This is a genomic window from Acidobacteriaceae bacterium (genome assembly GCA_028283655.1).
Classification (GTDB): domain Bacteria; phylum Acidobacteriota; class Terriglobia; order Terriglobales; family Acidobacteriaceae; genus Granulicella.
Window position 1 is genome coordinate 1,727,306 of record JAPWKE010000003.1, and the last position, 230,686, is coordinate 1,957,991.

Genomic DNA, 230,686 nt, shown 5'->3' on the forward strand with positions numbered 1-230,686 from the left:
GCAAGACTCCCATTCGGCATCACGGGATAGCCTGTGCGGACGATCAAACGCAGGTCACTGCCCCAGCCATTGACAAGTTGCCCCACAAGAGAATGGCCTTGAAGGCCAGGAAGGTCCCAGCTCACGCCAGCCTGCAGGTTATGCCGGATATCGAAATCAGCGTTCCCCCGCTGCAAAGGCAAATTGTAGGACTGCGATCCGAAGTCCAGTGCGTGCGACCAGCTATACGAGGCCAGAGCTTGAAAGCCTCGTGCAACTGAACGCTGAAACTGAAGCTGCAACGCCTGATAGTTCGAGGTGATTCCACTCGCGGGATACTCGACAAGATTGAAGTTTGGGTTCAGTTTCGACAACGAAAACTCTTGCAGATTCAAGAGACGGCGTCCGTTACTGCCGACGTATGAAGCCGTAAAAGACTGCCTAGAGCCAAACGCCTGCTGAAGGCTAACATTCCATTCGAGCGTGTACGGCAGTTGCAGGTGTGTCGGGAAGGCAATGATGGCCGCAGAGTTGTAAGGCGCCTTGACCGTCAGCGGAACGTTCAGCTCGCTCTGGTTATAGGGGATGGTAACTCCGTACCCGTAGGTATCAGCAAAGAATCCTAGACTGCTGTAGCCAAGCGCGGCAATATCATTCGCTGTGTCGTAGAAGACCCCACCACCCGCTCGTAGAACGGTCTCGCTTCCAGGACTTTGGCGCACAGTCCAAGCAGCTCCCAGCCGTGGCGCAAAGTTGAACCAGCCCGTCTTCCACAAGGGAGTTCCCTGAGGCGCCAGTTGAAGAGAGCTCGGATTCGTAACACTCCCGAGCACAGTATAGGCATCGTCACCATGCTGTTCGGTAGGTGCCGGGTCGTCATCCCATCGCATCCCGAACGACAGACTCAACTTCGGGTGAGGCCGCCATTCATCCTGAATGAAGAGCGCAGTCTCCACGAAGATCGGAGTAGCTGCTTTGCGAGCGACAAAGATAGTGACCTCCGGCGCACCGGCCAGCATGGACGTCGTACTCTCAAACCCCGCATACGGCTCGGAGGTAGGAGGCATGAGCTTCGTCTTAATGCGCCGATAGTCGACTCCCATCTTAAGGTGGTGATGTCCCACAGTCAGGCTAAGCGTATCGACCAGGTTCCACTGCCGACCGGCCGATCCGCCATAAGGCTGTCCAAAAAGCGTATTGCCAAGACCCGATATGTCGAGGAGGATAAACGGCTCAGTAGCAGCAGCGGAACCCCCAACCGCTGCGACAAGATCGATTGGCGTCGCCCCACCAAAGTTATCGATCTTACTGAGCATCGTTTCGTCAGCACGAGAGTAGCCGAGTCGGAACTCATCAGTAAGATTCGGCGATATCTGATCCGTCGCTCCGACGGTGTAGGTGGACGCATCGCTGCTCGTTGTTGTTCGCGCAAGATTCGGCCGCGCGACAGCAGAACTCGGGGTCTCACTGAAACGGAAGAAAAGAGCAAGCTTCGGACTGACCGTATGATCCAGTCGAACGCTCGTGGAATCGATCGAGCTCGGCAGCGAGAATGGGGCGATGAATTGAGCAAGGCTGGGGCTTGCGGCTGTTCCATAGTCAATTCCCGTAGGGAGTGGAAACGCATTAAAGATCGGACGAACGGCGGCAATCGCCTGCTGTCGCATAAAAAGGTCGGGAACGTATTGGATCGTCGAAGCAGTTGGCTGCGTCAGACGGAGCCCTTCATAAGAGACGAAAAAGAAGCTCCGGCTCTCACCGTTATAGAGATGCGGAATCCTGATTGGACCGCCAACCGTTCCTCCAAAGTCGTTCTGCCGCAGGGCTGGGATGGCCGTGCCATAGTGATCGTTGAACCAATCGTTTGCATCGAAGTAGTTATTCCGCAGGTAGTCAAAAATGCCGCCGTGAAGCGCATTAGTTCCAGACCTTGTCCCGAGGGAAAATTGTCCACCGGGCGACCGCCCATATTCTGACGAATAGGTTGAACTCTGCACGCGAAACTCCTGCAGAGCATCAACGGAGACAAGCGTCTGAGTCGTACCTAGTGCCGTACCTCCGCTAACCGTACCTCCGGTTGCTGACTGACCGATGCCGCTTGCATATCCCGCTCCAATATTGGCTGAGACACCGTCGACGATGTAGTTATTCGATTGGGTTCTCTGGCCGTTTACGCTAAAGTCTCCGCTCGCTCCAAGGAGCTGTGTTCCGGTTGCCTGCGGGCTTTGGTTAACGATTCCAGGCGTCATTGAAATCAGATCCTGAAAGCTTCTGCCATTGAGTGGCATATTCTCGACGAACTTCCTGTCGACAACCGTGCCTACGGCAGCATCTGTCGTGTTCATCTGCATCCCACCAGCATCCACATCCACATGCTGAGATGCCTCACCAACCTGCATTCTGAAGTCCAACCGAACCTGATCGGCAACGTGAAAAACGACGTTCTCTTTCGTCAGGGTCTTGAAGCCCGGAGACTGAACCGTCGCGTCATACTTACCCGGATCGAGAGCATCGATTCGATAGATCCCATCGCCGTTCGAAACACTCTGCCGGCGAACCCCAGTATCCTGGTTACGAAACTCTATATGAGCCTTCGGAATAACAGCTCCGCTCGGGTCTTGCACCGCGCCTCCGACTGAAGCGGTCTGGGCGTAGGCGGCGAAAGGACACAGTAAGAGAAGAGCAAAGAAGAAGTGTTTCATAGTTTCCTTCGAACGACTGGATTGGATTGAATGTGCTCATCCATAAGTCGCTCAGACATCCAGCTTTTCCGGAAGAAATTTATAAAACGTCACATTTTCCGAAGGCCGTGCACCTCCACGACTAGATGCGATAGCAACTGTTGAATCTGTGGGAGTGCATCCCTCGGAGATACGGGAATTTCACTCGTCGTAAAGACGCTGCGGAACAAGCGATCAGTACTCCTAGCTGTACTCAAAGCATCTACAGATTCATCCTGCCAGCTTGTGGCTGAGTCATCCGATTCAGGCCGCGTCGCTGCCACATGAAACAACGTGTTCAACGGAGATATCTGATCCTGCAGCGCACGCAAAGCGGATGCCGCCGCGGCCCCGTGATCCGCTACGATGGAAGCGAGTTGCGCTCGATCCGCAGAAGAAAGCGCGCGCTCTCGCTCAGGAGGAAACTGCGCCTGAAGATTCCGCAAAGCATAAAGATGGGCTAATACCATCGAGCTTTGATCGAGCAGCTTATTTGTGAATGCTTGTTCTTTCTCCGCACTTCCAAAAAACTTAGCAAGCGTTTCATCTTCGACATCTGGGGCGACCATGATCTTTGCAGAAGCTTCCGACAATGGCCTGCTGATCGCAGGCGTCATCTCTCCCTTACGACGAACAGGGGCGGTAGTTTGAACAGTCACTCCCGGTTCGTTCTGCAAAGCCATTCGAATCTCATTCTGTCGCTCAGGCGGAAGCTGCCACACACTTACGTCAACTCGTTGGCTCGTGTGCGTGACCGTGACGGGTTCTCCGAGATCCGCATGCAATTGATGGAGAGTCATCAGAACGTTCAACTGCACTGCATCGAGATTAATCTCTGGTGAAAGCACAGTCTCAGCAACGGACCTCCCAACAGAGGGCTGTGCACGGCCATTTACAGACCCAGAGCCCGGTTCAAGCTCAGCCAAAAGGGAATATGGAAGAGCACTCACCGCAACGAGCGATAAATTATCTTCCGTAATTTCGAAGGTTGCATCCTGAAATTGAAGAGTCATCTTTGCAATGCGCCAGGTCTCAGGTTGAATGCGTAAGCTCACCGAGGATAGTCCATCTGCAGAAAGCTCTGACGTCTTAGTGAAGCTAAGATCCAACTCCTTCCCTTCCGACTTGATAGCTGGCTCTCCGCCTGCAAGTTTTCTCCATGCATCTACGGTTGATGAAGACAACGGAAGATCGATCGCAACACCATTCGCCGCATACTCCTCTCGAAGTGCGATCACTGCAGATTCCTCACCTTCAGCCTCTGAGCTTTTCCATACTGTGGCTCTCCGCGACTTCCACACATCCATTGCTTCAGACTGGCTTTGGTTCTGCCCCTTGAGCAACCTCCGGATGTGCACATGCTGCTTAATGACCTGAGCCGTAGGGATTTCATTGTGCTTGTCGTTCGCAACACAGACCTGACGCAAAACTTCTTTCGCGGACACCGTATGCGTATCGAGCTTGAAGACAACGAGCACCGCTATCACCGCGATCAATGCAGCAAAAGCAATCCCTCTCGCAGGCATAAAGAATGACTGTAGAGCTTCGCGGAATCGCACCCATGACTTCTTCGGCTGTGGCTCAGTCTTTGCCATAAGCGCGTCGAATGACGGCCATGCAGAAGGCGGTTGAGGCATCGATGGAGCAAAGCTCTCATGGTGAGCGTCCAAAATCACGGCAATGTCACGCTCAAGCCGTTCTATCTCGGTTCGGCAAGTCCAGCATGAGTGCAGATGCTGCGCTGTGTTGGCGATCTCGGCCTTTGGCAGTTCCCCATCGAGATACGAAAGCAATTGTTGCGGTGTGAGATGGCTATTCATTGGCGACACCTCTCAGGCGTTCCACTGCAATGGATAACCACTCCGCCGTTGTCGATATACTCACGCCAAGTATCTCTGCGATAGCGCGATAACGCATTCCCTGCATCCTCAAATGAATTCCTAATCTCTGTTCCTTGGGAAGACTCGCCATAGCCTTTGCGACTCGCCGCAATCGCTCACTGCGGGCCGCATTTGCTTCCGGCGTCAATTCTGGAGACCGCAGGCTTTCTAAGATGGCCGGCGCTGCATCGAGTTCGACCCACATAGATCGCCCCTCTCTGCGCCAGTAATCGACGGCTGACTTGGATGCCACGCTATATAGCCAGGCCTGCTCGGACTGGATCATCATTCCCCGATCCACAGCAGTGAAGAGCTTGACAAAGACATCCTGAGTGACGTCTTGCGCGGTCCTGGGATCAAGTCCCTGGCCAACCAGAAAACGGTAAATTGCAAGCCGATGAGCCTCATAGAGAACAGAAACCCGCTCCGATGTAGTCGGAGTTGTGCTCATCGCGGCATCCTGGTTTCTCGGCATTGCTCGATACAAATTGGCCCCGCCTATTGGTCGTTACGTATTAGTCGGTTGGGATACACCATTTTCCGAAATTTATTTTTCCCGTTCTCCCTTGATTCTGCGCTCCATTCGGTTTCACCTCTGCAGAACTTTCGTCAGATCGATCACAACCAAGGGAGCGGTGGTGCTTTACGGCATACCACCACGTAGCCCTGGGCACCTTCGATCACACTCACAGCTCTGTGGTTGGCATCAGCGCTTTAACCATCATGTCGTTATCGCTGCGAACACTGAGGCCAAACGCGTTAAACTGTTGCACTCGTCCCATTTTCCCGAGGATCATAAAGCTAACTGCGCAAGTTGGTCCGTCAGATTTGCCTGATGCACCGACTCCAAACCTTAGGCGAAGCGCCCTTTGTAATTCACAGGTTTTATTACTGAACCCTTCGCTGCAGGAAATGTAAATGCACGCCTCAATGAGATCCGCGTGCTGTTGAACCGCGAAGGCTGAGATGTGGGTAGTATCAGGTGTATAGGTTATGCAAAGAAGAGGGCTTAATGCTGAAGCGGATGAAGCCCGCCAGCAGGCGCAAGGCTGTTCGTCTACGCGAAGAGAAGCTCAAGCCGACAGCGCCGAGTCAGGCATAGAGACACCTATCCCAAAGATCTTCTGCTACGTCCTATGAACAACACTGGGACTGTAGACATCAGTTGGCACAGGAACAGTATCTTCATCAGCGAGGTTTTTCGTTTCGAGGAACTCGGAGTTGGACTGATCGCAGCAAGATTCTATAGAGCGTATTTCCGAGACACGGAGATCGGAGAACTCAATGCGGAGGAACTACGTCTTAGATCTGCACGGCGACTAGGTTAAAGTGTTCTTTCTCATGATGCCGAGCCAGAAGCCATCAGTGTGCATAGAGAGAATTGCTGCTCCTGCCCCTAAGAGATTGTGCGTAGGGAGCATAGCAGCAGACCTCACCTGCGCCAACCTCTGGGGTGACCTTCCAATGCCCTATGGAAGCTTTAGAAGCAGCGTCAGTCGCGTTTCGGTATTGCCCATGGCACGCGCGAGATTGAGCTTCGCGATGTTGTTTGCAAAGACACTGTCGATGCGGTCCAGTTCCGCGTTCGCGACAGCTTCCTGGGCTTGAACAACTTCTACATTGTCCGTGACGCCAGCTTCATATCTCTGCCTGGTTAGCTCTAGAGTTTGCTGATTGACTTTCAGGTTCTCTTCCGCCACGGCCACTTGCTTCATGGTCGTTTGGAGATCGAGAAACGCGCTACGGATATCGCTCTCGATTTTGTCATGCAGGTTATCCAGTTCCGAGCGTCGTTGAACGAAGGTTGCGTCAGCCTGCTGTATGTCGCCTTCTGTGCGGCCGCCTCGCCAGACTGGAATACTCAACGTCGCTGTTCCCGAGAACGTTCGGTGGGATTGGTCCGGGTTGATCCCGTTGACTCCGTAATCTCCGCTCACGGCCAAAGATGGAAGGCGCTCCGCGCGCGCGGCAGACTTCGCCAGTTCTGATGCACGTAGTTGCGATGCCGAGACCTTCAGGTCCTGACGGCTGAGGTATGCCTGGGCAAGCGCGTCCTGCAGGTTGATATCTGGCCCAGCAGCGAACGGAATGTCGTCCGAGATTTCAAATTCGTCATTGGGCGGCAGCCCTGTCATGCGCGCCAGATTGATCTTTTGTTTTGCCAGATCGTTCCGCAGGGATTCAAGGCGCTGCTGATCAGTGAGCACTTCGATGTGGCTCTTGTTCAGGTCTGTGAGTGACAGGACCCCTGCTGTACGTTGATCGGTCGCCTGTCTGTAAAGAGCAGTCGCGGTGGTCAACTGAGCCTGAGCAGACGTGAGGCGCGCTTTTGCCGCGACGACCTGCAAATACGATCCCCCGACAGCAAGCACCACCATATCGCGCGCATCCTTGAGAGCGTACTGCTGGGAGCGGGCGAGTTCCTGTGCAGAGCGATAGTTTTTCCATGCAGTCATGTCGCCGATGGTCTGAGTCAAGTGAGCACGCAGATCGAAGTAGTTGTAAGGGCCCACGATGCTTGGTATCGACAATCCTGCGATGTTGGTGTTCAGCCGGATTCCTGCAACCTTGAGGTTGGTTTGTTGGATTGTCTCGCTGGCGTCCGCGGTGATATTGGGCAGCAGCGCGCTTCGAGCGACTTTCGCTTGCCCCTGCGCCTGACGCATAGCCTGCGCCATGCCCTCCGCTCCAAGGTTAAAGTCCAATCCGCGCTGAACTGCGTCGAGAAAGGAAAGCGTTCCGGTGAAGGGTGTCTTCGCCGTGCTTCGGATACTTCCAGCATAGGGTCCAGAAGCCTGAACAGATGTGTTCAAAGTATTTACGCTTGTGGTTGTTCCAGCAATGGGAGCCTGGGTCGCAGTCACCGAACCACCCTGCGCATCTGTTCCACGCAACGGCAGTTGATTCGCGAGGCTGCCCTGTGTGGCAGAGCCTGACGAGCTGAGTTGTGCCAAGGCGGCCGGAGCTGTAAGCGCCAGTGACATGACTAGACCGAAGGCCGAGGTTGAGCGCTTGGTGAGTGGATTCATGAGGGTCGTTTTCTCCTTAGCCAAGTTGTTTCCGGAAGCGCCAGATGCTCAGGGAAACCAGCACAACGGTGAATGCGAGTAATGCCAGAAAGTGAGGCCACAGCGTGCCGATTCCGCTGCCTTTGAGCATGCTGGCCCTCGCGATGACGCCAAAGTGATAGATCGGATTGAACTGTGTCAGCGGCTGCATCCAGTGCGGCATGGCTTCCATTGGAGTCAGGGCACCGGAGAGGCTTGAAAGTGGCGGGTTCACAAAGAAGCTGGTGAGCTGTGCCTGTTCTGCGGATTTCGTGAACGTCGCAATAAAGGTGCCGATGCCTATCCCCGAAAGGAGACACAGAGCCGCCCCGCTGAAGACCAGTGCAAAGCTGCCGTGGAATGGCACATGGAACACGGCGCGCATGATGCCGACAGCACCCAGCGCCATGAGGCATAACAGAAGGAAGATGGGAGTGATCTTCGCGATGATGATCTCAGAGGTGGATGCGGGTGACATCAGAAGTTGCTCGATAGTCCCGGCCTCTCGCTCCTTCACCATCGTTGCGGAGGAAACCAACGATCCGTTCAGGATGCAAAGGAGGCCGAAGACGCCCGTGACGGTGAACCAGGACGACACCATTCCCGGGTTGTAAAGAAACGAGGGCTGTAGGCTGACGCGTCCCTTGCTTGCCACAACTGGAACAGCTATCTGAGCGAACTTCGCCTGCAGCCCAGATGATGGCAAAGTGGCCGTGTAGCTGGCGATCACGCCCTGAGCGTATGTTCTAGCAATCGTTGCGGTGTTGGCATCCATTGCGTTGAGTAGGAACTGCACGGTGGCCGGCCTACCCCGTTGTAAATTGCGCGCATAGTCATACGGCACAACAAGACCTGCCTGAACCTTGCCCTGCGTGATCGCATCGGTTAGTTGGACCGGTGAAAAGTACGTGCCCGTCAGCCTAAAGCTTTCGCTCTCGCTCAGGGCGGCGATCAGTTCGCGACTTTCCGGAGTATGGCTTTCGTCGATGACTCCAAGGCGAAGATTCTGCACCTTCGAGTTCAGCACGAAGCCAAAGAGCAAAAGCTGCAGGACCGGTGGCACGATGAGGGACATGGCAACACGGCGGTCTCTTCGAATTTGTTCGAACTCCTTCCGGATGAGAGCAAGGAGACGCGGGCTGAAGAATCTCTTGAAATTCATAACGCTCCTTATGCCTGAACCTGCATGCGCCGCATGGTTCTCCAGGCGAGCACGTAGAACACCAGTCCCGTGAAAGCAATGATCAGAATCTCAAACCAAGTCGAAGGCCACCCCCCGCCTTGCAGGAACGCATCACGGACCACATAGATGTAGTGCTTGCCCCATACAAAGTCTGATATCCATCGAATTTGCGGCGGGATGTTATCAATCGGAAAGATCAGGCCGGAGAGAAGAAACACAATCAAAAAGCCGCCCAGCGCAACGGCCTGCATCGCAGCGACTCGGCTGGGAATGGCAGCTCCGACCATCGTCCCAAAGGAAGCGACACAGAACGCGTAGAGAACGGTTGCAACGAGGAACGAACTGGGGTCTCCAACAAAGCTCAAACCGAAATAGAAGTGCAGGAGGAAGAGAAGAGGGATGCCTTCCGCGATTCCGACTAGGGTGAACGCGAGGATCTTACCGAGCAGAAATTCATGGGCGGAGATGCTTGATACATATACCTGGAGGATGGTCTTGTTCTCTCCTTCTTTAGCCATAGCCAGTGATGCCAGTAGCGGCGCGAACATGGACATTGCCAGCACAAAGACGCCGGGGCCGGAATACTTCTTGCTGTCGAGACCTGGGTTGTACCAAAGTCTTATCTCGGCCTGCACCGGCTGCGGACTCGCTGCTCCACTATGCGAAGCGTTGTACGCATTCACAATGGCAGTGGCATACCCTGCAACCAGGCTCGCTGTGTTCGAGTCGGAGCCGTCGACCAGGAACTGTACCGGGGTGCTCTGCCCGCGCACCATATCGCGGCCAAAATGCTCAGGGATAATCAACACCGCTCTTGCCTTGTTGCTGACAAAGGCGTCCTGCGGCTGTCGATCACTGGGCCACGAGACCACATATAGCGAGGTAGAGGCACGGAAGGAATCGACAAGCTCACGTGAGTTGGTGGAGCCGTCGAAGTCCTGCACGATGATGGGCAGGTGGCTCACCGTGAGCGCAATCGAGGACCCCATAAGCAGTAGGATGAAGACGGGCAACACCAGCACAAGCGCCAGGGCGAGCCGATCACGGACGATCTGAATCAGTTCTTTACGAATTTGTGCAAGGATTCGCTTCATAGGGTTATCTGCCTAGTCTTCTGAGGCGACTTTTCCTTCCTGACGCGCTTTCTCAACAGTTCCGATAAACACGTCTTCCAACGAGAAGCGATCTTCGCGAGCGTTCAACACATGAACGCCGTGCTTGAGCAGTTCGTCGGTGGTGTGTCGAATGCCGATTTCGGGCGACTCGTTCGTGATGACATGCAGCCGGTCGCCAAACAACGAAACCTTCCAGCGATCCATGGTTTGCTTGAGTACATCGGCGGCCTTCTGTGGCTGATCGGTGATGAATTCGAGCAGATGGCCTTCCTGTCGGCTCTTGATCTCGGAAGGTGTTCCTTCAGCTACGAGTTCTCCGGCCACCATGAAGCCGAGGCGATTGCATTGCTCTGCTTCTTCCAGGTAATGCGTGGTCACGAGGATGGCTGCACCGAGATCAGCAAGCCGATTGATGATCGTCCAGAAAGCTCTTCGCGCAAGCGGATCAACGCCGGATGTGGGCTCATCCAGGAAAAGAACGCTTGGCTCGTGCATGATTGCGGCACCTAACGCAACGCGTTGCTTCCAACCTCCGGGTAAGCTTCCAGTGAGCAGTTTCTCTTTACCTTCGAGCCCTGAAAACGAAAGCGCCCAGCGTCGCTTCTCCACTCGCTCCGATTCTGGAACGCCGTACACGCCAGCAAAAAACTCCAGGTTTTGCTCTATGGTCAGGTCGTCATAAAGCGAGAACTTCTGCGACATATAGCCAATGCGTTCGCGCACTGCCTGCGAGCGCAGACTTCCGGTCTCGCCTGCCAACTGCATTTTGCCTGACGATGGCGCGAGCAAACCGCACAGCATCTTGATGGTTGTTGTCTTGCCGGCGCCGTTCGCTCCAAGCAAGCCATAGATTTCACCATAGCGAATCTGAACGTTCACATGCTTGACCGCCATAAACGATCCAAACTGCTTCGTCAGGTCCGTTGCGCCAATCGCAATCTTCCCTCGAAGGTCCGCATGATCGTGGTGGCCTGGGAATGGAGCAGAACTGATCTCTTGTCCGAGACCGCGGAGCGTTGCAACAAAGGCATTCTCAAGCGTTGGTTCGTCGGTTCGTATCTCTGAGATCTGGAGTTGCGCGGCACTGAGGGTGCTTTCCACCAACGCCGTAGCAGCTTTGGGATTGGGAACAAGGAGATCCAGTCGATCGCCGAAGCGCTGCACATCCAGAATCTCCTGCCCAGTGCCTGCATTCTGCGAGAGAAGCATCTCCGCCTTGGCCAGGTCAGGCGTGCGCAATTCCAAACGCTTGGCATGAAGGCTGTCTCGCAACTGCGATGGCGTACCCGTCTGATGGATCACGCCCTCATGCATCAGAGCGACTCGATGGCACCGCTCGGCCTCATCGAGATACGGCGTGGCCACCATGATCGTCAGACCCTCTGCGGCCAAGTGAGCCAACGCATCCCAGAACTCACGACGGGACACGGGATCGACGCCAGTGGTGGGTTCATCCAGAAGCAGAACCCGCGGCTGCGGTACCAGAGCGCATACCAGTGCCAGCTTCTGCTTCATGCCGCCGCTCAACCGTCCTGCCAGCCGATCCTGAAAGCGATCCATGTCAAACAGCTTCAGATACTGCAGCGCGCGCGTTGCTATCTCGTCCGACGGCACACGGCGGAGATCGCCGATGTAGCGGATGTTCTCCGCGACTGTGAGGTCGGGATAAAGACTGAACGTTTGCGTTAGATACCCAGTCTTGGATCGCGCATCTCTTGCAGGCTGTCCGAAGATTTCGACCGCGCCGGAGGTGGGCTCCATCACGCCCGCGAGAATCTGGAAGGTCGAGGTCTTACCCGCACCATCGGGGCCAATGAGGCCAAAGATCTCCCCCGGCGCGACATCGATGTCGATGCCGCGCACCGCCTCGACAGCTCCGTAATGCTTCACAATCTGCGAAGCGTGTATCGCGCTGTTGCTCGCCTGCGGAGCAACAACGGACGCCGACTGGATGGAATCGAGCGCGGCCATTAGCGCTTCCGCTGCGAGGGCCACGCATCGCCCTGCACGAGAATCTCGCCGTCGGAAGGCATACCGGGTTTGGCGTAACCGATGCCGCTCTTCAGTTGCAACTTGACGCCGACGACCTGCTTCACACGATCGTCACGGAAGTAAGTGTTCTCCGGCGTGAAGGTGGCCTGGGGATCAATGCGGATCACACTAGCGTCCAGCGGTGCCTTCGGGTTCGAGTCAAGATAGACATGAGCCTGCTGACCGATCTTGACCTTCCCAATCTCGCCTTCCGGGATAAATCCACGAAGGTACACCTTGCTGAGATCGAGAAGAGTCACGATGGCCGTCCCGGCCGTGACAACCTCTCCCGGCTCAGCCGCGCGTGTGATCACCGTGCCCGCAAACGGAGCGCGGATGACAAGATCCTGCCGATTTGCCTGCGCTTCAACGAGCTCGTACTTCGCCTGCTGCGATGCAGCAGCAGCACTTGCAACCTCGGCGTTCTGCTGCAACATTTGTCGCCGAACGCCAGCAACCTGCGCCTCGCGAATACTAGGATTCGTAAGGTTTGCCCGTGCCGTCGTGAGCGAGCCGCGAGCCGCTTCAACGCGCCGCTTTGCCGCCACCACCGCCGCTTCCTGCTGATCGGCAGTAGACACGGATTGTTTGCCTTGGCGTTCTGAAACAGCTCCAGTTTGAGCGAGACGCGTGTACGCATCCTTATCGAACTGCGCCAGCTTGAGCGAAGCCTCCTGCTGAGCCAGATCGGCTTCGGCAGCAGACAAATCGGCATCGGCCTGGCGAACGCGTCCCGCAGCGTCTTCCTTAGACTGACCCGCGGATAACTGATTCTGGTTGAGCTGCTCCTGTAGAACTGCAACCTGGGCCTGGGCCGATTGCGTCTTGGCATCGGCTACGGTGAGAGCCGCCTGTGCCTGCTCCTCACGGGCGCGTACCTGTGCATCATCGAGCACAGCGATCACGTCGCCGGCCTGGACCTGATCTCCTTCTCGGACACGAACTTCGAGGACGCGGCCAGTCGTCTTGGAGGCGACCGCGGAGTCATCTCCTTCGATCCTGCCGCTCAAGTCGACAACATTGGGAGACACCGACGGCGAAGCAAAGAATACCCGCCACACAACAAGCGCGACAGCGATAAGGACAACCAGAATGAGAACTCTGCGAAGGGCTACGGCTTTCGTCTTGGTCGCATCAGGCGCGGCTGACGAAACCTGTGGGTTTGCAGCATCGTTCGTTGTAGTGGTCATAGTGAGTTCCGCTTCCTTTGCGATTTCTTTGTCGTCTTTGGCTTCACAAGCTTCTTGGGTGGATGGATATACGCCAACGAAAAGTCTGCGATGTGATCCGCGATGCGCTCGATCTGTTCAGGAGAAAAGCGCATCTCCGGCCAGAGCCGGACGAGGATCGGGCGTGCATGGACGTAGTGCGTTACTTGTCCGAGAATGCTATGCGTGCAAAGCCGCGTCGTTTCGTGGTCCGGCGGCAACTTGAGGATGGCCCCGACCGAGGTGCGAATGTGGTCGTAGAGCGGACGAATGGTCGTCTCGATCTCGTCCGTCAGAACGGTCGTTGGATTCGCAAGCTCTTTCAGCATCAACCGGAAATGCAGCCCCGACTGCTCGTGATTCGCGACGATGCGCTCAAGCAACCCTCGGATGAGTTGACGCAGGCTTTCCTTCGGATTTGCAGTGCCGAGGGCCGCCTGTCTGGCCAGTTCCGTCCTCGCGTCCGAGTTTGTTACGAACCGAATGACGGCGCGATATAGGGCCAGCTTATCGCCGAAATGGTAACTCACAAGAGCAATATTTACGTCGGCACGGCGACAAATTTCACGCACCGTGGCTCCGTCGTACCCGCTCTCGGAAAAAACTTCAATCGCGGCTTGAAGCAGCTTGTCGCGTGTTTCTAACGCTGGGGTCTGAGCGGCTTGGACTTTTCTTTGGGGCATCGTTTGCGTTAAACACCTGTTTAGGTTTTATAGTTAAACCCGTGTTTAAGGCAAGCCCCACCCACGCTACTACGCGTCCGGGGCAAGCCTCGAACGGCAAGACTCGTTGAATTACCCCAGAGGAGGTTTCGCATCTATGAAGTTCTATCGTTTGCACTGGTATCACGTCGGCGGTCTGTTATTCGTCGCGATTGCCTATGGGATGGGCTTTTGGGGAGACAACTTCAACCGGATACAAGTCATCCTTGTGTACAGCTTCATGGCGATGCTGCTGCATCAGTTTGAGGAATACGCGATGCCGGGCGGATTTCCGGGAATCGCCAACATCCTCCTGATGGGCGAGAAGCAGGCGCCGGACCGCTATCCACTCAACGCCAACCAGGTGCTGATCAGTAACGTCTTTTTGACATACCCGTTCTACGTCATCCCGATCTTCTTCCCGCAATTCATCTGGCTGGGCATCATGCAGATAGGCCAGGGGCTGATTCAGGTTCCCCTTCATGGTGTCGTGATGAACGTGAAGATGAAGACTCCCTACAACCCCGGCATGCTCTCCTGCGTGCTCGTACAACTCCCTATAGGGGTTTACTACCTCTGGTATGTGACAGCGCACCATCTTGCGAGCACAACCGATTACGTTCTCGGTTCGATCGCTGCTTTGCTTTCGATCGTGGTCTTGTGGCTGGGGCCCATTGCGCTGCTTCGCAGCCGGGCATCGAAGTATCCCTTTGCTCCGCAGCAAATGTATGGCTACGCAGCAGACAAGGTCAAAGCCACGCTCCGCTCATAAGCGGCAACGACCGACAACCTCATTAGCTTGCGCGGTGACGGACCACCTTCGCGCAAAGGATAACTATGCAGCTTACTGGCAACACGATTTGGTGACGGGGGGACGGCAGCGGAATAGGCATGGGTCTTGCCTTCGCTTTCCACGCTCTCCGCAATCACGTCATCATCGCAGGAAACGCGAGGCTGCACTGCAGCGCGTCACGGAGGCATACTCCGGTATGGAGTATGTCGGCGCCGATCAAAGCGTGGCGTCCGGTGTTGAAGAGCTAGCCTCAGCGGTATCCAAAGCTGAATGTCCTGATTAACAATGCCAGAATGCAGCGCGTGGAAGACCTCACCCACGGGCATACTGCGGATACCGAAGCGACGATTCACACAAACCTGCTCAGTCCCATTCGACTGACTGCGGCGCTCATCCAGCCTCTTCTCGCGCAGCCAAAAGCACCATCATCAATGTCTCGTCCGCACTTGGCATGATGCCTCGCCTAACGCGTCGAAGGCGTGTTGAGCGGCCTTTCTGCGATTAAACGGCGAGGTATGTGCCTACCCCAAGGCGATACGATCAGTAGCAATAAACGCCGCTCTAATCACTGATGGATCGCTGACGACAAGCCAGCTTCTCGGAACTTATCACAGGACTTCCGACAGTTGAGTTCTTTAGTAGTGCTTCACGTCGGGATCGTAAATGGTGGCCTGACGCGCAATCATCATCCAGCTGCCTTCGGTGTACTGCCAGACATTGGTGGAACGGCGATGTAGCAGTTTGCCTTTCTCGGGACCGAATGCTGGCGTATAGGTGTCTTCTCCCATGGTGACAGCGACATTGCCGAAAAATTCGATCTTCTCAATCGTGGTCTTGTAACCGGTCTCATAGTCGAGCTGACCGTTCTTCATCCCTTCGAAAATCTCAGCGCGCGTGAGCACTGTATTGTTGGGGCCATTGACGATCATCTGTGGCGACCACAGCTTTTCAAGGGCGACCTGGTCATGGGTGGCGAGGGCCTTACCGAGTGCTTGGCCGGCCATTCCCAGTTTCCGTTTCGCATCTACATCCTGGGCATGCGCGGCGGAAAGGGGTGCGAGGAGCGAAAGCAGCAAGAGAGCACGAAGAAGCATTGCAAAGACCTCCTGAAACGGGATGGTTCAAGTGTCCATTTACAAGCGTCGAATGTAAAGGTAGTGGATCGAACGTCCGTCCGGGGCGAGACTCAGTCAATTAAGTGACAAGTCCTGATAAACGCCGTTACCGGAGGCTGTTTACCGCCGAACTCACTTACTCCAACCCCACAAACGCAGCCCACGTCGCATCCTCCACCGCCACACCCTCTGCCATCGCTTCCTTGCGCAACCGCAGCGTGCTCTCTCCAGGATACCTCGGCCGCTCACCCTCGCGCAAAGGCCGCGCGCCGCCTCAATCGCCGCCGGGTCTGCCGTCAACTCACCCTCCGCATCCCAGCCGCCGGGGAAAGGCAGTGGCTCGCCGCGCTGCCGATACTTCGCCAGCGTCCCATACGAAAACTGGCTCATCGCAAAATCCAGCACCAGGTGCTCGCCGTTCGAGCGCGGCGCCGCCATCACCAGCGGATTGGGGCCGAGATGGTTATATGGATTCTAGGGGTGCAGGGGTTTCTTGCCCACTGACCATCGCTGGTTAGGGTTAAGACAACAGACAGCGATACTCAATACCTATCTCAACGAACACTTTTCGACATCCACTAGTGCTTCAAATTATTGATTCTAATGGCTATACCCAGATGAGATTCGAACCCACGTACCGCCTCGAAAGAAGCCACGCAAACATTAACTGTAAGAAAAAAATGGCGCGAGAAGCCCCGGAACGGATCTTTGGCATACCAGCAAACGTCTCTCGGGCCCCCATGAGGTTCAGAGAGACCAGAGCCGCTGGACACAATCGCTTCAGCAAGTTTCCGAAGCAAACCACTGGCGGAGACGAATGTGACGCTTCATCGACGTAAACAGCCCCATGTACTCAGTCTCTATCACTCACTCAAACGGCTACAAGAATCGTCGGCAGCCCAAGCGTAAAGCACATCGCAAGCATCCTTCAACACTCTCTGCGCACTCCAACTCCTTGCATGCGTTCTTGCATTTTGAGGTGATACCACGATGGCGCGTCCGTACTGGTCCGGTCAGATTCAAATCTCGCTCGTCAGCTTTGGGGTAAAGCTCTTCGTCGCCACTGAAGCCAGAAGCCAAATTAACTTCCACCAGATCGACCGCAACTCAGGCGAACGGGTGAAGCACCAGAAGGTGTTGGCATCGGCAGTTGAAAGCGATCCAGAGGATGCCGCAGCACCAGTCGAGCACTCGCAGATTCTCAAGGGATACGAGTATTCCAAGGGACAATACGTCACCTTCGAAGCCGAAGAGATTGCGGGGTTGCGCGTGCCCTCCAAGCACACCATGGAGGTCACGCAGTTCGTCAGCGCGAGCGAAATCGATCCCGAGTATTTTGAGAAGCCTTACTTCGTAGTGCCCGAAAATGCTGCACAGAGCGAGGCCTTTGCCACCGTGCGCAAGGCTCTCATCGAAACCAAGAAGCTCGCTCTCAGTAAAGTTGCCTTCGGCGGCCGCGAGCACATCGTCGCGATTGCCCCAGCGGGGTCGGATGCGCACGGCGGCATGATGGCTTATACCCTGCGCTACGCCGCCGAACTGCGTGACTCCACCCAATACTTCCGCGATATTCGGCAACACAAGGTGGAAGCCGATTCGCTGGCTCTGGCCAAGGAACTCATTAGCCGCAAGAGCGGACACTTCCAACCAGATAGCTTTGAGGACGGTTACGAGATTGCGCTCAAGGAAATGGTCGACGCCAAGCTGGCGCATCTGCCGCTCCCCAAGGAAGACGCGCCAGCACCGCAACGCGGCAAGGTCATCAACCTCATGGATGCGCTCAAGCGTTCCGTCGCGAGGCGCAGCACGGAAGAGGACGAGCAGCCTATCCCGGCGAAAACAAAAAAGCCAGCTTTGAAGCTAGTCAAAAACGGTAGCGCCAAGAAGCCCACCACCAAACACGCAGCGAGCAAGCCTACACGGCGGAAATCGGCCTAAGCGATGACCACGAAAAAGGCCACGGCGAAAAAGCATGTCGCGAAGCCAGCGACCGCAAAGAAGTCGACAGCGAAGAAAGCGTCCTCAAAGCCTGCATCGACACCTTCCAGCAAAGTGGACGAGCAGTTAGCGAGCTATCGCTCGATGCGCGATTTCAAGATCACAGACGAACCCAGCGGAAAGACGACCAAATCTTCCGATGCGAAACAACATCCCTTCGTCGTTCAAAAGCACGCGGCCTCACATCTGCATTACGACTTCCGACTTGGATGGAATGGTGTGCTCAGGAGCTGGGCTGTGGCGAAGGGCCCAAGCTACAACGTCAAGGACCGTCGGCTGGCTGTACAGGTAGAAGACCATCCCATGGAGTACGGCGGCTTCGAGGGCATTATCCCCAAAGGCCAATACGGTGGTGGCACGGTGATGCTATGGGATCAGGGCACATGGGAGCCACAGCCCGGCCAGGATGTGGACGAAGGTCTACGCAACGGCTCGCTGAAGTTCATCCTTCGCGGAAAGAAGCTTCTGGGCAAATGGACCCTGGTGCGCATGCACACCGCACCCGGCGATAAGAGTTCGCGTTGGGGATCGAGTTCAAAACCGAACTGGCTGCTGATCAAGGAGCATGACGACTTCGAACGTGGCCCCGAGTCCCCTGCGATCACCGACGAGAAGCCAGACTCCGTCGTCACTGGCCGAACCATGGAGGCAATCGCCGCGCAGGAAGATCACGTGTGGAACTCCAAGGATACGGCTGGCGACGGACAAGCCTGGTATCGGCAAGCAACGCAAGAAAAGTCCGTTCCCCCAAAGACCAAAGCGACTCGGCAGCCCAGCCCAACCAAGAGTCCTGCAAGAACGGCTCGTCCTTCTATGCTCCAAGATCTGCCCCGCGAAGAGCAGCCCAAGTTTCTTTCGCCGCAACTTGCGCAGGAAGCCATCGCACCACCTGAAGGTGCTGAGTGGCTGCACGAGCTCAAACTCGACGGCTACCGTATTCAGGCGCGCAAGTCTGGTGCCTCCGTGACATTACTTACACGCAAGGGACTGGATTGGACTCATCGCATGCGCCCAATCGTGGACGCCCTCGCGCAGTTGCCCGCCGAGCAGGCGACACTTGATGGTGAGGTCTGCGTCGTCGGTGCAGACGGCACCACCAGCTTTGCGGACCTGCAGGCATGGTTCCAAAGCGCCACACCGGCGCCCCTGACCTACTTTGCATTTGACCTGCTCCATCTCGATGGCGGCAACACGCGCCATCTGCCTCTGCTCGAACGCAGATCTTTGCTTACTGATCTGCTATCCAACGTCGTCTCCGAAACCTTGCTGCTCTCCGACCACATCACCGGCAGCGGTGAGCGGTTCTACCAGAGCGCCTGCGAACACCACGCCGAAGGCATCGTATCGAAGCTCGCGAGTTCTCCCTACACCGGCACCCGCAGCACCACGTGGCTGAAGTCCAAATGCCTGCATGAGCAAGAGTTTGTAATAGGTGGCTACACCGACTCCAGCGAAGGCCCCGAGCGCATCGGCTCGCTTCTTCTCGGCGTCTACGAGAACAAGCAACTGCTCTACGCCGGGCGCACGGGAACAGGATTCACTAAAAAGCTCAAACGCAGCCTCTATCAGCAGCTTCACTCCACAGAGCAAAAGCAATTCCCTTTTGCCAAGCGCCCCAGCGACGCCCGTAGCGACGTTCATTGGGTCACCCCGAAGTTCGTCGCGCAAGTTCGCTTCGCCACCTGGACGGCCGACAATCTGGTGCGCCAGGCTGCGTTCCTCGGTCTGCGCGAGGACAAATCACCTGAAGAAGTGCACCGCGAGCAGCCCACCGTCTCCCCTATCCCTAAGCGCGCACGCAAATCAGCGCAGCAGACTGAGACCACCGCTACTCCTGCACGCGGCCGCACCAAAGCGTCGCTTGCGACGGTGCAACCACGGGCGGCAAAGCTCAACCAGGCGAAGCCTCAAGCGCCCCCGCCGAATCCGCTTCCTATTCGGCTTACTCATCCGGAAAAAATAATCGATCCGCAAAGCCAGCTCACCAAGAGCCAGTTGGCCGATTTTTATTGGGCCATCGCGGACCGCATGTTGCCATACGTGGCCGACCGCCCACTCTCGCTAGTACGCTGTCCCGACGGCGCTGGCAAACCGTGCTTCTTCCAGAAACACACAAACCACATGCTGCCGCCGGGCATCGGCTCTGTGATGGTGAAAGACAAAAAGACCGGAAAGCTTGATCCGTACATCACCCTCAATACGCGCGAGGCGCTTGCAGGCCTCGCGCAAATGGGTGTGCTTGAAGTGCATCCGTGGAGCTCGAGCAACAGCGACCTTGAACATCCGAATCGATTGATCCTCGACCTCGACCCGGATGAATCTTTGCCATGGTCAGCCTTGACCGCTGCAGCTACTGACGTCCGTGCGCGGCTAAAGAAACTCGGACTCATTAGCTTCCTGAAGAGCACCGGTGGCAAAGGGTTACATATTGTTGCGCCGATTCAACCAACCATAACCTTTGCCGAAGTCAAAGAAGCCGCTCACCGCATCGTGCTTGCCATGGAACACGATAGCCCGAAACTTTACCTGACACGGATGACCAAAGCCGCCCGCGTCGGCAAAATCTACCTCGACTATCTGCGCAACGAACGTGGCGCCACGGCGGTCGCACCCTTCAGTCCACGTGCACGACTTGGCGTACCAGTTTCCCTGCCTCTGCCTTGGAGCGCGCTCCAGCTTTCGGAACGCCCCATCTTCTCAGTTTCCGATTTTGAGCAATGGAGGCCCAAGCTAAGCTCAGATCCCTGGAAACTAATGGCTTCTACCAGGCAGTCGCTTGATCTGAGTCAACTCAAGTCTCTTTCGAATTCAGGGTGAGGTGGGTCTGCCTGCATTGGCCTACTATGTTGTGGATTCGAGGTTCTACAGGAGCAACGGGCTAATGCTTCATCAAACCAAAGTCTCGGAAGCTCAACATAAGCTGACCAGCCTTCAATTATTTATAAGCATACGGACTCGCCAAGCGAAATTTTGCAAGTACGACCTTCTTGGCTCCTGCAAATCGCATCTGAGTTCTTAGACATTTTAGGGAGACAACAAATGATTATCCTACTTATCGTGCTTATCCTTGTATTTGGCTTTGGCGGCTATCGCATGGGACCTGGTCTCGGTTACTACGGAGGCGGAGGCCTGAGTTTAATCCTTACTATCGTGCTTATTTTGCTTCTCTTAAGAATTTTTTAAACCTCGAACTCATCGCAAGAATCGGTTTCCTTTCACTCGAGCGGGAGTGGATGTCATGCATGACACCCACTCCCGCTCGACATGAAGTATATCTATTCGGCAGACTGCAAACCTTCACGAGACTCAAACGAATCGTCCAGATACTGTGCCAGGCGTGGTAACGCTCAAACACAAGTAGGTGTCCTAGGAAAGATAGGCAGCTTCTCTAGAAGCTATAGCCTGCAGGGAGATTTCATGAACGCCTCGGACATTCTCGTAGAACGCCTTCTCGCTTGGGGCGTAGACACTATTTTTGGCCTACCCGGCGACGGTATTAACGGCGTCATGGAAGCTCTTCGCAAGGCACAAAACAAGATTCGCTTCATCCATGTTCGACATGAAGAGTCTGCAGCATTTATGGCCTGCGCATATGCCAAGTTTACTGGCCGACTAGGTGTTTGCCTCTCGACCTCTGGTCCAGGTGGCATCCACCTACTGAACGGACTTTACGACGCAAAAATGGATCAGCAACCCGTGCTAGCGATTACGGGAATGCAGTTTAACGATGTCACTGGAACCTTTCAGCAGCAGGATGTCGAACTCGACAAAGTCTTCATGGATGTGGCCTGCTACAACAACCGCGTGATGAGCGGCGCACACATGGAATCCGCTGAAAAAGCTTTTGGGGATGGACTCGGAGAAGAAGGTTCGTTATGCAATCGTGGGCGTAGGCGACATCGCACAAGAGGACATGATGCCCGGCGTCGAACACATACGGGAAACTCCACCATCACAGCACTCATCAACTCGGATCCCAAGAAGGCCTCTGAGCTTGGCGAGAAATACGATGTGGCCGCCACATACAGCTATGAAGAGTTTGCACAGGCGCTGCAGTCAGGTACCTTTGATGCAATCTACCTGGCGACTCCAAACTGGCGCCACGCGGAGTTCATCGTGCCGGCTCTGGAAGCAGGCATTCATGTACTCACAGAGAAGCCACTTGAAATATCGACGGCCAAGTGCAAGGAGATTCTCGCAGCGGAGAAGGCTTCGACCGCAAAGCTCATGGTGGCGTATCGCCTACACTTCGAGCCAGCCACGCTGGACACCATCGAGAAGGTTCGTTCCGGTAAACTCGGGCGTGTTCATCTCTTCTCCTCGAACTTTGCGCAGCTCGTCGACCCCAAAAACCACCGTGCTCACTCTGGCAATCTAGCGGGGCCCGTGCTCGACATGGGACCGTATCCGGTGAACGCTGCTCGCTACATCTTTGGCGACGAACCGACGGAGGTTGTGTCCGCCGCAGGCACGAAGCACCCAGAATCCGGAATCGATCAGGACTTCGCAGACACCGTCGCCGTTACGCTGCGATTCCCCGGCGAGCGACTTGCTCAGTTCAATGTCTCGTACTTCGGTAACCCCATCAATACCCTTCTAGCCGTGGGCGAGAAAGGCAGCGTACAACTGGATCCGGCTTACGTGTTCGGCAAGGGTTTGGAGCAGACGGTCACCATCGGCGAAGAGAAGACATCTCAGACCTTCAAGAACACCGATCATTTCGGCGGAGAAATGAAGTACTTCTCCGATTGCATTCTGAACGACGTCTCTCCCGAGCCCGATGGCGAAGAGGGATTCGCAGATGTGCGTGTACTCGAGGGGATTCTCGAAGTGCTCAAGACCGGCCAGTCTCTGAAGCTCGAACCGTTCTCCCGTTCAAAGCGCATCGACATCGCAGCGCAGAAAGTGATGCTCGCAGCCATTTCTACTCCGGAATTGGTCGACGCAAAGAATCCCGGCAAAGGCGTCGAGAAGCAGCCGAAAAACTAGGGCAATCCCGCTAATCTGATGCCGTTCGGGCCACGGCCTTGAGCGGCATTTCTTTTCGCCCGCTGCTTTATTGCGAGATGAAACCAAAGGATCTTCCTGTCCGATTTCCGCTCGCAGATGTGTGCATCGGCTCGCCCCAATTCGGCTAAATCATTGATAGGCTAGAATCATAGCCTCGATAACCGAAGGCAAGGCGGATACATGAGCGCGTTTCAGGAAGTAATCGAAAGCAACTCCTCCACAATTCTCACGGGCTGGCTGAGTGAGATGGCGAACAGCACGCGTCGCAGTGATTTAATGAGCGACGTCGAACTCAAGCAGCAAGCAGCTGAACTCCTGCGACTCGTCATCGATGCCTCGCAGATCAATGCAGACGTGCAATCGTCGGACTTCCTCACGACCCGCGAGTTTCTTGACGACGTGGCGAAGAGCCGCATGGAGCAGGGCTTCACTCCGGCCGAGACCGCGATGTTCGTCCTCTCGATGAAGCAGCCCATCTTCAACGCTCTCAGCGAGAAGCTGAAGGGCAAGCCAGAGCAGTTGATCCAAGAGATTTGGACCGCCGGCAACCTCATCGACAAGCTCTCCATGCTGACCGTCTCCACCGCCGTCGCATTCCGCGAAGCCACCATCCAGCGCCAGCAGGAAGAGATGCTCGAGCTCTCCACCCCGGTCGTGAAGCTCTGGGACGGCGTACTCGCACTGCCGCTCATCGGCACACTCGATAGCGCACGCACCCAGGTTGTGATGGAGTCGCTACTCACCGCGATCGTCGAGACAAACAGCCAGGTCGCGATCATTGACATCACCGGCGTGCCGACCGTCGACACCCTCGTCGCGCAGCACCTGATCAAGACAATCACCGCAGCTCGACTGATGGGCGCCGATTGCTACCTGAGCGGCATTCGCCCGGCGATTGCTCAGACGATCGTCCATCTCGGCATTGAACTGAGCGACATTCAGACCAAAGCGAAGCTTGCAGACGCATTTGCAATCGCACTCGCTCGCCTGGGCAAGACCGTCGTGAACGTCAAGACCCCGACGTCGAACACAACCACAAAGCAGAAGGAATTCTAAGCATGGATCGCATTCCTATCCTCAAGGTAGGCGACTGCCTTTTGGTCACGATTCAGGTGGACATGCATGACGAGCTAGCTATGTCCCTGCAGCAGGACCTCACCGCTCAGATCGCACGCTACGCGTCGCGCGGCGTCCTGATCGATATCTCCTCGCTGGAGATCGTCGATTCGTTCATCGGCCGCATGCTGGCCAACATCGCTGCGATGTCCCGTGTACTGGATGCGCAGACGGTGCTGACGGGCATGCAGCCCGCAGTCGCCATCACCCTCGTCGAGCTGGGTATGTCTCTTCCCGGAATCAAGACCGCTTTGAACGTTGAGCGCGGCATGGAACTTCTCCGCGAGTACATGAACCAGGACCAGCCTGAAGCGGAAGATACGGATGCCACTGAAGAGTGACAAGTTCCCCATTGCATCCTCTGACGATGTTGTCCGCGTTCGTCAGGTGGCTCGCCAATGGACAGCAGAGCTGAAGTTCAGCCTGGTGGACCAGACGAAGTTCGTCACGGCCACCAGCGAACTTGCGCGCAACACGCTCGAGCACGGCAAAGGCGGTTACATGCTCGCCGAAATGCTCGAAAATGGCATTCGTAAAGGGATCAAGCTTACCTTCGTGGATGAAGGCCCCGGCATTGCCAACATGGAGCTCGCTCTCCGTGACGGCTACACCACCGGCGGCGGCATGGGGCTGGGATTGAGCGGCAGCAAAAGGCTTGTGAACGAGTTTGATATTAAAAGCGAGCCGGGACGGGGTACTACCGTGACGATTATTCGCTGGAAGTAGTGACCTTTGCATTTGATTCATAAGTCCGTTGCGATCACCGATCGTAGTTCTATCGGCGAAGCTCGCCGTGCTGCGCTTTCCGCGGCACTGAGCCTTGGCTTCAGCGAAGAGCGTCGCAGCGATATCGGCATCGTAGCTACAGAAGCCGCGACCAATATCCTCATGCATGCGAGCTCTGGCGAGATCGTTCTCTGCCCTTTTTCTCTAGGTGAGACGACCTGGCTGGATATGTTCGCCCTTGATTCAGGCCCCGGCATCACCGATATTGGCATGGCGATGGAGGATGGTTTTTCCTCCATTGGCACAGCAGGACAAGGGCTCGGCGCGATCGCGCGGATCGCCAACGAGAGTTCCCTGCACTCCATGCCGGGCAAAGGTACCGCCTACTGGAGCCGCTTCAGCAAAGGCCGCGCCGTGCCGGAGATGGCACTCGGAATCCTGAATATTCCCGTACAAGGCGAAGTGGTCTGCGGAGACAGCTTCTATCTAAATCTCGGCGAGACGTCCTCCACCTACATGGTTGTCGACGGTCTGGGCCACGGCGCAGGCGCGACCGAGGCCGCGAGCGAAGCGGTCACCACCGTGACACGTTATGCGGAAGAGCCGCTCGCTCCAATCGTGGAACGGACACATGATGCCCTCAAGAAGACCCGTGGTGCCGCAATGTCCATTGCACGCGTGGATCACGATCGCCTCACGCTCGCCTACGCAGGCGTCGGCAACATCAGCGGCATCCTCGTGAGCGGAACGCAATCGCGCTCCACCGTTTCGCAGAACGGTACACTGGGCGCAGTACTTCCGCGCAGTGTTCAGGAATACAACTACCCTGTAGATCGCAATACCCTGCTCATCATGTACTCTGACGGCCTCAACACGAAGCTCAGTCTTAGCAGCTATCCCGGCCTGCAGAACCGGCACCCCGCACTCATCGCGGCCGTTCTGTATCGCGACTTCAGCCGCAAGCGCGACGACGCCACCGTCCTTGTCGCACCGCTGGGAGCGTCCGTCGCATGACGAATCTTATCCAAACGATTCCTTTGGTAAACGAGCGCGACGTCGTCAGCGCACGTCAGCGCGGGCGCTCGATCGCAGAGCTGCTCGGCTTCGATCATCATGATCAGATACGCATCGCGACCGCCGTCTCGGAGATAGCGCGCAACGCATTCCGCTACGCTCGCGGCGGAGCCGTAGCCTTTAGCGTAGATCCCTTCCAGCGCATCTTCCGCGTGACCGTCACGGATACCGGCGGCGGCATTCCGCATCTCGATTCCGTTCTCGGCGGCTCCTATCGCTCGTCGACCGGCATGGGTATGGGCATCCTAGGCACCAAGCGTCTGATGGATGAGTTCACCATCTCACCCACGCCCAGTGGAACCACGGTGGTTTTCGGCAAGGCGCTTCCCCTCACCTTACCCATCCTCGACGAGGCTCGACTCAAACGTCTCTCCACCGATCTTGCCCGCCAGCATCCCGTCACTCCGCTGGACGAGTTGCAGACGCAGAACCGAGAGCTCCTCAAGACGCTGAATGAACTGCGCGAGCGCAAGGAAGAGCTCGTGCTCATCAACAGCGAGCTCGAAGACACCAACCGCGGCGTCGTCGCTCTTTATGCAGAACTCGACGAACGCGCGGATTATTTGCGTCGCGCCTCGGAGTTGAAAAGCAGTTTCCTCTCAAACATGTCGCATGAGTTCCGCACGCCGTTGAACTCCATGCTCGCGCTGACGCGCATGCTGCTTGACTGCATGGATGGCGAACTCAATTCGGAGCAAGAGCAGCAGGTCCGCTTCATCCAGAAGTCCGCCAAAGAACTCTCCGAGATGGTCGACGACCTGCTGGATATCGCCAAGGTTGAAGCAGGAAGGCTGGAAGTGAAAGCACGCAGCTTTGACGTACCGGACCTCTTCGGCGCGCTGCGCGGCATGCTCAAACCGCTACTCGCGGATAGCTCGCTGAATCTGGTCTTCGAAGTAAGCGAAGACCTTCCCGAGATGTTTACCGATGAGCAGAAGGTCTCGCAGGTCCTGCGCAACTTCATCTCGAACGCTATCAAATTCACTCCACGCGGCGAGGTTCGCGTCACCGCTCGCTCTCTCGGTTCTTTCGTTGAATTTGCGGTCAGCGACACCGGCATCGGCATCTCCGAATCGGATCAGCGCGTGATCTTCGAAGAGTTCGCGCAGATTGAAAGTTCCATGCAGCGACGCGTGAAAGGCACGGGCCTCGGCCTGCCGCTTTCGCGCAAGCTGGCCGAACTCCTCGGCGGTGCAGTGGAAGTCCGCAGCACCGTTGGCGAAGGCTCTACCTTCGCCTTGAGCATCCCTGCGAAGTACGAGAGTTCAGCTCCGCTCGCGGAGTCCTCCTGGCCGGAGTTCGATCCTGCGCAAAAAGTTATTCTCATCCTTGAGGACAACAGCGAAACGGCCTTCATCTACCGCCGCTATCTCGAGGCGGCAGGATTCCAGACCCATCTCGTGGCCGCCATCTCCGAAGCTCGCAAGTTCCTCACGCGAGTGCGCCCGGATGCGATCATCCTCGACCTCCTCCTGCGCGGCGAAACGTCCTGGGACTTCCTTCGCGAGCTGAAATCTGTTGAAAACCCCATCCCCGTACTCGTCATGAGCGTGACCGATGACGAACGCAAGATCTTCGGTCTTGGCGCGGACGATTACCTCACCAAGCCTTTCCAGCCCGAGGCGATGGTCGATTCGATCGTCAAACTCACCTCTCAGATCGAGCGCGTGCGCGTGCTGATGATCGACGATAACGAAGTCTCACGCTATCTACTCCGCGGCCACATCCCCGAAGCGGGGTACGAAGTGTTCGAAGCTCGTGAGGGCCGCGAAGGAATCAAAATGGCACACGAACTGAAGCCTGCGATCATCTTCCTCGATTACTACATGCCCGACCTCAACGGGCTCGAGGTGCTGAAAGATCTTCGTAGCACGCCGGAACTCCGCGAGATTCCGGTCGTTCTCCACTCCACCAAGGCGCTCGATGCAGAGGAGCTGGCCTTCTTCCGGGAGAATACGATTGCAATTTTCCCGAAGCAGTCCCTAACTTTGCCTGATTCTGCGCTGCGCGTACGTGAACTTCTGCTCACACTTGCATCTCATGTAAGCAGGAACACTATTGCCCATGCCTGAAACCTCCGCCGCGCGCATTCTCATAATCGACGACCAGGAAGCCACTCGCTACATATTGCGTCGTATCCTTGCGCGCGCGGGCTACGAGGTCATCGAAGCATGCACGGGCGCTGAAGGTCTCGAAGCAGCGATGGCCTTCCCCGACGTTATCCTTGCCGACGTCAAACTTCCCGATATGCTCGGCTACGAAGTCAGCCGCCGACTGCGCGCCAACCCCGCAACCGTCAGCATCCCGATCGTGCAGATCTCAGCTTCGTTCACAACGGACGAGAGCCGCGTTCAGGCGCTTGAAGGCGGTGCCGACACCTATCTCACGCAGCCTGTGGAACCCGCAGTTTTGCTCGCGCAGGTCAGTGCCCTGCTTCGCCTGCGCCGTGCGGAATCGCTCTCAAGCCTTGCGGCTCGCGAATGGCAAGCCACCTTTGACGCGATGAGTGAAGGCCTCGCACTGGTCGATTCAACCGGCATCCTTATGCGCGCCAATCGCGCGTTCCTCGAACTCCTGCATTTCGTTCCCTCCGAAATTGAAGGCAGAGCGATTGCAGAGGTCTTCGAATCTCGCTTCAGCATCTCGTTCGCCGAATTCCTTACTCGCAGCGCCTCGAGTTCTGTAGAGCTTTCGAGCGGCACCTGCTGGCTTCGCCTCAGCTACGACCGCCTGCAAGGGGACCCACGGAATGAGACGGGCTCTGTCCTGCTGCTCGCCGACATTACGGATTACAAGAAGCTTCAGGAGACCGTACGGCACAGCGAACGCCTCGCTGCGACCGGCCGACTGGCGCACATCATCGCGCACGAGATCAACAATCCTCTCGAAGCGCTTTCCAACCTGCTGTACCTGGTGCAGAACAACACACCGACCACCAACCCATCTTACGAATTCGTGGAACAGGCCTCGGCAGAGTTGAAACGAATCAGCGAGATCACCAAGCAGATACTCGCCTATCATCGTGAGTCCAAACGCCCTATCCCCACCCCAGCGAACGAACTGCTTGAGGGGACAGTGGCCATGTTCCGCGCGCAGATGCTCAGCAACCGAATCAAACTGCTCTCCGAAATCCGTTGCACGGCCATGGTCTCTGTACATCCGGGTGAAATTCGCCAAGTCTTCGGAAACCTCATCTCCAATTCTCTGGATGCGATGGGCACGCACGATGGCCATTTGCGCATTCGCTGCGCGAACGCGTCTGACACGCAGTCGGGCGCTCGTGGAGTACGCTTCACCTTCAGTGACAACGGCGCAGGAATCCCGCCGAATGTTCTCCCTCGAATCTTTGAGGCCTTTTACACGACGAAGGATTTGGAAGGCTCAGGAATCGGGCTTTGGCTCAGCTCCGAAATCCTCGAAAAGCACCACGGCCACATGAAGATCCGCACCCGCACGGAGGGCCCGTATCGCGGCACCCTCTTCTCTATTTTTATCCCGATGTCTGGATCCCTGCCCTAGAGACAACTCTTGGTTTCGATTGCGCTGTTAACGACAAATCATTGAGTCACAACAGATCCGCAGCGAATAGAAATTGTGCGAAAGAGAGAGGGGTTATAGCGACATGGTTTTGCGGCGAACGGTAGAAAGAGGGCAATCAGCCTGCCGTGATCGTGAGCGCGATTGCTGCTTCGCAGGAGAAGCCGCCCATCGTGGCGCGCCACGATGTCTGAGGATATCCAAAGCCCAAGCCCCGAACCACCGATTCCCTTCGTCGTGTAGAACGCTTAAAAGACCTGCTCTTTGACTTAGCACTCATTCCTACCCGTATCCGCGACGGTGAGTATTCGACCTTTGCGCTCCGTACGCCAAGACAAAACGAACGAAACGTGGAAAACTAGTATGCCCCTCAGATCACGATATGCGGGCAGACCCCGATTCGTTGGTTATGCTCGCACGGCGAGAGCTAGATGCCATTCTTGAACGGGTCCGCGATTATCCATGCCCAGTCATAAAAGCCGACGGCCGCCGCAATGAGCAGTGCCAAGAACCACCATAGCCATCAGTTTGGCGTCGCATCCACCAATCATAGCGCTGGTGCTACGCATGGCTAACCGCGCGTTATCCGGGTATCTCCATGTGTCCTAGAATGCTCGCGTACCGAAGGCCGGGGGCGCGCTGGTTTGTGGGAATCCTCGGGGTACGGGTGTTTAATGGCGGAGCCTGTTTCAACCCCAGCGCGCCATCGGCAGCGCGGGCCGTACCGGTGCCGTACAGAGTGGCTGTGCCATATCGCTACCGTTTAAAGTTGTTGATTTTGTTGTCATCCCAGACGGGATTTGAACCCGCGTTACCGCCGTGAAAGAATGATACGCAGCGCCAAAGGGGACATGCAACCAAGACCCAATAAAACGATATGGCGCAGTCAATACAAGCATTTGGAGCCATCTCAATGGTTTTTCACTTCCACTCGTTTTCGCTTGCATTCGCACCCCTATATTCGGTATCTATTCGGTACGGAGATTTCCCCAATGCCCCGAGTATCCGAACACTCTGCAACCGAACTAGGTAGCCGCACTGCCCGCCAGCGTCTTCCGATCCGTCGCAATCCGTACTTTGCTCATCTCGACAATGGCTTGTCGCTCGGCTATCGCCGCGCTTCGACCGGAGGAACATGGGTCGCCCGGCGCGTCTCTCAGTCGAAAGTCGAAGCTGGCGCTATCGGCAGCGCTCGCTACGAGGAACACGCGCTCGGAGCCGCGAACGATGCAATAGAGAGCGTCGGCATGAGCTTCCAGCAGGCCAAGAAGGAAGCAGAAGACTGGTTGGCCGGGGAAACCCTCAATGAAGCTCACGGAGTCGTCAGAGGCTCTTATTCGGTCGCTGAGGCGATGGAGGACTACCTAAAGGAACGCGAGCGCCAGAAGCGTAAGACGCTCTACTCCACGCGCGTCACGGTGAAGGCGCATATCCTGCCCACTCTGGGCAAGATTGAACTCTCGAAGCTCACGCATGGCCGGGTGAAGGCATGGCGCGATGCGCTGGCCGATGCCGCGCCGCGTGTCCGTAGTGGCTACAAGAAAGAGCGCGTCATGGTTTCGCGCAACGTCAAAGGCACGATCAAACGCCAATACCGCGAGCGCATCGTGCGTGATGAACACGGCAAGCCCATCCCGCTTGCTCCGTCATTCAAGGAATACGATCCGAGCGATATGGACGCTCTACGCAAAGGGCAAGCTACAGCCAACCGCATTCTTGCCATCCTCAAGGCCGGATTGAACCACGCTCACACGGAAACCAAGCGCGTGGCGACCAAGGCAGCATGGGAGACGGTCAAACCGTTCCGCAAGGTGGACGTGGCGAAGATTCGTTTCCTCACACAAGCGGAGATTAGAAGCCTGTTGGAGCATTGCGAACCGGCGGATTTCAAGCGTTTGGTGCAAGGTGCATTGTTGACAGGTTGCCGCTATGGTGAGCTTGCACGAATGCGTGTCTCTGACTTCGACGCGGTGAATCATACCGTGTTCGTAGCCATCAGCAAGAACGGTGAATCACGCCACGTTGAACTGAATGATGAAGGCATCGCGTTCTTCATCGCCCTAACGGATGGACGCGAACCGCGCGAACATCTCTTCATCAAGGACAACGGCAAAGCATGGGGTAAGTCGGAACAAAAGCCGCTGATGGATGCGGCTTGCGAAGCGGCTGGGCTGGAAGGCGTGACGTTTCATATCGTCCGTCATTCCTATGCGTCACACTTGGCGATGAACCTAACGCCCATGAGCGTGATTGCTCAACAGTTAGGACACAAGGACACGCGAGTCACAGAGAAGCACTACGCGCACTTGGGACGGGCATTTGTCCGTGACACCATCAGGACGAACTTGCCTAGCTTTGGCCTAAGCGCTTCATAGCCAGCGGTACGGGTATGTCCGCATATAGCAACTTCATATAGTGATGACAAAGCCATGCTTTCGAGCATGGCTTTTCTGCGTCTATACGCATTTGCAGAATCGCTGAAACGACAACAAAACGATTCCTGCCCATTGGGTCGTCATGCTTTTTACAGCGCGACCAATGCGGAAACGCGGCCCTCCCCCGGTTCCCACGATCCGAAGATGACACACGTTCTCTATTACCCTGTACCTTCAGCATCTTCGGTATCTTCGAACATACCCAAGCCTCGAAGATGCCCAAAAGAAGATACTCATAAAACCCCTTGTTATTTACGAAGATACTCAAGATAACTTGTAATACGGAAGCGTCTCAAAACGACCCCTCAGAGCAGCCTCGAAGATGCCCAAGCACGACCGCCCGGCCTGCGAAGATGCCCAACCTCACTGAATGTACGGAATCGCCGGAACAACCGGTATCTGCAATTTCAGCAGGTCATTAGGCAGTTGCCAATGCCAGCCACCGGCCATGCCATTCTTGCGTGGCTCAATGCCTAGCTTGTCCTTCGCACGTCGCAGCGTGTTTGCAGAGATGCTGTGAAGTTCTCGCGCATGTTCCATTAGCTCCCTCTGCGGGACAGGACCATGCGCCAGCGATTCGAGCAGGAAGCGTTCGGCCTTGCCCAGCTGCGTGTTGTCCTTCGATAGCCCTTCCTCGACCTCTGCCAGAATGGAGCGGGACGAACCTTCCAGCGCATCGCCCCAGACTATGCGCGATGCAGTGATCCCGTTAGCCAATGCCACCTGTTCGATGATGTAACTGAAGCCCCCTGTGTCTGGACTATTGTTCGACTTGGCGCGAGTGAATACACGCCTGTCAGAATCCTCTTCCTTTGCCGCTGCCCAAACCATGCGAGCGAACGCGGCGAACGCCTGCGAGCCAATCACACGATCCGCCGAGTTGCGGCCTGCCGTTCCCTTGGCGAAGTGCGTGATGCCGAGGACGGCGCAATTCATTTCGGCGGCGAAGTCCACAATCGTTTGCAATCCGCGTCGTACATCATTGGCTTTGTGCATGTCGCCTTGTACCGCCGTCACAATCGGGTCAATGATGAGAAGCGACACGCCGCCTATACTGGCAACTGCCGAGCGCAAGGCGTCAATGTCGCAGGATGGATCGAACGCTTGGCGCTGGCCATTCTCATCTACGGCACCAGAAATAATGCTGCAACGTGCGCTGTCTGCTCCCATCGCCATGAGGCGCGGCTTGATCGTGTCTGCCGGGTCATCCTCACTACTCCAGATGATTACGTTCCCGTGGCGATTGCACAGCGTTCCATCTGGCCACTGTCCAGCCGTCGCGATGGTCGCGGCGAGGCTAAACGCGATGGTCGATTTCCCTGTACCGCCGTCACCAGCCAAGAGTGTGAGCTTGCCTTTCGGCAGGTAACCATCCCATAGCCATTCGATTGGTTTGGCTTCGATCTCCGCCATGCTGGTGAGTTCTACGCCCCGTTTCGTCCTGGCCTTGTCCTTGCCCTGCTTCAATGGGACGGAATCAATGCCGCTCAGGTCGATCCCTGATCCTCCCTGCGACGGCAGAGCGCGAGGCTTGCCGATACCGGCATTGATCCCGCTTTTGATGGTGGCGCGTGTCTGCGCTTCGCCATGCTTCGATACATGGCCATTCGCAATGCTGGCTTCGAACAGCGCATTGGCTACGGCGGCAAGATCAAGCGAGCCATTACCGATGATCGTCCCCATGCTATGAGCGGCTGTGTTGAGTGCCGCGTTGCGACCATTGCCGGGTTTAAGCATAGACAATCTCGTTACTTCTGCCTGCAATGCGGCGCTGGCATACTCTCGGTCGCTATCGCTAATTTCGATCATGCCCGCTTTCTGTTCCTCAGACGCCGCAAGAGGCGTCGGGGGTATCGCGGCAACCTCTGCCCCCAGCAACGCAGCAGCGGACGCAACAAAGGCCGCTACAGCTTCAGGGGTGACGACCGGAGCCTTGGAAAGTGGGAACGTAGAAGGATCGTGTCCACCTTCCCATTCGTAAGGCACTCCGCTTGTATGGTTGCCGAAGGCCACGAACTGCTGACCGTAGCCAAGGATTTCGACCTTACCCATATCGCTATTGATCGTCTGCTTACGCGGCTCGCCCTCAGCCGCTCGGTATAGCAGCAAGCAACGCGCACTGTTAGCACGGGTGCGCCGTGGAGCTAGGCCGAGATGCTGACGCGCAAGCGTTAGGATGCTGGCGGCAATGGTTGGATCGTCTGCATCTATGTCCACGACGACCAAACCATCACACAAGATGCCGGTAGAGAGCGCCTGTGCATTTGGCCATTGATTAGCAGCTTCAGGAACGGGCTGACGCGCTCTCGCAACCCAACCCATTCCCATAGGCCGCTTGTCATCGGTAATGACAGCGATTGGACGAAAGCCGTTCGCCCAAAGCCGCTTTCGTAGTGTGTCTACAACAAAGGGACTGCTTGCCATGATTAGTGAACCATGTCCTTATCTGAAGTGCCTTGCTTCTGCCCAAGCTCGAACATCATCCACTCGCCAACGTCGATACCTTCGCGGCGAGATTGCTCTGTAAGCACCTGCCCGATTTCTTCATCGCTTGATAGCTTCTCGCTCCAAAAGCGTCTGCCACGGTAAACAGGGATTGCCAAATGGGTAGCAGCCAACACCTGAATGACTAGGACATGGAGAACGGGAACGCCCAACCATTCGCCAATGCTCAGTTGCAAGTCGAACTCATCGGGGATCGCTTCGCGCAGATGCAGACGGCGGCGCGGGTTGGCTTTGAAGAACTCGGCATCACGCCGTTGTGCTTCGCGGTTTTGCTTGCTGGGCGAATCAACGCGCAGTGCGTTCAGGCTGAAGAGCGGGGGGCAGAGTTTATAAACGTCGTCAATCATGGCGTGTCCTTATGAGTGGTCTGGTGTAGTTACTGCTTGGCTGTGAGTTGTCCGGTTGGTTGGCTGGTTATGAAGTTCCGCAAACTGGCGTAGTCCACTAACCGGCGTTTGCCGAGTTTGTAAGAAGCCACGCTTCCATCTGCCAGCAATTCATAGAAGAATGTCTGGCCGATGCCCGTTAGCTTCAATGCCTCTTCAACCGTGATGGTTATTGGCGTTTTGATATGGCTTGCTAGGTGATTCATGCTGTAACTCCGTAGGGTTTCGAGTCCGTCCGTAGAGGACTTGGGCGACGGTAACGGCACCCTCAAAATATGTCAACATTTTTCTTGCAGAAAATTTGCACTTGGGTTATTTTGCAGTCGGGAGATACCGATGAAAGAGAACAGCACCAAGCCAACACGCTCAGAAAACCTCAACATCCGCTTTGAACCAAGGCTTCGCTACTTAGCAGGGATCGCAGCACGGCAAGAGCGCCGAACGCTCTCAAACCTGATTGAAGCCGCCGTTGCCACCCATCTCGATTCAGTTCGCATTGCCGGAGGCGGCAAGCAAGTCGCACTCATGGATATAGCTAAGGAACTGTGGTCGATCCATGAGGCCGAACGCTTCATCGCGCTTGCAGAGAGGCTTCCGTTCCTTCTGACCTTCGAAGAAGAAGAGCTATTCGAGTTGATTCAGCAGAGCAAGGAATATCAAAGCGGCGATTACGCGGGTGTACAAAACCGCTTCGCAACGTTGCAGGAACAGGCAGCGAAGAACGCCGCGAACAAACCCACAGTGTCCGTCGGCGGTTTTCCGTACCGTGGCGGTCGCATAGACGGCAGCATCCCCGAAGCAATCACCCAACCTAAGCGAAAGAAGGCGACGAAATGAGCCAACAGACAGAACCAACCATCGAGAGCTTGCAAGCTGAATTGACCAAGCTCCGCGAAACCAACGCGGACTTGCTCCGTGCCAAGCATGAGCGTGGCGAGAAGATAAAGGCGCTAGTCGCTGAACTCGACACAAGCAAGGCCAGCCTTACGACCGCACAGGCGACCATCCACGAGATGACGGTCGGCCTTCCATTGAAAGAGTTGGCTTCTGAGTCCAGTGCAACTCCCGGCCTTTGGCTTTCAGCGTTCAACGCTGCGTTCAAGGCCGAAATGAAGGATGGGCGTCTGGTATTGCTCAATCAAGCTGGTGAGCCAGTACAGGCCAAGGATGGGAAGGAAGTCACGCCGGAATGGTCGAGTCTGAGCAAGCATCTTGCTACTTCTGACGATGCTTCTCTGAAGGAACTAGCGTCAATCACTCGCATCAGCAAAGCCTCTGGCGGGGGCGCGGGGAGCACAGGACACTCGACGAGCCACCAGAGCGCAGCGGACGCGCCACAAGCCCCTGCGAAGCCCGCGATGAGCTTCGGGCTTCGCTCTACCAACCGCTGAAACTCACCGCCACTTCACGCGCTATGGTCTGCCCCAAGATTCCGTAGCGCGTGGCGTCGGCGGCATGATCCGGCGCAGACGAATCCAAATCTTCAACTCGCTTTATGTCATACGGCAGGCTAGGAACAGTTTGCCACCAATACCTGCAAGCTCGACTGATATACAAGCCGGGTTTATCGAGCTTGCCAGCATCGGCCAACAGCCGTTTCATCTTCAGCCAGCCTTGTATGCGGTCGCCTTTCTGGGCAGGTGTTAGGTATATGCCGGAAGCTCGGAACTCATCTGCGATGCTGCCTTTGGATGAACCTGTTTTAGCGAACATGGCATCGTCACCAAAGCCGTAGGGCGCACACTTCCATCTGTCACATATCTCGATCTTGATTGCCTCGGCAAGCTGGGTCGCGTTCCAGCCTAGACCTTGGCTCAGATTGCCGGGCTTGTTTGTTGCGAACTCATCTACCAAGATCAATGAACCGCGCGAGTACCACTTGCCCTCGTACATGTCGCCGGGGGAACGCGCGACTAGGTATGTAACGCTGGGTGCAGCGCTTCCAAAGTCATGCGCGATGTAACTTTCCCAGCCGTCGGGAAGCTCTTTCCAAGGATCTACGGCGTTTCGCTCTTCAGACAGGCAGCTTGCAAAATACGCGCCTCTGTTGATTGCCCAATCACCATCCACCCACGCTCTCAAAAGTTCTGGATCGTCCGGGCATGAACTTTCCAGTTGGTCGCGGTACTGCTTGCGGTCAATCATGTTGTTTGCTGAGAAGGTAGATGGACAGTAGACCCATTGCCGCTTGCTCTTGCTCTCTAGGAACGGTTCCCAAGGTGCTGCTTGGAAGACGTACCTTGCCGCTAGCCATGAATGGCCAGCGCCGCCGGGGTTTGCAGCAATCACCATGCGAATGGGTATTTTCTTATAGCCGCGCAGGTTTGAGCGCATCATGTCCAATAGCGAAGGGTCGCTATACTGGCCGGCTTCATCGACCATAAGCAAGGTGAAGCTGCGGCCTTGGTACTTGGTATAGTCTGCTGGCGTTTCAAGTTGGCCAAGCTCCATGTAACCGCCGTTCGGGAACCTCCAGACGTGTTCGGCAGCGTTGTACTTGGCAGCCGTTCCATAGACCATCCCAAATAGCTCGCGCGTCACCAACTCGAAATCGGCCAAGCCCTTGTAGCTCTTGCGAAGATAGAGAATTCTCGCGCGGTCGCCGTACTGCTCGACATGCCGAAGGGCTAGGTATGCGAGCGCCCAGCTTTTGCCACCGCCACGCCCACCGCCAAGGAACACGTCGAAGTCTTCCGGCACGGCCATCAGCCTAGCTTGGAAGTCGTTTAGCTGTAGCTCTTGCGTCTCCATCTTCGATGCTCCCTTCCATCGTGCCAACCACGACCCCGCTTGCCCTGTAATCCGTGGACTTCATCGCACCCGGCAGGTTGAACACGATGGCGACCTTGTTTGATTGGTCGCTTTGATCGCCTTCCCTGTAGCCATGCCGCGACTTGAGCAGGAAGATGGACGCCACGGTATCGCCCTTTTCAATCGCTCGCTTGTACAGAGCGTTATGCAGAGCCTGGCGCTCATCCTCACGCCCAGCGTTGAAAGACTCTTGCATTTCCCCGTCTTCTTCCATCCACCGATTCAGCGTAGGAAGCGACACGCCGAAGTGCTGCGCTACGCCTTGCTTTGTGAAGCCGCAAGCGGCGAGCGTTCGAACTTCTGCGCCTATGTTTCGCGGGGCTGGTTTGATGGCACCCATAACGATTGCTCCAAAATGAGGAAGAGCGCGGCCCCGCGCTCTCCCCCTAGTCCCGAGGACGGTCGGGAAACTTGCTTACTTGCTGATGAGGAAGGCCAGAGGAACGCTCTTGCGCTGGGCGACTACGCGCGTCCAGTGCGCTCCGTTGGCAAGCTCCGCGATGCTCGGGGAATCGCCAACAATCGCGTTGGCCGTTCCCGTTGCATCGCTCCATGCGAAGCCAAGCGGATGCAAACCGACATTGAACCGGCTATGCAGTACCGACTGGCCACCGCCGTTACCTGCTGCGGGAGCGCGCCAAAGCTCAGTGCCGAAGCCCGTTCGCGGTTCGCTGGCAGCAAAGCCAACCGCACCATAGCCAAGCAGGATCGTTGTGTAGACGCCATTGGCCGGGGTAAGCTCATCGTCTACGATGACGCCCATTCCCTTATAGGTGGCAATCTCCAACCCGTTCTCGCTCGGTTTGAAGAACTCGATATCATTGTTCTTCAGTGCTTGCGAATAGACATAGCTGTGCATGGCAATCGCTTTGAAGTCGCTCAGGCGGTCGCCCATAGTGATGGCCGTGTCAATGACAGCATCACCATTGAACTGCGCTGCTGCGCCTGCATTGCCGGAAATGTCCACGACCATATCGCCAGCGTTGTTCGCGACATTGTTGGCGAGTACGCCTTGCAAGCTCGCGATAAGGCGCTTGCTGAACTGACGATCCCAATAGGCCGAAACACGGTCTTGAATTCGTGCCAGCGCATCGCTGCCCGAAAGCTCGCTGGCAAGGCTCATTTCTGACCATGACTGGTGAAGGAAGGACTTGCGGACGTTCTGCTTGTTCGCCGTGACCTTCTGCGGGGTGCTGAGGATGGTTGGATCGTCGTTCGTGATGTCCGCTTCCGTGTCGGCAAGGTCTGCCCAGAAAGGCACGGTGAAGCTCTCGGCACCAGCTTGTAGCTGGGCTTCGATGGCTCCGTTGCGCGAGAGAACGCCGGACTGAAAAAGGGCTGTGTTCACCATGCTGTTCTCGACCTGATAGGCCGTGAACTCTGCGGGAACAACTACGTCAGCAATTTGTACTTGGGGCATAGCAAAACCTCGAATCAAAGTGATGGTTCTTGATCCGGGTATTGCCGACTGGCTCTAACCCGCTTCGCGACTGCGAAGGGTGACACATGGGAAGAATCGCGCGACCGCGCTCTGAGGAAGCTAACGCAGGTCGATTCGCCGTGCAAGCAAAATCAACCCGCGAAAGTATGCGGAAGCTATGACCACGGCATAACCGACCTTGAGACGCATTTGCAGCCATCTTCTACTCTTGGGCGCGTCCACTTGCCGTTCAAATACATGCCTTTGCTGATTTCGTACTTCTTGCCGTTCGCCGCACGATGGGCAGCGTCACGCTGCACGTCCGACTCAGAAGGGTTATGAGGATCGTTCATGCACGGAGCCGCGTACATCCAGATGGCGTGAGTGATGCCAAGAGAACCCCGCCGCTCTTGTTCAATCATGGCCGTAGCCTTGTCATTCAGAGACAAAGCAACCTGCCCGGCTTGCCCGCGTGTCATTCCAGCGATTTCCATTAGCGCTTTAGAAAGTAGGTGCAAATCTCTTCCCACAGAGACAGAGCGCAAAGCCGCCTGATAAATCGCTTCGACATGCTTCTTTGGCAAGCCGAGCGATTGAACGTTCTTTCGCAGGTCGCTTTTGACTGTCTCCGTCACCAATGCCGGGTCAAACGCAACCGTCGGGATGGCTTTGAGTTCCTTCCCAGAGTGCTGTTCTTCCGTCTTATTGCTGTCAGAAAATAGGCGTCGAAGCCAAGACACAGTTCATTCTCCCTTGAGAGTTCATCTCAAGATTCCCGCGTGTACCAAAAGCTCAGTGCGAGGACAGACGGAGAGCCGACCTCCAGCCTTCGCCAATTTACGAAAGCAGCGCACTCGATCAGCGCCTTATTGCGCCGGGCATCGAACAGCAAAGCTTGCCACGTTCGCCAACTCAAGCGTGAGAACCTTGCCGGGTTCACAATGAACGTTCGACATGCCATCTTCCGGGGCGTCGAGCGAAGTCATACAGTCGATCCAAGCGTCCATGTTCCTGCCATAGAACGCAGGGAAACCGAAGACTTGAGCAAACTCGCTATGAAACGACTCCCAATCTCGTATGTTCTTGCAGTCTAAGGAAACCTTTGCAATAGTCACTGCTCAAGCATAGCGTTTGCACGATATACGGGTATACCCCGATTGACTTGCTACGCTCGCACTGCGGGGTGGGGGTTACGCCGCTTTTGAGCCTGCTTTGGGGTGTACCGGGGGTTTCGATGGTGGAGTCTGTACGACCCCGCGTGAGCCATCCGAAACTCGATATTCGGTATGTGATTCGGTATGGACTAAATTCGATACGATTCGCACTCACAAGTTGTTGATTTTATTGGCGTCCCCGACGGGATTCGAACCCGTGTTACCGCCGTGAAAGGGACCCCGGACGCCGTAACCCATTGTAATCATTGGGCACGGTTGGCGTCCAACGGCAGTTTCGGAGCCCTGAGTAAGCTTTATCGAACCCTTATCGAACCCACGTTCGTGCCCTTCAGGACGGGGGTTCGTTGCTTTTTGAGGCGCTCGGTCGGAGATGACTCAGCCGCATAGAACCGAAGCTTCATATACTGGTTTTGACGGTATGGTTGTGCCGAAGATTCGATATGCGCCTTGAAGAACAAGTCAATCCGGCGATCCTTGTATGGGCACGTGAGTCTGCGGGCCTAGACGTGCAGGATGCTGCGAAGAAGCTCGCACTCGGCGATTCCAAGGAGGCGAGCGGGACGGACAAGCTCCTCGAGCTGGAACGTGGCGCCCGGCGTCCTACGCGAACGCAGCTCAACAAAATAGCGAAAATCTATCGCCGCCCGCTCCTTGCGTTCTATATGGCTGAACCTCCGAAGAAAGCGCCTCGGGGTGAGGACTTCCGCTCGACCGGCAATGAAGTGAGCGCAAGGGACAATGCTCTTCTCGATGCGCTTCTCCGTGACCTCAAGGCTCGCCAGGAGATTGTCCGAGACCTCCTCGAAGACCTCGATGAAGCTGCGCCCAAAGCCTTCGTTGGTTCTTCTCGTCTCACGGAGAGCGCTCAGACGGTGGCAGATCGTGTGTCTGCTCTGCTTCACATCCCCCAAGTTCGTTCGAACTGGGGAACAACCCCGGACGAGTATTTCAAAAGGCTCCGTTCGGCGGTGGAGAGCGTGGGGGTCTTTGTACTGCTGACGGGCGATCTCGGCTCGCACCACTCGACCCTGACCGAAGACGTGTTCCGTGGTTTTGCCGTGGCCGATCCGGTTGCTCCGTTCATTGTCATCAACGATCACGACGCACGCACCGCCCGCTCCTTTACGCTTGTTCACGAACTCGTACATATCCTGCTGGGCCAGACCGGAGTAAGCGGTACTCCTGAGTCCGTGCGAGACAACTCCGACATCGGTCGTATCGAGCAATTTTGTAATGATGTTGCAGGACTCGTCCTGCTTCCGACGACATTTGCCGATCGGCGGCCCAGTGAACTGAACAACGGTACGACTCTTGCTGCGTCTCGCTACATCGAGACGGTCGCAAAGAACTGGCTTGTGAGTGAGCCGCTTGTCGCTTTTCGCCTGAAGCGTCTTGGCTGGATTTCAACCGGGACATATCGCGAACTCGCAACCATCTACGCTAAGCGGTGGGCTTCCGTTAAAGAAAGCACGCGGGCAGCGAATCAGCTCAAAGAAGGTGGTCCTAGCTATTACGTCGTGAAGCAGAGTCGACTCGGCGAAGCGCTTGTAGACGTCGTACGTCGGACGCTCCGAGAGAACCGCCTGACACATACACGGGCAGCGCGAGTTCTGGGAGTGAAGCCTTCATCTGTTGAACCGCTGATTCGACGCTATGAGAAGTCATCCCCAGGACTCGTCGCAATGGGGGCTCGCTAAACCTTGCTCTACCTGCTCGACGCAAACGTCCTAATCCGTGCCCACGAAGACTACTATCCAATCGATCGGATTCCCCAGTTCTGGACCTGGCTACAAGCTCAGGGAGACAGTGGCACAGTCAAAGTCCCATATGAGATTTATAACGAAATTGCGGTTTCTGTTGGTCTGCTCCATGATTGGCTCACGGATTCGAATGTCTCTGCGAGTATGCTGCTTCAGCAACAAACCAATCCCGTACATCTCAATTCTGTGATTGCCAACGGGTATGCGCCTGACCTCAATGACTCTGAAATCGAGGAGATTGGGCAAGATCCCTTCTTAATCGCATATGCATATGCCGATCCAAGTGGGATCACCGTTGTATCGCGCGAAGTATCGGCACCAAGCAAGCAGCGTGCGAACCGTCGCGTTCCAGATGTTTGCAAAGCCTTCGGAGTTCGTTGTCTCAGCGACTTCGAGTTCCTGCGGGAACTCAACTTCAAGATCGTCTGATTCCGGTGTCCGCCAAGCTCAAGTCAGCGGCTCGGCAGGTCCCTATCACTACCTAGGTGTCGGCAATTCAAAGCTCGCGAGCTTTTCGACTTCACGAATGAAGACTGACGGCTTGATCGAGAGCGAGCTGCAGATGTCGAAGATGCTTCTCAAAGATGGGTTGGTCTTCCCCAATTCAATAAGACTGATGAAGGCCCTTTCGTAGCCGGATTTAGCTGCAAGGGCTTCCTGGCTCATCTTCAGCCGTAACCGATGCTTCCGCAGCAATTGACCGAACGCCGCAGAAGGATCGAGCCCCGGATTGTTCTTTGAAGATGACGCCACACCTCACTGTGGCATCGCAAGTATATTACGCGCTGCTTATAATACTTGCGGAGCATGTGTCGTCCGTATGGGGCTGATGACATCAGCTCAGGCAATTGGGTATCCTGAGCCCGCTGAACATTCGGCCAGGCTGCCCAAAATCTATGCACGGACGGCCCGAAATCCCCTGGAGGGCTCGGGCGGAGAGCGAATCTGATGCAGGTGAAGCTAGTGATATTCCCAGCTGAGAATGGCCTGCACGTGGTCATTTGGGGAAAGTGGACGAAAGGGACGATGCGTGTTCGTCAGTTCGAGAACCGAACCGAGATGATTGCAACCCTGAACGCACTCGGGCTCGTTGGGCTGTCTGAAGGTGAAGCGCTGGAATCTTTCGTCTTCAATGACTCATGCCCGCTGTTCTCCGGCGAAGTTGACGAGGAGTCTCTTGCGGCCCACGGATTCGAGTCGGCCTAACCTCGTCGCCCTATTGCACAATCCGGTGATGCGACACCGCAGCTTCGCGAAAAGCTCTGATGAGAATCTGGCCCTCTTCTGTTAGCTCTATTCCTCTCTCCCTGGATGTGAAGATATGCAGGCAGAGCTGTGCCTCGAGCGCAGAGATTTGTTCCCGCAACTCGGCACACGAGATGTTCAACTTTTCAGCAGCTCGTGGATAGTCCAATTCGTCTGCAAGCACGACCGCAGCCCGCTTCAGTGTGATGGTGATGTATTCAGCCATGTTTGGCGCCCTCGACTTGAGTGATCTGCCGGGAGTTATCGGCGTCGCCTCCTGAAGTCCCCTGTTCTGAATGACAGTTCGAACCACCGGTCCCTTGTACCGGCTCGGCAATGAAGCTCATCCCGCTTGATGAAAACGTTGACATATGACTGTGGCTGCAAGCCGCGCGCTTCACCGCGAGCTTGCAGCCTTTCACCTTAAGCCAGCGGCTAGGCCCGAATATCTTCTGCGGAGAGCATGGCGTTTGCTACCGCTTCAGGATCATCGATCTGTGGCCAGTGTCCAGCAGGTAGCGTTACGAGTGAAGAGTGAGGCAGCTTGGACAGCAAATCCTGTGCCACTTCAATATTGAGGTAAGGATCAAACTGCCCCCAGATGAGGCGGAAGGGCACAGCCAATCCCTGTACGGACGCCAGGCGCTCGTCGTTGCGCTTCACCTCAGCAAAGACCGCTGCTGTCATCGTTGCAAAAGCGGGACCTGCGCTTTCCTTTTGCATGAAGTTCTCAGCGACGATCGGCATCAGTGATTTATCGAAGTGAGCTGCCTGAGCGGTTGGCAGGTGCGCCTTGAATTGTTTGCCTTGAAAGTCAAGAAGCCATCCCATCTGTGCTGGGTCCGACAGGATAGCGCGAGAGAGGCCAGACAGGCTTCCGGTCGCAAACAACTCGATCAGTTCCGGGAGCCTGAGAGTAGGTGCGCTGCCATAGAAGCAGTTCAACAGATAAACCTCGGCGACCCGTTCCGGGTAGTTTAGGGCAAAGTTGATCGCCACGGAGCCGCCTGCATCGTGGCCTACGGGAATGATCTTGTCCAAGCCAAGAGCATCCGCTAATGCCTTGACATCTGCCATTTGCTGATCGAAACTGTACTCCATCTTTGGGGACTTGTCTGAGCCGCCAAAACCGAAGAAGTCGAATGTGACGACTCTCTTTCCGGCTTCTGCCATGAGTGGAGCCCACTCGTCGAAGATGTGAAGGTTGTCGGGGAATCCGTGAAGGCCAACGTAGGCTTCACCTTCGCCTCCATAGTCTCTGACGTTTAGCATTCCCTTTTCCTGCTGGATACGGTGTTCACGGTATTTCATGTGCTCTCCTCTTCCGTTGCCTTATTCAGGCGGCTTACTTCGTAGTTAGGAGTGGCCTAGCTTGTCGATGCCATACCACTGCGGAACTTTTGTTTGAGAGATCGGGACGTTTCAGAACGAAACGCTCCAACTCGACTCGCACACTTCTACGGTTACCGCTTCAGAGAAGCAATGTTTTGTCGAAGAAACTCTGGAAGGCTGATGGGGGCTTTCCCTGTGATGCGCTCCACGACGTTATCCGTACCGGCAAAGATGCCGTTCTGGTGGTCAACAGCGATCTCCTGAAAGTGCTGCCAGAGAGTGTCATCGGCACGCTTTTCTAGCGTGCCTTCGTGTTCTCCAGCCGCGGCTCCGGTTGCCAACGCCTTAAGGTGGAATGCATCAATCTGCCGATACTCCAGCGGCTGGCCAAGCACCTTACCGATCTCTGCGGTGATTTCGGCAAACGTGTACTCCTTCTCTCCGTAGAGCGGATAGACTTTGCCCAGATGCTCAGCCGGCTTGAGCAGTATTTCCGTAATCACTCGCGCCTGATCTTCGGCTGCAATGGGCGCGTGTCGACCTGTGCCAAATGGCAACGCAAGAACTCCCGTTTTGATCTGCTTCGCCCAGTACAGTGCCCATTCCGCAAAAAGCGTGGGGCGCAAATGAGTCACAGGAATCGCAGACCAGTTGAACACTTGTTCTGCGATCCAATGATCCTGAGCCGCGTGACTTTTAGCCTCTCTACGCGCAGACAGCTGAGACATGTTCACAACAACCTTGAGATTGACTTCCTTTGCTGCTTGAGCAAAATAGGAAGTCACTTGCAGGATGCCAGGCAGGATAGGATAGACGAAGTAGGCACCGTCTACTCCGTCAAGCGCCGAGCGCACCGATGCAAAATCGAGAAGGTTGCCGACGACGACCTCGGCCCCGAGGCTATGCAGCGCTTCCGAGCGCTCGTCCTCACGATGAACGAACGCCCTGACGGAGGCGCCGCGCTCCAAGAGATTGCGAACGGTTGCGCGTCCAGTGGATCCAGTCGAACCAGTGACAAGAAAGGTTTGCTTCATTGCGATACCTCGATTTCTTTCTACAAACAATCAGTAGTGTTGGCGTATGCATATACGCTAAAATCTGTCTGGGACAGTCCGTCTGCAGCTTGCCAGGACATGCTTCCCATGGAGGAGCATCATGCGACGAGTGTTCTTAGGTTTGGCTCTGGCCCTTCTACCAATGAGTTCCGTAAATGCCTCTGGTCAAAGTCCAGCGAATTTGCCTTCTGTACCGACGACCAAAGTTCTTGCCCTCGGTAAGTTGAGCGCGCCTCTGACCGAAGATCAGCGGAAAGGCATCATGACGCGTGAAGTGCCTGACACCGTCCGACTCTATCTGGCTGGCAAGATCGATCAATGGTATGTTCGAACCGATGGTCGTGGCGTTGTCTTCCTCCTTAATGTTTCCTCTGTGGATGAAGCTCGAACCCTGTTGGAGCGGCTTCCTTTGGGACAGGCGAAGCTGATGTCTTTCGACCTCATTCCATTGGGACCTCTTAGCCCTCTCGCGCTTCTGTTGAAAGAACGGCAGTAGCCCCGCTGTTCATATGGAGGAAGCTTCTCTTTTACGATCTGCTCCGATACCATCCATCCGTTAGCCGTCAACCGTGATATCGGCGTGACCGGAGTCCAGACCTTCTGAACTCCGATGCGGTTTGTCAGTAAGCTGCGGACTCCGACTTCGACGCCAGAAAGAGATTTGCCTGGCGTGCGAAGGCTTCGTGCCACTGAAAGATGGCACCGTGACCGGAATCCGGGTAGACGAGCAATGTAGCGTCAGGCAGGTTCTCCACGAGCGCATACGAGTTCTTAATTGCGATGAGCTGATCGTCCACGCCGTTCACAACCAATGTCGGCTGTTGAATTGCTTTGAGTTCTGCAAAGCGTTCGCCATGGGGTTGATCCCACTCGCGGAAAGCCGCCATCTGAGCCTGCGCGATCTCTGGACCAGAGACGGGATCGCGATCTGCTCCGCGAAGCATCAGACGATCGATGAAGGCCTGGCCTGCGGCTTGGCTCTTCGCTGAAGGGGTGAAAAAGATCTTCTGGAGGATTTGGTAACCCTTCAGATTCGGATCTTGGAAGTACTTACCGACAGATGGTTTGTCGAGCCGCATTACGTCTTCGCCGCCGCGCGGCGAGGTACCTGCAAGAATGATCTTGCGAAAGACTGTCGGACGATCAAGCACCATCTGCTGCGCGACTGCTCCGCCCAGAGAGAAGCCAAGCACGTCGCAACTAGGGATCTGCAGTGCATCGAGAAAAGCAAGAGCGTGCTGTGCCATAGCCGCGACTGTCGTCGGCACACTTCCGCTCGACTTTCCGATCCCAGCGTTGTCGAAGAGAATCACGTCATGCTCAGTAGCCAATGCAGAGGTGAGTGCTGGGTCCCAGTTATCAAGCGTGCCGATGAAGTGTTGCAGCAACAGGAGCGGAATACCGCCCTTCTTTCCAAATCGACGGTAGGCGTACTTCTCCTTGGATGTCTGAGCGAAGAGGGTAGGCGATGTGACAGCTTGCCCCTTGGGGTCCAAATCCTGCCTTTGCTGGCCGACGGCCATAGCTTCCGCGACCGCAGGCTGTAGTCCTATTGTTGCCGTGGCCGAGAGTATCGCGGCGGCGCCGGTAGTTGTGAGAAAAGTTCTCCGAGTCTGCATTGTGTTTCTCCTCTAATTCTGAACAACGCTGCGGTCTTCAGCCGCAGGAACCAATTGCTTGAGGGTGATGGCCATATGGTCTGCCGCCTTTTCGAGATACCGCCCAGCGGCGTCTATACGTTCCAATGCCATTGCCCCTTCAAGCAGTGACATCAGTACGGCAGTGACACCGTCCGGGTCGAACTCCGCTTTGAGCTCCCCGCGCTTCTGTCCCTCGCGAAGTTCCCGTTGCAGATACGCTCTCCATCCGACAAGCGCCTGATTAGCTTTTCCAAGCAATGCCTGATTCCCGTCGTCAGCGTCGATGATCGTGTTCATCAAGGGACAGCCTCCGGGCAATGGTGTATGCGTCGTAAAGTTCCGGACATGCAGGAGTAGCCTGTCGATCACTCCAGGCAATGCCTCTACACCCTCTAACCGATCACGCACTGTTTCTCCCCACGCGTGGTCGAAGGCCGCTAACGAAAGCTCTTCTTTGGAATGAAAGTGTCCGTACAGGGTCCCTTTCTCAAGGCCGGTTGCTGCACCAATGTCCTGCATGGAACAGCCGTCGAAGCCCTTTTGGTTGAACAAAGTGGCTGCTTTGGCGATGATGCGCTCTCGGGTTTGTGTTCCTTTGCTCATGACGACGCCCCGTGAATAGACTTGACCCCTTGGCACGGCGACCAACATTTTGTTCGCAGTCGCCGTGCCCATCGCATCGTGTTGTCTTAAGCCGCTTCTACCAAGGCAGTTCGGAACCAGCGTGGATGAACTTGCCTGTCGGACCGTCAGGTCCAAGCAATGCGAGATCGACACTCGTCTTTGCGCCCTCCGACACCTCAAGCTGCGCGTGCTGCGTACCGAGGTCCGTCTTCACCCAACCTGGGTGCGCTGAGTTCACCTTGATGTTCGAATCTTTCAGCTCCGCTGCGAGGTGAATCGTGAACGCATTTACAGCGGTCTTCGATGCGTTATAGGCAAACGCCTTCATCGGAGCGATGGGACTGTTTGGTGCTGCCTGGAGCGTCAGCGAACCGAGAATGCTCGACACATTGACGATGCGGCCTGCTTCGCTCTTCTTCAACAGTGGCAACAGTTCGCGCGTGACGGCGACGACCGACAGGACATTGGTGCGGAACACGTTCTGGAATTCCTGATCGGTCGTACTGCTGGTGTGCGGATTGAGAATGCCACCTTCTCCACCCACGCCGGCGTTATTAATCAGGATGTCGAGTGCGCCAAACTTCTCTGCAATAAAGCTCGCCGCCGCTTTGCGGTCTGCTTCACTGTTCACATCGAAAGCCAAGGGCAAAGCTTCGATTCCTTCGGCGGTAAGCGTTGCGGCAGCGGCCTGTGCGGCCTTCAGCTCCCTGGCTCCCACCAGTACAAGTACGCCTTTTTGTCCAAGCTGCCGGGCCGTCTCGAACCCAATTCCACGATTAGCACCTGAGATCAGTGCAACTTTCTTTTGCGTCGGCATGTTTTGTGCCCTCCTGGATACTTAGAGCACGGTCATACGCTAAACGGTTCATATTTTTCGACCGATCGGAATTTTTTTGCAAGTTCCCCGAGCGAGCGCTGTCCAACAAGGCATTGATTCTGATCTGCGCGTCGGACTCACTTCTCCTGTGAATCACTGAACTTCGCATGAGACTAGCGCAGTGCTAGTGTCCTGCTGAGGGAGCTCCACTCGCCGTGAACTTCCGGATAAGGATCGCCACGGGAATCATGCCGACCGTCACCCAGGCAAACACGCGGAAGCAATCCATGAAGGCCAGGAATTGACTCTGCTGTAGAAGCTCACGGTAAACCACACCGAGGGATGCAGGACCCGCATCCGCACTGGTGAGGCCAAAGTGCATCAGCCGATCAATCACCGTCGTAGAGCCGTCATGGATAGCGTGGGAACTATCACCCAGCCTCGATCCAAGATTGAGTTGATGCAGGTTGGCCCGACGCTCTGCTGCCGTCGTCACGAACGCGATGCCAAAGCTGCCTCCCCAATTTCTGAAGAGATTCGTAAGGCTCGAAGCCTTATTGTTCTGATCCGGTTTGAGCTGCGAATACGCGATCATGTTGACGGGCACGAGGAAAAGACCATAGCCAAGTCCCTGCAACGCACGAATCCATCCATAGTGTGCCCCATTTGTATCGAGATTCATGTCGCTGTAGATGAACATTGCGGCGGCGATGAAGACCAAGCTCGCTAGCAACAGGGTCTTCGCCGTGATGAGATGCCGTTGTAAGAGCTGCGCCGAGATGGGTGCGAGCAAGGTAATTACCAGTGCACCGGGACCAAGTACGAGTCCGGCGTCCACTGCTCGATAGCCGTAGAGGGACTGGAGCAACTGTGGGATAAGAGTGGTCGAGCCGAAAAGTCCGACCCCAAAGACAAAGAACAAACCGCTGGCGATGGCGAAGTTCGGACTCTTGAGAACCCGAAAGTCGATGATGGGTTCGTCAATGTAAAGCTCCCATAAGACTGTCCCAATCCAACCAGTCACCGCGATAAGGATCATCGTGGTGATGAAACGGCTGCCGAACCAATCGTCGATCTGCCCACGGTCCAGAGAAACTTCAAGAGCACCGGAGGCCAAAGTGATGAGCACGATGCCAATCGTGTCGATCGACATCTTTCCTGCAGCCTTGGCCTCTAGGCGTTCCGCCGTGTAGGCCCCCGGATCATGAATCAGCTTATTGGAGAGGTAAAGCGACAGCAGACCCACAGGAACGTTGATGAAGAAGATCCATCGCCATGTGTAGTTGTCTGTGATCCAACCACCGAGTACGGGACCAACGGCTGGGGCTGTCACGATTACCACTGTGAAGACAGCAAACGCCGCGGCGCGTTTTGCTGGTGGAAAGGTGTCTACGAGGATCGACTGTGCAACTGGAGCAAGTCCGCCTCCGCCGATGCCTTGGATGATTCTCCAGAAGAGCATGAAACCAAGAGAAGGGGCCAGCCCACAGAAGAGCGAAGAGACGCTGAACATAATGACGCAAAGCAGGTAATACCGTTTACGTCCCATCAAGCGGCTCAGCCATGCGGTCATCGGCAGGACGACCGCGTTCGCCACGAGGTACGTAGTAAGAATCCACGTCACCTCGTCGTAGCTACGCCCGAGTCCGCCTCCGATGTACGGCAACGCGACGTTGGCAATAGAAGTATCGAGTAATTCCATGAACGCGGCGATCGTCACGGTGACCGCTATGAACCAAGGATTGATTACAGGGGCCGATGGCTGAGTGTCTTTCTCTGCCAGAGTTGCATTTGCGGACTCCATCAAAGTATCTCCTTCAGGCACGGACTGGCGTCCTAGCGCACACGGACGGTTGCTTCCACGGACATACCGGGACGGAGATTGTGTCCAGGGTCCTGACCTGGCTCGATGTGAATACGAATCGGAAAGCGTTGAACGATCTTTACGTAGTTACCGCTGGCGTTCTCAGGAGGAAACAAGCTGAAGAGCGGTCCAGAAGCCCCGGCCATGTCTTCGACCGTGCCGCTATAGTCATTACCGAACGTGTCGACGTGGATGGTCACATGCTGCCCTGGCTTCATCTCGCGAAGCTGCGTCTCTTTGAAATTCGCGGTGATCCAAATGTCGTCCACCGGCACTACGGTCAGCAGAGTTTGGCCGGGCTGGATGCGATGACCAAGCTCTACTGTCTTGTGCCCGACTACGCCGCTCACAGGCGCATAAATCTTGGTATAGCTCAGGTTCAGCTCAGCGGTCTGCTCGTCGGCTTTCGCCAGATCGAGCTCGCCCTGTGCGGCAGCGAGGCGCGCGCGGGCGTCAGAGGTCTGCTGCGGGGCAGTACGCGCGCTTGCGATCTGTGCGTCTCGCTGCGTGACAAGGCTCTGCTGCTGTGCAACCTTCTGCTCTGCGGCTGCGACTGCGGCCTGGTCGGCTGCCAGCGTCTGTGCACTGGCAGCGGCTTCGGTCGCACGCGCGTCGTAGAACGAACGAGAAATCTCACGCTTCTCTACCAGAGCTTCGTAGCGAACCCGGTCACGTTCCGCCCGGTCAGCAACAACTTTGTCCATGACGACCCGGTGCTGTGCTGCCGTGAGCTCGGCCTGGGCAGAAGAAACACTTGCGAGAGCTTCTTGCTTCGAGGCCTGGGCGAGATGGAGTTGGCTGAAGGCTGCCGCGTCTGTGATTGGAACTTGGAGGTTTGCAGCATCCACCTGAGCCTGCTTCGCTTCGACCACGGCCTTTGCGTGGGCCAACGCAGCTGCATAGTCACGCGGATCAAGTTCGATGAGCAGCGTACCAGCTGTCACCGTTCTGTCGTTCTCGATAGCCGGATTGACGTAGGTGACGGTGCCGGTTATGCGCGTGCTGAGTTGCGCGAAGTGTCCGTCTACCTGAGCATCGTCGGTGTCCTCAAATTGCCGTGCCCAGAGCCAATAGCCGAATGCGACCACGGCGATGATGACGAGAACCGCAATTCCCAATACTTTCTTGAAGGACTTCTTAGAGTTGCCTCCCTCATGGTCTATCGCTGCGGCCTGCGAGGAAGGAGTTGTCGTTGCTGTAACCATATCTGCCTCCAATAATGTCTAGGTAGAAGTTCAGTTCGATCCGAAGAGTTCACCGAGATGGGACTCTGCGGAGCCAAGAGCGCGTGCCAGGGCCATCTTCGCCACATTCAGCGAGAACATGCTGGCAACGTAGTTATCGTTTGCGGCTTCTTGCGCTTGTTGGGCTTGGAGAACTTCGAGATAGTTGGTAACGCCATTCTTGAAGCGATCTTCCGACTGTTCGAGCGCTTTGTTGGCGAGCTTGCGGTTGTCTAACGCGACCTTGACCGCTGAAGTTGACGCATGCACATCGAGTCGAGCTGTCCGAATGTCATAGTCCACACGCCCCTGAAGGTCGAGGTATTCGGCACGCCGTTGTATGAGGTTGGCTTCCGCTTCATGGACATCTGACCGGATGCGTCCGCTGGTGAAGATCGACACACTGATGCTGCCTTGCACGGAGTAGACCTGGTTGTAGTTCGCCGGATTTTGACCCCCGCCGCCGTAGGTGCCAGCGAAGGAGATCTCGGGAAGGCGCTCGGCATGAGCCGACCGGACGCCAAACTCTGCGGCCGAAACCTCTTGCTTCAGGCTCGCAAGATCGGAACGCGATTGCGTGGTGGTCGAAGACGCCGGCTCTGGAGTCGTAGATACGGTCGCATCATAAAGTCCGCTTGGCTTCCACTGCTGCTCCAAGGGAATGCCAGCCACACGATCTAGTGTGAGCTTGTCTTTTTCCAAGTCATTGGTCGCGTTTACGACGCGCTGCTTTGCTGTACTGAGTTCGACCCGTGCCTTCAACGCATCAATCTCCGGCGACACCTCGGACTTGAACTGATCCTCAACCTGCCGGTTGAGTTCTGCGGCAGCGGTCTCCGCAGTTTGTGCTGCGACCAAACGGGCCTGACTGGCGACGACTTGGAAATAAGCGGCGCCAACAGCGAAGGCGACCACGTCGCGCGCATCCGTCGTGCTCAGGAGTGAAGCTTGCTCAAGCTTCTTTTGCTGTTTGTATTTATCGAGCAGGCGGAAGTTGACGACGGGAGACTCTGCTTGAATCCGCGCCTCGGAGTATCCGAAGGCACCGCTGGTTGGCGGGAGGACAATGCCTGCGCTCTTCGGCAGCTTGATACCGATCTGCTGGAAGCTCAACTGCTCAAAGTCTTGCTCTGCGCGGGCGGAGATTTGAGGGAGCAATGCGGCCAGTGCGTGCTCACGCTGTGCGCGTGTGCGTGCATCGGTCTGTTGATCGTCGATGAGCCCCAGATTGTATTTCTCTCCCCGCGCAATCGCATCGGCCAAGCTCAGTGTGAGCACTCCATTCACGACCTTGCCGTCGCTGGCGCTCCCTAGATAAGGGTTCAGCGATTGCGTTGCGCGCGCACTCGGATTCGTCGAGTCCGTGGCGGGATTGATCGGACGAGGCGTGTTGATGGAGCCAAAAGATGGTGAAGCTCCCTGCTGGTTCGCCACCTGGGCAGAAGCCACAGGCGGCCCCGCGATGATTACCTGCATGGCGAGGACGGCAAGCCCTGCTACGTGTCTTTTCATTCTTTCCACACCTTTCCGGTGGTCAGACGGTTACTTCGACCACTCGGCAGTGAGGGAAGCCAGTTGCTTTGCTCCCGGCTCCCTCGCTGCCACGACCTGCATCGATCCGAACTCAGAGGTCAATGCGCTACACTGCCTCCTCACTGGTCCAAAACATCAGGCAAGCCAATTGCTCTACACGCGACTCAACGATGCAATGATTGGCCATCTGCGGCAATTTGCAGTGTTCATGCTGATCTGTGTCTGACAGTGTCCTCTCGAAGACCCGAGCTAAAGGACTTAATAAAACATGGGTTTACCAAGCTTGGACATATGGCGTGTGCTACAGGTGCGTCTTCAGTTGCGCACTTGTAGCCTCTCGCTTAAGGCCCGAACCTACTTTGGGGAGAGCATGGCATTGGCCACCGCTCCCGGGTCGTCAATCTGTGGCCAGTGTCCCGTGGGTAGTGTCACGAGAGACGCATGCGGCAGCTTGGACTGGAGATCCTGTGCCACTCCAATATTGAGGTAAGGGTCCAACTCCCCCCAGATAAGGTGGAAAGGAATGTCCAATTTCTGCACGGCTGCCAAGCGTTCGTCGTTTCGTTTCACCTCTGGGAAAGCAGACGCTGTCATGGTCGCAAAGGCAGGACCCGCGCTTTGCTCTTGCATAAAGTTCTCCGCGACGATTGGCATCAGGAACTCGTCAAAATGCTTTGCCAGAGCGATAGGCATATGCGCTTTGAACTGTTTACCTTGAAAGTCGAGTAGCCATCCCATTTGGCCTGGATCGGCCAAAATTGCGCTAGAGAGTCCAGATAGGCTTCCGGTCGCGAACAGTTCTATGAGTTCGGGTAGCTTTAGGGTGGGTGTACTTCCATAGAAGCAGTTGAGCAGGTAGACCTCAGCGGTCCTGCCAGGGTTTTTCAGGGCAAAGTTGATTGCGACGGAACCTCCGGCATCGTGACCTACGGGAATGATTTTGTCCAAGCCGAGACCATCTGCTACCGCTTTCACATCCGTCAACTGCTGGTCAAAGCTGTACTCCATCGTCTGGGTTTTGTCTGAGCCACCAAATCCCAAGAAGTCGAAGGTTATAACCCTCTTGCCGGCTTCGGCCATGAGCGGAGCCCACTCATCAAATATCTGGAGGTTGTCCGGGAATCCATGAAGGCCAACATACGCGTCGCCTTGGCCGCCGTAGTCTCTGACCCGGAGCATTCCATGCCCCTGGGGGATGCGTTGTTCTTGGTATTTCATGAGCTTTCCTCTTTCCTAAAGTTTTGCGCCTTACGCTGTTGTGGTTGGAGGTGACTCGGGCACCGATGCCCATATCACCGAGACCGTTTGGGTGAGAAACTGGCCGCTACGGGAGACTGCATGCGAGCAACTCATTTCGGATGTGTCTCCGGTCACCGCTTCAGAGAAGCAATGTTCTGTCTGAGAAAATCTGGAAGACTGATGGGGTGTTTCCAGGTAATGCGCTCCACGACGTTCTCCGTACCGGCAAAGATGCCATTTTGGTGGTCAACCGCAATTTCGTGGAAGTGCTGCCAGAGTGTCATCGGCTCGCTTTTCTAACGTGCCTTCGTGCTCTCCAGCCGACGTTCCGGTTGCCAACTCCTCAAGGTGGAAAGCATGAATCTGTCGATACTCCAGCGGCTGGCCAAGCACCTTACCAATCTCTGCCGTGATCTCGGCAAATGTATATTCCTTCTCTCCATAAAGCGGATCAGACTCTAAACGACTCGTTTATTTTGTCCGGTCGGACAATTTTGCAAGGTGGATCCACCGGAATGCCGCAGGGTTACAGGTGAGTGCCGCAGAACCACAGAAATGTCATTTGCACTCTCATGCGATATTGAGCCGTATGTGTCGAGAAGTCTGCTGCGGGCGTGTACTTTGGTGCCCATCCTCATCATTCCCGATGATCACGATCTGAATCGGCGTCCATGTATGGCCACCCCTATGCGCTTGACTCGTCCTGTGACCGACGGTGCTTTTCTGTTGTCCGAGAATTGCCATCAATCTTTGTCGAGCTCGATAGGCGCGAGATTTCGTGGCAGCCAGGGAGAGTCCCCGTCTTTCGGCGATTTGCAATATCGGCAGTTGCTCATAAACGTAATCGCAAGCAATATTCTGCAAACTCGGAGGGAGACGCGATATTGCACGAGAGAGTTGCGCCCTTTGCTCGCCATCCAGACAGAGTTGTTCCGGATCCCACGCACTGTCCGCGAGAGGGAGGAATGAGGATTCATCATCCGTCAGATCTTCAAATGAGGTAACTGGTTTGCGTCGTGTCTGACGCAACCGTTGCAAGCTCGCATTGATGGCTATCCGGGTCAGCCATGTCGAGAACGTCGACGCACCCTGGAATGTATGGAGCTTTCGGAACACGCAGAGCGAGACCTCTTGATATATGTCTTCGACATCTTCATTGTTGTGAACGAATGAATAAGCGGTGCGACAGACAAGTGCCGCATGTCGCTTGAGCAGTTCTCCGTATGCATCGGATTCTCCAGAGCGAGCCCTGTTAATCAACGCGTCGATGCTGCTGTGCGTACCAGCTGAAAGCTCCTCACAAGCCTGCATGAAGTGTTCTCCGAGTGTCTTGTATCGCTTACCCCTGAATCGTAGAGAGAAAACGTTCGGCCTTCTTTGCTGAATGTAGCGGCCTTTGGAAAATGCAGGATCATCTCAATGGAGGTCTGGTTCTGGAACGATCAGATGTATATGAGGGAGCCAATTCAGGATCATCATTAGGGCAGGCGATGAGGTTATGGCGTCCCCCATCTCCGAGCGCCCGGAAGGGAACCCACGGCTGATCGATTTATCGCTGCTCTGGTGACGACGAGCGCCTCTGTAGCTAACAAGAGTTAGCGATCCTCATCTAGGACATCCTTGATGTCAGATCACACCATCCTGATAAGACTCCTGTATATACATGGCCGCCATCTATATACAGGCGGTCGTCGAAGCAACAGTGCAACGCGCTCGCCCGTATTGATAACCGCACTTGCTGCCGTCCTAGCGTTCATTCCGCTCACATCTTCGGTTTGTGCCGATCGATGGCACAGACACTCATTGGTGCGACTCTAACCGCACGCTTCTCTTTCTTCCTGCGCTCTATGTAGTTGGTAACGTGTGCAATCGCCCAAGACTACTGAGGTGCAGGACACCGAACTGACCAACAGCGCTCTAAGAGATGGCCAACTCACTCTGTGACTCGGCCATCTCTTCTCTGTTGCTTCTAGATTCTGCGTATGCCGTGTACGACACAGCTCTTGAACCAACTGAAAGCTCCGTCGCGAGAGAAGCATTTCCGCATAGGCACCCCTGGAGATCGTTCCTATGGACACCCCATGCCACCCAACACTCAATGAACCAAGGATCGAATCGCGACGAATGTATTGGAATTTACTGAAATGAATGTCCGCAAGACAAGAACGCTAGATGCCAAACTGCCGAAGATGATAGTCAATGTGGATCTGAAGCAGTTTGCCCCATTCCCATAACGACATCTTGCCAAAGGTGCAGTGCGGACCCCACTGATCGGCTGCCCTCCTACTCCACGCTGATTCGATGATCTCCACGAGTCGGTCTCGCTCCACAAAGAAGTCGAAATGCTCTTCGTGCGCAATCCGAAACCCTGCAGGCAGTCGGAGTCCTTGTGGCTGCTCTGGAAACCAATCAACCAAGATCCATCGGAACACTGTGCGAGAGGCGAGGTAGCTCTCGTCTGGAAGCGTGTAGAAACCGTTCGGATGACCACACGCGAGATTGAGATGATGCAAGCCCTGGTCTACAGTCATGGTCCCCCAGACTGTTAGGGTGGCGGGACTCAGCATCGCGATACGAGATTTGTATTCGTTGAGTTTGGCGTCGGTGAAAAACGCCATCCCGTTGACTTGCGGCTTGCGGAGTGCGCGGGGAACATAACGAACCATCGCTCCGCCGGTTCTCCAAAAGTCCACGGTTAGTAAGGCTGAAAGTAGGTTGGCCATGCTCACCTCTCTCGACGATCGAATAATGTACCGATTCCGCCGATTTCATAGAACAAATGTGATGGCCTCAGTAACGCGCGGTGGAACCCCGGGGGCCGACAAATGTCATGCCTGAGGCTACTGAGAACGATTTCCGTGTGTTTCATTGTCTTTCCCGCGATCCGCTATGCACTCTGCGAAGATTGCCCGCTTCTTATTTGGAGTACGTTAGGGCGCTTAATGCTGCATGCAAATTGCCTCGTTCGCATCCTACGAATTTCAGTAATCGAATCGTCAGAGACCAGGCGAGCCATGCGGTCCAACTGATCCATCCGCCATGCATAGGCTCTTGTCTTGCCGGACCGGAAGTAGCGCCGCTGAGGATCATCCCGTTTTCAGAGTCCCGAGAGAAACAGGACTCAGTCTTGCCAAATTCGGGCGGATTGTGGATCTTTGTACCGGATTGGGGAACCCCTGTACGCTAGACATGTAAGTCGATGCTTCAGGTGTGGAGCAGAAAGGACCCATGAGGCGATCAAAGGCAGACAAGGCCGTTACGCACTCGAAGATTGTCGCCGTCGCGGCGAAGCGATTCCGTGAGAGGGGACTCAACGGAATTGGCGTGGCGGACGTGATGAAGGAAGCTGGAACGAGTGTCGGGGGGTTCTATAAGCATTTCGGATCACGTGACGAACTGGTGATTGAGGCTCTTGCCGAGGCATTCAAAGACCTCGACACGCTAGAGCGTTCCGCTGAGGAGCTGTCTGCTTACCTGTTGAAGTTCATATCTGAGGAGCACCGCGACACCCCCATGACAGGCTGCGCGATCACAGCCTTCGCGGGTGAAATCGGACACGCAAGTACGGGTATCCGTACGGTCTACACGCAAAGGGTCAAGCAGACACTCAGCTACTACAGAGACCACCTCAAGGGCGACGAAGAAGCGAGGCGTTCAAGAGCTATTCTGTTGCTGAGTGCGGGTGTCGGTGGGCTTTCGCTTTCCCGAGCCGTCAACGATAAAGCTCTATCGAAGGAAATACTCGCGGTACTGAGGCAAGAGCTTACGGCTCTCGCGGACCGACCTGTACGTAAGAGGACCGAAAGCAAAGCAGAATAGCCGCCCTCACTTTAGCTTCCTCATTCTTCTTGCGGAACAATTTCAACGAGCACAGCCACGAGGATTCAACTGAAACGATGCAAGTTTATCGCCTGCTCGATCTGTGCGTCCCCAAGGCATAGGGCCTAATATCGTCTTCCCGTCAAAGCCCGGAGAAGAAAGCTGACCGGGAAAGCGGTGTCCATTCACCCGCCACAGGCCGCTCCTCGCTGATAAAGACTTTGATGTCATAGTGGTGCGAAGCGTCAACTATCGCTCTGCACAGGCTAATCCGGCAACAGTGATGTTGATCTCGTTTGGCATACGATGCGAGGTGCAGCACACCCAAAAACGAGCGCTTCTGAAAGGAAATGGCGAGGCGAAAGCGATAGGATTGTTTGGGATAAGGCATCATCTTCGACTCTGGTAGGGGTTCACCAGGAGTGCAGGGATCGCAGCAACACTATTTGCGGAGCTGCATGTATCCGATGCGGACCACATATCTGTAAGAACTGCACGTGGGAGTGCAAGCAATGCGAGAATCAATGAATCTACCGCAATCCGTATATATTCCTGACAGTAAGCTTGCGGAAAACATTACCTCGTTCATCCGTGATAACGAGACAGAACTTTTGTTCAACCATTCGAGCAGGGTGTATCATTTCGCCGCCCTGGCAGGCCTGAAGCGAAACCTGAATTTTGACCGGGAGCTTCTATACGCGGGTGCAATGTTCCATGATCTTGGCCTAATGCCGAAGTTCAGCAGTGAATTCGAACGGTTCGAAGTCGATGGAGCCAACGCCGCTCGAAGTTTTCTTGAACAATACGGTATTGATTCGATCGATATCGAGCATGTGTGGACAGGTATTGCACTTCACACGACTCCCGGTATCCCGCAGCATATGCACCCTGTCATCGCTCTGGTCACTGCAGGAGTCGAGATGGATGTACTCGGTCTTACCCACGCGCAATATAGCGATGAAGAGCGTGAGGCAGTGGTCAAGATGTTCCCGAGATCCGCCGATTTCAAAGAAGATATCATCCAAGCGTTCTATGACGACATCAAGACCAAGCCCGAGACCACATTTGGGAATGTGAAGGCGGACGTGCTTGCGGACAAAAGCGTCAGCTACAAGCGTGGAAATTTCTGCGCGGTGATTCGGAACTCCGCTTGGCGCAGCTAGGACGCACGATGCCATCCAGATCAATCGTTACAGGAGACCGTTTAGGGCTCCGCAGTTACAGCCACCAGGCCGCGGTAGGCCTCAGCTCTGTGTCGGTGGCCGTCATCTTCGAGATCAGATGCTTTTTCGTCCCAAATGGCTACGATTGACGGTTTTCGATATCCGTCACCTCGCAGAATCGGACAGCAGGGGTGAGATGCTGCCAACCCCTGCCGCGCAAACTACAAGTGTTCGGTAGTCGGAGATTTGGTTCCCTTAAGTAGCTCAATCGCATGCCGCACACCGGCACCGTATTCGGGGTGGGCTTTCTCGCAGTTGCCAATGTGACGTTGTTGCACTTCTGGCCGGGCTCCGAAGAGCGCGCGGGCTGTGTTTGCGAATAATCTTTCACGTTCTTCACTACTAAACATGAGGAATAACGCTCTTGGCTGAGAGTAGTAATCGTCGTCATCATCACGAAAGTTCCAATGATCCGCCGCGCCCAAGCCTTGAAGCGAGGGCTCTCGGAAATCGAGCTGTTCAAGCCATTCACCCTTGCTATTCGGCTCGTAACTGGTCGCAGCGCCCACATTTCCATCGACTCGTGTCTTGCCATCACGGTGATAGCTGTGAAACGGACATTTTGGCGCGTTCACGGGAATTTGGCTGTAGTTGACCCCTAGCCGGTATCGCTGGGTGTCGCCATATGAGAACAGCCTGCCCTGCAGCATCTTGTCCGGCGAAAAGCCGATGCCCGGTACAACGTTGGCTGGTGAGAATGCGGCCTGTTCCACGTCAGCGAAGAAGTTCTCAGGATTTCGGTTCAACTCCATCACCCCGACCTCAATCAATGGATAGTCTCCGTGCGGCCAGACCTTAGTCAGGTCGAAAGGATGAATCCGGTACGTCTCGGCGTCTTTTTCCGGCATGACCTGAACGTATAACGTCCATTTCGGAAAATCACCGTCTTCGATGCTCTTGAAGAGATCACGCTGGTGGCTTTCACGATCGTTGCCAATGAGTGCAGTCGCTACTGCATCCGTGATGTTCTGAATCCCTTGCTGCGTCTTCAACGTGAACTTCACCCAATGCCGTTCGTTCTGCTCGTTGATAAAGCTGAATGTATGACTGCCAAAACCATGCATATGCCGAAACGATTTTGGGATACCGCGATCGCTCATAACGATGGTGACCTGATGTAGTGCTTCAGGGAGGAGGCTCCAGAAGTCCCAATTATTGTCTGCGCTACGCATCCCGGTTTTCGGGTCGCGCTTGATTGCGTGGTTCAAGTCTGGAAACTTCAGCGGATCGCGCAGAAAAAAAACCGGTGTATTATTACCAACCAGATCCCAGTTGCCCTCGTCTGTGTAGAACTTCATCGCAAAACCACGGATATCGCGCTCGGCATCAGCAGCGCCTCGCTCTCCTGCCACAGTAGAGAAACGAACAAACATTGGCGTTTGTTTGCCAATTTCAGAAAAAATCTTTGCGCGTGTGTATTGGGTAATGTCGTGTGTCACGGTAAAAGTGCCGAACGCTCCCGCACCCTTCGCGTGCATCCGTCTTTCAGGAATAACCTCCCTGTCAAAATGAGCGAGCATTTCCAAAAACCAGATGTCCTGGAGTAACGCTGGACCGCGGGGTCCTGCCGTTTGGATGTTTTGGTTATCCACTACTGGCGCGCCGAATGCTGTAGTCAGTTTGTTCACGTGAGAGATTTCCTTGGCTGGTTTTGGTTGACAGTACAAAATGCAGCGCCCATAGCTCTTGCCGAAACATTGCAATCTTGCGTCAAACCGTCATCGCAAACTTGGGGTGCTTCCGCAGGGATCGCACGAAGCACGCGATGCCACAGGTCAGTAGTGGTAACAGCTACTGACTTGTGGCCACATGGCATCGATTGCCAGAGGAGTGCGAAAGGCCGAGACTCAACCCCATTCCGATTCGAATGGGCTGGCCGCTCGGCCCTCAGGCAGTCTAACTAGCTCTTGAGAAAATTGAGAATGTCTGCATTGATCGCTTGTGAATGCGTTTCAGCCATCCCATGCGGATATCCCGGATAGATCTTGAGAGTGGTATTTGGAAGGATCTTCGCCGCTCTTACACTTGCATCTTCATAAGGAACAATTTGATCATCTTCTCCTTGCAGGAGCAGGGTGGGAATGGACATCTTCTTGAGGTCCTCGGTAAAGTCCGTCTCTGAGAACTGTTGAATGCAGTCGTAGTGGCCCTTGATTCCTCCGAGCATCCCCTGCAGCCAGAAGTGATTGCGGATCCCCTGTGAGACATGAGCGCCTTCGCGATTGTAGCCATAGAACGGCATCGTGAGATCCATGTAGTACTGGGAGCGATAGTCCAGGACACCTTTGCGGATGGCATCGAAGACGTCCTTCGGAAGGCCTCCAGGATTCGCCTCTGTTTTGAGCATGATTGGCGGAACAGCTCCGATCAGCACTGCCTTACGTACACGCTTGGTTCCATGCCGACCGACGTAACGAGCAACTTCTCCACCACCTGTGGAATGGCCAATCAGCACCGCCCCTGCGAGATCCAGGTGATCGATGAGGGTCGCGAGGTCATCGGCGTACGTGTCCATATCATTGCCGTCCCACGTCTGATCGGAACGGCCGTGGCTTCTGCGGTCGTGTGCAATGACGCGATATCCCAGCTGCCCGAAATAGATCATCTGGGCGTCCCACGCGTCCGAACTGAGCGGCCAGCCGTGACTGAACACGATCGGCTGTCCCTTGCCCCAGTCCTTGTAGAAAATTCTTGTACCGTCTTTCGCCTGAACAAAGCTCATTTTGTGTTCCCCCGTCTGTGTATGTGTCCGTGTGTCCTGATGCAGAGGTTCTGCATAGACCTCTCGGCAAGAGCCCGCAAGAACGCCGAACGAAACTGCAGTTTTCGTTGCAACAGAGATGAAGTCTCGACGTGTCATCTCATCACCAGTAGAGATTGCGCTCATGATGCCTCCTGACCTGACGAGCATCGTTGCACTGAGCTGCACTCAATATCTTTGCCAGAAGAGACATTTTGTGTCTTGGAACCCCACGCCTGAGGGATTCTTTAGCGGTCTTCCTCAAAGCGGTGCGAAAACAGTTGTCATTCCACATATGGCGCGTTTCAGCCAAGAGTCCCTGCTTGGCAGAAGCTTAGGATGCCGAGAACTGCTGCCAGGCCTATCTTCGGGCCGGCCCGGAAGAAGTAGGCATCTCTCTCTGGTCTGCTCTCGGCTTCGAACTCTGCTTATGGAACTGATCGGTATCGAAAGGGATCGAAATGGGACAGCTTCTAGAACTGGCCATGGAAGCACATGGAGGGATGCAGCGCTGGCTGACCTTTTCCGATCTAGTGACAAATGTTGGTGTTCATGGAGAACTATGTGAAAGGAATGGATGGACCGGACCGGTGCCCACGTCGCGAATGCTCCTCTCTCTTCGGGAGCACCGAACAGTAGTGACGATTCCTCCTGTCGGCGACAACGTAATCGTTGAGCCAGGGATCGTCACGTTGATGAAGGAACGAAAAGAAGACCGTCGCGTATTACGTCACCCCCGTCGGGTGTTGCTTCAAGAAAAAGAGAACACGGTATGGGATGTCCTGCGTACGTCCTATTTTTTCGCCCATGTCATCCGCTTTTCTGTCACTGTCCCCTTCGTCTATGCGTCAAAGGGTTTCACTATCGAAGAAGTCGAGCCACGGATCGAAAACGGCGAGCCGTGGCGCGGACTCAAAGTAACGCTTCCACCAGCGCTGGAAGCCCCAATCACCTTCCAAGTCGCGCATTACGGCGCAGACGGGTTACTCCGTCGTCTTTACAGTAAAGTTGACGTTCTGGGAGTGTCTGATCTCGTTGAGTATGTGGCTGACTACAAACAGGTCAGTGGTATCTGGATTCCTACGCTGAAACACGTGTTCGCTTGTGGCAGCGACGGCGAGACACTCGGTCGTGACTGTATAGGGAACATCAGACTCCTCGATGTCTTACTCATCGACTAGGGTGTCAGCGAGGTCCTGTGCCCCCCCTCAAAAGAGGGTAAGGAGAGCGGACTCTAGTGGGGCTTTCCGAGGCGGTAGCCTATTGAAACAATAAGGGGCATCGATGCTTACTTCGCTGTCGAGGCCCGCGCATGACGAACATCCAACCCGGATATCTGGAGTCACATCGTTCGAGTTTCCAGCCATCCCCTGAGGTGCTTGTTTGCCAAACGGAGCAAGCTGGGCGCCTGATCTACATCGGGAACGGACACAAGGATTTAAAGAGCGCCACAGAGCCAACTCTTCACGTTGGACTTTCAGCAGCCAGCGTCGCAAGCTACGTGGCAATGTTTGAAGACGTCGATGGGAGCGATCCAGACAATATCGATCTGCACGTCGAGATTCGAATGCTGACACGGTTTCTCCCCGTGCACCGACATCCACCGTCACTTCATGCGATAAAGACGGAAGACCTCGTGGTTATCGGCCTCGCGCGAGAACTGCTCTCTGTGGGGGCTTTCAGCAAGCGTGAGCCTGAGCTTCTCAAACGAGCAGCATCTTTGCTTTGCGCTCGTTTAGCGGATCTCGTGTTCGAACGCGAGACGTCATCAGGCCCTCGAGGTTTTGAGATGTGGCAGCTCGAAATAATTCATGCGCAACTTGCCGAAGACGCAGAAGAAGTCAGCCGAATTGCCATGATCGCGGATCGATGTGGACTGTCAGTATGTCACTTCTCACGGCTCTTTAAGGCTTCGTTCGGCTCATCATTCCATCAATTCCGATTAAAAGCGCGTATCAATCATGCCCGTGAGAAACTCGCTGCGTCCGATCAATCCATCTCCCAGATTGCACTGGAGTGTGGCTTTGCTGATCAGTCATGCTTAACGAGGCGCTTCACAGGTGAGATGGGAATTTCGCCAGGATTGTGGAGGCGACAGAATAAGTTGATAGCGACACCAGCCTCAGGCGGTGTGCCATCACCGCGCTTATGGGCGGCCACATGAAGCCTCTACAACAAAAGACTCTCTCTCGAAGGATTGGCAGCGTTCCCCTGACGTTTGCCATGGATATGCGTGGGGATAGGTTCAACTCCACTGGCTCTCGAATCTCCCTGCGCGTATCTCTGCCGCTTCCTGGTGCGGAAATCCGTATTGCTGCGGGAATAATTGCGGTACTCGTACAGATTGAACCAGAAGCTAGACTGGCGTCCCAAGGTGCGGCTAAGTCGTATCTGGCGGGGAAGGCCGGCGATACTTGTTCCTTTTCATCAGGTACTCATGTAATTACCGAAGTATTCAGTGTCGGAACGGTCATGCGATTTGACGTGGCCAGAGCCGATTTCAAGACATTTGCGCAGGTTGAATGTCGCGCGGATGTTTGTACGTTTGAGATACCGGCAGGCCGACAGGATCCCACGTTACTATTCTTCGCAAAGGCAATACGGCCGTTGCTTTTAGCGAGGGCTATGTCCAGGGAGTTCTCGCGCCACTTCACTTCCACTTTCTACAGCCATCTTCTTGTGGCTTATGCGGTGGCGGGTGTCGATGTCGCCCGATTTTCTGGTGGCTTTTCTCCAAGAAATCACGCGAAGATCATTGCGCTCCTCGCAGAAGACACCCGGGCCAAGCTCTCTCTAAAGGGTTGTGCAAGTGCATGTGCTCTGTCTGAGAGGCATTTCGCAAGAGTGTTCCATGAGAGCTACGGAATTCCGTTCCACAAATTCCAGTTGAACAAACGGATTAACCGAGCGAAGCACTTGCTCATGGAAACTGATCTTCCATTGAAAGTGATCGCAACTCACGCCGGATACGCCGACCAATCGACATTTACGGAAAGCTTTACAAGAGAGAGCGGATTGGCCCCGGGTCGCTATCGCCGACTTCATCAATCGGTTGCAGACACCAGCATGACGCATCCCCGTTAGCAGGCCCTTGCACGACAGTAGCCTATAAACATTTTCACTAGAGTCACGTGTGCGGCTCTAGAATGCCTCGTTTCATGGCGATGACTACTGCGTGAGTTCTATCGCTTGCACCAAGTTTTGCGAAAATGCTTTTCATGTATCCCTTGACGGTCTGCTCTGTCAGATTGAGGCGATCCGCGATCATTTTATTTGAGCAGCCTGCAGCGGCACCGCGAAGCACTTCTAGTTCTCGTTGGGATAGTTCTTGTGAGTGCAAGTGTTGGGCAAGTTCCATCGCGATGGTGGGTGGAATCTTTTTCTGGCCTGCGTGCACGCAACGAATCGTATCCATTAACTGCGTGCGCAATGCATCCTTCAACAAGTACCCTGCGGCGCCACGTCTTAAGGCCTTCTCCGCCTGCGAGTCACCTGAGAAGGTCGTCAACACGATCACCTTGGATCGTCCCAGATGTGCTTCGAGAGCCGAAAGGACCTCCAGTCCGTTCATGCGCGGCATTTGTAGATCCAAGAGCATGATGTCGGGCTGCCACCTCTTGAAGGACTCGACCGCCTCGACGCCATCCTGTGCCTCCGCAACAAGTAACATGTCCCTCTCTTGGGAGAGCGCGAACGCTATGCCGTCGCGTATAAGAGGGTGATCATCCGCACACACCACTCGAATTAGCGATTGTTTACCCATGTGCCGGTCCGAAACAACAGATTGCTTGGTGTTGATTGTACGATATAGCGTACGCTTGACCGCCTAAATAGGGCAAAGAGGTCGTGTCCGGAAGCGCACGCGGCTTGAGATTGATTTGGCTTACGTGCGAGCCGTTCACGTCCAGTCCACAAATTGCCGAAATCGGCAAAGCACCCACGCGTGCAGTACGAATATAGTCCACAGTACAGACCGCGACTGGCTTGCAGTAGAGCTCAGGTCAGGTCAGATTCGCGGGATCGATTGCGCCATAGCCTTCATCCAATTCGTGATAGAGCACGGACATACGCGATGTCGCAAACAGCGGTTCACATGGAGGAATCGAGAATGCAAGCACAGACGCCACCACCCCCTAATCCCCGCATGGGACAAGCGACGGTTACGGTCGTTTCTCATGACACTACCGATGACGCTGGAGATCCAATAACATACATCTCCACTCCAAATCCAGAGGTCACCTCCGCTATTGTTGCCCTTCCCCCAGGAGGAAAGACGGATTGGATGACGCATCCCTGCCCCGGATATCTTTATGTGCTGGAGGGCGAATTGACCGTCGAGTTTGAAGACGGACATCATCTCATCTTCAAAACCGGCCAAGCGTTCATGCAAGCCCGTACGAAATGGCATCGTGGCATCAATTCCGGTAAGGGCCAGATGCGTTTCCTCGCCGTGTTCTATGGTGCAAAAGGGATGCCGCAAGTATTGAATCCACCTCACGGCCCCGCCGCATCTCGGCCTTAGTTCCACTTCGGTTCGTCGTCAATTGGAGTCTGTTTAGCGACAACCGCTCTATATACGCAAAGCCGGGCGGCTGGCACCGCTGGCATGAGAGGAGATAAAACGGAATGATCTTACGACGCTTTGAGGTTCCGGGGCTAGCGCACTATTCATACCTGATTGCATCTGACGGACACGCTGTCGTCGTCGATCCACAACGTGATGTCGCTCTTTATATGGATTTCGCCAGAGCAAAAGGTTTGAGGATCGATCATGTAGTGGAGACCCACATTCACGCGGATTACGCGTCCGGGGCACCGGCTCTGGCCGGGGCAACAAGCGCGACTCTTTGGCTGAGCGGTCACGATATAGACGAGCAATTCGAATATGCAATGCCGCATTCGGAAGTCAGAGACGGCAACGAAGTGCTTTTCGGAAAGTTAAAACTGGTTGCAGTTCACACTCCTGGACACACGCCAGAGCATCTGAGTTTCCTTTTGTATGAGCGACAGGGATGCGGCCAGCCACTCGGCATTTTGAGTGGTGACTTTCTTTTGATCGGCTCATTGGGGCGGCCAGATTTGCTCGGCGAATCGGAGAAGCAAGCTCTTGCCGCGCAATTGTTCCATAGTGCGCAGACCAGGATCGCGGACGTGCCCGATGGGACCATCGTCTATCCAGGTCACGGAGCAGGTTCGTTGTGCGGCGTAGGAATCGCCGAGCGCCCAGAGTCAACGGTTGGATATGAACGGCAATGCAACCCGTTCATGATTCCCAGCACACAGGACTCCTTTGTTTCGAAGATTCTTGGGTCGGTGCCACAGTTTCCTCCCTACTACAAACGAATGAAAGAGCTGAACTCGAAGGGATTCCCAACTCTGGACCAGCTCCCCGGTGGCGTTTCCCTGACGGCTGCCGAGACGCTTAAAGAACTGGAGCTAGGAGCGTTGATGCTGGACGTGAGAAGTGCAGACGCTTTTGGAGGAGTTCATATACCCGGATCATTCAATATCGGAGCTGGCCCCAACCTTTCCCTTTGGGCGGGGTGGGTCCTTCCCTATGAAGGTAAAATCCTGCTCGTGGGCGACGATTCTTCCGGCGATCTCCTTGATGTTCGGAAGTCGCTGATCCGTGTGGGCCATGACGAGACCTTTGGCTATCTCCGGGGTGGAATCAATGCTTGGATAGCCGCGGGCCTTGAGCAAGCGCATCTTCCCCAAATCTCTGTAGGTGAGTTGCAGAAAGCTGCCCTCAGTGGGGAGTTCGTACTCGATGTGAGGAGCCCAGCCGAATGGAAATCTGCGCATATAGCATCGGCTGTTCACATTCCTCTTGGAGACTTGTCGGAACGAATCGATGAGATACCGCGCGATGCCACGATCCACGTTATCTGTGGGAGTGGCTATCGATCAAGCATCGCCTGCAGCATCCTTCAGAGGGCATCACTTCCGGAAATTCGCAACACAATGGGCGGCATGGCTGCGTGGTTCGCTCAAAAATTGCCAACGATTCCGGGCTGATTGGCGGCCGATGGCACCCGAGAGAAAGGACGTAAAGCATATGCTTGTCATCAACACGATCGGCGCGATATTCCTGGGTGTCGCGGTAGGAACTATTTCTGGACTTGTAGGGATCGGCGGCGGAGCATTTCTGATCCCGGCGTTGGTTGCGTTTTATGGGATGTCGCAGTTACGTGCTCAGGGCACATCGATCGCGATCCTGCTTCTACCAATTGGCGTGTTGGCGTTTTGGAAGTATCAGAAGGCAGGTCACGTTGACTTTCGCATCGCACTCCTCGTGGCCGTCGGATTCATGCTCGGCGGCTGGATTGGGGGCTCCGTGGCTCAACAACTGCCCCCTTTGGTGATGCGGAGAACGTTTGCCGTTCTCATGATGCTGCTGGCACTTCGGATGGGCTTCTCTCGATAGCGTTCGTGCGTACGCTAAAATACATGTGTGCTGACGAGAGGCTTTCCCACCGAAGTGAAGCAAGGGTTTATCACCTTCTGACGTTCAGCATGCGTCGATTCACAATCGGGTTATTGTCTTCAAGCGAACTGGCTTCGAGCGCAGGCCCTCGCCTTGCAGTCGCCATGTACATTCTCCTCCTCTCTCCGCCGTCATGGTCTGGCAGGGACGGGAGCAAGATCTTTGCTCAAGCACCCATCGCTCAGATGGCGCACAAGGCATGGTTCGTTAGAGATGGAGCGCCGAGCAACGTTAGAGATACTGCGATTGGACCGGATGGGCTATTGTGGCTCGCTACCGACACAGGATTATTCCGCTTCGATGGCGATACGTTTCATCATTACGTCCCGACTGCTGGATACTCCCTCCTTTCTCAGCGACTTATCTGTGTTACCCCGGGCCCAGACGGCAGTATGTGGGTCTCATATGCATTTGGTGGCGTCAGCAAGATACAGGGGGGCGTCGTCACGAACTTCTCGACTGATGAAGGACTTGGAACCGGACAGATCAGGTCGATTGAAGTGGATCAGAAAGGCACAATCTGGCTAGGCGGCACAGATGGCTTGTTTTTACTCGTCAACAACCGGATACAGCGTGTGGGTACATCCCTTGGCTTTCCACAGCAGCCGGTGTTTAGGCTTGCAGTCGACCCTGCCAACAATTTATGGGTTTCCACCCTCGGGAAGGTCATGGTCCGGATCGCCGGGGAGCGGCGATTCCAAATCGCTACGACGATTCGTGGAAGCGGAATCATTCATTGCTGGCCTGTCTCACCGAAAGGGGCGCGCTGTTTCGATCCTTTTGGCGAACAGTTCCACCTCCAGATCGCGAACGGAAGGGTTATTCGTTTCCAAGACAGCAAAGTACCCGGCTTCCATTCGTTTCTTTCAGCACAGGACGGCTCTTTATGGCTATCGACGGACAACCAGGGCATTCTCCGCCTTCCGTCGCCGACCAGTTCGGTTGGAGTGAAGGTCAACCAGTATGAGCAATACGCTGCACAACAAGGGCTCAGTTCTAACCACGCCATCGTTCCAGTACAGGACAAGGAAGGAAGTATATGGGTCAGCACGGACCAGGGACTTGATCAGTTTCGCAGCTACTCCGTGCGCTCAATGAAACTGGAGTCAGATTGGAGTGCGCTGAATAAACGTCCAGGGAGCGGGACAGTCGTAATTGCTGCGAACCGACTTTTCGACGTTTCGGCAACTCAAGTCCATGCCATGACTACTTCAATTTCTCCACAGATACGGAGTCTCTACGGTGCCGTGGACGGAAGTATCTGGGTTGGTACTGAGTATTCTCTCTGCCACATAGTAGGCGATCGGATACTGCAGCAGCCACTGCCGCACGACTTGGGTAGTCCACTACGAAGTATTCAAACCATCACAGAGGACTCGAGGCACAATCTTTGGATCTCGATCGTACGCAATGGCGTGTACCGCCTGAGCGGCCAGCTGTGGCTCCGCAATGGCGGATACAGTGAACTCCCAAGCGAACCGGCCGTCAGTTCAGGGAAGGATTCTACGGGCAGTGTGTGGTTCGGCTATCTTGACGGCACGGCCGTCAGCATTTCTCCGAGTGGTAAAGTGACGCGCTATGGGGGATCGCAAGGGCCGAATGTCGGCACGATCAAGGTGTTTGGGCGGGATGGCTCGGATGTTTTGGTCGGCGGTGACAAAGGCATCGCCATCCTGCATGCTGGAAAGTTTCATCAGTTAATCACTGCTGACGGCTCCAGCTTCGAGGGGGTAACGGGTATTGTCCTTTCCTCTGCGAAGGAACTATGGATGAATAGCAGCCGGGGAATCATTCGAGTTCCCGCTGCTAGTTACGCGCAAGCGAGGACCAATCCAAAAGCTCATCTGGAATTCCAGATCTTCGATTACCGCGACGGAGTTCAGGGGGCCCCGACTCCGATCGGCGGCTTGGGATCCGCAGTTGAAGGCAATGATGGCACGCTATATTTCCTTGACGGAGATCACCTCAACTGGATTGCCCCCTCTACCGTCCTTCACAATCCGATTTCTCCGCCCGTCATGATCGTCAAGTTGGATTCGAACGCGGCCAGTTGGCGGTGGCCGCGTGCAGTCGAATTGCAGCCGAATCCTGAGAATGTCCGGGTCACCTTCCAGGCGGGAAGTCTGCGCATTCCTAGCAGGGTCAGGTTTCGATATTTTCTGGAGAACTATGACAATACCTGGATTGACGGTGGGAATCGTCATGAAGCGGTGTACTCGAAGCTTCCTCCCGGCCACTATGTGTTCCACGTGACGGCGTGCAACGACGATGGTCTATGGAATGAGGTCGGCGCTACGCTGACGATTACAGTTCTTCCTACATTGACGCAGCGCACAATGTTCCGAATATTTCTGGGCATCTTGCTTTTGGCTGCGACGTTTTTAGTAGTGCATCTCCGTCTGACGCGGGCTCGGCGGATGGTGGCGGCCCAGATGTACGAGATCTTCGACGAGCGTCAAAGGATTGCGAGGGATCTCCACGATACCTTGCTACAAAGCGTGCAGGCTCTGATTTTCAAATTCTCTGTGATAACGCAGAAAATGCCGATGAGCGACCCAAACAGAGCACTTCTCGATCTAACCCTTGATCAGGCTGATTTGGTGTTGTTAGACGGACGACGAATGGTGGCCAACCTCCATACTTCGGAGCTTGAGACCGTTGCGTTGGTTGAAAGCCTACGCAGTGTAGGCGAGGAGCTTGAAGAGCTTCACCGTATCGACTTTCATCTTGATGCTCAAGGCGTGGAGCGAAGTATGGATAGTGTCGTCGTCCGTGAAATCTTAGCGTTTGGACGAGAAGCGTTGACGAACGCATTCCGCCATTCTGAAGGTCGAAATGTCTGGCTCTCCCTCCTGGCCACGTCGAAGGGCGTATTGCTCCGGGTGAAAGACGATGGCCTTGGGATCCACCCGACAATCTTGCAAAAGGGCAAACGCGAAGGCCATTTCGGGTTGCAGAATATGCGCGATCGCGCGAAACGGCTGGGAGGCCGGTGTACGGTCATCAGCAGCGCCGGCGAGGGTAGCACGATCGAGCTGAATATTCCGGCGTACCTTGCCTATACCGATGCTGCCAACGGGATATGGAGTCGCATCCGCCGAGCTTGGAAGTCGTAAAGGAATGTGGCTGCACAGAATTAGGATGTGGCCCCTCCTGGCCATGCGCACTGAATGTTCACGGCTGACATCGCAACAACGATATAGGAAAGGAACAAGCCTGATGCATGAGCCGATCATCAAACCTTTTGAAAGAGTCGAACTCGTGGATTCCGTGCATGGAATCCATGAGCAAGTCGCGGCTTTCGTCAGATCGTTTACATCGGCTGCCTGGCGTCATCGTCAGGCTGATGGTGCATGGTCTCCATCAGAGATCGTTGAACATCTGCTTTTGGTAGAAGAGGAACTTCTCTCTGCCGTTCAAGAGCGATGCGGAGACGATCCTTGTTTGGACTGGGCGAAGGTCACCCATGGGAAAGAATTATTACTACGTAGGTTTTTGCCAAACGCCGGAAGGGCCCAAGCAAGTGACAGTACCTCACGCTTTTTGGGAATCAGTCAAGGGGAGGCTCTTTCGCAATTGGCACGAAGTGAGCGACGGTTGGAGGAGCAACTGGCTGTTTGGGCAAACCTTCCACTGAAGGCCATTGTTTGGAACCATACGGGCTTCGGCCCTCTGAGTGGGTATCACTGGCTGCTTTATATTCCCCTTCATTCGGAGCGGCACCTGAATCAACTGAGGCAGCGTTACCCCATCGCTGGCCAAGCGTCAGGGCTGCTTGAAAATGATCGTGGTATGTGATCGCACATCCGCGATAAGCCATTGCACATCCGCAGCTCAGTAAATGAGAGTGGTTTGGTCAGCTGGTGGCTCTTCATCCCAAAAGCGCCGAGTTCTGCCAAGAGAACCTCTGTCACTCAGTCTAGTTTCTAGCTACATGGGGCAGATTCCGATGGGTCGTTCTGTGCAAGCCGCTCGATTTGGTTTCCTGGGCACATGGCAACTCTCACGTGAAATTCGATGAGGCTTCGACTCGGGGCAATCTTATCGTGAGCAATGAGCGGGCCGATGCAGCGGCCACAGCAAGAGAAGAGAGATGAATATGAGTGATTTACGTGATCGTGAGTACACGCAGCGATGGCTTCCTGGCGTACCAGTGGAATATGTGGCCCTCGGAGTCGGCGGTCCGAAGGTTCGCTATATTCGGGTTGGGCAAGGGCCCGCTCTCGTTCTGATGCACACCGTTCGTACGCAGTTAGACATCTTCCAGCGTGTAATCCCAAAACTCGCACAACATTTCACGGTGTATGCGTTCGACTATCCGGGCTTTGGTTGGTCTGAAATTGTTCCCGGAGGAGACTATCGGGAGCCTGCATTCCGTCAGCATGTTGTTAACTTTGTCGAACGTCTCAACCTCCGCGATGTCACCTTAGCTGGCGAATCGATGGGCGCCACGCTGGCCCTGACCGCTGCATCTGCGTTGGGAAACAGAGTCACGCGTGTCGTCGCATTCAACACCTACGATTACTTTCCCGGTCTCGAACGAGCTAATTTCCTCGCGTGGTTCATCATCAAGTGGGTGCGCGCACCGTTCGTGGGACCGGTGTTCGCCGCGCTTGAGAACAGGATGATTCTGAAAGGCATTATGAGCGGTGGGGTCTATGACCCGTCCACGTTGCCACCGGACTTCATCGATGAATTGGATCGCGTCGGCAAGCGTAAAGGCTACTCGAAGGTAGCCCGGGCTGTGTACAAGAGTCTTTCGAGCTATGTTGCAGCCAAGGCTCTTTACGGAAAGCTGAAAGTGCCCGTGGTGATGGTGTATGGAGATCATGATTGGTCGCGTCCCTCCGACCGCTCAGCCTCGATCGCCAAGATTCCTGGAGCCGCACAGGTTGAGCTGCTGAACACAGGTCATTTCGCTTCAATGGAGGATCCTGATCAGTTTGCCCAGATTCTGATCGATTCGAAATCCGTATCCGGCGACTGAGCAAGCGCGCTCAAGCGGCAGTAAAGCGCACTATGGAGCAACAGTTTGAGCGGAACACTCAGGAGATCGCTATGCCGATGATCGATGTTTATGCTGCGAAGGACCTATTTCCCAAAGGAAGCGAGCGCGATCTGGGCCAAGCGTTAACGTTTGCACTACTTCGCGCTGAGGGTGTGAGAGATCCTGGGCCTACTCACCTAAACAACACTGGGGTATATCTCCACCGAATGGAGCCCAATACCGTGCAGACTGCCGCCTCGCCTTCGGCGCGAACAGTCCGCGTCCAAGTCGTTACGCCTCCCGCCGCTTTGACCCGAGAGGGCCAAAAGCAATTGGTCAAGGAAGCAACCGAGATCGTGACGAAGTTCTCTGGCGATCCGACGCAGGCCGGTCGCACGTGGGTCTTGCTGACGGAAGCCGCTGAGGGCGGCTGGGGGATTGCGGGGATCGCATTTGGCCGCGAAGAGTTCGCCGCTTTAGCAGCAAACTCATCCACTGAACACAAGGCTTGAAGGAGCGAAGTTTGTTCATGCAGAAGCACATCTGGTTTGCGGGACGATTCTCCCCGATTAGGATCAGGTCGACGACGCGACGGACCGTTGATATCAGGGGATTGGTCTTTTCCACTTTATTCTTGTCTGCCTCGTGCATCGCCCAGCCCGGGAACGTGGCGGCGATGGCTCAGTCGCCCGATGACAATGCCGACGCAATCCTGCGAAGGGCCATGGCAGATCGAGGGATTCCTGGGATGCAAGCCGCCGTGGTTAAGGATGGCAAAGTCGTATTTCTCCGATCCTACGGCGAAGCAAATCTTCAGACACCCGTACCTGTCTCCAACGCGACCGTCTTCTCGATCAACTCCATAACTAAAGCTTTCACGGGAGTGGCGATTATGCAGGAGGTTGAAAAGGGAAAGCTCGACTTGTCGGCTCCGATTTCGACTTATCTGCCAAACATTCCGCCCAGTTGGGGCGCTGTGACTGTCCGGCAGCTCGCCGGACAGATCTCGGGGCTCCCAGATATCTTTTCGTATGGCGGAGATGACACTGACAAGATGGGGCTTATCCATGAGGATAAGGCGTGGCAGTGGGCTCTCGCTCAGCCACCATCTCCCCGTGGAGAAAAGGAGTATTACAACCAGACGAATCTGGCTCTGGCGCAGCGAATTGTAGATCGATTGGAGGGCCTCCCGCCGGACACTCCTATCATTGGCAACGAGCTATCCATCGCAGGCATGACAGCTACAAGCTTTGGAGCGTCGCCCGAAGTTACCAAAAATAAAAGCGGCGAGTATGTCTACGAGTACGATGGGCTTGCACACGATGGAGTTCTTCATAACGAAGTATTCTTCTTTGGGCCCATGATGCGGGCCAGCTCAGGCCTAAATAGCTCAGTGGGCGACATGACGCGATGGATGCTTTCCATCCTCAACGGAAAGCAGTTAAGTAAGGCTTCATTGCGAACCCTTTGGACACCTGCCCTGCTGAACAATGGAACGCCAAGTTCATTCGCGGTTGGTTGGGGTGTCGATAAGAAAGACGGCTACTTCAAGGTCGGCATGATTGGCGGAGAGCGCGCGGCGGTCTACCTGTATCCGGAACTGAACGCTGGAGTTGTCATTCTGACGAATTTGCGAGGTGCAAATCCCGAAGAGTTTGCGGATGAGATCGCCGCTCTCTTCGTGCCGGGGATCAAGCTGAGTGCGGTGCAGGAACTGCGGGCCGAGGCGGAGCGCTCTAACTTCGTAGATTTGGAGGCGGTGTTCGCCCGGATCAAGGCAGAACACAACCGACCCAACTATGACGAGCAGGAGCTAAGACGATGGGCCCAGAGCCTGCAATGGAGTGGAGGCCACTCCGCAAGAGCAGTAGTTGTCTCGCAGTTTCTGGTCGCTCTGTTCCCTGAAAGCAAGGATGCGCTTGCGGTGCTTGCGAGGGCCTACACCGCGAACGCTCAGCCAGAAGAAGCTAACCGTACCTACCGACTCCTACTCATCAAAGACCCCGGAAATCAAGAAGCCCGAGCTTACTTGAAGTTGCCGTAGTTCACGCCTTGTGAGGAATCCTACGAATTGGACTTTGTCACTCTCGTGGGGAAAGGTGCAGGAAGGGCGAACGATCCTGTTGCGAAACTCACGGAACGTTATTTTGCGGGACCGATTCCTGACGATAAGCCGACTTATGAGGACTATTGATCTCCCCTGAGATTCGAGTACGGCTACTTCGGTAGGATTGGATCATGGAGCGCGATTGGAATTTGCACTATGCAAGATGGGTCATCGACGACGGTGAGCCAGAGTTACATGTCGGCGAAGAGTTTGATTGGTTCGCGGTCAGCTTCTGGTCTGACGCACCGCTCATGCATTCTACAGAAAACACGAGGAGCGCAGTTCCGATCGCCGATGGCCGTTATCGCGTGAATGCAGAGGTCATCTACATCTCGCAAGACGCGAATCTACCAGCACTCATTATCGATTTCGGTATCAGAGCGGTGTGCGACGGAGCAAGTCTGCTTCCCGATGGATGCGTGGAGGCCGATTACATAAGCGGTGAGATAAGCCTAGACTTGCCTCTCTGCACTGCGCCTCACCCCTACGACCTTTCTCATCGATGGCGTGCCAATGAGATTCTTGCCGACCTGACGCCCTTCGTTCTGAGTTCACACGGTCGCGTGTACGTACGGGATAGCTCACATATCCGTTACGAGACCGTTGCTGGTACGGATTCTGTGAAAGCTAGCTCGTATCTTCTGAAATGTAGCCTGCTTACGACTTGAGTCGAGACGTCTTCACTTTACTCGTGCAAGTGTCACTACCGATAAATGGGATGAGCAGGCCCTCCGAAGGAGGAGCAGACTGTTCCCATGAAGAAGCGGACGCAACACCTCATCGCGGAAGTACCCCGGAAGCGTGGCCAGGTAGAGCTGACGATCGGCATCGACCTGGGCGACGTTTGGAGCCATTACTGCACGCTCAACCAGCAAGGCGAAGTGATCGATCGAGGCCGCTTCAGGACGACGCCGAAGGCCATCGACAAGTGGTTTACCGATGTGCCTTATGCCCGCGTGGCGATGGAAGCGGGCGTGCATTCGATCTGGATCAGTGAACAACTTGAGCATCTAGGCCACGAGGTGATCGTCGCCAACGTGCGCGAACTGCGGGCGATCTCACGCAGCGACCGCAAGAGCGACGATGTCGATGCAGAGAAGCTGGCACGGTACGCTCGGCTCGATCCCGAGATCCTCCGGCCGATCTCCCATCGCACGGTCGAACAGCAGGAAGCCCTGACTCTGATCCGCGCCCGAGAACTTCTCGTTCGGCTGCGGACGGCCGCCATCAACGCAGTTCGTGGCTTGACCAAGGCGTGCGGCCACCGCATGCCCGCTTCGTCCACGAAGTGCTTCGCCCAGCGGGGTCAAGCTGCGATGCCGCCAGGGCTGAAGCTGGCACTCGATCCGATCCTTGCCCAGATCGCAGACATGACTCAGAAGATTAAACAGTACGACCGGGAGATCCAGCGCCTGACCCAGACCGAGTACGTCGAGACCCAGGCCATGATGACGATTCATGGAGTCGGTCACATCACCGCTCTTACCTTCGTGCTTACGCTCGGCGACAAGACGCGATTCGGTCGAAGTCGCGATGCGGGCTGCTACTTCGGGCTACGACCAAAACGCAGCCAGTCGGGCGAACGTGATCCGCAACTCGGCATCACCAAGGCTGGCAACGCCTATCTTCGAAGTCTACTGATCGAGTGCGCGAACCACATCCTGCGGCCGCATGGCCGAGACTCGGCGCTGCGGCAGTGGGGCCTGCACCTCGCAGCACGTGGCGGTAAGCAAGCGAAGAACAAGTCCGTCGTGGCAGTGGCTCGCAAGCTGGCCGTTCTGCTCCATCACCTCTGGACAACACAGCAGTCGTACGTGCCGTTCTACCAGCAGGCCGCATAGAGTTCACCCGTTGCATCGACACCGCGTTCCGATGACTGCGTCCGCGTTTTGGTCCTCTGAGACCGTCCGATAAATGGCAGCATCGACTCTCTTCTCGAACCCCAACCGGCACCGAGTCCAGAACACATACGGCTCATCAGAGTGCGAATACAAACCCGGTGGAGAGCAACATCAAACGCAACAGCAACAGCAACAGCAAAGACCCTGATAAGGAAAAGAATTGACAACTAGGACCTGCTCATACAAAACGCCGTTCTCGGAAGTGAGCGCCGCAGGCAATAAAGGGACAGAATGCAAAGAGGAGGAACTTGACTCTTTGCCGCGCAGCCGGCGAGCGAGGGCCGGAAGTAAAGCGGGAAGATGGTCGCAGGAAGAAACCGAAGGGGTGTCTTCCTGCGCAATTTAGGCGGCAAAAAAATGAGAGGCGGCAGGTTCGCCGCCCCTCGTCGAATGAGACGCTAGGCCGCTCTCTTGACCTTGGGTGCGGGTTTGGTGACAGGCTTAGGTTCCTTCTTTACCCTGGCCTTGGCTGCGAACTCCTGCTTTACCTTCTGGCCGATGGCCTCCGTGTCCACCTTGTACAGCGCGGCGGCATCCTTGAGGACATTGGTTCCGTTGTGGCGAGATGCGGCGAGCAGAATAGTCGCCTCGACGGTAAGCCGGGACAGCGCGCCTTCATCGGCACGGCGCATGAAGGCCAGTAACGTTTTTGCAATGCCTCCCTCATCGCGCTTTTGCCGGATGCCGTGCTGCCGTGCCAGTGTTTCGATGCGTGGCTCATCCAAGACGCCAATCAACTTCTCCAGCACGAAGAAGAGATCACGCTTGAGTAGCCGTACCGGAACGGCGGCGCCGATGGCAGACAGTACCCGGAGCCCGGTCGCATTGGCGATGGCTTGATCGCGCCGTTGCTTCTTGGCCTGACCGATCTTTTGTACCAGTTGGATTGTTAGTGTAGCGCAACGATTTCTGAGTTCAGATCGATGCACGATAAGGCGGTAAGAGGAGCTGGGAGCGAAGCGACCGGCTCCTCTTGCCGCCGAACAGTGGATGCTAGCCAGGCCTCTGGCGCCGGCGGTCTGTAGCCTAGTGATGAGTGCGGTCTGGCGGTGTTGTAATGCCTGCGCCAGCGTTCGGCCAGCACACGCAGTTCCTTCAGCGAGTAGAAGATCTCACCGTTCAGGAACTCATCTCTCATCTTCGAGTTGAAGCTTTCGCAGTAACCGTTCTCCCACGGTGAACCGGGTTCGATGTACATCGTCTTTGCTCCTGTCTTGGCCAGCCATGTACGTAGATCATGCGCCACGAACTCCGGTCCGTTGTCCGAGCGAAGATGCTCGGGCACGCCCTTGCTCACCATCACATCAGCCAGTGCTTCGATCACCTTCGCACTCGACCAGCGCCGCTCTACCTTTACGATGAGCGCCTCACGTGTGTGCTCGTCGATCAGGTTCAACGTACGCGCCGTCCTGCCGTCATGCGTTCGCACGCTGACGAAGTCGTAGCTCCACACATGGTTGCGATGCATCGGCCGCAGCCGCACACACGATCCATCGTTGAGCCACAGCCTACCGCGTGGCTTCTGCTTCTTCGGTACCTTCAGCCCCTCGCGACGCCAGATGCGCTCCACGCGATCCTTGCCCACCTTCCAGCCCGCATGCACCAGCAGCGCCGTGATGCGCCGGTAACCGTAGCGGCCATACTGGCCGGCCAGAACAACGATGGCTTGTGTGAGTTGATCTTCATCTTCGCGCTGTGTCGGTCGATAACGCTGCGTGCCGCGCGGTTGCTTCACCACACGACACGCCCAGCGCTCACTCATGCCCTTCTGCTGAGCATGATCCACCGCACAACGCCGTCGCTCAGGGCTTAGAAGTTTCCCTCCGCGATGTCCTTCAACACCAGCTTCTCCAGGCTCAGGTTCGCAACCAGGCGCTTCAGCTTCGAGTTCTCCTGCTCCAACTCCTTCAGCCGTTTCGCCTGGTCCACCTGCAGACCGCCGTACTCTTTGCGCCAGCGGTAGTACGTCTGCTCTGTGATCAACGCTTCCTTGCACGCAAGAACAGTCGTCTTGCCGTTCGCGATCCCTACTTCCACTTGCCGAAGCAGGTTCACCACCTGCTCAGCTGTATGCCGTTTCCTTGCCATAACCAGCTCCTTGTATCCAGTTCCAATGATTACAACTGGTACAAATCAAGCCGGGCAGACCAGTGAGCCGCCCCAAGGCGTCTGTGTCTCGCGCATACATATCCCCTCGTTCATCAGTGATTGTTGTCCTATTTTGCGAATATGAATAGGTGCGGATGGACTCTAGTTCATCATCGTCCTCGATGACTCGGCCTAATGCATCGAAAGCTCGATAGTGACCACGCATTCCGATCGTACTGGGGTTGCCTTCTGTCTCTAGCCAAGGTGTTCCAGTGTCGTCATAGCTAATGCTTGTGTAACGAGTAGCCGGGTCGTTATCCGCACCTAACTGAGAAGAGATCTCCCGAGTAAGACCATCAAAATTCTTTTTAAAGAATAAAGATGATGTTGGCGATGTGGTCGTAGTGACCGACATCCAAGTAGGAGAGGGATCGTGGTATGTCGTGGTAGCCGTGCCCCCATCGGGATTCGTCTTCTTGATGATCCTACCCAGGGCGTCATAGCTCAATAAGGTGGTAGCACCATTGGGATCAAGCACAGACGCCACCTGTCCCGTGCAAGAATAAAATGTGAAGAAAGTTGTCTGATTCTTCGAGTTGATTAGGCTGTTTGGAGATGAGAAGCGAGACTGGCCAGATGGCACAGGGCATTTTGCCGGGCTTTCAAACGTTCCTGAGTCCGAATAAACAGCACGCTGCCAATTACCTAGAGGATCAGTGATCTTCGTGACATTACCTGTATCATCGTACTCAAGCGTCGTTGTATAAGGGGTATTCCCGTTCCATCTGGAAATCGAAGTTATGTTCCCCACATTGCGACCTGTATCATGCTGCATGGCACCAGTCGCCGCTGGGCTAGCACCATCGTATCCATAAGTCGTTTTGAAACTACCATGCGAATCGGAAATGGTTTGAGCTGTGAGCAATTCCGGCCAAGTTGCCCCGCCTGGATAAGTTGATTCAATAACCTTTAGCACTGCTCCATCAAAATCTTGGATCGTTTCTTTCTTCACCAGAGGCGAGCCGTGCGTGACATTCGCATATTCGAACGTCTGGGTGCTTGTTGGGAATTGGTGGTGAGAGACAATAAGCCCGTCCGTGAGGACGGTACGCTTAGTGGTAGGCGCGTAGGCACTCGGATCATAGATAACTTCCGAAATCTGCAGGCCACGATTATCATCTCTGGTTACGATATCTGCGTCATAAGCCCCTACTGTCGCTAGCGCGAAGGTGTGATAATCATGCTTCCCAGATTCGTACAAGACTTCGTTTGAGCTGTTCTCGTAGATTTCACCCGCTAATGTTCCAAGAATCGGATGATATGAAGTCGTCTCGCTATTTCCATTACCGTCATAGGTGGTCTTTTCGTTGACCTGTCTCACGTCTACCGAACTGCAGGCCAATGTCGGATCGTATGTGGAGGTGGTGGTATATGCGTATTCTGTCCACCCTCCGGATGGATAACCAACTCTGAGAACCTCTTGCTCTACATCGTAGTCAATGCTATAAACTCGGTCATTTGCTCGATTTGTATCAGTAGGGATTGTCAACGTCTGACGATAAACATTGAATAGATCGGTAGAGATAAGCCGGTCCAAGGCAAATACATAGCCCGTATCTCCTATGTTGCAGTTATGCATGCCGAAGGTGGCTTGAGGACCTTTTTGCGCAAGCAACATTCCGCCACCTGTAATCTGCTGCGCGTTCCCATCTTCGTCGGTCCATGAAATCGTGTCATTCGCCCAAGAGATCAATATCTTTCGGCCGACTGTATCGGTAATTTCCGTGTGGTCCGGAAGCATCGAGTCCTGAGAACGAGTGTTCGCAAAGGATATTACGTTACCATTACGATCAACTATCTTAGTGGGCAACAGGGAAAAAAGCGTATCGGCGGGACTTGTGGTGAAGTAATATCTCGTTCCATCTTCAAGCGTGACGATAGGGTGGTAAACATCTGTCAGATCCATGTAGGCATCTAGCCCAGGACCCTGTATTCCATTTACAGCCGCTGGTCTAGAGTACGCCGTTCCGCCTTGACCATAGACGCTTGCTACGCCGTATGAATCCACGCAGCCAGCAATCATGCCACTAAATCCTGCTACTCGACCATCCGGGGCCGTAAAGCGTGGTGACTCCTGACACGTAACTCCGTTTAGGGAGCCGTTTGGGGGGGGAACCCACAGGAAAACTAAGCTAGGGAGAGTGAGGCGTCCGGATGCGAAACCAGGTACTTCCGAGTCCCAATCCCACTCAGGTCCAGACCAACCCCCATCGCCTTCATCGGGATCGGAATACTGATAGAGTTTGGTGTCCTTTTGATACTGAAGGTCCAAGTCCATACCACCCCTTCCCTTCAAGTGAAGGAGAGGGATCGTGATATTCAGATTACCGTTACCGAGGTTGATGTTCTCTCGGGTTCCATCCATGGGTGCAAAGGGTGGAACTCCGCGCTCGACCATAGGGTCGAGCGACGTTGCATAGCTTTGAGCTTGTATCGTGGTGGCAGCAATACAGATAAACAACAGGCCGAGTGAAAGGATTGAAATGAAAGTTTTCATGCTAGTTATTACCGGCGGGATCCCACAGTTCTGCAGGTAGATTTTGATAGAGCTTCACGTCCGTGATCGTGAGGACGCGCTCCATAGATTCGGAGATGGTTTCAACGATCCTTTGTGGGTACATAAAACCGTTCTGACTTTTATATGAAGCAAACGTTCGTTTGATTATTCGGAACTGGTTGGAATTAGTTCGGCCGATGCCGCAGGTTCGAATCTCCAATGGCTGTTTGCTCCTAGGATCGAGGAAGAATTCGGTCTCAGATGTGCGGCCACTGAGGCGATGGGGGACGAACAGCTCAGTGAAGCTGCGCCCATCGGCTGCTAATACGGGCGGGCGAGTCACATGAAAGCTTCTCAAATATTCGGTGCTCTCTTCGTCCTTGTTTTCTAATTCAGGAGAAGTGAGAAGAACTTCAGATGTAGGAGCAGTGATATCGGAAACGAAAGGCAGGAACGAATACTGATTCCAGATAACCTCGGCGGGGACGCGCTGAATACCGACTGCGGATACAACATATCCTGTGGCATCTTTCACTAGGAAGCTGCGTGGATCGGGCCCACCACTTATATCAATGCGGAAGCGACGTTGGCCCTCGAAGTACAGCCTAACGCTCCTTTGAACTCCATTTAGGCTCGTAAGCTTACCATCAACTTCTATTCCTAAGGCGAGGGCGGATTGGGTCCATCCCAATTCCGTCCGTATCATGTCTATCCTCTTGGACGTGTCGGAGGCGCTCAGCAGCTTTGCTTTTGGAATTCGGTAGCCCTCCGACGCCCGCAATTCTGGCTCGCAACGCTCTAAGCCTTGAGCCCAGATCGCGGCTGGGGTTGAAAAAGCTAAAAAAAGCGCAAGATCACGAAAATTCATGGCAAACCCCGGCGGATAAGGTTCTTGGCCGTGCGCGAATGCACCAGCCCTCACCTAGGAGAATAGAGTGTGACTTTGGTCACTATCTCCATCGGTACCAAGTTTGTCAAATGAAAACTTTGGTATAGGTTCTCAGATCAGCTTCGTTTATGCATAAAGCCTCATCTCTCGAGAGCAAGCAAAGCTGCGATGTTGGCGTGGTGTCGGGTTCCCAGTACCTGTACCGAAGTTCCCGCACCTGGCTGCGCCTTCGATAGACAGCCTTGGTAGACCTTGAGCATGGAGCTAACCACCAAGTGTCCCTCCGAGTGGTTTGCCCGGCATGATTTTGATCGACCTCGTTATATTTAAACCAATTTAGATGTTAGTCTTCGGCCAAAACTGACCTTGAATAAGGGGAGCGTTTGGATGAGGAAGAAGCGTTTTAGTGTGGAGCAGATCGTTGGTGTGTTGAAGCAGTCTGAGCTTGGTGTTCCAGTGGCTGAGGTGATCCGTAAGGCTGGGATCAGCGAGCAGACTAGCTGCGCAGACCACCAGACCTACTGCCGTTGGTGAGCGCGGCAATCGACTCGAATAAACAGTTTCCGTCTAAATGGATATTTGAAGGATAGAGCGCCGCAGGCCATAAAGGGGAAAATCCAGAAGGGGGAACGTCTTCTGGCGCGCGACCGGAGAGCGCGGGCCGGTGACTGCCGGAAACGGGTGCAGGGAGAAACCGAGCGGGTTTCTTCCTCCCGCGTGGAAAGCGCGAACGACGAAGAGGCCGCAGGTTCGCTGGCCTCTCCGATGTCTATTTTACGCGGCTTTCCTGAGCTTTGAAACCGCTTGGCTTGATGGCTTTGCTTCCTTCTTCGCTTTGGCTTTCGCTGCGAACTCGGCCTTGGCCTTCTGCGCGATGGCATCGATGTCCACCTTGTAAAGAGCGGCTGCTTCCTTGCGCACACTCGGCGTATTGGAGCGAGACGCGGCCAACACGATGGTCAACTCGACCACAGTGCGAGAGAGTGTGCTTTCGTCGGCACGGCGGAGATAGGCGAGAAACAGCTTGTCGATGTTCTCGGTATCCCTCGACCGTCTGATGCCATGCTGTTTGGCAAGGGCTTCAAGGCGCGGTCAATTGCGACGCGACGAACAGCAGATCACGCTTCATCAGGCGCACCGGAACGGCGGCGCTGATGGCAGCAAGAACGCGTAACCCGGTCGCATTGGCGATGGCTTGCTCTCTGCGCTGCTTCTCCTGCTCGGCCTTCCAACCTTGCCTCGTCGCGGTCGTCGCGCTGCGGCTTCGGGTGGTGAACCGGGCAAGCGGAATTTGTGCAGACCCTGCGCAACGTGCCGACTTCGCTTCCATCAGTCACGATGGCTTCGGTGGTGAAGTTGCACGACTTGAACTCAGGCCGCTTCGCCTCGTCCTTGTCGGCTGGCTTCTCCGCGCGAATCTCTGTGTACTTGTTGCGCGGCAACGTCACGCTACCTTCCCGACTGCTGCCCATAGGCTGTGCTGATTTGCGCGAGCTTGGGACGTTCCGCGATGGTCTTGGCGACGTGCGCCGCAGCCTTCGACTGGTAGCAGGTTGGGTCTGTGCAGGAATCGAGCTTGCCCCTGATGTCCGAAAACAGGAGCTTGTTGTGTCCGGTGCTCTTGGGGCAATCAACACAGCTTCCCGCTACTGGCACAAGCTGCGCGTTACGCTTGTCGAACGGCGCATCCTTGAGTGCGAGGACGATGTTGTATCAATCCAGAATTGCAGGTTACGGACGGGCAACAGGACGCGGGTGGGCTTGCTGCCTCCGTTGTAAACCTCCTTGAAGCAAACGGACAATGCCTGTTCCTGCTCGACTGGTTGCAGCTTCGCCAGCAAGAGAGCATGCCCCACGCCGATTTCTCGGCATAGAACGCCTCGACCACAACCCGCGGACGGTCTACGAGCTTAAGACGCTGGGCCACAAACGCCGGTGTCTTGCCCACTCGCACTGCTATCTGCTCAATGCAGTATTTCGGCTCCTCCAAGTCAACAACGCACGGAAGCTGTAATTGTGAAAGCGGCTCATGGCCGTGAGGTAATTGGTGAGGGCTTCTGAGTGTCCGGCCTCCAACTGTTCAATCAGTAGCTTGATGTTGGCGGCGATGAGTTCCTGTTTGGTGGAGGGCTTCTTGCCGTCGATGGCGGTGACATTGGTGGTGGCCTTGCTGCTCATTGTGTTTGCTCCTTTGGTCGGCTTTGGCTTTTGCACTTACCGCGTTGAAACGCGGCATGTACATGCCGAACGCCACCTGGCGAAGGCGGGGGTAGCAAACGGAAAGGTCTTCGAGCGAAGCTTTTTGGGGGACCGCGCGCAGCGTGGGGGAGCCAAAACCCGAAGGGCGAATGGCCTTGGAGAGCGCGGGGGCAGCGCCCCCGAGGGAAAGTCTGGTTACCGCATTCCGTGCGCGTCAGCGCACAGAGATGACAGGGTGGGCGTTGCGGGAGGGAAAGTCCCGCAGAGGAGGGTGGCGGAAGACGCGCAGCGTCTGGAGACAGGGAGGAGCATCATCCTCCCTCCACAGGAGACATTTCTCTTTTGCTGGTGTCCAATCGTAGTGATCACGGACACGATTCGGAGACACCTTCTATGGGGCGAGTGCGGCTACTTGGTGAAGATAGGAAAGCGATGGGTAGGCTGCTGGCACTGCGAGGGATTGCTGCCCTTTTGCCTTGATGGCATTGCTGACTGCTGGAGCGCAGCCTATCCGCCAGACGAAATTGGTCACGATCTACACACTTCCCCAACACCGACCAGCGGCCTCCGACGCCACAAGTCCGCCGTCTCATTAACCAACTCGGGAGCCCCGATCCAGTCATTGCTGAAGGCGCGGAATATGCACTCCTCAAACCTTTGTCCAGAGATCGAGCCACAGCTCCGATATGCCTTTGGCGAAGAGTTCAGGAAGCTACCACCGCCGCTTCCGAAATCGTTCTTGATGGAACATGGCTGCGTTGGCGGCGGAGGGTTTGGTGGTGCCCAGCCTGCCGAACGTCAGCCGCATCCGATCTATGCGTCCCTCGCCGCATTGCTGGAGCGGCGTAGTGAGCTTCGCTACAGCAGCCCACCGTTCACTCCCGCAACATTCCTTATTTCAAATCCAACGGAACGAAAGTGATCGCAGGATTCGAGGGCAATTTCGGGAACTTCGACTTCAGACCGGTGAAGGGATGCCAAGGGAAGGATTATGGAAGAGTCTTCAAGAGTTCGGCAGGCTTCACCAAGGGCCAAAGCCAGCTTGCAAATAATATGGCTGCCCCAGTGAGATGACCCATCATACCGATGGCTACGATCTCCGATTACAGGGTTCGAAAGCTATCCTGTGGGATGAAGTCTTGAATCGATGCTACAGTGCGAATATGCCTTGATGCTGGTCCACACTTTGTACCCGACCGCTTTGAAAACGGTGAGTCCTTTGAGTTCGAAAGGGCCTTGACTCAAGACATAATGACGACTCGCTCGTCTATGCCTGCAGTGCCAACGTGTATGTCTAGGTTGTTAGGGAGCTGCAAGCGTGATGAGGTCTTGCTGTCTGGCAGGATAGCGAATGCGATGAAGTGCATGCCTATAAGTATTTGCGATAGCCGCTCGTAGTCTCTTGCAAGTCTTTGGAAGGGAGCTGCCGGGCCGCAGGAGCATTCGACAACCATCGTCCAGACGGTAAGACGATGCCTCGTGTGGCCATGGGGCCGACTGAGTCGGATCTGGTGCTGTTGGGCGGTTTCGACGGCGTTCGACGTGATAGGCGCTCATCGACTTGGGCACGTCTTCCCTAGTCGACTGGTGTAATCGTCAGTGCAAGCAGATGGCCCAGGGTGTCGACCGTGATATGCACTTCGATCCCTTGCGCCGCTTGTCCCAATCGTAGTCTGCACGTGCTCCACACCCGAGCGTGGGCGGCACAGTTGGTTCGCTAAAATCCAACCGTCGCATCTGCGTACTTCATACCTTCCGAAGGAACTCTAGGAGACCTTGGAAAATTTCCAGGTTCGCCGCTCGCAGGCTTCGCATCGCCATGGAAACAAATGAACCACGCTCAGAATGTATCGTTCGATAATTCCGATTCTGTGACTTCTACGGAGAGTTTTAGTGCCACAATGACGACAAGACCTCATGGGTACCTCCGAAGTTCGCGGTCACGTCAATCACAACCCGTGCGCTCTTACTTTCGCATCGGACTGCCCTTCGCTTCATCAACGATAGTATCTTATTCGTTGATGTCACGCAAGTAGACGACTACTTGCTCGGGTTGCGTGGGTGTATTCGGCGGCGAGGAGAACTCTTTCTGTCACGCCATCCTACTTCGGCGTGTCCAGTTTAAAGTTTGCAGCTGCGACACCCATACAAATAACGCTATCATAGGTCATGAATCACTGGTACCGCCCACTGGGATTCGATGTTGAACTCTTTGCTCTTCGAAACTAACGCATAGTGGCGACCACCCCTTGAATGATTGGGTGGTGAGTTGTAACGCGGACGCAGATCCGAGCCCCTCAGCGTGGTGTTCCGTTCCCTGAAGATCAGACTTCCCCGCACCAATCCGATCTTCAAGCAATCCGTTATGTGTTGCCTTTCGGTATCTGTTTCGACAGATTTGATCCAGCAAGAGAGGCGGTGCTACTGACAAGACGAGCAATGCGCCGGCCAACAAGACCAGAGTTGAGAACATACCTACCTCCACGATCAAAATCTTGACCACGGTCAGCATGGGCGCGCCGTATCAACAGACAATGAACTGATCGTTGTTTTTCGATAGAACTTCGAATTAGGGGTGAGGGGTTTCTGACCTCCGGACCACTGTATGACCCAAGGCGGCATGGTGTGCCGTAGGATTCGGCATAAATTACGCGTCAAAGATGTATGACTCTCGCCCCGAAATAGACGCGCGAAATAAAGATCCTGGGTTCTCACCGAGCCACATCCGACGAATTCTTTAGATCGTTCGCACATCTTCTAAAGCCCAGCCTCGGTGGAGGAATAATTTCCTCTCCGGCTATTGCACGTAGGCCGCCCAAAGCTCCGGATGGCGAGCACTCATGAGCCGCCTACCTGGGTTGGAGAGTTTCGTGAGTATTGCAAGCGGCAAGCATATTCGGGAAAAATCTCAAATTGATACGTGGTTTAGCGATGGATACTGAGGGATGAGGCTTCCTTCGCTTATGGCGCGTTACCTTTCGGAACAAATTTCACCCAGCACCAAATTTGCGAAAATGGTTATCCATAGTAATAATCAATAGATCGAGGCTAGGTAACGACGGGACCTCGGAGGTTCTGAGGCTAAGTGTCTTCCCTCCCGAAAGCGATGTCCCCGCGTTGCAAACTTCCAAGCCGGTTCGAATACGGCAAGCGGAACCGTCATCGGAGGGATTGCGAATAAGGGGATGTTTCAGTTGGTGCCGTTGGTGTCACGCACCTGATCTTGGCGCCGTCCTGCTGGGCCCATTAGTGGCTGTGGTGCCAAAGGGTGGGAACTCCCGCACGGAGGCTTCACTAACCTTGAGGCGCCGACCGTCTTCTGCACACAGGCACGAGTATCATTCCTCCTAGCATCCCCTGCCGACACCGGAGCCGGGGGTGGGGGCACCATAGAGCAGATCCTGATCCCTGTGCCTCCAATCCTGAATGCCAACAAAGGGCAACGATATGCCATGAAGACAATGGTATTCCTCACTTCTGTTAGCATAAAGTGCAATTAAGGAATTTCAAACTCGATGCCAAGCTCAGAAATGCAAAGGCCTAGGTACGAGGGGTTGCAAACTCTTCGTGCGATTGCGGTTCTTCTGGTTTTGACCTACCATGCGGCGGCCCGAACTGCCCAGATTCTCTCGCGAAATATCGCTGACTGGGGCCGTGGACGCGCAGGGGTCGATATCTTTTTCGTGCTGAGCGGATTCGTAATGGTGTACTCATCCCTGCGTCTCTTCGACGATCCATACGGATGGAAAATTTTCCTAGAGAGGCGGCTCGCGCGGGTTGTTCCAATGTATTGGATTGCGACAACGATTAAGATCGCGATCATGCTGATGGCAGCATCGCTAGTCTTACACTCATCACTTACTCCTTCGACTATATTCCTTTCATTTCTTTTCCTCCCTTCCGCTCTAAAGGAAGGCTCCGGCTTATTGATTCAAGCGGCATGGACTCTCAGTTTCGAGATGCTGTTCTATTGCCTTTTCACTTTTATTCTTTATTTTCGCTTGAGTCTCTTTCCAGTCATGGGAATAGTGCTTTCGTGTTTTACGCTTATCTCATTTTTGCACCCCCAGTCATCCTCCTCGCCCCTCTTTTTCTTCTTCAATTCGGTGATATTTGAGTTTTATTTAGGCATGTTGATTGCGAGATACTGTACAGGGCGCTTCCGAGTCACGCGGGTTCAGGGAATGGCGATCTTTAGTCTAGGAATATCGCTTCTCCTGCTCTTGCCGGAATATCCGACTATTCCTCGACTCTTTACGATGGGCTTACCGTCTGCCATGATGGTAATGGCTATAGTTTTGCTAGAGGAATATCTAGCCCGTCCAGCCAAAGCGATTCTATGGATTGCGGAGGCTTCGTATGCAATCTATCTATTTCAGATGCTTACAATTCAGATAGTTCCTACACTACTAAAACGTATTCACTATCCAAGTGTCACATTGTCGTTTATCGGATGCATCTTTGTCGGTGTGGCGAGCGGCGCAGTCATGCACCATGGCGTTGAAAGACCAATCACAACTTGGCTTAGGGATCATCTGAGAGTGCGGCATCGGAAGTTCATTCATCAGCCATAATTGCGTCCCGATCGGATGTGGAAGATGTGCACTATCCTATCAAACTAGGGACTTCCTATGGTGAACCTTCGCAATTGCACCAGCGCCGGACGTGGCGTTGTCGTGTCCGATGTGCCGCTCGAAGTCGTCATTTCGGCCCACTATGCCCTATCGGGGCATAGTGTTACAATCAGGTGAATCGCCTGCTCAAAATGAACGATTGGTCAGGCGTCCGACTAGAGGTGTTCCGAAGGAAACATGTTTGGGCATACTAGCTCGTACCCTTCTTTATAAGGGTTCTACATAAAATCTTCTGCCCGGAATGATCATTAACTCATGGAAGTTCAAATTCTCGGTACGAGAGGTGTGCCGGCTGCTCACGGCGGTTTCGAAACCTTCGCGGAGGTGCTCGCTCTTCATCTGACGAAACTAGGACATAGGGTCACCGTGTATTGCCAGTCCGACGTTACGAGTTCCGCCAAGGAAGATTTTTGGCAAGGCATCCGAAGAATTCACCTCCACGGCGGCGAGGGTCCCCTTGGTACGATGAGATTCGACCTTGCGGCAGTTCGCGAATCCCTCAGATCGCAGGGTGTGCCTTTGATCTTGGGATACAACACAGCGATCTTCAGCGTTCTCTACCTGCTCAAGCGTCGCAAGACAATTATGAATATGGACGGCATTGAGTGGAAGCGCGAGAAATGGAGCCGAGTCGAGAGGCTTTGGCTCATGTTCAATGAATTCCTAGGAGCGCGGCTTTCCACCCATCTCATTGCCGATCACCCCGAGATCGCCCGACATCTCGAGCGGCATACATCCAAAGCCAAAATTTCGGTCATCGCTTATGGAGCTGACGAACTACCACCAATCGATGTTCCGACCGAGGAAGAGCGAATTATTCTAGCGACATTTGGAGTCGAGGTGGGGCGATACATGATTGTTATTGCGCGACCTGAACCCGAAAACTCCATTTTGGAAATCGTCGAGGCTTTCTGCAGAAGATCTCGTCCCGGCAAGCTCATCGTGCTAGGGCGGCTTTCTCCCCAATCGAACGCCTATCACTCACGTATCATGGACATGGCAAATTCCGACGTAATCATGCCTGGAGCAATCTTCGACAAAACAGTTGTGAAGACTCTACGTAGGTTCTCTATGGCTTATATCCACGGGCACAAGGTCGGCGGTACGAACCCCTCGCTCGTCGAGGCACTCGCCGCAGGAAATCCAGTCATCGCTCGATCAACCCCCTTCAACGCCTGGGTGGCTGGTCCGGGAGCAGAATACTTCCAGTCCACAACGCACCTTGACGACATTATTTCAAAGCTCTTCGCGGACCCTGAATGTCTTGCGAATATGCGTGCAGCAAGCCGCGCTCGATTCCAGGTTGACTTCAAGCAGGAGAAGATCCTTGGGGCTTATACCCAGCTTCTGGAGGCCTATGCAACTGACTAAAGAGAACACGATGCAGAGCTTTGTGCCAGGGCGTGTTTCCGTTATCACGGCAACATTCAATGCCGAAACACTGCTGGCGAGATGTATCAACAGCGTCTCTACGCAAGACTACCCCGATGTCGAACACGTGATCATCGACGGTGGATCTAGTGACCGCACCCTCGACGTTATTGAGCAATATAAGGACTACATCGGCTACTTTACAAGCGAGAAAGACAAGGGCATTTATGATGCTTGGAATAAAGGAGTGAAGGCTGCGACAGGAGAATGGATTGCTTTTCTCGGCTCTGACGATGAGTATTATCCAGGAGCAATCTCTTCCTACATGCGCCTCGCAGCCGGTCACCCCGGTACGGAGTACATGAGTTCTCAGGTCCGTTGGGTTCCGGCCCCACCTGAGAAAGTGAAAATCATCGGAGCCCCTTGGGATTGGCCAGGTTTCCAGCGTGAAATGCGTGTGGCCCATGTAGGAAGCATGCATCACCGCTCTCTGTTCCATCGGCTAGGACTATACGACTTGACGTACCGCATCACAGGAGATTACGAACTCTTGTTGCGCGCGGGGGATACTTTACGAACGGCCTTCCTTCCTCAAGTCACCGCTGAAATGCAAGCAGGTGGAACCAGCGATTCGTTCGAAGCGTTGGTCGAAGCGAAGAAAGCAAAGGTTCTTTCTGGAGGGCGATCGAGAGCGTGGGCTTCGTTCGAATATATGATCAAGCATTCGAAGCTCCAATACCGTCGAGGACTCGTAGCAGCTCATCGTTACTGGGCCACACGGTAATTGGCTTTACATTTGTGTGGCATGTCGGGCTCGACATTCGCAGTACTTGCGCAGCTCGGTATGACACAGAGTAATTTTGCTTGATCTTCGAGGTGTGATGTGCCCCTCTCTATTTTGTTCGTCCACCAAGGCTACGAATTGTACGGGTCCGATCGGACGATGTTACAGTCCGTTCGTGCCGCTCAGTTGCGCTGGCCAAACGCACGGCTTACAGTTCTACTCCCTCGCGAAGGATCACTTTCGAAGGCGATGCGCGACATCGTGGATGATGTCCGTATATCGGATCTAGCCATTTTGCGCAAAAGCAACTTGAAGAATCTTCGTCTTGGAAGTGTCATCCGTCTAATAAAAAGGGTCTATAGAGCATCGATCCTCATGCGTGACTACGACCTTGTCTACATAAATACGATTCCCGTTCTTGACTATATTCTTGCCACTAGATTTAGCCATCAACCTGCTATCGTGCATGTTCACGAACTACCGACCGGCACTACAAGCACGATTCTCTCAGCTCTGCTTCGGTTTAGCGGGGCCGCCGTGCTCTTCAACTCTCACGCCACCGCGCAATCATTCTCGCTTTCGCAAGATCAATCCAGAGAGGTACTTTGGAACGGATTGCCAGATTATACGGTTCCTCGTTCAACTAAGCCAAAGGCTGAACTCAATATTTTAATGATCGGACGATTCAATGCTTGGAAAGGGCAGGCTACCCTAATTAGGGCTCTAGCCTCGCTTTCGATAGATCAGCGAGCCAAGATTCGAGTGCGCATCGTCGGAAGCTATTTTGAAAACCAGCGTCACTACTATGACAATATCGTTCAGCTTGTGCAAGAGAATGACCTGAGCGAGATCGCTGAAATACTTCCCTTTCGTGAAGATCCATCCGACCTCTACGCTTGGGCTGATATCGTTACGGTCCCATCCGAGGCACCAGAGCCCTTCGGTCTCGTTGCAGTCGAAGCGATGGCGGCCAGCTGCTGTGTGATTGCGGCCAACCATGGAGGTCTGCGCGAAATCGTAGTCGACGGTTCTACCGGCACTCTGGTCGTACCTGGAAACGCGGATCATCTCGCAACCGCTATCGCTACCTATCTCGAGAATCCTATTCTCGCACAGCAACACGGCTCTGCTGGTCGTGATCGCTTCCTCAGTGAGTTCCACGAATCTCGCTACATGGAAAGGATCGGGAACTTCATAGGATCGCGCATTTCTCGGAGCTAGGTGGTATTCGGTAGGTGGATGACTTTTTTGCCAGCGATTTTTATTCGATCACGGAAGAATCGTGTGATGGGCTCTTCGACACACGAATGGATAAGACTACCTACACCTAGCGACACGAGCACACTACAGATGATTGAGAGCCATGGCTTCGTCAGATGCAGTTTCGCGAAAACTGCCGGTACGCCCGGCGCGATTAGCGAATGGAAGAGGTAAATGGCATACGAAGCATCGGCAAGATACAGAACGAAATTCGGAATGCGCGTGAGGCGATCTTCTAGTGATGCCATTGAGTAAATGATGAGAGCGGCAGCTAGCCCATGTGATATGGCATGCGCCCTAAGCATAGGCTGCCATGGGGTCACAAGAGCCCAAAACGCAAGAAGTAAAACAGCCACTGCTGCATTTACGGGCAGATGACGTCCCTTCATGCAAGCTCTTGCAATCAACATCCCATAGAGGAACTCCAGCACAGAGACCTTCAGATAGAATGAAATCGCGGGCCATTCGGAGTGCCGGATAAATGCGCCACAGGAAAGCAGTATAAGCACAGATCCAACAAAACGATAGACGTTCAGCCGAAGCCAAAGGGCCAGAGTGAACAGAAAATAGAAAAACATTTCGAAGTTAAGCGTCCATCCTACACCCAATAGTGGACCAATCTCTCCAGTGGAGTTGCGGGACGGGAGGAATAGATAGGACGCAATTACCTCAAACATCCCTAGCTTCGCGTGCAACACCACTCCCGATGCAACAAGCAGCAGAATCACCTTAGCCGTAGTCGCCAACCAATAAAGCGGAACAATGCGAACAATACGGCGTTCAGCGAAGATCTTCCATCCTTTCGGGTCGCCAAACAGCTTTGTCGAAGAGTAGATCATGACGAATCCGCTCAAGACGAAGAAGATGTCTACACCTGCCGCGCCGTTCTTCCAATAGCCAAAGCCTCCGGCCAAACGCTCCGAAGCGTAGTAACCAGAATGCGTGACGAGTACCATGAATGCTGCAACGAAGCGCAATATTTGAAGTCCCAGGTATTTCCGGCGCATCGCTGTAGGCTCTTTCATGCTTTTATATCCCATATCTTGCACAATGCTCGTTTCAGAAAGTTCACGATGGTCGACGGCTTGAATCCGTATCTCGCTGAATGTCCATCGGAAGACGTAAGGGTCGTAGGATCACTTGTTGCTGTCGCTCATCGCTTATAAGGCAGGCCCCCCCTCCGAGGATTAGTGCATACGCGATGTGTTGTAGGTAAAACAATTGCTGCAATGGGATGTTATATGCAGAGGATTCGATCCCATTGATCAGGCAGTAGAGTTCTATTGCGGTGCCACAGCACAGGGCGTGGTAGGCTGCGGAGGCTGCTTTCCGAACAGAGGCTTTCCTGATAAAACGATGCACGAGAAGTGCCAATTGCAGTGTAAGCAATAGAAAGCACAACAGCCCCAACCATCCTGCATCTAGAAGGTACTGAAGAAATGTATTGTGCGCAGTACCGAGTTTACTAATGTCACCATTGAAGTAAATGTCGAAACGATTTGCCATAGCGTGACGGAAGCCGGCAACGTAGCCGAGACCTTGCGGACTCTCAGAAACCAAGGAAAACGCGAGCTGCCAAAGGTAACTCCTGCCTGAACCCTGTGCTATTTCCGCCGTAGATTGGCCGCGATGAAAGGCCGTTACAATCTTTTCACTACCTACGACAAGGGTCGCTAGGGCAGAGGTCGCCAGCAAAACTAGGATGGACGTAGTCAGCTTGAGTCGACGAGTCGCACTGTCAGTGGCCCAGAGGAAGGAAATCATCGCCATTACTACGAGCATTGCAAAGATGGCACCACGAGATGCACTTGCAAGAGTACCGAATACACCAAAAATTACGAGAGCCAAATTCTTGGGTGACTTGTCGAGCTTGTGTAATAGAAAATACAGCGAAATGAACGCGATGACTGGACCAAGAATGACTGTGCTGCCAACGGCTCCGCCGGTCAGTCTAAATGCCTGACCATTTTCCGTGGTGAAAACCATGCTAGGGCTAATAATGAAGACAGCAATGATCAAGAGGTAAGAAGATACGCAAACCCTCCGAAGTGCCCTAAGAGCCTCGATCCAGTCCTGAGTATTCGTATAGGTGTCTGAGACAAATTGAACGACGACCACCCATGTCATGAAATAGAGAAGGGCGAACTCGGCCGAAACCGTTCTCCCTGGCGAATACAAAATGGATACTGCAAAGAGAACCCCCAACAAAAGGGCGGTCCGGATAATCCCTTGGACTTGAGGCGGAATGAACATACTGGAGCGGATGCGGTAGATGGCATTCGCCGCCACAGCACCGATCCAAGTAACTTGTAGAACCGACCAGAGGTCGGCGTGCGCCTGGGATGTATCCGTACCAACACCAGCAGTTCTCAAAACCGGAGGTCCCAACGCTAGCAAGAATATAGGATACCGCAGAAGAAATCTCAAAGTTGAGCGATTCCGTCCGGTCCGGCTCGCATCTAAGCGAGCACCACCGCTCCATCTTCTTATAATTGAATGTTTACCACGACCTAAATTTAGCAAGATTAGCTCCGCCGTGCGAGAGCGGCGAAAGTGTAGACACCGCAGATTTCCTCTATTTTACACGCCTTCTGTTCCGTATTTGGTTCTGTTGACGTGACGCTAAAAGTGATAAACTTGCCACTCTGGCAACCATGAACGTACGACATCACCATGTGGCGGAGTTGCAGTCTCTTCGTGGACTTGCGGCAATATTAGTGCTTCTTCATCATTCGGCTGCAGTTTTCACGCTCCCCCCCCCTCCGAACTCTGGATAGAACGGCTTTTGAATGCCCATGCCGCAGTGATGTTATTCTTCGTCATGAGCGGATATGTACTCTCACGCTCCCTCGACAGAGTCAGTTTAAGTTTAAGCAGCCTTTTCAAGTTCTACCTTGCACGACTATTCCGCATCTATCCTGCTCTACTTGCAGCATGCCTTTTGGCAGCCGTTTACATGATGGTGGTACGTCCCCATTTGCCGGTCTCCGGCGCCTCCAAGTGGTACATCGTGAACGCAGCCAAGCCCCGATTAGGCTTGATGCTCTCGACGTTCACTGGGCGTCCCACCTCGCTTCTTCCACCCATGTGGTCAATAAAAGTGGAGATGATAGCATCACTTGTAATACCCTTCATTGCCGTATTTGTTCGACGCGGCTTTGGTGGACCTCTGCTGGCCATTGCCCTCTACGTTGGTTTCCACACTCAGGGAGGATCGTTGCTCATCTTCCTCCCTTCGTTTGTGCTAGGTTCACTTGCACGTCACATTCAGATTAGGTACGGCTGGCTCTTTCGCAGCAGGTTTGTCTTATGGTTCTCACTTTTTGCCATGCTATTCTTTCGCACGCTGAATCCCAAATGGCGCTTCGAGGTGGATTACAACGCTTTTATCCCGCTTGTAGTTGAATCGCTATGTGCATCTATCTTCATTCTTGGTCTGGTTGAGCGGAGATGCATCCCCCTGCAGGGTCGCCATGTCACAAGACTGGGAGACATCTCATACAGCATATACCTCTTGCATTTCACAGTGATGTCCGTCTGCGCTGGCATTATTAGCCTAACTCCTGTCAGTGCCACGTGGAGATGCATCATCCTGATGCTAGTGACTCTAACTATGAGTTGGCCAATTTCATCAATCTTTTATGACAAGATCGAGCTACCTGGCATAGCTTTAGGCAAAATTCTCTACGCCAAGCTTACACTGAGACCTGCTACCCTTAAGCAATAGACACTTCACATTGACATTTGGTCGATGATCGGCGCGTAGGCCTTCAACATGGGATCAACCTTCTGGATCCCTCGGTCGGCCCAAACAAATAGAAGGCAAAGGCTCAAATAATACGCGAGCGTCTGGGCGGAGGAGTTCTGGCAATACTCATCGCTCAAAGCGTCCTTGCACTGTCGAATCACCTCAGCGGCCTTTCTTGCGATCATTTCCGGGGGGGCCACGCGAAGAGCGAGGGGTTTGAGTGCAAAATGAAGCGGATCCAAAAGAGGAAGTGATTCCGGTTCCCCGTACTCCCAGTCAAAAACGTAGGCACGCCCAGCCGCCAGGCGCACGTTCCAAGGAGTAAAGTCATTGTGACCAATTACATATGGCATATTGGAATCGCCGAACAGGCGCTCAACGGCATACGACGCTTTACGCAGTCGTATGGCCCATTCGGTGGGTAGCAGACTTTCCACATCATCCAAGCGCGACGCGATTGTTCTCGCAAACTGGCTTTCGGAATATCGTCTACTTTGATGTGAGGTTGCTTGAAGTACATTCAGATAAGCGAAATGAGGCTGCCCCAACTCGAAGCTCATTTCTCCTTCCAAAACCTCCTGTGCCAGGAATGATATCCCAGATGGGTTTTGGTCATATCCCAACAAGCGAGGCACATGCATCATAAGATTCCGGTTCTGTCCGAGCCGCTTTAGCCATCCCGCTTCGTTCTCCAGCAGTTTCGCGATCGCTGGCCCTTTTCCTGCTTTCACCACATACTTCGGTTCCATCTCCTTCGAGAGCAGAAGAATCGTATCCTTTGACCAGGGCCCGGCCGCCCCTCTCCTTGAGCATGAAAGGAGAGCATCTGAAGGCAGAAGGCTACGGATCCACGCAAGGTTCTCTGACTCGACGGATGGCACAGCGCCAGTGATCACTGGGAACGCCGTCTGTAATCGTAGAAATGGTTCGACGCGCCCTGGCTTAAACAAACTCAAGCAAGCCCTTTGGGCGTTACGATCCATCGGAAGAATATAACGTACTGTTCCCTTCCAAGAGACTGCGAGATGTGTAGAAGAGGTTCGTGCCGGCTTATAGAAATTTCCCAGATCATCCATTGGAGATCGGCCCCAGCGCGATTGCCGCGGTCACCGCATCTGTTACGTCAGCGATCACCCTTTCCAGCGGTTGGGATGCGTCCACAATCACGTGCCGTCTTTGTGTTTGAACAAAGTGCAAATATGCGGCGCATTGTCTCGCTGTTTCCTCAGGAGTAACTTCTTGCTTGCGCGCTTGTAGCACTTCAGGCGGCGCGTTCAATAAGATCCAGAGCCGTGGCTGTGGCATGAACTTCCCAAACAACCTAGCGAGCCAAATTGGCGCTCCGAATCGGTATCGCACTGGATCCACGAGTAAATCGTGATAGTAGCGATCACAAACGAGCACGTCGTTCTTCTCTGTAAACCAGCGCGCATACCATTCCTCTCCTAGCCAGATCCCAATCTTAACCATCGAGGCGAATGCTCCCCGCGGCGGCTTGCCATGCGGATCGGTGACGATTGTTACTTGCTGACCGCGCAAAGTTGCCACCATCCTTGGCTTTAGGTGGCGCATACCTGCATCTATGCCCGCCGAACTCAGGCTGGCCATGAGCCCAGCGATGACGGAACTCTTGCCTGCACCGTCGGGTCCAAGGAATACAAATCTCATTCCGTCACTCCGTAATATTGTGCGCTAAGGGTTGTGCTCAGGCGTCGTCGCGGATGCGCCAACACAGAGATAGTTGTATGAAAGAGCTACCTTCTTCAGAGTTCGGATTCGCGGCTCGCAATTCCTTTGGCAAGCAAAGCTCTCTTTAAGATTGAAACTAGTTTCACCTCGGTACGCTGAGCGAGTGCATCAACCACAGCTACGCGCATGTTAGCGACTACATCCGAAGCAGGATCCGAGGCATCCACTTCTATGCAGTTTTTCTTAGACCGCATCCACTCCCCGCAGATTGCTAGGGAATCAGTCTGAGTGTGAGGCTTGAGTAGTATCCATAGGTCCGTACGAGGAAGAAACCGCACAGCAAGTGATGCAGCCCACCGATGCATAGCGGGTTTGAGACCTTTTGCATTCCCACACTGGTAAAGGAGCTCTGAAGATGAAACTCGAAGAGTCAGATTCTTCCTGCCGCCAAATTGTCGGCGCCACTCGGCGCTCAGCCAACACGCGATGCGGGCAATGGAAAATGAGGACGAAATATCCAGCCCCGCACCATATTCGACTTCTGGTGCAATATATCGGAGTGCAGCCACAAGATTATCTGCGGCCTGTTTGCCGAGCCGAGCATTAGGACAAAATATCCTAATAGTCTGCAAGGTTTGAGGAGAATGCCGCACTCTTAGAACGATGGCATGATGCCGGATCACGGCTAATAGGCTTTCCAAAGGCTTACGTAAAAAGCGGCGAATCAAAAGCGCCCGGCGCAACGGACCGATACACAAGAGAATTTTGCTCTTATCACCATCTATCGTCGCTTCAACGAGGCGGGCGGCAACACGTTGCCCAAACGCCGGTCGAAGAATCGCCTTTGCTTCGGCCGGGTGGCTGGCCAACTCCCTTCGCACATCGGCAAAGTATCGCTCCTTGACAAATCCCGAAATTACGAGACTCGTTAGAAGAGAGATGAGTGCTTCACATACCGGGGAGGGCACGAAAAACTTGAACCCATCTTGATTGCGCTGCACCGCAGACGCGATAACGTCCTCAGGCACCAGATACGGCAAACCCTTCCAGGTGAAGGAGCGGATGAAATCCACTTGAAAAGCATTTCTTCCTGGAACCGCGGAGACTCCATCCAAGAAGGTCATAGCCACATGATATTGTTCGTTATATCCGGTTATACGAATCCCGGGAATGGACTCCACCGCCTGGATAGCGAAAGGCAATTGGTCCGGACGAATCATGAAATCCACGTCATTTCCAATGTTTGTTTCGGGGAATCCTTCATAATTCCGCAGCACGCATGGAATAATCTGATGCGTTTGCAGTTGAGCGACAAGTTGGCGGAGAAACCCACCGAAAGAGAGCACTGGTGCCTGCTCAAGGGCTCTACCCTGAGGAGCTTCGCTGTTGAGGATTCGCACCATAGATCCATTCACCGTTTCTATATGTTCAAGCTTTTGCTCATGGCCTTCGAAGCCGAAGCTCGTCGTTGAGCAAGGAGTTTTGTTGTAATCTGGGGCAAGATCATGCCGGGACGGAGCATCACCCCCAGAAACGCATTCGCGACCGCGCCAAAATAGTGGCGTCGGGCATACTCAAATGTTGCGTTCTTATAAAATATTTTGGCATAATCTTTGCGATCTTGATTAACACGAATTCTCCAAGGTAACGTCTTACGGAAAGCGACAAATTCGCCCCAACTCAGTTCTGGCTTGCCCTTTCGTCTGCGCAGCATGCAATCTTTGCACCATCGCAACTGCTGCCAGCAAAGCTTGTTCTTCCCTACCGTCGCGGACGTTCCATGAATACGATAACGCAAGAGATATTCTGGCTGAACCAAAATCTTATGTCCCTGCTCGAGTAGTCGATTCCAAAGATCGACGTCCTCGTTGGTACGAAATTGGTCTCGATATCCTCCAGCGGCCAAAACAATGTCTTTTCGCAAGATTGCGGCGGGATGACTTATCGCTATTACCTCGTCGGCGGCTACGAGTTTCTGAACGGCTGCGTGCGTGGTGAGTTTAGAGTGATCTCGTGCGAACTCTCGACCATTCGCGTCAATGTGGATTACTCGACTACTAGCAACGGCTAGTTCGGGATGTTCGGTGATGAAGGCCAATTGGGACTCAATCCGGTTTGGAAGCATCTCATCGTCCGCGTGCATCAGAACCACCCATTCACTTGTCGCCAAGGCAAGTCCGCGATTTAACGTAGCAGCAGGGCCGATATTCTCATGGAATGAGACGTGAACGCGCGAATCCAATGACTCAAATCGCCTGGCAATGGTGAGCGTGTCATCGTCCGAACCATCGTCCAATATCATCAGCTCAAAGTCTTCATACGTCTGCGCCAATACGCTTTCAATGGCTTTAGCGATGTAGCGCTCGGCATTATAGGCAGGCATCAATATAGTAATCGGCATACTAAAACTCCCAACCTAGGATTCAACTCATCCATAAATCTATACTGATCGAACATTATCATTCCAAAGTCCGGCGCGGGCGTTCCGCTGCCTGCTCTAGTTCGACTGCAGAGCAGGCTCGGAGTGCCTGCGGATATGCCTAGCCTTCCAGACCAGCGATATGCCTACGATACCCTGGAAGATTATCTGTGCACTTAGAAGACCCAATAAGGACCCGCTCATTCCTAGCCACTTCGCCATTGGCATGGCAAACACAAACGCAAACCCGGTCATCACGAGATAAGAGAAGAAGACAGGCATAGTGAATTCTAGAGCCTGTAAGCCAGCCCGGAGAGGCCCACCTATAAATGAGATGAGGTAGAGCGCGGCGTAGAGACGCAAAACATAACCATAGGAGCCCATTTGTGGTCCGTAGATCAATTTAAGCAACAATCCGGGCATAATAGATATCAATGCGGCATATAGGAACGTCAGGCCGCCCCATTTCCAAATCACCGAGCGAATGTAACGTAGCATCGCCGCAAGCCCCCCGACGTGGAGTTGCCGTGCACTCTCGGCTGGAACGATGTTTTCCAGACCTAGAAACCAGATGTTTGCGACACCCATCACGTTCTGCGATGCCTTAAGGACTCCGGCCGCAGCGACACCGTAGTAAACGGGGGCGGACAAAATAAAAAGATTGCTCGACGTCCACACAAGCAGAGCGGATCCTGTGAGCCAACGAGATATCTTCCAGTGTCGCCACCAGATCATCCGTATCCACTCGGCTTGAAACCGGATCCTTTCCAGCCAGAAAGAACCTATAATCAAGCCCAGAATGGAAGTAGCGGCCATGGCCCAAAGTGCCGATGCGCTGTTGAGCAATTTTGCTCGGTGCAGCAGACCGATGAGCAAGAGTTGAGGAAGATAGCTTAGGGCATCATCCCAAAGCGCGCGCTGGCTCTGACGAGTGGCGAAAAAATATCTTCGCACGAAATCCTGACCTTGATAGGCAAAAGCTGCAACAGCAAGCGGTAATGCTAGATGTGAGATTTCAGGATGGTGAAAGACGCCACTACACGTTCTGACGCCAAAGAAAATAAACGAGAAGCAGAGTAGCAGAAGACATATTTCTTGGGCGACTACTGCACCAAAATATAAGGGCCTGTCTTTCTCTTCCTGCTTGGGCCCGATGCTCATCATCGGTGCGACAATTAGTGCAGTCTGTAGGCTGTTCACAAACAAGATCGCCATCCAAGTGAGTGCAAATTGGCCGAATTCGTGAAGCCCCATAAAGCGAGCAAGCATTACATTTGTGAGAAAACTCACCGCACTAACGAGTCCCTGATCCACCAGAGCCCAAACCTCTCGACCAAGAAAAAGACCTAGTGGGCTCTTCTTAATGAGTTCTTTCCATGGCGCGATGGGCATCTGGTTTTCAGTTCTATTTGTTGCAACCGGGGGTGGGATCAAATTTGCCATTCCAGAAGCGGCTCTTAGCGTGCTGCAACAATGGTGGCCGAAGCCGCAGACGACAGGATAGATGAGGCCGCAACGAAACTTGCCTTGAGCTTACTCATGGGCACGTAGACAACATCTTCGGCCTTTAGGGCGATTGGCTCCTGCTTTCCATCTGCAATTTGGTCATAGGAAAGCCGAATGTCGGCGATCGTCCCGTCTGCATTGCGACGCACAACCCGAAGGCCTCCCGTCTTAGCCTGCAACGCGGTCCCGCCTGCGAGTGATAATGCCTGGGCAACGTTCAGTGAGCCGTCCTCCTGCATAACGTAGCCACCAGGATGGTTTACAGCGCCCAATACGTAGATAATACCTGCGCGCGGAATCACAATGATATCCCCGGGCGAAATTTCCGTCTGTCCAGTTGCCTCGTTGCTTGTGCGCCGAGAATAGAAGACGACAGTTTCAGAACCAAGTGGCTGTCCGTCGTGGCGAATTCTTACATCCGCGCCAGCCAGAGGCGTGACGCCGCCTGCTTGGGCCAATATATCGGTTAAGTGTGCCGGTCCGATCACCGGAAAGCGTCCTGGGTTTGAAACTTCGCCGAGGACAGTTACGAATCGACTCGCGTATTGAGAAATATCTACATTAACTTGGGGATTCACTAGTATTTGCTCGCTACGCAAGGTCTGTTCGAGCATTGTGGCAATCTCCGCTTGCGTCATTCCTGCAACGTGTCGCTTCCCGATCAGCGGAACCGCAATATCGCCATTCGGATCGACGCGGTACTGACCTGTGAACTCGGGAGTTTCATAAATATCGACGCTCAACAAATCACCGGCACCAACCCTGAGTTTAGAAAAATCTTCAGGGAGCTTGACCGGGCCAAATTCTCCTCCGCTGGTCTGACTCTTTGCTGCAGATTTTGTCTGGAGGGTCGATGTTGCTACGCTATCAGTCGACGCAGATTGTGCGTGGATTCCGATGGACATGAGACCGAGGACTGCAATGCTTAGCGAGGTCAGGCTACTTTTTCCCATAGTATGCCTCGATATTGTAACCGTAGGTATAACGGTATTCCCCCGCAGACATCTCGACCGCCTCCATCACAACACCAACCATATGGATTCTGTTTCTCTGCAAGATTTGCACAAAGCGGCGGAGCGCCTTGCGACTTGTTTTTCCTGCGCGGATTACACCAATTGTCGCGTCACAATAGCTCGCGATCTGCACAGGGTCTGCTACCGGTAAAGCCGGCGCGTTATCGACAAGAATGAGATCAAATGTTTCCTTAGCTTCTTTGAGGACTTTACCCATATCGCCTGAGCTAATAAGTTCTGATGCGAGTGCCGTGATTGGTCCTGACGGAAGAATCCAGAGGTTAGGCTGGTCGGTGTGCTGCTTTACGAGGTCAGTGACTTTGCCTTGCCCCGAAAGGAGGGTTGAAAGGCCCTCAGCACCAGACACGCGGAACAATACGTGTTGGCGTGGACGGCGAAGGTCGGCATCGATAATCAGCACCCTTGTACCCGCCGCAGCAAAGGCGTGACCGAGATTATAGACCGTGAAGGTTTTCCCCTCCCCGCTCAAGGAGCTCATAAAGGCAATTGTACGAATCCTCCGTCCTGCGCCAGCGAAGCCCAGGCCGGACCGGAGGCTCCTGAAAGCCTCGGCAGTCGGACTCTCAGGCTCGACAATGAACGGGCTGCTCTCCACAGCTCCCGCCCCGCCATATCGGCGGTTCGCTGTGCGATCAAACAAGGGTATGATCCCAAGGACTGGAACTCGCGTCAGGGACTCCACTTGGAGAACATCTGCTAGTGTGTCATCGAGACTTTCTAGGACGAAGGCAAAAACAAGGCCCAAGAACAAGCCTGCGGCAAGACCAACAACGGGAGAAAGCAGTCTACGTGGCGAGTAGGGGGTACCTGGAACACGAGCAGGATCTGCAAGGGTTACATTCGTTGCGGTACCACCCGCTTGAATATTTGCTTGCTGCAATTTACCGTAAAGAAGATCGTACAGCTCACGACTGGATCGGGCTTGCTCCATAAGAATCCCAAGCTGCACCACGTCTTCATTCAAGTTGCCCGCCACCTTCTTCTGCGCTTCATATTCGCCGCGTATGGCAGTTTCGTTCGCGCGCGCGAGTTGTAACTCGCTCTCAGCACGGTGTTCGACCTTTCCTATCTCGAGTTGGATTTGCTGCTCGGTCGCGGAAAGACGAGTCTGCAGTGCTTTCATGTGGTCGTCTCTGGGACCGTACTTTGTTCCGGCCTCGGCAATAAGAATTCTAATTTGCGCTTCTTGAGCACGAAGGGACGTGAGATTGCTGATTGACTGCTCTCCAAGTAATGAACTGTTATCTGGGCTCGTCTGGATTCCTAATCCTCCAGGAGAGGCCGAAGCTATTAGATCTGGATTACCAGTCTTGACAAGTCGATAGACCGCCTCGGCCTGCATTCGTCGTGCCGCAGCCCCGGTAAGTTCACTATTCAATGCCGTCAGGCGATCTAACTCCTGGATATGAACGCCCCCCCCCCCGCTCGTGCCTTGCTTACCGCCTCCCGAAGATGAACCCAATGAGCTTAGTCCAAACATCTCTGCCGAAAGGTTATGGCTACGCTCATATTGCTCCACGTCGTGCTGGGAACGTTGAACCTCGTCTGCCAAACCAGACAGTTGATTTGTGAGCCAAGATGAAACGTCTTTGGAAGAGGTGAAGCTGGAACTAAGTAGGTACGATTTGTACTCCGTAACGATCTCATTGGCGACCTTGGCAGCCGTTTTCGGATCGGTGCTGGTGAAACTGACCGTGATTAGGCGCGAATTCTCCACAGAAGCGACTTTGAGGTGCGACTTGAATGTACGTATTAAACTTTCACGCTGGGCTGGCGGGACGTGTTCTGGATCTGCAAGCCGCGGGTCTGAGCCTGTGGCAACATCGCGTTGACCACCAGGAAGCATGCCAGTGTTCTTCATCACGGCTAAGGCGATCGAATCATTCGTAATCACGGCAACTGCCGTTTGCATCTGAACCTTCATCTCGTCAACGCCGCCTGTAGCCATAGAGGCTAGATCAGAAAGCAAGTTGCTATTGTTTCCCTCCTTCATCTCGATTGTTGCAGTGGCAACATATTTAGAGGGGGAGATAATTACGTAGATAATGGAAAGAAGAAGCCCCACAGCAGCGAAGCCGATAACAACGTTCCGCCATTTCCACGGCACGAGAAGGATCTGCTGAAGAGAAACTTCGTCTGCTATATCAGTGATGGGAGCCCGATCGATAACATCAGCCGGCTCCTGATCTACAACATGCTCTGTGTTATCGCTCAATTGGGACCGATTTCCTTCAAAATGATGGGAGCAAAAGCATAGATCCGTACCGCCGTCACATGCCTACTTCGGTGAAACTCAAATCTATCATCCTCGACTTCATGAGTGGCGGGCAACAACCAGCCGAGCCAAACACCTTAAGAGGCAAGCAGAGTGCCGCCAAGGCCCAATGGAGGGTTCGACCTGACTTTCTTGCAGATAGCGGTTCGTCTAAGTAGCTACTCCACCAGTATCAAGCAGCATGAAACCATCTGTCAAACAAAGACCCTCGGTTTCCGGAGATCCGCCCAGCGACATCAGTTTACAGGCATTAGATGATTTTACGCAAATGCAAGGTGGTGCACCGAACCATCCTCTGGCTCTGTCCATTATATAGTGAACACATGCGAGTCCTAATATCAGCGTATGCCTGCGAACCCGGCAAGGGATCGGAACAAGAGATAGGCTGGCAACGTACACTTGAGATGGTAAAGACGGTTGAAGAGGTTTGGGTCCTCACCCGCAGTAACAACAAGGATCCTATAGAGCGTGACCCTCGCTCTCGTAATCCAAACCTTCACTTTATCTATTTTGATCTGCCTCAACCGCTGAGAGCTCTGAAGAAGAAAATCCCAGGTTTTCTTTACCTCTACGTTTACCTCTGGCAAAGGGGTGCCTTTCGCGTAGCTCAGGCACAACAGCAAAAGACTCCTTTCGATGCGGTGTTCTACGTGACGTTCTCCGGCATGATGACGGGATGCCCCTTGGGAAAGTTGGGGTTACCATTTATCGTTGGGCCCGTAGCCGGCGGCGAAGTAGCACCATCGGGTATAATGCATTCGCTCCCTCTTCGGTTTCGCCTTTTCGAGGCGGTCCGTCGGCTAGGTATCTCAGTTCAGAGAATTAGCCCCATCACTCAGCAAGCCTATGATAGGGCTTCCCATATTTTCGTTACTAGCAGAGAAAGTCTACAACTCATATCGCCCCAGAAGCGACATAAGGCCAGTATCCTATTGAGCGTTGGCCTTTCCCCAAGTGACTTGGCTCTTCCAATGAGCGAGCGTCCGAATACACCCAAGTTTGTGTGCATTGCGAGACTGCTGCACTGGAAAGGTATCCATCTGGCAATCAAAGCCTTCGCACAAGTCGTATCCGTTTTGCCAGATGCAAGCTTGGATATCCTCGGCACCGGGCCCCACAAGGACTGGCTGCATTCAGTCGCGGTCAAATGCGGTGTTGAGAACAAAGTTCACTTCATGGGACACATGGATCGCCAAGCCTCCATGGATTACCTGAAGCTTTGTACGGCTCTCGTTTTTCCGAGTATGCATGACTCCGGCGGGATGGCCGTGCTGGAGTCTCTAGCCAGAGGGACTCCGGTCATCTGTCTTGATCTGGGAGGCCCCGGAACAATGATAGATAACAGTTGCGGCTATAAACTGGAAACTGCAAACCGCCACGAGGGTGCGATCGTACAGGAGATCGCACAGGCGATGCAGATGTTCAATCATATGTCAGACGCCGAATACAACGCTTACGCGATGGGCGCTCGGGATCGAGCGGCACAACTCACATGGACTAGATTGCACAACAGTATCTTTGAACAATCTGGCTTGGTTACAACATTAAAGATTCCTGATTCAGAATAGACGGCAGAATGATATACCTCTTCGCCAGACGAAACAGAAGAGTCATAGTAATGACGCAAGCTCGTCCAGCCTTGCATCGTTCAAGGTAGAATTCGCTTATGCATATCATCAAAACGTCTCTTCCTGACGTCCTACGTGTGGTACCTAAAAAGCATGGCGATGATCGCGGCTGGTTTGCAGAAGCATTCAGCAAGCAAACATTCGAGGATCTGAAGCTTCCGACAGATTATGCCCAAGAGAATCAGTCCTTCTCTCGCTATGGTGTTCTCCGTGGACTCCACTATCAACTTGGCAAACCCCAAGGCAAGCTCGTTCGCGTGCTGACTGGTCATATCTGGGATGTTGCGGTCGACATCCGCCCAGCGTCGCCATACTTTGGCAGATGGGTAGGCGTCGACCTCCGCGAAGAGAGTTTAGAGTATTTGTGGATTCCCGAGGGCTTTGCGCATGGCTTCGTAGTATTATCTGAGACCGCAAATGTCTTGTATAAGACTACTCAACCGTATTACCCCGATGGCGAACGTGCAATCCGTTGGAACGATCCACAATTGGCGATTAGCTGGCCCTTGGACCATATTCTACCGGCAGTCTCACACAAAGACGCTCATGCTCCCAGCCTCACTGAAGCAGAGCTACCCCAATAGTGATCTAGACGCTAGTTGGTAGGCAGAGCAGATCTCGAATAGCTATCCCGATCCAGAACGGGAATAGTACCTAAGCATTTCCCTATCTAGATACCTTGGCTTTTAGCCGAGCTTACCTGGAGGTTGGGCTTCTCCCAATTCCCTGGTATTTTCATACGGTATCCTGTTTCTCAGGAAGTTGCACGACTGCCTGACCGATCTTTCGTACCAATGAGTTTGTTAGTGTAGTGCATCAATCCTCTTGTATCGATCGATGCAGGATGTGGCCTGCCATTCCTCCGGGGCCGGCGGGCGGTATCCCAGCGAGGAGTGCGGCCGGACGGTGTTGTAGTTTCTGCGCCAGCGTCCCGCCAACACCCGCAGCTCCTTCAACGAGTAAAAGATCTAGCCGTTGAAACTCATCCTCATCTTCGAGTTGAAGCTCCCGCAGCGGCCGTTCTCCCACAGCGGGCCGGATTCAATCTACATCGTCTTCGCTCCCCTATCGGCAAGCCACTTGCGCAGGTCGTGCGCAATGAACTCGGGCCGTTGTCGGAGCGAAGATGCTCAGGAATGCCCTTCGTGACCATCGCATCGGCCAGAGCACCGATGACCTTTCGCGCTCGACCAGCGGCATTCGAACCGCACCATAAGCGCCTCCCTCGTGTGCTCATCGATCTGGTTCAGCGTCCTGGCCATGAGGGGGCTTCGTGCGTGCGCACATTCACCAAGGCGTAACTCCAGAAGTGGCTCGCGTGCGTGGGCCCAAGCCGCACGTCCGCCATAGCGGCCATACTGGCCAGTCACGATCACTTGTGTGAGCTTGTCCTCGTCTGCCCGTTGCGTCGGACGTACCCAGTCTCTATCACTCAGACTGGTACAAAAACGCCGGGCAGACTACCGCCGGATCACTCCCTCGACTTGAACGAGATTCTGTCTGCCGATTGCACATAGTAGCTGAATAGGATCCTGCGGGCGACGACGCGCGCGAGATAGCTAGCCTTATACCAACCATGTATCACATCTGACGAATCCGCTCGAAAGCAGGACTGTTCCCCTACCCCCCCCCCGCAATCTATTTTTGCGAGACGGCTGTGAAAGATCGAAAATCAGAAGATTTTTAGCGTTAGCGGGTATAGCCAGTATGCTTACTTGCTTCGCTGTTAACTCCTGCCCTACTCATCTTTATTTCATCCTCACATCCTCAAAACAGATCAGGTAGTTGCCCACAACTAGAAGACGCTCTCCTCCAACACCCGCCTGAGATATGTAGCGTAGCTACTTTTGCCCAGCCGATCAGCTAAGACCCTCACCCTCTCAGCATTAATCCATCCATTGCGCCATGCGATCTCTTCCGGGCACGCTATCTTTAACCCTTGGCGTCGCTCTACGACATGAATAAAATTGGCTGCTTCCAATAGTGAGTCATGCAAACCTGTGTCGAGCCATGCAAACCCACGTCCCATTATCTCTACATTCAGCCGATCCCGCTTGAGATACCACATATTCACATCTGTGATCTCTAGTTCGCCACGACAAGAAGGACGTAGGCTCTCAGCCACAGTTGTTATCTCGGCATCATAAAAGTAAAGTCCGGTTACAGCATATTTTGATTTAGGGCTTATCGGCTTTTCTTCAAGTGAAATCGCGCGCTGGTTACCATTAAATTCTACGACACCATAACGTTCTGGATCACTCACAGGATATGCGAACACAGTCGCCCCTGAGGTGCGCTTCGCTGCCTTCTCCAATATCTTAGCCATATCGTGGCCAAAGAAAATGTTATCGCCAAGTACGAGACAACAGCCTTCACCTGCAAGAAACGCCCTACCGATCAAGAACGCTTGAGCAATGCCATCCGGGGATGATTGGATTGCATACTGCAGATTGAGGCCCCATTGACTTCCGTCGCCAAGTAACATCTCGAAACGAGGCGTATCAATTGGCGTAGAAATAATAAGGATTTCGCGGATTCCTGCTAACATAAGCACAGACAACGGATAATAAATCATTGGCTTATCGTAGACTGGTAAAAGTTGTTTCGAGACAGCCTGCGTTACAGGGTAAAGTCGCGTACCGGATCCACCGGCTAAAATGATCCCTTTCACTGGTGCATACCTGCTTTCGCCGCGCGGCGCGCGTAATTGCTCTCGATCCAGTTTTTGTAAGCGCCGCTCTTAACGCTGTCTACCCACTGGCGATTACTGAGATACCATTCAACGGTCTTCCTAAGGCCTGTCTCGAAAGTCTCTGCAGGCCTCCATCCGAGCTCACGTTCGATCTTTGTCGGGTCGATTGCATAGCGTTGATCATGTCCCGGACGGTCATCTACATAGGTGATAAGTCGATCATAGGGTTCCGCAGCGGGGCGCAATTCATCTAGTAGCGAGCAGATTGCCTTGACAACGTAGAGATTTGTCTGCTGATTGCAGCCGCCGACATTATAACTTTCACCTATTTTTCCTGCGTCGAGCACTCTGCGAATCGCAGACGTATGATCCTTCACATACAGCCAGTCACGCACCTGCTGGCCGTCGCCGTAAATTGGCAGAGGCTGCCCTGCCAAGCCATTCTCTATAACAAGAGGAATGAGCTTCTCTGGAAAATGATACGGACCGTAATTGTTGGAGCAATTAGTTTCCAGTGTCGGCAGATTATACGTATGGTGCCACGCACGTACCAAATGATCGCTGGCGGCTTTAGAAGCCGCATAAGGACTATTGGGCGCATATTGCGTTTCTTCATTAAAGGCGGAGTCATTAGGACCTAGTGTTCCGTAAACCTCATCCGTCGAAACGTGATGAAAACGAAAGGCATCACGCTCACACGTTTTCAGACTCTCAAAATATGTACGTGCGGCGCTCAGCATCTGAAATGTACCGGTTATATTTGTTCGAAGGAATGCCTCGGGCGCCGCGATGGAGCGATCGACATGACTCTCTGCAGCAAAATTAACCACAGCACCGGGACGATACTCTGAAAACACGCGTGCTAATAGCGTGGCGTCCGATATGTCGCCGTGCACAAAAGCGTAATCAGGATGGTTCTCAACGGATGCGAGCGTCATAAGATTGCCGGCATAAGTCAGCTTATCCAGATTAACAACAGGCCCGAGTCCTAGATTCAACCAATCAAGAATAAAATTTCCGCCAATAAATCCAGCTCCACCGGTGACAAGAATCGGCCTTCGCATCTGGTTTCTCATTTCATGTTAAGATCGGCAGCATTCCAAGAGCTTGCTGAACCCCAATGGCCATCGGAACAAACGCACTCAACACTGATAAACAGTTTCGACATTACCTCTCTCGCGAGAGTACGGTTGCACCCACGTACTGGCAAGCTTAATCACACGCCTGAGGCTATTCTAACAACGTTTTGGAGCGACAAAGTTATCTCGCTGATTCTTTAGAAAGATAGGTGGCAGGAGACATGATGCAAAAACAGGATGTCATTCAGGCTGCGGAATAACACAACCGCCAGGATGGCGCGCGATTCATTGTCGATGACAAGCTATCACCGGCTCAGTTCCTTTCTTTTTCCACGCCTCTGCATCAAGAGAGCCAGAGCTACACCGAGGATCGCTCCTAGCATGTCGACAAGAACATCTGCTCTTTCGACGGGCGCATTATCGAACAAATGCTCATACCACTCGGTTCCGGTACCAAGAAGCCCAACGACGAGCAGAACCTGAATGGGGCGTCTCGGCCAGCCGAGCACAAGGAAAATCGCTAGCGTTCCAAAAGGCGCGGCATGAGCTAGATCGTGAGTTATACCATATGTTTTGAAGTGAAATCCAGAACTGCTGACACGAGCAATGGTCGCACAGACGATGCAGAGGCCGAGCATTATTCCTGCTCGACGCGATTTTCGTTCGCTCAGTTCTCTAGATGACGGTCGCACTTGTGTGATTTTACGCCGGGGAAGACCTGCGCAGAGTCTGCACGGAACGCATCTTAGTATTATGGAGGCCGACATGGCATCCGTCACCGACAAAGCGGAACTCAAGCCGGGCTTGGTCCTCACCGCGGCGATGTGGAGCATCGCACGTCGTACTGCCCGCATGAAGATTCCCAAGGCCGACCGCTACAAAACCGTTTCCCTCAAAGCAACAGACATCGACGTGACGCGGGGAGGCGACGGGGCAGGCCTAGAAGGAAACGCTGATCACGGAGCAGACGTGCGACCATTGGCGCAAGGAGTACAGGGGTTGCAGGTGGACCAGGCGAAGCGGCTGAAGGGAGCTTGGGCAAGAGAACTAGAAGCTGAACCGACTGGTGGAACCTGATCTTGGAGAAGCTTGTGCTGAGGGACACCGGGGAGGGAAACTTCTAAGCCCTGAGCGACGGCGCAGTGCGGCGGATCATGTGCAGCAACAAGGCATGAGCGAGCGCTGGGCGTGCCGTGTGGTGAAGCAGCCACGCGGCACTCAGCGCTTCGGCCGACACAGCGCGAAGACCAAGACGACTCGCACAAGCCAATTCGATGTTCCTCCGTAGCCCAATTACTCAGGTCGTACGACAGTTGGAGCACCTTACCAGTGGTGGAAGTAGAGGAGTCCAATGAGGAGATCGTACCTTCGTCTTTTGCTTATCCCGACTGCTGAGATACTTGCATCCGTGGTTGTGTGTGGCATGGCACTCCGACTGACTGGGCAGGTGAGCCGCCACACTTTTGGTTGTTCGAGGGCTTGCGTCTGGAATACTGGTGCGGCTTCGGCTTGCTGTTCACGAGCATCTGGTTGGGGGCACGAATGGGCTAGCGTGGGCAAATGTCCACGCTAGCTCTTGCCATGGTGGGCGCGCTGTTCGCTTGCAACCGAAGTGCTGACCTCGATCTACTTCTGGAAAAAGCTGCCTTCTAATCAGGTCGGCTACTTGGGATGGTCGAGTCATCAACGGTACCTCGTCGAACACCTGACCACATCTGTCATCGTCATGCTGCCTAGTCTTCTTGTCATGTACATCAGGGACAGGCGTCGGAAGTCGCAGTCCCCAATCGCTGCAACGGTTGCAGGGCGTTAGTCCGTAGGCGGGTGGTGGTCTGAGTCCTGTAGAGGCTCCGGTGGGATGTCCCTCCGGCCTTCGTACCGCCGAAGCAAAGCGCGCTGCCTACGGCATCGGGTTGGCGCTACGACACGTCACCCCCGAATGGGAGCTGCGGAGGAACTGAAAGTTCCTCCGCGCGAACCAATGGAATGAGCGGCCTACAGCGGATAATCGCGAAAGTGCTGGCGTTTACGAGTTGCTGTGGGTGAACCTACTGAAAACACAGGGCCGGAGCATCTGCGGCTTAAATCCCCTCCGCTCCGTCGTCCGTCAAGGCTCTGCGCTGCGCTCCGACCGATGGCGCGGCACTGCGTGGCCCTGACCGACGCCTCCGCTGCGGGTGTTGGCTGGTCATGAGGAGCATGTCTGCTCGTCCGTCCTCAAGAGAACCGGAGTGCGACTGCGGAGCCGTTCGGGGCAGCATCAGTGGGCCAGCGGAGGACGGTCAAGTAGACACCATCCCTAAGCCTGTCGGCTTAGAGCGTGGCTGCTGGGGCGGCACACTCGACCAGAAACCGTACAACGCCGGACGTGTCCGGCCCTGTACGAGCATCGTTCGAGGTCACTTGCGGAGCTTCTTCTTGGCTGCATTCTGCCGCTTCTTCACATCGCGGATCACGTCATCGGCGGCCCGGTTCCGGCGGATGGACGACGAATCCCGTCCAGAACTTCTACCTCGTAACTATTACTGCATGTTCTACACCCAGTCCGTATCCGGGCGCTCTGACCAGTGTTCTGTCCATCGAGATGACGGCTCCGGGCTGAAAGCCTGAACCGCTCTTGCCGGAGGATGCGGTCAAGATTTACGACCTGAGAGAACGGTTCGAATTGAGTCTGAAGGCCCATTGCGGAGGGCTAGTGCGGTATTAGCATTCCGCCGGACAGCAAGGTTCGCGCAGTTGAGCTGAAGACATATCTGCGGGACACGATCTACAGCGACGATAGCGCCTGGCTGATCCTCCTTCCCCTCTCCGCCTGACAGATTCCGTGCTTTCCGTCTATCTACTGTGGTTCTCCTTGGGGCATAAACTGCAACTGCACACCAGCCGGAAGCACGAGCAACGCCACGGACGCCGTACCAAAGGCCCGTGATTGCTTAACTGATTGCACGGCTCCCGTGACGGCGGCAACCGTTCCAGATTGGAGCGTGAAGGTGTCTTTGGGAGATTTCTTCCAGCCGCCGGCTTTGAAGCTCCGTGCCGTTTGGAGGCCAGCCACTTTCTACTAATTGGTAACAGAGACTCCGGCAAGAGGACAACATACTGCCGTGTTCCTAGTTCCCCATCACAACGGGCCGTTGAACTGCGTACCAGTTTCGAGAGAACATGAGAAGGTACCAATCGGCATGATACCTGTCTAAATTAGGGAAAAATTGTTATATGCCATCGGCGATGTCCCTCAGGACCCCAGAATCCGTGCGCATTGTATTGAGCTGCCAGCGCCCGCCCCCGGCCGGATTCGACGGAAGTCACAGCGAAGCCGGCAAGTTGCTTTCCTGTAATCGGTTCACCACAGCGGGAACACAAACTGCTACACTTATTGACTAGACCCTATTCTTTGTCATTAGCAATCAGCACAGCACCCATGATCGATGAGCGCTGCGCATCAGGAGGCTTTATGTTGAACTTACGTCACTCCGCCTTGGTTCTTGCTTTTGTTGTTGCGGGCGGTATGCTTTCCGGGCACGCGCAAGCGATACCAACAGCCACCCACGGCGGTATACTCCAAGTCGGCGCTGGCTTTTCCACGAGTAAAACCGACCTCATGGACGTAGGAAATAAGAATATACAGGGACTGACGATCTATAGCTCTTTCGACCTCGTGAACCTGGGATTAGAGGCAGATCTCCACTTCACCAATATAGTGACACCCAAGGATTTCGGAGAAAACTCTTTTCTTCTCGGACCGAGATACGTTTTTCGGCTCGGGCGATTCGAGCCTTACGTCAAAGTCCAGGCAGGCCTCGGCCAAGTTAGAAATGATGAACCCTGGATCCACATTCAGGGAGCTCCCGACTCCTACTTTGCTTATGCTTTTGGGGGGGGACTAGACTTCAAGCTGCGTCACCATATTAATGTTAGGGCGGATATCGATTCTCAGAGCTGGCCAGGGTTTCTGAAACACGGGCTGACACCCTACGTCGCCACCGTCGGGGCCGCTTATAGATTTCGCTAACGACGGTAGCAGCGCAAAACCTTCGACTGGCAACCCCTTTTATATCGGTATGGCCTCGCCGTCTTGCTCTAGCCAGTGGCTTTCTCCATCATGCTGTCCTAATCTCGGCGCATCATGTCCCGAGATTGGATGACATCAACGTTGCGTGGAGGTTAGAAACGTATATATAGATCTGGTGGGAATCGTTCGGCGCTGTCGCATCTCATGAGAGCGCGTTTTCCGAAGATGTAGTGTGTTTCATAAGGCCTACGATAGATACCATGCCTTGTCTTCGGCGGCGGCAATAGAAGAGACAAAGGTAATCTCCGGTGTTTCATGCTCTTTCTCTCATTGCAGTAGCCGTATTGAACTTGTAAACCTATACAGCTACACTCCCGACATGCCCTATCTCACCCTCAAGAGGAACGCACTTCGACCCATCCTCCCATTTGCGTGTTTTTTTCTTTTTCTCCCGATAGCCGGTGCCCAGTTCCCTTCGTTGCTTTTGGCCTCTCCAAATGCCGACGAAAACTACCACCCCCAGCACAGTGGATTCACCCCCCCCCCCAGAGGCCGGGAACAATCACTTACCTTTATACCAGTGTCCTGGGATCAACAGTTACCGCAAGTACATGGCCCCGTCTGCCCAGTGGATGAGCCCTCAGCTGCACTCATCCCCATTAAAGAACATATACCTGCGGATGAATTAGGCTCTACATACATTCCGGTCGATAGCGCCATCTACTCTATGGCATTGCGACTCTATTCGCTTGGATATATCAACACTGCCTTCATCAGCATGCGCCCTTGGACGCGCCGCAGCTTACTGCACATTTTAAAACAGTCGCAGTCTTCCATCGTACAGGATGGTAACACGCAAGCAGTTGCTATCCTCGCTCGCCTGAATACATTACTCATTGAAGAGACACCGGGTAACAATTTTGTCCGCGGTGGCGTCTACGGAATCGAGTCTGTTTACATGCGGATTGCCACTATCCGTGGACAGACCCTAAGAGACAGCTACCACCTTGGCGAAACCATTAACAATGACTATGGTCGACCCTACGAAGCTGGATTTAACAACATCACTGGTTTCTCCAGCCTCAATGAGTGGAAGCGCTTTTCACTCAACATTCGCGGTGAATATCAGCATTCCCCCTCTTCTTTGGGTTACTCCCTGGGCGTATCACAAGCCTTGGCCTCGCTCGACGCTTATAAATTCACTCCGCTCAGCAAGCCTTTGGACAGCACTATTCCTTACGGCTATCTTGCGGAGCAAAACACATTTCGCTTGGTTGAGGCCTCCCTCTCATTTCATCTCGTCGGACATGAAATTTCAGGCGGTAAAACCGACTCATGGATGGGGCCTGCGGAGGGCGGGGCTTTCGCATGGACCAACAATGCTGAAAACATCTACGCGTTTCGAATCAACCGCGTAGAACCGTTGCATCTTCCCGTACTCTCTAAGTTACTCGGTCCGATCCGGTATGACTTCCAAGTCGGCTCATTGAAGGGCCATAACTCGCCGCGTGCTCCTTGGGTCCATTCCGAGATGTTCGCATTTCGTCCCACCTCTAACGTGGAATTCGGCTTCCAGCGCACCGTCATTTGGGGCGGAGAGGGCCACGAACCAGTCACGTTGCATACCTTTTTTCGAAGCTTCTTTTCATTCGAAGATACCGAGTCTGATCCTAGTGCCAAGATCGGTTCTTCAGACCCGGGGGCGCGTTTCACGGCTTTCAACTTTTCCTGGCGTCTGCCGCTTCTTACACATCGTGTGACACTTTATGCAGATTCCGAAGCACATGACGACGTAACACCTCCAAGTGCACCACGCCGCGCTGCCTATCGTCCGGGACTCTACATCTCCCAATTCCCCACTATTCCCAAGTTGGATCTGCGCGTGGAAGCCGTCAGTACTGATACCTCCACACTGCGTAGCATTAAGGGGTCTTTCAATTACTTCGAGGGTCAGCAACGACAGGGTTACACCAATAAAGGACAAATCTTCGGTGATTGGATTGGACGCGAAGCTAAAGGGGGTCAGACGTGGTTGACATATCATTTATCCGCCAGTGAGTGGGTGCAACTTCAATATCTCTACAAGAAGACGCCTAAAGACTTTATCCCGAACGGCACAACTCAGCACCAACTGAAATTAGACATCGTGAAAGATTTTTTCCGCAATAAAATGCAGCTTCACGCGTGGCTCCAACTCGAGCAATGGAAAGCGCCAATATATATTCCGGGGCGCACCACAAATACCATTGCGGCGGCGCAAATCCGCTGGTTTCCAAAGCTGCGCACCACGCCTATCTCGGTCAACGGAAAGTAATACATCTAGTCATCTGGCAGTTAGATTAGAGCCTGGGTAGAATGCGTGTAAGGAAAGGCATTTTGCAGGATCAACCGCAAGGTTCTTCTGCTCACAATTAGCAGTGAATCTGCGGATCGAGACATCGCATGCTTTCTTGTCGCGTCATGGAGAATTCGGACGAAACAACCCGAGGCGACAGTCGGATTCGCAATTCATATTGGGAGCTAGCCGCCGTTGACAAGGGTGCAAGCTGAGTTCCCGACTAATGCGAGGATCGCAACCTATCTGCCGCCTCATCTGCGGAGACCTTAGCCGCGACTAGATCAATTTGCCTTATCACATATTCCTGCATCGCGGTGCTTGCTGCGCGGGCGTCAGCATTTTGCTCAATGTTGAGACAATAACCCGAACTGAGGAGTCTCCATCCCACAAAGTGTCCCGCTTGTCTTGAGGTTTTCACAATTTGATGGCACGCGCTCGCGTTTTTTTGGTCGAGCTCCGAAACGGTGTCGAGATTATGCCGTAGTGTCGCTAAATAGAACTCCCGGGCGAGATCCATTTCCATAGCTATTCGAAGCAGTCGATCACCATTTGCGTAGATGCTGTCATGCCGATCCTCCTCCTCCAACAGCCGCGTGACAGAAGCTTCTATCTTCTGATGATCGGCCTGCTGTTGCGCGGTGAAGTCTCCTGATGAGATCACAGACTTCAACCCTATAGGATCCGTAAGCTTCGCCTGAAACTCTTGGACTATGTCCCTCATAGCTGGAGAGATCAACGGCCTTGAATCAGGCGGAGCGGGGGTGGCTGCCAACAAAAGTGTAAGCGTGACGACGGTCAGATGCATAGCAACTAGGATTGAGCAAGTCCAGTGACCGCGTCAATCTAAATCTGCTTCCGATCATGCCATACCATAGAGAGGCCATATTGACAGGACCCAGGTTACACGTGAAACTTGGAGACTAAGCAGAACGAATCCATCTTCAGTTGTGCCCCACGACCGGGCCCGGCAGTCAATCCCATATCGCATTAGGAGTTTTACATGAATTTGAAGGGCAAGAAAGCTGTCATTTGCGGGGCCGGCGGCTTCGTCGGTGGGCACCTAGTCAAGTACCTAATGGCCCAAGGGATAGATGTCGTCCGTGCGGTGGACATCAAGCCTCTGGACAGGTGGTACCAGACTACTGACGGAGTCGAATGTGTCTCGCTCGATCTAAAGGGGAAGATCAACTGCGAAGCTGCGGTTAGGAATGCCGACATCGTCTATCAACTCGCCGCGGACATGGGCGGTATGGGCTTCATAGAGAAGAATAAGGCGCTCTGCATGCTCAGTGTACTTACGAACACGCACATGCTGTTAGCCGCCAAGGAAGCCGGCGTAAGTCGTTTTTTCTACTCTTCCTCGGCATGCGTATATAACGGGGAGAGACAGACAGAGGCGAACGTCGTACCACTCAAAGAGTCGGACGCCTATCCTGCGTTGCCGGAAGATGGCTACGGTTGGGAGAAGCTCTTTTCCGAGCGCATGTGTAAACATTTTGAAGAGGATTATGGCATGACCTGTCGTGTAGCCCGTTACCACAATGTCTACGGGCCGGAAGGCACATGGACCGGCGGTCGCGAAAAGGCTCCTGCAGCGATCTGCCGGAAGGTTATCGAGGCTAAAAATTCCGGCAAACATGAGATCGACATCTGGGGCGATGGAAATCAAACGCGGAGCTTCATGTATGTCGACGATTGTGTAAAGGGCACTCAGATGATCATGGAAAGCGACATTGACGAGCCGATTAATCTCGGGTCGCATGAGATGGTGAGCATCAATCAGCTTGTCGACATCGCAGAGCAGATTGCAGGTGTCACGCTGAAGCGGACGTACAATCTAAATGCGCCCAAGGGAGTCAACGGACGCAACTCTGACAACACAATGATCTTGGAGAAGCTCGGCTGGGAACCTTCGATCAAACTACTCGATGGTCTGACGAAAACCTACAAATGGATTGAAAATGAGATCGCCGCAGGTTCGAGGATAAAGTACAACCAGTAATCAGCAGACCTTTCGACTATTGATTGCTCAGCATTTCCTTGGAATGCCATTGTCGTCTGACGAACTTCTAACGATGGTGCGCGCCGCGCAGAACTCTTTCGCGACTTCCCCTATGCGCTAGGATACAAGAAACGTCGTTCTGCTGTGGATATCGATCAGAGGCCGGCAAGGGCTCTCATTACGTCGCGGACAGGAGCCGGAAGGCGCTTATTGCCACGCGCCCTCCCAACGTTAGGTTGGATATGTGGCGTCCGACTGGACCTATTCTCTTTGCATTTCGGCGATAGCTCTTTCACACTTCTTGGACATTGCGATATTTCCCGCAAAGGCATATTGATTCCGCAACTTGCCCAAAAGTCTGATCACCGCAATCAGATCATCCGAAATCGATGCATTCGTAACGCCGCTGCGAATGAACTGAGAGATGGTTTGATTGGTTTTGCTTGCGGCCCGTTCTATCTTCTGTAGGTCTAGGGCACTGAAGCGTATTGGGACGATTTTCGTCATAGCCTGGTCCTTGTCAAGCCTCGGACGACCGATTTTCTTTTGTTTAGACATGGTTGGCATTAGCTCTCATTTCGGCCACGATGGCGGTGCATACAGTCGCCCGCTGGTGCGGCAGGGAGGACTTATCAGTCCGGAAAGATGACATGGTCCACATACGCCACCGTCAATATTATGAACCGGCGTCAGCTGTTTTCTGTAAAAGGCCAGGACCCTGGCGAGAATGATAATGGTTATCCGTCGGGAGTTCATATTCGATTTAAAATGCCCTTGCGAGCAAAGTCCTCTGGGATGCCCTTGCAAACCGCTTGGCCCGGTATGTAATTCCCAATGATTTTGAAGTAGCTTTTCGACCTGCGTCATACACTCCTCCAGCCAAGGGGCGCACGTCTTGAGCTTTCGAGAAGCCGGATGGAGGCTAACAAACTCGGGAAGGGTCAACCTACAACGCCTTTTGTTCGCGCCACAAAGGATTGTGCATTTGAGACCGTCAGGATGAACAGTTGTCCGACCACGATCAGGTACCGCCAAGATTATGTCATTCCTAAAATGCAAGAGGTATAGTTCCCGAATTCAACACCCCGCTTGAGCCTGGACCCCTTGCAACCGCTTGAACAAGCGGGGGTGGACGGACAAATGAACGGATGACAATGCCGCGAACCAATCCCGGATGGGAAGATGTATTATAATCTAGCGGCTAGAATACCCAAATAGCATTGTGCCGATGACTGAGGAACTGCCATGACCAGATTGCCAATCGTACTCACCTGTTACTTCGTTGTGAATTTGATCCTCGCTATCTATACTCACTTGTCTACAAAAGCAAGCACGTCAATTCGACCCCGACGCGGAGAATTAATCGTATTTTCCGCATTCATGATTTTGTTGGGATTACCGATCATATTAATCAGGATTAATATCCATCTGATAGGAATTTTCGCTAGAAGGACTTTTGCGAATAGATAGCGAAGTCTGTCTTACGTTGAGCGTGAGACTAACCAGCTGCTGTTTCCAGAGGGATGTTCCGCTCAATTCCCTAAGCCAGCTCACCTTACAAGCCATGGCAACCAAGAATGATTTTGAGTCCTTCCAGGATGCCAATAACAAATTACCATCAAAACGTTGAATCTTTTTTGAGTACAGCAGCGCTTTTCCAGAATAATCTGCAAGTCTTCCAATACCTACAGAAACATCCAGGAACTCCACGCGAAGGGCTGCCCGGGGTCGTGGCATGGTACGTGAATAGCATGGATCCTGTGGTTGCAGCATGGACAGCGGCTGGACATACCGATGTGCTTGCCTTAATGCCTCGCGAGGAAGTGCGGCGGAATACGGAACTCTATCTTCAGCTCCAGATCATTGGTGATACCTACACGAACCGCGTTCTGCCTGTCCTCAGCCGATGCAGTTCCTACGTCTCCCGCACGAATGATCCAACCACACTCTCTCCCTCTGAAATTAATGAAGAGGTCAGCTGCATCAGTGAACTGGTCCGTATGCAACAGCTCTGCGGCATCTACCTTTGGCAACTCAGTGAAGAACAGCCTGACTTTGGGCCTGGACCATCAGAGACTCAACTAAGGATGTTGAACTCGGACCAATCCCTGTCAGAGCTTTCGAAAGAGTATCCCAAAGCATTCAAAATGACGCAGCATCGACTCGAGCAGATACTTGGGAATTCGTCGCCAAGTACGCTAGACAAGTCTCCTGCTGACCAAGAGGAGAGAAAACACTAGGGGGATTATAAAGCGTGCTGAGGCGCACGATATAGCTATCTTGTGCAATAGCTATATCGAGATTCCATGATTAGGTCCAATTTGTTGATCGTTCTGCGGGACCTTAATGAAGAGATGATGTTCCGCTACGACCGAAATCGTATGGGCACTCTGCTGCAAGACTTCGTGCTCTAGGGCGACGGGCAACTTCTCGCGGTGAAGATTTGCGCATCATGCGCTCCACGCGAGACGGCGACGTAGGCCATTAGGTTATTGAGCAGGTCTTTCGCGCCAAGCTCCGTATCGACATGCACTAACACTCATTCAATCTGGCCTTAGCTCGAATGACCGGTCACGGCGTAACCATGATCGAGATGTCGGTTCCGCACCGGATCACTCTCAACGAGCGGCCATCATCCGTTCGCACACCCGTCCGCCCATCAGTGATTCGTTCAACGGTTGCGAGTTCACGGTTAGCGATCTTGAGTCATTGTCGGGCGCGGTGAATTGAAATCGCCCGCTCATCATGCGAATGCCCGCGAAAATGAGCCCGCCGAAACAGATGACAGCACCTGCATAGATTGCGAAGGTCTTCTGGTGCGCAGCCGGCGAGCGGGGGCCGGAAGCAGGTGCAGGGAGAAACCGAACGGGTGTCTCCCTGCCGCGCGTCGAGCGCGCAAAGAAACGACGGAGAGGCTGCAGGTTCGCGGCTCTCTCCGATGCCTCCAGTTTACGCGGCTTTCTTGACGGCTGCTGCTGCCTTGATGGGCTTGGCTTCCTTCTTTGCCTTGGCCTTGGCCGCGAACTCCGCTTTGACCTTCTGCGCGATGGCATCGGTGTCCACCTTATAGGCGGTCGCGGCATCCTTGAGAACGGCGCTCGGATTCCCGCGCGTTGCCGCCAGCAGGATACTTGCCTCCACCAGCAGCCGGGAGAGAGTCCCTTCATCGGCACGGCGAACAAAGGCGGTCAGCGTTTTCTTTACGCCTCCATCGTCGCGCTGCTGCCGGATGCCATGCTGCCGCGTCAACATCTCGATGCGGCTTTCGTCCATGACAGACGCCAACCGTTCGATGACGAAAAGCAAGTCACGCTTGAGCAAGCGCACCGGGACAGCCGAACCGATGGCAGTGAGGACGCGCAACCCGGTTGCATTGGCAATCGCCTGCTCCTTGCGCTGCTTCTCTTGTTCGGCCTTCCACTTCTCCTCATCCCGCCTGTTGCTTTTCCGCTGCGGAGGATGATGCACGGGACAGGTAGGATTGGTGCACACCTTGCGCAACGTGCCGACTTCGCTCCCATCGGTCACGATGGCTTCGGTGGTGAACTTGCACACCTTGAACTCAGGCCGCTTGGCTTCGTCCTTGCTCGAAGGCTTCTCGGCGCGAATCTCGGTGTATTTGTTGCGCGGGAGCGTGGTGCTACCTTCCTTCTGCTGGCCGTAGGCTGTGCTGATTTGCACGAGGTCGGGCTTCGCGGCGATGGTCTTGGCAACATGCGCCGCAACCTTGGACTGGTAGCAGGTGGGGTCAGTGCACGAGTCCAGCTTGCCGCCGATGTCTGAAAACAGGAGCTTGTTGTGTCCTGTCCGCTTGGGGCAATCGACGCAGCTTCCCGCCGCTGGCACAAGCTGCGCGTCCCGCTTGTCGAAGGGTGCATCTTTCAGTGCAAGGACGATGTTGGTGTCAATCCAGAATTGGAGGTTGCGGACAGGCAACAGAACGCGCGTTGGTTTCGCGCCTCCGTTGTAGACCTCCTTATAGCAAGCGGAGAGTGCCTGTTCCTGCTGGTCTGGCTGCAGCTTCGCGAGCAGGAGCGCGTGTCCCACGCCGATTTCCTCGGCATAGAAGGCCTCGACCGCAACAGGCGCGAGGTCGGTAAGTTTGAGGCGGGTTGTCACATACGCCGGACTCTTGCCCATCTTGGCGGCGATCTGCTCCACGGTATAGGTCGGTTCCTCCAAGTTCAGAAGCGCACGAAAGCCCTGCGCCTCTTCCATCGGGTGGACATCGCGGCGTTGCAGGTTTTCAATAAGCTGCGCTTCGAGTGCCTGGGCGTCGGTCAAGTCCACGATGCGAACCGGAACGGTGACGGATTCGGCCATCTGTGCAGCGCGGAAGCGTCGGGCACCTGCCACAATCTCGAAGCCATGCTCCGTAAGCGGTCGAACCAATAACGGCGAAAGTACGCCCTGCGTACGGATGGACGATGCAAGCTCCTTCAAGGCGTCATCCTCGAAGATGCGGCGCGGGTTGGTCGTGGACTCGCTCAAGAGAGCAAGCGAGACGTTGCGGTATTCGGTGGCGTTGACGATTTGAGTTTCCATGAGGGTGTGCTCCTTTCGAGCGGTTGAGTGGTGAAGGGTCACAGAGCGGCACACGTCGGGCATGGTTCCGCTCCAACGGAGCGGACTAGCCGAGAATGCACTTGTCCGTGAAAGCCTCCACGAAACCCTGCGCGTCTAGGTTCTTGTCCCAGAGTTTGGCGAAGCTCTCGTGTTGTTCGTGCAGTTGGGTGTGGTAGCAGTAATTGCCGTCCTGAATGAAGCGGCTCCACCGCTCAACGCCTACATAGTCATTCCTCCAATAGAACGCGTTCAGGTGTGGCCCTCCCGCCATGCCAAGCTCGAAGCACATTTCGGGGTCGCGCATGAGGTCGCCATTCTGTTCGCCGTAGTGCGCGACAGAAATAGCAGGAAGGCCGCAATGGCCCGGACTCGTCCATCGACTCAATGACAAGCTCCATAAACGGCTCATTGGTCACTTTGAGGTACAGGCCGGGGTGCCATCCACCAGCCCGCTTGATAAGTTCGAGCACGGTCTTCATGCCGCTACCTCCGCCAATTCCGGGGCTTCGGTGTCGGCTGCGTCGTAGGAATCCGCGAGGGGCGGCTCCAACGCGGCGAGGATGACAGCGGAGGTCTGCTGGATGACCTCCAAGCTCTCGGCCAACAGTGAGGCGTTGCCGTGGTAAAGCTGGATGTAATCAGCGGATGCCGAACCCGTCACGAGTCCAACGGCCTTGCCGACAACGAAGGCCACAGCCTCGGCTTCTGTCTCGCGCACGGTCTTGGTGGTGGCGGTGCGACGCTCTGCCTTATGCAGAAGCTCGTGCGCTGTTTCGTGTACCAGCGTCGAAAATTCCTCGGCTTTAGGCTGTCCGCGAAGGATGGCGATGCGACCGCCGTAGCTCATGCCGAGTGCGCCCTTAAGATCGTCGCTGTAGGTAAGCTGAATACCACGCGAACGAACAAACGCGGCCAAACGCTCCAAGTTCTCGCCGGGGTCGCCGGAAATTTCGCGCATCTCGGGAAGGTCTGCACCTTCGGTCTGCGAGACATCGAAGACATAGGCATTGCGGAATCCGACTAAAACGCGCTCGTTCTGCTTGGTAATGTCCTTGTTGGCTTCGTCGTCCCTCTTGCGGCGAACGCCGACGATGGGGGCAAGAATGCGAATGCCTTTCTGTCCCGATTTGACGAAACGGCCAACCTGCTTCCACGTCCAGAACCCGGCGACGCGGGTTGCGGTCGGCATCTGCCGCGCAATCTCCAGCACGTTCCCGAACGAGTAGTTATGGAATCGGCTCATGGCCGTGAGGTAATTGGTGAGGGCTTCGGAGTGTCCGGCCTCCAACTGCTCAATCAAGAGCTTGACGTTGGCGGCAATAAGTTCCTGCTTGGTGGAAGGCTTCTTGCTGTCGATGGTGGCGACGTTGGTTGTGGTGGCTGCGCTGCTCATGGTGTTTCTCCTTTGCGGTTGCTGTTGCTTTTCATGCCGTGCGCGGCATGTACCTACATGCCGAACGCCTCCTGGCGAAGGCGGGGCGGCAAGGCGCAATGAGGAGGGGGATCGCCCACCCGAAGGGCAAGCGCAGCGCAGTGATTTTTCGCAGAAAAATTATGGGGAGACCTCTTGCGCCGCGCCAGGGCAGAGCCCTCAGCGAAGGTCTGGTTTCCTTATTCGGGCGCACTAGCGCACAGGATTCACAGGGTCGCGTTGCGGCAGGAACAGGCCGCTGTGGAGGGTGGCGGAAGACGCATCGCGGCTGGAGTCAGGGAGGAGTGCAACTCCTCCCTTCATGATGAGGCGACGCTGGGAGTAAGCAGTTTGGTTCCTGCCTCAGAGATTCGAGAAGCCATCTCGCCGACAAATAATCCAACCCTGCAACGTACGAGATGAACGGTCGGTCCTTCCAACGAAGGGTTCGACAAGGTTTGAATACGATCGAAGCTCTTCTCCCGCATTTAGATTGAAGCGTAGGTCCCGTGCGAAATAGTTGCTCCCCAGTTGAGTTGCAAGGAGAGCCCCACGGTGTACCGAAGTGTCGGTCGAAAAGAGATCATTGCGCGGATGGAACATATCCGTGCGCTTCTGCGGCAGATAGAACCCAGCAATGAAGCCGAAGAGGTGCTGCAGAAAAAGCGAGAACAAACGCTTAAGGACTTCATCGGAAATCTGCGACGAGTGAGTACACGCCCCATGGCCCATACACTCAACGCGATTGAGAGTCTGTGCTTGCTAACCAAGGACGGGAGTTATCGCCTTTTCGGTTATTCGCTGGATTCGATCCGCGAACGCGACTCGGAATTGAACGGTGACCGTACACATCTCATCGACTCCTATATCTATGACCGCGACTATGAAGTCGAACTTCCCTTGGAGCTTGCTAACGAAGCAGGGTTCCAAAGGAATTTGCTGCTGAAAGATCTTGTCCGGCGCTGGCAGGCGCAGATACCCATTCGACAGTTGAGCCGGAGAGACTGGCATCATCCGGGAAGTTTCTACCTGCGTATCGGTACCGATGACAGCGAGGGAGGCAGCCTTCCTGCGGGAGCTATCGCCGTAGCGCAGCTCCTCGATGATGACGAACGAGCTAATCCGAATCCGGATGCTGTATACGTCCTTCAATTCCGAAATGGTTATCAATGTCATCAGTGCATTGTGGTGGACGGCACTCTGCATCTTGCGAATGGCACGGTTCTTCACCCGGGTGCGGCGCGGATCATTGGACGCGTGCGTGCGTTCGCAACCGAGTTGCCTGTACGAAGGAATCCTTTGGTACGCCAGCTCCGCAGCTACGAGGGCGATGCGGAACTCGTTTTGCCGTGGGAGCACTTGTCCATTGGTAAGCTCTTTGCTACAGAGCACAAACGATTCGCACGGTCGAACGTAGATCGGTTGGAGAGGCGGAAAAAGCTAGAAGCAATCTTCCACTCGAACATCAGCGAGCGGACGCGGAGGCGGTATCGGAGCGAAACAGATTCGGAGCCGCATGTGGATGCCCTTATCCAGATGAGCTTGGAGAATTGTGTACGGTACAGCGATGTGTTGCGGGCAGGCGGGTACGCGACTCACGATGCGAACCGGTTTTCTCTGGCGTCGCTGCTTCGTGCGAACCGATTCTCGGATCTTCGGTCCTCCGTTCCAGAGGTGGTTTCACCGATGACTCCAGGGATGTGGGCAACTCTCTCAACGGAGTTTCTGGAATACAGCGCCTTGTTTGCTCGAAGATTCCCCAAGCCGAGCCGACTACAGGACCGCGTTTTGAGAGTCGGAGATAGCGGGGCGTTCCATAGCGTTGACGGCATCATTAAGCCGGGATCGTGGCTTCTGCTGGAGGCGTTGGCAGCGAGCCCGGTCTCTCCGCGAGAGACGCTGGCTGAGAACGGGCAACGACCGCTACATGTATTGCTGAATCAAGCCGATCCTGCCATCGGCTATCTGGATCATGATGAAGACGGGTTTTTTCTGGTGGACGGCGACGCCGAAAAACGCTGTCGACTTGGTCCTGCGGAACTCAAAAGCCTTCGTCGCGTGTGCGGGGGCATCGTGCCCGTGTAGATCGCCCTACTCAATTTTGCGGAATTTTCGGCCGGAAACATCCCATTTTGCTAAACTTTCGCTATGGAGATCACGGTTCAACTTCCGGACGATTTGTCGGTGCACGCGAATCCCGGACGGGACGCTTTGGAAGCGCTCGCTATCGAGGGATACCGGAGCGGTACTCTCTCCGACCACCAGGCAGGTCAGTTGTTGGGTATGGATCGTTTCGAATTTGAAGGCTTCCTTAAGGAGCGCCAGATCTTTGACCACGCCTATGACATCGTGGACCTCGAACATGATGAGGAAACCCTCCATACCCTCCGAAGCAAGGGCCTCTTGTCGGCATGATCGTTGTTGCAGATACGTCTCCTCTGAATTACCTCGTCCAGATCGAATACGAATCTCTTCTTCCGCGGCTCTATCGAACGGTGATTGTTCCCGAAGGCGTCATTGCAGAATTGAGGAGTCCGAAAGCCCCAAGAATGGTCAAAGCGTGGTGCGAGCAACTTCCTGACTGGATCGATATTTATCCGGCTCCGGCTCCTCCGGACGTTGAACTAAATTATCTTGGTCGCGGGGAGCGCGAGGCGATCCAGTTGGCGGAAGGTCTCATCGATTCCTTACTCTTGATCGATGAGCGTAGAGGGCGCATGGAAGCCCTGCGCCGCGGTTTGTATACGACGGGAACGCTGGGTGTCCTTCTCGCAGCAGGTGAGGCTGGACTTGTCGATCCGCGACGCGCCTACAGAAGTCTGGTAGAGGAGACGACGTTCCGCACGTCCCCTGCACTGGAAGCGTCCTTCCTACGCCGATTCATCAGCGAATAGCGTCTGGCTTCCCGTTCTTCCTGGGAAGCGACTCGGCAAATGTCCAAAGTTCGCCTATAGACATATGGAAGTACCCGCTGACCGCCGATAAGACATCCACGGTCACATTGGCTTCGCCACGTTCCATCCGTCCGACGTAGTAGTTGCTGTAGCCTAGATTCGCTGCGAACGTGGCTTGTGAGAGTTTGCGACTAAGCCTCAACTCCGTGACGGCTCTGCCGAAGATCTGGTTCGGAGTCGCCGTTTTCCGTTTTCTGTCTGCACCGAGAGGTTTAGCCACAGCACCATCGTTTCGTGGCACCTAACCCCTGTAATAGCAACTATAGTTGTTGTATCCTTGAGATAGGCAATACCCTAGTGACGGCGGGGGAGGCAGAGTTGTAGAATCTCTCCCCATTGCGGTCCACGAGGAGCTGAGCGGTGATCCCTCTGGATGATGTTGCGATGGGGCGGCTTGCCCGTAGCTGGATGCTGCGAGCCAAGCAGCATGACGTTCACTTTTATCGTCATAGCTTGCACCTCGGAGAGTTGGCGCGGGGCTTTTGCAACTTTCTTCACTTTTCGGTCGAAGACACCAAGAGGATTGAGATCGCGGCTCTGCTACACGATATAGGAAAGCTCTCCATCCCTACGAAGGTACTTTCTAAGGCCACTTCTCTTTCCGATGAAGAGGTCCGCCTTATCAGGACGCACCCTGACCAGGGACATCGGTTATTGGCTGAAGTGGAAGGGATCGATGAGCTGGTGCGAATCGTCGCCCGAGACCATCATGAACGTCTGGACGGAACGGGGTATCCGAGGGGTCTTCTGGCATCCTCGATTCCCGTAGAAGTTCGGATCGTGACTCTCTGCGACGTGTTTGGAGCGATGACAGAAGAGCGGCCCTACGGAGTGCCTATGGGCGTGGCAGAAGCAGTGCAACGGATGAAAGCGAAACAGACACGCCTGGATCAAGCGCTGCTGGAACATTTCACCAAGATGATTTGGACAAGAGCACTGCCGTCGGTGGAATAAGATCTCGTCGGCAAGAACCTCGGAGGCTTCGATGGATGAATCCAGAGATGGTCAGATAGAGAAGCTAGCAAGAGGGATCATCGGTTTGTTGCTCGATAAGAACGAGTCCTTTGAGATTGTCATCGTTCCGGGGGACAACGAAACGCTGATTCGTGCCCGAACAATGTCGGCGATGTCTGCATCCAAACTCACGGGCGACAAGGGGCGAACCGCGCAATCCATACGAACGATCGTGGCAGCGGCCGGGACCAAGCTCGGGCATCGGTACAAATTCGAAGTCGAGGGATTTCGTTCATGAGTATTAACACACTCTGAAATCAGTCTGCCGTGATAATGGCAGCAACGAGACTCAAGATGACGACATACGAAAACATTCCCGAAGCCAATGAACCATCACGGCATAGCACCTCTCAGCGGTACCCGGTTGATGCATCCTGCTTTGAGGATGCGAAGACACGGTCCGCAGCGGAAGGATTACTTGGAGAGACGCTCCGTCTACTCGGCATCCTGCGCTTCGATCTTGAAGCGCTCGATGGCGCAACACTAGCCAGGGACTGCAGGGCGACGGCCATCGCGATCCAGAAGCCGCCTGATCCGTCTTGTGTCCCGGAACACGGAGTTGGTGTTCCCAACACGTTCGAACTGGGGCGCACGATAGCGGTTAGGCGCGGTAACGAATTGCGTTTTCATATCGTTCTCTACTTCGAGATTGGCGAAATGCTTCTATCCGACGACGAACAACGGCGAGCTCTCGCGATGGCATGCATTGCTCACGAATTGGCGCACGTACAACACGAAGGAAGGTTCTATCGGAAGTTTCCGCATCTGTTCGAGGGTCCGTTGGAATGTGGCGAGCGCAAGCGAAGCATTTTCATTCGATCGATGGACGTATGGAGCGAGTATGCCGCGTGTCGTTCTTCGGCGGCCTTTCGGCCAGAAGCGCTGGAGGAACATCAACTGCTCCTGAAAGGCGGTGTGGCAAAGTATCTGGCCACGGAGCATACGGCGCCCATCGAGGAAAGAGAGGCTGTTGCGGTGGAGACACTTCTCTGTGCAGGGTATCTGCTCGGAGAAGTAGACGGGCTCGATCTGGAAATCGAATTGACGGCGCGTGAATCGGTTCCCGTGATCCACGATTGGATAAAGGTTTCGTCGGCGTTCGACAGACTGAAACGTATTCTTCGCGAGCTATGGGATACGGAAGAATACTGGACATCCATCGAGGTCTTCGCTCCAATTTATGAATTGGCAATTGAGCTCAGATGATTGATCAGAAGCAGATGTGACCGCCTATCTATCATTCAGACGCCGGGTGCGAACGGGCTGCCGATTACGTTCGCAGAGTAAGCCCCACGTAGTTGAGCTGTTCGGCAGGCACGGAGTAGTCCTTGAGAAGGACAGACTCTACCGGTTCGTTTTCTATGAGTCGTGCCTCAATAGCTGGACGGTTGCTGAAGCGAAACGCAAACATGGTTCCGTCTGTGAACTTCAGCTCCAATTGCGGCCCTGTTTCGTTGGCTTCAAAGACCGAAGCTCGTTCGATGACTTTACCGGTCAGCTCTTTGCAGTTCACCATGATTCTCTCCTCGCGAAGTGAGTGCATTCGCACAGAAGCACTCTCTACATTGTGAGCCCCGACGCTGTCGGTGGCAAAAACCATCTACTGAGAACTGCCTTTTCCTTAGCGCCCACGTCCATACCCCGGAATGGATATGTCTGGAGGCGGCAGGGTCACTCCGTTGTCCATTCCAAGTGCTGGCACCGCTGCCTTGATCGACTTGCCTTGCGCTACGCTATTTCCCCCCGATGCGTAAATGCTGAGGTCTCGAGTGTGGCTGGGAAGCCGGGCAAGATCTTGCTGATGCTGTGCAAGCTCTGTTGAATCGCCGGTCACTATGACTCGGTCCACGCCACGATTTGAAATTGTATCAACGGCGTAGCCGTAGTCGATCATTCGGGATTGTTCCTGGGACAGTACAATGGTCTTTCCCTGGTCGGTGCGAACGGCAAGTGACTGGCCATTGCGAACTTGCTCTACGGTGGCAAGGTCATTGGTGCGGATTTGCGATTGGCGTTCGACGGCTGTGAATCGAATGCGCTCGCCTTCGGATATCTCCCGTTGTTCTTCGCGGAAGATAGAGCTTTGGTACGTTTGCCGGCGAAGATGTGCCGGGTTGTAGTTGACTTCGTTCCCGTCGCGGCTGGCGACGGTGAGACGGTTTGCCTTCGCATCGATCGATAAAACGGTGACCTCGCTGTTGTCGGCGATACCGTGTTCGATAGGGCTGCCGGTTCTGAAATGAATTCGGTCGCCGGGCGAGTAGTTGGCAGCGAGGCGCGGCTCGTCGAGATGCCGTTCCACCCATACGGGTAGAGTATGGCTGTCGGACGATAGCCGTCCCTGCTGCACGAGTTCGTGCCGGATGAGTTGGGTCAAATCGCGCCGTTCATTTGCGTCGGGAGCGAACACAACAGTACGTCCCGATTGGGAGCTATACGCACGTGCAACCGAAGCAAGCCGATCTTCGGAAGTGGCATACGAATGGAGTTGACCCTGCTCCCTGAGGATGTCGGTGGCGGTGCTGGGATGGCTCTTTCGAAATGCAGTGACGGCGCGCTGCACGTTTGTCTGTGCCGACTCGGGTACGAGACTCACCGCTGCCGTTTTCGAGATATCGGTGGACAGGCGCCTGCCAAGTCGGGCCGAATCATTGGTATAAATCTGTGCGTCCTCCGACGCGCGGGAGATGGCCACGTATGCCAGCCGCGAATTTATGAGCGAACGCGGACCTTCCGTATCAAAGTGCGCGATGACACGACCTGCCGTTAGACCCTGCGAGCTGTGGGAGGTGACGGCGTACCCATGGTCGAACAGCCGGGTGGTAGAGGCATTGAATGTGAGCGTTCGTCTCTGTTTGCCGTCCATCAGAACGGTGACGCGCCCGTCCTCGATGTGTTTGATGGTAGCGAGATCGCGGTTCGCGACACCATACTCCTTCAAACGGCCAGTGAACTGTATCCGGTCTCCAGTTGCAAACTCCCGCTCCTGCTCACGGAAGACATTGACTCCACGCAGGCGACGTGGGTCATAGGCAAGAGTCGTGCCATTCGCTAGTTCAACTGTCAGGAGATTGGCATGGGCATCTACTGCTCGGACGGTAGCGAAACTGCCGCGCTCAATGCCATTTGCCTTGCTACCCGCACCGTATTGGATGACATCGCCGGGAGTGTAGCGAGCGGCCCAGGTGCGATCAGCGCCGGTCATGTCAGAGCGGTGCGCAAGTGTATGCAGGGTTTCTGCACGAGAGCCAAGTAGCCCTGCTGCTTGAGTTCGTTGCGGACGGCCTCGTTGATCTCCTGACGACTGCGATTGTCGGGCGATACCACGATGGTGTCTGCAGGACGTGCCGCATAATCTTTCGCGATGGCGGCGATACGGTCGCGGCGGTCGGTGACTTCGATGATGCGCCCTTGTTCTCGTAGAAGCCTGATGCCTTCGCGAGTTTCGTTTTTCGAAAGATGCTCAACGGCTTTGAGCAGTTCCGGGTCCTTTTGCCTCAGGATGCGGTCGAGCTGCGAAGTTCGCATACCGGCCTCCTGCATCTGCTGAAAGGGACGGCCTGCATCCACGCCCTGATGCTGCGCGGTGTCTCCGATAACGAGAACGCGATCATTCGCATTCAGCTTTGTGAGGAACGCTCGCATTTGGCGAGTGCTCGCGAGACTGGATTCGTCGAGCATATAAAGATGACGCGAGTCAGCACTTCGGTCGACACTTCTGGCCAAGAAGCTCTGCAACGTGGTGGCTTCGATTCCAGCTTCACGAAGCTGTGCGGCGGCACGCGATGTTGGCGCGAATCCTTCCACGACGAAACCACTTTTTTCGGCACCTTCACGGATGGAACTGACGACGCTCGTTTTGCCGGTTCCTGCGCGTCCCTGCAAACCGTGGATACGATCGGTGGAATTGAGAACTTCCTCAATGACACGCTTTTGGGAGTTATTGAGATAGGAGCGGGAGTGCGCTTGATGCTGGGCGGCCTCGGCCGACATGATCGGCCTCACGGCGTTCCGTCCAGCCTGCACTTGAGCGATGTTGGCGCGTTCCGCAGCGATTGTTTCCGCTGTCGTAAAGCTTTTGCCGGATGCGTATTTGTGGCCGTCAACGGGGAGAAAGTCGCCACGTTGTTGCCGAGCCTCAAACTCACCACGGACTTGTGGGTATGTGGTCATCCCCATGCCGCGACGGAGCGCATCTCGGAGCAAGACACGCTCGTCCAGGACAGCCTCTCGCTCAAATAAGGATGAACGCGCGTAGGTGACGGCTTCTTTCGCATGGGCTGCCTGGTCGGGGTTGTGAGATTGGTGTTGGGCACGAACGCGGGCCTCCGCAACAACCCGTTCTGGTTGGTTGCCGTACTCTGCCGCCAGATCCCGATGGGCGGCGAGGACCTCAGCGGGCGTCAGCGTATGCTTCTTCTCGCGCGTGGAACGGGCCGCGATTTCGGCGGCCTCCGGGCCGGAAACGCCACGCCGTTCCATTTCTTCTTTGATCTTCTCCCGCCTCTGACTAGAGGCAGTCAGAAATTCGGGTGTATATCCCTTGATCTCAGGTGCCCCGCTCTGTCCGGGCTCGATCTCGTACCCCAAGGAACGTAGACGGTACATCAACTCGGACTGGTAGACAGCCGTTACGAAGTTCTGGCTTTCAAAAAATGGTTGTTCCTGTAACGCCCGTGTTTTACCGTCCGCGCGCTGGGTGACATTGAAGATGACAGCGTGGGTGTGGAGCTGCGGCGCGGCGTAGCCATCCACGGGCCGCGCGGTGTCATGCTCGAACTTGGCAGCGAGGAACTTACCCGTCTGCTCGGCAGGCTTATTCCCCCCGAGACGCGCGTGCGTGTACTTTTCCAACTCGTCCAACGCAACGGTGACAGCTTCGCGGTGTGCCACGCGGATGCGTTCGTCCCCGCCCACCAATGCGGTCAGTGAAACGGATTTCGCCGGGGCGAACATGGCATCCCAACCGGCGCGGTGGGCGACCGCTTTCGTGGTGGAACCATCAGGATTCTTGTATTCGGTAGCGATGCGATGGCGTACCATCTGCTCGCCGGTTACCGGGTGCTGACCCTCAGTGAGACGCGAAAACTCCAGCGCAGAAACTTCCGCTGAAACACCCATCGACTCGGCGAGCTTGCCCTGCCACTCGCCCTTCACCGCATCGCCTTCGGCGTAATAGCTCTGCGTAGGCGAGGTGTAATCGAGTTTGTGATAGTCCTGCGCCTGAGTTGCGTTCAATGGTTTAGAGATATCGAGCATGGCTAGGTCTCCCGTATCAGAGCTGGGCCGCGTGCCTGCTCTTCTTCAAGTTCTTCCTGCTGCTCTTCTTCTTGTTCGGCGGTGGACTTCTGTTCTTCGGCTTGCTGCACGGCGGCAGGGGTTGGCCATGCAATCGGTACGCGCTCTTTATCGTGCGGGCCTTCACTTTCCCCGTTGTCGGACTCCTCCGGTGTTTCTGATTTTGGGGCGGGTGGCGGCGTGATTGGCTCCAATGTATCGGGATTGAAAGCAAGGCCGCCAGCGGTCTTGCGGGGAAGAAAACCAGAGGTCGGCGTGGGCAGGTCCATGTACTCGAATGCGAACCTTGCCACACTGTTCCCGAGCTTGAGATAGGCATGACGGTCGTCCAATCCGCTGATCTCCGAGCCCATGACCAGGGGTTCGATCTGGCGTTCGACGGTGAAGTTGTGCCCCGACCGCGTGCCGTCGAACTTGGTCTCTTTGAGCCGTTCAATCTCAACCTTGCCGATGGCCTCCGATATCCATTCCGCGGCCTTGGGTTCGGCGGTCTTCATAAAGATTTTCGTAGCAGGTTGGGAAAGCATGACCTCAGCTAGATGGCCGTAGATGACTTCGAGCTGCGCTTTCCCCTGAAAACCAAGTATGAGCGGGTTTTTCGACTTCCTGTTTTCAGTAATCGCAGTGTGAAGTTGCGGCAACCGCTGCAGACTTGCCAGCTCGTCGATCACAAACCACACCGGCTTTTGGCCCGGCTGCGGTGCGCTCAGAAGCCTCATAACGAGCAGGTCAATCCAGAGCGAATGCAGCGGACGGAGCGTATCGCGCTCAGGTGGACGAGAGGTAATAAAGATCCATCCCTCGCGCTTCTTCGACCAGGTACGCGCGTTCCACACGGGACGGCTTTCATCCCGCTCCGGAAGCATCCGAAAGCACTTGGCAACGAGTCCGAGTGATGACAGGACGCCAGCACGTTGCGGTCCGGCTTTCCTATCAATGTAGAACGCCATCTCGGTTCCATCGACCATCTTCATGAGCTGCACATCATCCGACATCCACTTGGCGAGCTGGTGCGGCGTAGGCCCCTTTTTCAGCAAGTGGGCGAAGATCTGCGCGGGCGTCTCGTGGAAGAATTCATCGACCTTATCTGTCTTGGGAGCATACAAAGAGGTGGCGATGGCGTAGGCTTCGTCATCGGATTCCAGTTCTTGCGCCGGTCCCCAATAGGGGCAACGGGCATCGAGCGGATTGAGCACGATGTCCCCCCGCGAGGCGTCATAAAAACGATGGATGTATTCGCAGGCAGGGTCATACACGACGGCCGAATCGCCTCGTCCCCTGATCTGGCGAAGGCACTGCATGATGAGCTGAGTTTTTCCTACACCGGTGTCGCCCATGAGCTGAAGATGTTGGGCTTCCTTCTGTAAAGGAATCCGCATCATCTTGTCGGATTCGGTGGTTTTGAACCCAAGTCCGTCACCCTTCTGTGCTTTGTTAAATTCGTTCGGATCGAGCATCCGGGGACCACGCAGGACACGGCCGTATTTCAGTTCTTTGAACCGGCGAAAGTCCCTTGGAACAGCCCAAACTAGCAACAACACGAGGCAGCAACCGCCCTCAAGAAAGCTGACTCTGAACGTCTGCCACGGACTCCTCTGGTCATAGATTGCATCATGCAGCCAGCGATACATAGACGCATCCGCAAGCTTCTCCAAGGTGCCGCGAAATGGAAAACGGTATCCCTGCAAAGTCGCCAGCTCGGACAGCGAGAACCGCATATGCTTTCCGTTCGGAAGAGTCATGACGCCTTCCGTAAAATCAACCGGCATGGCGGGGCGTGGCTTCGCGTCGGCTCCGCCCAGGTACACCAGCCGATAGCTCTGGTGAGCATGAAAAGCGCTGCCGACTTCAGCGCGAACATAGTAGGTCAGGTATGCCTTTTGCAGTGGCGCGAGCTGGAAGGCATAGTGCTCCCATGCGAAGAAGATGGTGAGCAAGAGAGCTCCAGCGATGGAGCAATAGCTCATCAAGGGAACATGCGGCGGCCAGATGATCGTCTCTTTTCTACCCCATTGTGTAGCCATTAGATGACTCCTTTTCTGCTGACTGTGTGTATTGCTGAAGGACTTCCTGCGCGGCTTTATGCTTCTCTTTGCGAACCATTGTCATCGCCTCGGTTATCCAAGCCGGTGATACTTTTTCACCAAGAGCCAACGGCTTGAGGAGGTTCACCAACAACATGCGCGTAGCGATGAGTTCGGTGAACAATGCGGTTCGTGTGGTCTTACCGGCAGCATCAAGTAGTACCTCGCGAGACCATTCGCGAGCTGTCATCCCAGCGGCTTGAGCCGCTTCCTCTATTGCCGCGACCTCATCGCTGGTGAACCGCGTCGCAAAACTCTCGCTACGAGCTGGCCTCGTGCGGTGAGGTGCAAGGCTCGATTGGATTGTGGAAGTGCGATTCATTCTTGCCTCCTACGAGAGCGGTCCCATTTGCAACCGAGATGGTTCCAATTGGAACCGTTGCTCTCATAACTCTTGTCTTTTCTGCATGGTTCCAAACGGAACCATTTGTCCCTCGAAACACGCCCATCCGAGGGATGGAGTGTCAATCTTCTTCCGGTGCGCAGCACCGTTGTGGCTTTGCCACAGATATTGCAGCGGGATCATGCCTTCGATCCCGCCACGATTGCTGGCCCTTGGGCCGACGATGATGCCGAGGCAGCAGGCTTCTTTTTGGCCTGCTCCGAGGCGTCATTTGCAGCGCCACGACGCACGCGAAGCGTTGGCGTGATGCGCTGTGCATCCGGCGTCTTCAGAAAGTCCTGGAACTCGCGGTCTTTGCCGAAGACATAGGTAAGCGCCTGCTCAACGACATCGTCGGCAGAGGCGCGGATGAAAGAGGCATACTGATCGACCTGCGTAGCAGTCGAATCTGTGAGCCTAATGGAAGCGTTGAGATGACGGGTCTGGGTGACTTCGAGTAGGGGCATTTTGGGTCTCCTTTTGGTGTTGGAATCAGGCGATCTTTCTACGCGCGACCATCCGCTCGGCGGTGGCCGCAATCTCCCGCGCACGAGCGCAGCAAAGTGCAGCGGGAAGTTCTGCATCACGGCGAACTTTCAGCATCGTGATGACATCCTCGACAGGCACGCCTTCGAGCAACCATTGGCGAGCGGAAGCGATGTCAATCGTCCGCTGTGCGTAGTACAGCGGGTTCGGTTTGTCCGAGCGGCGCGAAGCCAGCTCGTGCGTTAGCTTGCCGGCATCTTTGCCCTGGGCGAGCTGAAAGCAAGCCCACGCCCAATCCTGTTCGGAATGCGTGTCCTTGTGACCGGAGGAAAGCCGTGCGTTCCCGCGGAGCGGGAGCACGGCAAATGCCGGAGCATCCGGCAACCGAAAGTCCGGAGGACGGTAGGTTGCATCGGATGGGTATTCGACCGTCACGCAGTGAGCGGGAGAATACTTGCAATTCAGGAAACCGGGGATGCGAAGCACCCGGTTGCAGTCGGTGCAAGCGGGATCGTCGCCGAAGGCGAACGCGAGCCGCTTGAGGGTTTCTTCCTGCTGCGCAAAGTCGAAGCCTTCAACGCGCCAGAGGAGTTGGTATTTGCCGGGCGATGTGGATAGGATGGCGCCCGGAACGGGCAGGCCATCCGATGCCCGTAGCGCAGCGAGACGGGCATCGCCGTCCTCATCGATGTCGAGGTACAGATGCCGGACAGAAGCGATGCACTCCTTCGTGCGCTTGCGGCTGCCAGAGCGAAGCGGATTGGCAGCCACATAGATGTTTGCACCGTGGTGATTCTGATGCGCGAGCCAGCCGAGGTAACGAGGCGCGAGCGCTTGTTCGAGCGTGACCACACGCTGCTGCGTCTTCGCTGGGCTCTCCGTGCGAAGCAGGAGAGCAACTGTCGAGTCAGGAGCGAAGCTCCGAGCGAGAAAGTCTTTTGCTGTTTCATTCATCGAATCACCTCGATTTGCTTCTCATTGCGAGCGCGATGTTACGGGTTTTAGCAGCCGAAGAAGTCCGGCTCGATGCCGGACTTCCCGGTCAGAAGAAAGGGGCCTATGCGGCCTCCTCCTCGGTGAGTTCTTCATCGTCTTCCACGGCCGCTTTGGCGGCGCGGTCCAACTTGAGGATCGAGCTCACCCGAACTTCCCAAACCGTCTGCTCCGAGTCGGTCTTGCTGCTGGTGAACTTGCGGCTGCGGTACTCGCCCTCGACCATGATGTGAGCGCCCTTCTGAAGCTTGGCGGCGAACTCACCGAGCTTGCCGAAGACGACGCAACGGTGCCAGTCGGTGTGCTCGATGTACTTGCCGTCCTTCTTGTAAGAGGACTTGGTTGCGAGGGAAAGAACGGTGAGGCTGCGGTCGTTGTTGGTGCGAACTTCTGCGTCGCTGCCGAGGAAGCCGATGAGGGTGACTTTGTTGGTGTACATGGTGGTGATCTCCGTTTCGTGTGTAATCCCGTTAGCTGCTCGGGTCACCCTTCGCGAAGCGAGCGAGTGGGCCCGGCTCCCAAGTGCCAAGGAGTGCTTTCTTGGCGGGGCCCGGGAAAAGTTTGAGCGGCGTTCTTTGCCGCGGCTTTCAAACTTTTTCTGGGAGGAACCGAGACCCCGCAGGGGCGACGCAGTCGAAGCAGAACGACGCCGAGCCGCAGGGCGCCGGTTTGGCCCCGAAGCGTGAACCCGAGCAGAGGACGGGATACGGGACGGAAGGAACCCAAATGAGCACAAGTCACCCAATCGATTCCTGCGACGGAAAGCTCCGCCAACCGCAGCCCTATGTCTCCTCGCAACTGCCTCCGATACCGACGGCATCGAGCACACGAACGAGTGCTGCCACCGCTGCCCGTTGCAAGCCGGGATCGCCACGCGGGGCGCGTTCAGGGACGAGTTGGGCTGTGCAGCTATATGAGCCGCATGAAAGACCATCGGAGTGACCTCGGTTCGGGTTGGAATTCTCTAGTGGAAAGCCTGCGCGTCAGGCGTCGGAAGCACGATAGACCTCCTCCGTCTGGAAGCATTGCTCCGCGTGACTGTAACCGGAGACCGTAATCAGCTCCCGGACGCGGCGGCGGCCCGTGATATCGCGCTCGCAATGCAACACAAAGTCCACGGCTTTGCCGGTCTGCGACCGGACAAAAGCCTGGTCCAAATTCGTTCTTGCACTCAGGGCCATGTCGGCCAGCCTGTCGAGGGCATCCACGGCGGAATCCGCGTGCAATGTCGAGAGCGTTCCGCCATGCCCAGTATTCATGGCCTGCAGCAAGTCATAGCCGCACTCGTCGCGGATTTCGCCCATGATGATGCGGTCTGGGCGGTGGCGGAGAGCTGCCGCCACCAACTGGCTCGGCGTGATGGCAACCTGCCCGGGAATGGCGGCGACGGCCTCCCATCGCACGGCATTCGGATGGGCGATCTTTAGCTCGGCTGGTTGCTCGATCACGACCAGCCGTTCCTGAAGCGGAACGTGGTCAAGAAGAGCCTTCATGAGCGTCGACTTGCCACTGCCCGTTCCACCGCTGATGATGCCGTTCTTGCGCTTCGTAATGAGGTCTACAGCGGCGTCGCGAACGTGGGCTGGAAGTCCACCGGACGCGACCAGCTCGTCGGAGGTATACCAGCGGTTGAATTTGCGCACCGTGAGCGTCGGGCCATTGATCGAAGAGGGAGACCCGACGACAGCCACACGCGAGCCGTCAGGCAAACGCGTGTTCAGGATGGGATTTTGGCTGGTCAGATCCTGTCCAAGGATGCGAGCGACGCGCTCAATGGCCGCCTGCAGGCGGTCATTGGTGTATGGCGCGGATAGCGGGATATGCTGCACAACGCCGTTCCGATCGGCGTAGACGCCGGTCGTCCCGTTGATCATCAAATCCGAGATCGACGGGTCCTGAAGGAGCGCACGCAGTTCCTCCGGAAAGAACGGCAAGATGAGCTGGAAGCTCATCGCGCCGCCCCTGCGGGTGGCGTTGCCGGAGCAGCCGGCAACGCGCTTGTTGTCACAGGGGCAATGGGATCAACGGAAAGGCGGTTCTCATGGAACTCCGTGATGGTCATTCCTAGTGGGTTGATGATCTCGAACTGCGGGAAGACTTTGGCTTGGTCGCTGACCTGTTTGGGGTTGAGATAGTACGTGACGCTGATGCCCCAATGCTCGACACGCGGCTCCCGCGAATTCCGGGCTGAGTAGAGCTTGTCGATGGTCACGAGCGCGGTGCCGCGGGCCATCGCCGCGCCCTGTACGGTCTCCTGAGACATAGAGGTGATGGTGACGTTCTTGACCTCAACGTCACTCTGCTCAATCTGGCCGCCAACCACTTGCGAGACGAGGTGATTCTGATTGTCTTCGGTCATCAGTTGAGACGCCAGATTTCCGGACAGGAAGTAGTAGTTCAGCGGATACTTCTTTGCAATGGTGTCGCGGCTGATGGTGTAGCGATAGTTCGCCCAATCCGTGAGATAGGTCCGGACTTCACCCTCGCGCGGGCTGTAGTTCAAATCGCTGTACTGGATAGCTTGTGCCCGGCCCATTTCATCGATGCGGATATAGCGGTTAGCGACAGGCCGGCGGGCGAGAGAAAGATTGAGTCCCATCGATCCCAGCAAGAGTACAGTGCCGCAGCCAAGAATGAGGCGGTACGCTTTCCGCTCAGCATAGTGGGACGCATAGACCTCGTTGCCGATTTCATCGGTCAGCACAGCGTGCTTCGGCGTGAGCGGCATAGTAGAAGGAACAGCGTGAGTTGCCATGGCCGGAAGTCCTTTCGGATACTAGAAAACGTGAATGGTACGGAGACGCTTACGACGCGATAGAGACGTGATCGCGCGGGTTACGTACCGCACGGTTGCTTTGGCTATCATGGGATTGAGAAAGGGACGACCTTGTCTTCGAGGGCTAAACAGAGCGATTTGCAATCGCCAAACATTGGCGAGGCTGGCTTCTCGGAAGTGCTGCGGCTCATCGCCGCGGCTCGCGAGCGGGCCTTTCAAGCCGTCAACACCACACTGATCGATCTCTACTGGAAGATCGGTGAGCACATAAGCCGCAAAATTTCTGCCGCGGAATGGGGAGACGGTGTGGTGCCGCAACTGGCCGACTATATTGCGCGCGCGGAGCCGTCGATGCGCGGCTTTACCACCAGCAACCTCTTCAGAATGAAAAAGTTCTACGAAACGTACTTGGATGAGCCAATTAGTGCGCCGCTGGCGCACCAATTGCCTTGGAGTCACAACCTTATCATCCTCGGCCGGAGCAAACGCCCTGAGGAGCGCGAGTTCTATCTGCGCATGGCGGTAAAGGAGCGTTGGACAAAACGAGAGCTGGAGCGCCAGTTCAATACAGCGCTTTTCGAGCGGGTAGTCCTCTCGCCCACAAAAGTGGCGCCGGTGGTGCACCAAACTCATCCGGCTGCTGGTGCATCCTTCAGAGACTCCTATTTTGTTGAGTTTCTGGGGCTGCCTCAACGACATAGCGAGCGCGACCTGCATCAGGGCTTGTTGGCTCGCATGAAAGAGTTCCTGCTGGAACTTGGCCGTGATTTCTGCTTCGTCGGTTCTGAATTTCCAGTGCAGGTGGGCAACCGTGACTTCGCGCTGGATCTGCTCTTTTTCCATCGCGGGCTGAATTGCCTCGTTGCTTTCGAGTTGAAGGTCACGGAATTTGAGCCGGAGTACCTCGGCAAGCTGAGCTTCTACTTGGAAGCACTGGATCGTGATGTGCGGAAAGAACACGAGCGTCCGTCGATCGGTGTTCTGCTCTGTGCCTATAAGGATGACGAAGTCGTCGAGTACGCTTTGAGCCGAACCCTCTCTCCGACGCTGATTGCTGATTACCAAACGCAATTGCCCGATAAGAAGCTGCTTCGAAGTGCGCTGCACGGGTTCTACGAAGAAAATGTCACGGAAAATCTCGTCCAGCCCGCTCCCAGCAAACGAAAGCGCAGCGCTCCGAAGAAGCGCAAATAGCTCAATCGCATTTTTAGGTCTGATGAGAGCATGGCCTGAATTTAGCTTGAGGCCGTTATCAGGTTCTCCATTGTGGGGACGAGGGAGAACCTGATTTCCCCAGATGGTCCCCTCAATGCTTATTGACCCGCTAAGCGTCAGCGACCGCTCTTCATTGGGTACTGTGCGCGTGGACATGAGGACTGTTGTTCCTTTCCGAGACGGCTTTGAGAACGACGAAGACATAGATCACCCCTGCGACGAAAACGCCGATGCAGAAGAGGATGACAACCGGCTTAAGAAGCCGACGAGCTGTGCGTGTTGTGCCGATAGCACCGGCAATCGGATGACCCCAGAGTTCCCACATATCTATGCTCCTCCCGCTATGGCAGCGTAAGAAGCCAGCTTGCCCACAAAGGCTCCCATGCTGCCTGCCATCCCTGCCGCGCCGCCAAAGATGGCCTGCGTCATGCTCGGAATGAACAGCATGTTAATGATGAACGCGACGAAAACCATTAAGCAAGGGATGAGATTCGCCATCCACATCTCCATCGAGTAGTTGCCATTGAAGGTTTGTTGCAGGAAAGAATTCATGAATCCCGCCCATACGAAAATGAAGGCGGCAGCCACGGCACGGATCATCGCGAAGCTGATAAGCACATCAAGGAAATGAAAGAACTTAGCGCGGAACGTCTTCGTCATAAGCAGCGGGATAAAGACCGGGCCAAACAGAGCCGTGACCCCATAGAGAATAAACGCGCTGCAGTTGATGACAAACAAGATGGCCGACGCCATACCGAGCATGAGCTGTACGAGAACATAGCAAAGCATCTGGAGGGGTGCGGTCAGCCCCGGCATCGTCGTGCCGTCCCCTGCGGTCTTCAGAAGTTGTAGGAGATTGTTGAGCGAACTCTGATCGAACGCCGCTACCATCGCCTGGGCGATGTAGGAAAAGAAGTGGTTGATGCCGAAGCTCGCGCCGGGGAATGGATTCACCCAATAGTTTTCGAGCAGGCAGCAAATAATGAGACGCAAGAGGAAGTTGGTCAGATCCCCGACTTGAATGTGATCGCGATGAAGCCGGAAGGTCATCCCGGTGGTGCTCCAATTCACGGACATGCTGACCAAAGTAAAGAGAGCGATACAGCTTAGCTCCGTGAGTCCGAACTGCGTCAGCACCCCGCCGTTCTGTGTGGTGAGATTCGTCAGATTGTTGGTGAACTGATATAGCCAATCGACGCCGGAACTAGTGGACGGAAGGGCCTGAGCTAACGCAAGCATGGAAACCATATCGCTCTCTCAATCGGTTAGGGGTTCAAATTAGGGCAGGTACGTAGCCCAGGTGTTGCCTTCATTGGCGGCACTCGTGTCGTTGATCGTGCGCTGCTGTTGAATGAAGGCGGCTGTGTTCATGTCCTCCGCGGCCGCATTGCGCCGTTCCATGTTGGCAACGGTCATCTGGCCCGCAAGACAGACCTGAAGCGAACCTTGTGATTGCATTTCGGCCGTCTTCTGCCCTTCAGCAGCGTTGAGGAGATTGAGTTGCTGAACTTCGGCGTTGGTGGAGTCGCTATTATCGAACTGGTTCGACATCAGCGAGCTGTTGGCATTCAGGTTGGTGCTGCGAGCCGAACGATACTGGCCCATAGCCGTAAGGCAGTCGGGCGATACCGCGTCGGAGGTTTCGATCATGGCCAGTTGTGACATGCGCGAGCTTCCGAGCTGCTGGCCGGCAAGGTAGGTGCTGGCGTTGCTGTTCATCGGGACAGTTGCCGTCTGCCATCCGGTCAGCGACGCGCTCGGGTTATTGCTGTTGAGCGCGATCTTGATGCCGGCGGTCTCGCCAAACATGTTCGCAACATTCACGTTCTCCAAGGCGTGGAGTTCGGTCTGCCAGAGTTGCTTCGCTGAAAAATGCGTGATGTTGTTTTTCAGCATGTTGTACTGCGATTCCAGCGTCGTGAGCTGGGAAACGAGACTGGCATAGCTCGTGGGGTCAAAGACGATGTCACCTATGCCGAACAGCGCAAATGCGGGTGTTGCCGTGAGGAGCACGGCAGCGCCTGCACCAAGGAGCCATGTCCGACGGTTTTTGAATCTGGTTGGGATCTGCATAAGAGCCTCCATACAGATAGGGTCAGAAGCGATGGGGATACGTCGGATCGAGTGGGTCCAGGGAGATGTGTTGGACAGACTGGATGAGGTTGCCGACAAACTCAAGCGAAGCACCTCCCGCTCGCGCTATCGCAGAAAAGCCTCCCGACACTCCGATGGCCGCGACCGCGAGCACAATCGGCAGGATGACATTCCAAGGACGACGCGAGCGGACGATGCACGGATTCATGATGCTGTCCTCCTTTCCTTGCTGCTACTCTTCCTCCGCAAGCTGACGGGCAACTTGCGGAATGATTGCAACCCACTCGGCGCCGCTACGTTCCAAGGCTTCGGGAATGGTGTATCCCATCTCAGCCAGCCAGTCGGCGCGATTGAGAACCAGGGCGACGGCTACTTTCTCGCCGGTGGACTGGACTGCCCATGCGTCATGCCCACCGCGCTTGGCGTCGGTTGCTTTGCGGAGCAGATGTTCGTAACGGTCGTTCATCACAGCGAACTCCTCTACATCGTTGGGTTGACGCGATGCTCCGCGTAGGACGGGATCAGCAAATCCGTACCGATATAAACGCGCGCACGCGAACCTTCTTTTAGCGTGATGATGGGGAGTCTGTTCAGGAAGTGATTAAGGACTTGTTCGCCCTCCATCGCGGACTGCTGAGAAATGCCATCACGGATTTCGGTAGACGGAGAAAACACGCTGCCATTGTTGCCGATTTGTGCTAAACCGCCGAGTCCACCGATCGCCGCTGCAGCGGCGAAGGCTTCGAGATACCCGTGATTGACCTTCGTTGCCAGGCCGGTCGTTCCAATTTGATCAAGGCCGATAAACTTCGCAAACTCCAGAGAGAACCCATCTGGGCAGATGGCACGGTGGAAGGTCACGAACATCTTGCGCTGTTGCTCGCTGCCTACACTCTGGACAGTTCCGAGCAGGCGCGTTCCTTGCGGCAAGAGAAGTTCCTGATGATCGTGCGAATAGAGATCCGTTGTCAGGCTGAGAATGATCGGGCCGCTGAAACCGCCGTCGATGTGATTTGTGACGACGCCTTCCAATAGAGTTCCCTCGAATACGCGGTACAACCGGCCATCGTAGGTATCGAAGTCATACGGCGACATGGGATCGGACTTCGATGCTTTTGCCTGTTGCTCAGACGAAGACAAAGCCACGGGCGACAGCTTCGCGGTAGCGTCGGAAGGCGAAGCAGCGGTGGTCTCCCCGGTAGCTTTCGTCGATGCTTCCTGATGTTCTCCGAGGATCGCAGTGGCCGGGCTTGCGAGCACACTTCCGGCGTGCTGGAAATCGATAGCGACGGTGTCGCTGTTGATGGCGTCCTTCTGCTGCTTTTCACGCGCAAGCTGCTTTTGTTTGGCCTCCGCCTGCGCCTCAGAGACGTTCGACGTATGCGCGGGTGCATTGGAATTGGAACCGCTACCGTACATGGCGTCGCGCTGGGCCTGGGTCATCGGCGGCGCACCTGACGATTCCGGGCCGGGAATTTCCTGCGATGCCTGTAATTGCTGCAAGGCAGCGGCCATAGCCTGCTGATGCTGCAACTGGTCCGCATCCTGCCGTGCCTGCGCTTGCTGCTGCGTCTCGAAGCTCGATACCTGCTTCGGATTGGCGCTCGCGGGACTCATCGACAACGCACTCTGTGGTGCGGCCTTCCGATTTCCGGTCAACAGACTCGACACGTTGGCAATGCCGATGATCGCGATGATGACGACCAAAGCAACAACGAGTGGCGTCCCTTTCTTGACTGGAGGCTTCGCCTCCGGCTGTTCGGGAACGGTAGCGGGAATGTTTTGATCCTGGTCGGGCATGGCTATTCCTTTCCTGCTACGCGATGAAACTCGACCTTCTTTTTGCCGATGGCGAGATAGCCGTTGTCGAGCTCCTTCGGGACCGTGAAAAGGCCATCGCTGAAATCAACATTGATGAGCGAGCCTTTGCCGTCTTTGGTTTCGTAGAGAGCAGGCGTTTCCTGAAAATGTCCGCGCAGGTAGGTGAACTTGTCGTCATGCCATACCTGCTCTAATCCCAGGTCTTTGCCCTTCTTCGCGTCCCACACGTAGTCAAAGTGCAGACGGCCCGGATATTGGCTGCGGTATTGTTCGGCCTTGTTGTCTTCAGCCTTCAATTCGGCGGACGCGGCGGCTTTCGCCGTGGCGGCCTCCGCCTTGGCTCTTTCCAGTTCAGCGGCGGGAACAAAGACCGGCAACTCCGTCAGCCGGTCCTTGGCGGCTTTGTCGCCTGGCACGATGAACACTTTCGAATCGAAATGGTGGTCGGCATCGCCCGACACCTCGCGAAGCTGGAGGGTGTACTCGTTGCCATGGTCGGAGACGATGTGGATGTCCGTGGTAGTGTTCGCCACACGCGGCTTCAAGCTGATGAACCGGCTGGCGACATGGCCGCCATCGAAGACCCAATCCACTGTGTCGCCAGCAAACACGTTGGCAACCTTCTCTTCGACGGGAAGCATGATGAGCGTGGATTGCAGCAAGCCCGCACGAATAGACGGCGGAGCTTCCGCCTCGGACACCGTGACCGTACGCGGAGCGGACGGCAGAAGGTGGTGCGACTGCTCCGTCACCGCGTGAGCGGAAGCAACGAGTCCGAGAGTGAGGGCGATGATGATGGGTGGTTTCACGGTTGAGTCCTTTCAGTGGCAGTGTGGAGTTACAGGGTTTCGCCCTGTGCGAAGCGCGTGATGCCTTCGGTCAGGCCGTACTTTTCAATCAGCTTGCCGCGACGAACGCGGTCCTTCGGCTTCGTGGAGAACGCGGCATAGCTGCGGCTGTCGAGATTAAGTCGAAGCACTTTCGTCAGGCCGTCGCGCCGCATGTACAGCCCCTCGCGGTCCTGCAATGATTCGAAGAGAGCGAGCTGCTGGTCGTTCATCTTGAACAATTCGGCGTATCGCTTTCGATTGAAGGTCGCATCTCTGAGAAACAGGAACGACGTGCAGGAGTTCACAATAATGTCGGCGTTCTGTCCGAGGTCTTCGGCGGACTGACCGACCATGCTGAAGCCGCCCAGGTTCTTCCGCACGGTTTTGATGGATGAAAGCATGTCCTCAAGAAGCTGCCGATTCTTGAGCGATGTAAATAGCTCCTCGACGACGATGTGCTTGGGTACACCGAGATTGGCCGGGTTCACCAGAACCTCTTTGTCCCGGCGCAGCTTCCACACCATGACGGGTTCAATGAGGTCGGCATACTGCTCGTTGTTGACGCCAGCGAAATCCGAACAGTTCATGCGTGCGTTGGTGGAGTGATCTTCGACATTGTCGAAGACCGCGCTGTAAACACCTTTGCCGACCCATTTGCCGAGATAGCGATCCAGCTTTTTCGGCAGAAAGAGGTTGCCCAACCTCCTATTCGCCTGGTCAAGGAGGTACATATCTCCGACCGCTTTGTGGATCACGTCGTCGTCTTCCGGCTCCAGCTCCGCTCCGCCGTTGGTCAGCAGGAGTTTCACGAACAGATATAGAAACTTGATATTGCTGTCCGTTGGTTCGAGGGAGAATGGATTGACGCGCGGCCCGTCTTTGCCGATCCGTTCGGTGGTGCCGCCGTATAGCTCGACGACGCTTTCATAGCTGCCGCCGATGTCGTAAATGTGCGTAAAACCGCCGTATTTCTGGTCAAGCGCAACCATCTGATTCACATGCACACTTTTTCCTGACCCTGTAGGACCGAGGATGAGCATGACCCGCACCCCATCCACGTAAGCATCCTGGAAAAAGGGCGTGCGCGTGCGTGTCTCGAAAACGTTGAGGTATTCGCTGTCGAGGTCTTCCGAGTACGGATGACCGATGTGGGGTGCGAATACAGAAGACAGCCGTGCGTGATGATCTTCCGAAAGCCACAGCGGGAAGACATTGAACTTGTGGTTTCCGGGAAACATGGCGTAGAAGCCGGACAGATTGCCGAGCGTTTCTTCCATCACCTGGGCCCGAGCGTCTACGAAGATGCGATGGACGGCAGGAGTGGTATCGCGAAGTTGCTGGGGGCTGCGAGCAGCAAGCAATAACCGCAGCGAATACTCGCCCTGCGCTTTCTTGTCGAGCGCGCGGATGACATCGCTGAGGTCATCGACATTAAGGCTCGCGGCTTTCGCTCCGGCTCCGGTGTCGAGAGAGGCGGTATCGCGTCCACTCATGACGCGAGTGAGCACGCCCACCTTGAAGAAGGAGATGAACTTTTCCTGTTGATCGATTTCTTTGCGGGTGGCGGTGGTGGACTTCGGACGCCATGTCGAGCACAGGACACTGTCACAGTCGAGCGTCATCAAGCTAGAAAAGAGGCACGGCCTCGATGCCTCGGGCGTGGTCTTGAGTGAGAACATCTGCACGTAGCGTTTGCCCACCTGTACGTGGTCGCTTTGCCAGGCGACGGGACTCTTCACGATCTGCCTGTCAACGCCGGTGTCGCCGCGAAGATGATCTCGTTCGGCCCACTCTTCGAGATTGAAAAGGTAGCTGAAGAACTGAAAGGTCTCTTCTTTGCCCAATAGGCGAAGGCCGATGGAACTGGCGAGATGTCCTTCCAGGAGCGTCGCGGTCTTTTCGAGTTCTGCGAGCATACGCGATGTATCCGCGACATTCTGCTGCGGCTTACGTTCGAAGGCGCTCGCCTTTGGTGGCTCTAACGTGAGGCACCAATGCAAATCGATGCGTCGAAAGGCTGCCGTCTTTTCGAGATGTACGCGTCGGTCGGTCGCAAACATCTCGGTAATGGGATTCTCATACGAGGACCTGTGAGGAAGATCGAATCCCGACATCACGCGTGTGTACTGATGAAGGCATGAGCCTTCGGGAAGTCCACGCAACGCTCCTTCGATGGAGCGCACCTGCGACTCCAGTCCGAGATCGGTGACGCCTTCTTCGTCGATACCCGCGAGCGAAAACAGGCATCCATACCCGCCACCTTTGAGGGCGAAGATGCTGGGTCCGACAAAGCGCGCAATTGGAATGATGCTGCACGCAGCTCCGGCTTTGGCGAACCACGGAACGGATTTGAGCTGCTCAGTGTTTGCGCGGGTCATAGTAGCTCTTCTGGTTGAGGCTCAAGCCCCACAGTTGAAACATCTTCGGGTGTTTGCGAACGATGAGCCATGCGCCAATCGCCAGCGTGGGAAATGCCAACATTGCGAGGAATCGAAATCCAACGAGGAAAACCGTTACGCAGACGAATACGATCGCCATCCATGCTGTAAGATCGAGTCCAAGCTTGGCTCTCGGTCGATTCAGCGCTTGATTGATTGGTAACGGCTCTCCCCGCTTGGTCATGGTCGATGTACCTCCTACATCGACTGTCCGGTTAGTGAACCGATCCAACCGGCTCCCCAACCGAGTACTCCGGCACCGAACAGCGCGCCGAAGAGACCTGGGATAGCATCCTGAAAGCGTCCGCTCATCATGCGGATGCCCGCGAAAATAAGGCCGCCAAGGCAGATGACGGCCCCAGCGTACATGGCGAAGGTTTTGAAAGTCCCCATGAGCGTCTGGGCGCCGGAGAAATCCATCGTGCCTTGCGCGTGTGCGACGGTGGCGATGCTAAAGGCAAGGATGACTGGTCCCGTCACGCGTACAGCGTGAGGGATAGTCCGTTGGGAAAAGGGCTGCGCCAATCGCTTGGCAAGGGGGGCTATCTTGCGGGATACGGCATCGCTACGGGGAAACATCGGCACCTCCATCGACTGATCTCAGTCGTGAATCTGCCGTGATCATGTGCTTCCCGTTGTCTCTCGTCCAATACGTTGTATTTATCGGTAGACACGGGGCCGATAGCTCGGAGCTATCGGCCTCTCATAAAACCTTCATTTACCTGAGGATGAGGTGCTGACGTCTCTACGCTTCCCGGATCGGCGGGAATTGAAATCCTGTTTGTCTTTTGTCTCGATCAACTTCGGCCTGTGGGCGAACTGACGCCGGTGGCTTCTTCGGCCCGGAAGGCTTCGCAGAATGCTGGATTTTCTTTCGTAGTTTTCTCACTAGAACGGGAACCGTTTTCGGATGATTCTGGCGATTGAAAATCGCCGCAATATCAACCGTCCAATCCACTCCAATGAGTCGTCTTGTCGTTAGTTCATCGTCCAGCGGTGTACCTTCTCGAATCAAGGCAAAACCGTAGCCTTCTTTGACCAGCATTTGCATCTCTGTCGGGTGCGATGCACGCGAGAATTCCTCAACCTTCACGCCTTCCTGGCCAAGCATCTCCAACAATCGTTGGTGGGCGTCCGGGTGACGCAAAGGATGGTAGAGAACGGCAAGTTTGTTTTGCAGATCAGCCATGTCAATGGCTGCTTTCTCGGCTATGGGATCATCCTTGCGGAGGCAGACCACGAGGCGGTCCTGGCGAAGTACCTCGACTTGTAAATCGGTATGGTTCACAGGCAGCGTGACAAGAGCTGCATCTAGATTGCCGGAAACGACCTCTTGAGTGAGCTGCACTGTGTCTTCGTGCGATGGGCGTACGTTGCATCGGGGAAGAATCTCTCGATGCAGCGCGCACAAATCGCGAAAGAGGCCCTGATCGACCAATGGGCTACAACCGAGGCGTATATTGTCGATCCCGCCGCGGTCAATCGCGATGAGCGCATCGATCACTTCGTCTCTCACGTCTAGAACGAGTGGGGCAAGCGAGATGAACGCATACCCCGTTTCGGTTGGAACAATGCGCCCGTTTCTCTCTTTGCTGAAAAGCTTTATTTCTGCGTGATCTTGGAATTGGCGCGCCTGAACGGAGAGGTTGGGTTGAGACGTGTGAAGTACCTCGGCGGCACGATGCAGCCCGCCCAACTCAAGAATTTTCAAGAGGTATAGGAAATGACGAAACTCTGCCCAATCGTACATAGGATTAGCTCGGCAAGTGGCGATAGGCGGAGCCCAGACAGCATCCCGCAGGCCCCTAAACAATCTGAACGTAGGAACCAAAAGTAGCAACAGAAGTTGTGCAGTGGCCAAATTTACACCGACCTAGGCGCATCAATCGTCGGGTTACCCGGGGCGAAACGGCCCAACTTCAAGGCTGAGGGCATGAAGAGCACACCCGATAGCTGGCAATTATCAGTCGATCCCTACCCGATAAATGCAAAGTATTGGACGAGCCATGACATTGCGGCCAACCTAGACAATAGGAATCTTCTCGTGCAAGCGAGGAGTGACCGTATTGATTGAGGTGAATCATGGCGCAATTGGCCCCTCCGCTCACGGCCTCGTTTGAGCCGTTTGTCAATGCTACTGAAGCGAGCCAGTTCGTTCGTCTGCATCCCGCAACGGTCCAACGCTTGGCCAGAGAAGGGACTCTCCCTGGTCACCCCGTCGGCAGTGGACAGCGGAGACGGTGGAGGTTTCGCTTGTCCGAATTGCAAGATTGGCTGTCCTCTCGTAACTCTGCCGACGCTTAGGCCTGCCCGCGGTGCATCGAAGCGAAATCCCAATAAAGACGCGCAAATGCGGCCCGAGAGCGGTACATTGGATATAGTTCCGATGGTTTCCGCGCCGACCTGAAAGGAGGTCGTTTTGAAAACGGCGCGATACCAAAACGGGTGCGTCATGCTGTCAGCAAACGGTAGCGGAGAGAAAGTCTGGCTCTTCCGCTGGTACGAAACGCAAGCTGACGGTCAACGTATCCGGAGAAAGAAAGTCGTAGGCACACAAGCTCAGTTGAAGAACAAGGCGGCAGCGGAAAAAGCTGCAGCCCGGTTTCGGCTAGCTATCAACTCAGGCAAAAGGAACGAACTCAGCAGCTCCGTTACGATGTCTCAACTCATTGTTCATTTTCGGGAACGTGAACTCGCCGATCTTGGCGACGACGGTCGCGCATACTCGACGCGCGACCGTTACGAATGCACCCTCAACGCTTGGATTGAACCGCGTTGGGGAAGCACCCGGATTGATGAGATCAAGACGCCGATGGTGGAAGAGTGGCTTCGCGATCTGCATTGCAGACCGCGGCGCAGAAAGAAGACACTCGCGAAAATCAAGCCGGCAGAACTGAAGCGACTCGCTCCGGGGACGAAGGCCAAAATTCGTAATCTGATGAGCGTTCTTTACAACCACGCAATTCGTTGGGGGTTCATTGAAGCCAACCCCATCTCTGGTCCGGTCAAAGGCTCTGGCGTTCGCCAGAGTTCCAAACGCGAGAAAGTTCCGGACATCCTCGAAGTCGAGGAGATTCAGAACATCGTCGCGGAACTGGGACTGCGGGAACGCGTGCTCGTGTTTTTGGACATGGCAAGCGGTTTACGTAGAGGAGAACTGGCAGGGCTCAAGTGGCTGGACATTGACTTCGATCAGTTGGACGCCAACGTCCAACGTTCCATCGTCGATCAGGTCGTTGGCCGCTGCAAGACGGAAGCATCGCAAAAGCGAATCCCACTAGACGAGGACACCGCACAGGATCTCCTCGCTTGGTATCGGGAGACGCCCTTCCGAAAACCTGACGATTACGTGTTCGCCACTGCAAGCAACCGCGCGGGCAAGATGCGCGGCAAACAACCAATCTGGTTATCCACGGTCATGCGTTACCACATCCAGCCGGTGGTCAAACGTCTCGGCATCAACAAGCGAGTCAGTTGGCATACATTCCGGCGCACCTATTCCACGCTTCTGCAAAGCAATCGGGAAGATGTGAAAGTTGTGCAGGAATTGCTTCGCCACGGTTCGGCGAAGGTCACGCTGGATGTCTACAGCCAAGCGCAGATGCCTGCTAAACGAGAGGCGCAGCGCAAGGTCGTGGCCATGGTGCGTCCGGAGGCGGCTCATGCTGTTGCCATCAGCGCATAGGCGTGGGTCCACGATGGGTCCACGGCGGTTTGGGGGCATTTCCGGTAAGTCTTTTGGAATGATTGGCGTCCCCGACGGGATTCGAACCCGTGTTACCGCCGTGAAAGGGCGGTGTCCTAGGCCACTGGACGACGGGGACGCAATGATTAGATTGCAGAAGCTGTCCCACCAGCACTGCAACTTGGTAAGAATACCACGTTTCGCACCACTAGCGACGGAACAAATAGCCTGAGCGGACAAAACGCCGAACGTTCGCGTACTGCAGCAAAATGTAGTTGTCCGTCATACCTGCGATGTAGTCCGCAACGACACGCGCCAGACCTTCACTCTCCACCTCAGCAACGTACGCCTCGGGGAGCTCCTCTGGATCCTGCATCCAAAAGTTGAACAGCTCCGTCACAACTTCTTCCGCCTTGCTGTGCTCAAGCTCCAATGCGTCGCACGTGTAAAGCGTGTCGTAGAGATAGCGCTTTTCCTGCAGGCGTTCCGACTCCGCCTGCTCAGAGAACACGGCGATCCGCCGTCCAAGCGTACGGATGTCCTCCAGTGTTTCGGCCCCAGCTTCGCGAGCATTGTTGAAGGTCGTCGTAATGAGATCGATAATCAACGTCTTCTGCATCGTCTGCAGCGCGTCGTGGAAGATGTACTTCTCTTCTGCTCCGGGATGCGCCCGCTGCACGGCATCGTAACTGCGCCGCAGAATGCTGATCTGGTCGCGAATGCTCCCGACTTCCAGCAGCCCGCTCTCGACACCATCGTCCAGATCCGCCGTCAGATAAGCAATCTCATCCGCAAGATCAATCAACTGCGCTTCGAGCGGCGGCATCTCGTTCAGGAAGTACGGCGCCAACTCAGGATGCGCTGTCGCGCTATAGTCGCGCGAATGCTTGATGATGCCTTCGCGCGTTCCCAACGTAAGGTTCAAGCCGCGATGCCCGGCATAGCGCTGCTCAAAGCGCTCAACAATGCGAAGAGCATGAATGTTGTGGTCGAAGCGCAGACCATGCTGCTGCAAGCACTTATCAAGCGCCCGTTCGCCGGCATGGCCAAACGGTGGATGCCCGATGTCGTGAACAAGTGCCAACGTCTCTGACAGATCGACATTCAGCCCGAGGGCCTTCGCAACGTGCCGCGCAACCTGCGCAACCTCGATCGTATGCGTCAGGCGCGAACGAAAGTGATCGCTGGCTCTGCTGGTGAAAACCTGTGTCTTGCCTGCGAGCCGACGAAACGCTCGCGACTGCACGACGCGGTCACGATCACGCTCAAAGGGCGTGCGACCGTCCACCACGGCAGGCGCAGGAAACGCACGAACAGCAAGCTCTCGCTCATGTTCCCCAAAGACGCCAACGCGGTGCAAATCGTAACTCACGGTATGAGTGTAGTCGTTCCTTCGCCGCAGACAGGTTACTGTCTGGCTGCTCCATTGTTCTTCGCCAGTCGCACGCGCGCAGTCTCAAGTTTTTTGTGCACCTTCGCAACATCGGCTGGGTCGGCTTCTGGAGCCAGCGAGCTTGCATAGAGCGCCAACGACTTCTCCCACGAAGCGACAGCCAGCTGCAACTTGCCGTTATGCGCTTCAATCTCACCCAGGTGATCCATCACAGCCGCATCCGTAGGCGTGCGCTGTACGGCCTTGCGAGCATACTGCTCCGCCAGAGCATACTGCCCTTGCTTGAAGTACGCCCAACCCAGCGAGTCGAGATAAGCCCCATTCTGCGGATCGAAGGCCACAGCCTTCTTCAGCATCTCTACCGCTTCGTCCAGCTTCATGCCGCGGTCTGCAAGCATGTAGCCGAGGTAGTTCTCGATGGCAGCACTGTTCGGATCGATCGCAAGTCCCTTGCGGAACTCCATCTCAGCCTGCTCAAAGAGCTTCTGGCGCTCAGCCACCGAGCCGCGATAGAAGTACACGAAGACCTTCTCTTCCGGCTTCTTTGCTGCGGCCTCCGCCTTATCCAGCGAAGCCTCCGCATCCTTCCAACGCTTGGCACGAACGTTGATGTCCGCTTCCGTAAACCACGCATCGCGATCATCAGAAGGCTTGCCCGTCTCCTGGGCCTTGGCCAGCTTTAGCCCCTCGTCCACCTTGCCCGCATCAGCAAGCTGGCGAGCATAGGTGAGTTGCGCGCCATGGCTCTGCGGCATCGCCTTGGCTGCGTCCTCCGCAGCCTTCAAAGCAGCCTTCCAGTCATGCGCATCACGGTAAGCATCCACCGTCGCATCGGTTCCGCGAAGCTGATAGTCGCCGCCCAACGCGCTCATCTCTGCGTAGGCAGCAACGGCGTCCGACGTCTTCCCCTGCTCGCGATATACGTTTGCGAGACGATCGAGAAAGAGCGCGCGGTTTGCACTATCGCCCTCGGAGTACTTGCCGTCAGTCGACGCAGATTGATCCAGCGCCTGACGCAGCACCTTGGCCGCTTCGTCCAGACGACCCATCGCGTCATAGACGAGACCTTCGTTGAACTGCAGCTCTAGATTGTCCGAAACCTGCGCCTGCGCCTTCTTCAGTAGCGAAAGCGCCTCGTCGTACTTGCCTGCCTGGCGTGCAATCTCTGCCTGACGGATAAGCGCCTGCGGGTCTTGCGGGTCACCCTTCAGAATCTGCGAGTACAGCTTCGCCGCCTCGTCGTTGTCGCCAATCTGCAGCAGTGCCTGCGCGAGAGCTTTCTTCGCGTCGGCATTGTCTGGATCATCGGCAAGCACAGCCTTGTACGCGACGACGGCATCCTTGGGCTGCTTCAACTGATCGTAAAGACCAGCCAACGCAAAGTTCATCCGCTCGCTGCGATCATCAGGAGAGACGTCCGCAATCACCTTGGCAGCACGCTTCAAATCACCCTGCTCTGTGTAAAGGCGAGCGAGGCTGAGCGTAACGTCTTCCGAATCAGGCGAAAGCTTCTGTGCAATCTTCAGTTGCTCTTCTGCCTTCGCGCTGTCATGCGAAAGCCCGTACAGTTGGCCGAGCAGGAGGTGTGTCTCTACGCTATCCGGCTTGAGCTTCGCAATCGTCTCGTACTCCGCGATGGCAGCCTTCAGAATATCGCCTGACTGCGGGCCTTCCCCGTTGCCGAGCGAACGCAGATAGGTGCGCCCCAGCAGCGTGTGCGCGTCCACATCCTCAGGATGGCGCTGTACCTGCGCCTTGGCCGCATCCACCGCCTCGCGGACACGACCGAGGTTGAAGTACAGATTGGCAATCCCATTCGACAACGTGCGCGAATCCGGATCAGCATCAAGCGCTAGCTTGTACTGCTCGATAGCCTGCGTCGCCAGGTCCTGACGGCCGCTCTGCAGAGCCTTATCTTCATACAGCTTGGCCAGGCCATAGTGGTAGTAGGACGAGGCGTGATCTGGCACTTTGGCGTCCTGCGCCAAAGCTGATGTCGAGACAGCAAAGCAAAGTACAAAAGCCGAACGGCGAAGAAGAGTCATGCGCAAAGTCCTGAATGAAGCCGAGTTGCCAAACTGGGTAAGAAGCATCCTACTCGTTTTTAGACGCGCAATACGTCCGAATCGCTTCTCCCCCGTTTTAGCCGTGGCGGAAATGCCGAACGCCGGTAGAAACCATCGTCACGCCAAGCCGGTCAGCAGCCTCGACAACCTTGGCATCGTTCACCGATCCGCCGGGCTGAATAATCGCCGTCGCACCTGCAGCCACAATCGCTTCAAGCCCATCCGGGAACGGGAAGAACGCATCGCTTGCAGCCACGGTTCCAGCCAGCGGCAGCGCAGCCTTCACCGCGCCAAACTTGGCCGCGTCCACGCGGGACATCTGCCCTGCTCCCACGCCGACAGACTGGCCAAAGCCGTCCTGGATGCGTGCATAAACGATGGCGTTCGACTTCACGTGCTTGCAAACCTTCCACGCAAACAGCAACGCGCGAACTTCTTCATCCGTCGGTTGACGAGCAGTCATCACCTTCAGGTCAGCCGCTTCGATGCGAATATGGTCATCGTCCTGCACCAGGTAGCCGCCGGAGATCTGCTTGAGTACCGTTCCCACCGGCTTCGGCTGAATGCGGAGCACGCGCAGATTCTTCTTCGCACTCAGAATCTGCAGAGCTTCAGCCGAAAACTCCGGTGCCACAATCGCCTCGACAAAAAGCTTGGCAATCTCGGTCGCAGCAGCAGCATCCACAGGGCGATTGATACCGATCACGCCACCAAAGGCCGAGATAGGATCAGCTTCCAAAGCGCGCTGATAAGCCTCAAGCACCGTGGTTCCCTGCCCAACACCGCAAGGATTGGTGTGCTTGATGATCGCAACGGCAGTGTCCGCAAACTCGCTCGCAAGCGACCAGCAGGCGTCCAGATCGACAAGGTTGTTGTAGCTCAATTCCTTGCCCTGCAGCTTCTCCGCGTTCGCAATGCCCAGCCCGGAGCCATCGGTATAAACCGCAGCCCGCTGGTGCGGGTTCTCGCCGTAGCGCAGCGAGGCTTCTCGCTTCGCGATCACGCGCAACGTTTGCGGAAGCTCTTCCGCAGCCTCAGGGGCCTTCGTCTCAAGCGCCGCGCGACGTTCAAGTTCGGTCGCAATCGCCGCATCATAAGCAGCGGTCGTCGCAAACACCTTGCGAGCAAGCTGCCAGCGAGTCGCCAGGCTCAGCGAGCCGTTGTTCGCCTGCATCTCCTCGGTAAGCTTCGCGTAGTCGGCCACATCGGTCACAACGGCGACGTCTTCAAAGTTCTTCGCGCCAGAGCGCAGCATCGACGGACCACCGATGTCGATGTTTTCGATCAGCTCTTCCTGCGTCACACCAGGCTTGGCCGCAGTTTTCTCAAAGGCATAGAGGTTGACGACAACCATATCGATGGGGCCGATTCCGTGGGACTCCACGGCCGCAACGTGCGAAGCATCCGCACGGCGATGCAGCAATCCACCATGGACAACAGGATGCAGCGTCTTCACGCGGCCATCCAGCATCTCCGGGAAACCCGTGAGATCGCTGATGTCCTTGACCGTAAGGCCAGCATCACGAAGAGCCTTCGCGGTGCCGCCGGTCGAAACCAGTTCCGCTCCATACTCCGCCAAAGTGCGGGCAAACTCCACCAACCCGCTCTTATCCGTCACCGACAACAATGCACGCTTGATCGTCTTAAGGTTGCTCATTCCATAATCCATTCTAAGCGTCTGCCAGCAGACACGCGAGCGATCTTCGCACCGCAAGCGTACTTCCCCCGCAGGCGGCTAGAATAGAAGCCGTATGCTCGATTTAGCCTTCGTACGCACGAACCTTGACTTCGTGCGGCAAAAACTCGCCCTCCGCGGCGCGGAAACCGCTGCCCTGCTGGCCAACTTTGAGACGCTCGACGGCGAACGCCGCGCTGCGATCACCGAGGTCGAAACGCTCAAAGCCGAGCGCAACGCCCTTTCGCAGCAGTTCGGAAAGCTGAAGCGCGAAGGCGGCGACACCTCCGCGCTCACCGAGCGCATCGCCACGCTGAAGGCCTCGACCGAACAGCTTGAGCTGACCTCCACCGCAGCCGACGAGGCCCTGCGCGCGCTGCTGCAAACCGTGCCCAACCTGCCGCAGGACGCCGTCCCCCACGGCTCCAGCGAAACGCACAACGTCGTGGTCAAGACCTGGGGCGAGCCCACCGTGCTGCCCGACGCCAAGCCTCACTGGGAGATCGGTGAAGCGCTCGGCATCCTCGACTTTGAGCGCGCGGCCAAAATCTCCGGCGCACGCTTCGTCGTGCACTACGGCTCCGGCGCACGCCTCGAGCGCGCCCTCGCAAACTTCATGATCGACCTGCACACGCGCGAGCACGGCTACGTCGAAGTGCTGCCGCCCAACATGGTCAACTCCAGGTCGCTCTTCGGCACCGGCCAGCTTCCCAAGTTCGCCGACGACCTCTTCCACTGCGACGACGAAGGCCCTTACGTCCCGGGCGAGCTAAAGGACTCCGACCACTGGCTGATCCCCACCGCCGAAGTGCCGGTCACCAACCTCTTCCGCGACGAAACCATCGACCTCAGCGACGGCAACATCAGCTTCTGCGCGTACACCCCGTGCTACCGCGCCGAGGCCGGCTCGCATGGCCGCGACGTGCGCGGCATGATTCGCCAACACCAGTTCCAGAAGGTCGAACTCGTCAAGTTCACCACGCCCGAGACCAGCGAAGCCGAGCACGAAGCCTTGACCTCTCACGCCGAAGCCGTGCTCGAAAAACTCGGCCTGCCCTACCGTCGTATGCTGCTCTGCACCGGCGACATGGGCTTCTCCAGCTCCAAGACCTACGACCTCGAAGTGTGGCTCCCGGGGCAGCAGACCTACCGCGAAATCAGCTCCTGCTCAAGCTTTGAAAGCTTCCAGTCGCGCCGCGCGAACATCCGCTTCAAGCCTGCAGGCGCGGCAAAGAGCGAGTACGTTCACACACTCAACGGCTCCGGTCTCGCCGTTGGCCGCACCTACCTCGCGGTACTCGAAAACTACCAGCAACCGGACGGCAGCGTCCGTGTGCCGGAGGCTCTCGTACCGTACATGGGCGGCGAAACGGTCATCGCACCACAACGCTTCGGAAAGGCGGTCCGCTAATGTTTCGCCTGCTCCGCAACTACTTCTGGTGGACGTACGAACGCGGCTCCCTGCACTACGACGTGATGGTCACGGTCATCCTGGCGTTCCTCTTCATCGCACCCCATTACATTGACTTCCGCGACAAACCCGCTCCCCCCGTGGTGCTCGGCCCCCGCGAAGTCAAGGTCACCGGCGCCCGGGATAACGACAATTTCATGGTCTTCGAAGTGCGCGCTGCCGATCTGGAAGACGCAAACACGGACCAGGAACGCGTCGAGGCCATGCAGCACATCATCCTGCCCATCGCCGGTCCGGTACACGTACAACGGGTCTCCGCCGTGCTGGACACTCACGGCAAAACCGTCGCCTGGGACGCAACCGTCTCTCGCTAACGTTGGCCTGTAACAACTCCACTTCGACCAAACGCGTCTCTATTACGACGGGCCGTTCTGCGCCCATGAGGATCGCATGAAGAAACTCGCTCTCTCCGTTCTCTTCGCTTCCGCTCTGACGGCCAGCGCACAATCGCCTCAGCTCAAGCCAGTCATCGACAAGCTGAACGTCGCCAGCGCAAAGTTTTCCAACGCAGAAGCGGACGTGGCCTACGACAACTACGTTCGCGTCGTACGTGACCACACCAAACAGACCGGCAAGATCTTCGTTGAGCGCCACGGCAAAAAGACCTCCATGGGAGCCATCTTCTTCGATCCCGGCAACTCGCAGCCTTCCAAGAAGATCAGCTACGACGGCGGCACACTGCAACTTTTCACCCCCGGTACCAACCAGGAGGATGTCTTCAGCGCAGGCAAGAACCAGGCCAGCTATGAAGGCTTTCTAACGCTTGGCTTCGGCGGCTCCGGCACCGATCTCGAGAAGGCCTGGAGCATCACCGACATGGGCACCGAACAGGTCAACGGCGTGAAAGCAGAGAAGCTCGACCTCGTCGCAAAGGACGCATCCGTGAAGAACAACTTCACGCACGTTACGCTCTGGCTGGACCTTGATCGCGGACTTTCCGTGCGCCAGATCTTCTACCAGCCCAACGGCGACACCCGCACAGCCGATTACACAAACTTCCGCTACAACCAGAAGTCAATCAATCGGAAGCCCTACGAAATCCCCACCAAGAACGTGCAGCGAACCAACCATTAATCGTTTCAATCAGCCTTCGAAAACGTCGCTGCCGACTCCGGCAGCGACGTTTTTCTTTGCGCCAGCGCCACCCCAGCCAGCAGCAGAACCACCGGCAGACACTCCACGGTGTAACGCTGTTCGGAGTTATCGATCGTCAGCAAGAGTACCGTGCGCAGCGCAACAAACATCACGCCCGCAAGCGGCAACGGCTCACGCCACCACTTCGGCCAACGCCGCAACCCCACCAGCGCCAGCAGCAGCAGTGAAAGGTTCAGAGCAGCATAAAGAGCGCAAACTATCGACGCCCCGGGATGCTCCCGCCAGCGCCACCACGCAAGCGGCAGCCGGAAGAACTCCGTTCGCGGCCTCAGCCACATATCGGCCACACGCCCCACCGGCATCAGCACATACGTCCGCAGCGGATGCCTTGCAGCACGCTCTGCCGCAATCTCTGCAAAGATCGCGTCCACCGGCCGAGTCGCCGACTGCTGCCGGTTGTACAACTCGTACGCATGAGCCGTCTTCGCTCGTTCCGCAGGTGTATCCATCGCGCGATCAGGCAGATCACTCAGCCTGATCACCCCGCCGTCCCACATCCAGTAGGTGTTGACCGTCGACCAATACTCCACCGCCCACGTGCGATACCAGCGGTTGAACCCCGGAGCCACATACTCGCCCGGATCGTTCGCATACTTCGGTGCCAGCGGTTGAATCACACGGAAGACCCGCCAGTTGCGCACAGCCCAGCCAGCCAGCGGCAGCGACACCATTCCGCAAACCAGAAGCACCGGCATCACCGCCCGCCGCCTGGCGAAAACAATCATCGCCAGCACACAAACCATCGCCAGCAACCCACGATCAGGCCGTAGCAGCACGGCAAACAGTGACGCAGCCCCCATCGCAACGGCCCAGCGAGCCTTGCGGTCCCCCTGCCAGCGCTGCAACGCCACAAGGGCCACCACGAGGCAAACCATCGCCAGACTTTCCGTCAGCGCCAGCGCGTCATACTCTGCCGTAAAGGGACACAGACAAGCCAGCCAAAGCACCGCCAGCCCCACCCGCTCACCCAGCGACCGGGCTGCAGCCCTCGCCAGCGCCCAGCAGGCAGCCAGAGCCAGAACGATCTGCACCCACACCGCAGCCGAATATCGCCCTTCGCCAAAGAGGTTGAAGCACAACCCAAGAAACAGCGGATACCCCGGCAGCCGAATCATCGTCGACCGAACGCGCATCCCCTCCGTAAGCCCGTAGATATGGTGGTCCAGCATGTTGCGGGCCAAGTCACCATAGACCAGCGTGTCGCCGTCAAAGCGAGGATGATGCACAGCAAAAATCGCGCGCAGGGCCAACCCGCAGGCGATTGCCAGCCACCACCAGCCACTCTGCCGACTCCATGAACGCATGTCCCTGCATCATACTGCTCAGTCGCAGATAAAATAGCCTCCGGAGCCCTTGAACCCAAACCTGCCGCATGAGCAAACCTGTCTTCTACGACCCACAACGTAAGCGCTGGAAGCGTCTTCGCCGCATTTTCGATTCGCTTGCCTTGTTTGGCGCCGTCGTCGGCGTTCTGTTTGTTATAGGACTGGTGCGCATGAAGCCCATGCGCGGTCTCGATCTGCGCTCCACCACCAAGCGCTATCGCGCCTTGTCGCACCCACCCGAAGTAGAAAAGCGCTCCAAGGAAAAGCTCAACCGCTCCGCTCATCGCCACTCCGAGCTCATGCCCTCCGACGTCGTGATGAACCAGGGCGAAGGCCTGCGTGCGGCCTTCTATACCGACGTGGACCCCGCCGCAATTGCGTCGCTGAAGCAGCACGTCAAGCAGATCGACCTTCTCTTCCCCGAGTGGCTGCACGTCATCACGCCCGACGGCTCGCTGACCGCCTACTCCTCTTCCAACACGCCCTTCCCTGTCATCGACAAGGCAGGCGTGCATGGTGTCGACCGCGAAAACCGCGTCGTGCGTGCGCTGCAGTCTGCCCACGAAGACACCGAAATCTTTCCGCTGGTCAATAACTACTCGCCAACTGAAGGCGTCTTCGAGCCCACCATCGGGCCCTTCCTGCTCAGCGCCGAGGCACGCACTCACTTCCAGCAGCAGGCTGACCAGTTTCTCGCCGCGAACACCCGTTATCGCGGCCTTACCTTCGACTTCCAGGCCATCCCTCCCGAAGCACAATCAGGCTTCCGCACGCTCGTCGCGGCCATCTACGACGACCTCCACGCCCGCAACCTCCGGCTCTACATCACCGTCCCTGTTGGCGACGCGAACTACGACTACTCCTTCCTCGCCGACCACTCCGACGGCCTTGTGCTGATGAACTACGACCAGCACCAGAGTGGAACGATGCCCGGCCCCGTGGCGGGGCAGGACTGGTTCGAAAAGAACCTCATTGAGATCCTGAAGACCGTTCCGCGCGAAAAGCTTATCTGCTCCATCGGCAACTACGGCTACGACTGGACGACCGCGCTTCCGCAGCCGTCAGCGAAACCCAGCCGTCACTCCCCGAAGGCCGCCCCGGCCTCTGCGCCACAGAACACAGACAGCATCCTCTCGTCGACCAACCTCTCCACCCAGGAAGCCTGGGCCGCCGCCAATGATGCCGGCGCAAAGATCGAACTCGACGACCCCTCGCTGAACCCGCACTTCGCCTACGACGATGACGACGCCCACGTCCGTCATGAGGTCTGGTTCCTCGACGCCGTCACCGCTCTGAACGAGATGCGCGTCGCCCGAGCCCTCGGCCTGCAGACCTTCGCCCTCTGGCGTCTCGGCACCGAGGATGACTCCATCTGGAAGGTCTGGGACAACCCGCTCAAAACCGACCCGGCCAAGGCCCTTGCCACCGTCAACCCAGGCTGGGACGTCAACACCGAAGGCGACGGAGACATCCTCCGCGTCACAGGCCTGCCGCAGGTCGGCCACCGCACACTCTCCGTGGACGTCGATCCGACGATTCCGAATCAATATCTCTCCATCGTCAACGAAACGATGGACTCCTATCCCCTGCCCTACACGCTCACGCAGTACGGCTACCATCCGAAGAAAGTGGCCATCACCTTTGACGATGGCCCTGATCCAACCTGGACGCCAAAGATCCTCGACATCCTGAAGAAGAAGGACGTAAAAGCCACCTTCCTCATGATCGGCGAAGAGGCCGAAGACAACGTCAGCGTGATGCAACGCGTCTACCGCGAAGGTCACGAGATCGGCAACCACACCTTCACGCATCCGGACATCTCGGAGGTTTCGCCGCGCAGCGTCACGCTGCAGATAGACCTCACTGAGCGCCTCTTCCGCTCCAAACTCGGCGTGTCGCCGGTTTACTTCCGTCCGCCATACTCCATCGATCAGGAGCCAGACACCAACGACCAGGCCGCACCGATCGAGGCCATCCAGTCGATGGGCTACGTCATTCTCGGCAACAAGATCGACACCAACGACTGGGACGAGCACCCGCGCAAGACACCCAACGAGATCGTCGCAAGCGTCTTCGATCAGATCAAGGAATCGCAGACCAAGACGTGGATGAAGGGCTCCATCATCCTCATGCACGACGGCGGCGGCGATCGTTCCGCTACCGTTGCGGCGCTCCCCGTCCTCATCGACGCACTGCGCGCCCACGGCTACGAAATCGTTCCCGTTCATGACCTGATTGGCAAAACGCGTGACGAAGTCATGCCTCCGCTCACAACGCGGCGCGAACGCTTCTCCGCAGCAGCCGACTCCATCACCTTCTTCTTCATCTCGTTCTTCAACCACTTCGTCATCTACGTCTTCTTCATCGGCGACGTGCTGATGACCGCGCGTCTCATCATCATCGGGATCTGCGCGCTCATCGACCGCCTCCGCAAGCGCAAGGACTTCTCCACGCCCGACTATCAACCGCGCGTCGCAGTCCTGATCCCTGCCTACAACGAAGAGACCGTCATCGCGCGCACCGTCCGCTCGGTGCTGATGTCGAACTACAAGAACCTCCGCATCGTTGTCATCGACGACGGCTCCAAGGACACTACCGCAGAGGTCGTTCGCAACACCTACGCGAAGGAGATCGCCGACGGGCGCGTCGAGGTCATGGTGAAGCCCAACGGCGGCAAGGCCGAAGCGCTCAACTACGCCCTCGAACACATCCACGAAGAGATCTACATCGGTATCGACGCCGACGGCGTTATCGCCCACGACGCCATCAGCCGTCTCGTTTGCCACTTCGCCAACCCGCACATTGGGGCCGTCGCAGGCAACGCAAAGGTCGGCAACCGCGTAAACCTGTGGACCCGCTGGCAGGCGCTCGAGTACATCACCTCGCAGAACTTCGAACGCCGCGCGCTCGATCTCTTCGACGTCGTGATGGTCGTCCCCGGCGCCATCGGCGCCTGGCGCACAGCAGCCGTAAAGGCTGGCGGCGCCTACGCTCCCGACACCGTCGCCGAAGACGCCGACCTCACCATGAACCTGCTCGAGCAGGGCTACGCCGTGATCTACGAAGATCAGGCACTCGCCTTCACCGAAGCTCCTGTCAACGCCAGCGGCCTCGCGCGTCAGCGCTTCCGCTGGAGCTTCGGCATCCTGCAGGCCGTCTTCAAGCACCGCATGGCGATCCGCAACCGTCGCGCGATGGGTCTCTTCGCTTTACCCAACATCGTGATCTTCCAGATCATGCTGCCGCTGGTCTCGCCACTCATCGACCTGATGTTTGTGGCTGGCGTCCTGCACTACTTCATCGACCTCTACTTCCACCCGGAAACAACCAGCCCGTCCGACTTCTTCAAGCTGTTGGCGTTCTTCCTCACCTTCCTGCTGGTGGACTTCCTCGCCTCCGCTTTGGCCTTTGCGCTCGAACGCAAACACCCCGCCTCAAAGGGCGATGCGTGGCTGCTGGTCCACATTTGGATTCAGCGTTTCACCTATCGCCAGCTCTTCTCGTGGGTTCTGCTGAAGACGGTCAAACGCGCCATCGACGGCAAGCCCTTCAACTGGGACAAGCTCGAACGCACAGCCCAGATGTCGAAAGAAACAGAGAGCATCACCGGCGGTAATTGAACCCCTGGCCGGAACATCTAGCGTTGGCAACACCCGGAGCGAACCATGGATATCTCGAGCCTGAACGCCTTCATCAACGAGCCCTTCACCGACTTCACCAACGGTGACAACAAGCGCGCCTACGAGCAGGCCATCGCTCACGCCCGCAGCGAAGCCGACCGCGTCTACGCCACCATCATTGGCGGACAGCATCGCCACCTCGCGGAGAAGTTCACCTCGACCAACCCGGCCAACCCCGCCGAGATCGTCGGCACGCACTTCGAGAGCACTCCCTCCGACGTTGCCGAAGCGATCGACGCCGCACGCACAGCCTTCCCCTCGTGGTCGCGCCAACCCGTCATCGCCCGCGTCAAGCTATTGCTTGATGCCGCGAAGATCATCCGTGAACGCCACTTCGAGTTCTGCGCCTGGCTCACCCTCGAAGTCGGCAAGAACTGGGCCGAGGCGGACGCCGACGTCGGCGAGTGCATCGACTTCCTCGAGTTCTACGCACGCGAAGCCCTCAAGCTCGACGGTGCCACCACGCCCATCCAGTTCCCCGGCGAAAAGAACCTCCTGCGCTACGTTCCGCTCGGCGTCGGCGCAGTCATCCCACCGTGGAACTTCCCCTTCGCCATCATGGCCGGCATGACCGCCGCCTCTATCGTCTGCGGCAACTGCGTCGTGCTCAAGCCCTCGCCCGAAGCCCCTACGCTCGCCGCACGCTTCGTCGCCGTACTCGAAGAAGTCGGCCTGCCAGCAGGCGTCGTGAACCTCGTCCACGGCGGCCCCGAAGTAGGCCGCGCACTCACCGAGTCGCCACTCGTCCACTTCATCGCCTTCACCGGCTCCAAGAAGGTCGGCCTTGAAATCCACGAGAAGGCCGCGAAGGTCGTCCCCGGACAGCGTCACATCAAGCGCACCATCCTCGAACTCGGTGGCAAGGATGCCATCATCGTCGAAGCCGACGCCGACATCGCGGACGCTGTCGAAGGTGTCGCCGCCTCGGCCTTCGGCTTCAACGGACAGAAGTGCTCCGCCTGCTCCCGCGCCATCGTCGCCGACGCCGTCTACGACTCCTTCTGCGATCTTCTCCGCGACCGCGTCGAGAGCATCAAGAGCGGAACGCCGGAGTCCAACGCCTACGCGGGCCCCGTCATCAACCAGGCCGCCTACGATCGCGTCCTCAGCTACATCGAGATCGGTAAAGCCGAGAGCACCCTGCTCACCGGCGGCCACGCTCTGAAGCCCGCCGCCGAAGGCTACTTCATCGCGCCAACCATCTTCCGCGACGTCAAGCCCAACGCCCGCATCGCGCAGGAGGAGGTCTTCGGCCCCCTGCTCGCCGTCATCCGCTCCAGCAGCTTCGACGACGCGCTGCACATCGCCAACGACACCGAGTACGGCCTCACCGGTGCCATCTACACAGGCTCGCGCGAGAAGCTGAACCGCGCTCGTGATGAGTTCCAGGTCGGCAACCTCTACCTGAACCGCAAATGCACCGGCGCCATGGTCGGCGCACATCCCTTCGGAGGCTTCCAACTCTCCGGCACGGACAGCAAGGCAGGCGGCCCTGACTACCTCACCCTCTTCACGCAGGCAAAGTCCATCGCCGAAAAGCGCGGCATCGTCAGCGAAGAAGCAGAGGAGCAGGAAGACCGCATGGGCATCTAGCAGCAACGAACGGCGCAGAGCACTCCCTCTGCGCCGTTCGCCTTTACAGCCTAAGGATGCTCAAAGCCTCGCTGATAGCCTCGGAGATACCCCGAGCGAAAAGCATCGCGGTAGACAGGGAACGGCCCCATTCCCGGCTGAAACCCGGGGGTGTCGTGAAAGGCCCGCATGCGATACGGATCGTTACGCCGCCCATCGTAAGCCGCCCGCGCGCCATCAGCCCTACCGGTCTGGAACCCGTTCCTCTCAGCCACCTGCACCAGCGGCGAAACCGGCCCCGGAGGAGAAGGCGGCGGTGGAACAATATAGGTATGAGAACAACCCAGCGCGCCCCCAAGAATCGCGCTGACAAAAAGACCGCAAACCGTACGTCGAACCTGCATGTTTCACCTCACTACATTTACAACGCGAGGTGATATCAAATGTTGCTGTTCGAACTTTAGTGGGATAGCGAAGTACAACCATCCAATTTCCGATAAACAAGTGATGCAAGCAGCGAATTACCAAGAAATACACGTCATTCTTGCCGATAACCAGGCGATCTTCCGCACGGGCATCGCTCGCGTTCTCGCACTCGAACCCGGCATTAAAGTCGTCTCGCAATGCTCCGACGCGACACGTTTAAAGGAAGCCGTCGGCGCACTTCGCCGCTCCATCGTCATCTTCCCCTCGTCCATTTCGAACGACCTCGGCGACCTTCTCGACTGGATCGAGCAGGCTGGCTCGCGCTCGGTGATGATCCTCGAGCATGGAGTGGAAGCAGACGAAGCCGTCATGCGCCGCGTAGAAGGCGTTGTGCTGCGTTCCGTCGCAGGCCCCCAACTCATTGACTGCCTACAGCGCGTCGCCGAAGGCAAGCGCTCCGTGCAGCGTGCCAGCGTCCGTGACATGCCCTCCCCCGACCGCGCTGGCGCTCGCGTGCTCGCCCGCCTCACGCCGAAGGAGATGCAGATCATCGCACTCGTCGCCGACGGTGCCAAGAACAAGGACATCGCCACGCAACTCGGCACCAAGGAGCAGGTCGTCAAGAACTACCTGCGTGCCATCTACGACAAGACCGGCGTCTCCGACCGCCTCGAACTCGCGCTCTACACCGTCCACCACCGGGCACTGGCCGAGGCCATCGAACGCGTGCACCCCCTGCGCAGCAAGCGCGCCTAAGCAACGAAGCAGAACGAATTCCCCCTGAAAGGCTCTATCATCTAGAGATGAGCCTTCGCCCCTTCCACATCGCGTTCCCTGTCGACGACCTCGCAGCCGCCCGGCACTTCTACGGAACCGTACTGGGATGCCCGGAAGGCCGCTCCTCCGATCACTGGATCGACTTCGACTTCTTCGGCCACCAGATCGTCGCGCACTACAAGCCAAAAGCCCCCGAAGCCGCTCACAGCAACGCCGTCGACGGACACGCCGTACCCGTTCCCCACTTCGGCGTAGTGCTCACTCCCGCCGAATGGGACGCTCTCGCCGAACGCATGAAGGCCGCCGGTACAAGCTTCATCATCGAGCCCTACACCCGCTTCAAAGGCGAAGTCGGCGAGCAGTCCACCATGTTCTTTCTCGACCCCGCAGGCAATGCGCTCGAGTTCAAAGCCTTCAACGATCTCTCCCAACTTTTCGCCAAATGACTCTGTCTTCACGCCCCACCTCAGCCACCACCTGGCCTGACCGCCTCGGCATTGCGACCTCCGCACTCTGCGTCGTCCACTGCCTGCTCACGCCGATCCTCATCTCGTTCTCCGCGGTCCTCGCTCACTTCCTTCCTTCGGAAGAAGGGACGCACCGCTCGCTTGCAGTGATCGTGGCTCTACTCGGCACCATCGCTCTGCTGCGCGGCATCCGCATCCACAAGCAGCGCAGCATCGTCGTTCTGATGTTTGCCGGCCTCGCCTGCATCGCGCTCGGAGCCTTCTTCGGCGATCACCTGCCCGCGCATTGGATGGAAGTCGCCATCACCGGTGCAGGCAGCGCGCTGATGATCACCGCACATCGCAAGAACCACACCTTTTGCCGCGACTGCGCCTGCGCATCGCACTGCTCCAGCAAGGAATAACGCCCATGCCTATCGTCATCGAAGAAGCCACATTCAACGACCTCCCCGCCATGTCCCGCCTCCGCGGCGAGCAGTGGGGCTCAGCCAACGAGTGGGAACCGCGCATCACCGCCTACATGATCCGCCAGCAGACGCCCCAGTTCGGCCTCGAACCCCGAACGCTCCTCGTCGCCGTCGACACCGATGAGAACGAAGTCGTCGGCATGGCTGCCGGTCACCTCTCCGTGCGCTTCGACACCAAGGGCGAAATCCACTGGCTCGACGTCGACGCTCGCCTTCGCGGCCAGCGCATCGCCGACAAGCTGCTGGCTGGCCTCTTCGACTGGTTCCGCAGCCAGGGCGCAACCAAGATCTGCGTCAACGTGACACCCACCAACGACGCTGCCCGAACCGTCTTCACACGCCTCGGAGCGGAGTCGATGGGAACGCACTGGATGGTCTTCAACAACATCTCCGCCGCGCAGTAAAGTCCAGCAACGCAGTAAATTCAAGCAGCGCAGGAGGCCTCTCCAGCCCCCTGCGCTTCCCTTCACCACATCTTCGGAACAGCACCCGCCGTCATGCTCGAGCCTTGCGGCACATGCAGAGCATTCAGATAGGGTTGGGCCGCAGCGTCATACGTCACGCTGACGCTACCCGGGCTGCCGTCGGAACCATCCGAGCCATCGCTGCCATCCGAGCCGCTGCTTCCGCTCATGCCGTTCGGCGACCCACTGCCTCCCGAGCCACCCGAACCGCCTTTACCGCCACGACCACCACGGCCTCCCGAACCACCGTTCGAAGCCACCGTCAGAGAGCCACCCTTCGGGTCCACAAGAAAGTACTGCATCCTGCCGTTGCCGGTAGTCGTGCTCACCTGCAGCAGTTGGCTCTTGCGACGCCAGCGAACAGCCACGGCAACATCCGGCCCATTGCCTCCATCACTGCCAGCGCTGCCGCTGGAACCCGCCGTACCATCCCCACCGTTGCCGCCAGGCGAAGGGTTATTCGGATCAATCGAGCCCGTCGAACCATCACTTCCAGCATTGCCATTCGTTCCGCTCTGTCCATCCGCTCCGCTGGAGCCAGCGTAGATCGAGCGAAACGCATAGTCATAGCGAACAGGAACATCCAACTGCGCATGAACGGCAGGTTGGCTGACAACCGCAACTGCCACATGACCGGTCTGCTTATCGCTCGCGCGCGGGTCAGACGCCAACGAGACCTTACCCTTCTTACTCACCTGCACGACCGACGAAGTCAGAGCCAGGTCCTTCCACATCACCTTCCCGTGTCCTGCCCCTTGCGTCGTCAGCGTCTTGCCGTCCGCAGTCTGAAAGCTCACGATCATCTTGGCTTTCGTTCCAGGAGCAACGCCCGGCCCGTTCACCAGCATCGGCGTCATCGACACCACAGGAATCTTCTGCAGCGACACCTTCCACCCCAGCTTTACCTGTAACCCGGCACACCCGCACAGACCACAGAAGGACAGCATCGCCGCTGCCCGCATAACGATTCTCCACGCCATCTTGCCACCGTTTTCCATCTCCGCGTCTCCTGATACGGCAAGGCTCAACAGCCTGATCGTGCACATCCCTGCCGCACCTGAGTTACGAGACATTTCGCCAAAGAGACGCAACGTCTTTTTGCAGAAAGCCGTGTTCCTACAGGGATTGCGCTAACTTTTCCAAACGAAAAAAGCTCCCCGCAAAGGAGGAGCTTTCGTTCGTAAGTAGAGTTGTGGCGTTACGTTAGACAGCAACCGTAAAGCTATCTTCGCTACGCGTCACCGCGCGATACAGCGTGTCTCGCTCAAACGGCACACGCCCAGCTTCCGTAATCAAACGCTCCAGATCACGACGACGCAGCCCCTGCGGCGTGTTCGCACCGGCATCATGGTAGATCTTCTCCTCCACAACTGTACCGTCGATATCATCCGCGCCAAAGCGCAGCGAAATCTGCGCCATCTTCGGCGTCACCATCTGCCAGTAGCTCTTGATGTGCGGGAAGTTGTCCAGCATCAGGCGGCTGACCGCGATCTGACGAATGTCCGTCATGCCCGTCGACTTCGGAAGATGTCCTAGCGCCGTGTTGTCCGGGTGGAAGCTTAGCGGAATAAACGTCTGGAAGCCGTTCGTGTCATCCTGCACCGCACGCAACCTCAGCAGGTGATCAACGCGGTCCTCGTCATTCTCAATGTGTCCGTAAAGCATCGTCGCGTTCGACTTCAACCCGGCCTTATGCGCTAACCGTGCCGTATCCAGCCACTCCGACCCATCAATCTTGTGATCGCAGATGATGTGGCGCACACGGTCTGCAAAGATCTCCGCGCCGCCGCCTGGGCAGGAGTCCACACCCGCCGCCTTCATCTTCTCGATCGTATCTTCGATCGTCATCTTGCCACGTTTGGCCAGGAACGCAATCTCTACCATCGTGAACGCCTTCACATGCACCTGCGGATAGCGCTGCTTCAAGCCACTCACAAGATCCATGAAGTACTCAAACGGCAGGTCAGGATGAAGCCCGCCTACAATGTGGAACTCCGTAACCGCTTCCGTCAGCCCTTGCCCTGCGGTCTCCCACGCCTCTTCCAACGCCATCGTGTACGTGTCAGCCGCGCCCTTCTTGCGGCCAAAGGCACACAAGCGGCAGCTCGCCACACAAACGTTCGTCGGGTTGATATGGCGGTTCACGTTGAAGTACGCCACATCGCCATGCAGGCGCTCGCGAACGAGGTTCGCCATCCAGCCCACGGCCAGAATGTCGCCCGTGCGATAAAGCGCAACGCCGTCTTCAAACGTCAGCCGTTGGCCTTGCTGCACCTTCTCTGCGATCGGCTCCAGTGCGGGGTCGTCTGTCTGAAATCCGTGCCGGGGTTTCTGCGTCAGCGGGGTCTGCATGTCTTCTATTCTACGACGCAGCCAACCAATGTAGCCTGTTTACGTTCCTGGATTTACATTCCCGGAGGGGCACAATGGAAGAGCAGTTCTGGAAGCAGAAGTGGCAGGACAATGAAATTTTCTTTCACGAAGGCCAGCCGAACCACCTGATGCTTCGCCACATCGGCTCCCTCGCCCTGCACCCCGGCGCACGCGTCTTCGTCCCGCTCTGCGGTAAGAGCTACGACCTGCACTGGCTTCGCCAGCAGGGCTACGACGTCGTCGGTGCAGAACTCTCGCAGATCGCCATCGACCAGCTCTTCGAAGAGCTGAACCTCCAGCCCACCATTGAACCTATCGGCGCTCTGCTGCGTTACACCGCCCCCGGCATGACCATCTTCGTCGGCAGCATCTTCGCGCTCGATGCCGCAACGCTCGGCCCCATCGACGCCATCTACGACCGCGCCGCCATGGTCGCGCTGCCAAAGCCTCTCCGCGAGCAGTACATCGCCCACCTCGACACGCTTGCCGCCTCCGCGCCGCGCCTGCTCATCACCTTCACCTACGACCAGACGCTACAGGCGGGCCCGCCGTTCTCGCTCGATGAACAACTCATCCACCACGACCTCGGCACAGCGCACAAGCTCACGCTGCTCGAAACCGCCGACGTCCCCGGTGGCCTGAAGGTCAAATGCCCAGCCACCGAGTCCGCCTGGCTCGTCGAGTCGCATTAACTACAGCGAAAGCTACTTTCGCTGTAGTTTTTCCTTCGCCGCTGGCCCAAACTTCGAGTCCACCATACGCGGCTGAATCACCATGCCGTCAAACAGCGACGCACCGATCAGGTGGTCTCCCACCGGCCGCGCGAATCGCAGGTTCCAGCCAGTCTCCCAGTAAGACACCTTGTAATCCGGCAGCGAAACCGCAAACGCAAACGGCGTCGTGATTGAGGTAACCAGCACGCGGTGCTGAGGAGCATCGAAGTGAATGTCATCCACCTGCGTGATAAAGAGGTTGTGCAACGTATTCCAGGTCTCACCGTAATCCGTCGAGTAGTACACGCCCTCACGGCCGCCAACCCACAGGTTGTTCAGCTCATCCACAGCCACAGCACCAATCTGGGTCAGGTCCTTCGGCAGCGCCACGGTATCCCATGTCTTGCCGTAGTCCACCGAAAGCGCCAGTCGCTTCAGCGTGCCCACAAGAACAGCCTTGCCATGCGCCCCGATAAAGCGCGTATCCGGCATTGCAAGCTCCGCCACAGGCGTCCAGCTCTCTCCGCTGTCGAACGACTTCACCACACCGTTCGTCGTACCCGCGTAAAGTGTGTCGCCCAGTCGCTGGATGGTATACACAACCGAATCCATCTGTACCGGCTCCGCAGGGGGCGCAGGCTTCTTTGGCCTTGCCGTGCGCTTCTGCGCTGACGCTCTCCTCACTCTGGCCTGCTCCGCCGTCAACGGCAGATAGAACGCCACCGTTGCCTTGTGAGCGCTAGAGTGGGCGGTCGTCTTTTTCCTGCTGCTCGGTGCGCTCTTCTTGCTGACCGGAGCCTTCTCACTCTTGCTCTCAACCGCCGCTGCCGGTAGCAGCTTCCCGGAATCCTTCCACTCACCATCCTGCAGATGGAAGATCCCGTGGTTGGTTCCAGCCAGAACGCTGCCGTTTGGTAGCCATGCCAGGCTGAAGACGTCACGCCCGCCAAGCCCCTGGCTCTGCTGCTCCCAGTGCAGACCACCGTCAGCGCTCATGAAGACGCCGCCCGTAGTCTTGTCGTTCACAACACCCACATAGATCGTTCCGCTATGCGGATCGGAGGTGTACGAAACAACCTGCCGCGCCGAAAAACCACTGTTCGACTGCTGGAAGGTAACGCCGCCATCTTCACTCGAAAGAACACCACCGCGATCAGTCGCCAGTAGCAGGTGGTTCGAGTTCTTCGGGTCAACCCACACGTCGTTCACAATCACGTCAGAGCCCGTAAGCCGCGCCCACGAACCGCCAGCATTCTGGGTCCGGTAAAGGCCCTCCGTCGTACCCGCATACACCGTTCCGAGAAACGCCGGGTCCTGCGTCAGCTTTCGCGTACGACGTGCGGTAGAAGGAATGCCGTTGATCTTGCGGAACTGCGCGCCACCATCCAGGCTCTTGTAGATACCCGAACACGCGCTCGCGTAAACCGTCTTCGGATGCACCGGATCGATGATGATCGAAAACACATCCGAGTCATCAATCACACCGTTCTTGATGTTCTCCCAGTGCGCTCCCCCATCCGTCGTCTTCCACGGCAGATGCCACGTCCCGGCATAGATGATGTTCGTGTCGACCGGATCAATCGCAATCGACTCAACCTCATGAATCTCCGTCGAACCGACAGGAGAAATCTGCGACCAGTGCGTGCCGTTATCGATCGAGCGGAAAACACCCTTCAACGTTCCAGCAACCAGCAGATTCGGATTCACCTCGGAACGCGCCATCGAGCGGATCGACTGGCCGCGCATCTGCGCCTGTTCATACCAGGTGCGACCGCCATCGATCGACACATACAGACCACCTTCAGGGCGATCAATCACCCAGGTGCCCACCATCAGGTGTCGAGGATCGTGAGGATCAATCAGGATATGGTCGATCACCAGGTCATCGCGCTTCGCGATCTGCGCAAGACGCGCCCAGTCATGGCCGCCATCATGCGACTCATAAACCCAGCCATTCGCTGTACCGAGAAAGAGATGCCGGGAGTCACCGGGGTCCTGCGCGATCGAACGCGCATCTCCGCCGTAAGGTCCCATAGCAAACCAGGGAACAACAGCATGAGCAGAAAGTACAGCCGCCAGGCCGAATCCCAGAAAAACGAACAAACCCAACAGCCTTGACCGCATACCTTCTACCCGATGCTCCTATATATCCACAATTTTATGCGACAGAAACTCAGACACAGCCAGAAACCCTCGAATGAGGCAAGTGGCGCTTCTTCAATCAAGCAGCAAGCCCTCATCAGGAAGACGCTGGAAGAGCATTTCTGTGAATGAAAGTACAAAGGCCGACCGGTCTCCCGGTCGGCCTTTGGCTAAGATGCAGGCCAGAGCCTACTTCTTGTGGTGACGGTGGTGGTGACCCTTTGCCGAGCGGGGGATCGCCTTCACCTTGACTTCGTCAACCGGTGTGAGACCGGTGGTGTCGAGCGTTGCGCCAGCCGGGATCAGTGTCGTCGCGCTGGTCTTGGTGCCGGCGGTGCCGGTGTAGACCGTGATGCGCGATTCATCGATGCCCTTGTCGGTGACCAGGTATGCCTTTTCGTTCACAGCACGCTCGGAAGCCTTGTGCTCAGCCATGTGCTCGCTGGGTTCAGCCGAGCCCACAACTGCCAGCTTGGCGGTCGTGTCGCGCTGTGCGCTGAGGGCGATGTCGTCAAGGCAAGCCTTGGCTTCATTGTCCACACGCGTCGGACGGCGCTTGTCGTGATCGAAGGCGATCGTGCAGAGGCTCTTGGTGACAACCGGAGCCGGTGGCGGAGCCGCAACCGTTACGGTGGTCATCTGCGAAGCCGTCTGGCCCTTATCGTCCACTGCGTTGCAGGTGACGGTGATCGTGCCAGGAGCAACACCGGTCGTTTCCAGAGCAGCCGTCGACGTGTTGCCGCTGATCGTGCCAGCAGTTGCCGAGTAGCTGTAGGTCAGAGGACGGTTCTGCGGGCTAACACCGTTCGCCGTGATGGTCGAAGGATCGCCAGGGTTCACCGTCGACGGGGTCGCCGAGCAGCCAACTGTCGGCGGCTGGAACGCGGTCACCGTGAAGGTGGTCGAGCAATCAGCAAACTGACCAGGCTTCTGGCCCTGCGAGATGTGGCCCTTCACCGTATAGGTGCCAGCCGAAAGCGTCTTCGTGTCTACCGAAGCAACGTTCGACGTGCCCGAAACCGAACCAGCGTCAGACGTCCAGGTGTAGGCAGCGTCCTTCTTGGGGTTCAGGTTGGTGCCCGTGCCGGTAACCGTGATCACATCGCCCGGGTAGATCGTTCCGGTCGGTGCCGTCACTGCGCAAGCATAGGTGACAGGCGGCGGCGGAATGATGTGGCCGAAGTGCATCAGGATACCCGAGGAGAGCTCAGCCGAACCGAGGTTCGCGCGGCCACCCAGAGTCGTTGCGGTCGGGATCGTTGTCGAAGGACCGTAGTTCAGATGCGTGTAGCGGTAGTCCGCTTCAAAGAGGCGGATGCCGAACATGTGGTTGAAGAACGGCAGATCATAGTCCATGCCGCCACCAGCCACGAGGCCTACGCCCCAGGTCCAGGGCTCGTGATAATTCGCACCCGCAGCATTGCTGTTCGGGCCGGAACCACGTACACCGCCAACCAGGCCGTGACCAAAGAGCGTGAAGTTCTGCATCGGTGCGCGGAAGATCGGACCAGCGTAACCGGAGTAGAATCCATCGCCACCGTTCGCGCTTGTGCCGTTCGGGTTCGCGAAGCCAAGAACTTCAATACCAGCGTACTTGTTGAAGTAATAAGCGCCGCTCAGTGCAGCACCCAGATCAACAGACGAGAAGTTGACGTTGGCCGGCTTTACCGTTCCATGGTTGCCCATGTACGAGTAGCCCATGAAGATATCCACGCGCGAAGGATTCGTTCCGCTCGGCGCTGGAGTTGCGGTCTGTGCGCTCAGGCTCGCTGATCCCAGGCTAACCGCACATGCAGCCAGCGCATACCGGCTGAAATTGCGAAAACGACGTTGAGACATTCGTAAATCCTCCACTCAAATAACTGCGAATAGCTTGCGGACTTCTGCGTTGTCGAACACGGCCCGCTTGCTTAGTTTGTTTGCCCACAAAGTTTACCGCATTCGATTTCAGTGTCTACAACAAAATCTTTGCGGCCCTTCAAGTTAGCACTCTACCCAAAGTCTCCTCTGGGACAAGCGATTTCCAACTGGCCCGAACCTCGGTGGTTATTGCTAACCACTGAGTTACTGCCATTCCTGGCTAAGCGAGGTTCAACGTCTGTTTGAACGTTCCACGGCTTGCCTGAATCTTTTCCTGCAACAAAGTGATCGCGTACAGCAACTGCTCAGGACGCGGCGGGCAGCCCGGCACATACACATCCACCGGAATCACCTGGTTCACACCCTGCAGCAAAGCGTAGTTGTTGAACACTCCGCCCGACGTGGCGCAAGCGCCCATCGAAATCACCCACTTCGGCTCCGGCATCTGCTCATACAGCCTGCGGATCACCGGCGCCATCTTCTGCGAAACACGTCCGGCGATGATCATCAGATCGCTCTGGCGAGGCGAAGGACGAAACACTTCGGCACCAAAGCGGGCGATGTCATACCGCGACCCGCCCATCGACATCATCTCGATAGCGCAGCACGCCAGACCAAACGTCATCGGCCAGACCGAGTTCTTACGAACCCAGTTGATCGCAGAGTCCATGGACGCCATCACGACGCCGTCCGGCAACTCACTTCCCCAGTTCACTTCAGCGACCTTGTCGCGGTTTTTGCCGAAGCTTTCCAGATTGCCGAAGAAATACCGGTCATTGCTCTGGGGCACCTCGGTGGGGCGTCCGTTAGCCGTCGTCGTGTCTGCGGAATTCTGACTCATATGCTCAGTATACGGTCGTTAGCGCGACTACCCTAGTCGATCTTCGTCCGTTTGTTACAAAACCTTTGTGTTTAGGAAGATGCCCTTTCACCTCAAAGGGTTGGTCGCAACGAGCAGGAAAACCGTTCTGATGTCATTCCAGGCAATATTTCTACTCCTGCAGGCAAAACCATCCGCACCTTGAAGCGAATCGCCATCAGCTTGCCCAGCGGAGTTCCAGCCGCCGCGCCCTGCACCACCTCATGCGGCGTCGCCTCCCAGTGGCTGGCAACCGTCGCCGCCATTTGGGCCTGGTCCGCAACACCCGGAACCAGCTCCACATTCGTCAGCTCAAGCCGAGCTTCGGGCTGCGCCACCACCAGCGACGACAACGCACCGATCGCAGAGTTGTCGTTCTTCACCACGCGACCTTCCAGCCCAGCCATCTGCTCAAAGACCTTGCGATTTGCGGCATAACGAAACTCGCGCGGGTTCCACGCACCAGCATCCTGCGCGCGAAACGCCCAGTCCGTGGAGATCAGCAACGGCGACACCGAGCGGTACGGCGGCGTCGCCACCTCGGCCCAGTCATGCGACTCGCGCACCTCCCTGCCGCCACGCATCTCCAGCACCCGAACGATCCAACCAGACGCCAGCGGCTCAAGAAAGAACTCCTGCCCTGCCGCGAACTGCCGCCGGAAAGCCTCCCCGGCCCGCACCTCACCGCTGAACGTCACCGCGGTGCACACAGCAGAGCGCTTCGGCCGCGGCGTCTCTGCAGAAGCCATCCCGTGCCAAACCACCAGAGACCCCAGCAACACCGCAGCTCTGCCTGCTCTACCGCGCATTCTCTTCAATCGCTTTCATCAGCTCTGCGCGCAGGTCTTCTGCAACCGCGGCCTTCAGGCCTTCCCCACCGGAAGACAGGTAGAACACATCGATCGCCACTTCGCCTTCGGTATCGATCAGCGCAACCTCAACGTTCAACCCCGACGCCGAAATCACCGAACTCACCGCTCGCAGCAGCCCCGGCACATCCTGCGCCACCACCTGCAGCAGCGTCGCGTTCTTGCTGGCCGTGTCGTCGAACTCGATCCGCGTCTCCACCACCACGCGCGGCGCACGCCTCCGGGCACGGCGACGGCTGTTCAGCATCGTCTCCACATTCGCCCGGCCCGCTACCAGATCGCGCACGCTCTCCACAAACCGCGCACGCTCATCCTCGTTCAACTCCAGCGTGCGGAAGATGTCCGTAAACCGGAAGCTGTCGACGACCACACCCGCAGTGTTCGCAAACGCATCCGCCGTCACAACGTTCATCCCCCACGCTGCCAGCGCAGCCGCCATGCTGGCAAACAGACGCGCGCGATCACGCGTCACCAGCGTAATTTCACTGATCGACTCGCCATGACGAAACGCAATCTGGAACGGCTCCCGCTCAAAATCGCGAGTCATCTCAAAGTGGCGGAAGATCGTCTCCGGCGGCCGGGTTTCGAGATACCGCTCCGGGAAGCCTTCCAGAAACTCAGTCGCGGCGCTCTCTCTGCCCCGCGCCAGCTCCATAATCCGCGCAATGCGCGCATCCCGATGCCGGGCTCCCGTCACGCGAATCTCTCCGGCATGAACGCGATCTTCATCCACACTGCGATCCAGTTGGTTCGCCGTCGCCATCGAAAGCCGCCACAGGTTCTCAGCCTTCCACGGCGTCAACGCATCAGGATGCACCGCCTGAATATCCGCATAGGTAAACAGCGTCAACATGCGCAGCAGCTCTGGCGTCTGCACCTTGCTCGCAAACGTCCTTACCGTCTCGGTGTCGAAAATGTCCCGGCGCAACGCAGCGGACATCTCCAGATGGTTTTCGATCAGTCGCAGCACCATGCCCGCGTCGTACGCGTCCATCTCCATGCGCGCGATCACGCTTGCGGCCATGCGTGCGCTCTCCACCGCATGGTCATCCCCCGCGCGCCCCTTGCCGGTGTCATGCAACAACGCCGCCAGGTAGAGCAACCCGGGGTTCTGCAACTCGCGGATCATCGAGCCAAACTTATTGCGCCAGTCCGGCGCACCCTTCGGCGCAGTCTGCTCAAGCCCATGCAGCGTCTCGATCAGAACAAACGTGTGCTCATCCACCGTGTACCGGTGGTACGCATCGCGGATCACCAGCGCATCAATGCCATGAAACTCCGGCAGCATCAGCTCCAACATGCCCACCGCATGCATCACGCGCAAAGCATCCGCCGCAAACTCTCCCGTCAGGATGCGCGACAACGCACGCCACAGCCCCGGCCCCTCTTCCAGCGTCGAGCTCAACAGCGGAATGCCATCGGCAATCCGCTCTTCCGTTTCAGGCGCGAGCTTCGCTCCACTCGCAGCCATCGCGGCGAAGACCGCCAGCACCACTTCGGGCTCATGCGCCGGATCAGACCCCGACACCATGCGGTCCACCATCTCAATGCGACGATCGCGCATCCGAAAGCCCGCACCGGCAGGAATCTTCAGCGACTTCGGAGACTCACCCGCCCCCAGCCGCATCCCCGTCAGTTCCGCCTCACGCGCCAGCAACCGCTCCACCGTACGCGCATGGCGGAAGTACACCCGCATCCAATACGCCGCGTCGACCGACCGTCGGCCTTCGCCAACACGGACACCAATGCCAGCCTCAGCCGCAGCATCCTGCGAACGCCACTCCAGCGTATTGTCATCCCGCTCGTGGCGATAATGCAGAAACACCCGCGTTGCGGTCAGAAACTGCAACGCCTCGCCATACTCTTCGCTGTACGCCGACGACGGCTCATGGCTGCGAACCGCTTGAATCCGCCGCAGCCACTCCGACACATGAGCATCACGCAGACCACCCGGGCAGTCCTTGATATTTGGCTCCAGGTGAAAGAGCGTGTTGCCGTACTTTCCATGCCGCTCACGCGTCAGCGCGCCCAACTCGGCCACAATGCTCTTGTCATGCTTCAGCAACCGCGGCAGGCAACGCTCGCGCATCTTCGCCAGCAGCTTTTCGTCGCCGCCGAGCCCACGAAAGTCCAGCAGGCTCAGCCCAAACTCCGGGTTGGTCGGCTCAAAACGCTCGCAATCCCCCGTCGGCCGCGACGACAAAGCGATCTTCAGCCCGCAATCCCACAGCATCTGGGAGACCCGCCGAATCGCCTCTTTCCCCACATCGGACTTCTCCACCAGGATCAGCAGATCGACATCCGAGTAAGGGAAAAGCTGGCTCCGGCCATAACCGCCGACCGCGCCCAGCGCCACGCCCGAAGCCAGCTTCGGCTCCCGCGCAACCTCTTCGCCCCACAGGCGAAGCACCAACTCATCAACGAGAGCGGTGCGCGAAGCCAGCACCGCCAAACCATCTCCAGTACGGTCAAACTCGCGACGAATGTCAGCCATCCGTCGCTCGTACTCTGCGCGCATCGTCTCGTCGTTCGTCGGTACTCTCCCTGTAAGTTCTTGCGTTGTCGTCGAAGTACCTTCTGGCCGTCGAGCCCTCTCGCCCGAACTAGAGCGCGATCTCGCCGCGCTCGTCGTTACGGATGCGGATGGCTTCATCGATCTTCGAAATGAAGATCTTGCCATCGCCAATGCGTCCCGTACGAGCTGCCGTGATGATCGCCTGAGTCGCCTTCTCCACCATATCGTCAGTGACCACGATCTCCAGCTTCACCTTCGGCAACAGGTCCACGGCGTACTCGCGTCCGCGGTAAAACTCCGTGTGGCCCTTCTGGCGGCCGTGGCCGCGTGCTTCCAGGATGGTGATGCCCGCGATACCCGCTTCTACCAACGCGTCCTTTACAGCTTCCAGCTTCGACGGCTGAATCACAGCCTCAATCTTCTGCATTGCTCTTGCTCCTCTAGTCGCTTATGGCCTGAGCCATGTTTATGCAGCTTCCCAGTCGTAGCCTTCTTCGCCATGCTGAGTAATATCCAGGCCTTCGCGTTCATCGTCTTCGCTCACGCGCAGACCAATCAGCTTATCAACAACGAAGAGGATAACGAGCGTGCCGACGATAGAAACTCCCCACGCCAACGCCACACCAACAAGCTGGTTCAGCATCTGGTGACCGTTTCCTTCGAAAAGCCCCGTCGCCTTACCGTTGCCGAAGACCGCATTGATGCCGGAGTTCGCAAACAGACCCGTCAGCAGCGCGCCCAGCGTTCCGCCCGAGCCATGCACACCAAACGCGTCGAGCGAGTCGTCATAGCCGAAGATGTTCTTCACCGTCACGACCATGTAGAAGCAGAAGACGCCGGTAATCAGGCCGATCCAAAGCGCCGACATCGGCGTCACGAAACCAGCCGCCGGCGTAATGCCCACCAGGCCAGCCACCGCTCCCGAGATACCACCCAACGCCGAAGGCTTGCCATTGCGAATCCACTCCGCCGCCAGCCAGCCGCAGGCCGCAGCAGCCGCAGCAAAGTGTGTGGCCACAAACGCGCTCGTCGCCAACCCGGAAGCCGCCAGCGCCGAACCGGCGTTGAAGCCGAACCAGCCCACCCACAGCAGGCAGGCGCCGATAAAGCTGAGCACCACCGAGTGCGGCGGCATCGGCTTCTGCGGATACCCAAGACGCTTGCCAAGGTACAGGGCCGTCACCAGAGCGCTCACGCCCGAGGTCACGTGAACCACCGTTCCGCCGGCAAAGTCCAGACACGGGAACCGCCCACCCGCAACGTTCAGGAAGCCACCCACGCCCCACACCATGTGCGCCATCGGCGAGTACACGATGATCGACCACAGGATCAGGAACACCAGCATCGCAGAGAACTTCATGCGCTCCGCAAACGCGCCCGTGATCAGCGCAGGCGTGATGATCGCGAACATCAACTGGTAGACCATAAACGTCTGCGAAGGAATCGTCGCCGCATACGGCCCCGGCGCTACACCCACACCGCGCAGAAACACGTTCTGGAAGCCGCCGATGAACGGTGCAAGATGTCCGGATCCCGGCGCAAACGCCAGCGAGTAGCCAAACAGCGCCCACAGCACCGTGATGATCGCCATCATGGCAAACGTCTGCATCATCGTCGCCAGAATGTTCTTCTTGCGCACTAGGCCGCCGTAGAACAGGGCCAGTCCCGGTCCGCTCATCAGAAGCACAAGCGCAGCAGAAACCAGCATCCACGCGTTATCGCCTGCGCTCTGCGCGCTGGCAATCGCCGTAGCGTTCGCCGCATTCGCCTTCTCCAGCGCCGCCAGACGATCCACAGGAACGGTAGCCGCCGTTTGTGCCCAGGCGTGCCCCATTGACAGCATGACTGCGGCCGCCGCCATCACGCGATTCCGCTTCGTTGATCCCAACAACTTGCCACTCCAACCCATCTGTACCATCACCTTTCGCCGGCGAAAGCCGAATGGAAGGCCTCACCCGCTACGCTCTAAAATCAAGCGCAGGAAAGACGATCCGCGCCTCCGGAAAAGACCCATACTGCGACCGGAAACGCTCTGTTTGAGAAATCAGTTGGGTTTACTCTACAACACCGTAACCGCCTTGCTCGTTTTCCACGCACCCGGAACCGCCCCACCCCCGTCAAAACAACTGTCAGCGCATGAGGCGTGTCCAAGGCTGGACGCTCCGCAACCTCCTCTGCGACAATCCGTTTCAGTCACAAGCCGGTTCTAGCGTTGTCCCTCCAGCCCGACGCCACAATCGCAAGTCCCCCTTCAGGAGCATCAAATGAAGACCGTCAAGATCGGAAACCGCGAGCTCGGCCCGGGTCATCCTTGCTACGTCATCGCCGAAATCGGCATCAATCACAACGGCGATATCGACCTCGCCAAGCGCCTCATCTCCGTTGCCGTGGCCGCCGGTTGCGACGCCGTCAAGTTCCAGAAGCGCACCGTTGAAGTCGTCTACACCGAGAAGGAACTCTCCACTCCGCGCCCCAACCCGTTCGGTGAAACCAACGGCGACCTGAAGCGCGGCCTCGAGTTCGACGAGCACGACTACGCTGAAATTCAGTCCTTCTGCAAGCAGGTCAAGATCGACTGGTTCGTCTCTCCGTGGGATGAAGCCTCCGTCGACTTCATGGAGCAGTTCGACACCCCCGTCTACAAGATCGCCTCCGCCTCGCTGACCGATGACAACCTGCTCCGCCACATCCGCAAGACCGGCAAGCCCGTCATCGCGTCCACCGGCATGAGCACCTACGCCGAAATCGACCACGCCGTCGAAGTCCTCGGCAAGGACAATCTCATCCTCATGCACACCACCTCCACCTACCCGGCGAAGTACGAGCAGCTCAACCTGAAGGCCATTCCCTCCATGATCGAGCGCTACGACATCCCCGTCGGCTACTCCGGCCACGAAACCGGCATCCCCACCTCCGTGGCCGCCTCCGTGCTCGGTGCCTGCTGCGTCGAGCGCCACATCACCATGGACCGCGCCATGTGGGGCTCTGACCAGGCCGCTTCGCTGGAGCCAAACGGCATCAGCCGCCTCGTCCGCGACATTCGCCTCTGCGAACAGTCCATGGGCGACGGCGTCAAGAAGGTCTACGACGAAGAAGTTCCCGTGATGAAGAAGCTTCGCCGCGTCGGCGCTGCAGTCTAACGCACCGTTCCACTGGAAAAAAGAAACGGCGTCCGGAACACTCCGGACGCCGTTTCCATTCCCACACATGTCTTCGCGAAGGTGTTACAGGGCAAGCTCCGGCGACGCCGCTGCACTGCGAAGCTGCTTCCTGCGATACAGGTCAATATCGCTCGCGTGAACAAGCTCCGCATAGCTGCTCTCGGCCCGCGGAACCGTTGTGTAACGACCAATAGAGACCGACAGAGCATACCGCGACTTGTCATGCGTGCGCAGATCGAGCTGACTCATCTCTTCATCGATACGGCGAATAACACGGTCCGCTATTTCTTCAGAAGAGTCGACCAGCAGCAGCATAAACTCGTCACCGCCCGTCCGAACGGCGAGGTCCTGCATCCTGATCGCACGCTTCAGCACCGACGAAACACCCAGCAGGGCGGCGTCCCCGATCATGTGTCCATACTTGTCATTGATGATCTTGAATTGATCGATGTCCACGGTCAGCAACGTGAGCGGCACAGCCTTGCGAGCAGCCCAGGCCAGCTCCCGTGGTGCCATCAGCTCAAGCGCCCGGCGGTTCAACAGCCCCGTCAGCGGATCGGTCATCGCCAGCGCACTCAACTCGCCACGCGTACGCTGCATGTCCATCCACAGGAAGCAGAGACACATCCCTGCAATCAGCACAACACCCGTCCAGCGAACATTCCCTGGCATATGCGCGCCTCGCAGCGTCGCAACAAGGAACAGGAGGCTGTTCACAATGTGCGCAAGAAACAGCCCGGCCATCGTCCGTGCAGGGATCAGAATCTCCGGCCTCTTTGCCTTGAACAGCAGAACCACGAGGGGAGCCAGGAACAGAGGCATCGCAATGGACGCAACCAGAATTCGACGGGCCAGGAACGGGATGTCGCAGGTGTAATACGCCAGCGCTCCCGTCGTGATCACGGTAAGCACGATGTAGTACGGGATAACGCGCCCCGGGTACTCCACCAGAAGGGCGACCGCCTTGCCAAGGCATACAACCATCAGGAGGAAGAAGAAATTACCTGCCACGATCGTGAAAATTGGTGGCCACACGTCCCGGAACGACAACAGCCCCAGACCCAGCGCACCGAGCATGGTGCCGACAAAAAACCAGCGAATGCTCGCGTTTGCATCAGGCATGCGGCTTGTCTGATGTGCCAGTAGCACCACCAGTCCAAGTACGAGCAGCATGCACGATTGCAGTTGTAATACAGAATGAATATCCATGAGAGCAGATACAGTCTAGATGCTCCCGACGCCAGAAACTAAAGAAACCGCATACACTTGCCCCATGCCGTTGGACGAACGACTCCGCAACCTCACCGCCGTCGCCTTTGACGTCGATGGTGTCCTCACCGATGGGCGCCTCACCTGGACCGCAGGCTCTGCCGAAGAAGCAAAGAGCTTCGCCTTCAACGACATCATGGGCATCTCGCTTCTTCGCCGCCTCGGCATCAAGCTCGCGCTGATCTCCGGCGAGCCATCTCCTCTCGTAGACCGCTACGCCGAGAAGCTGCGCCTCCACTTCGTCCGCAAAGGAACACGCGACAAGGCCACCGCCCTGCGCGACTTCGCCGACACATTCTCCCTCGACCTCTCCACCACCGCCTTCTTCGGAGACGACGTCAACGACCTCTTCGCCATGGACATCGCAGGCCTCTCCTGCTGCCCGGCCAACGCCGCCGCCGAAGTCCGCGAGTACATCGCCGCAGCCGGTGGCTTCATCGCTCCCAACGATGGTGGGGCCGGTGCCGTCCGCGACTTTGCCGACGCCATCCTCAAAGCCCGTAACCTCCGCGGCCGAGACGTCTTCCTTCTTCATCCGCCCGAGTAACCGGCCGCCTCGCTACCTCCGTCCCAACCCGATAGACACAGGCTGATAGCCCAAACCGACATCACAAACACCGAGATCATGAAGCTTACCGATTACGTCTTCCAATTCGTCGCCGACAAAGGCGTCAAGCACGTCTTCCTCGTCACCGGCGGCGGTGCCATGCACCTCAACGCCTCGCTCGCGCAGAACGACCGCCTCGAAGCCATCTGCAACTCGCACGAGCAAGCCTCGGCCATGTGTGCCGAGAGCTACGCCAAGGCTGTCAACGACCTCGGTGTCTGCCTCGTCACCACCGGCCCCGGCGGCACCAACGCCGTCACCGGCGTAGCCGGCGCATGGCTTGACTCCACGCCCACGCTCTTCCTCTCCGGCCAGGTCAAGCGCCCCGACCGCATGTTCGACGCCGTCACCGGCAAGCCCCTCGGCATGCGCCAGCTCGGTGTGCAGGAAGTCGACATCACCTCCATCGTCGCGCCCATCACCAAGTACGCGAAGGTCATCACCGAGCCGCTCGACATCCGTTACGAGCTCGAAAAGTGCTACTACCTCGCCATGAACGGCCGCCCCGGTCCCGTCTGGCTCGACATCCCGCTCGACGTACAGGCCGCTCCCATCCCCGAGCCCTCCGAGCTCCGCTCCTTCGACCCCAGCGAGCATGAAGCCGCACAGGCCAACGCCAACCTCAAGGACGAGGTCGCCCGCGTCGTCGCCGAACTGCAAAAAGCTGAGCGCCCCCTGCTCTTCGTCGGCAACGGCACCCGCCTCGCCAAGGCAGAATCGCTCTTCACCGAGCTGCGCCTGCTCCTCGACGTACCTACTGTAGCCACCTGGTGTGCGGCTGACCTCGTTCCCTCCGACGTCCCCACCTTCGTCGGCCGCCCCGGCAACGTCGCCGCTCGCGGTGCCAACTTCGCCCTGCAGAACTGCGACTTCCTGCTCGTCCTCGGTTCGCGCATGGACATGGCCATCACCGGCTACGCTCCACAGAACCTCGCGCGCGAGGCCCACAAGATCGCCGTCGACATTGACCCCTCCGAGCTTCAGAAGCTCTACCCGCACCTGCAGCAGCCCATCGTCTCCGACGCCCGGGCGTTCCTCACCGAACTCCTCGCTCAGCTCAAGGCCCTCAAAACTCCGCTCGACCACTCCCTCTGGACCGACTGGAACAACCGCGCCGCCGACTGGAAGGTCCGCTATGGCGTCGTCACCGACGAGCACCGCAAGCCCGAAGGCCTCGTCTCCATCTACAACCTTGCCGAGGTCATCGGCACCGAGTCCAAGCAGGAAGACAAGATCGTCTCCGGCTCCTCCGGCTCCGGCATCGAGATCTTCCTCCTCGCCTGCCCCACACGCAGCGGCCAACGCCTCTTCCACACCGCAGGCCTCGGCTCCATGGGCTACGGGCTCCCCATGGCGCTCGCCGTATGCATCGGCTCCAACCGCCAGCGCACCATCCTCGTCGATGGTGACGGCGGCTTCCAGTTCAACATTCAGGAGCTAGAAACCGCTCGCCGCCTCAACCTGCCCGTGAAGCTCTTCGTCCTCAACAACGACGGCTACGCTTCCATCCGCGCCTCGCAGCAGGCCTACTTCGGCAGCGCGCAGATCGGTGCCAACGCAGCCACCGGCCTCACCGTGCCAGACCTCTCGAAGATCGCCGCCAGCTATGGCATCGCCTCCGTCGTCATCGAAGACCAGACCAACCTCCGCGAAGACGTCCGCAAGGCCCTTGAGATCGACGGCCCAGTCGTCATCGACGTCCGCGTCATCCCCGACGAGATCCGCGCACCCCGCCTCCAGAGCTACCAGAAGGAAGACGGCAGCTTCGTCTCCAAGCCGCTCGAAGACCTCTTCCCCTTCCTCTCCCGCGAAGAGTTCCTCGAGAACATGATCATCAAGCCGCTCGAAGAGTAGCTCCCCCGCAACCCCGCGGACGCTCCCAACGGGGAGCGTCCCTTTCTCCTCGCAAGCGACGCATTCCCATACCGCCTTTTCCGCCCTTCTGCATCCAAACGAAGAGCAAACGCGGCACCATTACACTGTTCCCAGGAATTCTTTGATGACTCAATCCATCGGCACCGTTCTCGTCGTCGGCTCCACCGGCCAGCTTGGCACCGCTCTCTGCGCTCAACTCGGCTCGCGCGCGATCCCTGCCGCCCGACGCCAGCTCACGCCCGAAACCGTGCACGCCGACCTCGAACAGCTCGCCGCGGACCCTGCCGCCGCCGAGCGCCTCATCGCCGAGCACAAGCCCTCCGCCGTAATCTGCGCCGCCGGCGCCACCGACGTCGAGCGCTGCGAGTCCGACAACGCCTGGGCCTCCGCCGCCAACCACCTCGGCCCGCTCGCGCTCGCTCGCGCCGCCCGCAACATCCCCTTCGCCTTCCTCTCCACCGACTACGTCTTCGACGGCGCCGCCGGGCCCTACGCAGAAACCGACGCCACCCGTCCGCTCTCCGTCTACGGCCGCACCAAGCTCGAAGGCGAACTCGCCGTACTCGACGAGCACCCCAGTGCGCTCGTCCTCCGCACCACCACCGTCTACGGCCCCGACCCGCAAAAGAAGAACTTCCTCTACACCCTCAGTCGGGTCCTCAACTCCGGCGGCACCATGCGCTGCCCCACCGACCAGCTCGCCACACCCACCCACGTCGAAGACCTCGCCACCGCCACGCTCGCGCTTCTGGAGCAAGGCTCCGCCGGCCTCGTCCACGTCGCCGGTCCAGAGTTCCTCTCCCGCTACGACTTCGCCCTGCAGGCCTGCGACATCCTCGGCCTCGACACCACAAACGTCGTCGCGCTCACCACGCCTGAGCTCAACCAGAAAGCCGATCGCCCGCTCCTCGGCGGCCTCCGCATCGACACCCTCAACGATCTGCTCGGCCGCAGGATCATGCGCTCCCCCGCCGAAGGCATCCTGAGCTGGAAAGAGTCCCTGGCCGCCGGATGATCCGCACCACCGCCCAGCCCCGGCTCTGGCACCGCGCCAAAGACCTCTTCCCTCCAGGACAGGTCCTGCGCTACCTCGCCGTCGGCGTCGTAAATACCCTCTTCGGCTACGGACTCTTCGCGCTCACGCTCTACCTGCTCACACACGCGCTGCCCTCGCACTGGCTTGCGCTCACCGCCGTGCTGGCGTCCATCATCTCCACGCCGCTCAACATCACCATCTCGTACTTCAACTACAAGCTGTGGGTCTTCAAGACCCGCGGCAACCACCTGCAGGAGTGGCTCAAAGCTTTCGGCGTCTACGGCGTCAGCATGCTTCCCGGCCTGCTCGCGCTCTCTGCTCTCACCCGTCTCTTGCAATATGTCCTGCACAGCCATGAGCCCTTCGGCAAAGGCACCGCAGGCTACCTCGCCGGAGCCATCACCACCGGCTTCTCCGTCATCCTCGGCTTCATCGGACACCGCAAGGTCACCTTCCGCCAGAAGCCCTCAACGCCAGCCGACTGACTCGGCTACACTTACCCCCAGTGGCAGACAAGAAGACTATCTCCATCATCACGCCCTGTTTCAACGAGGAAGGCAACGTCCTGAACCTCTATAACCAGGTTCGCGACGTGATGACCCAGCTCAATGATCGCTACGACTACGAGCACATCTTCATCGACAACGCCTCGCGCGACAACACCGTCGCCATCCTGCGCCTGATCGCAGCCGAGGACCCCAACGTGAAGATCATTCGCAACTCGCGCAACTTCGGCCACATCCGTTCGCCCATCCACGGCCTCTTCCAGGCCCGTGGCGACGCCATGATCGGCATCGTCGCCGATCTGCAGGACCCGCCGCCCATGATTCTCGACCTCGTCCGCGAGTGGGAGAACGGAGCGTACTGCGTCATCGGCATCAAACGCACCAGTGAAGAAGCCTCGCTCATGTTCTGGCTCCGCAAGCAGTACTACCGGCTCGCCGAGCGTCTCTCCTCTATCGAAACCATCCAGAACTACACCGGCTTTGGCCTCTACGACCGCAAGGTCGTCGATCTCGTGCGCTCCTTCGACGACCCCTACCCGTACTTCCGCGGTCTCATCGCCGAAATCGGCCTGCCCACCGTCAAGCTGCTCTACGACCAGCCCGCCCGCAAGTTCGGCGTCACCAAGAACAACTGGTACACGCTCTACGACATCGGCATGCTCGGCATCATCAACCAGTCGAAGGTACCGCTGCGTCTCGCCACCTTCGCCGGCTTCTTCGGTGCGGTCCTCTCGTTCCTCATCGCCTTCGGCTACCTCGCCGCCAAGCTCATCTTTTGGAACACCTTCACCGTCGGCGTCGCGCCCATGATCATCGGTGTCTTCCTCATGCTTTCCATCGTGCTCATCTGCCTCGGCATCATGGGTGAGTACGTCGGCGCCATCTACACCCAGTTGCAGCACCGCCCCTACGCAGTTGAGCTCTTCCGCGAAAACTTTGACCACGGCTTCGGCCCCGCCCGATCCGCCCCCGTCACCCTGAACGGCCTCACCGCAGGCAATCCCCTCACAACACCCACCACCAAATAGCCCTACCCCCTACTTCCTGGAGCTCCATGATCGACCTCGTCAAAAAGCAACTGCAGCAATCCATCGACACCATGACCAAGGTCCTCGCGGACGACTCCATCCACGCCACCGTCGTGGAAGCCGGACGCATCACCGCCGAAAGCATGAAGGCTGGCGGTAAGCTTCTCGTCTGTGGCAACGGCGGCTCCGCAGCAGACGCTCAGCACCTTGTCGCCGAGTTCGTCTCACGCCTCACCGTCGATCGTCCCGCGCTGCGCGCCATCGCGCTCACCACCGACACCAGCATCCTCACCGCCATCGGCAACGACTACCACTACGACAACGTCTTCGAACGCCAGGTCGAAGCTCTCGGTCGCCCCGGTGACGTCCTGCTCGCCATCTCCACCTCCGGCAACTCGAAGAACTGCGTCAAGGCCCTCAAGCTTGCTCGCGAAATGGGCCTCCACACCGTCGCCTACACCGGCAACGACGGCGGAGCGATGAAGCCCCTCGCCGACCTGAACGTCATCATCCCCTCCTCCGTCACGATGAACATTCAGGAGTCCCACATCGCCCTCGAGCACATCTACTGCATGATCGTCGAGCGCTTTTACTTCGGCGAAGGCTTCGGCAAGAAGCCCCAGCACCTCGCCGAATAACTCCTCACACGCTTTTCTTGCAGCAACCGATGCGATAGCGTGAAGCCATGCCCCTTCGCGCTATCGCATTGCTGTTTGCCGCAGCCCCCTTCCCGGAGCCGAATTTTGCGAATCCGCTCAATCCACAGGCGCTGCTGAAAGACTGCAAGTGATGGCTATCTCTTATCGCGCAGCCCAAACCCTCATCAAGCGTGGCGACGAAGCAGGCTTTCGCGCCGCAATCGCCGCTGGTCTCGATCCTCAACTCAAGAACCAGAACGGCTGGACGCTTCTCATGCTCACCGCCGTCGAAGGCAACCTGGCCCTCGCCCAGGTTCTCTTTGACAAGGGCGTCTCCACCAACCTCAAGAACAGCAAGGGCGAAACCGCTCTCGCTATCGCCGAGGGCAAAGGCTTCACCGATTTCGCCGCGTTCCTCCGCAGCCAGGGCGCAAGCTAAGCTCTAACGCTTCGTCGACATCACGCCGACCTGCTGCGGCTGACCGTCCGAAGGCCCAATCGCTCCCGGAACCTGCGTCAAAGCCTTCGCCTCCGTCTGGCCGTCCTTCGCAGGCCAGACGAACGTTGCGTCAGGATGCCAGCGGCCCTTCGCGTCCTTCACCATCGGCACAAGGCTCGGCCTCGCCCCAAACGGCGAGTGTCGGTCATTGCCAAAGAACGTCGACCACATCCGCCCCTGCTTATCGCGGAAGAAGTTCGCATGCCCTGCATGGGGCACCGCCAGATAGCGCTCGCTCCACGGCCCGTTCAGGGACTTCGCCGTCGCGATGTAGGTGTTGTACTCTCCGAGCACAAAGTCCGCAACGCACAGGTTATACGCGTCGCCGTCCTTGAACAGGGACACCCCCTCAAAGCCAACCTCGCGCCCGCTCGCACTGGTGATGTGCCGCATCGGCTCCGCCAGCCCGCTCATGTCCGGCTTCATCTTCGCAATCCAGCCGCCGCCGTTCAGGAAGTACACACTGCCATCCGTGTCCTGAAACAACGATCCGTCGATGCCCGTGCTCAGCGGTTCATCTGGCTTGATCGCAATCTCATACGGTCCTTCCGCCTTCCCGCTCGTGCTCTTCAGCAGCGTCGTGCCGTGCCGCGGTACCGAGAACGGAATCCAAAACGTCCCGTTGATCGCATGAATCTCCGGAGCCCACAGCGGCCGAAACGGCTCACCATCCCGCATCGTCACCGGCTTCATCCACGTTCCGTCGCGGTCAATATTCCACACAACCGTGGATTGCCTCGGTTTGTCTTTTACGGGGCTCCAGTGCCACAAATCCGGCGATTTCCAGACACTCAAATCGGCCGTTACGACCATCATTTCGGGCCCGCCCGTCGTTCCGGTCATGTAATACACCCCGTCTGGAGCCAAAACTATCGAAGTATCCCGCAAAAACTGGTCAAATAACGGCTCAATATGCGGAAACGCCATGCCAGACTGCTCTTTCGATGCCCACCCGACCGGTTCGGCCAACGCTTCGCGCGTATGCAGCAACAACACCGCCTCACCCTTCAACTGCAGCCCAGCACCAACCGTAACTCTTAGATCCAGAGTCACTTCCGCCGGATTTAGAAGCTTCGCCAACCTGCCACTGTCAAACGCTTTGCCCTTCAGAAACTCCGCCGGAACCCACTTCGCCGCCTCCTCACCAGCCGCCATCGGACGCGCCTTCGCCGCGTCCAGCGTCAACTCCACCGCACCGTGGCTCTCCAAATCTCCAGCAAATGCAAACTCATCCACCCCGGCGTCCGCAGCAAAGTTCGGCACAGGAACGCGGTACTCCGCCCAGGAACGGCGATTCTCCGAGCCCTGCCCGGCCTGCCCCTTGATAAAGCTTGCCTCCGGAGCCGGCAGCGTCAATCCATCGCCTGGCAGCGGGTTCTGGGTATGCCTCCCATGCGGATAACTTGGGGAAAAACGCAGAGCTATCCAGTGCGCGTCCAACACTTCCACAGCAGGCTTCTGCGCCTGCGCCGCACCCACCAACGACAAAATTGAGACAGAGAGAACAAGACGAAGAGACAGTGGCGATCGCATTGCCAGACAGCATATCAATCCGCCCTGACCTCTGGCTTTGCGTATGCTTCTCAGGTAACAACATCTTGAGAATCATGAGCATCCCAGTATCACGGAGTGTGATTTATGAAACGTACGCTGCTTTCGATCGCATCAATGGTTTTCCTGCTGGCATCTTCCGGCCTGGCCTGCGCCCAGTACGGCCAGAATGCGCCCTTCCCGCCTCCCGGTGGTGATTGGAACTACCGCAACGGCCCCGGCCAGTGGGGCCCGGACTGGGATCGCCGTCCGCCACCGCATCGCGGTGCCTGCTTCTTCACCGACGCCCACTTCCGTGGCCATCGCTTCTGCGTTCGCTCGGGTGACCGCATTCCCGATCTTCCCGGCGGTTACGACCACAGCATCTCCTCCATCCAGGTCTTCGGCGGAGCAAGCGTGCAGGCCTTTGCAGGACGAGGCTTCCGCGGCCCGCAAGCTCAGTTCGGTATGGTCGACGATCTCGGCTGGAGCAGCAAAGGCCCCCGTCGCGGATGGAACGACCGAATCAACTCCCTCATCGTGAACTAAACACCTCAGCAATAAAGAGAACGGCGCGCACTTTGCAAAGTGCGCGCCGTTCTTCTTTCTCACTTGAAGACTGGTTAGAAAGCGACCTGCAAGGAACTCGAGATAGTCCGCGGAGCACCAAAGTGCGCCGTGTTCGCGCTCGCGTTTGTACCGGTAATATCACCCGCCGCAATCGTCGAGTAGTAGTGCGTGTTTCCGAGGTTGTTCGCTGTGAATCGCAGCGTCGCCATCTTCGACCACACGCGACGACCGTAGCGGAAGCCAAGGTCAACGGTTTGGAAACCTTCCGTCGAGTTCAGGTTCTGATCATCCTGAGGACGCCGTCCCGTGAACTGCCAGTCACCCGTAATGGAAAGGTTCGCCACACCCGGCACACTGTACTCGCCGTACAGGTTCGAGTGGTAGCCCGGGATGCCGACAAAACGCTTGCCGTCCGTCGCCGCAATGCCTGTATCGTTCAACCGGGCATTCAACGCCGTGAAGCCGCCGTTCAGCAGCAACCGCTTCCACAGCAGCGTCTGACCGGAGATCTCCGCACCATAGTTCACCTGCTCGCCCACAATCTTGAAGATCGTGCCTGTGCCGCCGGTGTTCGCCACCGTGTTCGCAAAGGGGCGCTCAAGACGGAATAACGACGCAGTCAATGTGGCTTGGGGTAACGCCGTCTTGTAGCCGACCTCCCACTCCTTGGAGCGATACGGAGCCAACGCCTGCCCCGCGTTCACCGTGCCGCCGGGAGCAATATCGCCCTGCTGCAGAGCGCTTGCATACGTCGCATACGCCGTCATCGTCGACGTCGGCTTGAACATTACGCTCGCCGAAGGGCTGATGCCGTTCTTGTTCGACCCACCTGAACGCACAAAGACGGAGCTGAAGTTGTCATCGCCAATCCAGTCCTGGCTCGCCGCCAGACGCACGGCAAAGAACTTCGGGAAGGTGATGAGGTCAGCCAGGCTAAAGCCCTGCTGATGCACCACCGCCGACTGGTACAGCCCCTTGTTCGTCGGCAACCCCACAGACGGAGCCGCGAACTGCTTCGGTGCGTTCACATTCGCTGTCCCCAGCAAGAGGCTGCCTGCAGAGGGCTTTGTGTACGCGTACTGGTTGAAGCGGTATCCCTGGCTGGCCACCACAACATCCTGCTTCAGGCCCCAGCGCTGCACCACCCCGGTAAGGTAGCCCAGATCACTTTCCACGCCAAAGCGCGGCGCAAACCCTGCCGAAAGGGAGGTCGAGTAGTTGCCCGTGTTCGACGTGATCGTGTTCACCGGCGTGTCGATAAAGCGATCAAGCCGCTGCGCCAGTCCGCCCATCATCGCGTGCCAGTTTGGCGAGAACTCATGCAGCAGCCGCGTGCTCGCACTCTGCGTCGTCAGGTTCACGCCCGCATACGCCTGCCCGAAGCCAAGCTTCGTCGGGTCCGGTGCCTTCGGCAGAAGGAAGCTCGGCGAAGGCTGCTGCGTCGTTCCTGCAATCGCCGTATTCTGCCCGTAGCTGAACCAGCCCGGATAGCCGCGCTGCACCAGGTCGTACGCGCTGTAATGCGCGTCGAGCGTCGTGCGATTGGTGAAACGCGCATCGACGGCAAGCTCGGCCAGACGCCGACGCAACCGGCTCTGCTCCACCCACATCGTGCCATCACCAAACAACAGGTTTGCTCGATAGCCGAACCACTTCTTCGCACCCAGACGGTCGCCAGCATCCAGCAGGATGGTTCCCACGCTCTTCGCATCCTGCTCCAGGAACAGGTTCGTCACCCTGTGCTCAGGCGCGCGCTTCAACACAAAATCAAACGTGCCGGAGGGGTTTGCCGGGCCATACATCGCACCGCCCAAACCGTTCTGCACCTGCAGCGTCTCATACTGCTCCATCGGGTTGCCGCCGGTGATCGCCATCGCCATGCCGTCCATGCGGGTGTTCTGCGCGATCGCGCCCTGGAAGCCACGCGTCGCCGGACGCAACACCTCCGGCCCCTGCTGCTCGGTGTACTCCACCAATGGCAAAAACTTCATCGCATCCTTGAAGCTCTTCACCTGCGTGTTCACGATCAACTGGCTCGGCATCGTCGTGATCGTGTACGGCTGGTTCACAATCGGCTGCGTTCCCAGCACGCCCGGATCAACGGCCTGCGTAGCGTACGCCGCATCCGGCGATCCATCCGCATTTGCCGTCACGGTCACGGACGTCTTCACTTCCGACTTGCTCTTCGTTACGTCTGTCTTGTTCTGCGCCGCGGCACTCACCGCTGCCAGACAAACCACTCCCCAAACGCCCGCCGTACGGCGTCCCTGCCCTATCTTCTTCGCCACTATCTCTCTCCAAAGGCCACCAGGGGCCAAACGCACAGGCGATGCTTTCCACTTCAGGAAGCCTAAACATCGCCCAGCGACAATTATTCAATTTTAGACGAATCCAGACGTATAGCAATACGATGCGCCGGAGCTGCGGGCGTGCAGGCCAGAAGAAACAGCCAACGGCGGGATATCCTGTAACCGTTTACGCCATGCCCAACAAGCCGCTCGCCCACGAAGACCTCGCCCACATCCTCACGCACACACGCGCGAGCTTCGAGAGACTGCGCAGCTCCCGCATCTTCCTTACCGGAGGCACCGGCTTCTTCGGCCACTGGCTGCTCGAATCGATCCTGCACGCAGACCGCGAGCTCTCCCTCGGCGTCCGCATCACAGCTCTGACTCGCAGCGCGGAAGCCTTCCGGGAACGCTCTCCGCACATCGCCAAGCACCCCGCCGTGACGCTTCTCGAAGGCGATATTCGCTCCTTCGCGCTGCCAGCAGAAGAGTTCACGCACGTTCTGCACGCAGCCACGGACTCCACCGGCGCTCAGTCCAACGCACCGGCGTACGCGCTCGCCGAATCGATCCTCGAAGGCACCCGTAACCTGCTGCAACAGCTCAACCGCACCTCCCCGACACGGCTGCTCTATATCTCCTCCGGCGCGGTCTACGGCCGCAGCACCACCCTGCCCTTCACACCGGAAACCTACACCGGCGCGCCTGATCCGCTGCAGCTCGCCAGCTCCTACGACGAAGCCAAGCGCATGGCCGAGCACCTCTGCATTGCCTACACGCACAACAGCCCGATCGCCCCTGTCATCGCCCGCTGCTTCGCCTTCGTCGGCCCGCACCTTCCGCTTGACCAGCACTTTGCTATCGGCAACTTCATCGGCTCCGCGCTCCGCAACGAACCGATTCACATCAAAGGCGACGGCACTCCCCGCCGCTCCTGGCTCTACATGGCGGACCTCGCCATCTGGCTCTGGACGCTGCTTACGAACGGCACACCTGACCGCGCCTACAACGTAGGCTCCGGCGAAGCCTACACGATTGCAGAAGCTGCGCAGCTGACCGCTGACACACTCTCCCCGGGGCTCGCGATCCAGATCGACGGCACACCCAGGCTGGATGCGCCCCTGAATAGCTACGTCCCTGACGTAGACCGCGCACGCGACGAACTCGGTCTCGCCGTCACCATCCCGCTTGCTGAAGCACTTCTCCGCAGCGCGGCATGGCATAAGCCATAACGCAAAAAGGAACGGCGCAGCCAAAGCCACGCCGTTCCTAAGCTCTCCCCTCTAACCTCTACACCACCAGCAGCCCAGCTTTCGCCTTCTCCGCGAACGCGATCATCTGCTCTGCGATGTAGGTCAGCATCTCGTCGTTCAGTCCAGGGAATACGCCGATCCAAAAGACCTGATTCATCACCCAGTCTGTGTTCGTCAACTCGCCCACCACACGAAACGCAAGCCCTTCGTACGCAGGCTGGCGAACCATATTTCCCGCAAAAATATTCCGCGTTCCCACCTTCGCAAGATCCAACGCCCTGGTCATCTGGTCGCGCGTGAACGGCGCCGACTCCTTTACGCCGATAGGAAAGCCAAACCAACTAGGGTCAGCACCTTCGGTCGCTTCCGGCAGCACCAGAAACTCTTCCAGCGGCTTCAGCGCAGCCTTCAGAAAGGTGAAGTTTGCCTTACGCTTTGCGATAAAGCCCTCAAGCTTGTCCATCTGCCGCACGCCAAGGGCGGCCTGCATATCGGTAGCCTTCAGGTTGTAGCCCACATGCGAGTACGTGTACTTGTGGTCATACCCGCACGGCAACGTACCAAGCTGCCAGTCGAAGCGCTTGCCGCAGGTGTTGTCCACGCCCGGTTCGCACCAGCAGTCACGGCCCCAGTCGCGGAAGCTGTCGATCAACACCTGTAGCGCGGGCTTATTCGTCAGCACCGCACCACCTTCGCCCATCGTGATGTGGTGCGCGGGATAGAAGCTCACCGTGGCGATATCGCCAAACGAGCCGACCTTCTTTCCCTTCCACTCCGAGCCCAACGCATCGCAGCAATCTTCGATCAGCCACAGGTTGTACTTCTGGCAGAACGCCGTGATCGCGTCCAGGTCGAAGACATTGCCCAGCGTGTGCGCAATCATCACAGCCCCGGTCTTCTCGCTGCGGGCCTCTTCCAGCTTCGTCACATCGACTTCGTAGTTTGGCAGCGTCACGTCCAGAAATACCGGCACAAGCTGGTTCTGGAAGATCGGATTCACCGTCGTCGGAAAGCCGCATGCCACGGTAATCACTTCGTCGCCCGGCTTCAACTGCCGCTCGCCCAGCTTTGGCGAGGTGAGCGCACTCAGCGCCACCAGGTTCGCGCTCGAACCTGAGTTCACCAGGCTTGCCGAACGCACGCCGACAAACCGCGCCAGCTTGCGCTCGAACTCCTTCGCCCAGCGCCCGGTCGTGAACCAGCCATCGAGCGCCGCATCCACCACTGCGGCCATGTCTTCGCCGTCGATCACCTTGCCGGAGACAGGCACGACGCTGGTGCCCGCAACGAATGGTTTCGCCGCAAACTGCTCGGCATGGAACTCTTTCGTAAGAGCAAGAATCTGTTGGCGGAGGTCGTTAGCGCGTGAAGTCATGAAGGCCTCTTCAGGATATCAGCCACCTCCCGCCCGCACTGCCGTATGATGTTCAGCATTAGAGGACGGATTTTCGAACGCATGAAAGCAGTTATTCTTGCCGGCGGACTCGGCACCCGGATCAGCGAAGAAACCAGCCTGCGCCCCAAGCCCATGGTTGAAATCGGCGGACGCCCCATCCTGTGGCACATCATGAAGATTTACTCGCAGCACGGCATCAACGACTTCATTATCTGCTGCGGATATAAAGGCTATGTCATCAAGGAGTTCTTCGCGAACTACTTCCTGCATACCTCTGACGTCTCTTTTGACATGCAGCAGAACAAGATGACGGTGCTCAACTCCGAAGCCGAGCCCTGGCGCGTCACACTCGTCGACACCGGGTCGGAAACCGGCACGGGTGGCCGCCTTCGCCGCGTCAGCAAGTACCTCGAAAGCGAAGACACCTTCTGCATGACCTACGGAGACGGCGTCGCCGACGTCGACATCACGGCCTCCATCGCCTTTCACAAGCAGCACGGCAAGGCCGTCACGCTTACCAGCGTGCAGCCCGTAGCCCGCTTCGGCGCACTCGGCCTCAAAGACACTCAGATCTACTCCTTCCAGGAGAAGCCCAAGGACGAAGGCGGCTGGATCAACGGCGGCTTCTTCGTTCTCTCGCCCAAAGCCATCGACGCCATCTCCGACGACGCCGAGATGTTTGAACGCGAGCCCATCGAAGCCCTCGTGGCAAAAGGTGAGGTCCACGCCTTCTTCCACCACGGCTTCTGGCAGGCCATGGACACGCTTCGCGACAAGAACCTCCTCGATAGCCTGTGGCAAAACGACAAGGCTCCCTGGAAGACCTGGTAACACCACAACCCGCCAAGGAGCCGCCTCATGAAGAAACTCATCCTCATCCCCTCGCTCCTTGTGGCGATCTCCGCTTCAGCACAAATGCGTGACTCCCTCGCCTTCGGCAAGCCGCTCCCCACAGCGCCAGCCGACGCCAGGATCACCCGCGCCCTCCACGACGTCTCCTCCCAGCGCATCAAGGCCAACATCGAAGCTCTGGTCGCCTTCCGCAACCGCAGCACGATCTCTTCGACCACCAAAGACCTGCCACCCAACACCGGCGTCCTCGCGGCTTCCGACTGGATCAAGCAGCAGTTTGAGAGTTACAGCGCAGCCTGCGGCGGCTGCCTCGAAGTCAAGGTCGACGACTTCATCGAACCGCCTGCGCACGGCAAAAACGCCCGCATCACAGAGCCCACGCGCATTCGCAATGTCTATGCGATCCTGCGTGGCTCTGACCCCGCTGCCGCCAAGCGCATGTACCTCGTCACCGGACATTACGATACCCGCGTCGCCGACGTCATGGACACCCATGACCCCGCGCCCGGCGCCAACGACGACTCTTCCGGCACAGCCGTGTCGCTTGAGTCTGCCCGCATTCTCTCGAAGTCCAAATTCCCGGCCACGCTTGTCTTCGTCGCCGTTGCCGGCGAAGAGCAGGGTCTCAACGGCAGCAAGCATCTGGCGCAACTCGCAAAGCAGGAAGGCTGGCAGCTCGAGGGCGTGCTCAACAACGACATCGTCGGCGGCGACACCACGCCCGGCGAAACGCTGCAGAACAAATCGCTCGTCCGCGTCTTCTCCCAGGGCATCAACCCTCACTCGCCCGCAGATGTCATCGCCCGCGAACTGATGCTCGGCCTGGACAATGACTCGCCCTCGCGGCAACTCGCGCGCGCAGTCCTCTCCGTCGACCGCACCTACTTTCCTGCGCCGGTCAAGCCACTGCACGCCGTCATGGAGCTTCGCCTCGACCGCTTTCTCCGCGGCGGCGATCACTCTTCGTTCTCTGCGCTGGAGTTTCCCGCTGTCCGCTTCACCGAGTGGCGCGAGAACTTCAACCACCAACACCAGCACGTCCACACGGAGAACGGCGTCGAGTACGGGGACCTGCTCAAGTTCGACGACTTCCTCTACATCGCCAACGTGGCGCGTCTGAACATGGCCACGCTCGCCACGCTCGCGTCCTCCCCCGGACTGCCGCAGAACGTCCGCGTCGTCACCTCGAACCTGGACAACAACACCACACTCAAGTGGGATGCGCCACTCGCTGGCGGTGCAGGTGACGTCCTCTACCGCATCGTCTGGCGCGACACCACCAGCAACGACTGGCAGCGCTTCACCACAACGGCCGACCGTGAGATCACCCTCCCGATCTCCAAGGACAACATCTTCTTCGGCATCGAAGCCTGCGACAAATCCACCATCCACTGCAGCCCAGCCGTCGCTCCGCTCCCCGAGCAAACCCGCCGCTAACGCATAGTCACACACGCTGAATTGTCCTGCGGAGCAAAGCGAAGGACCTGCTTATCCCCCACACGGGCACACGACAAACACCCTCACAAGCACTCAATCAATGCAAAAGGGGCACGGCTCGCGCCATGCCCCTTTTGTTTGCCTGAAGAACTAGTCCCAGCTCAGCGATCCGCCGTTCTGATACTCGATCACACGCGTCTCGAAGAAATTTTTTTCCTTCTTCAAATCCATCGCCTCACTCATCCACGGGAAGGGGTTCTCCGTTGCCGGGAAGACCGGCTCCACGCCGATCTGTGCGCAGCGACGGTTCGCGATGAAGTGCATGTACTGCTCGCACAACGCCGCGCTCAACCCCAGGAATCCGTTCGGCATCGTGTCGCGTCCATAGGACGCTTCCAGTTCTGCCGCAGAGCGCAACATCCCACGCACTTCTTCCTGGAAAGCCTCTCCCCACAGGTGGGGATTCTCGGCCTTGATCTGGTTGATCACGTCGATGCCGAAGTTCAGATGGATCGACTCATCGCGCAGGATGTACTGATACTGCTCTGCGATGCCGACCATCTTGTTACGCCTGCCCAGCGAAAGAATCTGCGCAAAGCCTGTGTAGAACCACATGCCTTCAAAGACCACGTAGAACGCAATCAGATCGCGAACAAACGCCTGATCCGAGTCGCTCGTTCCGGTCTCGAAGCTCGCATCACTCAGGTGCTGCGTGTACTTGATCGCCCACGAAGCCTTCTCCGTGATCGACGGGACCTCGCGATACATGTTGAAGAGTTCGCCTTCATCCAACCCAAGCGACTCCACAATGTACTGGAAGGTGTGCGTGTGCACAGCCTCTTCAAACGCCTGGCGCAGAAGATACTGGCGGCACTCAGGGTTCGTCAGGTGGCGATAAATCGCAAGCACGATGTTGTTCGCCACAAGCGACTCCGACGCAGCGAAGAAGCCGAGGTTGCGCTTGATCGCTCGCCGTTCATCGTCGGTCAAACCATTCGGCGACTTCCACAACGCGATGTCCGCCTGCATGGAAACTTCCGTTGGCATCCAGTGGTTGTTGCAGCCCGAGAGATACTTCTCCCAAGCCCACCGATACTTCAGCGGCAGCAATTGATTCACGTCCGCCCGGCAGTTGATCATCGCCTTGTCGTCGACGCGAACGCGGGCTCCGCCGCGAACAATTTCGCCAAGCCCCGTGGGGTCCGCGTTGATGTCTTCGCCCGTAGGCTGCGTCAACACCAGCGTGGACGGAGCTTCTTCTGGATCATTCCAGCTCAACATATGTTCTTGTCCTCTCTCGTTGGTGTTGCGGTTACTGGCAGGCTTCGCATTCCGGGTCGTCGATCAGGCACTGCTTCGGTGCGGACACCGGCGCAGCAGCCGCCACAGCCACAGCATTCAGCTTGCCGTCTGTACGCGTCATCGTGCTCTTCTCCACGTGCGTCGCTGAGCTTGAGCGCAGGTAATACGTTGTCTTCAAACCTGCATGCCATGCTTCGCGGTACAACGCGTCCAGCTTCTTGCCGTTCGGCTGAGCCATGTAGAGGTTCAACGACTGCGCCTGGTCGATCCACTTCTGGCGATGCGCTGCGGCCTGAATCAGCCACGTTGATGCGATCTCAAAGCTCGTCGCATACAACTCACGCATCTCCTCCGGTACGCGCTCAATGCGGCCCAGCGCGCCATCGAAGTACTTCAGGTCCGAGATCATGACCTCGTCCCACAACCCGCGAGCCTTCAAGTCGTGCACCAGGAAAGCGTTCACCACGGTGAAATCGCCACTCATGTTCGACTTCACAAAGAGGTTCTGATACGTCGGCTCAATCGACTGCGTGACACCGCAGATGTTCGAGATCGTCGCCGTCGGTGCAATCGCCAGCGTGTTCGAGTTACGCATACCGATCGCCACCACCCGCTGACGCAGGCCGTTCCAGTCCAGCGTCGAGGAGCGCTGCAGCTGCAGCGGCTGCGTGCGGTTCTGCTGAAGAATCTCTACCGAATCCATCGGCAGAATGCCACGGCTCCACAGCGAGCCCTCGAACGTCGCATAACGTCCACGCTCAGCAGCCAGGTCCACCGAAGCAGAAATCGTGTGGTAGCTGATCAGCTCCATGCTCGTATCGGCGAACTTCACCGCTGCTTCCGAAGCGAACGGAATTCGCAGCGTGTACAGCGCGTCTTGATAGCCCATCATGCCCAGACCGACCGGGCGATGACGCAGGTTCGAGTTGCGTGCCTCGGGCACGGTATAGAAGTTGATGTCGATCACGTTGTCGAGCATCCGCATCGCCGTTGTCACAGTCTTCTTCAACTGCACTTCGTCGATACCGTCCGGCGTCACGTGGTTCGCCAGGTTCACTGAACCCAGGTTGCATACCGCGATCTCGCGCGAGTTCGTGTTCAGCGTAATCTCCGTGCACAGGTTCGAGGAGTGCACCACACCGATGTGCTGCTGCGGCGAGCGCAGGTTGCACGGGTCCTTGAACGTGATCCACGGATGCCCGGTCTCGAAGAGCATCGTCAGCATCTTGCGCCACAGGTCCACCGCACGCAACGTGCGGGCTACTTTCATCTCGCCACGCTGTGCCTTCGCTTCGTAGAACGCATAGCGCTCGGCGAACGCGTTGCCGTAAAGATCATGCAGATCGGGGCACTCGTCTGGCGAGAACAGCGTCCACGGGCCATCGCTCTCCACACGCTGCATGAACAGATCGGGAACCCAGTTCGCCGTGTTCATGTCATGCGTACGACGACGATCGTCGCCCGTGTTCTTGCGCAGGTCGAGGAACTCTTCGACGTCGATGTGCCATGTCTCCAGGTACGCGCAGACAGCGCCCTTGCGTTTGCCGCCCTGGTTCACCGCAATCGCCGTGTCGTTCGCCACCTTCAGGAACGGCACCACACCCTGTGACTGTCCGTTGGTTCCGGCAATGTGAGCTCCAAGTCCGCGCACCGGAGTCCAGTCATTGCCCAGACCGCCCGAGTACTTCGCCAGCAGCGCGTTGTCCTTCACCGCCTTGAAGATGCCATCGAGGTCGTCGGCGATCGTCGTAAGGAAGCACGACGACAGCTGCGGCCGCTGCGTGCCTGCGTTGAACAACGTTGGCGTCGAGCACATGAAGTCGAACGAGCTCAGCAGCTCATAAAACTCAATCGCGCGTGCATCACGATCGATCTCGCGCATCGCGAGTCCCATCGAGACGCGCATAAAGAACGCCTGCGGCAGCTCAAAGCGAACGCCATCCTTATGCAGAAAGTAGCGGTCGTACAGCGTCTGCAAGCCCAGAAACTGGAACTTGCCATCGCGCTCCGGCTTGATCGCCGCCGCCAGACGCTTCACGTCGAACGCGGCCAGTTCGCGGTCGAGGAAGTTCATCTCGACAGCCTTCTTCACATACTCCGGAAAGTACTCTTCGTAGCTGACGGTCGTTGTCGCCTGCGTTGCCGTCACCGAAGCCGGCAGGATGAAACCAACCGCTTCGTTACGCAAAATGTTCAGCAGCAGGCGTGCGCTCACGTACGCGTAGTTGGGCTCGCGCTCCACCAGCGTGCGGGCGGCCATCGTCTGCGCCAGCCCCAGCTCCTTCAGAAGAATGCCCTCGTAGAGATTGCGACGAACTTCCGTCATCACCTCTTCTGCGGTGACACCCTCAAGCCCGGCACAGGCGGCCTGCACCTCGCGCAGCAGGCGCTGATCGTCCAGCGGCTCCGTACGGCCGTCCGGCAGCTTGACGCTGTACGCCGGAATCGCCACCGCTACCGCAGACGTCTCCGTTACGCGACGCTGTTGCGCACGTTCTTCGCGATACAGCACGAACGAACGCGCGATCTTGTGCTCACCCGAACGCATCAGCGCAAGCTCGGCCTGGTCCTGAATGTCTTCAATGTGTACGGTGCGGCTTGCACCCGCGCGACGCTCCAGCGTCGCCACAATCTGCGCCGTCAGCTCTGCGACTGAGTCATGAATGCGCGCCGAAGCAGCCGCACCCGAGCCTTCCACGGCAACAAATGCCTTCGAGATCGCCACCGAGATCTTCGACGGATCGAAGGGTGACAAGCTTCCGTCGCGGCGCACAACGCGCATCGAGTTTGGGCCATCCGCCGGAGCAAACGCTGGCGGGACTGGCAGTTGGGGCGAAAGGTCAGCTGCGGTATGAGCGGCCATTGGAGCGTCTCCTTGGCCTCGGAACGGAGCGAAGAAACAGCGGCCTGCACGCTCGCGCGCACAGCAGAAACCACTGCCACCTCGCCTCCCCTCGGAGGCGTCAGCGAATGTTTCCAAGGCAGGTCTTCGGACTCACAGGTGCAAACCTACTGGCCATGACTTCCCGAACCATTCGGTTCAGTGTCGTGCTTGGCGTTCGTCCCTGTATACCGCTGCGGGGCAGCTCCGGGTTCTCACCGGATTCCCTCTTCCCACCTTTGTCACCAAAGGTGAACCTCGGAATAGGGCAACTATATCTAGATGCAGCAGCCCCCACAATCCCCATACGTTGTGGATAAGGCGATCCCACCTTACTCCCACGCCACTCAAAATTATTTACGTTGTCCAGCACCCATCAGCACAAGCGACCGCGCCGCGAAAGGCGCATAGACCAACGGAACCACGCACGCCGTCGCCAGACCCACCGGGATGTGGTCCAGCAGCAGATACGGAGCCAGCGACCACGCAAGGTCAGCTACCAGCAGCCACGGCCAAAGCTTCATCAGCCGCTCCCGCAGCCCCGGAGCCCTGAACGCCACCGCGCACAGCAGAAACACCCGCACCGCGATTAGCAGCGTTGCCGAAAGCCACACCGCCTCGAAACACCACTCCGGCAGACCCGACATCAACTGCCGCACCTCGCCCAGGTTCGCCAGCGTCCCCACATAGAACCCCAGGTACATGCCCTGCAGCCCGAGAAACAATCCGTCCACCAACGGCCTCGACGCGTCCGTCGGGAGGTCCTCCGGCTGCGCCAGAAGCGACCACCCAGCCTCTTCGACAGGACCGGGCAACGGCTCCGCGACAACTTGCACAGGCGCAACCACCGCTACCGGCAAAGCGGACTTCCGTTCCATCTCCAGCACCTCCACCTGTGCCAGAAACCGATATCCTCGTCGCGCCAGCGTCTCCACAAACCTCGGCTTGGCAGCCCGGTCATTCAGCGCGTCCCGCAGCCGGTTGATCGCCGAGTTCAGGCCGTGCTCGAAGTCGACAAACGTGCCATCCGGCCACAGCACGGCGCAGAGTTCTTCCCGCGTCACCAACTCACCAGGCGTCTGCAGCAGCCGCAATAGCACCTGCGCAGGCTGGTCGTGCAGCCTCACGCGCATGCCCTTGAAGCGCAACTCGCCGGTCGCGCCCTCCAGCTCAAACTCGGCAAAGCGGTAGCGTAGTGGAGCGTTTTTTGATTCGGTCGACATGATCTCAGCAAGCCGAGTGTATCTGATCGCCCACACTTCCACCTTGGACACCATAGACCGATGCCCCACCAAACAGCACAAACAATGGCACTTGCACCGTGACCTTCATTTGACCTGTCGGTGATAGCCCTTCCATTGTTTCCACACGGCCCACACCCCACACTGAGAATCATGAAACGGACGTTGCTCACCCTCGCCGCCACCCTGCTGCTCTCCACCGCCAGCCTCTGCCACGCAGATCAGCCCACACCTCAGGCCAATCAGGCGTTCGACCGCTACGCCCACACCGTGGAAGCACGCATAGAGTCCACGACGCCGCGCCCGACCACGTCGACCACTCCGGTACTGGAAAAGCTCACCCCTGCGACGCTTCCCGCCGGGTTGAACGGCTCCATGCTCCACCACTGGCGCGCGACCGTCTTCGTCCCGGGAGCCACCGCCGACACGTTCCTGCACCTCCTTCGCGACTACCGCGCCTACCCCCAGCGCTTCGCTCCGCAGGTGACCAGGGCCACCGTCCTCACCGACACGCCCGACCACCTCGTCGGCACACTCCGCTTCCGCCAGCACCACGTCATCTCCGTCGTCCTCGACGCCACCTTCGACACTGCCATCGACGCCGCACATGGCCACAGCTTCTCGCGCTCCACCACCATCCGCGAGATCGACTCTCCCGGCACGGCCTCCGAGCACGCCCTCTCGCCCGCCGACGACCACGGCTTCCTCTGGCGCCAGAACACCTACTGGAGCTGGCAGCAGACCAACGGCGGACTCGTCCTCACGCTTGAAACCCTCTCCCTCACCCGCGACATCCCCTCCGGCCTCGGCTGGGCGGTCCGCCCCTTCGTCGAAACCATTCCCCGCGAATCCCTTGTCTTCACTCTCACCTCGGCCGCCAACGCACTTCGCCGCTAACCCCTCTCGAAAGGACCACACCATGAGCGCAGCCGTCACTCACTCCCCCATCGTCGCCAAAGTCTTCCAGAACGCCACCCGCACCAACACCTCGCTCACCGCCTCGACGGAGAAGCGCGTCCTGCTCTGGCTCGCCGCCCGCACGCCGCAGGCCGTCGGCTCCGACCACCTAACCGCCCTCGCACTCCTCGCCCAGATCGCCGCCGGACTCTGCTTCGCCCTCTCTGCGTGGCAGCACTGGCTGCTGCTCGCGGTCATCCCCTGCCTCGCGCTCAACTGGCTCGGCGACTCCCTCGACGGCACGCTCGCCCGCCACCGTCACCAGGAACGCACCCGCTACGGCTTCTACGTCGACCACATCGTCGACCTCATCGGCGGTCTCGCGCTCATGGGAGGCCTGGCCCTCTCGCCCCTGGCTCACTCCACCATCAGCCTGCTCATGCTGCTCGCCTTCTTCCTGCTCGCAGCAGAAAGCTACCTCGCCACGTACACGCTCGGCCGCTTCGAACTCGCCCACGCCTTCTTCGGCCCCACGGAAATCCGCATCCTGCTCGCGATCGGCACCTTCGCCGCCTGGCGTAATCCGCACGCCCACATCCTCGGCCACACCTTCCTGCTCTTCGACCTCGGCGGCGTCATCGGCTCCGCGTGCATGCTCGTCATGGCCTTCCAACTCGCTGCCAAGCACACGCACCAACTCTACAAAGAGGAGCCACTCGCATGAGCCTCACCCAACGTCTGCTCCGCTTCAACGCCGTCGGCATCCTGGGCGCAGCCTTGCAACTCGGCCTCCTCGCTCTGCTTCGCCACGTCTTCCACGTCAACTACCTGCTCGCCACCGCCATTGCCATCGACGTCACGCTCATCCACAACTTCCTCTGGCACCGTAAAGTCACCTGGCCCGAACAAACTCACGGCCCCACCGCGTTCTTCCGCTTTCACCTGAGCAACGGCCTCATCTCGCTGCTCGGCAACCTGCTGCTCATGCGCTTCTTCGTCGGACATCTGCACCTGCCCGTCGTCCTCTCCAACCTCATCGCCATCGTCCTTTGCTCGGTAATCAACTTCACGCTCGGGCACAGTTGGGTCTTCACCTCCACCAAACCGTGCGCCTCCCACGTATCCTGTTAGCGACTATGGCGATCGCATCTCCAGACTTCTGGCGCGGCAAGCGCGTCTTCCTCACCGGACACACCGGCTTCAAAGGCGGCTGGCTGGCTCTCTGGCTGGCCAGCAAAGGTGCCATCGTCCGCGGCTACGCGCTCGATCCCTGCACCGAACCTAACCTCTTCACCGAAGCCCGCGTCGGCGCCGTCATCGAAGACATCCGCGGCGACATTCGTAACCCTGCGCTCCTCGAGCCAGCCCTCAAGGACTTCGCCCCCGAGGTTGTCTTCCACATGGCCGCGCAGCCGCTCGTCCGCTACAGCTACGAAGACCCCATCGGCACCTACGAGACCAACGTCCTCGGCACCGCACGCGTGCTCGACGCCATCCGCCGCACCCCGAGCGTCCGCGCCGTCGTCTCCGTCACCACCGACAAGTGCTACGAGAATATCGAAGACCCGCACCACTCGTACGTTGAATCCGATCCTCTCGGCGGCTACGATCCTTACTCGTCCTCCAAGGCATGCGCCGAGATCGTTTCCGCAGCCTACCGCCAGAGCTTCTTCCCCACGAGCCGCATTGCCGAGCACAAAGTCGCCGTTGCCACCGCTCGCGCAGGCAACGTCATCGGCGGCGGAGATTGGTCGCTCGACCGCCTTGTCCCCGACCTCGTCCGCGGCTTCCTTGCCGGTGAGTCCGTGCTCATCCGCCGCCCCGACGCCATTCGCCCGTGGCAACACGTCCTCGAACCGCTCGCAGGCTACATCGCGCTCGCCGAGCACCTGCTCTCTGCCGACCCGGCCCGCTACGCCACCGCCTTCAACTTCGGCCCCAGCGACGATGACGCCCAGCCCGTTGGCTGGATCGTCGAAAAGATGGTCAACTTCTGGGGCGACAACGCCTCCTGGACCCTCGACAAAGCCGAGTCCGTCCACGAAGCCGGCTACCTCAAGCTAGACGCCAGCCGCGCCAGCGCCGAACTGGACTGGCACCCTCGCCTCCGCCTCGAAACCACCCTCGAATGGCTCATCGACTGGTACAAAGCCTGGCAATCCGGCGCCGACATGCACCGCTTCACCCTCGACCAGATCGCCGCCTACGAAGCCCTAAGCGCCAAGTTCTAAGGACTTGTCCTCCCGAACGCAGTGAGGTCACCAGTGGCCTCACCGCAGCAACCTCAGTCCTTACAACCAGCACTGTCACAACACCCTCTGTGCACCTTCGTGCCCCTGTGGCCTCCGTGTTCGCTTTCCTAAACACTCGTGGCTAAATTTGGCGCCTTGGCGTCTTCCTTCCCCATTCCCGGCACGAAAAAGGGCCAGGCAAAATCGCCCAACCCCTCTCCACGAAAACGCCTTACAAAGTGCGTGCAGGCTTCTGCTTGCTGGCCGTCTTCGCCACCTGCTCCACGCTATCGCTGTAGACGCGAATCGCACGCCCACCAACGATCACCTTGTCATGGATCTCCGTCTCACAGAACGGATCATCCAGACTCTCGGTATCCAGCACCTGCCGCCACGGCGACTTATTCGGAGGCTCTGGCAGCACATAATCCACGCCCTCCGGAGCGGCGTTGAAGATGATCAGAAAGCTGTCATCGACAATCTTCTGCCCCTCTTCATCCATCTGGTTCAGCGTCTTGCCGTTGAACAGAACGGCCACCGACTTCGACCAGGGCTCGTTCCATACCTCTTCAGAAAGCTCGTTGCCGTCCGTGCCGTACCAGGCCACATCGCGCACCACCGAGCCACGAATCTGCGAGTCCTGAAAGAACTTGCGGCGATGAAGGTTCGGATGATCGCGCCGTAACTGAATCAGCTTCGACGTAAACTCCAGCAACCGCTTCCGTGGCTCGTCCAACTGCCAGTCATACCAGGTCAACTCATTGTCCTGGCAGTAACAGTTGTTGTTGCCGCGCTGCGACCGAGCAAACTCGTCGCCGCCAGCGATCATCGGCACGCCCTGGCTGAGTAACAACGTCGTCAGGAAGTTACGCGTCTGTCGCTCGCGCAGGTTATTGATGTTCTCATCGTCTGTCGGGCCTTCTGCGCCCATGTTCCAGCTATCGTTATTGTCCGAGCCGTCTTTATTGTCATCGCCGTTGGCTTCGTTATGCTTCTCGTTAAAACTCACCAGGTCGCACAGCGTAAATCCATCATGCGCGGTAACAAAGTTAATCGACGCCGAAGGTCGCCGACCATCGCCCTGATACAGATCGCTCGATCCGCAGATGCGGTAGGCAAAGTCCGAAAGCAGCCCATCATCGCCCTTCCAGAAGCGCCGCACCGTGTCGCGGTACTTGCCGTTCCACTCTGCCCACAGCACCGGGAAGTTGCCTACCTGGTAGCCACCCTCACCAACGTCCCACGGCTCGGCAATCAGCTTCACATCCGCCAGCGTCGGATCCTGGTGGATCGTATCGAAGAACGCTCCCAGCTTATTCACGTCATGTAACTCGCGAGCCAGTGTCGATGCCAGATCGAACCGGAAGCCATCGACGTGCATCTCCGTCACCCAGTAACGCAGCGAGTCCATCAGTAACTTCAGCACCTGCGGGTGATACACATTCAACGTATTTCCCGTGCCCGTGTAATCCATGTAGTGCTGCGGACTATCCTGCATTGTGCGGTAGTACACGGAGTTATCCACGCCCTTGAACGACAACATCGGGCCCTTCTCATTGCCCTCGCACGTGTGGTTGTACACCACATCGAGAATGACCTCGATCCCCGCCTCGTGCAAGCTTCTTCACCATCTCCTTGAACTCGCGAACCTGGCCGCCATCCTGGCCGCACGAGCTATATCGCGCCATCGGCGCAAAGTAACCCAGCGTGTTGTAGCCCCAGTAGTCTGTCAGCTTGATCTCCTGCAAATGACCTTCGTCGATGAAGTGGTGCACCGGAAGTAACTCCACCGCGGTCACACCCAGCTTTTGCAAGTACGCGATGCTCGCTTCATGCGCCAGCCCCGCATACGTGCCGCGCAGCTTCTCCGGTACCTCCGGGTTGCGCTTCGAAAACCCTTTTACATGCACTTCGTAAATAATCGACTCGGCAATCGGCGTCTCCGGAGGACAATCCTCACCCCAGTCGAACGTTCCTTCGACGACCACACTCTTCGGCACAAACTTCGCCGAGTCCTGCTCGTCGAGTTTCATGTCATCGCCGCTCGTCACGTCATACGGATAGATAGGCCCCAGGTGGTCTGGCTGCCCGCTGATTGCTTTTGCGTAAGGGTCCACCAGCAGCTTCGCCTTGTTGAAGCGATGCCCTGCCGCAGGATCCCACGCTCCATCGACACGATAGCCATACTTCTGCCCCGGCTTCACATCGCGTACCAGGCCATGCCACACAAACGCCGTCGTCTCCCGCAGCGCAACGCAATCTGTTTGCTCGCCCGCTTCATCAAAGAAGCAGACAGAAACTCCCGTTGCATTCTCCGAGTACAGCGCAAAGTTCACGCCCGTGCTCATTACTGTAGCGCCAAGAGGATAGGGTTTTCCGGGAAGGAGCTTGCGTTCCATGAAGGTTTCAATCTCGCTATGCAAAGTTTGTGGTGCTGGGAGATAGATGCACGAAAGCCTCTGGAAAGCTGTCTGGGCGCTACTGCACCGTCAGCATCACCACCGTTGAGTGGGTCACAGCAACGCCCGCCAGGTTCGTTCCCGTCCCCGTAATCGTGACCGTATAGCTCTTTGACGCTACCGCACTCTCCGAAGCCACGCGAGCACCACAGCCTACCAGCAAAAACAGCGCCGGAGCTATCGCCAGCACTCGCCGCCGACGCGCACAGAGCAGCGCCGGAACGACCAGAGCCAGCCACCAGCCGCTACGAGCCGCGCTCTGCGCCAGCAACTTGTCCGTTGGAACACTCAACACCACTGTGGCTCCACTCGTGCCTGGGACCACCTGCCCCGGCGCAAACGTCGCCGTCGTACTGCTCGGCAGCCCACTCGCGCTCATGGACACCGCGCCGCTAAACGCCCCCTGCACCGACCCCACCTGCAGCGTGTAACTCGCCACGCTCCCCGCAGGCACACTCACCTGCGAAGCCCCTACGACCTGCACGGTAAAGTCCGGCATCGCGCTCACACTCGCCGTCTGCGTGGCAGAACGACTCGGCAGGTACGTCGCATCCCCGGCATAGCTCGCCTCCACCGAGTACGTTCCCGCCGCAGCGTTCAGCCAGGCCGCCGTAGCCAGTCCGTTCACCAACGCAGCCGTCGCCACGACGCTGCCGCCATTCAGAAAACTCACCGTCCCCGTCGGCGTTCCTCCGCTCGCACTCACCTTCGCACTCAGCGTCACCGGAAGCCCCGCATAGTTCAGCGCAGGCACGCTCAGCGTTGTCGCCGTAGCCATCGAAGCTCCACTGGTCAGGCTCACACTCGCGCTCGTCGCAGCGGGGTTGAATCCATCCCCCGCATACATCGCCTGCAACATATGTGTCCCGCTCGCAAGCGCAGGCAACGCCATCGTCGCCTGCCCCTTCGCATCCAGCGAGCCGGAAGCCAGCACGGTCGAGCCTTCCACCACCTGCACCGCGCCCTGCGGAACCGCGATCGCACTGCTCACCGCCACGCTCGCAGCAGTCGCCGTAGCCGTCATCGTTACCACGCTCACACGTGCCCCGCCCATCGACGCCACGTTGTAGATATCGTTATCCGCCAGCAACGCCCGCACCACCCGGTTCGAGACATCCGCCACAACAACCGCGCCATACGGCGAAACAGCAACACCACGCACGTTGTTCAGACTCGCCATGCTCGCAGCCACACCATCCGCGGCGGAACCCTGCACACCACTCGCCACCAGCGTCGAGATCACACCGCTGGCTGGCACCGCTCGCACGCGCTGGTTATTGCTGTCCGCAAACACTACCGTCGTCCCGTCGGCCAAAACCACCACCCCACGCGGCAGAAACAACTTTGCCGACACGGCCGCGTCGCCATCCCCGCTAAACCCGCGCACGCCCGTGCCCGCAAACGCCGTGATCACCCCAGCCGCATCCACCACACGCAGGCGATGATTCCGCGAATCCGCGATCACCACACGCCCATCGCCGAAAACAGCAACACCTGCAGGAGTATCCAACAGCGCCGCCGTCGCTAGGCCCCCATCGCCGCTAAAGCCCTGCTCGCCTGTCCCGGCAAACGTCGAAATCAAGCCGCTCGCATCCAGCAGGCGTACGCGCTGGTTCCCTGTATCTGCAATCAGCAGGCTGCCATCGGCACGCACAGCCAACGCCTGCGGCGAACGCAGCCTCGCAGCCGTCGCAACCCCACCATCGCCAGCAAACCCACCCACGCCCGTCCCAGCGACCGTGCGAATCACACCCGAAACATCGACCGCACGCACGCGATCGTTCGCCGAGTCCACGATATACACCACGCCCGCCGCATCGACAGCCACACCCATCGGTTCATTCAACAGCGCACTCGTCGCCGCTCCGCCATCGCCGTCAAAGCCCTGCTCGCCCGTGCCCGCAAATACACGCAGCACTCCACCCACCGTCTGCTCGTAGACGATGTTTCGCTTTGCATCCGCTATATAGAGATTGCCCGCTGCGTCATACGCAACGCCCGCAGGAGCTATCGGCGACGCGACCTGCGCCTCCGCACCCACTCCCAACGCCAGTACCAGACACAGCAGCCCAAGCACGCGCAGCAACGCGAATCCTCCTCAGCAATGTATGCGGATTCACCCCCAGCATACCGCCTCCGAGCCTTCACTTACTCGCCTTTGCGCAGCCGCTCCACCTCGGCCAGCCGCTGCGCCAGCAGCTTCTCGCGTCCCTCATTCGTCGGCTCGTAGTACCGCCGCCCCAGCAGCGACTCCGGCAGGCACTCCATCTGCGCCACCTTACCCGCCACGTCATGCGCGTACTGGTAGCCCTTGCCGTAATCCAGCTCCTTCATCAGCCGCGTCGGAGCGTTGCGAATATGCAGCGGCACCGGCTCCGCAGGACGCTGCTCGATGTCATTCAGCACCTGCCCCCAGCCCTTGTACACCGCGTTCGACTTCGGAGCCAGCGCCAGGTACACCGCCGCCTGCGCCAGCGCCAACTCACCTTCAGGATGACCCAGAAAGTGCATCGCGTCCTTCGCACTCAAGCAGAGGTTCAGCGCCTCCGGCGCCGCCAACCCAATGTCCTCTACCGCCATTCGCACCAGCCGCCGAGCTACAAACATGGGGTCTTCGCCGCCCTGCAGCATTCGCCCCAGCCAGTACATCGCTGCGTCCGGGTCAGAGTTTCGCACGCTCTTGTGCAACGCCGAAATCAGGTCGTAGTGCTGCTCGCCCTTCTTGTCATAGAGCAACACCCGCTGCTGCAGCGCCTCGCCAACCAGCACCGTCGTCAGTACCTTCTCGCCGCGCCCCCAGGCCAGCCGAGAAGCCACCTCCAGCGCGTTCAGCGAGTTCCTCGCATCGCCCGAGCTATAGCTCGCAATCATCTCCAGAGCGCCGTCGTCGGCCTGGAGCCCACGCTCGCCCAACCCACGTTCGCTGTCGTTCAACGCCCGAGTCAGCAGCGCGACGATCTCTTCCTGGCTCAACGCACGCAGCGTATACACCCGGCAGCGGCTCAGCAAAGCGGCGTTGATCTCGAACGACGGGTTCTCCGTCGTCGCACCGATCAGCCGAATCGTTCCCTTCTCCACATACGGCAGAAACGCATCCTGCTGCGCCTTGTTGAAGCGATGAATCTCGTCCACAAACAAGATCGTGCGCGAGCCAAACTGCGCGGCCTTCTCCGCCTCCACCATCACGGCCTTGATCTCTTTGATCCCGCTCATCACGGCCGAAAACTCGACAAAGCTCGCCGAAGTCTCCCGCGCAATAATCTTCGCCAGCGTCGTCTTGCCCACTCCCGGCGGCCCCCAGAAGATCAGCGAAGCCGAATCATCGTTCTCAATCTGCAACCGCAGTGGCTTGCCCGCCGCCAGCAGATGCGTCTGGCCAAAGAACTGCTCCAGCGACCGCGGCCGCATCTTCTCCGCCAGAGGAGCCGTCCCCACCGGCCGCTGCTCGTCACCCGGAACACCCGCCGAAAACAGTCCCATCAGCGAGCCTCCCGCTGGCGCATCCGTTCATACAGCAGCACCGAACCCGCTACCGCCGCGTTCAAACTTTCCACCGCGCATGGAATCCACACCCGCTCCGTCGCCATCGACAGCGCCTCGCTCGAAAGCCCCGCCCCTTCGTTGCCGATCATCACCGCACCACGCTCGCCAAATGTCGATGCCAGCACCGAAGCCGCTCGCTCGCTCTGCGCCACGGCTGCAAACACACGCACACCGTCCGCTTCCACGCGCTTCCGAATCTCGGGCAGAATCATCCGCTCCACCGGCACACGGAATACGCTGCCCGCCGACGACCGCACCACCTTCGCACTCCACGGATTCACCGTCGCCATCGTGGTCAACACACGGCCGCCGCCAAACGCCTCTACTGAACGCAGCAGCGTCCCCAGGTTTCCCGGGTCCTGCAGGTCTTCGACGATCAGCACCACCTCGCCGCCAGCCTTCGGCTCAGGAATCACCGCCGTCGCCGCAATCCCCTGCGGCGAGTGAGTCTCCACGGCGCTCGCAAACACCTCGCGCGACAGCAGCACAAACTCCCGCGGAGTCAACTCGCGCAGCATCGGCCTCTCCAACAGATGTTCGCTGCCTTCGCGCACGAACACCGTCTCCAACGCCACGCCCGAACGCTGCGCCTCTGCCACCAGGTGCTCGCCCTCCAGCCCCAGCAACTCGCCCGGCTTCGAAGCCCTGCCCTCAAACGCAGAGCGCAGCGACTTCACCCGCGCATTCGTACGGCTCGTGATTGCTGCCCCTAAATGCATCCCCTAAGTTTACCCGCCACGACCAACAGAAAAATGCTGTACCCTCTTCTCCAAGAAGAGGGACCGCCTGCTTTGATAGCTGAAGTTCTCCGCATGGATCGTGAAGAGCCCGAACAGCACCTCATCGGGCACGTCGTAGACACACTGCAAAAAGGTGGAGTCGCTGCCGTACCCACCGACACCTTCTACGGCCTCGCCGTCGACCCGGTAAACCTCCGCGCCGTCGAACGGATCTACGAGCTCAAGGGCCGCGCCCGACACAAGCCGCTCTCGCTCCTGCTCGCCGAAACCGCGCAAAGCTACGAACTCGCCCGCAACCTCGACGGCGCGTTCGACCGCCTCGCCGAACGCTTCTGGCCCGGCCCTCTGACGATCATCGTCAAAGCCGGCTCCAAACTCCCACTGCGCGTGACAGCCAATACCGGCAACGTCGCGATCCGCGTGCCGGAGTCCCCCATCTGCCGCGCCCTGGTCAGCCGCCTCGGCGTGCCCATCACTGCCACCTCAGCCAACCTCGCGGGCTTGCCTGAATGCACGCAGGCATCGTGCGTCCGCGACCAGTTCGGCGACAAGATCCCCATCATCGTCGACGGTGGCCCCACCTCTCGCACCATTGCGACGACCATCGTCGACCTCTCCGGCGGCGGCAACTCGTGGATGATTCTCCGCGAAGGCGCAATCCCCACCCACGAAATCGCGCTTGCCCTCCAGTTCTAGCAACACGCTTCCCTCAAACGCCAAAAAACGTAGGCGGCTTCCTTCACCCTGGTGTTGCCCACCGGCCACCAGGATGAGTTTGTCATCCTCAGCCAAGAGCCAAGGACCTGCTTGTCGCCAGGGCCGACACAGACACAACTCAGCAAACCAGATGCATACGCTGCTTCCTGCAGCGAGGAGCAGGATTGCCCCCCCGAAAGGGGCTTTAGCCCCGGCAAAACACCCAAACACCTCATCAAGCATCTACACTGAAACGACGACGTATGCCATCACGCCGCCCATCCAACTCGGCCACGACTCGCAACCTCGGCCTGCGCCTTTTGGGCTGGCTCGCTCTCTTCGGCATCCTCGTCGCCGCAGGATGGTTCACCTGGCTCTATCGCCAGATCCAATACACCGCCACCATCGATAACGCCCAGCCCGCCGACGCTATCGCCGTCTTCGGAGCAGCAGAGTACGCTGGCCGCCCGTCCCCTGTCCTTCATGCCCGTCTCGACAAGGCCGTCGCCCTCTACAACCGAGGCATCGCTCCCGTCGTCGTCACGCTCGGCGGCGGATCGGACAAGGACTCCGGCAAAACCGAGGGAGGCGTCGGTCGCGACTATCTCCTCGCCAATGGCATCCCCTTCGACCACATCATCGCCGAGACCCGCTCCATCGACACCGAGCAGCAGGTACACCTGCTCGCTGGCATCGCCCAGAGACAGCACTTTCACTCGCTGGTCGTCGTCTCCGATGGCACGCATCTCTTCCGTATCGCGCTCCTCTGCCAGCGTGCTGGGTTGAAGGTCTACACCTCGCCTCGCGCCACCGTCGGCAACATCAGCGACGCAGACGCCGCCCAGCGCATCTGGCACGAGATGCTCAGCTATACCTTCATTCGCACAAACCTGCACATCAGCTGGCTCCACCGCTGGCTCGAAAGCAAGCTTAACTAAAACCTCGCGTCCAACTGCCCCGAGGCCGTCTGCCTCCAAGGTAACCATCACGGAACTTCACGCAGAAAGGCCCACTCCGAAGAGTGGGCCTTTCTTGTACAAGCCAACAACTAGGCGTCCGAGGTTACAGCCGTCGAAGCAGGCTCTTCCGTCGGCATGCACTGTTCGTCGGCCAGATGCAGCCACTTGTCCAGGATGTTGATGCCGTGCTCAATCTCTTCCTTCGTCACGATCAAGGGCGGAGCGATCACAAAGTGCGACACCCACGCCTGAATCGTCATGCCATCCGCCAGGCACTTCGCCGCAATCTGGTCCACAAGCAACGGCTTGCCCGAGATCTTGTCCGAGTAGCTGTTGAAGGACTCCTTCGTCTTCTGGTTCTTCACCAGATCAACCGCCCAGAACAAGCCCTTGCCACGCACGTCGCCGATTGAAGGATGCTTCGCCTTCAGAGCCAGCAGCTTCTCTTCCACGAACGGCTCAAGTTCCTTCGCACGCTCCACCAGCTTCAGACGCTTCATCTCGTTGATCGTCGCTACCGCAGGCAGCAGCGTCATCGGATGCGCTTCATAGGTGTGACCATGAGCGAAGTAGTTCTCCTGGAAGAAGTCACCGATCTTCTCGCTCGTCGCGCACAGACCAAGCGGCACATAGGCGCTCGTGATGCCCTTCGCGGTCGTCAGAATGTCCGGCGTCACGCCCCACAGATCCATCGAGAACCACTCGCCCGAACGGCCCCAGCCTGCCATCACCTCGTCCGCAATCAGCAGAACACCGTTCTCATCGCAGATCTTACGGAGCTTCTGCATGTAGCCCTTCGGCGGAACGATGACACCGTTCGTGCCGACGATCGGCTCCACCAGCACAGCAGCCACATCGCTTTCGTTGCGGATCATGTGCTCCAGGTAATCCGCACAAGCCAGACCGCAGTCCGGATACGAGTGCTTCAGCGGGCACTTGTAGCAATGCGCTTCCGGCCCAAAGATCACACCCTGCGCCTTGCCGCGCGGCTCCATCGGCCAGCGACGCGGATCGCCCGTTGCTGCAATCGAGCTCGAGGTAGAGCCATGGTACGAACGGTAGCGAGCGATGATCTTCGTCTTGCCCGTATACATGCGGGCAATTTTGAACGCCGCTTCGTTCGCGTCCGTTCCGCTCGTCGTAAAGAAGAACTTGTTGATGCCCTTCGGCAGCACTTCCAGCAGCAGCTTTGAGAGCTCGGCACGAGCGTTCGTCGCATAACCCGGCATCGCATAGGCGAGGTCTTCGGCCTGCTTCTTGATCGCGTCGATGACGACCTTGTTCTTGTGGCCAAGGTTCGAGCACATCAACTGCGACGAGAAGTCGAGGTAGCGCTTGCCGTTGGAGTCGATCAGATAGCAGCCCTCTGCATCGACGATATGCATCGGGTTCCAGCCCTTTTGAAAGCGCCAGGTGCCGTAGTTTGTGTCCTTCGTGATCTGAACGACTTCTTCAGAGGTCATCGGGTTGCCAAAGGGAAGAGGTGTTGAACTCATAGCAGTTGCCTTTCGTTACGAAACAACAGCCGGACGCCGCGAACGGTGACCGAGCATCATCAGAAAATAAAGTCCGCCGGAGAGGAAAAACCCAACGAACCAGGCCATCTTGAAAAGAATGTCGAAGCGTGGAATAAAGTCGCCCAGCAGCGCCACGCCAATGCCCACAGCCAGCGCAATCAGCGCCGCCAGATTGAAGCCGTTACGGTACTCGTAAATACCGCCGCGGCGATAGAGCGAGTATGTATCCAGCTTCGTACGACGCACAAGGAAGTAGTCCGCAACCATGATGCCGGCCACCGGCCCCAGCAGGCCGGAGTAAGCCACCAGCCAGCCAAGATAGTTATGCGAGCTGCCCACAAGCTTCCACGGCATAATCGCCAGTCCAAGCACACCCGTAATCAGGCCGCCCGTGCGGAAGCTGATGAAGCGAGGCGCAAGGTTCGAGAAGTCATTCGACGGCCCAACCACGTTCGCCCCGATGTTCACATTCAACGTCGCCACCAGCAGAGCGATCAGCCCAAGGAACGCAGCGAGCGGCTGATGGAAACGCCCAAGAAGCTCCACCGGACTCCAGATCGGCTCGCCAAAGACGACCGTCGAAGCCGACGTCACGGCAATGCCAAGGAACGAGTACAGCACCATCGCCACCGGCAGCCCAAACGCCTGGCCAACGATCTGCGACTCCTGGTTTTTCGCAAACCGTGTGAAGTCCGGGATGTTGAGGGAGAGCGTTGCCCAGTACCCCACCATCGCCGTAAGTGCGGGGAAGAAGACAACGAAAAACTCATGCGAGTTCTTGAACTTGCTGGGGGCTGCAAGCATCGGCCCAAAGCCACCGGCCTTGTGCAGCATAAAGATCAGCAGCATCGCCGACATAATCAGCATGAACGGCGCGGAGAAGCTCTGCAGGAAGCGGATCGACTCAACGCCACGCCAGATCACCAGCATGTTGATCATCCAGAAACCGATAAAGCAGACACCCGTCACCCACGGCGCGTTGGCCGTCTGCGGCGCAATCACGTGAATCATCTGCGCGATCGCCGTACCGCCGATCCACGACTGAATGCCGAACCATCCGCACGCTACAACGGCACGCAGCACAGCCGGGATATTCGCCCCCGTCGGCCCGAAGCTTGCTCGCACAAACACCGGGAACGGGATGCCATACTTGGCTCCCGCGTGAGCATTCAGCAGCATAGGAATCAGCACGATGAGATTGCCAAGCAGGATCGTGAAGATCGCCTGCTTCCAGTTCATGCCACCTGCGATCAACGACGCAGCCAGCATGTACGTCGTGACCTCCATCGACATGGAGAACCACAGCGCGATGTAGTTGTACGTCGACCACGTGCGACGAGTTGACTCCGTCGGCGCAAGATCGTCGTTGTACAACCGGGCATCCGGAGCAATCTCCGTACCTTCATGGCGATGCGGCGTTGCAGGGTCGCTTACGATCACGCAGTGAATCCTCCGGCGTTGCATTCGCGCTTCACAAAGCGCCCTCGGCCCGTTGTTCCCAGAAACTTACCCGGCTGCTGAATGTTATCGACCACGAGTTCGCCGCGCGAAAACACCTTCGCCGCGTTGCCCTTGATCTTCCAGCCTTCAAACATGTTGTAGTCATTCGCCATGCACTGCGTCGACGCCTGAATCGTATACTCCGCATTCGGGTCCCAGAGCAGGATGTCCGCATCAAGACCTTCGGCGATTGCACCCTTCTGCTTGTCCATGCCAAAGATCTTCGCCGGGTTCGTGCAGCTCAACGCCACAAACTTCTCTGGCGAGATGCGGCCCGTGTTGACGCCGAAGTGCCACAGAATCTGCATGCGGTTCTCAACACCCGGCCCCCCGTTCGGGATCTTGCGGAAGTCGTCCTTACCCAGCGCCTTCTGCTCCATCGTGAACGGGCAGTGGTCGGTCGAAACAACGGCAAGCGAGCCGTCCTTCAGCGCATCCCACAGCGGTTCCTGGTGCCATTTCTCGCGCAGCGGCGGAGTGAAAACGAACTTCGCTTCATCCCAGCTCTTGCCGGGCATCTGCTCTTCGATGGAGAGCACAAGATACTGCGTGCACGTCTCGCCTAACGCCTTCGCGCCACGCTTTTGCATGTGCTGCAATTCGCCTGCGGCAAACTCATTCGACACATGCACGATGTACACCGCGGCACCTGTCATGTCCGCCAGAGCAATGGCACGGTGCGTCGCTTCTGCTTCCGCCTTCGGGTCGCGGCTCAACGCATGAAAGTGCGGCGCCGTCTTCCCTTCCGCAGCCATGCGCGCCACCACGACATCAATCGCGCTGCCGTTCTCGGCGTGGATGCAGCAAAGCGCGTTCAACGCCGCAGCCTTCTCCATCACGCGGAACATCAATTCGTCGTTGATCATCAGCACATTCGGGTACGCCATAAAGAGCTTGAAGCTGGAGATGCCGAATTTCGTCATCTCCTCCATCTCAGCCAGCGTCTCCGCCCCACCTTCGCCATGCAGATTCGTCACAGCCATGTGGAGTGAGAAATCTACGCATGCTTTGCCGTCAGACTTCTTCAACCAGATGTCGAGCGCTTCCTTCAGCGTTCCGCTCTGGTTCTGCAACGCGAAATCAATCACGGTCGTCGTACCACCAACCGCCGCAGCCTGCGTTCCGGTGGTGTAATCGTCCGCAGAAGTCGTGCCACCAAACGGCATGTCAAGATGCGTATGTACGTCGATACCACCAGGCATTACCAGCAGACCAGTCGCATCCACCACGGTGTGTCCTGCTTCGCTCAACCCTGTGCCAACGACAGCAATCTGTTCGCCTTCGATCAGCACATCCAGCTTCGCGGATTTCTCCGCGCTCACGACAGTCCCGTTCTTGATCAGCGTTCCCATGCTTCTTTGTACACCTTCAAAACGCACCGAGGACAACGCAGACGTTGTCCTCGGCTCCATTCTTTTAGAGGTTGGGGTTGAAGTCGTTCGGTCCGTGCACGCCGTCGGGTACATACCCTGCAGCCACACGCTCCGCCCAGGTAATCGGCTCAGGAGCCTTGTCCTGACGCTCCATCGTGATGCAATCTGGGACCGGGCAAACCAGCGAGCACAGGTTGCAGCCCACACAATGATGTTCATCCACACGCGGAATGCGACCCAGCGGTGTGCGATACGGTCCATCCACACCAGCGCCGTCGAGGTCTAGCTTCGGAATCGGGGTCGTCGAGATCAGCTTGCTGGTCTGCGCCGAAACCATATCCGGCGTGACATACGTCTCCGGGCCAGCAGCCGTGCGGTCGAGATGGATGCACTGGTGTGCACCATCCCAGCATGCGGTGTAGCAAAGCTGGCAGCCGATGCACTTGTCCTCGTGGATGCGCGCAACGACGTGGTAGTTCATGTTCAGGTTCTTCCACTCATCGACGCGGTTCAGGCTCGCTCCGCGGAAGTCATCGATGGTCTCGTAACCCTTCTTGCTCATCCAGTTCAACAGCCCGTCGGCCATGTCTTCGACGATGCGATAGCCGTAGTGCATCGCCGCCGTGCAGACCTGCACGTTGCCTGCGCCGAGCAGAATGAACTCTGCGGCATCCTGCCACGTGCTGATGCCGCCAATGCCCGAGAGCGGCAGCACCGCCGCCGGATCACTCATCACCTGCTGCACCATGTTCAGCGCAATCGGCTTTACCGCTGGCCCGCAATAACCACCGTGCGAGCTCTTGCCGTCCACCTTCGGACGCGGTTCCAGCGTGTCGAGGTCGATGCCCGTGATCGAGTTGATCGTGTTGATCGCGCTCAACGCATCTGCTCCTGCAGCCTTCGCTGCGCGCGCAGGCATACGAATGTCAGAGATGTTCGGCGTCAGCTTCACGATCACCGGCGTGCGAGCTACTTCCTTCACCCACTCCGTAATCTGGCCGCAGTACTCCGGCACCTGGCCAACAGCCGCTCCCATGCCGCGCTCGCTCATGCCGTGCGGGCAACCGAAGTTCAGCTCAAGCCCATCCGCGCCTGTATCTTCTGCGCGCTTCACGATCTCGTGCCAGGCTTCGCGTTTGGACTCCACCATCAACGACGCAATCACCTGGTGCTTCGGATAACGGCGCTTCACTTCAGCCATCTCGCGGAAGTTCAGCTCCGTCGGGCGATCGCTGATGAGCTCAATATTGTTGAAGCCCACCATCTTCTGCCCGTTGAGGTCCATCGACGAGTAACGCGAACTGACGTTCGTTACCGGAGCGCCAATCGTCTTCCACACCGCACCGCCCCAGCCCGCATCGAAGGCGCGCATGATCTGCTCGCCACAGTTGGTCGGGGGCGCGCTTGCAAGCCAGAACGGATTGATGCACTTGATGCCAGCGAACGTAGTTTCAAGAGTCGGCATAATTTAGCGCACCTCCACAGGGGCCCACGGCTTGGCCGCGAATGTTGCAGGCGCGTTGGTTGCACCTTCGTTCAGATACGTTGCCATGCCAATGCCCGCACGCTTGCCGTCGGCAACAGCATCCACCACTTCACGGCCGCCGTTCGTGCAATCACCACCCGCAAAGTACTTCGGGTTCGAGGTCTGACCACTCGCACGATCCACCACAATGCGGCCACGCTCAAGCTTTACCTTCGACGTGTCCCCAACAAGAAACTCCGTGTGGGTTCCCTGGCCGATGGAGAGCACGACGAGATCAGCCGCAAGCGTGATCGTCTCGCCCGAAGGCACAAGCGATCCATCGGTGCTGGCAGCGTACTTCGAAAGCTCCAGGCCTTCCAGCGTGCTCGTGCCAAGCAGCTTCGTCGGCTGAACATGCCACAGGAACTTCACGCCTTCCTGCTTGGCATGTTCGTACTCAAAATCGAACGCCGACATCTGCGCGGGGCCACGGCGATAGACCATGTGAACTTCTTTCGCGCCCAGACGAACCGCAGCGTTCGCAGCATCAATCGCAGTATTCCCCGCTCCCACGACGACCACGCTCTCAGGAGCGGAAGTGATCGAGCCTTCCTTGTAGCCGGCAATGTAATCGAGCGCGTTCGTCACGCCAGCCAGCTCTTCACCCGCGACGCCAAGCTTATGAATCGCGCCAAGGCCAACGCCAAGAAACACGGCGTCATGTGCGGCTTCAATCTCTTCAAGCTTCTTCGCATCAACGATGGTGTTGAACTCGAACGCCACCCCAAGCTGCGAGAGCAGGTCGATCTCCTTCAGCGATGCCTGCAGCGTGAGCTTGTATTCGGCAATCCCGTAGGTGTTCAAGCCACCGGGCAGCGGGCGAGCGTCGTAAATCGTAGCTTTCACTCCGCGGCGGCGAAGCTCCGCCGCACAGGCGAGCGATGCAGGACCACCGCCGATAAGCGCAACGGACTTTCCGGTCTCAGCGCCGGGCTTAAACGGCAAGGGTGCTCCGCTCTCATGAAATGCTTCCATAGCAAACCGCTGCAGGCGGCCAATTTCAATCGGCTGCTTGTTGTAGCGGTGCATCACGCAGGCGCCTTCGCAGAGTACGTCCACAGGGCAGGCGCGAGAGCAACTTGCGCCCAGAATGTTCGCGTCGAGAATCGTCTTCGCAGAGCCTTCGAGGTTGTCCGAAGCAATCTTCTTGATGAACTTCGGCACATCGATGTGCGTGGGACAGGCCTGCATACACGGCGCGTCAAAGCAGAAGAGGCAACGATTGGCCTCCGCTACGGCAGCGGTCTGGTCAAACGGCGGATGGAGGTCTGGGAAGCGCGCAGCAATCTCGGCGGATACCGGTGCCTGCGCTTCAAAGCTCTTGAGCTCACTCATCTTGAAAAACCGCTTCTCCGGGCCCAACTACGGCCCTCGATTGTTGCTTTTGAAAAACAAAAGAGCGATGCCCTCAGCATCCGTCGCCTTCTAACTAAAGAATCGTCGGATACGAAGGCCATCTCGTAATTTCAGTGAAAGAACGATTATGCACAAAAGGCGTCGGAACGCCAAGCGCGACAGCTCTGGTCGCCTTTACTTTTCAAGTAGCCAAAGCATGGTTTTTTCAGCGAGCCGCTCCATGGCATCCGCTGCCTGCTCAAGATGCTCGTTCTGCGAGTCTTCAAGCTTGTTGTGTGAAAGCCCGTTCAACGACTGCACAAACATCATCACCGTGGGAATCCCCACACGCGCGACCTCAGCCGCATCATGCAACGGCCCCGAAGGCAGATGCTCGCTCACGCCTACGGTTTCAAGGATGGCTTCATCGCAAAGTGTGACCAACTCAGGATGGAACGGGATCGGTTCAATCGACCAGATCTTCGACCACTCCACGGTGCAACGCTCTTCCTCGGCAAAACGCTTGCTCGCTTCCTGCGCTTCACGCAGCATATCGGCCAGCACATCGGCATCGAGATCGCGCATATCGAGCGTGGCTTCGCAGCGTCCAACCACTGCCGTGACGATGCCCGGGAACGTCTTTACACTGCCCATTGTCGCTACGCTTTGCGGATGCTTGAGCGCAATCGGACGAATCTCTAACGCAAGCTTTGCGCACGCGGCCAGCGCATCGCGACGCACAGCCATCGGCGTCGAACCGGAGTGCGCTTCCTGGCCATGGAACGTGATCGCCCAACGCTCCACACCTTTGGTTCCCTGCACCACGCCGAGCGGTTTGCCCAGATTCTCAAGAATTGGCCCCTGCTCGATGTGCAGTTCAAGATACGCGCCAAGCCCCTTCTGCTCCGTGGTCGCTTCGTGCACACGGTCCATATCGACGCCACACGCACCCAGTGCAGCTTCCAGCGAAACGCCATCGCGATCTAGGCGCACGCGGTCCGCTTCGATCGTGTGATTGCCCGCGAATGCAGCCGAGCCAAACAGCGAGCGTCCAAAGCGAGCGCCCTCTTCATCCGCCCAGTCCACCAGCTTCACCGTGCAAGGAGGACGACCGCTGTACTTCTTCGCGATGGCGGTCATGACCTCCAACCCACACAGCACGCCGAGACAACCGTCCAGCCATCCACCATTGGGAACCGAATCGAGATGGCTGCCCAGAACGATCGCGGTCTCTTCTTCGCCCGGCAACGTCACCCAGTGATTCCCCGCCGCGTCGTAATGATGTTCCAACGCCGGAGCAACACTGCTCTGTAACTCATCCAACTTGGCTTCAAACCAGTCGCGGGCCTTCAACCAAACGGGCGTCCACGCCACGCGCTGTGCGCCATCTTCATTTCCGGTTAACGCGCGCAACTCATTCAGGTGCTGCAGTACGGCTTTTGAATCGATCATCTCGCCTCTTCGCTGGTATCGCTCTTCGCTGAAATCCATGGCTGCTGCCGATGCTGCGCCATGAGGGGGTGAAGAAGAACAGCATACTCGCTCCGGGGCCGGAGGAATAGAAAAGGCGCTTCGTTTTCGAAGCGCCTTTCCGTTTACAACTCGTCGTCTGCGTCTATCGCGGCCGGGACACCGCCTTCGCGCCGCATCTTCAAGTAGCCACGAATAAAGGGCTCCAGGTCGCCATCGAGCACCTTGTCCACGTCGCCAACTTCTACGCGCGTGCGCAGGTCTTTGGCCATGCGATACGGCTGCAACACATACGATCGAATCTGAGAGCCAAAGTTGATCTCCAGCTTCGAGTCTTCGAGCTTCTTCGAAGCCGCCCGCTTCTTTTCCATCTCGAACTCGTAGAGGCGCGAACGTAACATTTTCATCGCCTTGTCCTTGTTCTTGTGCTGCGAACGCTCGTTCTGGCAACCCGCCACGATACCCGTTGGCAGATGCGTAATGCGCACCGCAGAGTCGGTCGTGTTTACATGCTGACCGCCCTTGCCGCCGGAGCGGTAGGTGTCGATGCGAAGATCATCCGGTTTGATGTCGATGACAATCGAGTCATCAATTTCCGGTGACACAAACACGCTCGCAAAACTTGTATGTCGGCGCTTTGCCGAGTCAAACGGAGAGATGCGCACCAGACGATGAACACCCGTCTCGCCGCTCAGCAGACCAAACGCAAACTCACCCGTGATGGTGAATGTTGCAGACTTGATGCCCGCTTCATCACCATCCTGAATTTCGTTGATCTCGGTTTTGAAGCCCTGTCGCTCCGCCCAGCGCAGATACATGCGCATCAGCATCTCGGCCCAGTCCTGCGACTCCGTGCCACCAGCCCCAGGATGCACCGTCACGATGGCGTTCAGCGGATCGCTCTCTTCCGAAAGCATCGTCCGCGACTCCATCTGTTCGGTGAGGCCCGCCAGGGCTGTGATCTCGCGATCGAGATCGGGCTCAACAGAAGCCTCGCCCTCACGCAACAGATCGAAGTAGGCGTCGATGTCCTCACTACGGCGCAACAACTCTGCGTCGTCGGAGATCTGACCTTCCAGGCGCTTTCGCTCGCGCATAAGGGGTTGCGAACGAGCAGGGTCAGCCCACACGCCGGGGTCAGAGATCTGCGCCTCGACCTTTTCGAGTTCAGTTTTCAGCCGGGGCGAGTCAAAGATACTCCCGCAGGTCGCGCACCTTCTCGCGGACCGGGGAGTAAGCAAATTCAAGATCACTTAACATAACTAGCCCAGTGTACTTCCTCTTGCCGCCAGCGTGCTTATCGCAGCAACGGCTTGCGGCGAGCCATGCCCAGAAACGCCAGCGCGATCAACGCACACAGCCATCCGAGCCAGTCACCGTGGCGTGTATAGAACGTCGTCCCCTGCCGGTAAGCAAACGTCGCAGCCAAAGCACCCCTCCGGTGGCGAGGAAGCGACGTCCCCATCCGCCCGTAAGGATCAATCACCGTCGTAACGCCGGTATTGGTAGAGCGCAGCAGCCAGCGGTTATTCTCAATCGCTCGCATCCGCACCATGTCGAGGTGCTCCCACGGCGCGCTTGAATCTCCATACCAACCGTCGTCGGAGAGGTTCAACAGAACATCCGCGCCGTTCTTCGCCAACTCACGAACCTCATCGCCGAAGATGGATTCGTAGCAAATGAACACACCAATGGAATGCCCATCCGCATGAAATAGCGTGTGCTGCGTCCCTGGCGAAAATCCACCTACGTTATCCAGCAGATGGCCAGCAAAGAAGAACAGATCCTTATAGGGTGTGTACTCCCCGAAAGGTACAAGATGCATCTTGTCGTAACGGCCGGAGTAACTTCCATCGCTCGCAAAGAAGCTTGCCGAGTTATAAAGCTTGCCCGCTTCTGGAACCGTCGCGTTTCTCTCCACCGCGATGCTATCCGCAATGACAGGAGCGCGAAGTTGTTTCGCAAGTGATCCAATCGACTCACGAAAGAGAGGATCACCGTCAATAAAGTCAGCCGGAGCTTCCGGCCATGCAACCAGATCAACGTGCTCGGCAGATCCCGCAGCCTGCAATGACAGCGTCGAAAGCTTTTGCAGTAACTGATCGCGCGTCTCCTTCGGCCCACTCTCTGCGCCAACAGAAAGATTGGACTGAAGTAACACAGCATGCCGCGATGCAGGCAACTCCTCCGGCCTCCACGTCACTTCAAGAACAGTAAGCGTTACGACAACGACTGCCGCAGTGATAAAGACCACCCGCTGTGCCACGCTCGACCGCACACGCCAGCGCCCAAGCCAGAGAGCGTTCACCACAGCGACCAGCAACGATAAACCCATGACTCCGGTAATAGGAGCCATGCGCGTCAGCGCCAGATTGTCGATCTGCGTATACCCCAGCAAGTCCCAGGGAAATCCCGTGATGCGTGCACGCGCCAGCTCCACCGCCACCCAGGCAAAGGGTGCCAGCAGCAACGCTGTAGAAGCAGAGAGCCGCTCACGAACAAAGCCAAGCAGAGATCCGAACAGTGCGTGGTACAGCCCTAAGTACAACGTGAATAAAACCAGGATGCCGAGCGCGACGGGTGTCGGAAGCGCACCATAAATATGCATCGTGGGGAAAATCCAGTAACAATTTCCCAGATACCAAAGCACGCCACAAAGGTACCCAAGTAACCCCGCACGCTTCGCTCCTAGCGGCTTCCCCTCAGCATCTTCGCCAAGTACAGCCAGCAGCAGAGGGACAAGGCAGAACCAGCAGAAAAGTCTGCGCCACAGCGGTACAGGACCTGCAATGGGGAACGGCAACCACTGCAAAAATGCAGAGAGAGCGGCCAACATCCAAAGCTTCGCAGACACCTTTTTCATCAAGGCGATGCTACCACTTTACCCGCGAATAACTTGCAAGAGGTTACCTCTGACTTATCCGTCATTTGCACAACACCGGCAGAATCGGTACTCTTGGAAAGTTGTCATCGTGGAATTTACCAATACTA

The 230,686-nt window shown here is 56.8% G+C and carries 191 protein-coding genes, 1 tRNA gene, 5 pseudogenes and 1 riboswitch (1 of these 198 only partly in view); of the genes and pseudogenes, 80 read left to right on the forward strand and 117 right to left on the reverse strand.

The window, feature by feature from the left end; all coding sequences use genetic code 11:
• From PW792_10090 to PW792_10130, 9 genes are all read right to left on the reverse strand, one after another.
• A protein-coding gene (locus tag PW792_10090) for a carboxypeptidase regulatory-like domain-containing protein (GenBank protein ID MDE1162279.1) crosses the window boundary here: on the reverse strand, window positions 1-2,681 show its 5' portion. It extends 424 nt beyond the left edge of the window; 2,681 of the gene's 3,105 nt are visible here — the first part of the coding sequence; the start codon lies at window positions 2,679-2,681; the stop codon falls past the left edge of the window.
• An 89-nt stretch (window positions 2,682-2,770) separates the two neighbouring features.
• Window positions 2,771-4,519, reverse strand: coding sequence for a hypothetical protein (locus PW792_10095; GenBank protein ID MDE1162280.1), 1,749 nt, complete (start codon window positions 4,517-4,519; stop codon window positions 2,771-2,773).
• The gene (locus tag PW792_10100; GenBank protein ID MDE1162281.1) at window positions 4,512-5,030 is read right to left on the reverse strand and encodes a sigma-70 family RNA polymerase sigma factor; all 519 of its coding nucleotides are present in this window, start codon (window positions 5,028-5,030) and stop codon (window positions 4,512-4,514) included. Before PW792_10100 ends, PW792_10095 begins: the two co-directional genes overlap by 8 nt.
• Window positions 5,031-6,048: 1,018 nt before the next feature.
• Complete coding sequence (locus PW792_10105; GenBank protein ID MDE1162282.1) at window positions 6,049-7,608, reverse strand: TolC family protein; 1,560 nt, start codon at window positions 7,606-7,608, stop codon at window positions 6,049-6,051.
• 16 nt (window positions 7,609-7,624) lie between these two features.
• On the reverse strand, window positions 7,625-8,788 hold the full coding sequence (locus PW792_10110; GenBank protein ID MDE1162283.1) for an ABC transporter permease: 1,164 nt from the start codon (window positions 8,786-8,788) through the stop codon (window positions 7,625-7,627).
• 8 nt (window positions 8,789-8,796) lie between these two features.
• Window positions 8,797-9,903, reverse strand: coding sequence for an ABC transporter permease (locus PW792_10115; GenBank protein MDE1162284.1), 1,107 nt, complete (start codon window positions 9,901-9,903; stop codon window positions 8,797-8,799).
• A gap of 12 nt (window positions 9,904-9,915) precedes the next feature.
• The gene (locus PW792_10120) at window positions 9,916-11,895 is read right to left on the reverse strand and encodes an ATP-binding cassette domain-containing protein (GenBank protein MDE1162285.1); all 1,980 of its coding nucleotides are present in this window, start codon (window positions 11,893-11,895) and stop codon (window positions 9,916-9,918) included.
• Entirely contained in the window at window positions 11,895-13,145 is a 1,251-nt protein-coding gene (locus PW792_10125; protein ID MDE1162286.1) for an HlyD family efflux transporter periplasmic adaptor subunit, read from the reverse strand. The genes PW792_10120 and PW792_10125 overlap by 1 nt, the downstream gene beginning before the upstream one ends.
• Entirely contained in the window at window positions 13,142-13,846 is a 705-nt protein-coding gene (locus PW792_10130) for a CerR family C-terminal domain-containing protein (GenBank protein ID MDE1162287.1), read from the reverse strand. Before PW792_10130 ends, PW792_10125 begins: the two co-directional genes overlap by 4 nt.
• Before the next feature lie 136 nt (window positions 13,847-13,982).
• Between PW792_10130 and PW792_10135 the strand changes: the two genes are divergently transcribed.
• A complete protein-coding gene (locus PW792_10135; GenBank protein MDE1162288.1) occupies window positions 13,983-14,636 on the forward strand; it encodes an HXXEE domain-containing protein in 654 nt (217 codons plus the stop codon).
• Window positions 14,637-15,292: 656 nt separating this feature from the next.
• On the opposite strand, the gene PW792_10140 is transcribed toward PW792_10135, so the two are convergent.
• The 3 genes and pseudogenes from PW792_10140 to PW792_10150 form a co-directional block, all read right to left on the reverse strand.
• Entirely contained in the window at window positions 15,293-15,661 is a 369-nt protein-coding gene (locus PW792_10140; GenBank protein ID MDE1162289.1) for a nuclear transport factor 2 family protein, read from the reverse strand.
• 247 nt (window positions 15,662-15,908) lie between these two features.
• Window positions 15,909-16,031 carry a hypothetical protein gene (locus tag PW792_10145; protein ID MDE1162290.1) on the reverse strand — a complete coding sequence of 41 codons (123 nt, stop codon included), beginning with the start codon at window positions 16,029-16,031 and terminating at the stop codon, window positions 15,909-15,911.
• A 68-nt stretch (window positions 16,032-16,099) separates the two neighbouring features.
• Window positions 16,100-16,210 (reverse strand): annotated as a pseudogene (locus PW792_10150) (2,3-diketo-L-gulonate reductase).
• Between the two features lie 552 nt (window positions 16,211-16,762).
• On the opposite strand from PW792_10150, the gene PW792_10155 reads away from it, so the two are divergent.
• From PW792_10155 to PW792_10205, 11 genes are all read left to right on the forward strand, one after another.
• Window positions 16,763-17,710 (forward strand): Ku protein, encoded by a 948-nt coding sequence (locus PW792_10155; protein MDE1162291.1) that lies wholly within the window; start codon window positions 16,763-16,765, stop codon window positions 17,708-17,710.
• 3 nt (window positions 17,711-17,713) lie between these two features.
• Complete coding sequence (gene ligD, locus PW792_10160) at window positions 17,714-20,587, forward strand: DNA ligase D (protein ID MDE1162292.1); 2,874 nt, start codon at window positions 17,714-17,716, stop codon at window positions 20,585-20,587.
• A gap of 222 nt (window positions 20,588-20,809) precedes the next feature.
• Window positions 20,810-20,953 carry a DUF3309 family protein gene (locus PW792_10165; protein MDE1162293.1) on the forward strand — a complete coding sequence of 48 codons (144 nt, stop codon included), beginning with the start codon at window positions 20,810-20,812 and terminating at the stop codon, window positions 20,951-20,953.
• Window positions 20,954-21,187: 234 nt separating this feature from the next.
• On the forward strand, window positions 21,188-22,759 hold the full coding sequence (locus PW792_10170; GenBank protein ID MDE1162294.1) for a thiamine pyrophosphate-binding protein: 1,572 nt from the start codon (window positions 21,188-21,190) through the stop codon (window positions 22,757-22,759).
• A 201-nt stretch (window positions 22,760-22,960) separates the two neighbouring features.
• Window positions 22,961-23,836, forward strand: a complete 876-nt coding sequence (locus tag PW792_10175; protein ID MDE1162295.1) for an STAS domain-containing protein — start codon at window positions 22,961-22,963, stop codon at window positions 23,834-23,836.
• 2 nt (window positions 23,837-23,838) lie between these two features.
• Window positions 23,839-24,237 (forward strand): STAS domain-containing protein, encoded by a 399-nt coding sequence (locus tag PW792_10180; GenBank protein ID MDE1162296.1) that lies wholly within the window; start codon window positions 23,839-23,841, stop codon window positions 24,235-24,237.
• Window positions 24,221-24,622, forward strand: coding sequence for an anti-sigma regulatory factor (locus PW792_10185; protein ID MDE1162297.1), 402 nt, complete (start codon window positions 24,221-24,223; stop codon window positions 24,620-24,622). The genes PW792_10180 and PW792_10185 overlap by 17 nt, the downstream gene beginning before the upstream one ends.
• Before the next feature lie 6 nt (window positions 24,623-24,628).
• A complete protein-coding gene (locus PW792_10190) occupies window positions 24,629-25,636 on the forward strand; it encodes a SpoIIE family protein phosphatase (GenBank protein ID MDE1162298.1) in 1,008 nt (335 codons plus the stop codon).
• Window positions 25,633-27,768, forward strand: coding sequence for an ATP-binding protein (locus PW792_10195; protein ID MDE1162299.1), 2,136 nt, complete (start codon window positions 25,633-25,635; stop codon window positions 27,766-27,768). Before PW792_10190 ends, PW792_10195 begins: the two co-directional genes overlap by 4 nt.
• Window positions 27,761-29,215 carry a response regulator gene (locus tag PW792_10200; GenBank protein ID MDE1162300.1) on the forward strand — a complete coding sequence of 485 codons (1,455 nt, stop codon included), beginning with the start codon at window positions 27,761-27,763 and terminating at the stop codon, window positions 29,213-29,215. The genes PW792_10195 and PW792_10200 overlap by 8 nt, the downstream gene beginning before the upstream one ends.
• Before the next feature lie 818 nt (window positions 29,216-30,033).
• Window positions 30,034-31,608, forward strand: coding sequence for a tyrosine-type recombinase/integrase (locus PW792_10205; protein MDE1162301.1), 1,575 nt, complete (start codon window positions 30,034-30,036; stop codon window positions 31,606-31,608).
• Window positions 31,609-32,031: 423 nt separating this feature from the next.
• Here PW792_10205 and PW792_10210 read toward each other — a convergent pair whose 3' ends face one another.
• From PW792_10210 to PW792_10220, 3 genes are read right to left on the reverse strand one after another with little or no spacing between them, the layout of a single operon-like run.
• Window positions 32,032-34,092 carry an AAA family ATPase gene (locus tag PW792_10210; GenBank protein ID MDE1162302.1) on the reverse strand — a complete coding sequence of 687 codons (2,061 nt, stop codon included), beginning with the start codon at window positions 34,090-34,092 and terminating at the stop codon, window positions 32,032-32,034.
• A gap of 2 nt (window positions 34,093-34,094) precedes the next feature.
• On the reverse strand, window positions 34,095-34,520 hold the full coding sequence (locus PW792_10215; GenBank protein ID MDE1162303.1) for a hypothetical protein: 426 nt from the start codon (window positions 34,518-34,520) through the stop codon (window positions 34,095-34,097).
• 29 nt (window positions 34,521-34,549) lie between these two features.
• The gene (locus PW792_10220; protein ID MDE1162304.1) at window positions 34,550-34,765 is read right to left on the reverse strand and encodes an excisionase family DNA-binding protein; all 216 of its coding nucleotides are present in this window, start codon (window positions 34,763-34,765) and stop codon (window positions 34,550-34,552) included.
• A 130-nt stretch (window positions 34,766-34,895) separates the two neighbouring features.
• On the opposite strand from PW792_10220, the gene PW792_10225 reads away from it, so the two are divergent.
• The gene (locus PW792_10225; GenBank protein MDE1162305.1) at window positions 34,896-35,396 is read left to right on the forward strand and encodes a hypothetical protein; all 501 of its coding nucleotides are present in this window, start codon (window positions 34,896-34,898) and stop codon (window positions 35,394-35,396) included.
• Entirely contained in the window at window positions 35,393-35,950 is a 558-nt protein-coding gene (locus PW792_10230; GenBank protein MDE1162306.1) for a hypothetical protein, read from the forward strand. Before PW792_10225 ends, PW792_10230 begins: the two co-directional genes overlap by 4 nt.
• Here the strand turns inward: PW792_10230 and PW792_10235 are convergent.
• From PW792_10235 to PW792_10255, 5 genes are all read right to left on the reverse strand, one after another.
• Window positions 35,937-37,310: a terminase family protein gene (locus tag PW792_10235; GenBank protein MDE1162307.1), complete on the reverse strand. Its 1,374-nt coding sequence runs from the start codon at window positions 37,308-37,310 to the stop codon at window positions 35,937-35,939. The genes PW792_10230 and PW792_10235 overlap by 14 nt on opposite strands.
• Window positions 37,270-37,710, reverse strand: coding sequence for a hypothetical protein (locus tag PW792_10240; GenBank protein ID MDE1162308.1), 441 nt, complete (start codon window positions 37,708-37,710; stop codon window positions 37,270-37,272). Before PW792_10240 ends, PW792_10235 begins: the two co-directional genes overlap by 41 nt.
• A 75-nt stretch (window positions 37,711-37,785) precedes the next feature.
• On the reverse strand, window positions 37,786-38,790 hold the full coding sequence (locus tag PW792_10245) for a major capsid protein (protein ID MDE1162309.1): 1,005 nt from the start codon (window positions 38,788-38,790) through the stop codon (window positions 37,786-37,788).
• Window positions 38,791-38,966: 176 nt separating this feature from the next.
• The gene (locus tag PW792_10250; GenBank protein ID MDE1162310.1) at window positions 38,967-39,269 is read right to left on the reverse strand and encodes a hypothetical protein; all 303 of its coding nucleotides are present in this window, start codon (window positions 39,267-39,269) and stop codon (window positions 38,967-38,969) included.
• 387 nt (window positions 39,270-39,656) lie between these two features.
• Entirely contained in the window at window positions 39,657-39,905 is a 249-nt protein-coding gene (locus PW792_10255; GenBank protein MDE1162311.1) for a barstar family protein, read from the reverse strand.
• A gap of 500 nt (window positions 39,906-40,405) precedes the next feature.
• On the opposite strand from PW792_10255, the gene PW792_10260 reads away from it, so the two are divergent.
• Both PW792_10260 and PW792_10265 read left to right on the forward strand, forming a co-directional pair.
• Window positions 40,406-41,662, forward strand: coding sequence for an ImmA/IrrE family metallo-endopeptidase (locus tag PW792_10260; protein MDE1162312.1), 1,257 nt, complete (start codon window positions 40,406-40,408; stop codon window positions 41,660-41,662).
• A 3-nt stretch (window positions 41,663-41,665) separates the two neighbouring features.
• Window positions 41,666-42,154, forward strand: a complete 489-nt coding sequence (locus PW792_10265; GenBank protein MDE1162313.1) for a DUF4411 family protein — start codon at window positions 41,666-41,668, stop codon at window positions 42,152-42,154.
• 48 nt (window positions 42,155-42,202) lie between these two features.
• Here the strand turns inward: PW792_10265 and PW792_10270 are convergent, their stop codons facing one another.
• Window positions 42,203-42,478: a helix-turn-helix transcriptional regulator gene (locus PW792_10270; protein ID MDE1162314.1), complete on the reverse strand. Its 276-nt coding sequence runs from the start codon at window positions 42,476-42,478 to the stop codon at window positions 42,203-42,205.
• Window positions 42,479-42,673: 195 nt separating this feature from the next.
• Here PW792_10270 and PW792_10275 point away from each other — a divergent pair, with 195 nt between their 5' ends.
• Window positions 42,674-42,931 carry a hypothetical protein gene (locus PW792_10275; protein ID MDE1162315.1) on the forward strand — a complete coding sequence of 86 codons (258 nt, stop codon included), beginning with the start codon at window positions 42,674-42,676 and terminating at the stop codon, window positions 42,929-42,931.
• A 10-nt stretch (window positions 42,932-42,941) separates the two neighbouring features.
• Here the strand turns inward: PW792_10275 and PW792_10280 are convergent, their stop codons facing one another.
• The 3 genes from PW792_10280 to PW792_10290 form a co-directional block, all read right to left on the reverse strand.
• A complete protein-coding gene (locus PW792_10280) occupies window positions 42,942-43,196 on the reverse strand; it encodes a LysR family transcriptional regulator (GenBank protein MDE1162316.1) in 255 nt (84 codons plus the stop codon).
• A gap of 209 nt (window positions 43,197-43,405) precedes the next feature.
• Entirely contained in the window at window positions 43,406-44,242 is an 837-nt protein-coding gene (locus tag PW792_10285; protein ID MDE1162317.1) for an alpha/beta hydrolase, read from the reverse strand.
• Between the two features lie 191 nt (window positions 44,243-44,433).
• Complete coding sequence (locus tag PW792_10290) at window positions 44,434-45,336, reverse strand: NmrA family NAD(P)-binding protein (protein ID MDE1162318.1); 903 nt, start codon at window positions 45,334-45,336, stop codon at window positions 44,434-44,436.
• A 121-nt stretch (window positions 45,337-45,457) separates the two neighbouring features.
• On the opposite strand from PW792_10290, the gene PW792_10295 reads away from it, so the two are divergent.
• Window positions 45,458-45,853 (forward strand): hypothetical protein, encoded by a 396-nt coding sequence (locus PW792_10295; GenBank protein ID MDE1162319.1) that lies wholly within the window; start codon window positions 45,458-45,460, stop codon window positions 45,851-45,853.
• A gap of 124 nt (window positions 45,854-45,977) precedes the next feature.
• Here the strand turns inward: PW792_10295 and PW792_10300 are convergent, their stop codons facing one another.
• From PW792_10300 to PW792_10340, 9 genes are all read right to left on the reverse strand, one after another.
• Window positions 45,978-46,976, reverse strand: a complete 999-nt coding sequence (locus PW792_10300) for an alpha/beta hydrolase (GenBank protein MDE1162320.1) — start codon at window positions 46,974-46,976, stop codon at window positions 45,978-45,980.
• Between the two features lie 12 nt (window positions 46,977-46,988).
• A complete protein-coding gene (locus PW792_10305) occupies window positions 46,989-47,600 on the reverse strand; it encodes a TetR/AcrR family transcriptional regulator (GenBank protein MDE1162321.1) in 612 nt (203 codons plus the stop codon).
• A gap of 97 nt (window positions 47,601-47,697) precedes the next feature.
• Window positions 47,698-48,438: an SDR family oxidoreductase gene (locus PW792_10310; GenBank protein ID MDE1162322.1), complete on the reverse strand. Its 741-nt coding sequence runs from the start codon at window positions 48,436-48,438 to the stop codon at window positions 47,698-47,700.
• Window positions 48,439-48,622: 184 nt separating this feature from the next.
• Window positions 48,623-50,242 (reverse strand): DHA2 family efflux MFS transporter permease subunit, encoded by a 1,620-nt coding sequence (locus PW792_10315; GenBank protein MDE1162323.1) that lies wholly within the window; start codon window positions 50,240-50,242, stop codon window positions 48,623-48,625.
• Between the two features lie 32 nt (window positions 50,243-50,274).
• Window positions 50,275-51,507: an HlyD family secretion protein gene (locus PW792_10320; protein ID MDE1162324.1), complete on the reverse strand. Its 1,233-nt coding sequence runs from the start codon at window positions 51,505-51,507 to the stop codon at window positions 50,275-50,277.
• Window positions 51,508-51,537: 30 nt separating this feature from the next.
• Entirely contained in the window at window positions 51,538-53,037 is a 1,500-nt protein-coding gene (locus PW792_10325) for a TolC family protein (protein MDE1162325.1), read from the reverse strand.
• A gap of 375 nt (window positions 53,038-53,412) precedes the next feature.
• Window positions 53,413-54,276: an alpha/beta hydrolase gene (locus PW792_10330; GenBank protein MDE1162326.1), complete on the reverse strand. Its 864-nt coding sequence runs from the start codon at window positions 54,274-54,276 to the stop codon at window positions 53,413-53,415.
• Window positions 54,277-54,867: 591 nt separating this feature from the next.
• Window positions 54,868-55,608, reverse strand: a complete 741-nt coding sequence (locus PW792_10335; protein ID MDE1162327.1) for a sigma-70 family RNA polymerase sigma factor — start codon at window positions 55,606-55,608, stop codon at window positions 54,868-54,870.
• A gap of 857 nt (window positions 55,609-56,465) precedes the next feature.
• A complete protein-coding gene (locus tag PW792_10340) occupies window positions 56,466-57,020 on the reverse strand; it encodes a hypothetical protein (GenBank protein ID MDE1162328.1) in 555 nt (184 codons plus the stop codon).
• 505 nt (window positions 57,021-57,525) lie between these two features.
• Between PW792_10340 and PW792_10345 the strand changes: the two genes are divergently transcribed.
• Together PW792_10345 and PW792_10350 are read left to right on the forward strand one after the other, a co-directional pair.
• Window positions 57,526-58,116, forward strand: coding sequence for a TetR/AcrR family transcriptional regulator (locus PW792_10345; protein ID MDE1162329.1), 591 nt, complete (start codon window positions 57,526-57,528; stop codon window positions 58,114-58,116).
• Window positions 58,117-58,628: 512 nt separating this feature from the next.
• Entirely contained in the window at window positions 58,629-59,279 is a 651-nt protein-coding gene (locus PW792_10350; protein MDE1162330.1) for an HD domain-containing protein, read from the forward strand.
• 221 nt (window positions 59,280-59,500) lie between these two features.
• Here the strand turns inward: PW792_10350 and PW792_10355 are convergent, their stop codons facing one another.
• Together PW792_10355 and PW792_10360 are read right to left on the reverse strand one after the other, a co-directional pair.
• Window positions 59,501-60,967 carry a catalase gene (locus tag PW792_10355; GenBank protein ID MDE1162331.1) on the reverse strand — a complete coding sequence of 489 codons (1,467 nt, stop codon included), beginning with the start codon at window positions 60,965-60,967 and terminating at the stop codon, window positions 59,501-59,503.
• 272 nt (window positions 60,968-61,239) lie between these two features.
• Entirely contained in the window at window positions 61,240-62,061 is an 822-nt protein-coding gene (locus PW792_10360) for an alpha/beta hydrolase (protein MDE1162332.1), read from the reverse strand.
• Window positions 62,062-62,540: 479 nt separating this feature from the next.
• Here PW792_10360 and PW792_10365 point away from each other — a divergent pair, with 479 nt between their 5' ends.
• The 3 genes from PW792_10365 (at window position 62,541) to PW792_10375 (ending at window position 65,163) form a co-directional block, all read left to right on the forward strand.
• The gene (locus PW792_10365) at window positions 62,541-63,260 is read left to right on the forward strand and encodes a hypothetical protein (protein ID MDE1162333.1); all 720 of its coding nucleotides are present in this window, start codon (window positions 62,541-62,543) and stop codon (window positions 63,258-63,260) included.
• Between the two features lie 131 nt (window positions 63,261-63,391).
• Complete coding sequence (locus PW792_10370) at window positions 63,392-64,243, forward strand: AraC family transcriptional regulator (GenBank protein MDE1162334.1); 852 nt, start codon at window positions 63,392-63,394, stop codon at window positions 64,241-64,243.
• A complete protein-coding gene (locus PW792_10375; GenBank protein ID MDE1162335.1) occupies window positions 64,240-65,163 on the forward strand; it encodes an AraC family transcriptional regulator in 924 nt (307 codons plus the stop codon). Before PW792_10370 ends, PW792_10375 begins: the two co-directional genes overlap by 4 nt.
• A 43-nt stretch (window positions 65,164-65,206) precedes the next feature.
• Here PW792_10375 and PW792_10380 read toward each other — a convergent pair whose 3' ends face one another.
• Entirely contained in the window at window positions 65,207-65,842 is a 636-nt protein-coding gene (locus tag PW792_10380; protein ID MDE1162336.1) for a response regulator transcription factor, read from the reverse strand.
• 381 nt (window positions 65,843-66,223) lie between these two features.
• Between PW792_10380 and PW792_10385 the strand changes: the two genes are divergently transcribed.
• The 10 genes from PW792_10385 to PW792_10430 all read left to right on the forward strand — a co-directional run bounded on the left by PW792_10385 (window position 66,224) and on the right by PW792_10430 (window position 77,501).
• Entirely contained in the window at window positions 66,224-66,601 is a 378-nt protein-coding gene (locus PW792_10385) for a cupin domain-containing protein (GenBank protein MDE1162337.1), read from the forward strand.
• Between the two features lie 104 nt (window positions 66,602-66,705).
• Window positions 66,706-68,097, forward strand: coding sequence for a rhodanese-like domain-containing protein (locus tag PW792_10390; GenBank protein ID MDE1162338.1), 1,392 nt, complete (start codon window positions 66,706-66,708; stop codon window positions 68,095-68,097).
• A gap of 40 nt (window positions 68,098-68,137) precedes the next feature.
• Entirely contained in the window at window positions 68,138-68,506 is a 369-nt protein-coding gene (locus PW792_10395) for a sulfite exporter TauE/SafE family protein (GenBank protein MDE1162339.1), read from the forward strand.
• A 452-nt stretch (window positions 68,507-68,958) separates the two neighbouring features.
• Window positions 68,959-71,682 (forward strand): triple tyrosine motif-containing protein, encoded by a 2,724-nt coding sequence (locus PW792_10400; protein MDE1162340.1) that lies wholly within the window; start codon window positions 68,959-68,961, stop codon window positions 71,680-71,682.
• 103 nt (window positions 71,683-71,785) lie between these two features.
• Window positions 71,786-72,364: a DinB family protein gene (locus PW792_10405; protein ID MDE1162341.1), complete on the forward strand. Its 579-nt coding sequence runs from the start codon at window positions 71,786-71,788 to the stop codon at window positions 72,362-72,364.
• Between the two features lie 301 nt (window positions 72,365-72,665).
• Entirely contained in the window at window positions 72,666-73,553 is an 888-nt protein-coding gene (locus tag PW792_10410) for an alpha/beta hydrolase (GenBank protein ID MDE1162342.1), read from the forward strand.
• A gap of 356 nt (window positions 73,554-73,909) precedes the next feature.
• Window positions 73,910-74,065 (forward strand): hypothetical protein, encoded by a 156-nt coding sequence (locus PW792_10415; GenBank protein MDE1162343.1) that lies wholly within the window; start codon window positions 73,910-73,912, stop codon window positions 74,063-74,065.
• Between the two features lie 17 nt (window positions 74,066-74,082).
• Window positions 74,083-75,597 (forward strand): serine hydrolase, encoded by a 1,515-nt coding sequence (locus tag PW792_10420; GenBank protein ID MDE1162344.1) that lies wholly within the window; start codon window positions 74,083-74,085, stop codon window positions 75,595-75,597.
• A 194-nt stretch (window positions 75,598-75,791) separates the two neighbouring features.
• On the forward strand, window positions 75,792-76,328 hold the full coding sequence (locus PW792_10425; protein ID MDE1162345.1) for a hypothetical protein: 537 nt from the start codon (window positions 75,792-75,794) through the stop codon (window positions 76,326-76,328).
• A gap of 87 nt (window positions 76,329-76,415) precedes the next feature.
• On the forward strand, window positions 76,416-77,501 hold the full coding sequence (locus tag PW792_10430) for an IS110 family transposase (GenBank protein ID MDE1162346.1): 1,086 nt from the start codon (window positions 76,416-76,418) through the stop codon (window positions 77,499-77,501).
• Window positions 77,502-77,959: 458 nt separating this feature from the next.
• On the opposite strand, the gene PW792_10435 is transcribed toward PW792_10430, so the two are convergent.
• From PW792_10435 to PW792_10450, 4 genes are all read right to left on the reverse strand, one after another.
• The gene (locus PW792_10435) at window positions 77,960-78,490 is read right to left on the reverse strand and encodes a hypothetical protein (protein ID MDE1162347.1); all 531 of its coding nucleotides are present in this window, start codon (window positions 78,488-78,490) and stop codon (window positions 77,960-77,962) included.
• Window positions 78,451-79,649 (reverse strand): IS3 family transposase gene (locus tag PW792_10440; GenBank protein ID MDE1162348.1). Its coding sequence is split into 2 segments (ribosomal slippage): window positions 78,451-79,385 and window positions 79,385-79,649, totalling 1,200 coding nucleotides; the frame shifts between segments, so codons are not numbered across the junction. The genes PW792_10435 and PW792_10440 overlap by 40 nt, the downstream gene beginning before the upstream one ends.
• Complete coding sequence (locus PW792_10445; GenBank protein ID MDE1162349.1) at window positions 79,624-82,206, reverse strand: hypothetical protein; 2,583 nt, start codon at window positions 82,204-82,206, stop codon at window positions 79,624-79,626. The genes PW792_10440 and PW792_10445 overlap by 26 nt, the downstream gene beginning before the upstream one ends.
• Before the next feature lies 1 nt (window position 82,207).
• The gene (locus PW792_10450) at window positions 82,208-83,074 is read right to left on the reverse strand and encodes a hypothetical protein (protein ID MDE1162350.1); all 867 of its coding nucleotides are present in this window, start codon (window positions 83,072-83,074) and stop codon (window positions 82,208-82,210) included.
• Window positions 83,075-83,482: 408 nt separating this feature from the next.
• On the opposite strand from PW792_10450, the pseudogene PW792_10455 reads away from it, so the two are divergent.
• A pseudogene (locus tag PW792_10455) lies at window positions 83,483-83,593 on the forward strand (transposase).
• Window positions 83,594-83,869: 276 nt separating this feature from the next.
• Here PW792_10455 and PW792_10460 read toward each other — a convergent pair.
• The 4 genes and pseudogenes from PW792_10460 to PW792_10475 form a co-directional block, all read right to left on the reverse strand.
• Window positions 83,870-84,067, reverse strand: a complete 198-nt coding sequence (locus tag PW792_10460) for a hypothetical protein (GenBank protein MDE1162351.1) — start codon at window positions 84,065-84,067, stop codon at window positions 83,870-83,872.
• Window positions 84,068-84,176: 109 nt separating this feature from the next.
• Window positions 84,177-84,425, reverse strand: coding sequence for a hypothetical protein (locus PW792_10465; GenBank protein MDE1162352.1), 249 nt, complete (start codon window positions 84,423-84,425; stop codon window positions 84,177-84,179).
• Between the two features lie 662 nt (window positions 84,426-85,087).
• Window positions 85,088-85,273: pseudogene (locus PW792_10470) on the reverse strand (DUF1738 domain-containing protein).
• 1,600 nt (window positions 85,274-86,873) lie between these two features.
• A pseudogene (locus PW792_10475) lies at window positions 86,874-86,980 on the reverse strand (IS5/IS1182 family transposase).
• A 1,868-nt stretch (window positions 86,981-88,848) separates the two neighbouring features.
• On the opposite strand from PW792_10475, the gene PW792_10480 reads away from it, so the two are divergent.
• From PW792_10480 to PW792_10495, 4 genes are all read left to right on the forward strand, one after another.
• On the forward strand, window positions 88,849-89,868 hold the full coding sequence (locus PW792_10480) for an acyltransferase (protein ID MDE1162353.1): 1,020 nt from the start codon (window positions 88,849-88,851) through the stop codon (window positions 89,866-89,868).
• A 315-nt stretch (window positions 89,869-90,183) separates the two neighbouring features.
• Window positions 90,184-91,299, forward strand: a complete 1,116-nt coding sequence (locus PW792_10485) for a DUF1972 domain-containing protein (protein ID MDE1162354.1) — start codon at window positions 90,184-90,186, stop codon at window positions 91,297-91,299.
• Window positions 91,286-92,083: a glycosyltransferase family 2 protein gene (locus PW792_10490; GenBank protein MDE1162355.1), complete on the forward strand. Its 798-nt coding sequence runs from the start codon at window positions 91,286-91,288 to the stop codon at window positions 92,081-92,083. The genes PW792_10485 and PW792_10490 overlap by 14 nt, the downstream gene beginning before the upstream one ends.
• Window positions 92,084-92,332: 249 nt before the next feature.
• The gene (locus PW792_10495) at window positions 92,333-93,304 is read left to right on the forward strand and encodes a glycosyltransferase family 4 protein (protein ID MDE1162356.1); all 972 of its coding nucleotides are present in this window, start codon (window positions 92,333-92,335) and stop codon (window positions 93,302-93,304) included.
• On the opposite strand, the gene PW792_10500 is transcribed toward PW792_10495, so the two are convergent.
• The 9 genes from PW792_10500 to PW792_10540 all read right to left on the reverse strand — a co-directional run bounded on the left by PW792_10500 (window position 93,301) and on the right by PW792_10540 (window position 105,954).
• Complete coding sequence (locus tag PW792_10500; GenBank protein ID MDE1162357.1) at window positions 93,301-94,368, reverse strand: acyltransferase; 1,068 nt, start codon at window positions 94,366-94,368, stop codon at window positions 93,301-93,303. The two genes, PW792_10495 and PW792_10500, sit on opposite strands and share 4 nt — an antisense overlap.
• 43 nt (window positions 94,369-94,411) lie before the next feature.
• The gene (locus tag PW792_10505) at window positions 94,412-95,716 is read right to left on the reverse strand and encodes an O-antigen ligase family protein (GenBank protein ID MDE1162358.1); all 1,305 of its coding nucleotides are present in this window, start codon (window positions 95,714-95,716) and stop codon (window positions 94,412-94,414) included.
• A 1,359-nt stretch (window positions 95,717-97,075) separates the two neighbouring features.
• Window positions 97,076-98,074, reverse strand: a complete 999-nt coding sequence (locus tag PW792_10510; protein ID MDE1162359.1) for a phosphotransferase — start codon at window positions 98,072-98,074, stop codon at window positions 97,076-97,078.
• Between the two features lie 85 nt (window positions 98,075-98,159).
• Window positions 98,160-98,759 (reverse strand): hypothetical protein, encoded by a 600-nt coding sequence (locus tag PW792_10515; GenBank protein ID MDE1162360.1) that lies wholly within the window; start codon window positions 98,757-98,759, stop codon window positions 98,160-98,162.
• Between the two features lie 95 nt (window positions 98,760-98,854).
• The gene (locus tag PW792_10520) at window positions 98,855-100,126 is read right to left on the reverse strand and encodes a hypothetical protein (GenBank protein MDE1162361.1); all 1,272 of its coding nucleotides are present in this window, start codon (window positions 100,124-100,126) and stop codon (window positions 98,855-98,857) included.
• A 74-nt stretch (window positions 100,127-100,200) separates the two neighbouring features.
• Window positions 100,201-101,181, reverse strand: a complete 981-nt coding sequence (locus tag PW792_10525) for a glycosyltransferase (GenBank protein ID MDE1162362.1) — start codon at window positions 101,179-101,181, stop codon at window positions 100,201-100,203.
• A gap of 96 nt (window positions 101,182-101,277) precedes the next feature.
• Window positions 101,278-102,642 carry a hypothetical protein gene (locus tag PW792_10530; protein ID MDE1162363.1) on the reverse strand — a complete coding sequence of 455 codons (1,365 nt, stop codon included), beginning with the start codon at window positions 102,640-102,642 and terminating at the stop codon, window positions 101,278-101,280.
• Between the two features lie 14 nt (window positions 102,643-102,656).
• Window positions 102,657-103,610: a polysaccharide export protein gene (locus PW792_10535; protein MDE1162364.1), complete on the reverse strand. Its 954-nt coding sequence runs from the start codon at window positions 103,608-103,610 to the stop codon at window positions 102,657-102,659.
• 34 nt (window positions 103,611-103,644) lie between these two features.
• On the reverse strand, window positions 103,645-105,954 hold the full coding sequence (locus tag PW792_10540; GenBank protein ID MDE1162365.1) for a polysaccharide biosynthesis tyrosine autokinase: 2,310 nt from the start codon (window positions 105,952-105,954) through the stop codon (window positions 103,645-103,647).
• Window positions 105,955-106,418: 464 nt separating this feature from the next.
• On the opposite strand from PW792_10540, the gene PW792_10545 reads away from it, so the two are divergent.
• Together PW792_10545 and rfbC are read left to right on the forward strand one after the other, a co-directional pair.
• Window positions 106,419-107,582, forward strand: coding sequence for a glycosyltransferase (locus PW792_10545; protein MDE1162366.1), 1,164 nt, complete (start codon window positions 106,419-106,421; stop codon window positions 107,580-107,582).
• Window positions 107,583-107,680: 98 nt separating this feature from the next.
• The gene (rfbC, locus tag PW792_10550) at window positions 107,681-108,226 is read left to right on the forward strand and encodes a dTDP-4-dehydrorhamnose 3,5-epimerase (GenBank protein ID MDE1162367.1); all 546 of its coding nucleotides are present in this window, start codon (window positions 107,681-107,683) and stop codon (window positions 108,224-108,226) included.
• Between the two features lie 1,211 nt (window positions 108,227-109,437).
• Here the strand turns inward: rfbC and rfbA are convergent.
• Window positions 109,438-110,313 carry a glucose-1-phosphate thymidylyltransferase RfbA gene (gene rfbA, locus PW792_10555; GenBank protein MDE1162368.1) on the reverse strand — a complete coding sequence of 292 codons (876 nt, stop codon included), beginning with the start codon at window positions 110,311-110,313 and terminating at the stop codon, window positions 109,438-109,440.
• Window positions 110,310-111,398, reverse strand: a complete 1,089-nt coding sequence (gene rfbB / locus PW792_10560) for a dTDP-glucose 4,6-dehydratase (GenBank protein ID MDE1162369.1) — start codon at window positions 111,396-111,398, stop codon at window positions 110,310-110,312. The genes rfbA and rfbB overlap by 4 nt, the downstream gene beginning before the upstream one ends.
• Before the next feature lie 780 nt (window positions 111,399-112,178).
• Between rfbB and PW792_10565 the strand changes: the two genes are divergently transcribed.
• The 3 genes from PW792_10565 to PW792_10575 all read left to right on the forward strand — a co-directional run bounded on the left by PW792_10565 (window position 112,179) and on the right by PW792_10575 (window position 117,739).
• Window positions 112,179-112,490, forward strand: a complete 312-nt coding sequence (locus PW792_10565) for a hypothetical protein (protein ID MDE1162370.1) — start codon at window positions 112,179-112,181, stop codon at window positions 112,488-112,490.
• A 2,377-nt stretch (window positions 112,491-114,867) separates the two neighbouring features.
• Window positions 114,868-115,425, forward strand: coding sequence for an outer membrane beta-barrel protein (locus PW792_10570; protein ID MDE1162371.1), 558 nt, complete (start codon window positions 114,868-114,870; stop codon window positions 115,423-115,425).
• Between the two features lie 727 nt (window positions 115,426-116,152).
• Window positions 116,153-117,739, forward strand: coding sequence for a capsule assembly Wzi family protein (locus PW792_10575; GenBank protein ID MDE1162372.1), 1,587 nt, complete (start codon window positions 116,153-116,155; stop codon window positions 117,737-117,739).
• Between the two features lie 244 nt (window positions 117,740-117,983).
• Here PW792_10575 and PW792_10580 read toward each other — a convergent pair whose 3' ends face one another.
• Window positions 117,984-118,433 (reverse strand): hypothetical protein, encoded by a 450-nt coding sequence (locus PW792_10580; GenBank protein MDE1162373.1) that lies wholly within the window; start codon window positions 118,431-118,433, stop codon window positions 117,984-117,986.
• A 330-nt stretch (window positions 118,434-118,763) separates the two neighbouring features.
• Between PW792_10580 and PW792_10585 the strand changes: the two genes are divergently transcribed.
• Window positions 118,764-119,765, forward strand: coding sequence for an NAD-dependent epimerase/dehydratase family protein (locus tag PW792_10585; protein ID MDE1162374.1), 1,002 nt, complete (start codon window positions 118,764-118,766; stop codon window positions 119,763-119,765).
• Between the two features lie 261 nt (window positions 119,766-120,026).
• Here the strand turns inward: PW792_10585 and PW792_10590 are convergent, their stop codons facing one another.
• Entirely contained in the window at window positions 120,027-120,332 is a 306-nt protein-coding gene (locus tag PW792_10590) for a hypothetical protein (GenBank protein MDE1162375.1), read from the reverse strand.
• 840 nt (window positions 120,333-121,172) lie between these two features.
• Window positions 121,173-121,475 carry a hypothetical protein gene (locus PW792_10595; protein ID MDE1162376.1) on the reverse strand — a complete coding sequence of 101 codons (303 nt, stop codon included), beginning with the start codon at window positions 121,473-121,475 and terminating at the stop codon, window positions 121,173-121,175.
• A gap of 41 nt (window positions 121,476-121,516) precedes the next feature.
• Here PW792_10595 and PW792_10600 point away from each other — a divergent pair, with 41 nt between their 5' ends.
• A complete protein-coding gene (locus PW792_10600; GenBank protein ID MDE1162377.1) occupies window positions 121,517-122,005 on the forward strand; it encodes a hypothetical protein in 489 nt (162 codons plus the stop codon).
• A gap of 709 nt (window positions 122,006-122,714) precedes the next feature.
• Here PW792_10600 and PW792_10605 read toward each other — a convergent pair.
• The 3 genes and pseudogenes from PW792_10605 to PW792_10615 all read right to left on the reverse strand — a co-directional run bounded on the left by PW792_10605 (window position 122,715) and on the right by PW792_10615 (window position 125,724).
• Complete coding sequence (locus PW792_10605) at window positions 122,715-124,310, reverse strand: ParB/RepB/Spo0J family partition protein (GenBank protein ID MDE1162378.1); 1,596 nt, start codon at window positions 124,308-124,310, stop codon at window positions 122,715-122,717.
• A gap of 85 nt (window positions 124,311-124,395) precedes the next feature.
• Window positions 124,396-124,810: pseudogene (locus tag PW792_10610) on the reverse strand (hypothetical protein).
• Window positions 124,807-125,724 carry an ArdC family protein gene (locus tag PW792_10615; GenBank protein MDE1162379.1) on the reverse strand — a complete coding sequence of 306 codons (918 nt, stop codon included), beginning with the start codon at window positions 125,722-125,724 and terminating at the stop codon, window positions 124,807-124,809. The pseudogene PW792_10610 and the gene PW792_10615 overlap by 4 nt, the downstream one beginning before the upstream one ends.
• Window positions 125,725-126,393: 669 nt before the next feature.
• Here PW792_10615 and PW792_10620 point away from each other — a divergent pair.
• Entirely contained in the window at window positions 126,394-127,827 is a 1,434-nt protein-coding gene (locus tag PW792_10620) for a hypothetical protein (protein ID MDE1162380.1), read from the forward strand.
• Between the two features lie 6 nt (window positions 127,828-127,833).
• Here PW792_10620 and PW792_10625 read toward each other — a convergent pair whose 3' ends face one another.
• Window positions 127,834-128,106 carry a hypothetical protein gene (locus PW792_10625; protein MDE1162381.1) on the reverse strand — a complete coding sequence of 91 codons (273 nt, stop codon included), beginning with the start codon at window positions 128,104-128,106 and terminating at the stop codon, window positions 127,834-127,836.
• Between the two features lie 47 nt (window positions 128,107-128,153).
• Between PW792_10625 and PW792_10630 the strand changes: the two genes are divergently transcribed.
• From PW792_10630 to PW792_10645, 4 genes are all read left to right on the forward strand, one after another.
• Window positions 128,154-128,636 carry a hypothetical protein gene (locus tag PW792_10630; GenBank protein MDE1162382.1) on the forward strand — a complete coding sequence of 161 codons (483 nt, stop codon included), beginning with the start codon at window positions 128,154-128,156 and terminating at the stop codon, window positions 128,634-128,636.
• A gap of 420 nt (window positions 128,637-129,056) precedes the next feature.
• Window positions 129,057-129,650: an HD domain-containing protein gene (locus tag PW792_10635; protein MDE1162383.1), complete on the forward strand. Its 594-nt coding sequence runs from the start codon at window positions 129,057-129,059 to the stop codon at window positions 129,648-129,650.
• A 31-nt stretch (window positions 129,651-129,681) separates the two neighbouring features.
• Window positions 129,682-129,948: a hypothetical protein gene (locus tag PW792_10640; GenBank protein MDE1162384.1), complete on the forward strand. Its 267-nt coding sequence runs from the start codon at window positions 129,682-129,684 to the stop codon at window positions 129,946-129,948.
• A gap of 56 nt (window positions 129,949-130,004) precedes the next feature.
• Window positions 130,005-130,916, forward strand: coding sequence for a hypothetical protein (locus PW792_10645; protein MDE1162385.1), 912 nt, complete (start codon window positions 130,005-130,007; stop codon window positions 130,914-130,916).
• 64 nt (window positions 130,917-130,980) lie between these two features.
• Here the strand turns inward: PW792_10645 and PW792_10650 are convergent, their stop codons facing one another.
• The 10 genes from PW792_10650 to PW792_10695 all read right to left on the reverse strand — a co-directional run bounded on the left by PW792_10650 (window position 130,981) and on the right by PW792_10695 (window position 141,708).
• Entirely contained in the window at window positions 130,981-131,226 is a 246-nt protein-coding gene (locus tag PW792_10650; protein ID MDE1162386.1) for a hypothetical protein, read from the reverse strand.
• Window positions 131,227-131,331: 105 nt separating this feature from the next.
• A complete protein-coding gene (locus PW792_10655; GenBank protein ID MDE1162387.1) occupies window positions 131,332-132,915 on the reverse strand; it encodes a hypothetical protein in 1,584 nt (527 codons plus the stop codon).
• Window positions 132,912-134,969 (reverse strand): MobF family relaxase, encoded by a 2,058-nt coding sequence (mobF, locus tag PW792_10660; protein MDE1162388.1) that lies wholly within the window; start codon window positions 134,967-134,969, stop codon window positions 132,912-132,914. The genes PW792_10655 and mobF overlap by 4 nt, the downstream gene beginning before the upstream one ends.
• Window positions 134,970-134,971: 2 nt before the next feature.
• The gene (locus PW792_10665) at window positions 134,972-137,032 is read right to left on the reverse strand and encodes a type IV secretion system DNA-binding domain-containing protein (GenBank protein MDE1162389.1); all 2,061 of its coding nucleotides are present in this window, start codon (window positions 137,030-137,032) and stop codon (window positions 134,972-134,974) included.
• Complete coding sequence (locus tag PW792_10670; protein ID MDE1162390.1) at window positions 137,013-137,414, reverse strand: hypothetical protein; 402 nt, start codon at window positions 137,412-137,414, stop codon at window positions 137,013-137,015. Before PW792_10670 ends, PW792_10665 begins: the two co-directional genes overlap by 20 nt.
• Window positions 137,415-137,614: 200 nt before the next feature.
• On the reverse strand, window positions 137,615-137,941 hold the full coding sequence (locus PW792_10675) for a hypothetical protein (protein MDE1162391.1): 327 nt from the start codon (window positions 137,939-137,941) through the stop codon (window positions 137,615-137,617).
• Window positions 137,942-137,966: 25 nt separating this feature from the next.
• On the reverse strand, window positions 137,967-138,914 hold the full coding sequence (locus PW792_10680; GenBank protein MDE1162392.1) for a RepB family DNA primase: 948 nt from the start codon (window positions 138,912-138,914) through the stop codon (window positions 137,967-137,969).
• 103 nt (window positions 138,915-139,017) lie between these two features.
• Entirely contained in the window at window positions 139,018-139,392 is a 375-nt protein-coding gene (locus PW792_10685) for a single-stranded DNA-binding protein (GenBank protein MDE1162393.1), read from the reverse strand.
• Window positions 139,393-139,936: 544 nt separating this feature from the next.
• A complete protein-coding gene (locus PW792_10690) occupies window positions 139,937-140,905 on the reverse strand; it encodes an ATPase, T2SS/T4P/T4SS family (protein ID MDE1162394.1) in 969 nt (322 codons plus the stop codon).
• A complete protein-coding gene (locus PW792_10695) occupies window positions 140,902-141,708 on the reverse strand; it encodes a type IV secretion system protein (protein MDE1162395.1) in 807 nt (268 codons plus the stop codon). The genes PW792_10690 and PW792_10695 overlap by 4 nt, the downstream gene beginning before the upstream one ends.
• A gap of 159 nt (window positions 141,709-141,867) precedes the next feature.
• Here PW792_10695 and PW792_10700 point away from each other — a divergent pair, with 159 nt between their 5' ends.
• Window positions 141,868-142,923, forward strand: a complete 1,056-nt coding sequence (locus PW792_10700; protein ID MDE1162396.1) for a PDDEXK nuclease domain-containing protein — start codon at window positions 141,868-141,870, stop codon at window positions 142,921-142,923.
• A gap of 151 nt (window positions 142,924-143,074) precedes the next feature.
• Here PW792_10700 and PW792_10705 read toward each other — a convergent pair whose 3' ends face one another.
• From PW792_10705 to PW792_10755, 11 genes are all read right to left on the reverse strand, one after another.
• Window positions 143,075-143,269 carry a hypothetical protein gene (locus PW792_10705; protein MDE1162397.1) on the reverse strand — a complete coding sequence of 65 codons (195 nt, stop codon included), beginning with the start codon at window positions 143,267-143,269 and terminating at the stop codon, window positions 143,075-143,077.
• A 2-nt stretch (window positions 143,270-143,271) separates the two neighbouring features.
• Complete coding sequence (locus PW792_10710; GenBank protein MDE1162398.1) at window positions 143,272-144,192, reverse strand: hypothetical protein; 921 nt, start codon at window positions 144,190-144,192, stop codon at window positions 143,272-143,274.
• Between the two features lie 30 nt (window positions 144,193-144,222).
• Window positions 144,223-145,017 (reverse strand): hypothetical protein, encoded by a 795-nt coding sequence (locus PW792_10715; GenBank protein MDE1162399.1) that lies wholly within the window; start codon window positions 145,015-145,017, stop codon window positions 144,223-144,225.
• Between the two features lie 22 nt (window positions 145,018-145,039).
• Window positions 145,040-145,246, reverse strand: a complete 207-nt coding sequence (locus tag PW792_10720; GenBank protein ID MDE1162400.1) for a hypothetical protein — start codon at window positions 145,244-145,246, stop codon at window positions 145,040-145,042.
• Window positions 145,247-145,270: 24 nt separating this feature from the next.
• The gene (locus PW792_10725; GenBank protein ID MDE1162401.1) at window positions 145,271-145,504 is read right to left on the reverse strand and encodes a hypothetical protein; all 234 of its coding nucleotides are present in this window, start codon (window positions 145,502-145,504) and stop codon (window positions 145,271-145,273) included.
• A 14-nt stretch (window positions 145,505-145,518) separates the two neighbouring features.
• Window positions 145,519-146,838 carry a TrbI/VirB10 family protein gene (locus PW792_10730; GenBank protein MDE1162402.1) on the reverse strand — a complete coding sequence of 440 codons (1,320 nt, stop codon included), beginning with the start codon at window positions 146,836-146,838 and terminating at the stop codon, window positions 145,519-145,521.
• Window positions 146,839-146,840: 2 nt separating this feature from the next.
• On the reverse strand, window positions 146,841-147,668 hold the full coding sequence (locus tag PW792_10735) for a TrbG/VirB9 family P-type conjugative transfer protein (GenBank protein ID MDE1162403.1): 828 nt from the start codon (window positions 147,666-147,668) through the stop codon (window positions 146,841-146,843).
• A gap of 29 nt (window positions 147,669-147,697) precedes the next feature.
• On the reverse strand, window positions 147,698-150,067 hold the full coding sequence (locus PW792_10740; protein MDE1162404.1) for a type VI secretion protein: 2,370 nt from the start codon (window positions 150,065-150,067) through the stop codon (window positions 147,698-147,700).
• Window positions 150,048-150,311 carry a VirB3 family type IV secretion system protein gene (locus tag PW792_10745; GenBank protein MDE1162405.1) on the reverse strand — a complete coding sequence of 88 codons (264 nt, stop codon included), beginning with the start codon at window positions 150,309-150,311 and terminating at the stop codon, window positions 150,048-150,050. The genes PW792_10740 and PW792_10745 overlap by 20 nt, the downstream gene beginning before the upstream one ends.
• A 14-nt stretch (window positions 150,312-150,325) precedes the next feature.
• The gene (locus tag PW792_10750) at window positions 150,326-150,706 is read right to left on the reverse strand and encodes a hypothetical protein (protein MDE1162406.1); all 381 of its coding nucleotides are present in this window, start codon (window positions 150,704-150,706) and stop codon (window positions 150,326-150,328) included.
• Window positions 150,707-150,872: 166 nt separating this feature from the next.
• On the reverse strand, window positions 150,873-151,877 hold the full coding sequence (locus PW792_10755) for a LysR substrate-binding domain-containing protein (protein ID MDE1162407.1): 1,005 nt from the start codon (window positions 151,875-151,877) through the stop codon (window positions 150,873-150,875).
• A gap of 669 nt (window positions 151,878-152,546) precedes the next feature.
• Here PW792_10755 and PW792_10760 point away from each other — a divergent pair.
• Window positions 152,547-153,812, forward strand: coding sequence for a site-specific integrase (locus PW792_10760; GenBank protein MDE1162408.1), 1,266 nt, complete (start codon window positions 152,547-152,549; stop codon window positions 153,810-153,812).
• A gap of 63 nt (window positions 153,813-153,875) precedes the next feature.
• Here PW792_10760 and PW792_10765 read toward each other — a convergent pair.
• The 4 genes from PW792_10765 to purH all read right to left on the reverse strand — a co-directional run bounded on the left by PW792_10765 (window position 153,876) and on the right by purH (window position 158,928).
• Window positions 153,876-153,951 (reverse strand) — tRNA-Glu (locus PW792_10765).
• 69 nt (window positions 153,952-154,020) lie between these two features.
• Window positions 154,021-155,184 carry a dNTP triphosphohydrolase gene (gene dgt, locus PW792_10770; protein ID MDE1162409.1) on the reverse strand — a complete coding sequence of 388 codons (1,164 nt, stop codon included), beginning with the start codon at window positions 155,182-155,184 and terminating at the stop codon, window positions 154,021-154,023.
• A 35-nt stretch (window positions 155,185-155,219) separates the two neighbouring features.
• On the reverse strand, window positions 155,220-157,250 hold the full coding sequence (locus PW792_10775) for a tetratricopeptide repeat protein (GenBank protein MDE1162410.1): 2,031 nt from the start codon (window positions 157,248-157,250) through the stop codon (window positions 155,220-155,222).
• A gap of 97 nt (window positions 157,251-157,347) precedes the next feature.
• A complete protein-coding gene (gene purH, locus PW792_10780) occupies window positions 157,348-158,928 on the reverse strand; it encodes a bifunctional phosphoribosylaminoimidazolecarboxamide formyltransferase/IMP cyclohydrolase (protein MDE1162411.1) in 1,581 nt (526 codons plus the stop codon).
• 94 nt (window positions 158,929-159,022) lie between these two features.
• Between purH and serS the strand changes: the two genes are divergently transcribed.
• The 3 genes from serS (at window position 159,023) to PW792_10795 (ending at window position 161,491) form a co-directional block, all read left to right on the forward strand.
• The gene (serS, locus tag PW792_10785) at window positions 159,023-160,357 is read left to right on the forward strand and encodes a serine--tRNA ligase (protein MDE1162412.1); all 1,335 of its coding nucleotides are present in this window, start codon (window positions 159,023-159,025) and stop codon (window positions 160,355-160,357) included.
• Window positions 160,357-160,731, forward strand: a complete 375-nt coding sequence (locus PW792_10790) for a hypothetical protein (protein MDE1162413.1) — start codon at window positions 160,357-160,359, stop codon at window positions 160,729-160,731. Before serS ends, PW792_10790 begins: the two co-directional genes overlap by 1 nt.
• A 76-nt stretch (window positions 160,732-160,807) precedes the next feature.
• A complete protein-coding gene (locus PW792_10795; GenBank protein ID MDE1162414.1) occupies window positions 160,808-161,491 on the forward strand; it encodes an outer membrane lipoprotein-sorting protein in 684 nt (227 codons plus the stop codon).
• Between the two features lie 5 nt (window positions 161,492-161,496).
• On the opposite strand, the gene PW792_10800 is transcribed toward PW792_10795, so the two are convergent.
• A complete protein-coding gene (locus tag PW792_10800) occupies window positions 161,497-162,876 on the reverse strand; it encodes a glycosyltransferase family 39 protein (GenBank protein ID MDE1162415.1) in 1,380 nt (459 codons plus the stop codon).
• A gap of 68 nt (window positions 162,877-162,944) precedes the next feature.
• On the opposite strand from PW792_10800, the gene PW792_10805 reads away from it, so the two are divergent.
• From PW792_10805 to PW792_10830, 6 genes are all read left to right on the forward strand, one after another.
• Window positions 162,945-166,517 carry a glycosyltransferase gene (locus PW792_10805; protein ID MDE1162416.1) on the forward strand — a complete coding sequence of 1,191 codons (3,573 nt, stop codon included), beginning with the start codon at window positions 162,945-162,947 and terminating at the stop codon, window positions 166,515-166,517.
• 45 nt (window positions 166,518-166,562) lie between these two features.
• The gene (gene pruA, locus PW792_10810) at window positions 166,563-168,170 is read left to right on the forward strand and encodes an L-glutamate gamma-semialdehyde dehydrogenase (protein MDE1162417.1); all 1,608 of its coding nucleotides are present in this window, start codon (window positions 166,563-166,565) and stop codon (window positions 168,168-168,170) included.
• 486 nt (window positions 168,171-168,656) lie between these two features.
• Window positions 168,657-169,331 (forward strand): response regulator transcription factor, encoded by a 675-nt coding sequence (locus PW792_10815; GenBank protein MDE1162418.1) that lies wholly within the window; start codon window positions 168,657-168,659, stop codon window positions 169,329-169,331.
• 47 nt (window positions 169,332-169,378) lie between these two features.
• Window positions 169,379-169,798, forward strand: a complete 420-nt coding sequence (locus PW792_10820; protein MDE1162419.1) for a VOC family protein — start codon at window positions 169,379-169,381, stop codon at window positions 169,796-169,798.
• Window positions 169,795-170,223, forward strand: a complete 429-nt coding sequence (locus PW792_10825; GenBank protein ID MDE1162420.1) for a MerC domain-containing protein — start codon at window positions 169,795-169,797, stop codon at window positions 170,221-170,223. Before PW792_10820 ends, PW792_10825 begins: the two co-directional genes overlap by 4 nt.
• 5 nt (window positions 170,224-170,228) lie before the next feature.
• A complete protein-coding gene (locus PW792_10830; GenBank protein ID MDE1162421.1) occupies window positions 170,229-170,690 on the forward strand; it encodes a GNAT family N-acetyltransferase in 462 nt (153 codons plus the stop codon).
• A 62-nt stretch (window positions 170,691-170,752) separates the two neighbouring features.
• Here PW792_10830 and PW792_10835 read toward each other — a convergent pair whose 3' ends face one another.
• Both PW792_10835 and mqnE read right to left on the reverse strand, forming a co-directional pair.
• Window positions 170,753-171,748, reverse strand: a complete 996-nt coding sequence (locus tag PW792_10835; protein MDE1162422.1) for a hypothetical protein — start codon at window positions 171,746-171,748, stop codon at window positions 170,753-170,755.
• Window positions 171,749-171,953: 205 nt separating this feature from the next.
• Entirely contained in the window at window positions 171,954-173,102 is a 1,149-nt protein-coding gene (gene mqnE / locus PW792_10840) for an aminofutalosine synthase MqnE (protein ID MDE1162423.1), read from the reverse strand.
• Window positions 173,103-173,176: 74 nt separating this feature from the next.
• Here mqnE and tmpT point away from each other — a divergent pair, with 74 nt between their 5' ends.
• Entirely contained in the window at window positions 173,177-173,815 is a 639-nt protein-coding gene (tmpT, locus tag PW792_10845; GenBank protein ID MDE1162424.1) for a thiopurine S-methyltransferase, read from the forward strand.
• A gap of 12 nt (window positions 173,816-173,827) precedes the next feature.
• On the opposite strand, the gene PW792_10850 is transcribed toward tmpT, so the two are convergent.
• From PW792_10850 to PW792_10880, 7 genes are all read right to left on the reverse strand, one after another.
• On the reverse strand, window positions 173,828-175,939 hold the full coding sequence (locus tag PW792_10850) for a hypothetical protein (protein ID MDE1162425.1): 2,112 nt from the start codon (window positions 175,937-175,939) through the stop codon (window positions 173,828-173,830).
• Between the two features lie 228 nt (window positions 175,940-176,167).
• Window positions 176,168-177,817 carry a hypothetical protein gene (locus PW792_10855; protein MDE1162426.1) on the reverse strand — a complete coding sequence of 550 codons (1,650 nt, stop codon included), beginning with the start codon at window positions 177,815-177,817 and terminating at the stop codon, window positions 176,168-176,170.
• A 241-nt stretch (window positions 177,818-178,058) separates the two neighbouring features.
• A complete protein-coding gene (locus PW792_10860) occupies window positions 178,059-178,679 on the reverse strand; it encodes an NADH-quinone oxidoreductase subunit B (protein ID MDE1162427.1) in 621 nt (206 codons plus the stop codon).
• 92 nt (window positions 178,680-178,771) lie between these two features.
• A complete protein-coding gene (locus PW792_10865) occupies window positions 178,772-179,446 on the reverse strand; it encodes a hypothetical protein (GenBank protein ID MDE1162428.1) in 675 nt (224 codons plus the stop codon).
• A gap of 49 nt (window positions 179,447-179,495) precedes the next feature.
• Entirely contained in the window at window positions 179,496-182,060 is a 2,565-nt protein-coding gene (locus PW792_10870) for an HD domain-containing protein (protein ID MDE1162429.1), read from the reverse strand.
• Window positions 182,061-182,169: 109 nt separating this feature from the next.
• Window positions 182,170-182,508 carry a P-II family nitrogen regulator gene (locus tag PW792_10875; GenBank protein ID MDE1162430.1) on the reverse strand — a complete coding sequence of 113 codons (339 nt, stop codon included), beginning with the start codon at window positions 182,506-182,508 and terminating at the stop codon, window positions 182,170-182,172.
• 39 nt (window positions 182,509-182,547) lie between these two features.
• Window positions 182,548-183,924 (reverse strand): ammonium transporter, encoded by a 1,377-nt coding sequence (locus PW792_10880; protein ID MDE1162431.1) that lies wholly within the window; start codon window positions 183,922-183,924, stop codon window positions 182,548-182,550.
• A 421-nt stretch (window positions 183,925-184,345) separates the two neighbouring features.
• On the opposite strand from PW792_10880, the gene PW792_10885 reads away from it, so the two are divergent.
• Window positions 184,346-185,221: an N-acetylneuraminate synthase family protein gene (locus PW792_10885; protein ID MDE1162432.1), complete on the forward strand. Its 876-nt coding sequence runs from the start codon at window positions 184,346-184,348 to the stop codon at window positions 185,219-185,221.
• A gap of 84 nt (window positions 185,222-185,305) precedes the next feature.
• On the opposite strand, the gene PW792_10890 is transcribed toward PW792_10885, so the two are convergent.
• Entirely contained in the window at window positions 185,306-186,415 is a 1,110-nt protein-coding gene (locus PW792_10890; protein ID MDE1162433.1) for a GGDEF domain-containing protein, read from the reverse strand.
• Between the two features lie 100 nt (window positions 186,416-186,515).
• Between PW792_10890 and PW792_10895 the strand changes: the two genes are divergently transcribed.
• From PW792_10895 to PW792_10925, 7 genes are all read left to right on the forward strand, one after another.
• Window positions 186,516-187,058, forward strand: a complete 543-nt coding sequence (locus PW792_10895; GenBank protein ID MDE1162434.1) for an HAD hydrolase family protein — start codon at window positions 186,516-186,518, stop codon at window positions 187,056-187,058.
• A gap of 78 nt (window positions 187,059-187,136) precedes the next feature.
• Complete coding sequence (locus PW792_10900) at window positions 187,137-188,972, forward strand: thiamine pyrophosphate-binding protein (protein MDE1162435.1); 1,836 nt, start codon at window positions 187,137-187,139, stop codon at window positions 188,970-188,972.
• 145 nt (window positions 188,973-189,117) lie between these two features.
• Window positions 189,118-190,008 carry an NAD(P)-dependent oxidoreductase gene (locus tag PW792_10905; protein ID MDE1162436.1) on the forward strand — a complete coding sequence of 297 codons (891 nt, stop codon included), beginning with the start codon at window positions 189,118-189,120 and terminating at the stop codon, window positions 190,006-190,008.
• Window positions 190,005-190,514, forward strand: a complete 510-nt coding sequence (locus PW792_10910; protein ID MDE1162437.1) for a GtrA family protein — start codon at window positions 190,005-190,007, stop codon at window positions 190,512-190,514. Before PW792_10905 ends, PW792_10910 begins: the two co-directional genes overlap by 4 nt.
• 20 nt (window positions 190,515-190,534) lie before the next feature.
• Window positions 190,535-191,563, forward strand: a complete 1,029-nt coding sequence (locus tag PW792_10915; protein ID MDE1162438.1) for a glycosyltransferase family 2 protein — start codon at window positions 190,535-190,537, stop codon at window positions 191,561-191,563.
• A 26-nt stretch (window positions 191,564-191,589) separates the two neighbouring features.
• Window positions 191,590-192,201, forward strand: a complete 612-nt coding sequence (locus PW792_10920) for a D-sedoheptulose 7-phosphate isomerase (GenBank protein MDE1162439.1) — start codon at window positions 191,590-191,592, stop codon at window positions 192,199-192,201.
• A gap of 151 nt (window positions 192,202-192,352) precedes the next feature.
• A complete protein-coding gene (locus PW792_10925; protein MDE1162440.1) occupies window positions 192,353-192,640 on the forward strand; it encodes an ankyrin repeat domain-containing protein in 288 nt (95 codons plus the stop codon).
• A gap of 3 nt (window positions 192,641-192,643) precedes the next feature.
• Here the strand turns inward: PW792_10925 and PW792_10930 are convergent, their stop codons facing one another.
• Window positions 192,644-194,233 carry a family 43 glycosylhydrolase gene (locus tag PW792_10930; protein ID MDE1162441.1) on the reverse strand — a complete coding sequence of 530 codons (1,590 nt, stop codon included), beginning with the start codon at window positions 194,231-194,233 and terminating at the stop codon, window positions 192,644-192,646.
• 105 nt (window positions 194,234-194,338) lie between these two features.
• On the opposite strand from PW792_10930, the gene PW792_10935 reads away from it, so the two are divergent.
• Window positions 194,339-194,779, forward strand: coding sequence for a hypothetical protein (locus PW792_10935; GenBank protein ID MDE1162442.1), 441 nt, complete (start codon window positions 194,339-194,341; stop codon window positions 194,777-194,779).
• A 74-nt stretch (window positions 194,780-194,853) separates the two neighbouring features.
• Here PW792_10935 and PW792_10940 read toward each other — a convergent pair whose 3' ends face one another.
• A complete protein-coding gene (locus tag PW792_10940; GenBank protein ID MDE1162443.1) occupies window positions 194,854-197,088 on the reverse strand; it encodes a TonB-dependent receptor in 2,235 nt (744 codons plus the stop codon).
• 122 nt (window positions 197,089-197,210) lie between these two features.
• Between PW792_10940 and PW792_10945 the strand changes: the two genes are divergently transcribed.
• Window positions 197,211-198,320, forward strand: coding sequence for an NAD-dependent epimerase/dehydratase family protein (locus PW792_10945; protein ID MDE1162444.1), 1,110 nt, complete (start codon window positions 197,211-197,213; stop codon window positions 198,318-198,320).
• A gap of 58 nt (window positions 198,321-198,378) precedes the next feature.
• Here PW792_10945 and rfbH read toward each other — a convergent pair whose 3' ends face one another.
• Window positions 198,379-199,716 (reverse strand): lipopolysaccharide biosynthesis protein RfbH, encoded by a 1,338-nt coding sequence (rfbH, locus tag PW792_10950; GenBank protein ID MDE1162445.1) that lies wholly within the window; start codon window positions 199,714-199,716, stop codon window positions 198,379-198,381.
• 81 nt (window positions 199,717-199,797) lie between these two features.
• On the opposite strand from rfbH, the gene rfbF reads away from it, so the two are divergent.
• Both rfbF and PW792_10960 read left to right on the forward strand, forming a co-directional pair.
• Window positions 199,798-200,568 carry a glucose-1-phosphate cytidylyltransferase gene (gene rfbF, locus PW792_10955; GenBank protein ID MDE1162446.1) on the forward strand — a complete coding sequence of 257 codons (771 nt, stop codon included), beginning with the start codon at window positions 199,798-199,800 and terminating at the stop codon, window positions 200,566-200,568.
• Window positions 200,569-200,595: 27 nt separating this feature from the next.
• Complete coding sequence (locus PW792_10960; GenBank protein MDE1162447.1) at window positions 200,596-202,026, forward strand: M28 family metallopeptidase; 1,431 nt, start codon at window positions 200,596-200,598, stop codon at window positions 202,024-202,026.
• A 150-nt stretch (window positions 202,027-202,176) separates the two neighbouring features.
• On the opposite strand, the gene PW792_10965 is transcribed toward PW792_10960, so the two are convergent.
• The 3 genes from PW792_10965 to PW792_10975 form a co-directional block, all read right to left on the reverse strand.
• Window positions 202,177-203,307, reverse strand: a complete 1,131-nt coding sequence (locus PW792_10965; GenBank protein ID MDE1162448.1) for a ribonucleotide-diphosphate reductase subunit beta — start codon at window positions 203,305-203,307, stop codon at window positions 202,177-202,179.
• Window positions 203,308-203,338: 31 nt separating this feature from the next.
• A complete protein-coding gene (locus PW792_10970; protein ID MDE1162449.1) occupies window positions 203,339-206,191 on the reverse strand; it encodes a ribonucleoside-diphosphate reductase subunit alpha in 2,853 nt (950 codons plus the stop codon).
• 99 nt (window positions 206,192-206,290) lie between these two features.
• Window positions 206,291-206,485: riboswitch (cobalamin riboswitch) on the reverse strand.
• 77 nt (window positions 206,486-206,562) lie between these two features.
• Window positions 206,563-207,432 (reverse strand): winged helix-turn-helix domain-containing protein, encoded by an 870-nt coding sequence (locus PW792_10975; protein MDE1162450.1) that lies wholly within the window; start codon window positions 207,430-207,432, stop codon window positions 206,563-206,565.
• A 171-nt stretch (window positions 207,433-207,603) separates the two neighbouring features.
• Here PW792_10975 and PW792_10980 point away from each other — a divergent pair, with 171 nt between their 5' ends.
• Genes PW792_10980 through rfbG form a run of 4 tightly spaced genes read left to right on the forward strand, consistent with a single transcriptional unit; the run spans window position 207,604 to window position 210,578 of the window.
• Window positions 207,604-208,347: a hypothetical protein gene (locus PW792_10980; GenBank protein ID MDE1162451.1), complete on the forward strand. Its 744-nt coding sequence runs from the start codon at window positions 207,604-207,606 to the stop codon at window positions 208,345-208,347.
• Window positions 208,348-208,369: 22 nt separating this feature from the next.
• Window positions 208,370-209,071: a CDP-alcohol phosphatidyltransferase family protein gene (locus tag PW792_10985; GenBank protein ID MDE1162452.1), complete on the forward strand. Its 702-nt coding sequence runs from the start codon at window positions 208,370-208,372 to the stop codon at window positions 209,069-209,071.
• On the forward strand, window positions 209,068-209,478 hold the full coding sequence (locus PW792_10990; GenBank protein ID MDE1162453.1) for a GtrA family protein: 411 nt from the start codon (window positions 209,068-209,070) through the stop codon (window positions 209,476-209,478). The genes PW792_10985 and PW792_10990 overlap by 4 nt, the downstream gene beginning before the upstream one ends.
• Before the next feature lie 5 nt (window positions 209,479-209,483).
• Window positions 209,484-210,578 (forward strand): CDP-glucose 4,6-dehydratase, encoded by a 1,095-nt coding sequence (rfbG, locus tag PW792_10995; GenBank protein MDE1162454.1) that lies wholly within the window; start codon window positions 209,484-209,486, stop codon window positions 210,576-210,578.
• A 232-nt stretch (window positions 210,579-210,810) separates the two neighbouring features.
• Here the strand turns inward: rfbG and glgX are convergent, their stop codons facing one another.
• The 5 genes from glgX to PW792_11020 all read right to left on the reverse strand — a co-directional run bounded on the left by glgX (window position 210,811) and on the right by PW792_11020 (window position 217,299).
• Window positions 210,811-212,196 (reverse strand): glycogen debranching protein GlgX, encoded by a 1,386-nt coding sequence (glgX, locus tag PW792_11000; GenBank protein MDE1162455.1) that lies wholly within the window; start codon window positions 212,194-212,196, stop codon window positions 210,811-210,813.
• Window positions 212,132-212,977 (reverse strand): hypothetical protein, encoded by an 846-nt coding sequence (locus tag PW792_11005; GenBank protein ID MDE1162456.1) that lies wholly within the window; start codon window positions 212,975-212,977, stop codon window positions 212,132-212,134. The genes glgX and PW792_11005 overlap by 65 nt, the downstream gene beginning before the upstream one ends.
• Before the next feature lie 79 nt (window positions 212,978-213,056).
• A complete protein-coding gene (locus PW792_11010) occupies window positions 213,057-215,114 on the reverse strand; it encodes an Ig-like domain repeat protein (protein ID MDE1162457.1) in 2,058 nt (685 codons plus the stop codon).
• A gap of 71 nt (window positions 215,115-215,185) precedes the next feature.
• Complete coding sequence (locus tag PW792_11015) at window positions 215,186-216,517, reverse strand: replication-associated recombination protein A (GenBank protein ID MDE1162458.1); 1,332 nt, start codon at window positions 216,515-216,517, stop codon at window positions 215,186-215,188.
• On the reverse strand, window positions 216,517-217,299 hold the full coding sequence (locus PW792_11020; GenBank protein ID MDE1162459.1) for an RNA methyltransferase: 783 nt from the start codon (window positions 217,297-217,299) through the stop codon (window positions 216,517-216,519). Before PW792_11020 ends, PW792_11015 begins: the two co-directional genes overlap by 1 nt.
• Window positions 217,300-217,371: 72 nt before the next feature.
• Between PW792_11020 and PW792_11025 the strand changes: the two genes are divergently transcribed.
• Window positions 217,372-218,016, forward strand: coding sequence for an L-threonylcarbamoyladenylate synthase (locus tag PW792_11025; GenBank protein ID MDE1162460.1), 645 nt, complete (start codon window positions 217,372-217,374; stop codon window positions 218,014-218,016).
• 263 nt (window positions 218,017-218,279) lie between these two features.
• Window positions 218,280-218,954, forward strand: coding sequence for a YdcF family protein (locus PW792_11030; GenBank protein MDE1162461.1), 675 nt, complete (start codon window positions 218,280-218,282; stop codon window positions 218,952-218,954).
• Window positions 218,955-219,064: 110 nt separating this feature from the next.
• Here PW792_11030 and PW792_11035 read toward each other — a convergent pair whose 3' ends face one another.
• From PW792_11035 to lnt, 8 genes are all read right to left on the reverse strand, one after another.
• Entirely contained in the window at window positions 219,065-220,471 is a 1,407-nt protein-coding gene (locus PW792_11035) for an aminotransferase class III-fold pyridoxal phosphate-dependent enzyme (protein MDE1162462.1), read from the reverse strand.
• 15 nt (window positions 220,472-220,486) lie between these two features.
• Window positions 220,487-221,932: an NCS1 family nucleobase:cation symporter-1 gene (locus PW792_11040; GenBank protein ID MDE1162463.1), complete on the reverse strand. Its 1,446-nt coding sequence runs from the start codon at window positions 221,930-221,932 to the stop codon at window positions 220,487-220,489.
• A complete protein-coding gene (gene hydA, locus PW792_11045; protein ID MDE1162464.1) occupies window positions 221,929-223,344 on the reverse strand; it encodes a dihydropyrimidinase in 1,416 nt (471 codons plus the stop codon). The genes PW792_11040 and hydA overlap by 4 nt, the downstream gene beginning before the upstream one ends.
• 64 nt (window positions 223,345-223,408) lie before the next feature.
• Complete coding sequence (preA, locus tag PW792_11050; GenBank protein ID MDE1162465.1) at window positions 223,409-224,830, reverse strand: NAD-dependent dihydropyrimidine dehydrogenase subunit PreA; 1,422 nt, start codon at window positions 224,828-224,830, stop codon at window positions 223,409-223,411.
• A gap of 3 nt (window positions 224,831-224,833) precedes the next feature.
• Entirely contained in the window at window positions 224,834-226,225 is a 1,392-nt protein-coding gene (locus PW792_11055; GenBank protein ID MDE1162466.1) for an NAD(P)-dependent oxidoreductase, read from the reverse strand.
• 195 nt (window positions 226,226-226,420) lie between these two features.
• Complete coding sequence (locus PW792_11060) at window positions 226,421-227,677, reverse strand: Zn-dependent hydrolase (protein ID MDE1162467.1); 1,257 nt, start codon at window positions 227,675-227,677, stop codon at window positions 226,421-226,423.
• 143 nt (window positions 227,678-227,820) lie between these two features.
• Window positions 227,821-228,955, reverse strand: a protein-coding gene (gene prfB, locus PW792_11065) for a peptide chain release factor 2 (GenBank protein ID MDE1162468.1) whose coding sequence is annotated in 2 segments (ribosomal slippage) — window positions 227,821-228,885 and window positions 228,887-228,955 — 1,134 coding nt in all. Because the reading frame shifts where the segments join, the coding sequence is not laid out codon by codon here.
• A gap of 37 nt (window positions 228,956-228,992) precedes the next feature.
• Window positions 228,993-230,558, reverse strand: a complete 1,566-nt coding sequence (gene lnt / locus PW792_11070; protein ID MDE1162469.1) for an apolipoprotein N-acyltransferase — start codon at window positions 230,556-230,558, stop codon at window positions 228,993-228,995.
• Window positions 230,559-230,686: the final 128 nt, after the last annotated feature.

Coding starts and splice junctions, on each gene's coding strand:
- PW792_10095 (MDE1162280.1), bottom strand. CDS start 4,519: ATGAATAGCCATCTCACACCGCAACAATTGCTTTCGTATCTCGATGGG.
- PW792_10100 (MDE1162281.1), bottom strand. CDS start 5,030: ATGAGCACAACTCCGACTACATCGGAGCGGGTTTCTGTTCTCTATGAG.
- PW792_10105 (MDE1162282.1), bottom strand. CDS start 7,608: ATGAATCCACTCACCAAGCGCTCAACCTCGGCCTTCGGTCTAGTCATG.
- PW792_10110 (MDE1162283.1), bottom strand. CDS start 8,788: ATGAATTTCAAGAGATTCTTCAGCCCGCGTCTCCTTGCTCTCATCCGG.
- PW792_10115 (MDE1162284.1), bottom strand. CDS start 9,903: ATGAAGCGAATCCTTGCACAAATTCGTAAAGAACTGATTCAGATCGTC.
- PW792_10120 (MDE1162285.1), bottom strand. CDS start 11,895: ATGGCCGCGCTCGATTCCATCCAGTCGGCGTCCGTTGTTGCTCCGCAG.
- PW792_10125 (MDE1162286.1), bottom strand. CDS start 13,145: ATGACCACTACAACGAACGATGCTGCAAACCCACAGGTTTCGTCAGCC.
- PW792_10130 (MDE1162287.1), bottom strand. CDS start 13,846: ATGCCCCAAAGAAAAGTCCAAGCCGCTCAGACCCCAGCGTTAGAAACA.
- PW792_10135 (MDE1162288.1), top strand. CDS start 13,983: ATGAAGTTCTATCGTTTGCACTGGTATCACGTCGGCGGTCTGTTATTC.
- PW792_10140 (MDE1162289.1), bottom strand. CDS start 15,661: ATGGCCGGCCAAGCACTCGGTAAGGCCCTCGCCACCCATGACCAGGTC.
- PW792_10155 (MDE1162291.1), top strand. CDS start 16,763: ATGGCGCGTCCGTACTGGTCCGGTCAGATTCAAATCTCGCTCGTCAGC.
- ligD (MDE1162292.1), top strand. CDS start 17,714: ATGACCACGAAAAAGGCCACGGCGAAAAAGCATGTCGCGAAGCCAGCG.
- PW792_10165 (MDE1162293.1), top strand. CDS start 20,810: ATGATTATCCTACTTATCGTGCTTATCCTTGTATTTGGCTTTGGCGGC.
- PW792_10170 (MDE1162294.1), top strand. CDS start 21,188: ATGAACGCCTCGGACATTCTCGTAGAACGCCTTCTCGCTTGGGGCGTA.
- PW792_10175 (MDE1162295.1), top strand. CDS start 22,961: ATGAGCGCGTTTCAGGAAGTAATCGAAAGCAACTCCTCCACAATTCTC.
- PW792_10180 (MDE1162296.1), top strand. CDS start 23,839: ATGGATCGCATTCCTATCCTCAAGGTAGGCGACTGCCTTTTGGTCACG.
- PW792_10185 (MDE1162297.1), top strand. CDS start 24,221: ATGCCACTGAAGAGTGACAAGTTCCCCATTGCATCCTCTGACGATGTT.
- PW792_10195 (MDE1162299.1), top strand. CDS start 25,633: ATGACGAATCTTATCCAAACGATTCCTTTGGTAAACGAGCGCGACGTC.
- PW792_10200 (MDE1162300.1), top strand. CDS start 27,761: ATGCCTGAAACCTCCGCCGCGCGCATTCTCATAATCGACGACCAGGAA.
- PW792_10210 (MDE1162302.1), bottom strand. CDS start 34,092: ATGGCAAGCAGTCCCTTTGTTGTAGACACACTACGAAAGCGGCTTTGG.
- PW792_10215 (MDE1162303.1), bottom strand. CDS start 34,520: ATGATTGACGACGTTTATAAACTCTGCCCCCCGCTCTTCAGCCTGAAC.
- PW792_10220 (MDE1162304.1), bottom strand. CDS start 34,765: ATGAATCACCTAGCAAGCCATATCAAAACGCCAATAACCATCACGGTT.
- PW792_10225 (MDE1162305.1), top strand. CDS start 34,896: ATGAAAGAGAACAGCACCAAGCCAACACGCTCAGAAAACCTCAACATC.
- PW792_10230 (MDE1162306.1), top strand. CDS start 35,393: ATGAGCCAACAGACAGAACCAACCATCGAGAGCTTGCAAGCTGAATTG.
- PW792_10235 (MDE1162307.1), bottom strand. CDS start 37,310: ATGGAGACGCAAGAGCTACAGCTAAACGACTTCCAAGCTAGGCTGATG.
- PW792_10240 (MDE1162308.1), bottom strand. CDS start 37,710: ATGGGTGCCATCAAACCAGCCCCGCGAAACATAGGCGCAGAAGTTCGA.
- PW792_10245 (MDE1162309.1), bottom strand. CDS start 38,790: ATGCCCCAAGTACAAATTGCTGACGTAGTTGTTCCCGCAGAGTTCACG.
- PW792_10250 (MDE1162310.1), bottom strand. CDS start 39,269: ATGACACGCGGGCAAGCCGGGCAGGTTGCTTTGTCTCTGAATGACAAG.
- PW792_10260 (MDE1162312.1), top strand. CDS start 40,406: ATGCGCCTTGAAGAACAAGTCAATCCGGCGATCCTTGTATGGGCACGT.
- PW792_10275 (MDE1162315.1), top strand. CDS start 42,674: ATGCAGGTGAAGCTAGTGATATTCCCAGCTGAGAATGGCCTGCACGTG.
- PW792_10280 (MDE1162316.1), bottom strand. CDS start 43,196: ATGGCTGAATACATCACCATCACACTGAAGCGGGCTGCGGTCGTGCTT.
- PW792_10285 (MDE1162317.1), bottom strand. CDS start 44,242: ATGCTAAACGTCAGAGACTATGGAGGCGAAGGTGAAGCCTACGTTGGC.
- PW792_10290 (MDE1162318.1), bottom strand. CDS start 45,336: ATGAAGCAAACCTTTCTTGTCACTGGTTCGACTGGATCCACTGGACGC.
- PW792_10295 (MDE1162319.1), top strand. CDS start 45,458: ATGCGACGAGTGTTCTTAGGTTTGGCTCTGGCCCTTCTACCAATGAGT.
- PW792_10300 (MDE1162320.1), bottom strand. CDS start 46,976: ATGCAGACTCGGAGAACTTTTCTCACAACTACCGGCGCCGCCGCGATA.
- PW792_10305 (MDE1162321.1), bottom strand. CDS start 47,600: ATGAGCAAAGGAACACAAACCCGAGAGCGCATCATCGCCAAAGCAGCC.
- PW792_10310 (MDE1162322.1), bottom strand. CDS start 48,438: ATGCCGACGCAAAAGAAAGTTGCACTGATCTCAGGTGCTAATCGTGGA.
- PW792_10315 (MDE1162323.1), bottom strand. CDS start 50,242: ATGGAGTCCGCAAATGCAACTCTGGCAGAGAAAGACACTCAGCCATCG.
- PW792_10320 (MDE1162324.1), bottom strand. CDS start 51,507: ATGGTTACAGCAACGACAACTCCTTCCTCGCAGGCCGCAGCGATAGAC.
- PW792_10325 (MDE1162325.1), bottom strand. CDS start 53,037: ATGAAAAGACACGTAGCAGGGCTTGCCGTCCTCGCCATGCAGGTAATC.
- PW792_10330 (MDE1162326.1), bottom strand. CDS start 54,276: ATGAAATACCAAGAACAACGCATCCCCCAGGGGCATGGAATGCTCCGG.
- PW792_10335 (MDE1162327.1), bottom strand. CDS start 55,608: ATGCAGGCTTGTGAGGAGCTTTCAGCTGGTACGCACAGCAGCATCGAC.
- PW792_10340 (MDE1162328.1), bottom strand. CDS start 57,020: ATGGCCAACCTACTTTCAGCCTTACTAACCGTGGACTTTTGGAGAACC.
- PW792_10345 (MDE1162329.1), top strand. CDS start 57,526: ATGAGGCGATCAAAGGCAGACAAGGCCGTTACGCACTCGAAGATTGTC.
- PW792_10350 (MDE1162330.1), top strand. CDS start 58,629: ATGCGAGAATCAATGAATCTACCGCAATCCGTATATATTCCTGACAGT.
- PW792_10360 (MDE1162332.1), bottom strand. CDS start 62,061: ATGAGCTTTGTTCAGGCGAAAGACGGTACAAGAATTTTCTACAAGGAC.
- PW792_10365 (MDE1162333.1), top strand. CDS start 62,541: ATGGGACAGCTTCTAGAACTGGCCATGGAAGCACATGGAGGGATGCAG.
- PW792_10370 (MDE1162334.1), top strand. CDS start 63,392: ATGACGAACATCCAACCCGGATATCTGGAGTCACATCGTTCGAGTTTC.
- PW792_10375 (MDE1162335.1), top strand. CDS start 64,240: ATGAAGCCTCTACAACAAAAGACTCTCTCTCGAAGGATTGGCAGCGTT.
- PW792_10380 (MDE1162336.1), bottom strand. CDS start 65,842: ATGGGTAAACAATCGCTAATTCGAGTGGTGTGTGCGGATGATCACCCT.
- PW792_10385 (MDE1162337.1), top strand. CDS start 66,224: ATGGGACAAGCGACGGTTACGGTCGTTTCTCATGACACTACCGATGAC.
- PW792_10390 (MDE1162338.1), top strand. CDS start 66,706: ATGATCTTACGACGCTTTGAGGTTCCGGGGCTAGCGCACTATTCATAC.
- PW792_10395 (MDE1162339.1), top strand. CDS start 68,138: ATGCTTGTCATCAACACGATCGGCGCGATATTCCTGGGTGTCGCGGTA.
- PW792_10400 (MDE1162340.1), top strand. CDS start 68,959: ATGTGGGTCTCATATGCATTTGGTGGCGTCAGCAAGATACAGGGGGGC.
- PW792_10405 (MDE1162341.1), top strand. CDS start 71,786: ATGCATGAGCCGATCATCAAACCTTTTGAAAGAGTCGAACTCGTGGAT.
- PW792_10410 (MDE1162342.1), top strand. CDS start 72,666: ATGAGTGATTTACGTGATCGTGAGTACACGCAGCGATGGCTTCCTGGC.
- PW792_10420 (MDE1162344.1), top strand. CDS start 74,083: ATGCAGAAGCACATCTGGTTTGCGGGACGATTCTCCCCGATTAGGATC.
- PW792_10425 (MDE1162345.1), top strand. CDS start 75,792: ATGGAGCGCGATTGGAATTTGCACTATGCAAGATGGGTCATCGACGAC.
- PW792_10430 (MDE1162346.1), top strand. CDS start 76,416: ATGAAGAAGCGGACGCAACACCTCATCGCGGAAGTACCCCGGAAGCGT.
- PW792_10445 (MDE1162349.1), bottom strand. CDS start 82,206: ATGAAAACTTTCATTTCAATCCTTTCACTCGGCCTGTTGTTTATCTGT.
- PW792_10450 (MDE1162350.1), bottom strand. CDS start 83,074: ATGAATTTTCGTGATCTTGCGCTTTTTTTAGCTTTTTCAACCCCAGCC.
- PW792_10465 (MDE1162352.1), bottom strand. CDS start 84,425: ATGGAAGCGAAGTCGGCACGTTGCGCAGGGTCTGCACAAATTCCGCTT.
- PW792_10485 (MDE1162354.1), top strand. CDS start 90,184: ATGGAAGTTCAAATTCTCGGTACGAGAGGTGTGCCGGCTGCTCACGGC.
- PW792_10490 (MDE1162355.1), top strand. CDS start 91,286: ATGCAACTGACTAAAGAGAACACGATGCAGAGCTTTGTGCCAGGGCGT.
- PW792_10495 (MDE1162356.1), top strand. CDS start 92,333: ATGCGCGACATCGTGGATGATGTCCGTATATCGGATCTAGCCATTTTG.
- PW792_10500 (MDE1162357.1), bottom strand. CDS start 94,368: ATGAAAGAGCCTACAGCGATGCGCCGGAAATACCTGGGACTTCAAATA.
- PW792_10510 (MDE1162359.1), bottom strand. CDS start 98,074: ATGGATCGTAACGCCCAAAGGGCTTGCTTGAGTTTGTTTAAGCCAGGG.
- PW792_10515 (MDE1162360.1), bottom strand. CDS start 98,759: ATGAGATTTGTATTCCTTGGACCCGACGGTGCAGGCAAGAGTTCCGTC.
- PW792_10525 (MDE1162362.1), bottom strand. CDS start 101,181: ATGCCGATTACTATATTGATGCCTGCCTATAATGCCGAGCGCTACATC.
- PW792_10530 (MDE1162363.1), bottom strand. CDS start 102,642: ATGGCAAATTTGATCCCACCCCCGGTTGCAACAAATAGAACTGAAAAC.
- PW792_10535 (MDE1162364.1), bottom strand. CDS start 103,610: ATGTCCATCGGAATCCACGCACAATCTGCGTCGACTGATAGCGTAGCA.
- PW792_10545 (MDE1162366.1), top strand. CDS start 106,419: ATGGTAAAGACGGTTGAAGAGGTTTGGGTCCTCACCCGCAGTAACAAC.
- rfbC (MDE1162367.1), top strand. CDS start 107,681: ATGCATATCATCAAAACGTCTCTTCCTGACGTCCTACGTGTGGTACCT.
- rfbB (MDE1162369.1), bottom strand. CDS start 111,398: ATGCGAAGGCCGATTCTTGTCACCGGTGGAGCTGGATTTATTGGCGGA.
- PW792_10565 (MDE1162370.1), top strand. CDS start 112,179: ATGGCATCCGTCACCGACAAAGCGGAACTCAAGCCGGGCTTGGTCCTC.
- PW792_10570 (MDE1162371.1), top strand. CDS start 114,868: ATGTTGAACTTACGTCACTCCGCCTTGGTTCTTGCTTTTGTTGTTGCG.
- PW792_10575 (MDE1162372.1), top strand. CDS start 116,153: ATGGCATTGCGACTCTATTCGCTTGGATATATCAACACTGCCTTCATC.
- PW792_10585 (MDE1162374.1), top strand. CDS start 118,764: ATGAATTTGAAGGGCAAGAAAGCTGTCATTTGCGGGGCCGGCGGCTTC.
- PW792_10590 (MDE1162375.1), bottom strand. CDS start 120,332: ATGCCAACCATGTCTAAACAAAAGAAAATCGGTCGTCCGAGGCTTGAC.
- PW792_10600 (MDE1162377.1), top strand. CDS start 121,517: ATGGATCCTGTGGTTGCAGCATGGACAGCGGCTGGACATACCGATGTG.
- PW792_10605 (MDE1162378.1), bottom strand. CDS start 124,310: ATGGAAACTCAAATCGTCAACGCCACCGAATACCGCAACGTCTCGCTT.
- PW792_10615 (MDE1162379.1), bottom strand. CDS start 125,724: ATGAGCAGCGCAGCCACCACAACCAACGTCGCCACCATCGACAGCAAG.
- PW792_10625 (MDE1162381.1), bottom strand. CDS start 128,106: ATGTTCGAGGTCCACGATGTCATAGGCGTGGTCAAAGATCTGGCGCTC.
- PW792_10630 (MDE1162382.1), top strand. CDS start 128,154: ATGATCGTTGTTGCAGATACGTCTCCTCTGAATTACCTCGTCCAGATC.
- PW792_10640 (MDE1162384.1), top strand. CDS start 129,682: ATGGATGAATCCAGAGATGGTCAGATAGAGAAGCTAGCAAGAGGGATC.
- PW792_10645 (MDE1162385.1), top strand. CDS start 130,005: ATGACGACATACGAAAACATTCCCGAAGCCAATGAACCATCACGGCAT.
- PW792_10650 (MDE1162386.1), bottom strand. CDS start 131,226: ATGGTGAACTGCAAAGAGCTGACCGGTAAAGTCATCGAACGAGCTTCG.
- PW792_10655 (MDE1162387.1), bottom strand. CDS start 132,915: ATGACCGGCGCTGATCGCACCTGGGCCGCTCGCTACACTCCCGGCGAT.
- mobF (MDE1162388.1), bottom strand. CDS start 134,969: ATGCTCGATATCTCTAAACCATTGAACGCAACTCAGGCGCAGGACTAT.
- PW792_10665 (MDE1162389.1), bottom strand. CDS start 137,032: ATGGCTACACAATGGGGTAGAAAAGAGACGATCATCTGGCCGCCGCAT.
- PW792_10670 (MDE1162390.1), bottom strand. CDS start 137,414: ATGAATCGCACTTCCACAATCCAATCGAGCCTTGCACCTCACCGCACG.
- PW792_10675 (MDE1162391.1), bottom strand. CDS start 137,941: ATGCCCCTACTCGAAGTCACCCAGACCCGTCATCTCAACGCTTCCATT.
- PW792_10680 (MDE1162392.1), bottom strand. CDS start 138,914: ATGAATGAAACAGCAAAAGACTTTCTCGCTCGGAGCTTCGCTCCTGAC.
- PW792_10685 (MDE1162393.1), bottom strand. CDS start 139,392: ATGTACACCAACAAAGTCACCCTCATCGGCTTCCTCGGCAGCGACGCA.
- PW792_10690 (MDE1162394.1), bottom strand. CDS start 140,905: ATGAGCTTCCAGCTCATCTTGCCGTTCTTTCCGGAGGAACTGCGTGCG.
- PW792_10695 (MDE1162395.1), bottom strand. CDS start 141,708: ATGGCAACTCACGCTGTTCCTTCTACTATGCCGCTCACGCCGAAGCAC.
- PW792_10705 (MDE1162397.1), bottom strand. CDS start 143,269: ATGTGGGAACTCTGGGGTCATCCGATTGCCGGTGCTATCGGCACAACA.
- PW792_10710 (MDE1162398.1), bottom strand. CDS start 144,192: ATGGTTTCCATGCTTGCGTTAGCTCAGGCCCTTCCGTCCACTAGTTCC.
- PW792_10715 (MDE1162399.1), bottom strand. CDS start 145,017: ATGCAGATCCCAACCAGATTCAAAAACCGTCGGACATGGCTCCTTGGT.
- PW792_10720 (MDE1162400.1), bottom strand. CDS start 145,246: ATGAATCCGTGCATCGTCCGCTCGCGTCGTCCTTGGAATGTCATCCTG.
- PW792_10725 (MDE1162401.1), bottom strand. CDS start 145,504: ATGAACGACCGTTACGAACATCTGCTCCGCAAAGCAACCGACGCCAAG.
- PW792_10730 (MDE1162402.1), bottom strand. CDS start 146,838: ATGCCCGACCAGGATCAAAACATTCCCGCTACCGTTCCCGAACAGCCG.
- PW792_10740 (MDE1162404.1), bottom strand. CDS start 150,067: ATGACCCGCGCAAACACTGAGCAGCTCAAATCCGTTCCGTGGTTCGCC.
- PW792_10745 (MDE1162405.1), bottom strand. CDS start 150,311: ATGACCAAGCGGGGAGAGCCGTTACCAATCAATCAAGCGCTGAATCGA.
- PW792_10750 (MDE1162406.1), bottom strand. CDS start 150,706: ATGTTTCCCCGTAGCGATGCCGTATCCCGCAAGATAGCCCCCCTTGCC.
- PW792_10755 (MDE1162407.1), bottom strand. CDS start 151,877: ATGTACGATTGGGCAGAGTTTCGTCATTTCCTATACCTCTTGAAAATT.
- PW792_10775 (MDE1162410.1), bottom strand. CDS start 157,250: ATGACTCTTCTTCGCCGTTCGGCTTTTGTACTTTGCTTTGCTGTCTCG.
- purH (MDE1162411.1), bottom strand. CDS start 158,928: ATGAGCAACCTTAAGACGATCAAGCGTGCATTGTTGTCGGTGACGGAT.
- serS (MDE1162412.1), top strand. CDS start 159,023: ATGCTCGATTTAGCCTTCGTACGCACGAACCTTGACTTCGTGCGGCAA.
- PW792_10790 (MDE1162413.1), top strand. CDS start 160,357: ATGTTTCGCCTGCTCCGCAACTACTTCTGGTGGACGTACGAACGCGGC.
- PW792_10795 (MDE1162414.1), top strand. CDS start 160,808: ATGAAGAAACTCGCTCTCTCCGTTCTCTTCGCTTCCGCTCTGACGGCC.
- PW792_10800 (MDE1162415.1), bottom strand. CDS start 162,876: ATGCGTTCATGGAGTCGGCAGAGTGGCTGGTGGTGGCTGGCAATCGCC.
- PW792_10805 (MDE1162416.1), top strand. CDS start 162,945: ATGAGCAAACCTGTCTTCTACGACCCACAACGTAAGCGCTGGAAGCGT.
- pruA (MDE1162417.1), top strand. CDS start 166,563: ATGGATATCTCGAGCCTGAACGCCTTCATCAACGAGCCCTTCACCGAC.
- PW792_10815 (MDE1162418.1), top strand. CDS start 168,657: ATGCAAGCAGCGAATTACCAAGAAATACACGTCATTCTTGCCGATAAC.
- PW792_10820 (MDE1162419.1), top strand. CDS start 169,379: ATGAGCCTTCGCCCCTTCCACATCGCGTTCCCTGTCGACGACCTCGCA.
- PW792_10825 (MDE1162420.1), top strand. CDS start 169,795: ATGACTCTGTCTTCACGCCCCACCTCAGCCACCACCTGGCCTGACCGC.
- PW792_10830 (MDE1162421.1), top strand. CDS start 170,229: ATGCCTATCGTCATCGAAGAAGCCACATTCAACGACCTCCCCGCCATG.
- PW792_10835 (MDE1162422.1), bottom strand. CDS start 171,748: ATGGAAAACGGTGGCAAGATGGCGTGGAGAATCGTTATGCGGGCAGCG.
- mqnE (MDE1162423.1), bottom strand. CDS start 173,102: ATGCAGACCCCGCTGACGCAGAAACCCCGGCACGGATTTCAGACAGAC.
- tmpT (MDE1162424.1), top strand. CDS start 173,177: ATGGAAGAGCAGTTCTGGAAGCAGAAGTGGCAGGACAATGAAATTTTC.
- PW792_10855 (MDE1162426.1), bottom strand. CDS start 177,817: ATGTCTCAACGTCGTTTTCGCAATTTCAGCCGGTATGCGCTGGCTGCA.
- PW792_10860 (MDE1162427.1), bottom strand. CDS start 178,679: ATGAGTCAGAATTCCGCAGACACGACGACGGCTAACGGACGCCCCACC.
- PW792_10865 (MDE1162428.1), bottom strand. CDS start 179,446: ATGGCTTCTGCAGAGACGCCGCGGCCGAAGCGCTCTGCTGTGTGCACC.
- PW792_10870 (MDE1162429.1), bottom strand. CDS start 182,060: ATGGCTGACATTCGTCGCGAGTTTGACCGTACTGGAGATGGTTTGGCG.
- PW792_10875 (MDE1162430.1), bottom strand. CDS start 182,508: ATGCAGAAGATTGAGGCTGTGATTCAGCCGTCGAAGCTGGAAGCTGTA.
- PW792_10880 (MDE1162431.1), bottom strand. CDS start 183,924: ATGCTGTCAATGGGGCACGCCTGGGCACAAACGGCGGCTACCGTTCCT.
- PW792_10885 (MDE1162432.1), top strand. CDS start 184,346: ATGAAGACCGTCAAGATCGGAAACCGCGAGCTCGGCCCGGGTCATCCT.
- PW792_10890 (MDE1162433.1), bottom strand. CDS start 186,415: ATGCTGCTCGTACTTGGACTGGTGGTGCTACTGGCACATCAGACAAGC.
- PW792_10895 (MDE1162434.1), top strand. CDS start 186,516: ATGCCGTTGGACGAACGACTCCGCAACCTCACCGCCGTCGCCTTTGAC.
- PW792_10900 (MDE1162435.1), top strand. CDS start 187,137: ATGAAGCTTACCGATTACGTCTTCCAATTCGTCGCCGACAAAGGCGTC.
- PW792_10905 (MDE1162436.1), top strand. CDS start 189,118: ATGACTCAATCCATCGGCACCGTTCTCGTCGTCGGCTCCACCGGCCAG.
- PW792_10910 (MDE1162437.1), top strand. CDS start 190,005: ATGATCCGCACCACCGCCCAGCCCCGGCTCTGGCACCGCGCCAAAGAC.
- PW792_10920 (MDE1162439.1), top strand. CDS start 191,590: ATGATCGACCTCGTCAAAAAGCAACTGCAGCAATCCATCGACACCATG.
- PW792_10925 (MDE1162440.1), top strand. CDS start 192,353: ATGGCTATCTCTTATCGCGCAGCCCAAACCCTCATCAAGCGTGGCGAC.
- PW792_10930 (MDE1162441.1), bottom strand. CDS start 194,233: ATGCGATCGCCACTGTCTCTTCGTCTTGTTCTCTCTGTCTCAATTTTG.
- PW792_10935 (MDE1162442.1), top strand. CDS start 194,339: ATGAAACGTACGCTGCTTTCGATCGCATCAATGGTTTTCCTGCTGGCA.
- PW792_10945 (MDE1162444.1), top strand. CDS start 197,211: ATGCGCCGGAGCTGCGGGCGTGCAGGCCAGAAGAAACAGCCAACGGCG.
- rfbH (MDE1162445.1), bottom strand. CDS start 199,716: ATGACTTCACGCGCTAACGACCTCCGCCAACAGATTCTTGCTCTTACG.
- rfbF (MDE1162446.1), top strand. CDS start 199,798: ATGAAAGCAGTTATTCTTGCCGGCGGACTCGGCACCCGGATCAGCGAA.
- PW792_10960 (MDE1162447.1), top strand. CDS start 200,596: ATGAAGAAACTCATCCTCATCCCCTCGCTCCTTGTGGCGATCTCCGCT.
- PW792_10965 (MDE1162448.1), bottom strand. CDS start 203,307: ATGTTGAGCTGGAATGATCCAGAAGAAGCTCCGTCCACGCTGGTGTTG.
- PW792_10970 (MDE1162449.1), bottom strand. CDS start 206,191: ATGGCCGCTCATACCGCAGCTGACCTTTCGCCCCAACTGCCAGTCCCG.
- PW792_10975 (MDE1162450.1), bottom strand. CDS start 207,432: ATGTCGACCGAATCAAAAAACGCTCCACTACGCTACCGCTTTGCCGAG.
- PW792_10980 (MDE1162451.1), top strand. CDS start 207,604: ATGAAACGGACGTTGCTCACCCTCGCCGCCACCCTGCTGCTCTCCACC.
- PW792_10985 (MDE1162452.1), top strand. CDS start 208,370: ATGAGCGCAGCCGTCACTCACTCCCCCATCGTCGCCAAAGTCTTCCAG.
- PW792_10990 (MDE1162453.1), top strand. CDS start 209,068: ATGAGCCTCACCCAACGTCTGCTCCGCTTCAACGCCGTCGGCATCCTG.
- rfbG (MDE1162454.1), top strand. CDS start 209,484: ATGGCGATCGCATCTCCAGACTTCTGGCGCGGCAAGCGCGTCTTCCTC.
- PW792_11005 (MDE1162456.1), bottom strand. CDS start 212,977: ATGGAACGCAAGCTCCTTCCCGGAAAACCCTATCCTCTTGGCGCTACA.
- PW792_11015 (MDE1162458.1), bottom strand. CDS start 216,517: ATGGGACTGTTTTCGGCGGGTGTTCCGGGTGACGAGCAGCGGCCGGTG.
- PW792_11020 (MDE1162459.1), bottom strand. CDS start 217,299: ATGCATTTAGGGGCAGCAATCACGAGCCGTACGAATGCGCGGGTGAAG.
- PW792_11030 (MDE1162461.1), top strand. CDS start 218,280: ATGCCATCACGCCGCCCATCCAACTCGGCCACGACTCGCAACCTCGGC.
- PW792_11035 (MDE1162462.1), bottom strand. CDS start 220,471: ATGAGTTCAACACCTCTTCCCTTTGGCAACCCGATGACCTCTGAAGAA.
- hydA (MDE1162464.1), bottom strand. CDS start 223,344: ATGGGAACGCTGATCAAGAACGGGACTGTCGTGAGCGCGGAGAAATCC.
- preA (MDE1162465.1), bottom strand. CDS start 224,830: ATGCCGACTCTTGAAACTACGTTCGCTGGCATCAAGTGCATCAATCCG.
- PW792_11055 (MDE1162466.1), bottom strand. CDS start 226,225: ATGAGTGAGCTCAAGAGCTTTGAAGCGCAGGCACCGGTATCCGCCGAG.
- PW792_11060 (MDE1162467.1), bottom strand. CDS start 227,677: ATGATCGATTCAAAAGCCGTACTGCAGCACCTGAATGAGTTGCGCGCG.
- lnt (MDE1162469.1), bottom strand. CDS start 230,558: ATGAAAAAGGTGTCTGCGAAGCTTTGGATGTTGGCCGCTCTCTCTGCA.